General features: G+C 74.4%; 224 protein-coding genes, 9 tRNA genes and 2 pseudogenes (2 of these 235 cut by a window edge). 75 read left to right on the top strand and 160 right to left on the bottom strand.

From position 1 onward, the window contains the following. Positions 1-126, bottom strand: the 5' portion of a protein-coding gene (gene secE, locus DQ241_RS03535) for a preprotein translocase subunit SecE (protein WP_113828721.1). The gene continues 396 nt to the left of window position 1, outside the view; only the first 126 of its 522 coding nucleotides appear in the window; its start codon is at positions 124-126; its stop codon lies beyond the left edge, outside the window. A gap of 79 nt (positions 127-205) precedes the next feature. Beyond that, a tRNA-Trp gene (locus tag DQ241_RS03530) sits at positions 206-281 on the bottom strand. A gap of 202 nt (positions 282-483) precedes the next feature. On the opposite strand from DQ241_RS03530, the gene DQ241_RS03525 reads away from it, so the two are divergent. After that, positions 484-1,731, top strand: coding sequence for a pyridoxal phosphate-dependent aminotransferase (locus DQ241_RS03525; protein ID WP_113828720.1), 1,248 nt, complete (start codon positions 484-486; stop codon positions 1,729-1,731). Here DQ241_RS03525 and DQ241_RS03520 read toward each other — a convergent pair. The 9 genes from DQ241_RS03520 to DQ241_RS03480 form a co-directional block, all read right to left on the bottom strand. Continuing rightward, entirely contained in the window at positions 1,728-3,155 is a 1,428-nt protein-coding gene (locus DQ241_RS03520; protein ID WP_113828719.1) for a M1 family aminopeptidase, read from the bottom strand. The genes DQ241_RS03525 and DQ241_RS03520 overlap by 4 nt on opposite strands. Continuing rightward, positions 3,152-3,562, bottom strand: coding sequence for a MaoC family dehydratase (locus DQ241_RS03515; protein ID WP_113828949.1), 411 nt, complete (start codon positions 3,560-3,562; stop codon positions 3,152-3,154). Before DQ241_RS03515 ends, DQ241_RS03520 begins: the two co-directional genes overlap by 4 nt. An 80-nt stretch (positions 3,563-3,642) precedes the next feature. Beyond that, a complete protein-coding gene (locus DQ241_RS03510; RefSeq protein ID WP_113828718.1) occupies positions 3,643-4,083 on the bottom strand; it encodes a MaoC family dehydratase N-terminal domain-containing protein in 441 nt (146 codons plus the stop codon). Between the two features lie 34 nt (positions 4,084-4,117). Further along, the gene (gene rpmG / locus DQ241_RS03505; protein ID WP_113828717.1) at positions 4,118-4,282 is read right to left on the bottom strand and encodes a 50S ribosomal protein L33; all 165 of its coding nucleotides are present in this window, start codon (positions 4,280-4,282) and stop codon (positions 4,118-4,120) included. A 95-nt stretch (positions 4,283-4,377) separates the two neighbouring features. Beyond that, positions 4,378-4,451: transfer RNA gene (locus tag DQ241_RS03500), tRNA-Met, on the bottom strand. A 53-nt stretch (positions 4,452-4,504) separates the two neighbouring features. Continuing rightward, a tRNA-Thr gene (locus DQ241_RS03495) sits at positions 4,505-4,577 on the bottom strand. Between the two features lie 81 nt (positions 4,578-4,658). Then, positions 4,659-7,175, bottom strand: coding sequence for a bifunctional diguanylate cyclase/phosphodiesterase (locus DQ241_RS03490; RefSeq protein WP_233492179.1), 2,517 nt, complete (start codon positions 7,173-7,175; stop codon positions 4,659-4,661). A gap of 434 nt (positions 7,176-7,609) precedes the next feature. Next, complete coding sequence (locus DQ241_RS03485) at positions 7,610-9,691, bottom strand: hypothetical protein (RefSeq protein ID WP_113828715.1); 2,082 nt, start codon at positions 9,689-9,691, stop codon at positions 7,610-7,612. Continuing rightward, a complete protein-coding gene (locus DQ241_RS03480; protein WP_113828714.1) occupies positions 9,688-9,981 on the bottom strand; it encodes a hypothetical protein in 294 nt (97 codons plus the stop codon). Before DQ241_RS03480 ends, DQ241_RS03485 begins: the two co-directional genes overlap by 4 nt. A gap of 152 nt (positions 9,982-10,133) precedes the next feature. Between DQ241_RS03480 and DQ241_RS03475 the strand changes: the two genes are divergently transcribed. Further along, entirely contained in the window at positions 10,134-10,565 is a 432-nt protein-coding gene (locus tag DQ241_RS03475) for a pilus assembly protein TadG-related protein (RefSeq protein WP_233492178.1), read from the top strand. A gap of 49 nt (positions 10,566-10,614) precedes the next feature. On the opposite strand, the gene DQ241_RS03470 is transcribed toward DQ241_RS03475, so the two are convergent. Beyond that, positions 10,615-10,696: transfer RNA gene (locus DQ241_RS03470), tRNA-Tyr, on the bottom strand. Positions 10,697-10,783: 87 nt separating this feature from the next. On the opposite strand from DQ241_RS03470, the gene DQ241_RS03465 reads away from it, so the two are divergent. Continuing rightward, the gene (locus DQ241_RS03465) at positions 10,784-11,275 is read left to right on the top strand and encodes a YajQ family cyclic di-GMP-binding protein (protein ID WP_113828713.1); all 492 of its coding nucleotides are present in this window, start codon (positions 10,784-10,786) and stop codon (positions 11,273-11,275) included. Positions 11,276-11,343: 68 nt separating this feature from the next. On the opposite strand, the gene htpX is transcribed toward DQ241_RS03465, so the two are convergent. Beyond that, positions 11,344-12,216 (bottom strand): zinc metalloprotease HtpX, encoded by an 873-nt coding sequence (htpX, locus tag DQ241_RS03460; protein ID WP_113828712.1) that lies wholly within the window; start codon positions 12,214-12,216, stop codon positions 11,344-11,346. Between the two features lie 176 nt (positions 12,217-12,392). Between htpX and DQ241_RS03455 the strand changes: the two genes are divergently transcribed. Both DQ241_RS03455 and DQ241_RS03450 read left to right on the top strand, forming a co-directional pair. Continuing rightward, on the top strand, positions 12,393-14,375 hold the full coding sequence (locus DQ241_RS03455) for a 2-oxoacid:acceptor oxidoreductase subunit alpha (protein WP_113828711.1): 1,983 nt from the start codon (positions 12,393-12,395) through the stop codon (positions 14,373-14,375). Continuing rightward, the gene (locus DQ241_RS03450) at positions 14,372-15,478 is read left to right on the top strand and encodes a 2-oxoacid:ferredoxin oxidoreductase subunit beta (RefSeq protein ID WP_113828710.1); all 1,107 of its coding nucleotides are present in this window, start codon (positions 14,372-14,374) and stop codon (positions 15,476-15,478) included. Before DQ241_RS03455 ends, DQ241_RS03450 begins: the two co-directional genes overlap by 4 nt. A 15-nt stretch (positions 15,479-15,493) precedes the next feature. Here the strand turns inward: DQ241_RS03450 and DQ241_RS03445 are convergent, their stop codons facing one another. The 19 genes and pseudogenes from DQ241_RS03445 to DQ241_RS03355 form a co-directional block, all read right to left on the bottom strand. Further along, positions 15,494-16,645, bottom strand: a complete 1,152-nt coding sequence (locus DQ241_RS03445; protein ID WP_113828709.1) for a sorbosone dehydrogenase family protein — start codon at positions 16,643-16,645, stop codon at positions 15,494-15,496. A gap of 10 nt (positions 16,646-16,655) precedes the next feature. After that, a complete protein-coding gene (locus DQ241_RS03440) occupies positions 16,656-17,723 on the bottom strand; it encodes a polyprenyl synthetase family protein (protein ID WP_113828708.1) in 1,068 nt (355 codons plus the stop codon). A gap of 1 nt (position 17,724) precedes the next feature. Beyond that, a complete protein-coding gene (gene nuoN / locus DQ241_RS03435; RefSeq protein WP_113828707.1) occupies positions 17,725-19,263 on the bottom strand; it encodes an NADH-quinone oxidoreductase subunit NuoN in 1,539 nt (512 codons plus the stop codon). Then, positions 19,260-20,840, bottom strand: a complete 1,581-nt coding sequence (locus DQ241_RS03430; protein ID WP_113828706.1) for an NADH-quinone oxidoreductase subunit M — start codon at positions 20,838-20,840, stop codon at positions 19,260-19,262. The genes nuoN and DQ241_RS03430 overlap by 4 nt, the downstream gene beginning before the upstream one ends. 28 nt (positions 20,841-20,868) lie before the next feature. After that, the gene (gene nuoL, locus DQ241_RS03425) at positions 20,869-22,773 is read right to left on the bottom strand and encodes an NADH-quinone oxidoreductase subunit L (protein WP_113828705.1); all 1,905 of its coding nucleotides are present in this window, start codon (positions 22,771-22,773) and stop codon (positions 20,869-20,871) included. A 17-nt stretch (positions 22,774-22,790) separates the two neighbouring features. Continuing rightward, entirely contained in the window at positions 22,791-23,090 is a 300-nt protein-coding gene (gene nuoK / locus DQ241_RS03420; protein ID WP_113828704.1) for an NADH-quinone oxidoreductase subunit NuoK, read from the bottom strand. Further along, positions 23,087-23,896 (bottom strand): NADH-quinone oxidoreductase subunit J, encoded by an 810-nt coding sequence (locus tag DQ241_RS03415; protein ID WP_113828703.1) that lies wholly within the window; start codon positions 23,894-23,896, stop codon positions 23,087-23,089. The genes nuoK and DQ241_RS03415 overlap by 4 nt, the downstream gene beginning before the upstream one ends. Beyond that, positions 23,893-24,453 carry an NADH-quinone oxidoreductase subunit NuoI gene (gene nuoI / locus DQ241_RS03410; protein WP_113828702.1) on the bottom strand — a complete coding sequence of 187 codons (561 nt, stop codon included), beginning with the start codon at positions 24,451-24,453 and terminating at the stop codon, positions 23,893-23,895. Before nuoI ends, DQ241_RS03415 begins: the two co-directional genes overlap by 4 nt. Beyond that, the gene (gene nuoH / locus DQ241_RS03405) at positions 24,446-25,909 is read right to left on the bottom strand and encodes an NADH-quinone oxidoreductase subunit NuoH (RefSeq protein WP_113828701.1); all 1,464 of its coding nucleotides are present in this window, start codon (positions 25,907-25,909) and stop codon (positions 24,446-24,448) included. Before nuoH ends, nuoI begins: the two co-directional genes overlap by 8 nt. Further along, positions 25,906-28,383 (bottom strand): NADH-quinone oxidoreductase subunit G, encoded by a 2,478-nt coding sequence (locus tag DQ241_RS03400; RefSeq protein ID WP_113828700.1) that lies wholly within the window; start codon positions 28,381-28,383, stop codon positions 25,906-25,908. Before DQ241_RS03400 ends, nuoH begins: the two co-directional genes overlap by 4 nt. Positions 28,384-28,385: 2 nt before the next feature. Continuing rightward, positions 28,386-29,714, bottom strand: coding sequence for an NADH-quinone oxidoreductase subunit NuoF (nuoF, locus tag DQ241_RS03395; protein ID WP_113828699.1), 1,329 nt, complete (start codon positions 29,712-29,714; stop codon positions 28,386-28,388). Position 29,715: 1 nt separating this feature from the next. Then, entirely contained in the window at positions 29,716-30,639 is a 924-nt protein-coding gene (gene nuoE / locus DQ241_RS03390; protein WP_113828698.1) for an NADH-quinone oxidoreductase subunit NuoE, read from the bottom strand. Continuing rightward, on the bottom strand, positions 30,636-31,958 hold the full coding sequence (locus tag DQ241_RS03385; protein WP_113828697.1) for an NADH-quinone oxidoreductase subunit D: 1,323 nt from the start codon (positions 31,956-31,958) through the stop codon (positions 30,636-30,638). The genes nuoE and DQ241_RS03385 overlap by 4 nt, the downstream gene beginning before the upstream one ends. Next, positions 31,955-32,692, bottom strand: a complete 738-nt coding sequence (locus tag DQ241_RS03380) for an NADH-quinone oxidoreductase subunit C (RefSeq protein ID WP_113828947.1) — start codon at positions 32,690-32,692, stop codon at positions 31,955-31,957. The genes DQ241_RS03385 and DQ241_RS03380 overlap by 4 nt, the downstream gene beginning before the upstream one ends. A 137-nt stretch (positions 32,693-32,829) precedes the next feature. Beyond that, positions 32,830-33,381 (bottom strand): annotated as a pseudogene (locus DQ241_RS21025) (NADH-quinone oxidoreductase subunit B family protein); the annotation flags it as partial. Positions 33,382-33,394: 13 nt separating this feature from the next. After that, positions 33,395-33,757, bottom strand: coding sequence for an NADH-quinone oxidoreductase subunit A (locus tag DQ241_RS03370; protein ID WP_113828946.1), 363 nt, complete (start codon positions 33,755-33,757; stop codon positions 33,395-33,397). A 75-nt stretch (positions 33,758-33,832) separates the two neighbouring features. After that, a complete protein-coding gene (locus DQ241_RS03365) occupies positions 33,833-35,098 on the bottom strand; it encodes a geranylgeranyl reductase family protein (RefSeq protein WP_113828695.1) in 1,266 nt (421 codons plus the stop codon). A gap of 111 nt (positions 35,099-35,209) precedes the next feature. Next, positions 35,210-35,857 carry a phosphoribosyltransferase gene (locus DQ241_RS03360; protein ID WP_113828694.1) on the bottom strand — a complete coding sequence of 216 codons (648 nt, stop codon included), beginning with the start codon at positions 35,855-35,857 and terminating at the stop codon, positions 35,210-35,212. Positions 35,858-36,045: 188 nt separating this feature from the next. Beyond that, the gene (locus DQ241_RS03355) at positions 36,046-36,765 is read right to left on the bottom strand and encodes a demethylmenaquinone methyltransferase (RefSeq protein WP_113828693.1); all 720 of its coding nucleotides are present in this window, start codon (positions 36,763-36,765) and stop codon (positions 36,046-36,048) included. Positions 36,766-36,853: 88 nt separating this feature from the next. Here DQ241_RS03355 and DQ241_RS03350 point away from each other — a divergent pair, with 88 nt between their 5' ends. Further along, entirely contained in the window at positions 36,854-38,101 is a 1,248-nt protein-coding gene (locus tag DQ241_RS03350) for an isochorismate synthase MenF (protein ID WP_113828692.1), read from the top strand. Between the two features lie 9 nt (positions 38,102-38,110). Here DQ241_RS03350 and DQ241_RS20495 read toward each other — a convergent pair whose 3' ends face one another. The 3 genes from DQ241_RS20495 to DQ241_RS03340 form a co-directional block, all read right to left on the bottom strand. Continuing rightward, complete coding sequence (locus tag DQ241_RS20495) at positions 38,111-38,251, bottom strand: hypothetical protein (protein WP_158545865.1); 141 nt, start codon at positions 38,249-38,251, stop codon at positions 38,111-38,113. Positions 38,252-38,396: 145 nt separating this feature from the next. After that, the gene (menD, locus tag DQ241_RS03345) at positions 38,397-40,067 is read right to left on the bottom strand and encodes a 2-succinyl-5-enolpyruvyl-6-hydroxy-3-cyclohexene-1-carboxylic-acid synthase (RefSeq protein ID WP_113828691.1); all 1,671 of its coding nucleotides are present in this window, start codon (positions 40,065-40,067) and stop codon (positions 38,397-38,399) included. Further along, entirely contained in the window at positions 40,064-41,029 is a 966-nt protein-coding gene (locus DQ241_RS03340; RefSeq protein WP_233492176.1) for an o-succinylbenzoate synthase, read from the bottom strand. Before DQ241_RS03340 ends, menD begins: the two co-directional genes overlap by 4 nt. A gap of 41 nt (positions 41,030-41,070) precedes the next feature. Here DQ241_RS03340 and menE point away from each other — a divergent pair, with 41 nt between their 5' ends. From menE to DQ241_RS03325, 3 genes are read left to right on the top strand one after another with little or no spacing between them, the layout of a single operon-like run. Next, positions 41,071-42,183, top strand: a complete 1,113-nt coding sequence (menE, locus tag DQ241_RS03335; RefSeq protein WP_113828690.1) for an o-succinylbenzoate--CoA ligase — start codon at positions 41,071-41,073, stop codon at positions 42,181-42,183. Further along, positions 42,183-43,055, top strand: a complete 873-nt coding sequence (locus DQ241_RS03330) for a 1,4-dihydroxy-2-naphthoate polyprenyltransferase (protein WP_113828689.1) — start codon at positions 42,183-42,185, stop codon at positions 43,053-43,055. Before menE ends, DQ241_RS03330 begins: the two co-directional genes overlap by 1 nt. 32 nt (positions 43,056-43,087) lie before the next feature. Further along, complete coding sequence (locus DQ241_RS03325) at positions 43,088-45,547, top strand: hypothetical protein (RefSeq protein WP_113828688.1); 2,460 nt, start codon at positions 43,088-43,090, stop codon at positions 45,545-45,547. Positions 45,548-45,559: 12 nt separating this feature from the next. On the opposite strand, the gene DQ241_RS03320 is transcribed toward DQ241_RS03325, so the two are convergent. Beyond that, positions 45,560-45,874: a DUF4229 domain-containing protein gene (locus DQ241_RS03320; RefSeq protein WP_113828687.1), complete on the bottom strand. Its 315-nt coding sequence runs from the start codon at positions 45,872-45,874 to the stop codon at positions 45,560-45,562. After that, on the bottom strand, positions 45,867-46,295 hold the full coding sequence (locus DQ241_RS03315) for an Lrp/AsnC family transcriptional regulator (protein WP_233492175.1): 429 nt from the start codon (positions 46,293-46,295) through the stop codon (positions 45,867-45,869). The genes DQ241_RS03320 and DQ241_RS03315 overlap by 8 nt, the downstream gene beginning before the upstream one ends. Positions 46,296-46,388: 93 nt before the next feature. Between DQ241_RS03315 and DQ241_RS03310 the strand changes: the two genes are divergently transcribed. Further along, entirely contained in the window at positions 46,389-46,625 is a 237-nt protein-coding gene (locus tag DQ241_RS03310) for a hypothetical protein (protein ID WP_233492174.1), read from the top strand. Here DQ241_RS03310 and DQ241_RS03305 read toward each other — a convergent pair whose 3' ends face one another. The 15 genes from DQ241_RS03305 to DQ241_RS03235 all read right to left on the bottom strand — a co-directional run bounded on the left by DQ241_RS03305 (position 46,626) and on the right by DQ241_RS03235 (position 61,127). Further along, entirely contained in the window at positions 46,626-46,898 is a 273-nt protein-coding gene (locus DQ241_RS03305) for a hypothetical protein (protein ID WP_113828685.1), read from the bottom strand. 165 nt (positions 46,899-47,063) lie between these two features. Beyond that, entirely contained in the window at positions 47,064-48,026 is a 963-nt protein-coding gene (gene ccsB, locus DQ241_RS03300; protein ID WP_113828684.1) for a c-type cytochrome biogenesis protein CcsB, read from the bottom strand. Further along, positions 48,016-49,647: a cytochrome c biogenesis protein ResB gene (locus tag DQ241_RS03295; RefSeq protein WP_113828683.1), complete on the bottom strand. Its 1,632-nt coding sequence runs from the start codon at positions 49,645-49,647 to the stop codon at positions 48,016-48,018. The genes ccsB and DQ241_RS03295 overlap by 11 nt, the downstream gene beginning before the upstream one ends. Next, positions 49,644-50,456 carry a cytochrome c biogenesis CcdA family protein gene (locus tag DQ241_RS03290; RefSeq protein WP_113828682.1) on the bottom strand — a complete coding sequence of 271 codons (813 nt, stop codon included), beginning with the start codon at positions 50,454-50,456 and terminating at the stop codon, positions 49,644-49,646. Before DQ241_RS03290 ends, DQ241_RS03295 begins: the two co-directional genes overlap by 4 nt. 1 nt (position 50,457) lies before the next feature. Next, entirely contained in the window at positions 50,458-51,036 is a 579-nt protein-coding gene (locus tag DQ241_RS03285; protein WP_113828681.1) for a TlpA disulfide reductase family protein, read from the bottom strand. Then, positions 51,033-51,668 carry a histidine phosphatase family protein gene (locus DQ241_RS03280; protein ID WP_113828680.1) on the bottom strand — a complete coding sequence of 212 codons (636 nt, stop codon included), beginning with the start codon at positions 51,666-51,668 and terminating at the stop codon, positions 51,033-51,035. The genes DQ241_RS03285 and DQ241_RS03280 overlap by 4 nt, the downstream gene beginning before the upstream one ends. Continuing rightward, entirely contained in the window at positions 51,665-53,032 is a 1,368-nt protein-coding gene (gene hemL, locus DQ241_RS03275) for a glutamate-1-semialdehyde 2,1-aminomutase (protein WP_113828679.1), read from the bottom strand. The genes DQ241_RS03280 and hemL overlap by 4 nt, the downstream gene beginning before the upstream one ends. Further along, on the bottom strand, positions 53,029-53,508 hold the full coding sequence (locus DQ241_RS03270) for a hypothetical protein (protein ID WP_113828678.1): 480 nt from the start codon (positions 53,506-53,508) through the stop codon (positions 53,029-53,031). Before DQ241_RS03270 ends, hemL begins: the two co-directional genes overlap by 4 nt. An 8-nt stretch (positions 53,509-53,516) precedes the next feature. Next, positions 53,517-54,509 carry a porphobilinogen synthase gene (hemB, locus tag DQ241_RS03265; RefSeq protein WP_113828677.1) on the bottom strand — a complete coding sequence of 331 codons (993 nt, stop codon included), beginning with the start codon at positions 54,507-54,509 and terminating at the stop codon, positions 53,517-53,519. Beyond that, positions 54,506-56,041 carry a uroporphyrinogen-III synthase gene (locus DQ241_RS03260; protein WP_113828676.1) on the bottom strand — a complete coding sequence of 512 codons (1,536 nt, stop codon included), beginning with the start codon at positions 56,039-56,041 and terminating at the stop codon, positions 54,506-54,508. The genes hemB and DQ241_RS03260 overlap by 4 nt, the downstream gene beginning before the upstream one ends. A gap of 64 nt (positions 56,042-56,105) precedes the next feature. Beyond that, the gene (gene hemC, locus DQ241_RS03255; protein ID WP_199584023.1) at positions 56,106-57,059 is read right to left on the bottom strand and encodes a hydroxymethylbilane synthase; all 954 of its coding nucleotides are present in this window, start codon (positions 57,057-57,059) and stop codon (positions 56,106-56,108) included. Then, positions 57,056-58,414: a glutamyl-tRNA reductase gene (locus DQ241_RS03250; RefSeq protein WP_113828675.1), complete on the bottom strand. Its 1,359-nt coding sequence runs from the start codon at positions 58,412-58,414 to the stop codon at positions 57,056-57,058. Before DQ241_RS03250 ends, hemC begins: the two co-directional genes overlap by 4 nt. Continuing rightward, entirely contained in the window at positions 58,411-59,076 is a 666-nt protein-coding gene (locus DQ241_RS03245) for a redox-sensing transcriptional repressor Rex (RefSeq protein WP_113828674.1), read from the bottom strand. Before DQ241_RS03245 ends, DQ241_RS03250 begins: the two co-directional genes overlap by 4 nt. A 244-nt stretch (positions 59,077-59,320) precedes the next feature. Beyond that, positions 59,321-59,572 (bottom strand): glutaredoxin family protein, encoded by a 252-nt coding sequence (locus DQ241_RS03240; RefSeq protein ID WP_113828673.1) that lies wholly within the window; start codon positions 59,570-59,572, stop codon positions 59,321-59,323. Further along, a complete protein-coding gene (locus DQ241_RS03235) occupies positions 59,565-61,127 on the bottom strand; it encodes an AMP-binding protein (RefSeq protein ID WP_113828672.1) in 1,563 nt (520 codons plus the stop codon). Before DQ241_RS03235 ends, DQ241_RS03240 begins: the two co-directional genes overlap by 8 nt. Before the next feature lie 195 nt (positions 61,128-61,322). Here DQ241_RS03235 and DQ241_RS03230 point away from each other — a divergent pair, with 195 nt between their 5' ends. The 3 genes from DQ241_RS03230 (at position 61,323) to DQ241_RS03220 (ending at position 64,375) form a co-directional block, all read left to right on the top strand. Then, on the top strand, positions 61,323-62,093 hold the full coding sequence (locus tag DQ241_RS03230; protein ID WP_113828671.1) for a sigma-70 family RNA polymerase sigma factor: 771 nt from the start codon (positions 61,323-61,325) through the stop codon (positions 62,091-62,093). Between the two features lie 115 nt (positions 62,094-62,208). Then, positions 62,209-63,309, top strand: a complete 1,101-nt coding sequence (locus DQ241_RS03225; protein WP_113828670.1) for a DUF5667 domain-containing protein — start codon at positions 62,209-62,211, stop codon at positions 63,307-63,309. Between the two features lie 73 nt (positions 63,310-63,382). Then, positions 63,383-64,375 (top strand): HAD family phosphatase, encoded by a 993-nt coding sequence (locus tag DQ241_RS03220; protein WP_113828669.1) that lies wholly within the window; start codon positions 63,383-63,385, stop codon positions 64,373-64,375. Here the strand turns inward: DQ241_RS03220 and DQ241_RS03215 are convergent. The 6 genes from DQ241_RS03215 to DQ241_RS03190 all read right to left on the bottom strand — a co-directional run bounded on the left by DQ241_RS03215 (position 64,372) and on the right by DQ241_RS03190 (position 68,807). Beyond that, entirely contained in the window at positions 64,372-65,280 is a 909-nt protein-coding gene (locus DQ241_RS03215; protein ID WP_113828668.1) for a lysophospholipid acyltransferase family protein, read from the bottom strand. The two genes, DQ241_RS03220 and DQ241_RS03215, sit on opposite strands and share 4 nt — an antisense overlap. Next, a complete protein-coding gene (locus DQ241_RS03210; RefSeq protein ID WP_113828667.1) occupies positions 65,273-66,379 on the bottom strand; it encodes an NAD-dependent epimerase/dehydratase family protein in 1,107 nt (368 codons plus the stop codon). The genes DQ241_RS03215 and DQ241_RS03210 overlap by 8 nt, the downstream gene beginning before the upstream one ends. 10 nt (positions 66,380-66,389) lie before the next feature. Continuing rightward, positions 66,390-66,488, bottom strand: coding sequence for a 30S ribosomal protein bS22 (locus DQ241_RS03205; RefSeq protein WP_012854759.1), 99 nt, complete (start codon positions 66,486-66,488; stop codon positions 66,390-66,392). Positions 66,489-66,627: 139 nt separating this feature from the next. Then, on the bottom strand, positions 66,628-66,843 hold the full coding sequence (locus tag DQ241_RS21430) for a helix-turn-helix domain-containing protein (RefSeq protein WP_113828942.1): 216 nt from the start codon (positions 66,841-66,843) through the stop codon (positions 66,628-66,630). Between the two features lie 465 nt (positions 66,844-67,308). After that, positions 67,309-68,127, bottom strand: coding sequence for a pyrroline-5-carboxylate reductase (proC, locus tag DQ241_RS03195; RefSeq protein WP_113828666.1), 819 nt, complete (start codon positions 68,125-68,127; stop codon positions 67,309-67,311). After that, positions 68,124-68,807, bottom strand: a complete 684-nt coding sequence (locus DQ241_RS03190; RefSeq protein WP_147252321.1) for a proline dehydrogenase — start codon at positions 68,805-68,807, stop codon at positions 68,124-68,126. The genes proC and DQ241_RS03190 overlap by 4 nt, the downstream gene beginning before the upstream one ends. Before the next feature lie 59 nt (positions 68,808-68,866). On the opposite strand from DQ241_RS03190, the gene DQ241_RS03185 reads away from it, so the two are divergent. Next, the gene (locus DQ241_RS03185; RefSeq protein WP_113828664.1) at positions 68,867-69,433 is read left to right on the top strand and encodes a type 1 glutamine amidotransferase domain-containing protein; all 567 of its coding nucleotides are present in this window, start codon (positions 68,867-68,869) and stop codon (positions 69,431-69,433) included. Between the two features lie 20 nt (positions 69,434-69,453). On the opposite strand, the gene DQ241_RS03180 is transcribed toward DQ241_RS03185, so the two are convergent. Continuing rightward, positions 69,454-70,398 (bottom strand): hypothetical protein, encoded by a 945-nt coding sequence (locus DQ241_RS03180; RefSeq protein ID WP_113828941.1) that lies wholly within the window; start codon positions 70,396-70,398, stop codon positions 69,454-69,456. Beyond that, positions 70,398-71,342, bottom strand: coding sequence for a Ppx/GppA phosphatase family protein (locus DQ241_RS03175; RefSeq protein ID WP_113828663.1), 945 nt, complete (start codon positions 71,340-71,342; stop codon positions 70,398-70,400). The genes DQ241_RS03180 and DQ241_RS03175 overlap by 1 nt, the downstream gene beginning before the upstream one ends. A gap of 87 nt (positions 71,343-71,429) precedes the next feature. Between DQ241_RS03175 and DQ241_RS03170 the strand changes: the two genes are divergently transcribed. Continuing rightward, a complete protein-coding gene (locus DQ241_RS03170; RefSeq protein WP_113828662.1) occupies positions 71,430-72,233 on the top strand; it encodes a hypothetical protein in 804 nt (267 codons plus the stop codon). Here DQ241_RS03170 and DQ241_RS03165 read toward each other — a convergent pair. Beyond that, positions 72,135-73,193, bottom strand: coding sequence for a helix-turn-helix domain-containing protein (locus tag DQ241_RS03165; protein WP_113828661.1), 1,059 nt, complete (start codon positions 73,191-73,193; stop codon positions 72,135-72,137). The two genes, DQ241_RS03170 and DQ241_RS03165, sit on opposite strands and share 99 nt — an antisense overlap. A gap of 81 nt (positions 73,194-73,274) precedes the next feature. Here DQ241_RS03165 and DQ241_RS03160 point away from each other — a divergent pair, with 81 nt between their 5' ends. Both DQ241_RS03160 and DQ241_RS03155 read left to right on the top strand, forming a co-directional pair. After that, positions 73,275-73,496, top strand: coding sequence for a hypothetical protein (locus DQ241_RS03160; RefSeq protein WP_113828660.1), 222 nt, complete (start codon positions 73,275-73,277; stop codon positions 73,494-73,496). Positions 73,497-73,506: 10 nt separating this feature from the next. Beyond that, positions 73,507-73,686 (top strand): DUF3072 domain-containing protein, encoded by a 180-nt coding sequence (locus DQ241_RS03155; RefSeq protein WP_113828659.1) that lies wholly within the window; start codon positions 73,507-73,509, stop codon positions 73,684-73,686. Positions 73,687-73,774: 88 nt separating this feature from the next. On the opposite strand, the gene DQ241_RS03150 is transcribed toward DQ241_RS03155, so the two are convergent. Continuing rightward, complete coding sequence (locus tag DQ241_RS03150; protein WP_113828658.1) at positions 73,775-74,461, bottom strand: response regulator transcription factor; 687 nt, start codon at positions 74,459-74,461, stop codon at positions 73,775-73,777. Continuing rightward, positions 74,458-75,648, bottom strand: a complete 1,191-nt coding sequence (locus tag DQ241_RS03145) for a cell wall metabolism sensor histidine kinase WalK (RefSeq protein ID WP_113828657.1) — start codon at positions 75,646-75,648, stop codon at positions 74,458-74,460. The genes DQ241_RS03150 and DQ241_RS03145 overlap by 4 nt, the downstream gene beginning before the upstream one ends. A 189-nt stretch (positions 75,649-75,837) precedes the next feature. On the opposite strand from DQ241_RS03145, the gene phoU reads away from it, so the two are divergent. After that, a complete protein-coding gene (phoU, locus tag DQ241_RS03140; RefSeq protein ID WP_113828656.1) occupies positions 75,838-76,497 on the top strand; it encodes a phosphate signaling complex protein PhoU in 660 nt (219 codons plus the stop codon). Here the strand turns inward: phoU and DQ241_RS03135 are convergent, their stop codons facing one another. The 5 genes from DQ241_RS03135 to mshA form a co-directional block, all read right to left on the bottom strand. Then, on the bottom strand, positions 76,498-77,253 hold the full coding sequence (locus tag DQ241_RS03135; protein ID WP_113828655.1) for a phosphoglyceromutase: 756 nt from the start codon (positions 77,251-77,253) through the stop codon (positions 76,498-76,500). 14 nt (positions 77,254-77,267) lie between these two features. Next, on the bottom strand, positions 77,268-78,557 hold the full coding sequence (locus DQ241_RS03130) for an aminotransferase class I/II-fold pyridoxal phosphate-dependent enzyme (RefSeq protein ID WP_158545864.1): 1,290 nt from the start codon (positions 78,555-78,557) through the stop codon (positions 77,268-77,270). A gap of 91 nt (positions 78,558-78,648) precedes the next feature. Further along, on the bottom strand, positions 78,649-80,247 hold the full coding sequence (locus DQ241_RS03125) for an MFS transporter (protein ID WP_199584019.1): 1,599 nt from the start codon (positions 80,245-80,247) through the stop codon (positions 78,649-78,651). Beyond that, positions 80,244-80,768, bottom strand: a complete 525-nt coding sequence (locus DQ241_RS03120) for a YbjN domain-containing protein (protein WP_113828654.1) — start codon at positions 80,766-80,768, stop codon at positions 80,244-80,246. The genes DQ241_RS03125 and DQ241_RS03120 overlap by 4 nt, the downstream gene beginning before the upstream one ends. Next, the gene (mshA, locus tag DQ241_RS03115; protein WP_233492172.1) at positions 80,765-82,093 is read right to left on the bottom strand and encodes a D-inositol-3-phosphate glycosyltransferase; all 1,329 of its coding nucleotides are present in this window, start codon (positions 82,091-82,093) and stop codon (positions 80,765-80,767) included. Before mshA ends, DQ241_RS03120 begins: the two co-directional genes overlap by 4 nt. A 90-nt stretch (positions 82,094-82,183) precedes the next feature. Between mshA and DQ241_RS03110 the strand changes: the two genes are divergently transcribed. Beyond that, positions 82,184-82,966 (top strand): SDR family oxidoreductase, encoded by a 783-nt coding sequence (locus DQ241_RS03110; RefSeq protein WP_113828653.1) that lies wholly within the window; start codon positions 82,184-82,186, stop codon positions 82,964-82,966. 13 nt (positions 82,967-82,979) lie between these two features. On the opposite strand, the gene DQ241_RS03105 is transcribed toward DQ241_RS03110, so the two are convergent. Next, complete coding sequence (locus DQ241_RS03105) at positions 82,980-83,990, bottom strand: UDP-N-acetylmuramate dehydrogenase (protein WP_113828652.1); 1,011 nt, start codon at positions 83,988-83,990, stop codon at positions 82,980-82,982. 34 nt (positions 83,991-84,024) lie between these two features. Here DQ241_RS03105 and DQ241_RS03100 point away from each other — a divergent pair, with 34 nt between their 5' ends. Both DQ241_RS03100 and DQ241_RS03095 read left to right on the top strand, forming a co-directional pair. Then, entirely contained in the window at positions 84,025-84,894 is an 870-nt protein-coding gene (locus tag DQ241_RS03100; protein WP_199584018.1) for a class I SAM-dependent methyltransferase, read from the top strand. Positions 84,895-84,937: 43 nt separating this feature from the next. Next, a complete protein-coding gene (locus DQ241_RS03095) occupies positions 84,938-85,774 on the top strand; it encodes a spermidine synthase (protein WP_113828651.1) in 837 nt (278 codons plus the stop codon). A gap of 54 nt (positions 85,775-85,828) precedes the next feature. Here the strand turns inward: DQ241_RS03095 and DQ241_RS03090 are convergent, their stop codons facing one another. The 8 genes from DQ241_RS03090 to DQ241_RS03055 form a co-directional block, all read right to left on the bottom strand. Next, entirely contained in the window at positions 85,829-86,116 is a 288-nt protein-coding gene (locus DQ241_RS03090) for a DUF2516 family protein (RefSeq protein ID WP_113828650.1), read from the bottom strand. Between the two features lie 141 nt (positions 86,117-86,257). Next, positions 86,258-87,073, bottom strand: coding sequence for a hypothetical protein (locus DQ241_RS03085; protein WP_113828649.1), 816 nt, complete (start codon positions 87,071-87,073; stop codon positions 86,258-86,260). Next, positions 87,070-87,612 (bottom strand): helix-turn-helix domain-containing protein, encoded by a 543-nt coding sequence (locus DQ241_RS03080; RefSeq protein ID WP_113828648.1) that lies wholly within the window; start codon positions 87,610-87,612, stop codon positions 87,070-87,072. The genes DQ241_RS03085 and DQ241_RS03080 overlap by 4 nt, the downstream gene beginning before the upstream one ends. Before the next feature lie 87 nt (positions 87,613-87,699). After that, positions 87,700-88,731: an asparaginase gene (locus DQ241_RS03075; protein ID WP_113828647.1), complete on the bottom strand. Its 1,032-nt coding sequence runs from the start codon at positions 88,729-88,731 to the stop codon at positions 87,700-87,702. Continuing rightward, positions 88,728-89,285, bottom strand: a complete 558-nt coding sequence (locus DQ241_RS03070) for an aerial mycelium formation protein (protein ID WP_113828646.1) — start codon at positions 89,283-89,285, stop codon at positions 88,728-88,730. The genes DQ241_RS03075 and DQ241_RS03070 overlap by 4 nt, the downstream gene beginning before the upstream one ends. Continuing rightward, complete coding sequence (locus tag DQ241_RS03065; protein ID WP_113828645.1) at positions 89,282-90,118, bottom strand: 3-keto-5-aminohexanoate cleavage protein; 837 nt, start codon at positions 90,116-90,118, stop codon at positions 89,282-89,284. The genes DQ241_RS03070 and DQ241_RS03065 overlap by 4 nt, the downstream gene beginning before the upstream one ends. Continuing rightward, positions 90,115-91,203, bottom strand: a complete 1,089-nt coding sequence (locus tag DQ241_RS03060; RefSeq protein ID WP_113828644.1) for a folate-binding protein YgfZ — start codon at positions 91,201-91,203, stop codon at positions 90,115-90,117. Before DQ241_RS03060 ends, DQ241_RS03065 begins: the two co-directional genes overlap by 4 nt. Then, positions 91,200-91,670 carry a Fur family transcriptional regulator gene (locus DQ241_RS03055; RefSeq protein WP_113828643.1) on the bottom strand — a complete coding sequence of 157 codons (471 nt, stop codon included), beginning with the start codon at positions 91,668-91,670 and terminating at the stop codon, positions 91,200-91,202. Before DQ241_RS03055 ends, DQ241_RS03060 begins: the two co-directional genes overlap by 4 nt. Positions 91,671-91,709: 39 nt before the next feature. On the opposite strand from DQ241_RS03055, the gene DQ241_RS03050 reads away from it, so the two are divergent. From DQ241_RS03050 to DQ241_RS03040, 3 genes are all read left to right on the top strand, one after another. Next, the gene (locus DQ241_RS03050) at positions 91,710-92,558 is read left to right on the top strand and encodes an aminotransferase class IV (protein ID WP_113828642.1); all 849 of its coding nucleotides are present in this window, start codon (positions 91,710-91,712) and stop codon (positions 92,556-92,558) included. Between the two features lie 64 nt (positions 92,559-92,622). Continuing rightward, on the top strand, positions 92,623-93,999 hold the full coding sequence (gene nhaA, locus DQ241_RS03045) for a Na+/H+ antiporter NhaA (protein ID WP_113828641.1): 1,377 nt from the start codon (positions 92,623-92,625) through the stop codon (positions 93,997-93,999). A gap of 320 nt (positions 94,000-94,319) precedes the next feature. Further along, on the top strand, positions 94,320-95,036 hold the full coding sequence (locus tag DQ241_RS03040; RefSeq protein WP_113828640.1) for a hypothetical protein: 717 nt from the start codon (positions 94,320-94,322) through the stop codon (positions 95,034-95,036). Here DQ241_RS03040 and DQ241_RS03035 read toward each other — a convergent pair. Further along, on the bottom strand, positions 95,033-96,730 hold the full coding sequence (locus DQ241_RS03035; RefSeq protein WP_113828639.1) for a DUF885 domain-containing protein: 1,698 nt from the start codon (positions 96,728-96,730) through the stop codon (positions 95,033-95,035). The two genes, DQ241_RS03040 and DQ241_RS03035, sit on opposite strands and share 4 nt — an antisense overlap. Further along, positions 96,727-97,260, bottom strand: a complete 534-nt coding sequence (locus DQ241_RS03030) for an FABP family protein (RefSeq protein ID WP_113828638.1) — start codon at positions 97,258-97,260, stop codon at positions 96,727-96,729. Before DQ241_RS03030 ends, DQ241_RS03035 begins: the two co-directional genes overlap by 4 nt. A 315-nt stretch (positions 97,261-97,575) precedes the next feature. On the opposite strand from DQ241_RS03030, the gene DQ241_RS03025 reads away from it, so the two are divergent. Further along, on the top strand, positions 97,576-98,817 hold the full coding sequence (locus DQ241_RS03025) for a PP2C family protein-serine/threonine phosphatase (protein ID WP_233492171.1): 1,242 nt from the start codon (positions 97,576-97,578) through the stop codon (positions 98,815-98,817). 55 nt (positions 98,818-98,872) lie between these two features. Here DQ241_RS03025 and DQ241_RS03020 read toward each other — a convergent pair whose 3' ends face one another. The 7 genes from DQ241_RS03020 to DQ241_RS02990 form a co-directional block, all read right to left on the bottom strand. Continuing rightward, the gene (locus tag DQ241_RS03020) at positions 98,873-99,166 is read right to left on the bottom strand and encodes a DUF1416 domain-containing protein (protein WP_113828636.1); all 294 of its coding nucleotides are present in this window, start codon (positions 99,164-99,166) and stop codon (positions 98,873-98,875) included. Between the two features lie 6 nt (positions 99,167-99,172). Beyond that, positions 99,173-100,000: a sulfurtransferase gene (locus DQ241_RS03015; protein ID WP_113828635.1), complete on the bottom strand. Its 828-nt coding sequence runs from the start codon at positions 99,998-100,000 to the stop codon at positions 99,173-99,175. Positions 100,001-100,034: 34 nt separating this feature from the next. Beyond that, positions 100,035-100,463, bottom strand: a complete 429-nt coding sequence (locus tag DQ241_RS03010; RefSeq protein WP_113828634.1) for a DUF4395 domain-containing protein — start codon at positions 100,461-100,463, stop codon at positions 100,035-100,037. A 149-nt stretch (positions 100,464-100,612) separates the two neighbouring features. After that, positions 100,613-101,059 (bottom strand): thioredoxin family protein, encoded by a 447-nt coding sequence (locus tag DQ241_RS03005; protein WP_113828633.1) that lies wholly within the window; start codon positions 101,057-101,059, stop codon positions 100,613-100,615. Positions 101,060-101,088: 29 nt separating this feature from the next. Then, positions 101,089-101,781 carry a DUF2993 domain-containing protein gene (locus tag DQ241_RS03000; protein WP_113828632.1) on the bottom strand — a complete coding sequence of 231 codons (693 nt, stop codon included), beginning with the start codon at positions 101,779-101,781 and terminating at the stop codon, positions 101,089-101,091. Further along, positions 101,778-102,665, bottom strand: coding sequence for a hypothetical protein (locus DQ241_RS02995; protein WP_113828631.1), 888 nt, complete (start codon positions 102,663-102,665; stop codon positions 101,778-101,780). The genes DQ241_RS03000 and DQ241_RS02995 overlap by 4 nt, the downstream gene beginning before the upstream one ends. Then, a complete protein-coding gene (locus tag DQ241_RS02990; protein WP_199584017.1) occupies positions 102,662-103,459 on the bottom strand; it encodes an alpha/beta hydrolase in 798 nt (265 codons plus the stop codon). The genes DQ241_RS02995 and DQ241_RS02990 overlap by 4 nt, the downstream gene beginning before the upstream one ends. Positions 103,460-103,543: 84 nt before the next feature. Between DQ241_RS02990 and DQ241_RS02985 the strand changes: the two genes are divergently transcribed. The 6 genes from DQ241_RS02985 (at position 103,544) to pstB (ending at position 109,444) form a co-directional block, all read left to right on the top strand. Then, positions 103,544-104,275, top strand: a complete 732-nt coding sequence (locus DQ241_RS02985; protein WP_113828630.1) for a response regulator transcription factor — start codon at positions 103,544-103,546, stop codon at positions 104,273-104,275. A gap of 7 nt (positions 104,276-104,282) precedes the next feature. After that, the gene (gene mshD / locus DQ241_RS02980) at positions 104,283-105,179 is read left to right on the top strand and encodes a mycothiol synthase (RefSeq protein WP_113828629.1); all 897 of its coding nucleotides are present in this window, start codon (positions 104,283-104,285) and stop codon (positions 105,177-105,179) included. A 162-nt stretch (positions 105,180-105,341) separates the two neighbouring features. Beyond that, entirely contained in the window at positions 105,342-106,472 is a 1,131-nt protein-coding gene (gene pstS, locus DQ241_RS02975) for a phosphate ABC transporter substrate-binding protein PstS (protein WP_113828628.1), read from the top strand. 143 nt (positions 106,473-106,615) lie between these two features. Beyond that, on the top strand, positions 106,616-107,560 hold the full coding sequence (gene pstC / locus DQ241_RS02970; RefSeq protein ID WP_113828627.1) for a phosphate ABC transporter permease subunit PstC: 945 nt from the start codon (positions 106,616-106,618) through the stop codon (positions 107,558-107,560). Further along, complete coding sequence (gene pstA / locus DQ241_RS02965; protein ID WP_113828626.1) at positions 107,560-108,639, top strand: phosphate ABC transporter permease PstA; 1,080 nt, start codon at positions 107,560-107,562, stop codon at positions 108,637-108,639. The genes pstC and pstA overlap by 1 nt, the downstream gene beginning before the upstream one ends. 25 nt (positions 108,640-108,664) lie before the next feature. Beyond that, positions 108,665-109,444: a phosphate ABC transporter ATP-binding protein PstB gene (gene pstB, locus DQ241_RS02960; protein ID WP_113828625.1), complete on the top strand. Its 780-nt coding sequence runs from the start codon at positions 108,665-108,667 to the stop codon at positions 109,442-109,444. A gap of 9 nt (positions 109,445-109,453) precedes the next feature. Here pstB and DQ241_RS02955 read toward each other — a convergent pair whose 3' ends face one another. Then, positions 109,454-111,316, bottom strand: a complete 1,863-nt coding sequence (locus DQ241_RS02955; RefSeq protein WP_113828624.1) for an LCP family protein — start codon at positions 111,314-111,316, stop codon at positions 109,454-109,456. A gap of 178 nt (positions 111,317-111,494) precedes the next feature. On the opposite strand from DQ241_RS02955, the gene DQ241_RS02950 reads away from it, so the two are divergent. Further along, entirely contained in the window at positions 111,495-112,385 is an 891-nt protein-coding gene (locus DQ241_RS02950; RefSeq protein WP_113828623.1) for a hypothetical protein, read from the top strand. Here DQ241_RS02950 and DQ241_RS02945 read toward each other — a convergent pair. Together DQ241_RS02945 and DQ241_RS02940 are read right to left on the bottom strand one after the other, a co-directional pair. Next, positions 112,382-112,840 (bottom strand): DUF2795 domain-containing protein, encoded by a 459-nt coding sequence (locus DQ241_RS02945; protein ID WP_113828622.1) that lies wholly within the window; start codon positions 112,838-112,840, stop codon positions 112,382-112,384. The two genes, DQ241_RS02950 and DQ241_RS02945, sit on opposite strands and share 4 nt — an antisense overlap. Before the next feature lie 47 nt (positions 112,841-112,887). After that, positions 112,888-113,097, bottom strand: a complete 210-nt coding sequence (locus DQ241_RS02940; RefSeq protein ID WP_113828621.1) for a DUF2945 domain-containing protein — start codon at positions 113,095-113,097, stop codon at positions 112,888-112,890. Between the two features lie 310 nt (positions 113,098-113,407). On the opposite strand from DQ241_RS02940, the gene DQ241_RS02935 reads away from it, so the two are divergent. The 5 genes from DQ241_RS02935 (at position 113,408) to cysD (ending at position 118,297) form a co-directional block, all read left to right on the top strand. After that, complete coding sequence (locus DQ241_RS02935; protein ID WP_113828620.1) at positions 113,408-114,178, top strand: siderophore-interacting protein; 771 nt, start codon at positions 113,408-113,410, stop codon at positions 114,176-114,178. Between the two features lie 93 nt (positions 114,179-114,271). Further along, on the top strand, positions 114,272-115,033 hold the full coding sequence (locus DQ241_RS02930) for a response regulator transcription factor (protein ID WP_370444368.1): 762 nt from the start codon (positions 114,272-114,274) through the stop codon (positions 115,031-115,033). Further along, positions 115,030-116,526 carry a cell wall metabolism sensor histidine kinase WalK gene (locus DQ241_RS02925; protein ID WP_113828618.1) on the top strand — a complete coding sequence of 499 codons (1,497 nt, stop codon included), beginning with the start codon at positions 115,030-115,032 and terminating at the stop codon, positions 116,524-116,526. The genes DQ241_RS02930 and DQ241_RS02925 overlap by 4 nt, the downstream gene beginning before the upstream one ends. A 22-nt stretch (positions 116,527-116,548) precedes the next feature. After that, positions 116,549-117,259 carry a PaaI family thioesterase gene (locus DQ241_RS02920; RefSeq protein ID WP_233492170.1) on the top strand — a complete coding sequence of 237 codons (711 nt, stop codon included), beginning with the start codon at positions 116,549-116,551 and terminating at the stop codon, positions 117,257-117,259. 129 nt (positions 117,260-117,388) lie between these two features. After that, positions 117,389-118,297 carry a sulfate adenylyltransferase subunit CysD gene (gene cysD / locus DQ241_RS02915; RefSeq protein WP_113828617.1) on the top strand — a complete coding sequence of 303 codons (909 nt, stop codon included), beginning with the start codon at positions 117,389-117,391 and terminating at the stop codon, positions 118,295-118,297. Here cysD and DQ241_RS02910 read toward each other — a convergent pair. Further along, the gene (locus tag DQ241_RS02910) at positions 118,288-118,509 is read right to left on the bottom strand and encodes a hypothetical protein (protein WP_233492169.1); all 222 of its coding nucleotides are present in this window, start codon (positions 118,507-118,509) and stop codon (positions 118,288-118,290) included. The two genes, cysD and DQ241_RS02910, sit on opposite strands and share 10 nt — an antisense overlap. A 68-nt stretch (positions 118,510-118,577) precedes the next feature. On the opposite strand from DQ241_RS02910, the gene DQ241_RS02905 reads away from it, so the two are divergent. Next, entirely contained in the window at positions 118,578-119,891 is a 1,314-nt protein-coding gene (locus tag DQ241_RS02905) for a sulfate adenylyltransferase subunit 1 (protein WP_233492168.1), read from the top strand. Here the strand turns inward: DQ241_RS02905 and DQ241_RS02900 are convergent. From DQ241_RS02900 to DQ241_RS02895, 3 genes are all read right to left on the bottom strand, one after another. Further along, positions 119,888-121,222, bottom strand: coding sequence for a cytochrome P450 (locus tag DQ241_RS02900; protein WP_113828615.1), 1,335 nt, complete (start codon positions 121,220-121,222; stop codon positions 119,888-119,890). The genes DQ241_RS02905 and DQ241_RS02900 overlap by 4 nt on opposite strands. Positions 121,223-121,301: 79 nt before the next feature. Next, complete coding sequence (locus DQ241_RS20795; protein WP_199584016.1) at positions 121,302-121,466, bottom strand: hypothetical protein; 165 nt, start codon at positions 121,464-121,466, stop codon at positions 121,302-121,304. A 76-nt stretch (positions 121,467-121,542) separates the two neighbouring features. Beyond that, the gene (locus DQ241_RS02895; protein WP_113828614.1) at positions 121,543-121,932 is read right to left on the bottom strand and encodes an ATP-binding protein; all 390 of its coding nucleotides are present in this window, start codon (positions 121,930-121,932) and stop codon (positions 121,543-121,545) included. A 176-nt stretch (positions 121,933-122,108) separates the two neighbouring features. On the opposite strand from DQ241_RS02895, the gene DQ241_RS02890 reads away from it, so the two are divergent. Together DQ241_RS02890 and DQ241_RS02885 are read left to right on the top strand one after the other, a co-directional pair. Further along, positions 122,109-122,450 (top strand): hypothetical protein, encoded by a 342-nt coding sequence (locus DQ241_RS02890; protein ID WP_113828613.1) that lies wholly within the window; start codon positions 122,109-122,111, stop codon positions 122,448-122,450. 67 nt (positions 122,451-122,517) lie between these two features. Beyond that, positions 122,518-122,919 carry a VOC family protein gene (locus DQ241_RS02885; RefSeq protein WP_158545863.1) on the top strand — a complete coding sequence of 134 codons (402 nt, stop codon included), beginning with the start codon at positions 122,518-122,520 and terminating at the stop codon, positions 122,917-122,919. A gap of 42 nt (positions 122,920-122,961) precedes the next feature. Here DQ241_RS02885 and DQ241_RS02880 read toward each other — a convergent pair whose 3' ends face one another. The 17 genes from DQ241_RS02880 to DQ241_RS02800 form a co-directional block, all read right to left on the bottom strand. Beyond that, a complete protein-coding gene (locus tag DQ241_RS02880; RefSeq protein WP_113828611.1) occupies positions 122,962-124,674 on the bottom strand; it encodes a thiamine pyrophosphate-binding protein in 1,713 nt (570 codons plus the stop codon). Further along, positions 124,674-125,960, bottom strand: a complete 1,287-nt coding sequence (locus tag DQ241_RS02875; RefSeq protein WP_113828610.1) for an MFS transporter — start codon at positions 125,958-125,960, stop codon at positions 124,674-124,676. The genes DQ241_RS02880 and DQ241_RS02875 overlap by 1 nt, the downstream gene beginning before the upstream one ends. After that, positions 125,957-127,033, bottom strand: a complete 1,077-nt coding sequence (locus DQ241_RS02870) for an MBL fold metallo-hydrolase (RefSeq protein ID WP_113828609.1) — start codon at positions 127,031-127,033, stop codon at positions 125,957-125,959. The genes DQ241_RS02875 and DQ241_RS02870 overlap by 4 nt, the downstream gene beginning before the upstream one ends. After that, complete coding sequence (locus DQ241_RS20360) at positions 127,026-128,009, bottom strand: zinc-binding dehydrogenase (RefSeq protein ID WP_158545862.1); 984 nt, start codon at positions 128,007-128,009, stop codon at positions 127,026-127,028. The genes DQ241_RS02870 and DQ241_RS20360 overlap by 8 nt, the downstream gene beginning before the upstream one ends. A gap of 53 nt (positions 128,010-128,062) precedes the next feature. Continuing rightward, positions 128,063-128,836, bottom strand: coding sequence for an SDR family NAD(P)-dependent oxidoreductase (locus DQ241_RS02860; RefSeq protein ID WP_113828608.1), 774 nt, complete (start codon positions 128,834-128,836; stop codon positions 128,063-128,065). After that, positions 128,833-129,669: an enoyl-CoA hydratase-related protein gene (locus DQ241_RS02855; protein ID WP_113828607.1), complete on the bottom strand. Its 837-nt coding sequence runs from the start codon at positions 129,667-129,669 to the stop codon at positions 128,833-128,835. The genes DQ241_RS02860 and DQ241_RS02855 overlap by 4 nt, the downstream gene beginning before the upstream one ends. A 37-nt stretch (positions 129,670-129,706) precedes the next feature. Continuing rightward, on the bottom strand, positions 129,707-130,498 hold the full coding sequence (locus tag DQ241_RS02850) for an enoyl-CoA hydratase/isomerase family protein (RefSeq protein ID WP_113828606.1): 792 nt from the start codon (positions 130,496-130,498) through the stop codon (positions 129,707-129,709). Between the two features lie 58 nt (positions 130,499-130,556). Then, on the bottom strand, positions 130,557-131,606 hold the full coding sequence (locus DQ241_RS02845; protein ID WP_113828605.1) for an acyl-CoA dehydrogenase family protein: 1,050 nt from the start codon (positions 131,604-131,606) through the stop codon (positions 130,557-130,559). Then, positions 131,603-132,778, bottom strand: a complete 1,176-nt coding sequence (locus tag DQ241_RS02840; RefSeq protein ID WP_113828604.1) for an acyl-CoA dehydrogenase family protein — start codon at positions 132,776-132,778, stop codon at positions 131,603-131,605. The genes DQ241_RS02845 and DQ241_RS02840 overlap by 4 nt, the downstream gene beginning before the upstream one ends. Then, the gene (locus DQ241_RS02835) at positions 132,775-134,931 is read right to left on the bottom strand and encodes an acetate--CoA ligase family protein (RefSeq protein WP_113828603.1); all 2,157 of its coding nucleotides are present in this window, start codon (positions 134,929-134,931) and stop codon (positions 132,775-132,777) included. Before DQ241_RS02835 ends, DQ241_RS02840 begins: the two co-directional genes overlap by 4 nt. Then, positions 134,928-135,917, bottom strand: a complete 990-nt coding sequence (locus tag DQ241_RS02830) for a quinone oxidoreductase (protein WP_113828602.1) — start codon at positions 135,915-135,917, stop codon at positions 134,928-134,930. The genes DQ241_RS02835 and DQ241_RS02830 overlap by 4 nt, the downstream gene beginning before the upstream one ends. A 37-nt stretch (positions 135,918-135,954) precedes the next feature. Continuing rightward, the gene (locus DQ241_RS02825; protein WP_113828601.1) at positions 135,955-136,713 is read right to left on the bottom strand and encodes an SDR family NAD(P)-dependent oxidoreductase; all 759 of its coding nucleotides are present in this window, start codon (positions 136,711-136,713) and stop codon (positions 135,955-135,957) included. 61 nt (positions 136,714-136,774) lie between these two features. Next, positions 136,775-137,827, bottom strand: coding sequence for an ABC transporter ATP-binding protein (locus DQ241_RS02820; protein ID WP_199584005.1), 1,053 nt, complete (start codon positions 137,825-137,827; stop codon positions 136,775-136,777). Beyond that, a complete protein-coding gene (locus tag DQ241_RS02815) occupies positions 137,824-138,873 on the bottom strand; it encodes an ABC transporter ATP-binding protein (protein WP_199584002.1) in 1,050 nt (349 codons plus the stop codon). The genes DQ241_RS02820 and DQ241_RS02815 overlap by 4 nt, the downstream gene beginning before the upstream one ends. A gap of 17 nt (positions 138,874-138,890) precedes the next feature. Further along, entirely contained in the window at positions 138,891-139,805 is a 915-nt protein-coding gene (locus tag DQ241_RS02810; protein WP_113828600.1) for an ABC transporter permease, read from the bottom strand. Continuing rightward, positions 139,802-140,752, bottom strand: a complete 951-nt coding sequence (locus DQ241_RS02805) for an ABC transporter permease (RefSeq protein WP_147252318.1) — start codon at positions 140,750-140,752, stop codon at positions 139,802-139,804. Before DQ241_RS02805 ends, DQ241_RS02810 begins: the two co-directional genes overlap by 4 nt. A 105-nt stretch (positions 140,753-140,857) precedes the next feature. Beyond that, on the bottom strand, positions 140,858-142,456 hold the full coding sequence (locus DQ241_RS02800; protein ID WP_113828598.1) for an ABC transporter substrate-binding protein: 1,599 nt from the start codon (positions 142,454-142,456) through the stop codon (positions 140,858-140,860). 301 nt (positions 142,457-142,757) lie between these two features. Between DQ241_RS02800 and DQ241_RS02795 the strand changes: the two genes are divergently transcribed. Beyond that, entirely contained in the window at positions 142,758-143,453 is a 696-nt protein-coding gene (locus tag DQ241_RS02795) for a TetR/AcrR family transcriptional regulator (RefSeq protein ID WP_158545861.1), read from the top strand. A gap of 15 nt (positions 143,454-143,468) precedes the next feature. On the opposite strand, the gene hrpA is transcribed toward DQ241_RS02795, so the two are convergent. Next, positions 143,469-147,425, bottom strand: a complete 3,957-nt coding sequence (hrpA, locus tag DQ241_RS02790) for an ATP-dependent RNA helicase HrpA (protein ID WP_113828596.1) — start codon at positions 147,423-147,425, stop codon at positions 143,469-143,471. Between the two features lie 153 nt (positions 147,426-147,578). On the opposite strand from hrpA, the gene DQ241_RS02785 reads away from it, so the two are divergent. From DQ241_RS02785 to DQ241_RS02775, 3 genes are read left to right on the top strand one after another with little or no spacing between them, the layout of a single operon-like run. Further along, positions 147,579-148,070 (top strand): MarR family winged helix-turn-helix transcriptional regulator, encoded by a 492-nt coding sequence (locus tag DQ241_RS02785; protein ID WP_113828595.1) that lies wholly within the window; start codon positions 147,579-147,581, stop codon positions 148,068-148,070. Next, on the top strand, positions 148,067-149,824 hold the full coding sequence (locus tag DQ241_RS02780; RefSeq protein WP_113828594.1) for an MDR family MFS transporter: 1,758 nt from the start codon (positions 148,067-148,069) through the stop codon (positions 149,822-149,824). Before DQ241_RS02785 ends, DQ241_RS02780 begins: the two co-directional genes overlap by 4 nt. Before the next feature lie 19 nt (positions 149,825-149,843). Next, positions 149,844-151,640: an acyl-CoA dehydrogenase gene (locus DQ241_RS02775; RefSeq protein ID WP_113828593.1), complete on the top strand. Its 1,797-nt coding sequence runs from the start codon at positions 149,844-149,846 to the stop codon at positions 151,638-151,640. A gap of 61 nt (positions 151,641-151,701) precedes the next feature. Here DQ241_RS02775 and DQ241_RS20790 read toward each other — a convergent pair whose 3' ends face one another. After that, on the bottom strand, positions 151,702-151,851 hold the full coding sequence (locus tag DQ241_RS20790) for a hypothetical protein (RefSeq protein WP_199584080.1): 150 nt from the start codon (positions 151,849-151,851) through the stop codon (positions 151,702-151,704). A gap of 216 nt (positions 151,852-152,067) precedes the next feature. On the opposite strand from DQ241_RS20790, the gene DQ241_RS02770 reads away from it, so the two are divergent. Further along, positions 152,068-153,573 (top strand): MFS transporter, encoded by a 1,506-nt coding sequence (locus DQ241_RS02770; RefSeq protein WP_113828592.1) that lies wholly within the window; start codon positions 152,068-152,070, stop codon positions 153,571-153,573. Between the two features lie 107 nt (positions 153,574-153,680). After that, positions 153,681-154,727 (top strand): YihY/virulence factor BrkB family protein, encoded by a 1,047-nt coding sequence (locus DQ241_RS02765; RefSeq protein WP_113828591.1) that lies wholly within the window; start codon positions 153,681-153,683, stop codon positions 154,725-154,727. Between the two features lie 75 nt (positions 154,728-154,802). Here DQ241_RS02765 and DQ241_RS02760 read toward each other — a convergent pair whose 3' ends face one another. Continuing rightward, the gene (locus DQ241_RS02760; protein ID WP_113828590.1) at positions 154,803-155,507 is read right to left on the bottom strand and encodes a hemerythrin domain-containing protein; all 705 of its coding nucleotides are present in this window, start codon (positions 155,505-155,507) and stop codon (positions 154,803-154,805) included. 131 nt (positions 155,508-155,638) lie between these two features. Between DQ241_RS02760 and DQ241_RS02755 the strand changes: the two genes are divergently transcribed. The 3 genes from DQ241_RS02755 to phaZ all read left to right on the top strand — a co-directional run bounded on the left by DQ241_RS02755 (position 155,639) and on the right by phaZ (position 159,483). Then, complete coding sequence (locus DQ241_RS02755; RefSeq protein ID WP_113828589.1) at positions 155,639-156,820, top strand: acyl-CoA dehydrogenase family protein; 1,182 nt, start codon at positions 155,639-155,641, stop codon at positions 156,818-156,820. Positions 156,821-156,980: 160 nt separating this feature from the next. Then, positions 156,981-158,675, top strand: a complete 1,695-nt coding sequence (locus DQ241_RS02750) for an alpha/beta hydrolase (protein WP_113828588.1) — start codon at positions 156,981-156,983, stop codon at positions 158,673-158,675. Next, entirely contained in the window at positions 158,659-159,483 is an 825-nt protein-coding gene (gene phaZ / locus DQ241_RS02745) for a poly(3-hydroxyalkanoate) depolymerase (protein WP_113828587.1), read from the top strand. Before DQ241_RS02750 ends, phaZ begins: the two co-directional genes overlap by 17 nt. A gap of 10 nt (positions 159,484-159,493) precedes the next feature. Here phaZ and DQ241_RS02740 read toward each other — a convergent pair whose 3' ends face one another. Next, the gene (locus tag DQ241_RS02740) at positions 159,494-160,402 is read right to left on the bottom strand and encodes an ABC transporter substrate-binding protein (protein WP_113828586.1); all 909 of its coding nucleotides are present in this window, start codon (positions 160,400-160,402) and stop codon (positions 159,494-159,496) included. A 123-nt stretch (positions 160,403-160,525) separates the two neighbouring features. Here DQ241_RS02740 and DQ241_RS02735 point away from each other — a divergent pair, with 123 nt between their 5' ends. From DQ241_RS02735 to DQ241_RS02725, 3 genes are all read left to right on the top strand, one after another. Next, positions 160,526-162,199, top strand: a complete 1,674-nt coding sequence (locus tag DQ241_RS02735; protein ID WP_233492167.1) for a phosphatase PAP2 family protein — start codon at positions 160,526-160,528, stop codon at positions 162,197-162,199. A 132-nt stretch (positions 162,200-162,331) separates the two neighbouring features. Continuing rightward, positions 162,332-162,778 (top strand): hypothetical protein, encoded by a 447-nt coding sequence (locus DQ241_RS02730; RefSeq protein WP_113828584.1) that lies wholly within the window; start codon positions 162,332-162,334, stop codon positions 162,776-162,778. Then, positions 162,775-163,833, top strand: coding sequence for a flippase-like domain-containing protein (locus DQ241_RS02725; RefSeq protein WP_113828583.1), 1,059 nt, complete (start codon positions 162,775-162,777; stop codon positions 163,831-163,833). The genes DQ241_RS02730 and DQ241_RS02725 overlap by 4 nt, the downstream gene beginning before the upstream one ends. 5 nt (positions 163,834-163,838) lie before the next feature. On the opposite strand, the gene DQ241_RS02720 is transcribed toward DQ241_RS02725, so the two are convergent. Together DQ241_RS02720 and DQ241_RS02715 are read right to left on the bottom strand one after the other, a co-directional pair. Next, on the bottom strand, positions 163,839-164,465 hold the full coding sequence (locus tag DQ241_RS02720) for a hypothetical protein (protein ID WP_113828582.1): 627 nt from the start codon (positions 164,463-164,465) through the stop codon (positions 163,839-163,841). A gap of 315 nt (positions 164,466-164,780) precedes the next feature. After that, positions 164,781-165,140 carry an MmcQ/YjbR family DNA-binding protein gene (locus DQ241_RS02715; protein ID WP_113828581.1) on the bottom strand — a complete coding sequence of 120 codons (360 nt, stop codon included), beginning with the start codon at positions 165,138-165,140 and terminating at the stop codon, positions 164,781-164,783. A 118-nt stretch (positions 165,141-165,258) separates the two neighbouring features. Here DQ241_RS02715 and DQ241_RS02710 point away from each other — a divergent pair, with 118 nt between their 5' ends. Beyond that, the gene (locus DQ241_RS02710; RefSeq protein WP_113828580.1) at positions 165,259-165,822 is read left to right on the top strand and encodes a dihydrofolate reductase family protein; all 564 of its coding nucleotides are present in this window, start codon (positions 165,259-165,261) and stop codon (positions 165,820-165,822) included. 48 nt (positions 165,823-165,870) lie between these two features. Here DQ241_RS02710 and DQ241_RS20490 read toward each other — a convergent pair. Both DQ241_RS20490 and DQ241_RS02705 read right to left on the bottom strand, forming a co-directional pair. After that, positions 165,871-165,970: transfer RNA gene (locus DQ241_RS20490), tRNA-Ser, on the bottom strand. An 83-nt stretch (positions 165,971-166,053) separates the two neighbouring features. After that, entirely contained in the window at positions 166,054-166,257 is a 204-nt protein-coding gene (locus DQ241_RS02705) for a hypothetical protein (RefSeq protein WP_199584001.1), read from the bottom strand. A gap of 106 nt (positions 166,258-166,363) precedes the next feature. On the opposite strand from DQ241_RS02705, the gene DQ241_RS02700 reads away from it, so the two are divergent. Then, positions 166,364-167,434 (top strand): DNA adenine methylase, encoded by a 1,071-nt coding sequence (locus tag DQ241_RS02700; RefSeq protein ID WP_199584000.1) that lies wholly within the window; start codon positions 166,364-166,366, stop codon positions 167,432-167,434. Then, positions 167,431-168,270 carry a hypothetical protein gene (locus DQ241_RS02695; RefSeq protein ID WP_113828578.1) on the top strand — a complete coding sequence of 280 codons (840 nt, stop codon included), beginning with the start codon at positions 167,431-167,433 and terminating at the stop codon, positions 168,268-168,270. The genes DQ241_RS02700 and DQ241_RS02695 overlap by 4 nt, the downstream gene beginning before the upstream one ends. Before the next feature lie 109 nt (positions 168,271-168,379). Here DQ241_RS02695 and DQ241_RS02690 read toward each other — a convergent pair whose 3' ends face one another. Next, positions 168,380-169,738: a phage major capsid protein gene (locus tag DQ241_RS02690; RefSeq protein ID WP_113828577.1), complete on the bottom strand. Its 1,359-nt coding sequence runs from the start codon at positions 169,736-169,738 to the stop codon at positions 168,380-168,382. 298 nt (positions 169,739-170,036) lie between these two features. Here DQ241_RS02690 and DQ241_RS20485 point away from each other — a divergent pair, with 298 nt between their 5' ends. Further along, on the top strand, positions 170,037-170,195 hold the full coding sequence (locus tag DQ241_RS20485; RefSeq protein ID WP_158545860.1) for a hypothetical protein: 159 nt from the start codon (positions 170,037-170,039) through the stop codon (positions 170,193-170,195). 79 nt (positions 170,196-170,274) lie between these two features. Here the strand turns inward: DQ241_RS20485 and DQ241_RS02680 are convergent, their stop codons facing one another. The 4 genes from DQ241_RS02680 to DQ241_RS02665 all read right to left on the bottom strand — a co-directional run bounded on the left by DQ241_RS02680 (position 170,275) and on the right by DQ241_RS02665 (position 173,746). Then, the gene (locus DQ241_RS02680; protein ID WP_113828575.1) at positions 170,275-170,511 is read right to left on the bottom strand and encodes a hypothetical protein; all 237 of its coding nucleotides are present in this window, start codon (positions 170,509-170,511) and stop codon (positions 170,275-170,277) included. A gap of 190 nt (positions 170,512-170,701) precedes the next feature. Further along, positions 170,702-173,134 (bottom strand): bifunctional DNA primase/polymerase, encoded by a 2,433-nt coding sequence (locus DQ241_RS02675; RefSeq protein WP_113828574.1) that lies wholly within the window; start codon positions 173,132-173,134, stop codon positions 170,702-170,704. Continuing rightward, the gene (locus DQ241_RS02670) at positions 173,131-173,430 is read right to left on the bottom strand and encodes a hypothetical protein (protein ID WP_147252317.1); all 300 of its coding nucleotides are present in this window, start codon (positions 173,428-173,430) and stop codon (positions 173,131-173,133) included. The genes DQ241_RS02675 and DQ241_RS02670 overlap by 4 nt, the downstream gene beginning before the upstream one ends. 127 nt (positions 173,431-173,557) lie before the next feature. Continuing rightward, positions 173,558-173,746: a helix-turn-helix domain-containing protein gene (locus DQ241_RS02665; RefSeq protein ID WP_113828572.1), complete on the bottom strand. Its 189-nt coding sequence runs from the start codon at positions 173,744-173,746 to the stop codon at positions 173,558-173,560. Between the two features lie 113 nt (positions 173,747-173,859). Between DQ241_RS02665 and DQ241_RS02660 the strand changes: the two genes are divergently transcribed. Continuing rightward, complete coding sequence (locus tag DQ241_RS02660) at positions 173,860-174,570, top strand: helix-turn-helix domain-containing protein (protein ID WP_147252316.1); 711 nt, start codon at positions 173,860-173,862, stop codon at positions 174,568-174,570. Then, on the top strand, positions 174,570-175,712 hold the full coding sequence (locus DQ241_RS02655) for a tyrosine-type recombinase/integrase (protein ID WP_199583999.1): 1,143 nt from the start codon (positions 174,570-174,572) through the stop codon (positions 175,710-175,712). The genes DQ241_RS02660 and DQ241_RS02655 overlap by 1 nt, the downstream gene beginning before the upstream one ends. 93 nt (positions 175,713-175,805) lie before the next feature. Here the strand turns inward: DQ241_RS02655 and DQ241_RS02650 are convergent. From DQ241_RS02650 to DQ241_RS02645, 3 genes are all read right to left on the bottom strand, one after another. After that, positions 175,806-175,878 (bottom strand) — tRNA-Lys (locus DQ241_RS02650). 42 nt (positions 175,879-175,920) lie between these two features. Continuing rightward, a complete protein-coding gene (locus DQ241_RS21255) occupies positions 175,921-176,052 on the bottom strand; it encodes a hypothetical protein (protein ID WP_255410949.1) in 132 nt (43 codons plus the stop codon). Between the two features lie 173 nt (positions 176,053-176,225). After that, positions 176,226-177,104, bottom strand: coding sequence for a Rieske (2Fe-2S) protein (locus DQ241_RS02645; protein WP_113828569.1), 879 nt, complete (start codon positions 177,102-177,104; stop codon positions 176,226-176,228). Between the two features lie 183 nt (positions 177,105-177,287). Here DQ241_RS02645 and DQ241_RS02640 point away from each other — a divergent pair, with 183 nt between their 5' ends. Genes DQ241_RS02640 through DQ241_RS02630 form a run of 3 tightly spaced genes read left to right on the top strand, consistent with a single transcriptional unit; the run spans position 177,288 to position 179,770 of the window. Next, on the top strand, positions 177,288-177,821 hold the full coding sequence (locus DQ241_RS02640) for a GtrA family protein (protein ID WP_233492166.1): 534 nt from the start codon (positions 177,288-177,290) through the stop codon (positions 177,819-177,821). 54 nt (positions 177,822-177,875) lie between these two features. Beyond that, positions 177,876-179,411 carry a metallophosphoesterase gene (locus DQ241_RS02635; protein ID WP_113828928.1) on the top strand — a complete coding sequence of 512 codons (1,536 nt, stop codon included), beginning with the start codon at positions 177,876-177,878 and terminating at the stop codon, positions 179,409-179,411. A gap of 23 nt (positions 179,412-179,434) precedes the next feature. Continuing rightward, positions 179,435-179,770 (top strand): hypothetical protein, encoded by a 336-nt coding sequence (locus DQ241_RS02630; RefSeq protein ID WP_113828568.1) that lies wholly within the window; start codon positions 179,435-179,437, stop codon positions 179,768-179,770. A gap of 6 nt (positions 179,771-179,776) precedes the next feature. Here DQ241_RS02630 and DQ241_RS02625 read toward each other — a convergent pair whose 3' ends face one another. Then, positions 179,777-180,403 carry a hypothetical protein gene (locus DQ241_RS02625; RefSeq protein ID WP_199583997.1) on the bottom strand — a complete coding sequence of 209 codons (627 nt, stop codon included), beginning with the start codon at positions 180,401-180,403 and terminating at the stop codon, positions 179,777-179,779. 83 nt (positions 180,404-180,486) lie between these two features. Between DQ241_RS02625 and DQ241_RS02620 the strand changes: the two genes are divergently transcribed. From DQ241_RS02620 to DQ241_RS02610, 3 genes are all read left to right on the top strand, one after another. After that, positions 180,487-180,559, top strand: a tRNA-Glu gene (locus DQ241_RS02620). 34 nt (positions 180,560-180,593) lie between these two features. Beyond that, positions 180,594-180,667, top strand: a tRNA-Asp gene (locus tag DQ241_RS02615). Positions 180,668-180,690: 23 nt separating this feature from the next. Then, positions 180,691-180,764 (top strand) — tRNA-Phe (locus DQ241_RS02610). A gap of 144 nt (positions 180,765-180,908) precedes the next feature. Here DQ241_RS02610 and DQ241_RS02605 read toward each other — a convergent pair. The 4 genes from DQ241_RS02605 to DQ241_RS02590 form a co-directional block, all read right to left on the bottom strand. After that, complete coding sequence (locus DQ241_RS02605) at positions 180,909-181,877, bottom strand: glycosyltransferase (protein WP_233492165.1); 969 nt, start codon at positions 181,875-181,877, stop codon at positions 180,909-180,911. Between the two features lie 270 nt (positions 181,878-182,147). Then, positions 182,148-183,827 carry an FAD-dependent oxidoreductase gene (locus DQ241_RS02600; protein ID WP_113828566.1) on the bottom strand — a complete coding sequence of 560 codons (1,680 nt, stop codon included), beginning with the start codon at positions 183,825-183,827 and terminating at the stop codon, positions 182,148-182,150. Then, positions 183,820-184,701: a hypothetical protein gene (locus tag DQ241_RS02595; RefSeq protein WP_147252315.1), complete on the bottom strand. Its 882-nt coding sequence runs from the start codon at positions 184,699-184,701 to the stop codon at positions 183,820-183,822. The genes DQ241_RS02600 and DQ241_RS02595 overlap by 8 nt, the downstream gene beginning before the upstream one ends. A gap of 178 nt (positions 184,702-184,879) precedes the next feature. Beyond that, a complete protein-coding gene (locus DQ241_RS02590) occupies positions 184,880-185,560 on the bottom strand; it encodes a phosphodiesterase (protein WP_113828564.1) in 681 nt (226 codons plus the stop codon). Between the two features lie 231 nt (positions 185,561-185,791). Here DQ241_RS02590 and DQ241_RS02585 point away from each other — a divergent pair, with 231 nt between their 5' ends. Then, positions 185,792-186,007 carry a hypothetical protein gene (locus DQ241_RS02585; protein ID WP_113828563.1) on the top strand — a complete coding sequence of 72 codons (216 nt, stop codon included), beginning with the start codon at positions 185,792-185,794 and terminating at the stop codon, positions 186,005-186,007. Between the two features lie 54 nt (positions 186,008-186,061). On the opposite strand, the gene mftG is transcribed toward DQ241_RS02585, so the two are convergent. Genes mftG through DQ241_RS02570 form a run of 3 tightly spaced genes read right to left on the bottom strand, consistent with a single transcriptional unit; the run spans position 186,062 to position 189,721 of the window. Next, on the bottom strand, positions 186,062-187,549 hold the full coding sequence (gene mftG, locus DQ241_RS02580; protein ID WP_113828562.1) for a mycofactocin system GMC family oxidoreductase MftG: 1,488 nt from the start codon (positions 187,547-187,549) through the stop codon (positions 186,062-186,064). Further along, positions 187,542-188,858, bottom strand: coding sequence for a class I adenylate-forming enzyme family protein (locus DQ241_RS02575; protein WP_113828561.1), 1,317 nt, complete (start codon positions 188,856-188,858; stop codon positions 187,542-187,544). Before DQ241_RS02575 ends, mftG begins: the two co-directional genes overlap by 8 nt. Continuing rightward, entirely contained in the window at positions 188,855-189,721 is an 867-nt protein-coding gene (locus DQ241_RS02570) for an MBL fold metallo-hydrolase (protein ID WP_113828560.1), read from the bottom strand. Before DQ241_RS02570 ends, DQ241_RS02575 begins: the two co-directional genes overlap by 4 nt. A 59-nt stretch (positions 189,722-189,780) precedes the next feature. Here DQ241_RS02570 and DQ241_RS20480 point away from each other — a divergent pair, with 59 nt between their 5' ends. After that, positions 189,781-190,296 (top strand): hypothetical protein, encoded by a 516-nt coding sequence (locus DQ241_RS20480; RefSeq protein WP_158545859.1) that lies wholly within the window; start codon positions 189,781-189,783, stop codon positions 190,294-190,296. A gap of 68 nt (positions 190,297-190,364) precedes the next feature. Here the strand turns inward: DQ241_RS20480 and DQ241_RS02560 are convergent, their stop codons facing one another. The 4 genes from DQ241_RS02560 to DQ241_RS02545 all read right to left on the bottom strand — a co-directional run bounded on the left by DQ241_RS02560 (position 190,365) and on the right by DQ241_RS02545 (position 194,781). Beyond that, positions 190,365-191,726 (bottom strand): peptidoglycan DD-metalloendopeptidase family protein, encoded by a 1,362-nt coding sequence (locus DQ241_RS02560; RefSeq protein WP_113828559.1) that lies wholly within the window; start codon positions 191,724-191,726, stop codon positions 190,365-190,367. A 201-nt stretch (positions 191,727-191,927) separates the two neighbouring features. Next, entirely contained in the window at positions 191,928-192,719 is a 792-nt protein-coding gene (locus DQ241_RS02555) for an ATP-binding cassette domain-containing protein (protein ID WP_113828558.1), read from the bottom strand. Further along, complete coding sequence (locus tag DQ241_RS02550; protein WP_199583995.1) at positions 192,716-193,744, bottom strand: ABC transporter permease; 1,029 nt, start codon at positions 193,742-193,744, stop codon at positions 192,716-192,718. The genes DQ241_RS02555 and DQ241_RS02550 overlap by 4 nt, the downstream gene beginning before the upstream one ends. 53 nt (positions 193,745-193,797) lie before the next feature. Then, positions 193,798-194,781: a sugar ABC transporter substrate-binding protein gene (locus DQ241_RS02545; RefSeq protein WP_113828557.1), complete on the bottom strand. Its 984-nt coding sequence runs from the start codon at positions 194,779-194,781 to the stop codon at positions 193,798-193,800. A 142-nt stretch (positions 194,782-194,923) separates the two neighbouring features. On the opposite strand from DQ241_RS02545, the gene DQ241_RS02540 reads away from it, so the two are divergent. Next, entirely contained in the window at positions 194,924-195,988 is a 1,065-nt protein-coding gene (locus tag DQ241_RS02540; RefSeq protein WP_113828556.1) for a Glu/Leu/Phe/Val dehydrogenase, read from the top strand. Positions 195,989-196,001: 13 nt separating this feature from the next. On the opposite strand, the gene DQ241_RS02535 is transcribed toward DQ241_RS02540, so the two are convergent. Next, entirely contained in the window at positions 196,002-196,844 is an 843-nt protein-coding gene (locus DQ241_RS02535) for a hypothetical protein (RefSeq protein ID WP_113828555.1), read from the bottom strand. A gap of 252 nt (positions 196,845-197,096) precedes the next feature. Here DQ241_RS02535 and DQ241_RS02530 point away from each other — a divergent pair, with 252 nt between their 5' ends. Next, positions 197,097-197,321: a DUF3073 domain-containing protein gene (locus tag DQ241_RS02530; protein ID WP_113828554.1), complete on the top strand. Its 225-nt coding sequence runs from the start codon at positions 197,097-197,099 to the stop codon at positions 197,319-197,321. A 137-nt stretch (positions 197,322-197,458) separates the two neighbouring features. Here DQ241_RS02530 and purM read toward each other — a convergent pair whose 3' ends face one another. The 3 genes from purM to DQ241_RS02515 all read right to left on the bottom strand — a co-directional run bounded on the left by purM (position 197,459) and on the right by DQ241_RS02515 (position 200,591). Beyond that, positions 197,459-198,511: a phosphoribosylformylglycinamidine cyclo-ligase gene (gene purM, locus DQ241_RS02525; protein ID WP_113828553.1), complete on the bottom strand. Its 1,053-nt coding sequence runs from the start codon at positions 198,509-198,511 to the stop codon at positions 197,459-197,461. Then, positions 198,508-200,046 (bottom strand): amidophosphoribosyltransferase, encoded by a 1,539-nt coding sequence (gene purF / locus DQ241_RS02520; RefSeq protein WP_113828552.1) that lies wholly within the window; start codon positions 200,044-200,046, stop codon positions 198,508-198,510. The genes purM and purF overlap by 4 nt, the downstream gene beginning before the upstream one ends. 80 nt (positions 200,047-200,126) lie before the next feature. Continuing rightward, the gene (locus DQ241_RS02515) at positions 200,127-200,591 is read right to left on the bottom strand and encodes a MarR family winged helix-turn-helix transcriptional regulator (RefSeq protein ID WP_113828551.1); all 465 of its coding nucleotides are present in this window, start codon (positions 200,589-200,591) and stop codon (positions 200,127-200,129) included. 61 nt (positions 200,592-200,652) lie between these two features. On the opposite strand from DQ241_RS02515, the gene DQ241_RS02510 reads away from it, so the two are divergent. After that, a complete protein-coding gene (locus DQ241_RS02510; protein ID WP_113828550.1) occupies positions 200,653-201,027 on the top strand; it encodes a VOC family protein in 375 nt (124 codons plus the stop codon). A gap of 56 nt (positions 201,028-201,083) precedes the next feature. Here DQ241_RS02510 and DQ241_RS02505 read toward each other — a convergent pair whose 3' ends face one another. Together DQ241_RS02505 and DQ241_RS02500 are read right to left on the bottom strand one after the other, a co-directional pair. Beyond that, a complete protein-coding gene (locus DQ241_RS02505) occupies positions 201,084-201,695 on the bottom strand; it encodes an MBL fold metallo-hydrolase (protein WP_199583993.1) in 612 nt (203 codons plus the stop codon). Next, positions 201,695-202,780, bottom strand: a complete 1,086-nt coding sequence (locus DQ241_RS02500) for an S-(hydroxymethyl)mycothiol dehydrogenase (RefSeq protein ID WP_113828549.1) — start codon at positions 202,778-202,780, stop codon at positions 201,695-201,697. Before DQ241_RS02500 ends, DQ241_RS02505 begins: the two co-directional genes overlap by 1 nt. Before the next feature lie 106 nt (positions 202,781-202,886). On the opposite strand from DQ241_RS02500, the pseudogene DQ241_RS02495 reads away from it, so the two are divergent. Both DQ241_RS02495 and DQ241_RS20785 read left to right on the top strand, forming a co-directional pair. Then, positions 202,887-204,407: pseudogene (locus DQ241_RS02495) on the top strand (OFA family MFS transporter). Then, complete coding sequence (locus DQ241_RS20785; protein WP_199583992.1) at positions 204,404-204,547, top strand: hypothetical protein; 144 nt, start codon at positions 204,404-204,406, stop codon at positions 204,545-204,547. Before DQ241_RS02495 ends, DQ241_RS20785 begins: the two are co-directional and overlap by 4 nt. Positions 204,548-204,699: 152 nt before the next feature. Here the strand turns inward: DQ241_RS20785 and DQ241_RS02490 are convergent, their stop codons facing one another. The 9 genes from DQ241_RS02490 to rsgA form a co-directional block, all read right to left on the bottom strand. Then, positions 204,700-205,083, bottom strand: coding sequence for a sterol carrier family protein (locus DQ241_RS02490; protein WP_113828548.1), 384 nt, complete (start codon positions 205,081-205,083; stop codon positions 204,700-204,702). After that, positions 205,083-207,368, bottom strand: a complete 2,286-nt coding sequence (purL, locus tag DQ241_RS02485; protein WP_113828547.1) for a phosphoribosylformylglycinamidine synthase subunit PurL — start codon at positions 207,366-207,368, stop codon at positions 205,083-205,085. The genes DQ241_RS02490 and purL overlap by 1 nt, the downstream gene beginning before the upstream one ends. Beyond that, positions 207,365-208,036, bottom strand: coding sequence for a phosphoribosylformylglycinamidine synthase subunit PurQ (gene purQ, locus DQ241_RS02480; protein ID WP_113828546.1), 672 nt, complete (start codon positions 208,034-208,036; stop codon positions 207,365-207,367). The genes purL and purQ overlap by 4 nt, the downstream gene beginning before the upstream one ends. Positions 208,037-208,043: 7 nt before the next feature. Then, positions 208,044-208,283 (bottom strand): phosphoribosylformylglycinamidine synthase subunit PurS, encoded by a 240-nt coding sequence (gene purS / locus DQ241_RS02475; RefSeq protein ID WP_040338692.1) that lies wholly within the window; start codon positions 208,281-208,283, stop codon positions 208,044-208,046. Between the two features lie 125 nt (positions 208,284-208,408). Continuing rightward, positions 208,409-209,290 (bottom strand): endonuclease domain-containing protein, encoded by an 882-nt coding sequence (locus DQ241_RS21350; protein WP_147252314.1) that lies wholly within the window; start codon positions 209,288-209,290, stop codon positions 208,409-208,411. 122 nt (positions 209,291-209,412) lie between these two features. Continuing rightward, the gene (locus DQ241_RS02465) at positions 209,413-210,291 is read right to left on the bottom strand and encodes a phosphoribosylaminoimidazolesuccinocarboxamide synthase (RefSeq protein WP_113828544.1); all 879 of its coding nucleotides are present in this window, start codon (positions 210,289-210,291) and stop codon (positions 209,413-209,415) included. Beyond that, positions 210,288-211,595: an adenylosuccinate lyase gene (purB, locus tag DQ241_RS02460; RefSeq protein WP_113828543.1), complete on the bottom strand. Its 1,308-nt coding sequence runs from the start codon at positions 211,593-211,595 to the stop codon at positions 210,288-210,290. The genes DQ241_RS02465 and purB overlap by 4 nt, the downstream gene beginning before the upstream one ends. 52 nt (positions 211,596-211,647) lie before the next feature. Then, the gene (gene purD, locus DQ241_RS02455) at positions 211,648-212,919 is read right to left on the bottom strand and encodes a phosphoribosylamine--glycine ligase (protein ID WP_113828542.1); all 1,272 of its coding nucleotides are present in this window, start codon (positions 212,917-212,919) and stop codon (positions 211,648-211,650) included. 11 nt (positions 212,920-212,930) lie between these two features. Next, complete coding sequence (gene rsgA, locus DQ241_RS02450) at positions 212,931-213,971, bottom strand: ribosome small subunit-dependent GTPase A (protein ID WP_370444367.1); 1,041 nt, start codon at positions 213,969-213,971, stop codon at positions 212,931-212,933. A 108-nt stretch (positions 213,972-214,079) separates the two neighbouring features. Between rsgA and DQ241_RS02445 the strand changes: the two genes are divergently transcribed. Beyond that, a complete protein-coding gene (locus tag DQ241_RS02445; RefSeq protein ID WP_113828541.1) occupies positions 214,080-215,123 on the top strand; it encodes a glycerophosphodiester phosphodiesterase family protein in 1,044 nt (347 codons plus the stop codon). Between the two features lie 47 nt (positions 215,124-215,170). Here the strand turns inward: DQ241_RS02445 and DQ241_RS02440 are convergent, their stop codons facing one another. Further along, complete coding sequence (locus DQ241_RS02440; RefSeq protein ID WP_113828540.1) at positions 215,171-216,460, bottom strand: adenylosuccinate synthase; 1,290 nt, start codon at positions 216,458-216,460, stop codon at positions 215,171-215,173. 94 nt (positions 216,461-216,554) lie between these two features. Between DQ241_RS02440 and DQ241_RS02435 the strand changes: the two genes are divergently transcribed. The 3 genes from DQ241_RS02435 (at position 216,555) to DQ241_RS02425 (ending at position 219,158) form a co-directional block, all read left to right on the top strand. Next, complete coding sequence (locus DQ241_RS02435; RefSeq protein ID WP_113828539.1) at positions 216,555-217,169, top strand: hypothetical protein; 615 nt, start codon at positions 216,555-216,557, stop codon at positions 217,167-217,169. 82 nt (positions 217,170-217,251) lie between these two features. Continuing rightward, positions 217,252-218,325, top strand: a complete 1,074-nt coding sequence (locus DQ241_RS02430) for an ABC transporter permease (protein WP_199583991.1) — start codon at positions 217,252-217,254, stop codon at positions 218,323-218,325. Next, positions 218,322-219,158, top strand: a complete 837-nt coding sequence (locus DQ241_RS02425) for an ATP-binding cassette domain-containing protein (RefSeq protein ID WP_113828538.1) — start codon at positions 218,322-218,324, stop codon at positions 219,156-219,158. Before DQ241_RS02430 ends, DQ241_RS02425 begins: the two co-directional genes overlap by 4 nt. 43 nt (positions 219,159-219,201) lie before the next feature. Here the strand turns inward: DQ241_RS02425 and DQ241_RS20780 are convergent, their stop codons facing one another. From DQ241_RS20780 to DQ241_RS02400, 6 genes are all read right to left on the bottom strand, one after another. Continuing rightward, the gene (locus DQ241_RS20780; protein ID WP_199583990.1) at positions 219,202-219,345 is read right to left on the bottom strand and encodes a GPGG-motif small membrane protein; all 144 of its coding nucleotides are present in this window, start codon (positions 219,343-219,345) and stop codon (positions 219,202-219,204) included. A gap of 145 nt (positions 219,346-219,490) precedes the next feature. Then, on the bottom strand, positions 219,491-219,910 hold the full coding sequence (locus tag DQ241_RS02420; protein ID WP_113828922.1) for a DUF3151 domain-containing protein: 420 nt from the start codon (positions 219,908-219,910) through the stop codon (positions 219,491-219,493). Between the two features lie 2 nt (positions 219,911-219,912). Then, the gene (gene fbaA, locus DQ241_RS02415) at positions 219,913-220,944 is read right to left on the bottom strand and encodes a class II fructose-bisphosphate aldolase (protein WP_113828537.1); all 1,032 of its coding nucleotides are present in this window, start codon (positions 220,942-220,944) and stop codon (positions 219,913-219,915) included. A gap of 62 nt (positions 220,945-221,006) precedes the next feature. Further along, positions 221,007-221,603, bottom strand: a complete 597-nt coding sequence (locus tag DQ241_RS02410) for a pentapeptide repeat-containing protein (RefSeq protein ID WP_113828536.1) — start codon at positions 221,601-221,603, stop codon at positions 221,007-221,009. A 3-nt stretch (positions 221,604-221,606) separates the two neighbouring features. Further along, positions 221,607-222,959, bottom strand: a complete 1,353-nt coding sequence (locus tag DQ241_RS02405; RefSeq protein ID WP_113828535.1) for an FAD-dependent oxidoreductase — start codon at positions 222,957-222,959, stop codon at positions 221,607-221,609. Between the two features lie 13 nt (positions 222,960-222,972). Further along, positions 222,973-223,722, bottom strand: partial view of an FAD-binding oxidoreductase gene (locus DQ241_RS02400; protein WP_113828534.1) — the 3' portion only. Its footprint extends 648 nt past the window's final position; 750 of the gene's 1,398 nt are visible here — the last part of the coding sequence; the start codon falls outside the window, past its right edge — the gene reads right to left on this strand; it ends in the stop codon at positions 222,973-222,975.

Raw genomic sequence — 223,722 nt, 5'->3', positions numbered from 1 at the left:
GGCGACGGCGTCCTCGGCCGCCTCGAGCTCGGCGGCGTCGTCGACGCCGGGAGCCTCGCGGTCGAGCTGCTCGTCGGTCAGCTCGGCGTCGCGAGCGTCGTCCTCGCGTTCCGGCTTCTCGCTCACTGCGCCTCGCTCGCCTCGGTGGTGGTGGTCGGCACCGCCCCGGTGCGGGGCGGCACGTGGATCGCTGTACGTCGTGCGGTGGCAGGGGTGACAGGACTTGAACCTGCAGCCTGCGGTTTTGGAGACCGCTGCTCTGCCAATTGAGCTACACCCCTAGGCCGGGACGCACCCGGCCGGGACCGCCGGCTCCACCACCACGGCACGGTTCCTCGGGAGGTTCCGGGGCACGCCGGTGGCGGGGTCGATCGCCCCAGGGCAGCCAGTGTACGGGACGCCGGAGCGGCGGAGCCAACGTCCCGCCGGAGGCCTCCCCCGTGCGGTGAGCGGGCGGCGGCCGGTCTTTGACACGATGAGCGCATGACCGCCGTCTCCCCGGAGTCCAGCGCGCCCGCCCCGTCCGCGGCCGACCGCCGCATCTCCCGCCGGATCGCCGCGATCAGCGAGTCGGCGACGCTGGCGGTCGACGCCAAGGCCAAGGCCCTCAAGGCCGCCGGCAAGCCGGTCATCGGCTTCGGCGCCGGGGAGCCGGACTTCCCGACGCCGGGGTACATCGTCGAGGCCGCCGTCGCCGCCTGCCGCCAGCCGGCCATGCACCGGTACACGCCCGCGGGCGGGCTGCCGGCGCTCAAGGAGGCGATCGTCGCCAAGACCGCCCGCGACTCCGGGCTGCAGCTCACCCCGGCGCAGGTGCTCGTGACCAACGGTGGCAAGCAGGCCGTCTACGAGGCCTTCGCCACCATGCTCGACCCGGGTGACGAGGTGCTCGTGCCCGCGCCGTACTGGACGACCTACCCGGAGGCCATCCGGCTGGCCGGGGGCGTGCCCGTGCCGGTGGTCGCCGACGAGCAGAGCGGCTACCTGGTCTCGGTCGGCCAGCTCGAGGCCGCCCGCACCCCGCGCACCAAGGCGCTGCTGTTCTGCTCGCCGTCCAACCCGACCGGTGCGGTCTACCCCGCGGAGCAGGTCGAGGAGATCGGCCGGTGGGCGCTCGAGGCCGGCCTGTGGGTGCTCACCGACGAGATCTACGAGCACCTCACCTACGGCGTGGCGACGGCGCCCTCGATGCCGGTGCTGGTGCCGGAGCTGGCCGACCGCTGCGTCGTCGTGAACGGCGTCGCCAAGACCTACGCGATGACCGGGTGGCGGGTGGGCTGGATCGCCGGTCCGGCCGACGTCGTGAAGGCGGCCACCAACCTGCAGTCGCACGCCACCTCCAACGTCGCGAACGTCTCGCAGGCCGCCGCCGTCGCCGCGCTGACCGGCGACCTGTCCGCCGTCGCCACCATGCGGGAGGCCTTCGACCGCCGCCGGCAGACCATCGTGCGGATGCTGCGGGAGATCCCCGGGATCGCCTGCCCCGAGCCGCAGGGCGCGTTCTACGTCTACCCGTCGGTGAAGGGGCTGCTGGGCCGCCCGATCGCCGGCCGGACGGCGAACTCCTCGGTGGAGCTGGCCGAGCTGATCCTGGAGGCGGCGGAGGTCGCCGTCGTCCCGGGTGAGGCCTTCGGCACCCCCGGCTACCTGCGGATGTCCTACGCCCTGGGCGACGACGACCTCGTCGAGGGCGTCGGCCGCATGCAGCGGCTGCTCACCAGCGCCGGTTAGCCGGGCGGCAGCGCCCCGGCGCCGACGAGGACGTCGGCCGCCGCGGGCAGCCCGTCCAGCGCGTCGGCGACGTCGTCCGGTGTGGCGATGCCCCAGGCGGTCGCGTCCACGTAGCAGCGCACCGCGGCGTCGAAGGCGTCGGCTCCCGCGACCTCGCGCGCCCGGAGGAGCGCCGCCCCTCCCTTGCCGTACACGCGGTCGACGTAGTCGCGCTGCCCGGTGAACTCGTCCATGGCGGAACCGACCTCGCCGTCGACCTCGTCGAGCGCGGCCTCCAGCCGGTCGCCGGACGACGGGTCGACGACCGCCTCGGCCCAGGTGGCGAAGGCCTCGTCCAACCACGGATCGCGGAACTGGGAGTTGCCGACCATTCCGTAGAACCACATGTGCGCGACCTCGTGCACGAGCACCGAGGTGCTGGGGGTCGCCTGCAGGATGGAGCTGGGGTACTCGATCCCGCCGCCGTGGTCGGGCAGCAGCGGCACGGTGAGCGTCCGGTACGGGAACGGGCCGAGGAAGCCGCTGAGCTCGTCGATGGCGGTCACCGTGGCGTCGGCCAGGTCCGCCGCCCCGCGCTCCGCTCCCGGGAGGACGCCGGCGGTCACCCGCACGCCCTCCGGCGTCGTCCGCTCCTCCGTGGTGAACCGGCCGACGGCGACGCTCACGTCCCTGGCCACCGGCTCGGCCGACGTCCACGTGCGCCGGCCGCCGGCGGCCGGCGACGGCGGGTCCTGGTCGCCGGTCATCAGCACGGTGAGGTCCTGCGGTGCGGAGACGCTGATCGTCGTGTCGGCTGCGGGGCTGGTGGTCGTCTCGCCGGAGACCTCGACGAAGGGGTCCTCGGCCCACCCGACGCCCGGCTCCCAGGCCAGCAGCGGCGCCCCGCTGGCCCACCACGACACGTCGGCCTCCGCGCCGACCCGGTCGAAGCCGCCCTCCCCCAGCGTCAGCGTGAAGTCCAGCGCCACCTCGGTGCGCTCCCCCGCTGCCAGCCGCCGGTCCAGCCGGACGACGTGCTGGCCGCCGGGCTCCGCGGCGCCGAGCGCCTCGTAGCCGGCGTCGTCGACGTCCTCCCCGCGCACGGCGTCCACCACCAGGCGCGAGCCCGCGGCCGCCGGTTCGGGGCCGTTGGGCACCAACCGGAAGACCAGCTCCTCGACCGGGCGGTCGGGCGTGAACTCCACCGTCTCCGTGCCCGTGACGGTGCGCAGGTCGTCCTCGAGCCGGAACTCCAGGTCGACGACGGGGCGGTCCGGGTCCGGCTCCGCGCGGTCGGTGCAGCCCCCGGCGTCACCGGGCGCCCCGGCGGCGGGCGCCGCGGTCGACGTCGCGGCCGGCGCGGCGGCGCGGTCGGCGAAGGAGGTGCAGCCGGGCAGCAGCAGGAGGCCGGCCGCCAGCGCCGCGACCCGCCGCCGCGGGGTCATGCCAGGCGGACGACGGCGCGGGCCAGGGACAGGACCTTCTCGCCGCCGCTGGTGACGGCGAGGTCGACCCGCACCCGGCCGTCCTCGAGGTGGGCGGCCACCGTGCCCCGGACGGTCAGCTCGGCGCCGTCGTCGTCGTCCGGGACGACCACCGGGCGGCCGAAGCGGACCTGGTAGTCGACCAGCGCCGCGGGATCGCCGGTCCACGCCGTGACGGCCCGGGCGGCCAGCCCCATGGTGAGCATCCCGTGCGCGATCACGCCGGGCAGCCCGACGGCGGTGGCGACCCGGTCGCTCCAGTGGATGGGGTTGAAGTCGCCTGATGCGCCGGCGTACCGGACGAGGTCGGCGCGGGTCACGCGCAGCTGCAGCTCTGGCAGCTCGGTGCCGACGGCGGGGACGTCCATCACGCAGCGCCACCCTTCGTTCCCGCGGGACGCTCCGCTCCTCGCTCGTTCCTCGCTGCGATGCTCACGTCCCTGTCCCCTCAGCCCCTGGCCACGAGCATCGACGTGGCGGTGCAGACCTGCTCGCCGTCCTCGGTGGCCAGCTCGACCCGCGTGGTGAGCAGGTCGTTGCCGGCGGCGCTGCGGACGGCGTCGATCGTGGTGGTCGCGACCAGCCGGTCGCCGGCCCGGATCGGCCGGTGGTGGGTGAACTTCTGGTCGCCGTGCACGACCCGGCTGTAGTCCAGGCCCACCTCGTCGTCGGAGAGGACGACGAACGCCGCCTCCAGGCTCACGACGATCGCGAAGGTGGGCGGTGCGATGACGTCCGGGTGGCCGACCGCGCGGGCCGCCTCGGGGTCGCGGTGCACGGGGTCGTCCGCACCGACGGCGGTGGCGAACTCGGCGATCTTCGCCCGTCCGACCTCGTACACGGCAGAGGGCGGGTAGCTGCGCCCGACCAGTGCCCGGTCCAGCGCCATGCTCCCGCCCTCTCGCTCAGCCGCGGATCTCGGATCAGCGGGTCTCGCGGTGGATCGTGTGCTTGCGCTCGCGCGGGCAGAACTTCTTCAGCTCGAGCCGGTCGGGGTCGTTCCGCCGGTTCTTGCGGGTGATGTAGTTCCGGCTCTTGCAGTCCTGGCACGCCAGGGTGATCTTGGGACGGACGTCGGTGGCTGCCACGGAGTGCTCCTAGCCTTGTCGGGACGCGACCGGCGGTGACGCCGGGCGCGGTGGTGCAGACATGCGGACGGACCCCTGGCGGGGTCCGTCCGGAGTAGCGGTGACCGGACTTGAACCGGTGACACAGCGATTATGAGCCGCTTGCTCTACCAGGCTGAGCTACACCGCCAGGTGACCAGCGGCCCGGTCTCGCGACCGGACCGGTGATCAGGGTACTGCCAGAGCCCCTTTACGGAATCGAACCGTAGACCTTCTCCTTACCATGGAGACGCTCTGCCGACTGAGCTAAAGGGGCGTGCTCAACGAGCCGTCGAAGACTCTACCCCGCCCGCGCCGGCCGTTCCGCAGGGGGGTCCCGGCACGCCGGGAGACCGGCCTAGGTGCGGACGAACAACCGCCGGTGCGTGGCCCCGGGGGCGACCGAGCGGACACCGGTCCGGGCCAGCAGCCAGCTCTCCAGGCGGTCGTCGGGCAGCGGCCGGCTGACCAGGAAGCCCTGCAGCTTGTCGCAGCCCATCTCGGTCAGCGCGTTGCGGGTGAGCTCGTCCTCGACCCCCTCGGCGACCACGCGCAGCCCCAGGTTGTGGGCCAGCTCGATGATCGACCGGGCGATGAAGGACTCCCCCTGGCTGGTCGACATCGTGAGCACGAAGGACTTGTCGATCTTGACCTCGTCGATCGGCAGCTGGCGCAGCTGCGACAGCGACGAGTAGCCGGTCCCGAAGTCGTCCATCGACAGCCGCAGGCCCAGGGCGTGCAGGTCCTCCAGCACCGTGCTGTCGCGCACGGAGTCGTCGACGACGCTGCCCTCGGTGAGCTCCAGGGTGAGCAGCTCACCGGGCACGCCGTGCTTCTGCAGGGCGCGGGCGATGCGCGTCACCAGGTCGGGCTCGGTGAGGCTGTGCACCGAGAGGTTCACCGCGACCGAGAGCGCGATGTCCTGGTCCAGCCATCGCCGGCAGCGGGCCAGCGCCAGGTCGAGGACGTGGTCGGTGACCGCGCCGATCCGGCCGATCTGCTCGGCCAGGTGGATGAAGTCCTCCGGCGGGATCTGCCCGTACCGCGGGTGCGACCAGCGCACGAGTGTCTCCACCGAGACGATGTCGGAGGTCTGCGCGTCGATGATCGGCTGGTAGACGACGCTGATCTGGCCGTCGGCCATGGCCTGCTCGAGCTCGGTGCCCAGCTGCAGCCGGCGCAGGCTCTGCTGGTCGAGCACCGGGTGGTAGCTGGCCACCCCGCCGGAGTCGGCGGCGGCGAGCAGGGCGACGTCGGCCCGCTGCATGAGCGTGCCGGAGTCCGTGCCGTGCACGGGGGCGGCGGCGACGCCGATGGTGAGCGTCACCTCCAGGTCCAGCCCGGCGACCCGCGCGCGGGTGGACGCCGCCTCGCGCAGCCGGCGCGCGGCCCGCTCGGTGGCGGCCAGCGACAGCCCCGGCAGCAGGACGGCGAACTGCTCGCCCTCCATGCGCGCCAGCAGCGCCTGCGGGGGCGCGTGCTCCCGGAGCAGGCCGGCGGTCACGAGCAGCAGCTCGTCGCTGGCCGCATGGCCGAGGGTGTCGGTGACCTCGGTGTAGTTGCCCAGCGCGGCCAGGATCAGCCCGGCGCGGGCGCCCAGCGGGTCGGCGGAGAGCAGCTGGTCGATCTCGGCGGCCAGCCGCTGGCGGTTCGGCAGGCCGGTGAGCCGGTCGTGGTCGGCGTCGTAGCGGATCTGGCTGAGCAGCTGCTGGTGCCGGATCGCGGCGTTGACGTGGGTGAGCATGGTGTCGAGGGCGACGCGGTCGCTCTCCGCGAAGGACAGCACGTCGCTGCGGCGGTCGCAGACCTCGAGGTACCCGGGTTCGCCGGCGGCGGTCATCACCGGCGCGGCGAGGAGCTCGGAGACGCCCCGGCGGGCCAGCGCGGCGGTCTCGGCGTCGTCGGCACGGCCCAGGGAGACCATCACCGGGCCCCCGCCGTCGGCCACGGCCAGGCGCCGGAAGAGGTCGTCGGGATCGCCGGGGCCGTCGTACCAGGCGTCGCCGTTCTCGGCGGACACCACCAGGCGCGGCTCCTCGTCGAGGTAGGGCGGCAGCCAGAGCGCCACCCGCTCGGCGTTGAGCAGGTCGCGCACCGCATCGACGATCTGCCTCGTCCCGGCCTCGTCCGGCGGGACCTGCTCGACCAGGCGCGCGAAGTCGTACACGCGCTGCACGCTGCGGCCCTTGCGCGTGACCGACGCGAAGTGCCGGTACAGCAGACCGAGGGCCACCAGCAGCGGAGCCATGAGGACGACGGCCCAGCCGGTGACGTCGAGCAGCAGCAGGATGGCCAGGCCGACCAGGACCGCGACGGGCCCGACCATGACGATGGGGCCGAACACCCCGGTCCAGACCGCGCGCCCGGGGTTGCCGTGCGTGGCCGTGATGGCGCCGACGACCAGCAGCGCGCCCACCACGTCGGCGGCCACGATGGCCAGCAGGTAGCACAGCCAGGTCGCCGGGGAGTCGATGGTGCCCACCGGGAGGAGCTCGAGCAGGGCGACCGCCACGCACACCTCGATGGTGGCGACCGCGACGTTGTAGACGGTCTTGGCCGCCGGCACGTGCTGCGCCACCAGCACCAGGGCGACGGCGACCGCCCGCGTGACCGCGGTCCAGAGACCACCGATCTCCACCAGCGCCAGGACGAAGACGACCTCGCTGGCCGAGCAGTAGAAGGTGTGCCGCCGGATCTCGAACTGCAGGTTGATCGACTCGGCGGCCACGAAGGCGGCGAAGACGGCGAACAGCGCCAGCACCCCGGGCGTCGTCGCGTCCCCGGGGAGCACGAGCAGGGACAACGGGCCCGCGAGGACGAGGCCCAGCCACGCGACCGTCCAGGGATTGGTGATCAACGGCGGCCGAATGGGCACGCGGGCGTCCTGCTCGGCCACTCTCACCTGCAATTCCGAAGGGAAGCTGGGCGGGCGCAGGTTAACAGCGGTGAGCGCCCTCGGAACCCCTTCCTGACCCGGACGGGGCAGCTGCACGGCGGCGGGGCCGGAACGACACGGGGGGCAGCCGGTCGGTGACCGGCTGCCCCCCGTGCGAAGAGCGGTACCGGGCTCACGCCCGGCCTAGCGGACCTGGCTCAGCGACCCCACTTGAAGCCGCGACCCCACTTGAAACCACGCTGCGTGCTGCTCATGACGCCTCCTCTTGGGCATGACTGACTGCGGATCTGCGGCAGTCACTTACGCGCGGGGGCAGAGCGTCGTTCGGTACGGACCGCGCTGGGAACATTGCTTCCCGTCACTCGTCCGGACAAGCACCGATGATCACGACCGGGTGACAGATCTTCGTGTCGTCACTCTGCGTCGATTTGTTCCCACAGTTGGTCACTGAAACGGGTGGCCGGTGCCTGGATCGGTGGCGGAAGGGCTCCGACCGCGGCGTCGACGAGCGGCCGGACCCAGTGCTGCTGCGGCGATCCGGGCGCGGTCGGGTGCCCGAGGACCTCGGTCGTGGCGTCGAACGCCGCACCCGCCAGGCGGGACCGCTCGGCGGCGGTGAGGCCGTCCACCCCCGCCACCGACCGCACCGCGTCGGCGGTGTCCAGCCGGCGACCGTCGTCGGGGCCCTGCTCCCAGGTCCCGTCCAGCCGCAGGCCCATCCCGAGGTAGTCGAGCGTGAGACTCGAGGCGATGCCGTACGCCGTGCGCACCGGAACGGCCGAGACGGCCTCCTGGGCCAGCGCGTAGGGCCGCGACCGGCGCTCCGCCGCCTCCTGCAGGGTGAAACCCTCCAGCGCGTGCCCCAGGCGCTCCCCGTACTCGCGGACCGCGAGGTAGCCGGCGGTCACCCGCACCTCGGACAGCGGAGCCGCGGCGTCGTCCGGCCGGTCCAGCAGGTCCTGCAGCGCGAAGCCGACCCGGATGGCCGCCGCCTGGTCGAGGGTCAGGTGGCCGAGACCGCGGAGCAGGGTGCGGTCCTCCTCACCGCCGCCGGCCGCGGCGTGCACGGCTCCGGCGACGACGCCCGCGTGCGCGGCGACGACCTCCCCGAGCGCGGGGGTGACGGCCGCCGCGGTCGCGGGGTCGACGGTCCAGTGCTCGGGGTCACCGTCGTCGCCCAGGCCGGTGCCGAGCGCCGTCAGCCCGGACCTCGCGACGTCGTCCCCCGCGGGTCCGGGGTCGTCCGCCGCGCGCGCGACGAGCGCGGCAAGGTCGGCGCCGCCGTCGTCCCAGGGGCGCTCGAGCAGCCACGACCAGGTGCCGACGCCGCCCAGCAGCCTGGCTGCCGCGCCGGGGTCGTCCGCCGCCGCCAGCCGGGCCGCGACCTGCTGCAGCGGATCCACCGGAGCCCGGCCGGAGGTGAACGCCTGCGCCTGCTCCACCACGCGGTGCAGACCCTGCGCGCGCTCCCGGGCGAGCACCTGCCGCCCCCAGCTCTCCACGGTCGCCGTCGGCGGCCCCGCGCGCCGGTTCCCCCGGCCGGCGGCCAGGACGACGCCCATGCCGACGGCGATGAGGTCGGCGTCGGCGAGCCGGGAGCCGGCGTCCACGTACCGGGCGTCGCGCACGTCCGCGACCTCGTCGGCCGCTCCGGCGGGCACCGGGGCCCCGAGCGCCCCGGCGAGCAGGTCGGCGACGGCGCCGTCCCGGTCGAGCGCGTCGTCCCCCAACCGCCGCAGCAGCTCCGCGAAGCCCTCGCGCCCGAGGCCGGTGAGCAGCGCCGCCGCGAACGCCCCCTCCCCCGCCAGCGGCGCCACGGTGCGGGCGACGGCCTCCTGCTCCGCGGCGTCGAACCGCTCGCGCAGCGCGACGGCCGCAGCGGTTCCCCGCGCGGTGAGCTCCGCCGCCCCCCAGCCCGGCAGTTCGCCGGCCAGGTGCAGGACCACGCGGGCCTCGTCGTCACGCCGGCCGGTCCCGCCGGCCACCGCGCAGCACTCCGCGAGCTCCGCGGCGGTGGCGGCCGCGTCCCGCTCCACCTCGCCGAGCAGCGCCCGGTGCAGCCGCCGGCGCGCGTCCTCCGCTGCCCTCAGGTCCGCCAGCGCGGCGGTGACGATCGGCAGGTCCAGCCCCGCGGGGTCCACGACGGCGCGCACCCGCGCCGCCGCGACGGCGACGTCGTCGTCCTGGGCGGACCGGGAGGCCGCCAGCTGACGGCGCGCCTCCTCGACGCGCTCCCGGTGGGCGGCCACGCGGGTCACGGCCCGCTGGAGGGCGTCGGAGGCCTGGCCCGCCAGCTCGCGCACCCGCCGCACCTGGCCCGCGGCGGCGTCGGCATCCGCCCCGCACCACCCCGGTGCCGCCGCGGCGGCGAGCTGGTCGGCCAGCTGGGCGTGCCCCAGCGCGGCCGCGGTGAGGCCGGCCACCAGGCCGGCCAGTGCCTCGGGGTCGCCCGGCGGCGGGTCGAGCGGCACCGGGTCGGGGAGCAGCCCGCTCACCGGGCCACCGCCCGGCCGTGCGCGGGCACCACGGTGGCGTCCAGCTCCACCCAGGAGTCGGCGACGACGGCCACCGTGGTGCCGAGCCACCGCAGCTCCCCCGCCACCGCGCCGGCCAGGGTGCGGTGGCAGTCGAGCAGCGCGGCGGCGGCCTCGGCGAGCGGACCGTCGACCTCGCATCCCGGGCCGAGCCGGCTGCCGGCGTCCTCGGCGGTGGCCGCCGAGGAGCGCAGGGACCGGGCGAGGCCGTACACCTCGGGGACCGGCAGCTGGAGTGCGGGCGAGCTCACCGGCGCAGTGTGGCGCCGTCCACCGGGTGCCCGCGTCGTACGTCCACAGGCGCCGCGCCGAGGTGGGCGGCCACCCGATCGGGTGTCCACACCGTCCACAGCCGTCGTCCACAGGTCGTGGACAACCTCCGCGAGCACCTACGCTGCGGCCCGTGCTGCACCGACCGGACGACCGCGAGCGGGGTTCGACGCTCCCGTTCGTGCTGGTCTGCTGGCTGGTGGCCGCGCTGATGGCGTTCGGCGCCATCGCCGCCTCGCACGCGTTCCTCGAGCAGCAGGAGGTGCAGTCGGTCTGCGACGGCGCCGCGCTGGCGGCGGCGAACCAGGCCGACGAGGCCGCCGTCTACGCCCGCGGGGTGGGGACGTCGCTGCCGCTGACCCGGGCCACCGCGCAGGCGGCGGTGGCCGACCAGCTGCGCTCCGGCGGCACGCAGCTGGACGCGTGGTCGGCCGAGACCGACGGCGTCGAGGTGACCGTGCGCTGCACCCGCTCCGTGGACATCGCCTTCGGGTGGCTGTTCCTGGCCGGGGAACCGCTGGAGCGCACCGCCACGGCCAGCGCCCGGGCACCCACGCTGGGCTGAGAGAGCGAGCGGCCCCCGACCGGTGGTCGGGGGCCGCTCGTACCAGGCGTGGCGGGTGAAGGATTCGAACCTTCGTAGGCTAAGCCGACGGATTTACAGTCCGCTCCCATTGGCCACTCGGGCAACCCGCCGTGCAGGTGGTACCGGGAGAGGATACAAGACGGCGGAGCGTGCCCTCGGACCCGAGGGAGCGCCCGCTCTGCGGAAGGGATGGGCCCATGGCCGACTCGTCGTTCGACGTGGTGAGCAAGGTGGACCGCCAGGAGGTCGACAACGCGCTGAACCAGGCCGGCAAGGAGCTGTCGCAGCGCTTCGACTTCCGGGGCACCAACGCCACGATCGCCTGGGCCGGGGAGGACGGCGTCGCCCTCCAGGCCGACACCGAGGAGCGGGTCTCGGCCGCGCTCGAGGTGTTCAAGGAGAAGCTGATCAAGCGGAACATCTCGCTGAAGGTGCTCGACGCCGGCGAGCCGCAGTCCTCCGGCAAGGTCTACAAGATCTCCGCGCGGATCAAGCAGGGCATCGAGTCCGACACCGCGAAGAAGATCGCCAAGCTGATCCGCGACGAGGGCCCCAAGGGCGTCCAGGCGCAGATCCAGGGCGACCAGCTGCGGGTGAGCGGCAAGAAGCGCGACGACCTGCAGGCCGTGCAGCAGCTGCTGCGCGGAGCCGACCTCGACGTCGCCCTGCAGTTCGACAACTACAGGTGAGGTGATGGAACGGCCCCCTCGCAGAACCCCACCCCGAGGCACGAGGGGCGGGGGGCGAGGAGGTCCTTCTAGCGGCCGAGCTCGCGGGCCATCTGCTCCAGGCGGGCGATCCGCTGCGGCATCGGCGGGTGGCTGGCGAACAGCGACGCCATGCCCTGGCCGCGGAACGGGTTGGCGATCATCAGGTGGCTCTGGGTGACCAGCCGGTCCTCCTGGGGCAGCGGCAGCGCGGAGGCGCCGCGCTCGATCTTGCGCAACGCCGACGCCAGGGCCAGCGGGTCCTGCGACAGCTGCGCGCCGGTCGCGTCGGCCTGGTACTCCCGGCTGCGGCTGACCGCCATCTGCACCACACCCGCGGCGACCGGGCCGAGGAACACCAGCAGCAGGCTGCCGAGCGCGTTCCCGCCGCCCCGGTCCTCGGAGCGTCCGCCGAACAGCGAGGCGAACATCGCCATGTGCGCCAGGTAGGTGATCACGGTGGCCATGGCCCCGGCGACCGAGCTGATCAGGATGTCGCGGTTGTAGACGTGGGAGAGCTCGTGCGCGAGCACCCCCCGGAGCTCGCGCCGGTCCAGCAGGTCGAGGATCCCCTGGGTCACGCAGACCGCGGCGTTGCGCGGGTTGCGGCCGGTGGCGAAGGCGTTGGGCTGGTTGGTCGGGCTCACGTAGAGCCGCGGCATCGGCTGCCGGGCGGCGGTGGCCAGCTCCCGCACCATCGCGTAGAGCTGCGGCGCCTGCGTCTCGGTCACGGGGAAGGCCCGCATGGCGCGCAGCGCCAGCTTGTCGGAGTTGAAGTAGGCGTAGCCGTTGACGCCGAGCGCGACGACCAGGGCGATCAGCAGGCCGCCCCGGCCACCGATCAGCGCACCGGCGGCGAGGATGAGGCCGCCCATGAGACCGAGGAGCACCGCGGTCTTGAGTCCGTTGTTCCAGCGCTGCACGTCCGCTCCAACGGCGTCGCCGGGGCCGCCGTTCCCGGGCCCCCTCGCGGGCGCCCTGGGGGAATGAGCCGCCCCAGCGGGTGGTTTTCCCCGGAAAGCCCGCGTTCATCGTGTCCGGATCCACACCCGGCCGCGGACACACGCACGTAACCTCGGCCGGTGGAGGTACACCACTGATGACTGGCAGCACCCCGACCACCGATGCCGCGAGCCCCGCTGACGGGAGCACCGCGCCGGTGGCCACCTCGGCACCCGGCGGCCTCGTGAAGAGCGTCGTCGAGCTCGACCGGGTCGTCATCCGCCTCGCCGGCGACTCCGGCGACGGCATGCAGCTGACCGGCAACCGGTTCACCAGCGAGACGGCGTCCTTCGGCAACGACCTCAAGACGCTGCCGAACTTCCCCGCCGAGATCCGCGCGCCGACGGGGACCCTGCCGGGCGTCAGCTCCTTCCAGCTCCAGTTCGCCGACCACGACGTCATGACGCCGGGCGACGCCCCGGACGTGCTGGTCGCGATGAACCCCGCAGCGCTCAAGGCGAACCTCGCCGAGCTGCCCGGCGGCGGCCTGCTGATCATCGACTCCGACGAGTTCACCCCGCGCAACCTCGCGAAGGTCGGCTACGCGACCAACCCGCTCGAGGACGGGTCGCTCGAGGGCTGGCAGACCGTGCCGGTGCCCCTGACCGCGATGACCCTCGACGCGCTCGCCGACTCCGGCCTCGGCAAGAAGGAGGCCGAGCGCTCGAAGAACATGTTCACCCTCGGCCTGCTGAGCTGGATGTACCACCGGCCCACCGAGGGCACGATCCGCTTCCTGGAGCGCCAGTTCCGCCGCAAGCCGGAGATCGCCGCGGCCAACATCGCCGCCTTCCGGGCCGGCTACAACTACGGCGAGACCACCGAGGCGTTCGCCGTCTCCTACGAGATCAAGCCGGCCCCCATGGCGCCGGGCCGCTACCGCAACATCTCCGGCAACCAGGCGCTGGCGCTGGGCCTGGTCGCGGCCGGGCAGCGCTCGGGGCTGCCGCTCTTCCTCGGCGCGTACCCGATCACCCCGGCGTCGGACATCCTCCACGAGCTGTCCAAGCACAAGGCCTTCGGCGTGCGCACCTTCCAGGCCGAGGACGAGATCGCCGGCATCGGCGCCGCTCTGGGCGCCTCGTTCGGCGGTGCGCTCGGCGTCACGACGACGTCCGGTCCCGGCGTCGCGCTCAAGGCCGAGACGATCGGCCTGGCGGTCATGACCGAGCTGCCGCTGGTCATCGTCGACGTGCAGCGCGGCGGCCCCTCCACCGGCCTGCCGACCAAGACCGAGCAGAGCGACCTGTTGCAGGCCATGTTCGGCCGCAACGGCGAGGCCCCGCTGCCGGTCATCGCGCCCCGCTCCCCCGGCGACTGCTTCGACGCCGCCGTCGAGGCGGCACGGATCGCGCTGACCTACCGCACCCCGGTGATGCTGCTGTCCGACGGCTACCTGGCCAACGGCGCCGAGCCGTGGCAGATCCCGGACGCGGACTCGCTGCCGGACCTGACCCAGGCCGTCGCGTTCGCCACCGAGCCCAACGGCGAGACAGCCGACGGGACGCCGGAGTTCCTGCCCTACCTGCGCGACCCCGAGACCCTGGCCCGTGCCTGGGCCATCCCGGGCACCGCGGGGCTGCAGCACCGCATCGGCGGGCTGGAGAAGGCCGACCGCACCGGCAACATCTCCTACGACCCGGCCAACCACGACTTCATGACCCGCACCCGGCAGGCCAAGGTCGACGGGATCGCCGCGTCCATCCCGCTCACCGACGTCGAGGACCCGGACGGCGACGCCCGCGTCGCCGTCATCGGCTGGGGCTCCACCTACGGCCCCATCGGCGCCGCCTGCCGGCGGATCCGGAACTCCGGCCGGAAGGTCGCCCAGATCCACCTGCGGCACATCAACCCGTTCCCCGCCGACCTGGGCGAGGTCCTGGCCCGGTACGACCGGGTGATCTGCCCCGAGATGAACCTCGGCCAGCTGGCGCTGCTGCTGCGCGCGAAGTTCCTCGTCGACGTGCAGAGCCACACGCAGGTCCGAGGGCTGCCCTTCCGGGCCGCCGAGCTGGCCGCGGTCATCCAGGACGCCATCGACTCCACCACCGCCGCCCCCGCGAACGGAGTGCTCCAGTGACCACGATCGACCTCGGCATGCCCGCCGGGTCCTCCACCCCACCCGGCCCCATCGCCGACGCCGTCACCGCCTCGGTCCAGAGCCACGGCGAGAAGCGGACCGAGCTCAAGGCCAAGGACCTCAAGACCGACCAGGAGGTGCGCTGGTGCCCTGGGTGCGGTGACTACGTCATCCTCAACGCGGTCCAGAGCTTCCTGCCCAGCCTCGGCATCGCCCGCGAGGACATGGTCATCGTCTCGGGCATCGGCTGCTCGTCGCGCTTCCCGTACTACATGAACACCTACGGGATGCACTCCATCCACGGCCGCGCACCGGCGATCGCGACCGGCCTGGCCGCCTCGCGCCCCGACCTGTCGGTGTGGGTCGTGACCGGCGACGGCGACTCGCTGTCGATCGGCGGCAACCACCTGATCCACGCGCTGCGCCGCAACGTGAACCTGAAGATCCTGCTGTTCAACAACCGGATCTACGGCCTCACCAAGGGCCAGTACTCGCCCACCTCCGAGGTCGGCAAGGTCACCAAGTCCACGCCGATGGGCTCCCTGGACCACCCGTTCAACCCCGTGTCGCTGGCGCTGGGCGCCGACGCCACCTTCGTCGGGCGGGCGATGGACTCCGACCGCAAGGGCCTCACCGACGTGCTGCGGCAGGCCGCCGAGCACCAGGGGACCGCGCTGGTCGAGATCTACCAGAACTGCAACATCTTCAACGACGGCGCGTTCGACCTGCTCAAGGACCCGGCCACGGGCGCCCAGTGGAGCATCCCGCTGGTGCACGGCAAGCCGCTGGTGTTCGGCCCGGACGGCGCCTCGTGCGTGGTCCGCGACGACTTCGGCGGTCTGCGGATCGCCGAGACCAACCAGGTGGCGGCCGACGACATCGTCGTCCACGACGCCACCCGGCAGGACCCGTCGTACGCGTTCGCGCTGTCCCGGCTCTCATCGCAGGACCTGCGGTACACGCCGATGGGTGTGTTCCGCGCCGTCCAGAAGCCGACCTACGACGCGATGATGACCGAGCAGGTGGACACCGCGCGCGCCGGTCAGCCCGCCGACCTCGGCGCCCTGCTCGCCGGCGGCGACACCTGGGAGGTCAGCGCCTGAGGGGGACCCCGCGGCTCATCCGGAGGCCGTGACGCGCAGCAGCGCGTCACGGCCTCCGCCGTTGTCGGTGGTGACGTAGAGGGCGCCGTCGACCCCCTGCTGCACGGTGCGGATCCGCCCGTGCGCGCCGTCGAGCTCCGGCAGCCGGAACTGCTCGACGACGGCGCCGTCGTCGTCCAGGCGCAGCGCCAGCACCCCCTGCGCCTTGAGCAGCGCGACGAGCAGCAGGCCGTCGTAGCTCCCCCACTGCTCGCCGTCGAGGAACGTCGCGCCGCTGGTGGCCAGGGTCGGGCTCCCCGACGACCACACGGCCGGGACGGCGCCGGGGATGGCCGGGTCGGTCATGGGCACGCTCTCGTCGTAGGAGCCGCCGCCGTCGGGGTCCCAGCCGTAGTTGCCGCCCTCGGCGAGCAGGTTGACCTCGTCGTCGCGGTCGGGCCCGTGCTCGACGGCGAACACCTGCTCGCTGCCCGGCCGGACGGCCAGGCCCTGGACGTTGCGGTGCCCGAGGGTCCACACGGCCACGTCCCCGGTGACCGGCTCGACGCGGAGCACCTTGCCGCCGAGCGAGCCCGGGTCCTGGGCGACCGGCCCGCGTGCCGTGTCGCCGGTGCCGACCAGCAGCGCGCCGTCGGGCGCGAACTCGAGCCGGCAGCCGCCGTGCCGCCCGCTGCGCTCGTTGAGCGGCAGGCCGCCCACCAGGGGGTCGTCGACCCTGGTCAGCGCGGACCAGTCCGGCGCCACCGACCAGGCCACGACCTGGATGCTCCCGCCGGTGTCGCCCTGGCAGCTGTAGAGCCGCCGGTTCTCCCCGAACGCCGGGTCCAGCGCCATCCCCATGAGCCCGGTCTCGCCGTCCGCGAAGAGGTCGTCCAGGTCCGCGGCCACCTCGCGCGCGGAGCCGTCAGGAAGGACCGCGGTGAACCCGCCGCCGCGCTCGTCGACCAGCAGGGTGCCGTCCGGTGCCTGGACCACGTCCCAGACGTGGTCCAGGCCGTCGGCGACCACGGCCACGTCCAGGCGCGGTCCGGCCACCGAGGACCCGGTGGGGAGTGGGACCGCGGAGGAGGGTTCGCCGACCCGCGACCCGCCGTCCGCGGAGCACCCGGCGAGCAGCACGGCGACCGTGCAGGCGCCCAGCGCGGACGTGCGGGCGCTGGGCAGCATGCTGGTCCTCTCAGCTGGTGCGGGTCACCACGTAGTCGCACAGGGCCGACAGCGCCTCGCGCACGTCGCCCTCGGGCAGCGCGGACAGCCGGGCCCGGGCCCGGTCGGCGTACTCGCGGGTGACCTCGGTGGCCCGGGCCAGCGAGCGGGACGCCCGGAGCAGCTCCAGCGCCTCGGCGTGCTCGGCGTCGTCGGTGAGCGGAGCGGCGACCAGCTCGCGCAGCCGGGCCTCGGCGGGGTCGTCGCCGGCCAGCGCGAACAGCACCGGCAGCGTGGCGATCCCCTCGCGCAGGTCGGTGCCCGGCAGCTTCCCCGACTGCCCCTCGACGCTGACGATGTCGATCAGGTCGTCGGCGAGCTGGAAGGCGACGCCGAACTCCTCGCCGAACGCGGTGAGCTCCTCGACCAGGGCCGGGTCGACGCCGGCGAAGGAGGCGCCGAAACGGGCGGAGGTGGCCACCAGCGACCCGGTCTTGTCGGCCAGCACCTCGACGTAGTGCGCGATGGGGTCGTCACCGGGCTGGGCGCCGACGGTCTCGCGGATCTGCCCGGTGACCAGCCGCTCGAAGGTCTGCGCCTGGAGCCGGACCGCCTCGGGGCCGAGGTCGGCCAGGAGGTCGGAGGCGCGGGCGAACAGCAGATCGCCGGTGAGGATCGCGATGCTGTTGGACCACCGGCTGTTGGCGCTCGGCGCACCCCGGCGGACGGCGGCCTCGTCCATGACGTCGTCGTGGTACAGCGTGGCCAGGTGGGTCAGCTCGCAGACGACGGCGGCGGTGGTGACCTCGGGCCGGTGCGGATCGCCCAGCTGGGCGGCCAGCAGCGCCAGCATCGGGCGCAGCCGCTTGCCCCCGGCGGCCATGAGGTGGCCGGCGGCCTCGCGCACGAACGGGTGCTCGCTGCCCACGGCCTCGGTGAGCGCCGCCTCGACCCGCGCCAGCCCCTCGGCGAGGGCCGGCCCGAGCTCGCCCTCGGGCAGCCAGGGACCGACGGTCGAGGCCGGCGTCGAGATCCGGTGCCAGCCCTCGGAGACGGCCTCGGTGGGGGTGCCGTCGGCTGCGGCACGGGCTCCGGTCATATCAACCGACGAAGATAGCCGCCCTTTCGGCCAGGTCGAGCACCGGCCCGGGCACGATCCCCAGCACCAGCGTCGCCGTCGCCGTCACGGCGAGCACCAGCGTCGTCGGCACACCGGGGACGCCGACGGTGGGGCCGTCCACCGCGGGCGGGGAGAAGTACATGAGCACGATGACCCGCAGGTAGAAGAACGCGGCGACGGCGCTGGCCAGCACCGCCACCAGGACCAGCGGCCAGGCGCCCTGCTCGATGGCTGCCCGGAACACCGCAAACTTGCCGGTGAAGCCCGCGGTGAGCGGGATGCCGGCCAGTGCCAGCAGGAACAGGCCCATGACCGCCGCGGTCAGCGGCGACCGGGCGGCCAGCCCGGCCCACTGGGACAGGTGCACGGCCTCGCCGTCGCCGTCGCGCACCAGGGTGAGGACGGCGAAGGCGCCGAGCGTCGTCAGCCCGTAGGTGAGCAGGTAGAACATCGTGGCCGCCAGCCCGGAGCCGGCGCCGTCCGCGCCCAGGCCGAGCACGCCGGTGAGGAGGAAACCGGCGTGCGCGATCGAGGAGTAGGCGAGCATCCGCTTGAGGTCGGTCTGGGTGAGGCCGAGGACGGCGCCGACGACCATCGACACGATGGCCACGCCGTAGACCAGCGGGCGCCAGGTCCACTCCTCGGTGCCGAACCCGACGTAGAGCAGTCGCAGGATGGCCCCGAAGGCGGCGACCTTGGTGCAGGCCGCCATGAAGGCGGTGACCGGGGTGGGGGCGCCCTGGTAGACGTCCGGCGTCCAGGCGTGGAAGGGGGCGACGCTCGCCTTGAAGAGCAGCCCGACGACCAGCAGCGCGAGGCCGAGCACGAGCAGCACGCCGCCGCCCTCGGCGGACGCGGACTCCCGGATCTCGCTGAGCCGGATGCTGCCGGTGGCCCCGTAGACCAGGGCCAGCCCGTAGAGGAAGAAGGCCGACGCGAACGCGCCGAGCAGGAAGTACTTGAGCGCGGCCTCCTGCGACAGCAGCCGCCGGCGCCGGGCGAACCCGCTGATCAGGTACAGCGGCAGGCTGAGCACCTCCAGCGCCACGAACATGATCAGCAGGTCGTTCGCGGTGACGAAGAGCATCATCCCGCCGATGGCGAAGGTCGCCAGCGGGTAGACCTCGGTCTGCACCCGGCTCGAGGTGGCCAGCTCGCGGTCGCGGACGCTCCCCGCCGGGACGGCCGCCGACGCCACGAACGCCGACCGCGCCGGGTCCAGCGAGCGCTCGGCGAACAGCAGCAGCGCCAGGGCGCCGAGCCCCACCACCGTCGCCTGGAGGAACAGGCCCGCGGGGTCGACGGCGAGCGCGGCGCCCGCGGTGACCTCCCGGGTGCCGGCCAGCAGCAGGGTGCCGGCGAACCCGCCGACGGTGCCGACGAGGGCGACGGCGACCTGGACCGCGTGCCGCCGGTCGCGCGGGACGAAGGCCTCCACCAGCACGCCGACGCAGGCCGCGCCGAACACGAGCAGCAGCGGGGCCAGCGCTGCCAGGGAGAGGTCCGGTGCGTCGATCATCGGGGCGCTCCCAGGTCGCTGAGCGTGGCGGTGACGGCGGGCTCGATCAGGTCCAGCAGCGGCTGCGGGTAGACGCCGAGCACGATGATCAGAGCGACCAGCGGCGCGACGACGACGAGCTCGCGGCCGCTGAGGTCGGCGACGCGCAGCCGGGACGGCGCGGGAGCCGGTGCGGTGAGGACCGCCGTGGACCCGCCGCCGAGCGCCCCGGGGGCCTCGTCCGGCGCCGCCATCAGCACGCCGCGCGGCGGGCCGTGCATGGTCCGCTGGTACATCAGCAGGATGTACAGGGCGGCCAGGATGATGCCGAGGGTGGCGACGACCGTGAAGACCGGGCGCGACGGGTAGGAGCCGATCAGCACCAGGAACTCGCTGACGAAGCTGTTGGTGCCCGGCAGGGCCAGCGACGCGAGCCCCGCCACCAGGAACGCGCCGGCCAGCTTCGGCGCCTGCGCGGCGACCCCGCCGTAGTCGCCGATCTGCCGCGACCCGCCCCGGGCGATGAGCATCCCCACGACGAGGAACAGCAGCCCCGTGGCCAGGCCGTGGTTGACCATGTAGAGCACCGCGCCGGTGCCCGCCTCGGTGGTGAACGCGAAGATGCCCAGCGCGATGAAGCCGAAGTGCGAGATCGAGGTGTAGGACACCAGCCGCTTCATGTCGCTCTGCCCCATGGCCAGCAGCGCGGCGTAGAGGATGCCGGCGACCGCCAGGCCGAGGATCCAGGGCGCGAAGTCGCGAGAGGCGTCGGGGAACAGCGGCAGGCAGTACCGCAGGAAGCCGAAGGTGCCGACCTTGTCGAGGACGCCGACCAGCAGCACCGCCCCGCCGATCGGCGCCTCGGCACCGGAGTCGGGCAGCCAGGTGTGGAAGGGCACCAGCGGCGCCTTGATCGCGAAGGCCACGAAGAAGCCGAGGAACAGCAGCTTCTGCACACCGGGGTCGATCTCCAGCTGGCGCAGCGCGTCGAAGGCGAAGGTGCCCTCGCCCAGCTGGCTGCTGCTCACCACGTAGAGCCCGATGACGGCGGCGAGCATGACCAGCCCGCCGACCAGGCTGTAGAGGAAGAACTTCACCGCCGCGTACTGCCGCCGCGGCCCGCCGAAGCTGCCGATCAGGAAGTACATCGGGACGAGCATCGCCTCGAAGAAGACGTAGAAGAGGAAGACGTCGGTCGCGGCGAAGACGCCGACCATCATCGCCTCGAGCAGCAGCAGCCAGGCGAAGAAGACCCGCATCGACCGGCCCTCGGGAGCGGGGTCCTCCCAGGACGCGCCCACGACGAGCGGCACCAGCACCCCGATCAGCAGCAGCATCACCAGGGCGATGCCGTCGACGCCGAGGGCGAAGTCGACCCCGAAGTCGGGGATCCAGGACACCGACGTCGTCAGCTGGAAGCGGTCGCCGCCGCGGTCGAAGGCGACGGTGGCCAGCACCGCGAGCGCGAGCACGACCAGGCTGACCGCGAGGGCCAGCTGCTTGGCCAGCAGCTCGCGGCCCTTGAGCAGCGCGGCCACCACCGCCGCGCCCACCGCCGGGACGGCGATCATCGCCACGAGCCAGGGGAAGTCGCTCACAGTCGGGATCCCTTTCCGAGGAGCCGGCTCATCCCGCCGTCACCGCCAGCAGGGCCCCGGCGACCAGCACGGCGCCGCCGAGCATGCCCAGGGCGTAGGTGCGCACGAAGCCGGTCTGCGCCCGCCCCAGCCGGGACGAGGAGCCGCCGAGCGTGGCGGCCAGCCCGTTGACGGCGCCGTCGACCCCGCGGTTGTCCAGCCACACCAGCGCGCGGGTGAGCCACTGCCCGGGACGCATGAGCAGCGACTCGTTGACCGTGTCGGCGTAGAGCGCGTTGCGGGCGGCCCGGGTGACCGGCGAGACGCGGACCGGCGCGAGCACCGGCACCTCGCGGCGGCCGACGAACAGCCAGGCGGCCAGCACGCCGAGCAGCATCACGCCGGTGACCACCAGGCCAACGGTGAGCGGCGCGACGACGTGCTCCGCCTCGTGCTCCTCGCCGAACACCGGCTCCAGCCAGTCGGCCAGGGGGAAGGCACGCACCAGCAGGAAGCCCGCGCCCACCGAGCCGACGGCCAGCACCACCATCGGCACCGTCATCACCGACGGCGACTCGTGCGGGTGGACGCCGTCCTCCCACCGCGGCCGGCCGAAGAACGTCATCAGCATCAGCCGGGTCATGTAGAAGGCGGTCAGCCCGGCGCCGAGGACGGCGACGCCGCCGAGCACCCACCCCCAGGCGTCGTCCCGGTCCAGCGCGGCCTCGATGATCGCGTCCTTGGTGAAGTAGCCCGACAGGAACGGGAACCCGATCAGCGCCAGGTAGCCCAGGCCGAACGTCACGAAGGTGACCGGCAGCCTCCGCCAGAGCCCGCCGAAGCGGCGCATGTCCACCGAGTCGTCCATCGCGTGCATGACCGACCCGGCGCCGAGGAAGAGCCCGGCCTTGAAGAAGCCGTGCGCGAGCAGGTGGGCCAGCCCGGCGACGTACCCGGCGGGGCCGAGCCCGACGGCCAGGAACATGTAGCCGATCTGGCTGACCGTCGAGTACGCCAGCACCTTCTTGATGTCGTCGAAGGCGCACCCGGCGATCGCGCCGATCAGCAGCGTCACCGCCCCGACGGCGAGGACGACCGCCCGGGCGGTCGGCGTCTCGTCGTAGATCGGCGCGGAGCGGGCGATCAGGTAGACCCCCGCGGTCACCATGGTCGCGGCGTGGATGAGCGCCGAGACCGGGGTCGGGCCCTCCATGGCGTCGGGCAGCCACGCGTGCAGCGGGAACTGGCCGGACTTGCCGCAGGCGCCCAGCAGGAGCAGCAGGCCGAGCGCGGTGACCGTGCCGCCGGCCAGCGTGCCCACGGCGGCGAACACGCCCGCGTAGGACGTCGTCCCGAGCTGGGCGAACATCACGAAGATGGCCAGGGCCAGGCCGACGTCGCCGACCCGGTTCATGATGAACGCCTTCTTCGCCGCGGTGGCCGCGGCCGGGCGGGTGTACCAGAACGCGATGAGCAGGTAGGACGCCAGGCCGACGCCCTCCCAGCCCACGTAGAGGGCCACGAAGCTGTTGCCGAGGACCAGCAGCAGCATCGCCGCGACGAAGAGGTTGAGGTAGGCGAAGAAGCGCCGCCGGCCGGCGTCGTGCGCCATGTAGCCGATCGAGTAGACGTGGATGAGCGAGCCCACGCCGGTGATCAGCAGCGCGAACGTGAGCGACAGCGGGTCGAGCAGCAGCCCGGCGCGGACGTCGAGGTCGCCGCTGCTGATGAACGTGAACAGGTCGACGTCGGCCCGCCGCTCGTCCAGGCCGGCCAGCTGCACCGTGCACAGCACCGCGAGCACGAACGCCGCCGCGACGGTCGCCGTCCCCAGCAGGTGGCCCCAGCGGTCGGTGCGGCGGCCGCCCAGCAGCAGCACCGCGGCGCCGGCCAGCGGCAGCGCGACGAGCAGCCAGGACCAGCTCAGCAGGCCCTCAGCCGACATGGTCTCCATCGGTCCCCGTTCCGGCGTCAGTACTTGAGCAGGTTGGCGTCGTCGACCGAGGCGGACCGGCGGGTCCGGTAGATCGACATGATGATGGCCAGTCCGATCACGACCTCGGCCGCGGCGACGACCATCACGAAGAGCGCGATGATCTGGCCGTCGACGGTGCCGGTGGACCGGGCGAAGGTGATCAGCGTCAGGTTCACCGCGTTGAGCATCAGCTCGATGCACATGAAGACGACGATCGCGTTGCGCCGGACCAGGACCCCGACGGCGCCGATGGTGAACAGCAGCGCGGCGAGGACGAGGTAGTAGTTCAGCGTCACCGGCCGTCCCCCCGGTCGGACGGTGCCGGGTCCAGGGTGCCGAGCGCGCCGTCGGGCGAGCCGAGCTGCTCCCTGCCGGTGGGACGGGGCATCTGGTCGACCTCCTGCGGCTCGATACCGGTGGCGAAGCTCTCCTCGGTGGTGGTGCCGTCGGGCAGCAGCGCCGGCGCGGCGACCGAGTTGGCGCGGGCGTAGACCCCCGGCCCGGGCAGCGTCTGCGGCCGGTCCGTGGTGAGGAACCGCGCCCGCGCGAGCTCCTTCTGACCGCGCCGCGAGCCGGGAGCCCGTTCGATCTGGGTGTAGACCAGCGCACCGACCGCGGCCACGATCAGCAGCGCCCCGGTGGCTTCGAAGGCCAGCAGGTAGCGGGTGTAGAGGAGCTCGGCGATCGCGGTCACGTTGGCGTTCCCGCCGTCATCGCCGAGCCCGGAGACCACGAGGTCCTGGGTCGCCCGGGCGATGCCGGCACCGACCAGCGCGGCGAAACCGAGTCCCAGCACGGCAGCGGCCACCCGCTGGCCGCGCAGGGTCTCCACGACCGAGTCGGAGGAGTCGCGGCCGACGAGCATCAGGACGAACAGGAACAGGATCATGATCGCGCCGGTGTAGACGATGATCTGGGCGGCGCCCAGGAACGGCGCGGACTGGACGACGTAGAAGACACCCAGCGCCAGCATGGTGTTCACCAGCCAGAGCGCCGAGTGGACGGCGTTGCGGCTGAACACCATGCCGAGGGCACCGGCGAGCGCGATCGGCCCCAGCACCCAGAAGACGACGGTCTCGCCACCGGAGAGGGTCTCGGTCACGACCCCTCCACCGGGCGCAGGTAGTAGTCCTTCTCGTCCTCGCCCAGGCGCATGGGGTGCGGCGGAGCCTCCATGCCCGGCAGCAGCGGCGCCATGAGCTGCTCCTTGGTGTAGATCAGGTCGGCCCGGTTGTCGTCGGCCAGCTCGAAGTCGTTGCTCATCGTCAGCGAGCGGGTGGGGCAGGCCTCGATGCACAGCCCGCAGAAGATGCACCGCAGGTAGTTGATCTGGTAGACGCGCCCGTAGCGCTCCCCCGGCGAGTAGCGGGCGTCCTCGGTGTTGTCGCCGCCCTCGACGTAGATGGCGTCGGCCGGGCACGCCCAGGCGCACAGCTCGCACCCGACGCACTTCTCCAGCCCGTCCGGGTGCCGGTTGAGCACGTGCCGGCCGTGGTAGCGCGGCTTGGTCACCTTCGGCTCGTACGGGTACTGCTCGGTGGTCACCTTGCGGAAGATCTGCGCGAAGGTGACGCCGAAGCCCTGCCCGGGCGCCGGGATGACGCTGTCACGCGTCGCCGGGCGGTTGCGCGGCCCGGTGGACCGCTCGATCTCAGACATCGCCGTCCTCCTCCACCGTCGCCGTGCCGCGGCGGCCGGTGCTCACGACCGCGCCGTCGGCCGGTGCCGTGTGCCGCAGCCGGGGCGACGGCGGCACCTTGAGGTCCATCGGGGGCACCGGGAAGCCGCCCTCGGCGCGGCTCGGGCCACCCGTGGGACGCCGGCGCGCACCGGCCGGTGGGAGCACCTCCGGCTCGGGATCGACCGCGTGCACCGCACCGGCGGAGGCCTGCTCGGCCATGAGCCGGGTGTCCCGGTTGGCCGCCCGGCTCGCGACCAGGAGGCCGGCCAGTACCACGAGCGCGACAGGGACCCCGACGAACAGCGCCACCTGGCCGGTGGACAGATCGGCCTCGCGGGAGACGGTGCGCATCGTGGCGACGACGAGGATCCACACCAGCGCCGTCGGGACCAGCACCTTCCAGCCGAACCGCATGAACTGGTCGTAGCGGAGGCGCGGCAGCGTGCCGCGCAGCCAGATGAAGACGAACAGCGCGGCGACGACCTTGAGGAAGAACCACAGCAGCGGCCACCAGCCGGTGTTGGCGCCGTCCCAGATCGACAGCGGCCACGGGGCACGCCAGCCGCCGAGGAACAGCGTCGCGGCCAGCGCCGAGACGGTGACCATGTTGATGTACTCGGCCAGGAAGAACAGCGCGAACTTCAGCGACGAGTACTCGGTGTGGAAGCCGCCGACCAGCTCGCTCTCGGCCTCGGGGAGGTCGAAGGGGGCGCGGTTGGTCTCACCCACCACCGCGATCGCGTAGATGACGAAGGAGACCGGCAGCAGCACCGCGAACCAGCTGGGCCCGGTGAACTCCCAGCCGAAGAAGCTCACCTGGTTCCCGTCGGCCTGGGCCGCGACGATCTCCGAGGTCGACATCGTGCCGGCGTAGAGGAACACCGCGACGATCGACAGGCCCATGGCGATCTCGTAGCTGATCATCTGCGCCGCGCTGCGCATGCTGCCCAGCAGCGGGTAGGTCGACCCGGAGGCCCAGCCGCCCAGGACGATGCCGTAGATCCCCATGGCAGAGCAGGCCAGCACGACCAGCACGCCGATGGGGGCGTCGGTGAGCTGCAGCGGGGTCCGCTCGCCGAAGATGCTCACCGTCGGGCCGAGCGGGATCACCGAAAAGGCGAGGAACGCCGGGATGGTGGCGATGACCGGTGCCAGGAAGTACACCGGCTTGTCGGCCAGCGCCGGCATGATGTCTTCCTTGAACGCCAGCTTCAGCCCGTCGGCGAGGCTCTGCAGGTAGCCGCGGGGGCCGACCCGGTTGGGGCCGACCCGCTGCTGCATCCGGGCGACGACCTTGCGCTCGAAGACGATCGCGAACAGCGTCATCAGCACCAGGACGACGAAGACGCCCACGATCTTGATGAGCACGATCCACCAGACGTCGTGGCCGAAGTCCTCGAGCGTCGGCTGGTCCGGGCTGGCGAGCAGGTTCACGCGGCCCCTCCCCGGGTGCTGGTCGCGCCGGCACCGAGCCGGACCACGCCGCCGGGGCGCGTGCCGAGCACCGAGCGGACGTCGCTGCCCGGTGAGCGCATCGGCAGCCACACGACGTCGTCGGGCATGGCGGTGATCCGGACCGGCAGGTCGATCGCGCCGGTGGCCCCGGTGACGGTGAGGTGCTCGCCGTCGGTCAGGCCCAGCCGGGCGGCCGTCCCGACGCCGATCCGGGCCACGGGGTGCCGCGCGGTGCCGGCGAGCTCCGGCTCGTCGCGCTGCAGGGTGCCGGCGTCGAGCAGCTGGCGCCACGACGCGAGCACCGCCTCACCGGGCCGCAGCTCCGGCGGGTAGGCCGGCTCGACGTCGAGGCCGGCGCTCGCGGCCGGGCGTTCGGCCGTACCGAGCGCGGCCAGCTCGGCGCGCGCGGCCTCGACCGACGGCAGGCCGAGGTCGACGTCCATCTCGTCGGCCAGGCCGTGCAGGATCCGGGCGTCGGTCAGCTGGCCGGTGCCGTGGAGGGTGGCGTCGAACGGCCGCAGCCGCCCCTCCCAGTCGAGGTAGCCGCCGGCCTTCTCCGGTGCGGCGGCGACGGGCAGGACGACGTCGGCCCACTCGGTGACCGCGGTCGGGAACATCTCCAGGCTGACCACGAACCGGGCCTCGGCCAGCGCGCTCTCGGCCAGCACCGGGTCGGGCAGGTCGCCGGGGTCGACGCCGCCGACGAGCAGGCCGGCCAGCTTCCGGTCGCGGACGGCGGTCAGGATGCCGGTGGTGTCGCGCCCCGGGGAGGCGGGCACCTCGGCCCCCCACCGCTGCGCCAGCTCGGCGCGGGCCGCGGCGTCGGTGACGTCACGGCCACCGGGCAGCAGCGTCGGCAGCGCGCCGGCCTCCACCGCACCGCGCTCGCCGGCCCGCCGCGGCACCCAGGCGAGGCGGGCGCCGGTGGCGCGGGCCAGCGCGACCAGGGCGGAGAAGGCGCCGGGGACCTCGGCCAGCCGCTCGCCGGCCAGCACCACGGCGCCGGGCTGCCGCACCGCCTCGACGGCCGGGCCGCCCCAGGTGCCCTCGGCGAGCGCGCCCAGCGAGTACGCCTCGGCCCCCGGGAGCGTGGTGAGCACGGTGGCCTGCAGCTTCTCGGCCGCACGGGTGGCGAACGGCGCCATGTCGAAGACCTGCTGGCCGCGCTTGCGCACCGCCGAGCGCAGCCGGAGGAAGACGATCGGCGACTCCTCCTCGGGCTCGAACCCGACGAGCAGGACGGCGGGGGCGGTGCCCAGCTCGTCGTAGGTGACGGCCCCGCGGCCGGGGCCGGTGCCGGCGACGACGGAGCCGAGGAAGGCCAGCTCCTCGGCCGAGTGCGCGCGGGCTCGCGCGTCGACGTCGTTGGTGCCGAGCGCCACCCGGGCGAACTTGGCGTAGGCGTAGGCGTCCTCGACGGTCAGCCGGCCGCCGGGCAGCACCCCGACGCCGCCGTCCTGGCGCGCCTGCCGCAGACCTGCGGCGGCCGCGGCCCACGCCTCCGGCCAGGAGGCCGGCTGCAGCTCGCCGTCCCGGCGCACCAGCGGGGTGGTCAGCCGCTGGTTGGCGGTCACGTAGCGGAACGCGTAGCGGCCCTTGTCGCAGGTCCACTCCTCGTTCACGGCCGGGTCCTCGCCGGCCAGCCGCCGGGTGACCTTGCCCCGGCGGAAGTCGGTGCGCATCGCGCAGCCCGAGGCGCAGTGCTCGCACACGCTGGGCTCGCTGCGCAGGTCGAACGGCCGGGCGCGGAACCGGTACTGGGCGCTGGTGAGCGCGCCCACCGGGCAGATCTGGGTGGTGTTGCCGGAGAAGTAGGACTCGAACGGCTCGTCCTCGTAGATCGCCACCTGCTCCAGCGCGCCGCGCTCGAACAGCTCGATGAACGGGTCACCGGCGACCTGCTGGGAGAACCGGGTGCACCGCGCGCAGAGCACGCAGCGCTCCCGGTCGAGCAGGATCTCGGTGCTGATCGGCAGCGGCTTGGGGTAGGTGCGCTTCTCGTCGACGAACCGGCTCTCGGTGCGGCCGTTGCTCATCGCCTGGTTCTGCAGGGGGCACTCGCCGCCCTTGTCGCACACCGGGCAGTCCAGCGGGTGGTTGATCAGCAGCAGCTCCATCGTGCCCTGCTGCGCCTTGTCGGCGACCGGGCTGGAGAGCTGGGTCTGCACGACCATGCCCTCGGTGACCGGCATGGTGCAGGAGGCCACCGGCTTGCGCTGGCCCTCGACCTCGACCAGGCACTGGCGGCAGGCCCCGACCGGCTCGAGCAGCGGGTGGTCGCAGAACCGCGGGATCTGCACGCCGATCATCTCGGCGGCCCGGATGATCAGCGTCCCCTTGGGCACCGCGACGTCGAAGCCGTCGATGGTGCAGCGGACGGCGTCCGGCGGGGTGTGCGGACCGGGCGCTCCCGGCGGGACGGCGGGGGCCGGGCCGGGACTGGTGGGCGTCATCGTCACGATGCGGCTCCCACGGGCTCGAGTCGGAGGCTGCGGCCCAGGCGGGCCTGCTCCTCGGGCGGCAGCAGGGCGACGTAGTCGTCCTTGAAGTACTTCAGCGAGCTGGAGATGCAGCTGGTCGCGCCGTCACCGAGCGCGCAGAACGAGCGGCCGAGGATGTTGTCGCAGGTGTCCGTCAGCAGGTCGAGGTCCTGGGCGGTCCCCCGGCCGTCGACCAGCCGCTGCAGGATCTGGACCAGCCAGTAGGTGCCCTCGCGGCAGGGCGTGCACTTGCCGCAGCTCTCGTGCGCGTAGAACTGGGTGAACCGCAGCGTGGCCTCGACGATCGAGTCGGTCTCGTCGAACACCATGAGCGCGGTGGTGCCGAGCATCGAGCCGGCGGCGGCCACCGAGTCGAAGTCGAGCGGCACGTCGAGGTGCTCGGCGGTGAAGTACGGCGTCGACGAGCCGCCCGGCGTCCAGAACTTCAGCTCGTGGCCGGGGCGGACGCCGCCGGCCATCTCCAGCAGCTCGCGCATCGTCGTCCCCATGGGCGCCTCGTACTGGCCGGGGCGGACGACGCGGCCCGACAGCGAGTAGATCTTGGGCCCGGGTGACTTCTCCGGGCCCATCTCCTTGAACCAGTCGGCGCCGCCGCGGACGACGAACGGCACGCTGGCCAGCGTCTCGACGTTGTTGATGACCGTCGGGGCGCCGTAGAGCCCGGCGACGGCGGGGAACGGCGGCTTGAGCCGGGGCTGGCCGCGGTAGCCCTCGAGCGAGTCGAGCAGCGCGGTCTCCTCGCCGCAGATGTAGGCGCCCGCGCCCGCGTGCACGATCAGCTCCAGGTCGTAGCCCGAGCCCAGCACGTCCGTCCCGAGGTAGCCGGCCGCGTAGGCCTCCTCGACCGCGGCGCGCAGCCGGCGGTGCGCGTGCACCGCTTCGCCGCGGACGTAGATGACCGCCAGGTGCGAGCGGATGGCGTACGCCGCGATGATCACGCCCTCCACGAGGGAGTGCGGGTCGGCCATCATCAGCGGCAGGTCCTTGCAGGTGCCCGGCTCGCCCTCGTCGGCGTTCACCACCAGGTACTTCGGCAGCGCGGCCGGGCCGGTGGGCGTCTCCCCCGGTGTGGGCTGCGGGATGAAGCTCCACTTCATGCCGGTGGGGAAGCCGGCGCCGCCGCGACCGCGCAGGCCGGAGTCCTTGACCAGGGTGACCAGTTCATCGGGGCTCATCGACAGCGCGGTGCGCAGGGCGGAGTAGCCGTCGAGGCGCTCGTAGGTGGCCAGCCGCCACGACTGCTCGGCGCCCCAGCGGGCCGTGAGGACGGGGCTGAGAGGCATGTCAGTCCTTCCCCGGACCCTGGCCGGAGGTACCCGGCTCGGTCCCGGCAGGGGTGTCGGTGCCGCCGTCCTTGTCGGCCAGCGAGCGCCCGGCGGGCTCGGGCTCGCCGCGCTGGGCGGACTCCACGCCGGCCGCCTCGGCCGCGGGCGCCCCCGACGAGGACTCCGGCGTCGGCTCCGGCCGGGGGAACGGCGGCGCGGACTCGCCGCGCTCGGCGGCCAGCCGCAGCCCGCGCAGGGTGGGCTCGTAGGCGCCGGGCGCGTCGACGGCGGCGTCGGGGTCCTCGTACTGGGAGAAGCCGGCCAGCTGGCGGGAGATCCCGCGGAAGTCGGTGAGCGGCGCGCCCCGGGTGGGCAGCGGCTTCTCGCCCCGGCGCAGCGCGGCGACCAGCTCCCGGGCGCTCTCGACGTCCTGCTGGTCGTAGAACTCGTAGTCGACCGTCACCACCGGCGCGTAGTCGCAGGCGGCCAGGCACTCGGCGTGCTCGAGGGTGATCGACCCGTCGGCCGCGGTCTCGTCGTGGTGCACGCCGAGGTCGGCGGCGACCGCCTCGAAGATCCGCTGCCCGCCGAGGACCGCGCACAGCGTGTTCGTGCAGACGCTGACCAGGTGCCGGCCGGTCGGGCGGCGCTTGTACATCGTGTAGAAGGTCGCGACGGCGCCGACCTCGGCCTTGGTCAGGCCCAGCTCCTCCGCGCACAGCGCGACGCCCTCGGGCGTGACGTACCCCTGGTAGCTCTGCACCAGGTGCAGCATCGGCAGCAGCGCCGACCGCGGCACCGGGTAGCGGGCGATGATCTCCCGCGCCTCGAGCCGGGTCTGCTCGGTCAGCGGCGGGACGTCCCCGACGGCCGCCGCGTCGACCGGTGAGGAGTCCAGGCCGGTGACCGCGGTGGCCTCGGGCGAACCGGGAAGTGCACTCATCTGTCGACGCCCCCCATCACCGGGTCGATCGATGCGATCGCGGCGATGACGTCGGCGATCATGCCGCCCTCGCTCATCGCCGCCGTGGCCTGGAGGTTGACGAAGCTGGGGTCGCGCACGTGGACGCGCCACGGGCGGGTGCTCCCGTCGCTGACGACGTGGTAGCCGAGCTCGCCGCGCGGCGACTCGATGGGCACGTAGACCTGGCCCGCCGGCACCCGGAAGCCCTCGGTGACCAGCTTGAAGTGGTGGATCAGGGCCTCCATCGACTGGCCCATGATGTGCGCGACGTGCTCGGCCGAGTTGCCCATGCCGTCGGGCCCGAGGGAGAGCTGGGCGGGCCAGGCGATCTTCCTGTCCTCGACCATGACCGGGCCGGGCTCGAGCCGGTCGAGCGCCTGCGCGATGAGCTTCAGCGACTCGTTGACCTCGGCCATGCGGACCAGGTAGCGGCCCCAGGCGTCGGAGGTGTCGGCGGTCGGGACCTCGAAGTCGTAGGTCTGGTAGCCCAGGTACGGCTCGACCTTGCGCAGGTCCCACGGCAGGCCGGCGGCGCGCAGGACGGGTCCGGTCACGCCGAGGGCGACGCAGCCGGAGACGTCGAGCCAGCCGACATCCTTGAGCCGACGCTGCCAGATGGGCTGACCGGTGAGCAGCCGGTGGAAGTCCGCGACCCGCCCGGGCATGATCTCGAGGAACTGGCGGATCGAGCCGACGGCGCTGTCCGGCAGGTCCTGGGCCAGGCCGCCGGGGCGGATGTAGGCGTGGTTCATCCGCAGGCCGGTGATCTCCTCGAGCAGGTCGAGGGCCATCTCCCGCTCGCGGAAGCCGTTGGTCATGGCGGTCAGCGCACCCAGCTCCATGCCGCCGGTGGCCAGCCCGACCAGGTGCGAGGCGATCCGGTTGATCTCCATGACCAGCACGCGGATCGTCTGCGCGCGCGGCGGCACCTCGATGCCGAGCAGCTTCTCGACGGCCATGCAGTAGGCCGCCTCGTTGAACAGCGGGGACAGGTAGTCCATCCGCGTCACGAACGTGGTGCCCTGCGTCCAGTTGCGGTACTCGGTGTTCTTCTCGATACCGGTGTGCAGGTAGCCGATGACGACCCGCGCCTTGGTCACCGTCTCGCCCTCGAGGTCGAGCACGAGGCGCAGCACGCCGTGGGTCGAGGGGTGCTGCGGCCCCATGTTGACCACGAGCCGCTCGGCGCCGTAGGCCTCGGTCCCCAGCGTCAGGTCCCAGTCGCCACCGGTGACGGTGTAGACGCGGCCCTCGGTGGTCTCCCGGGAGCCGGCGTAGGGGTCGGATGTCGTCGTCATCGGTACGCCCTCCGGGTGTCCGGCGGCGGGATCGTCGCGTCGTGGTACTCCACGGGGACGCCGCCGAGCGGGTAGTCCTTGCGCTGCGGGTGCCCGTCCCAGTCGTCGGGCATGAGGATCCGGGTGAGCGCCGGGTGGCCGTCGAAGACGACGCCGAACATGTCGTAGGTCTCCCGCTCGTGCCAGTCCGCCGTCGGGTAGGTGCCGGTGACCGAGGGGACGTGCGGGTCCTCGGCGGTGACCGCGACCTCGAGCCGGATCCGGCGCCGGTAGGTCATCGAGGTGAGGTGGTAGACGACGTGCAGCCGCGGCCGGTGCGCGCCGGTCGCCGGGCCGCCGCTGTCGAGGTAGTCGACCCCCGAGACGCTGCTGCACAGCTCGAAGCGCAGCGCCTCGTCGTCGCGCAGCGCCCGCACCAGCGCGAGCAGGTGCTCGCGGGCGACGAAGTAGGTGATCTCGCCGCGGTCGACCAGCACCCGGGAGACGGCGGCGTCGTAGGTGGCCTGGCCGACGGCCTCGACGAGCGCGTCGGTGACCTCGTCGAACCAGCCGCCGTAGGGCCGCTCGGTGGAGTGCAGCGCGACCGCGCCGCCGGGCTCCACCCGCACCAGCCCGCCGAAGCCGGAGGTGTCGCCGCTGCCGCTGACGCCGAACGCGCCCTTGCGGAAGCCACCCGACGGCGCCTGCGCGCCCAGCGCCGCGTCGTCCCGCTCGAGATCCCCCGGTCCGGTCATCGCCACGCGTTCCCCTGGCCGGTGGGCCGCTCCTCCGGGAGCAGCACGGCGTTGCCGCCGCGCTGCTCGATGAGGAACTGGCCGGTGCGGCCCTCGGCCGCGGCCTGCTCGTAGGCCCGCCGGGCCTGCTTGTCCACGCGCACCGTGGAGGGCATCTCGACGTGCAGGTCCTTCGCGGTGCCGTCCTCCCGGGCGCGGGCCAGCTGCCGCGCCCGCTTCTCGCCCAGCGGCTCGTTCATGATCTTGTGGTGCAGCTTGAGGATCGCGTCGGTGAGCATCTCCGGGCGCGGCGGGCAGCCGGGCAGGTACATGTCCACCGGGACGACGTGGTCGACGCCCTGCACGATCGCGTAGTTGTTGAACATGCCGCCGGAGCTGGCGCACACGCCCATGGCCAGCACCCAGCGCGGCTCGGGCATCTGGTCGTAGATCTGCCGCAGGACCGGGGCCATCTTCTGGCTCACCCGCCCGGCGACGATCATCAGGTCGGCCTGCCGCGGGGAGGCCCGGAAGACCTCCATGCCGAAGCGGGCCAGGTCGTAGCGCCCGGCGCCGGTGGCCATCATCTCGATGGCGCAGCAAGCCAGGCCGAACGTGGCCGGCCACAGCGAGGACTTGCGCGTCCAGTTCACCAGCTTCTCCACGCTGGTCAGCAGGACGCCGCTGGGCACCTTCTCCTCGAGACCCATGGTCAGACCCCCCTCAGTCCCACTCGAGCCCGCCGCGGCGCCACTCGTACGCGAAGGCGATGAAGACCGTGCCGATGAAGACGACCATCGCGACCAGGCCGAAGACGCCGAGCGCCTCGTTGTGCACCGCCCACGGGTAGAGGAAGACGATCTCGATGTCGAAGACGATGAACAACATCGCGGTCAGGTAGTACTTGACCGGGAACCGGCCGCCGGTGAGCGGCTGGTCGACCGGCTCGATGCCGCACTCGTAGGCGTCGACCTTGGCCCGGTTGAACCGGCGCGGGCCGACGTACGGCGCGGCGGTGACCGAGAACAGCGCGAACGCCGCGGCCAGCGCGAACAGCCCGACGATCGGGACGTAGGTCGAGAGCATCAGCGCCACCCTAGAGTGAGCTCGGTCACGTTCCGTGCGATTGCGGAACTCTGCGTGTCGGTCGGCGTCGTCATCTCAGACCGCCGGGGCCAGGCGCGTGAGCAGGGTGACCGCGCGGTCGACGCGGTCGCCGCGGCGGCCGTCGGACAGGTTGCCCATGAGCCGCAGCGCGGCGTCCACGAGCGTCGGCCGCTTCAGCCCGTGGGCGGTGGTGAAGCGGACGACGTCGGGACGGGCGAGCAGCGCGAGGAACCCCATGCCGAGCCGGTGGTGCCGCCCGTACTCCGACCGCAGCCGGTCCGGGTAGCGCCGCAGCACCGCCTCGCGGGCCGGCCCCTCGGCGGCAGCCAGCGCCTCGGCCGCGGTCTCGGCCGCCATCCGGCCGGTCTCCATCGCGTAGCTGATGCCCTCGCCGTTGAACGGGTTGACCGCGCCGGCGGCGTCGCCGGTGAGCAGCAGGCCGCGGGTGTAGGCCGGGCCGCGGTGCAGCGCCATGGGCAGGCCGGCACCGCGCAGCGGGGTGACGGCGTGCTCCTCGTCCAGCTGCTGCCCGGCGGGGAAGGTGTCCAGCCAGCGGCGCAGGACCTCGCGGTGGTCGGCGCCGGTGCCGCGGCGCGTGTCGAGCAGCCCGAAGCCGACGTTCGCCGTCCCGTCGCCCATGCCGAAGATCCAGCCGTAGCCCGGCATCGAGTCGCGCGACGGCCCGGCCGCGGTGAGGTCGAAGGAGATGTCGAGGTAGTCGTCGGCCGAGCGCGGGGAGCGCACGTACCGGCGGACGGCCACGCCGAGCGGGCGGTCCTCCCGGCGCACCAGGCCCAGGGCCTTGGCCAGCCGGCCGGACAGGCCCTCGGCGGAGACCACCAGCGGGGCGCGCCACTCCTGCGGCTCGCGGTCGGGTCCGATCTCGGCGCGGACGCCCGCGACCCGGCCGGCGTCGTCGAGCAGCGGCTCGGTGACCGTGACGCCGGTGTGCAGCCGGGCGCCGGCGGACCGTGCGTGCTCGGCCAGCCGGGCGTCGAGCTCGCTGCGCCGGCAGACGAGGCTGTACGACGGCCAGGACCGCAGCCGCGGCCAGTCGACCTCCACGGTCTCCCCGCCACCGGTGACCCGCAGGCCCCTGTGCCGGATCCAGCCCGAGGTGTCGACGCCCATGTCGTCCAGCGCCTTGACCCCGCGCGGGGTCAGGCCGTCGCCGCAGACCTTCTCGCGGGGGAACTCCGCCTTCTCCAGGACGGCGACGTCGAGGCCGGCCTGCCGCAGCCACCACGCCGCGCTCGACCCGGCCGGGCCCGCGCCGACGACGAGCACGTCCGCCGTGCGCCCCCGCTCCGCCGTGCCCACCGGGCTGCCTCCTCGCCACCAGACCTTGTGAATTGGTTCACAAAGTGCTGCGGAACCGACTCTAGCCCGGGGTGTGACGAACACGACAGCGCCCCCGGTGAGAGGGATGCGTCACACCGCGCCGAGGAGCCGGCGCACCTCCTCATCGGAGGTCTGGGCGAAGTCGCGGTAGGCCTGCCCGACGGCGCGGAACCCGGAGGGCGCGACGAGGCACACGACGTCGTCGGCGAGGTCCCGGACCGCGCGCACCGCCGAGGGTGCACCGACCGGGACGGCGAGCACCGTGCGCCGCGGCCGCTGCCGGGCGACGGCGGTCAGCGCGGCGCGGGCCGTGGACCCGGTGGCCAGCCCGTCGTCGACGAGGACGACGGTCCGCCCGGCCAGGGCGAGTGGCGGCCGGTTCCCGCGGAAGGACAGCTGCCGACGACGCAGCTCGGCGAGCTCGCGGTCGCGCACCTGCGCGAAGAGGGCATCGGGCACCCCGGCCTCGGCGATCACCCGCTCGGTGCGCACGGTCTCCACCGCGTCGCCCACCGCGGCGATCGCGCCCATGGCCAGCTCGGGCTGCTGCGGGAGGCCGAGCTTGCGCACGACGACGACGTCCAGCGGGACGCCGAGCGCGGCCGCCACCTCGGCCGCGACGACCACCCCGCCGCGGGGCAGGCCGAGCACGACGGCGTCCTCGTCCACCGTCCCGGCCAGCCGCTCCCCCAGGGCGCGGCCCGCCTCCCGCCGGTCGGCGAACGGCCCGCGGGTCACGGCCCTAGACGGGCTGGGGACCTGACGGCGGGGGCGCGATCGGGTCGCCAGGATCGGGCACCGGGTACGGCGAGGGCTCCGGCGGCGGGGTGGGGTCGGTCGGCGACGGCGTGGGCGACGGTGGCTGCGGCGAGGGAGGTGGCGTCGTCATGGACCGACGCTACGGCGGCGCGCAGCGCCGGGGAACCTCAGCGCTTGCGGCCGCGGTGCAGCGCGACGATGCCGCCGGTGAGGTTCTGCCAGGTGACGTCGGACCAGCCGGCGTCCTGCAGCCGTCCGGCCAGCGCGGCCTGGTCGGGCCAGGCACGGATCGACTCGGCCAGGTAGACGTAGGCGTCGGGATTGCTGCTCACCGCGCGCGCGATCCGGGGCAGCGCCTTCATCAGGTACTCGGTGTAGACGGTGCGGAACGGCGCCCAGGTGGGGCTGGAGAACTCGCAGACCACCAGCGTGCCGCCCGACCTCGTGACGCGGGAGAACTCGCGCAGCGCGGCGTCGGGGTCGGCCACGTTGCGCAGGCCGAAGGAGATGACGACGCCGTCGACGCTCTCGTCGGCCAGCGGCAGCGCCATCGCGTCGCCGGCCACCTTGGGCACCCGCCGGGCAGCGCCGGCGCGCAGCATGCCCTGGGAGAAGTCGCAGGCGATCGCGGTCACGCCACCGGCGGTCAGCTCGACCGTGGACACCGCCGTCCCGGCCGCGACGTCGAGCACCGTCTGCCCCGGCCGCGCGCCGAGAGCCTCCCGGGTGGCCCGCCGCCAGGAGGCGTCCAGGCCGGCGGAGAGGACCGTGTTGGTCACGTCGTAGCGCTCCGCGACGCCGTCGAACATGGCCGCGACCTCGGCCGGCCGCTTGTCCAGACCGGCCCGCAGCCCGGCCGTGTGCTGGTTCTCCCGCCGGTCCGCCACGGACGGAAGGTTACGTCGGCCCGCTGCAGGGGCCCGCGGCCAGCCTGCGAACCGCGGGGGGCAGCGGCACCTCACCTACTCTGGAGCGGTGACAGCGGCCGCCGTGACCTCTCCGGACGCCGCCTCGGCGACCGTGACGACGGTCCGCTCGGCGGCCGCCGGGGCCCTGCTCGACCTGGTGCCCGCGTCGGGCGGGCTGTCCTGGGTGCGCCGCGGCGACGGGCTGGTCGGCTGGGGCGAGGCCGCCCGGCTGGAGGTCAGCGGGCCGGACGCCCTGGCCGAGGCGGCCGCGTGGTGGGAGTCCGTCGTCGCCGGCCTCGACGTCAGCGACGACCTGGCCGTCCCCGGGTCCGGACCGGTCGCCTTCGCCAGCATCGCCTTCGACCCGGTCCGCGGGACGTCGGTGTTCGTCGTCCCCGAGGTGGTCGTCGGGCGGCGCGACGGTCTCTCCTGGATCACCTCGATCGGCGACGCCGCGCGGGACGGTCTCCCGGCGGCCGCGCCCGACCTCGGGCCCGGGCCGCGGCTGCGCTACGCCGACGGCGCCCTGGACCCGGCCAGCTGGAGCGCCGCGGTGGCCACCGCCGTGCAGCGGATCGCCGCCGGTGACCTGGCCAAGGTGGTGCTGGCCCGCGACCTGCTGGTCGCCGCCGACGAACCGCTGGACCCGCGCCGGCTGCTGCGCCGGCTGGCCGAGCGGTTCCCCGACTGCTGGACCTTCGCCGTCGACGGGCTGCTGGGCGCCACCCCGGAGCTGCTGCTGCGCCGGACCGGCCGGGAGCTGTCCTCGCGGGTGCTGGCCGGGACCGTGCGACGCGGCGCCGGTGCGGAGGACGAGCGGCTGGCCGCGGCCCTGATGGGGTCGGCCAAGGACCGTGCCGAGCACGCACTCGCCGTCGACTCGCTGGTGCAGGCGCTCGAGCCGTACTGCAGCGACCTCGCCGCCCCGGCCGAGCCCGCGCTGCTCACCCTCGCCAACGTCCGCCACCTGGCCACCGACGTCGTCGGCACGCAGCGGGGCGACGCCGGGCTGCTCGAGCTGGTCGGGGCGGTGCACCCGACCGCCGCCGTGTGCGGCACCCCGACGCCGGACGCCGCCGCGCTGATCGCCGAGCTCGAGGGCATGGACCGCGGCCGCTACGCCGGCCCGGTCGGCTGGATGGACGCCCGCGGCGACGGCGAGTTCGGCCTGGCGCTGCGCTGCGCGGAGCTCACCGACGACGGCGGCGCGCGGCTGTTCGCCGGCTGCGGCATCGTGGCCGGCTCGGACCCGGCCGCCGAGCTCGCCGAGACCCAGGCGAAGTTCGCCGCCTTCCGGGCGGCGCTGGAGGGCTGACCCGGTCGGTCAGCGCGCCTCGACCAGGACGACATCGGTCGGGGTGGCCCCGGCGGGTGCGGTGTCCCCCGGAGCGAATCCGGCGATCCCGGCCGCGACGGCCAGCGTGACCGCCAGCAGGCGGACCGACCGCAGCACGTCCCGGCTCATCGTCGAACTCCTCCCACCGCTCCCGCCGGGGCGCGTCCCCCGTGCAGTGAGGACTCTGCCGCCCGAACCGCAGGGCACCCGCGCGGGAACCGCAAGAAATCCGCAGGACGCGCGTTCCCGCGGGAACGTCGCTCTCGAGGTGGTCCTACCTGCCCAGCGCCCGGGCCGCCGCGGTGCGGAGCTCGACCGCCAGCGCCGCCTCCGCGTGCTGGTCGGTGCGGACGACGACGACGCGCGGCCCGCCGAGCCCCAGCGCGGCCTGCAGCTCCTCCGGCGTCGAGACGAGCGACGCGGCCCACCCCAGGGACGACGCGACCGCGACGAGGTCGCGTCCGTGCGGCGTCCCGAAGACCCGGCGGTAGTCCGACGCGTACCGCTCCTGGCCCGGCTCCAGCTGGGCGAAGATCCCGCCGCCGTCGTTGTCCGGCACCACCACGGTCAGGTCGGGCACCCGTTCCCCCTCGCCCACCAGCAGCCCGGTGAGGTCGTGCAGGAACGTCAGGTCGCCCATCAGCGCGAACGCCGGCCCCCGGTGCACCAGCGCGGCGCCGATCGCGGTCGAGATCGTCCCGTCGATGCCGGCGACGCCCCGGTTGGCCAGCACCGTGACGTCCGCCCGGGGCACGGCGAGCCGGTCGACGTCGCGGACCGGCGTCGACGAGCCGAGCACCAGCAGCGCCCCCGAGGGGAGCCCCGCCACCACGTCGCGCGCCACCCGGGCGGCGGTGAGGGCCGCCGATCCGTCGAGGGCCGCGTCCACCGCCGCCCCGGCTCGCTGGGCCGCCGACCGCCAAGCGGACACCCACCCCGCGTCGGGCGTGCCCTCGACCGCCGCCAGCACGCGTGACACCCGGCCGCTGGACCGCACCGCGTCGGCCCAGCGGGGGAAGGCGCTGACCGTCTCCACCGTCACCGACGGGTCGGCGAGCAGCGCGTTCACCGGCCGGGCCAGCGTCGGACGCCCCACCACCAGCACGTGCTCGGGGCGGTGCGCGGCCAGCCAGCCCGCCGCACCGAGCTGCAGCACGCCACCCCTCAGCGCGCCGGCCCGGCCCCAGGCGCCGCTGCTGGGCTCGGCCACCACCGGCCAGGGGAAGTCGTCCTCCAGACCCTGGGCCGGCCCGTCGCCCGCGACGACCAGCGTGCGCGGGGGCAGCCGGTGGGCGGTCGCCGCGAAGCCGGGGGAAGGCAGCGCCGCGGTCCACGGCGCACCGGCGGGTCGCCCCGCCCAGGGTCCGGCCGGCTCCACGCCGCCGTCCTCGGGCAGCAGCGGCTCGCGCAGCGCGAGGTTCAGGTGCACCGGGCCCGGATCGTCCGAGAGCGCGCCCGTGGCGACCGCCAGCGCCTTCGCGACCAGCGAGCGCCAGTAGCGGTTCTGCGCCTCCTCCCGCCCGGCCTCGGGCACGCCGACGTCCACGGCCCACCGCACGGCGCCGCCGTACAGCCCGGCCTGCTCGATGGTCTGGTTGGCGCCGGTGGCGCGCAGCTCCGGCGGCCGGTCCGCGGTCAGCGCGAGCAGCGGCACCCCGCTCTCGTGCGCCTCCAGCACCGCGGCGTGCAGGTGCGCGGTCGCCGTCCCGGACGTCGTCACCACCGGCACCGGGCGGCCGGACGCCTTGGCCAGGCCGAGCGCCAGGAAGGCCGCGGTCCGCTCGTCGATCCGGACGTGCAGCGCCAGCCGGCCGTCCCGCTCGGCGGTGGCCAGCGCCAGCGCCAGCGGCGCGGACCGGGAACCGGGCGCGAGGACCGCGTCGGTGACGCCGCCGCGCAGCAGCTCGTCGACGACGACGCGGGCGAAGGCGGTCGAGGGGTTCACGCCGCGCTCACCGCCGCCAGCCGCGCACCCCAGCGCGCGGCGGTGACCGCGTCGGCGGCGACCGCGTCCAGCCGGTCGGGCTCGGGCCGCACGACCGGCAGCGCGCCGTCCACCGGCAGCAGCGGGGACGACGAGACGTCGTCGGTGAAAAGCGCGACCGTGGCCAGCCCGCACGCGAACGGCAGCTCGGGCAGCGCGGCGGCCAGCGCGACCCCGGCGGCGATGCCGACCGACGACTCCAGCGCCGAGCTCACCACGCAGGGCAGCCCGTGCGCCTCCGCCACCCGCAGGGCCGCACGCACCCCGCCCAGCGGCTGCACCTTGAGGACGACGACGTCGCCGGCCTCGCGCAGGTCGACGGCGAGCGGGTCGGCCGAGCGGCGCACCCCCTCGTCCACCGCGACGCGGACGTCGATCCGGCGGCGCAGCGCGGCGAGCTCCTCGAGCGTGGCGCACGGCTGCTCGACGTACTCGAGCCCCACGGCGTCGTCGAGCTCGCGGATGCGGGCCACCGCGGTGCCGACGTCCCAGGCGGCGTTGGCGTCGACCCGGATCGCACCGGACGGGCCGAGCGCGTCGCGGACGGCCTCGACCCGCGCGAGGTCGTCGGCCGCCGTCTGCCCCGGCTCGGCGACCTTGACCTTGGCCGTGCGGCAGCCGGACGCGGCCGCGATCGCGTGCGCCCGCTCGGCGTCGACCGCGGGGACGGTCACGTTGACCGGCACCGAGCCGCGCACCGGCGCCGGGAACCCCTCCGTGGCGGCCTCGACGGCGGCGGCCCACCAGCGGCGGCTCTCGACGACGTCGTAGTCCCAGAACGGGGAGAACTCGCCCCACCCGGCGGGTCCGCGCAGCAGCACGCCGTCGCGGACGTCGATGCCGCGGAAGCGGGTGCGCATGGGCACCGACCAGACCCGCGCCTCGAGCGCCGGCCCGGTGCCGCCGACGGGCGCAGGGATCACACCGCCCAGGGTACGGGGGCAGGGTCGTAGGCTTGCCCCTCGTGGCTGCGTACCTCTCCCCCGTGGCCGCCGCGGACCTCAGCACCGACCACCTCCGCGCCGCCCTCGACGGCGAGCGCCCCCTCGCCGTCCTGCCCGCGGGTCCGCCCGCCGTCGTCGACGCCGCCCGCGCCGTGCTGCGCCCCGAGGAGCCGCTGGAGCCCGGGGCGGACCTCGTCGTCGTCACCTCCGGTTCCACCGGCGGCGGCCGTGGCGTGCTGCTCTCCGCGGACGCCGTGCGCGCCTCGGCCACCGCGACCCTGCAGCGGATCGGCGGGCCGGGGAGCTGGCTGCTCGCGCTGCCGGTGTCGGCGATCGCCGGGCTCCAGGTGCTCGCCCGGGCCGCGCTGGCCGACCGGCCGGTCGCCCGGCTGGCAGGGGACGAGCCGCTCGCCGCGGCCGTGGCGCGGATGCCGGGCGACGACCGCCGCTACACGTCGCTGGTCCCCACCCAGCTGCGCCGCTTCCTCGACACCGAGCCCGACGCCCTGCGCGCGTTCGACGCGGTCCTGGTCGGCGGCGCGGCGACCGACCCGGCGCTGCTCGACCGCGCCCGCGCCGAGGGCGTCCGGGTCGTCACCACCTACGGGATGACCGAGACCGCCGGCGGCTGCATCTACGACGGCGAGCCCCTCCGCGGCGTCGACGTCCGGGTCGCCGACGGGATCGAGCTGGCCGGGCCCGTGCTGGCGCGGGGCTACCGGCTCGACCCGGCGGCGACCGAGGAGGCGTTCGCCGGCGGCTGGTTCCGCACCCGCGACGCCGGCACGCTGACCGACGGCCGGCTCACCGTCCTGGGCCGGCTCGACGACGTGGTCATCTCCGGTGGGGTCAACGTGGCGCCGGCCGCGGTGGAGGCCGCGCTGCGTGAGCACCCGGCCGTCGCCGACGCCGTCGTCTTCGGCCGGCCCGACCCCGAGTGGGGGCAGCGCGTGGTCGCCGCCGTCGTCCCGTCCGGGCCGCTGCCGGAGCTCCATGAGCTGCGCGCCTGGGTCACCGAGCGGCTCGGCGCCCCCTCCGCACCGCGGGCGGTGCACCCGATCCCCGCCGTCCCGACCCTGCACACCGGCAAGCCCGACCGACGCGCCGCCGCGGCGCTGACCCCGGAGGTCTGATGGCCACCCCCGCCCAGTGGCTGGCCGGCGCCCGCCCCCGCACGCTGCCCGCCGCGGTCGCCCCGGTGCTCGTCGGCACCGGCGCGGCCGCCGCGCTCGACGGCTTCCGCCTCTCCACCGCGCTGCTCGCGCTCCTCGTCGCCCTGGCCCTGCAGGTCGCGGTGAACTACGCCAACGACTACTCCGACGGCACGCGCGGCACCGACGCCGACCGGGTCGGGCCCATGCGGCTGGTCGGTTCGGGCGCGGCCGCGCCGCGGCAGGTCCTGGTCGCCGCGCTGCTCTCCTTCGCGGCGGCCGGTGCGGCCGGGCTGGCGCTGGCCGCGCTGTCGAGCTGGTGGCTGGTCGCCGTCGGCGCCGTCTGCATGCTGGCGGCCTGGACGTACACCGGCGGGCCGATCCCCTACGGCTACCGGGCCCTGGGCGAGGTGTTCGTCTTCGTCTTCTTCGGCCCCGTCGCCGTCGTGGGGACGACCTACGTGCAGACCGGCACCCTGCCCGCCCTGGCGTGGGCGGTCTCGCTGCCGCCCGGCCTGCTGATCGTGGCGATCCTGGTGGTCAACAACCTGCGTGACATCGAGGGCGACGCAGCCGTCGGCAAGCGCACCCTGGCCGTGCTGCTCGGCGATCGCGGCACGCGGCTGCTCTTCGCGGGGCTCTTCGCCGCCGCCTTCGCCGTCGTCGTGGTGGTGGGAATCGACCGGCCCTGGGCGCTGCTGACCCTGCTGGCCGCACCGCTGGCCGTCCCACCAGCACGTACGGTGCTCACGGGCGGGCGGGGGCCGGCCCTCATCGGCGCGCTGGCGGGCACCGGGCGGCTCACCCTCGTCACGGGGGTGCTCCTCGGCGCCGGGCTCGCGCTGAGCGGATGACGCCTGGCTGAACCACCCGGGAGGGAACTGCGATGGCCACCGCCGAGGAGCTGCAGACCGCGGTCGACGAGGTCATCTCCGAGGGGGTGCGCCGCGGGCTGCTGCACAACCACGTCGAGGACGACGGCCTCGACGGCCGGCACGTCACCGTCCTCGGCCGCCGGCTGGTGAACTTCGGCTCCTGCTCCTACCTCGGGCTGGAGACCGATCCGCGGCTCAAGGCCGCCGTGCGCGACGCCGTCGACCGGTTCGGCACCCAGTTCTCCTCGTCCCGCGCCTACGCCTCGGCGCCGCTGTACCGCGAGGCCGAGGAGAGCCTGGCCGGGCTGTTCGGCCGGCCGGTGGTCGTGACGCCGTCGACGTCCATGGGCCACCTGGCCACCATGCCGACGCTGATCACCGGCAGCGACGTGCTGCTGCTCGACCACCAGGTGCACCACTCCGTGCAGACCGCGGCCAAGCTGGTCCAGGCCGGTGGGGTGCCCACCGAGCTGATCCCGCACAACGATCTGCGCACGCTGGAGAAGCGGCTGCAGGGCCACCCCGATCGACGGGTCTGGTACGCCGCCGACGGGCTCTACTCCATGTACGCCGACTTCATGCCCGCCGCGGCGCTCGACGAGCTGGCCGCCCGGTACGAGAACCTCTGGCTCTACGTCGACGACGCGCACGCCGCGTCGTGGACCGGCCGGCACGGCCGCGGCCACGCCCTCGAGCACCTGTCCCCCGCCACCCTGGCGCGGACCGTCGTGGCGGCGTCGCTGAACAAGTCCTTCGCGGCAGCCGGCGGCGCCATCACCTTCCCCGACGAGGAGTCCCGCCGGCTCACCCTCACCGTCGGCGGGCCGCTGATCTTCTCCGGACCGGTGCAGCCGCCGATGCTGGGCGCCGTCCTCGCCTCGGCCGAGCTGCACCGCACGCCCGAGATCGCGGCCCGGCAGGAGCTGCTCCGCGACCGCATCCGGTTGTTCAACCGGCTGGCCGCCGAGGCGCGGCTGCCGCTGGTGTCGGACTCGGAGGCACCGATCCGGTACGTGGGCGCCGGCACCGCGGCCGTGGCCTACCGGCTCACCGAGCGGCTCCGCGAGAGCGGCTTCTTCACCAACACCGCCACCTTCCCCGCCGTGCCGGCCAAGCGCTGCGGCGCCCGGCTCACGTTGACCGCCCACCACACCGAGGACGACGTCGCGGGCGTGGTGGCCGCGCTGGCCGAGCACCTGCCGGCGGCGATCGCCGAGGAGGGCGCCACGGTCGACGACCTGCGCCGCGCCTTCGCCCGCCAGCTGCGCGGCCGCCCTCCCGTGCTCCCCGAGCAGCGCACCGCGCCGCCGCGCCCGGCGCTGACCCTGGAGCGGCACCGCACGATCGACGACCTCGACACCGCCGAGTGGGACCGGCTGCTCGGTGACCGCGGCGCCTTCGATGCAGCCGGGCTGCGGGCCCTGGAGGCGGTGTTCGGCACCGGCGGCGCGGGAGCGGCCGGCCAGACGGAGGACGCCTGGGACTTCACCTACCTCGTCGTCCGCGACGCCGACGGCACCCCGGTGGCCGCCACCTTCCTCACGACGGCGCTGTGGAAGGACGACATGCTCTCCCCCGCCCACGTCTCGCGGGAGGTGGAGCGGCGCCGCGCCGAGGACGCCTGGTTCCTCACCTCCCCGATGGTCGCGACCGGCTCGCTGCTCACGGAGGGCGACCACCTCTACCTGGACCGCTCCCGCGACTGGCGGACGGCGCTGCGGGTGGTGCTGCAGGCCGCGCGGGCCGAGGAGGACGCCGCGGGCGCCGCCGCGGTCGTGCTGCGCGACCTGCCCGACGACGACGAGGAGCTGCACGCCTTCCTGCTCGGCGAGGGGCTGATCCGCATCCCGGTGTGGGAGAGCTGGGAGCGCGAGGTCGACTTCGCCGACGACGAGGGCTTCCTCGCCGGGCTCACCCGCAAGCACCGCTACCACCAGCGCCACCACGTCCTCGCGTGGGAACCGCGGTTCCGGGTGGAGGTGCTCGCCGGCGGCAGCCCCGAGGCCCTGGCCTACCCGGACGAGCGGCGCCAGCACCTGTACCGGCTGTACCGGGCGGTGCACGCCCGCTCGTTCGAGCTGAACGTCTTCCCGCTGCCGCGGCGGGTCGTCGACGCGGTGCTGGAGCACGCGGGCTGGGAGGTCGTGCTGCTGCACCTGGACGAGGCGGGGCCGGAACCGGTCGCGTTCGCCGCGCAGCACGTGGGCGCGACGCACGTGGCACCGGTCTTCGTGGGCCTCGACCACGCCTGGGTGCCCACGCACCACAGCTACCAGGTGCTGCTGCTGCAGGCGCTGCGCTCGGCCACCCGGCACGGGGCGGCCCGGGTGCTCTACGGGATGAGCGCCGGCCTGCACAAGGCCCGCTTCGGCGCGCGGCCGGTGAAGCACTGGGCCTACGTGCAGGCGACGGAGACCTACAACTCCGACGTCCTGGCGCACCTGGCCGAGAGCGTGCCGGCGACCGGCTGACCTGCCCGGCGGTCAGCCCGTGGGCTGCTCGCCGCTGAGCCGGGTGCGGAGGTCCTCCTTGGCCGCGCGCCGGGCGGCGCTGCGGGCGACCAGGGCCTCGGTCAGCCGCTCGCGGGAGGTCTTCAGCAGCAGGTAGGCGACCGGCATCGACAGCAGCAGCCCGAAGAGCATGCCGGAGAAGAAGTCCAGGCCGAGCTGCCACAGGATCAGCGTGAGCAGGGCCCAGATGCCGAGCCGGCCGACGGTGTGGATCACCAGCCAGGGCAGCACCTTGGGCGGCGCGGCCGGGCCGCCTGCCGGGCTCGCGGGGGTCGTGCTCTCAGCCATGACGGCCCTCCCACTTCGTCGACAGCACCACCGTGGTGCGGGTGCGCGCGACACCTCTGATCCGGTTCAACGCGTTGACGGTGGCCTCGAGTGCCGGGATGTCCGCCACACGCACCTTGAGCACGTAGCCCTCGCTGCCGGCCACCCGCCAGCAGTCCTCGATGCCGGGGACCTCCCGCATGGCCGCCTCGAGGCCGGTGTCGTCGACCGAGTCGCTCTCGATGACGCCGATCAGCGCGGTGACGTCCAGCCCGACCGACGACGGGTCGATGACGGCGCGGTAGCCGCTGATCACCCCGGCCGCCTCCAGCTTGCCGACCCGCTCGTGCACGGCCGGCGAGGACAGCCCCACCTGGCGGGCGAGCTCGGCGTAGCTGGCCCGCCCGTTGGCGCGCAGCAGCTCGATCAGGTGCCGGTCCACGGCGTCGATGATGGATCTCCGTCCTGCTGGCGGACGAGCGCTGAGGTCCCGGCCGCATCGGTCGGCACCGAGTATCGCCGCGGTCGTACGCTGGTGACGACAGAGGGGGTGGGGACCGTGGTGTTCCTCGTCGTGCTGCTGGTCGCCGTCGTCGTGGTGGTGCTGGTCATGCGGGCCGCCGCATCGCCGGGCGGTGGGTTGCGCTCGCCCCGGCCGCCGCGCCGGCCCCGTCCGCAGCGCCCCACCCGCCCGCTGGCGCCGGACGACGACCCCGAGTTCCTCCGCGAGCTGGAGCGCCGGGCGAAGCGGGACGACGGCTCCCCCACGTAGCTAGGCGGCGCGGCTGATCCCGAACAGCCGCCGCCAGCCCCGTCGCGCGGCCGGTGCAGGTGCCGGCTCGCCGGGCCCACCCTCGTGCTGACCGCGGGAGGGCCCGCCCTCCCGGTCGAGGTCGCCGGGCCAGCCCAGCCCACCGCCGCCGGGTGCCGGCGGCTCCGGCCAGCCGACCTCGCCCTCGGACGAGGAGTGGTCGGTGCCCTCGCGGTGCGCACCCCCGGCCTCCGGCGCGCGGCCGGCCAGGGCCGCCGCCACCAGCGGGTCCACCCCTGAGCCGTCAGCCGCCGCGTGCCTACCCACGGTGACCTCCGGTCGAGCGCTGTCCACGGGCCGTCATGGCTGCATGGAAGCACGATCCGCCGACATCCGTCAGCACCGGGCCGCGCGGCGCGCCCCCGCGGTGCTCACCCACGGTGAGCACCGCGACCGGCGTCAGACCCCGCCGTAGCTGTGCAGACCGCTGGAGACCAGGTTGACGAAGGTCAGGTTGAAGACCATGACCACGAGGCCGACCACGTTGACCCACGCCGCGGGGCGGCCCCGCCAGCCGGCGGTCGTCCGGGCGTGCAGGTAGGCGGCGTAGATCACCCAGGCGATGAACGACCAGGTCTCCTTGGGGTCCCAGCCCCAGAACCGGCCCCAGGCGCTCTCCGCCCAGATCGCCCCGGCGATGACCGCGAAGGTCCAGATCGGGAAGCCGAAGACCGCGGTGCGGTGCGCCAGCCGGTCCAGCGCCGCCGACGACGGCAGCCGCGAGACGAACCCGGTGCCCTGCTCCTCGACCGGCTTGGCCTCGTCCTTGACGCGCACCAGGTACAGCACGCTGGCGATGCCGCTGACCAGGAAGATGCCGAACCCGAGGATCGCGGCGGTCACGTGGATGCCCAGCCAGCTCGACCGCAGCGCGGCGACGAGCGGGGCGCCCTCCACGTACAGGAACAGCCCGATGCCGACCATGCCCAGCACGACCGGGGCCAGCACGAAGACCCCGATGTGCCGCAGCGCCGGCGAGCGCACCGCCAGCACGGTGTAGACCACGACGGCGACCAGCACGACCGCGGTGGCGAACTCGTACATGTTGCCCCAGGGCAGCCGGTCGGTGGCCAGCCCGCGGCACAGCAGCACCGCCGCGTGGGCCAGCGCGGCCAGGACGGTGACGCCGATGGCGATCAGGCCCCACCGCTCACCCCGGCGCGAGCGTTCCGCGGTCGGGGCCTCGTCGGCGCCCCCGGTCGGGGTGGCGACGCCACCGGCGGCCACGAGCTCCCGGGTGCGCGCCGGGCGGCGGCCGAACGCCAGCTGGGCGCAGAACGACACCAGGGCCACCGAGTACAGGGCGACGGCGACCGAGAAGAAGGTGTCCGACAGGTCGAGGAGCGACTGGTCAGGAGTCACGCGGGGGGACCTCCGGTTGCGGTGCACGGGTGCGGGCGGCCGCGCGGGCGGCCAGGGCGGCGCTCAGCTCGTCGCTGAGGGCCTGGAAGCGCGGCCCGCTCTCGCCGCTGCCCCGCGTGAGCGAGGCCAGCGTGAGCACGGTACCGCCGCCGGTCGGTGCCGGGGCGACCCGGGCGAACACCCGCTCCCGCCGCAGCAGGAGCAGGCCGAGCAGCCCGGTGAGCAGCGCGATGGCCGACACCAGCACCCAGACCTGGCCCGGGTCGTGCGAGTACTGCAGCGCGGCGAACTGCTGGAAGCCGCTGAAGGTCACGACCGTCCCGTCCGGGAGGGTCAGCGACTCGCCCAGCGAGAGGTTGGCCGCACCGACCTCGGCCAGGCGGCCGCGCTCGATCTGGCTGGCGTCGAGGCTGTACACCGACTGCGGCAGCCCGGAGTCCAGGCCGAGGTAGCCCTGGTAGGCCACGATCGCGACCTGCGGGTCCAGCGGCCGGGGGTCGACCGAGGTGAGGATGCCGCCCTGCACGAGACCGGTCGGTGCGAAGAAGCCCTCCAGCGCCAGCTGCTCGTCGCTCTCGGCGCCGACGTCGGGCAGCTTCAGGGCGCCCTCGCTGGCCATCGTCCGCTGGTCCGACGGCAGGAACGGCACCGAGACGTCGGTGATCGCGGTGCCGTCGGGCAGCGTCACGCTGAACGTCGGGCTGAACCCGTGCCCGGTGACGTAGAGGCGGTCGCCGTCGGAGCGCAGCGGGTCGTTCACGCCGATCGTCGTCGGGCGGCCCTCCTCGCCGGGGGCCCCGTAGGTGATGTCGGCGGTGAACTTCGACGCGGTCAGGTCCGGCTCGTACTCGGCGCGGAAGTCCTCGAGGTCGACGCAGACCGGCGACAGGTCGCCGCTGTCCACCAGGGGGCCGGCCGAGTAGGTGTCGTACTGCTGGAACGAGTTGCAGAACCCCTGCCCCTCGGTGACCAGGATGCTGCCCTCGTAGCCCCAGAGCTTGCCCCCGGCCAGGCCCAGCAGCAGCGCGATCAGGGAGAGGTGGAACAGCAGGTTGCCGGTCTCCTTGAGGTAGCCCTTCTCGGCCGAGACCTCCGGGCCGTCCCTCCCGTCGCGGCGGACCACCCGGTACCGCCGGACCCGCAGCTCCTCCTCGACCACGTCGAGGGCCGCACCCGGCTCGAGCGGCGTGGTCACCTCGCCGGAGTCGGGCAGCCGCAGCAGCCGGCGGGGGGCGGCCGGAGGGGCCGCGCGCAGCGAGCGGGCGTGCTCGACCGCGCGCGGGACCACGCAGCCGATCAGCGAGGTGAACAGCAGCAGGTACACCGCGGCGAACCACGGCGAGCTGAAGACGTCGAACAGGTACAGCCGGTCGAGCACCGGCGCCAGGTCCGGGTGGTCGGCGAAGTACTGCCGCACGTTGGTCTGCGACAGCGACCGCTGCGGCAGCAGCGAGCCGGGGACGGCGGCCAGCGCCAGCAGGAACAGCAGCACGATGGCGGTGCGCATCGCGGTGAGCCGCCGCCACAGGGCGAGCAGCCGGCCGGTCAGCCGGCGGCCGGCGGAGGGTCGCGGGGGCGGGGGCGCCTCGGCGGGCGGGCGCGGCGGGGCGGTGATCGTCACAGCGAGGTCTCCGCGAGGCCGCTGGAGGCCAGCCAGGAGCGTAGCCACTCCATCATCTCGGTCCACGCGCCGGTGAGCAGGAGCAGGCCGACGACGACGAGCACGGCGCCGCCGAAGCGGGTCACCTCGCGCGCGTGCCGGCGCAGGAAGGAGGTCGCCCCCAGCGCCCAGCGCGCACCCAGCGCCACGAGCACGAAGGGGACGCCCAGCCCCAGGCAGTACGCGACCGAGAGCAGCGCGCCGCGGCCGGCGGTCGCCTCGGAGAACGCCAGCGAGTACACCGCGCCGAGCGTGGGCCCGAGGCAGGGCGTCCAGCCCAGGCCGAACACGATCCCGAGCAGCGGGGCGCCGGCCAGCCCGGCGGCCGGGCGGACCGACAGCCGGGAGGTCCGCTGCAGCAGCGGCAGCCAGCCGAGGAAGCCCAGGCCGACCACGACGGTGATCGCGCCGAAGACCCGGTTGAGGACCTCGGCGTGCTCGAGCATCAGCCGGCCCAGCCCGCCGAACGCGGCGCCGAAGGCGACGAACACCGCGGTGAAGCCGAGGACGAACAGCAGCGCGCCGAGCACCATGCGGCCGCGCGGGGCCCGCTCGTCGGTGCGCACGGCGGTCGCGGTGGCACCCGGGGCCGGAGCGGCCGCCGTCGCGCGCGCCCCGGAGCCGACCAGCCCCGCGACGTAGGAGAGGTAGCCGGGCACGAGCGGCAGGACGCAGGGCGAGGCGAAGCTGATCAGCCCGACGAGCGCGGCGACCGCGGCGGCGACGAGCAGCGGGCCGTCGGTGACCAGGCCGGCGAAGGTGTCCCCCACGTCAGCTCCCCTCCGCCAGCACCCGGTCGAGCACGCTGCGCAGATCCTCCTGGGAGACCTCCGCCGTGTACACCGCCGCGACCCGGCCCTCGGTGTCCAGCACGATCGTCGAGGGGATGGCGTTGGCCGGGTAGTCGCGGAACGCCAGGGCGACCTCGCCGCGCGGGTCGTAGAGCGACGGGAACGCGATGTCGAACCGGTCCACGAACGCGTCGGCGAACTGCTGGTTGGTCTCCTTCACGTTGATCCCGAGGAAGCGCACACCGGCGTCGGCGTACTCGGTCGACACCTCGCTGAACTCCGGAGTCTCGACGCGGCAGGGCGCGCACCACGAGCCCCAGAAGTTGACGACGGCGACGTCGCCGGTGAGCTCGGTGGAGTCGAAGGCGTCGCCGTCGAGGAGGGTGCCGGAGAACTCGGGGGCCGACGCGCGCTCCTCGGGCGGGATGACCTCGCCGCGCGGCGTGCCCTGGACGAAGCGGAACTCACCGCCGTTGTTGACCGCGACCTGGTCGTCGCCGGTCGAGCAGCCGGCGAGGAGGAGCGCCCCGGCCAGCAGGGCGAGCGCGGGCCGCCTCATGCGCCCGGTACCGCGTCGGGGTCGGTGGCGCCGGCCGGTTCCGCGTACCCGACACCGGTGACGCGGTCGCCGTCGTAGGTCACCGAGGTGACGCTGGCCAGCGCGCACTGCCGGCGGCGCGGGTCGTGCAGGTAGCGGCGGCCCTCCAGGTGCAGCCGCAGCGTCCAGATCGGCAGCTGGTGGCTGACCAGCACCGCCTCGTGGCCGCGGGCGGCGTCGCGCGCGGCCTCGACGGCGGCCAGCATCCGGGCGGCGATCTCGACGTAGGGCTCGCCCCACGACGGCTGGAACGGGTTGCGCAGCTTCCACCAGTTGCGCGGCGCGCGGAACACGCCCGCTCCCCCGGCGACGGCCATGCCCTCGAAGGCGTTGCCGGCCTCGATCAGCCGGTCGTCGGTGCCGATCGGCAGGGCGAAGGCCGCGGCGAGAGGGCCGGCGGTCTGCTGGGCGCGCTCCAGCGGGCTGGACACCAGGTGCGTGACGTCGTGCCCGGCGAACCAGGCCGCGGCCCGCTCGGCCATGCCCTCGCCGGCGGTCGACAGCCGGTACCCGGGGAGCCGGCCGTAGAGGACGCCGTCGGGGTTGTGCACCTCGCCGTGGCGCAGCAGGTGGACGGTGGTCTCCTCGCTCACGACGACCGCTCGCTCTCGACCGGGCCCGTCGCCGCGCCGTCGGCGGCCGCGGCCGCGCGCGCCGCCGCGGGCAGCGCCTCGAGCACCCGGTCCAGCGCCTCGCCGGACAGCGCGGCGTTGACGAACCACGCCTCGAACGCCGACGGCGGCAGGTACACGCCGCGGGCGAGCAGCGCGTGGAAGAAGGCGGTGTAGCGGCCGGTGTCCTGGGTCTTCGCGTCGTCGTAGTTGCGCACCTGGCGCTCGTCGGGCACGAAGAAGATCGAGAACATGCTGCCGGCCTGCTGCACCCGGTGCGGGACGCCGGCGGCGAACAGCGCCGCGCTGGCCGCGCCGCGCAACACGGCGGCCACCTCGTCGCAGTGCGCGTAGACCTCGTCGGTGCAGTGCCGCAGCGTCGTGAGCCCGGCGGCCACGGCCACCGGGTTCCCCGACAGCGTGCCGGCCTGGTAGACCGGCCCGGCCGGGGCGAGGTGCTCCATGAGGTCGGCCCGGCCGCCGAACGCCGCCGCCGGGAGCCCGCCGCCCATGACCTTGCCGAAGGTGAAGAGGTCGGCGTCCACCGGCTCGAGGCCGTACCAGCCGGAGCGCGAGACGCGGAAGCCGGTCATGACCTCGTCGAGGACCAGCAGCGCGCCGTGCGCGGCGGTGATCCGCCGCAGCGCGGCGTTGAAGCCCGGGTCCGGCGGGACGACACCCATGTTGCCGGCGGCGGCCTCGCTGATCACCGCGGCGATCTGCGCGCCGCGCTCGGCGAAGACCGCCTCGACGGCGGCGACGTCGTTGTAGGGCAGCACGACGGTGTCGGCGGCCGCGCCGGTGGTCACGCCGGGGGTGTCGGGCAGGCCGAGGGTTGCGACGCCCGAGCCGGCCGAGGCGAGCAGCGCGTCGACGTGCCCGTGGTAGTTGCCGGCGAACTTCACGACCAGCGGGCGGCCGGTGACGCCGCGGGCCAGCCGGACGGCGGAGAGCACCGCCTCGGTGCCGGAGTTGACCAGCCGCACCCGTTCGACCGGCGCCATGCGCAGGCGGATCTCCTCGGCCAGCTCGATCTCGCCCTCGGTGGGCGCGCCGAAGGTGAGCCCGCGGCGGGCGGCCGTGGTGACGGCGTCGAGGACGGCGGGGTGCGCGTGCCCCAGGAGCAGCGGCCCCCACGAGCCGACGAGGTCGACGTAGCGCCGTCCGTCGGCGTCGGTGATCCAGGGGCCGGAGCCCTCGACCATGAACCGCGGGGTGCCACCGACGGCGCCGAAGGCGCGGACCGGGCTGTTCACCCCGCCGGGGGTGACGGCGCGGGCCCGGTCGAACAGGCCGGCCGACACCGGGGCCTCGTAGGGGTGGGTGGAGCTGTCCAGCGAGGTCACGCGTCCAGTGTCCCTTCTCTTCCTGGGCGGTCGTCGGAGGCGTCCGACACAGCGTCGAGCAGGGCCGCGCGCAGCGCCCCGGGATCCCGCGTCGGCACCAGCACGGTCCGCCCCTCCCGCAGCCGCAGCGGCAGGCCGACCCGTCCGCGGGGCAGCGCCCAGCCACCGCCCAGCACCGGGGCGCCGGCGTCCACCCCGCCCCCGACCGCGGTCAGGTGCGCGGCGTCGACGTCCGCGAGCGCGACCTGCTCCCGGCCGACGGCCAGCCCGTCGCGGTCCACCCGGACGGTCCAGACCCGGCGGGCCGACAGGCAGCCGATGGCGACCACCCCGGGGACCGTCACCAGGGCCAGCGCCCACAGCAGCGGCGGGACGTCGCCCCCGGGCAGCGCCAGGTCCAGGACGAGGAAGAGCCCGAGGGCCCCGGCGACCGCCCAGAACGGTCGCCAGGAGCCCCCGGGCTCGACGTACGGCACGGTGCCGCCTAGCGGGCGAGCAGCCGTGCGGCCTCGACCGCCCAGTAGGTGAGCACCTGGCCGGCGCCGGCGCGGCGGATCGAGATCAGCGTCTCGAGGATCGCCCGCTCCCGGTCCACCCAGCCGTTCGCCGCGGCCGCCTCGACCATCGCGTACTCGCCGCTGACCTGGTAGGCCGACACCGGCACCTGCACCGCCGCGGCCACCTTGGCGACGATGTCGAGGTAGGGCAGCGCCGGCTTGACCATGACCGCGTCGGCGCCCTCGGCCAGGTCCTGCGCCACCTCGCGCAGCGCCTCGTCGGCGTTGGGCGGGTCCATCTGGTAGGTCGAGCGGTCGCCGAACTGCGGCGCACCCTCGGCGGCCTCGCGGAAGGGCCCGTAGAAGCCCGAGGCGTACTTGGCCGCGTAGGCCAGGATCGGCACCTCGGTGAACGCGGCGCTGTCCAGCCCGGCGCGGATGGCCGCCACCTGGCCGTCCATCATCCCGCTGGGCGCGACCAGGTGGGCGCCGGCCTGGGCCTGCGCGATCGCCACGGCGGCGTACCGGTCCAGCGTCGGGTCGTTGTCCACCACGCCCGCCGGGGTGACGACGCCGCAGTGCCCGTGGTCGGTGTACTCGCACAGGCACAGGTCGGCCATGAGCACCAGCTCGTCGCCGAGGTCGGCCCGCAGCTGCTGCAGCGCCACGTTGACCACGCCGTCGGCGGCGTCGGCCTGCGACCCGACCGGGTCCTTATACGACGGGATGCCGAACAGCATCAGCCCGCCGATGCCGGCCTCGGCCGCCTCGTGCGCGGCCTTCCGCAGCGAGTCCTGGGTGTGCTGGACGACGCCGGGCATCGAGCCGATCGCGACCGGCTCGTCGATGCCCTCCTTGACGAAGACCGGCAGCACCAGGTCGGCCGGGGCCAGCCGGGTCTCCGCGGTCAGCCGCCGGAGCGCGGGCGTCGACCGCAGCCGCCGCCCGCGCGCGAAGCCCGGAGTGGCGCCGCCGCTCACTTCCCGGCCTCCTCCTGCTCGGCCCGGCGCGCGGCGGCGAACTCCGCCAGCGCGTCGACCAGCGGGGCCACCGCGGCGGTCTCCGGCTGCACGTCCACGCGCAGGCCGAACTCCTGCGCGGTGGCCGCGGTCTGCGGGCCGATCACCGCGACGACGGTCTTGGCGTGCGGCTTTCCGGCGATCCCGACCAGGTTGCGCACCGTGCTCGACGAGGTGAAGCACACCGCGTCGAAGCCGCCGCCCTTGATCGCCTCGCGCACCGGCGCCGGCGGCGGGGCCGCCCGGACGGTGCGGTAGGCGGTGACGTCGTCGACCTCCCAGCCGCGCTCGACCAGCCCGGCGGCGAGCACCTCGGTGGCGATGTCGGCGTGCGGCAGCAGCACCCGGTTGATCGGGTCGAGCACGTCGTCGAACTCGGGGAAGTCGGCCAGCAGGCCCTGGCTGGACTGCTCGCCGGTGGGCAGCAGCTCCGGCACGATGCCGAACTCGCGCACCGCGGCGGCGGTCTGCTCGCCGACGCAGGCGACCTTGACGCCGGCGAACGCGCGGGCGTCGAGGCCCAGCTCGGCGAACTTCTCGCGCACCGCCTTGACCGCGTTCACCGAGGTGAACACGATCCAGCCGTAGCGGCCGGTGACCAGACCCTTGATGGCGCGGTCCATCTGCGCGGGGCTGCGCGGCGGCTCGACGGCGATCGTCGGCACCTCGACCGGCACGGCGCCGTAGGCGCGCAGCCGGTCGCTCATCTCACCGGCCTGGTCCTTGGTGCGGGGCACCAGCACCCGCCAGCCGAACAGCGGCCGGCTCTCCCACCAGGACAGCCGGGCGCGCTTGTCGACGGCCGCGCCGACGGTCGCCACCACCGGGCCGGTGAGGGCGTCGAGGCCCGCGTCCTTCTCGGCCACGGCGGCCAGCTTGGCGACGACGCTCTTCTGCGCCGTGCCCGAGCCACCGGTGGTCACGACCACCGGCGTGCCGCCGGGGAGACCGCCCTCGACCAGCCGCGCGGCGGCGTCGGGGAGCTCCTCGGCGGCGGCCTGCAGGACCAGCGTGCCGCCGGTGGCCGAGGCCGCGGCGGCGAGCGCGGTCAGGTCGACGCCGCTGCTCAGGTCCGCGGTGAGCGTCGTGCTGCCGGGCGCGACACCGGCGAAGGCCGGGACGGCGGTCGCCGGGGCGACGCCGGGGACGACGTCGAAGGCCACCGAGGTGCGGCCGACGGCCAGCACCTCCTTGACCGCGTCGTCGTCGGTGTACGGGTCGCCGGCGACCAGGCGCACGACGACGGCGCCGCCCTTGGCGGCGGCCACGGCCGCCTTCGCCACCTCCGCCGGCTCCCCGGCGACGGGGACGAGCTCGGCCTGCGGGGCCAGCTCCTGGACGGCGTCCTGGAGGACGGTCGGGACGTCAGCGTCGACGTGGACCTGGGCGGCCTCGGCCAGCGCGGCCGTGGCCCGGGCGGTCAGCATGCCGGGGTCGCCGGGGCCGGCGCCGACGAAGACGATCCGGCCGGCGCTCGCGCGGTTGCGCGTCATCGCGTGCTCCTGGTTCTGGCCCGAACGGTTCGGGCGTGTGCGGGGATCTGGGGTGCGGCGCCGGTCACCGGGCGGCCGCCATGAGCTCGGCCGCACCGCGGTCGAGCAGGTCGTCGGCGAGCGCGCGGCCGAGGGCCGCGGCGTCGGCCAGGGGTCCGCTGAGCGAACCCCGGACGGCGTCGCCGCCGTCCAGCGCGGTCACCGAGGCGCGCAGGAACAGCTCGGGGCCGTCCTCGCCCTCGGCCACCTCGGCGTAGGCGGCCACCGGGGCGCTGCAGCCGGCCTCGAGCGCCGCGAGCGTCGTGCGCTCGGCGAGCACGCAGCACCGGGTGGCGGCGTCCTCCAGCCGGCCGAGCAGCTCCCGGGTGCGGGCGTCGCTGGTGCGGCACTCGACGGCCAGCGCCCCCTGCGCCGGCGCGGGCAGCACCTGCAGCGGGTCGAGGGTCTCGGTGATCACGTCGGTCCGGCCCAGCCGGGACAGCCCGGCGCGGGCGAGGACGACGGCGTCGAGGTCGCCCGCGCCGCCGTGCCCGGGCACCCGGCCGAGCCGCGTGTCCACGTTCCCGCGGATCGGCACCACCTCGAGCCCGAGACCGAGCGCCCGCAGCTGGGCGACGCGGCGCGGGGCGCCGGTGCCGACCCGGGAACCGGGGGGCAGCTCGCCGAGGGTGAGCCCGTCCCGGGCGACCAGCGCGTCGCGGGGGTCCTCGCGCGGCGGCACCGCGGCGAGGATGAGCCCCGGCTCCGGCGCCGTCGGCAGGTCCTTGTAGCTGTGCACCGCGAGATCGATGTCACCGGCCAGCAGCGCGTCGCGCAGCGCGGTCACGAACACCCCGGTGCCGCCCAGCTGGGCGATGGCGGCCTGGGAGCGGTCGCCCTCGGTGGTGATCCGGACCAGCTCCACCGGCACGCCGGTGGCGGCGGTCAGCGCGTCGGCGACCATCTGGGACTGGGTGGTCGCCAGCGCGCTGGCCCGGGTGCCCAGGCGCAGCGTCGTCGTCGCGGTCGCCGCGGTCACGCGGCACCGCCGGGGCGCTCGGGGTCGACGGTGACCGCGTCGGCGAGGCTGCCGGCCTGCGCCACGACGTCAGCGTCGATGCCCAGCCCGAACAGGGCGCGCAGCGCGTCGGCGTAGTCGGTGCCGCCGGGACCGGCGGCCAGCTCCTTGACCCGCACGGTCGGCTCGTGCAGCAGCTTGTCGACGACGCGGCGCACGGTTCGGGCGATCTCGGCGCGGGAGCGGGCGTCCAGGTCGGGCAGCCGCGTGGACAGGCGCAGCAGCTCGGCGTCGACGACCTCGGCGGCCTGGCTGCGCAGCGCGGACACCGTGGGGGCGACGGCGGCGGCCTGCTGCTCGGCGCGCAGCAGCGCGGCCTCGGCCTCGATCATGGCGTGCGCGGCGGAGATGTCGTCCGCGGCGACCGGCGTGGTGGCCGCCTCGCCGTCGGCCGCGGCCCGCTCGCCCTGCAGCAGGGCGAGGTCCACCACGTGCACGCCGGGCAGCGCCGCGACGCCGGGGTCGACGTCGCGCGGCAGGGCCAGGTCGACGACGACGAGCGGGCGGCCGGCGCGGTCGGCCATCGCGGCGGCGACGACGTCGGTGTGCACCACGATCCCCGAGGCGCCGGTGCAGGAGACCAGCACGTCGGCCTCGCGGAGCTCGGCGGCTGCGCGGGAGAGCTCGACGGCGCGGCCGCCGATGCTGTCGGCCAGCCGGTGCGCCGAGGCCTCGGTCCGGCTGCTGACGACGACGTCGGCGCCGCGGCGGGCCAGGGTGGTGGCGGCGAGGGCGCCCATGGAGCCGGCGCCGACGACCAGCGTGCGCCGCCCGGTGAGGTCGCCGATGCGGGCCTCGGTGCGGTCCAGCGCCACCGACACCAGCGAGGCTCCGGCCCGGTCGATGCCGGTCTCGGCGTGCACCCGCTTGCCGACCCGCAGCGCCCGCTGCGCGATCGGGTGCAGCGCGCGGCCGACGGTGCCCTCCTCGCGGGCCAGCGCGTACGCGGCCCGCAGCTGCCCGAGCACCTGCGTCTCGCCGACCACCATCGAGTCCAGGCCCGCGGCGACGGTGAACAGGTGCGCGATCGCCTGGTCCTCGTAGTGGACGGTGACGTACGGGGAGAGCTCCTCCACCGTGGCGCCGGCCTGGCGGGCGAGCACCCGGCTGACCTCGGTGACGCCGCCGTGGAACTTCTCCACCTCGGCGAAGACCTCGACCCGGTTGCAGGTGGCCAGGACCAGGGCCTCGCTCACGTGGTCGGAGCCGACCAGCTCGTGCAGCGCCTTGACCCGGTCGTCGTGCGCGAGAGCGAACTGCTCGAGCAGCGCGACCGGTGCGGTCTGGTGGCTGATCCCCACCGCGAGCAGGCTCACGCCGGCTCCTCGACGGGCAGGGGAACCGAGCGCTGCTGGCCGAGGAAGGCGAGGACCTGCAGCTCGACGGACAGGTCGACCTTGCGGACGTCGACCCCCGCGGGCGCCACGAGCGTCACCGGCGCGAAGTTCAAGATGCTCCTCACCCCGGCCGCGGCGAGCCGGTCGCAGACCGGCTGGGCCACGTCGGCCGGTGTCGTGATGACCCCGATGGAGGCCCCGGTCGCCGTCACGACCTCCTCGAGCTCGTCGAGGGGCCGGACCTGGAGCCCGCCCACGGGCTGGCCGATCCGGGTCGGGGAGGCGTCGAACAGCCCCACGAACTCGAAGCCGCGGGTGCCGAAGCCGGCGTAGCCGGCCAGCGCCGAGCCCAGGTTTCCGATGCCGACCAGCACGCAGGCCCGGGAACGCTCCACGCCGAGGACGCGGGCGATGCGGTCGCGCAGGGTGCCGACCTCGTAGCCGACCCCGCGCACGCCGCAGGGGCCCAGGTGGGAGAGGTCCTTGCGCAGCCCGGCGGGGTTGACGCCGGCGGCGGAGGCCAGCTCGCCGGAGGACACCGTCGTCCGGCCGCCGTCGGCCAGCGTGGTGAGCACCCGGAGGTACACGGCCAGGCGGGCGACGGTGGCCTCCGGGATGATCCGGGGCCGCGGCTGGTTCACGGGCTCTCCACAGCGGCCGCGCCGGCTCCTCCGGCCGGGGCCGGAAGCGGGCGCGACGCAGAAACGCAGGCGTCGGGGAACGCGGGCGACGGGCACCCGCGGAGGCCACGGTAGCCGCTTGTGAACGCCGGAACAAAGTCGCCGGAGGCCGCGCGGCGCGCTGACCGGCCCCGTTCGGGTGGAGCTGTGGTGAGGACCACCCTAACCACGGCCGCAGGGAGCGGCCGAGGCCGGGTGGCGCCGGCTAGCGGAGACCGAGGTCGCGGCGCAGCCGGGGCACGTCGACGGTGAAGTAGGAGTGCTCCCGGCCGTCGAGCAGCACGACCGGCACGCGGTCCCCGTACTCGGCCTGCAGCTCCGGGTCGGCGTCCACGTCGACCTCGGCCGGCACCAGGCCGGCGTCGTCCGCGATCCGGGCGAGGGTCTCCGCGGCCACCTCGCACAGGTGGCAGCCGGCACGGGTGAGCAGCTGCAGCCGGGCAGCGGGCTCAGCCACCGGCGGCCTCCTGCGCGGCCGCGGGCTGCTCGTCGTCCGACCCGGCCGCGGTCAGGCCGAGCTCGCGCAGCCGGGCCCGGCTCACCTTGCCGGTGAGCGAGTGCGGCAGCGCCGGGAGGAAGTGCACCGACGTCGGCACCTTGTACCGGGCCAGCGACGCGGCGGCGTGGTCGCGCAGCTCCTCGAAGGTGAGCCGCGCGTCCGGCACCAGGGCGACGACGGCGCGCACCGCCGCTCCCGTGCGGGCGTCGGGCACGCCGATGACCGCGCTCTCGGCCACCGCGGGGTGCGCGTCGAGCACCCGCTCCACCTCGGCGGGGTAGACGTTGAAGCCGCTCACCAGGATCAGGTCGCTGCGCCGGTCGACCAGGTGCAGGTCGCCGTCGGCGTCCCGGTAGGCCAGGTCACCGGTGCCCAGCCACCCGTCGGCGTCCGGGCCGTCGGCCCCGTCGGGCCAGTAGCCGGCGAACAGGTTCGCCCCGCGGACCCAGATCTCGCCCGGGCCCTCCTCGTGCGACTCGTCGTCCGCGGGGACGAGCTCCTCGTGCGCCGCGGTGTCCCGGAGCTGGACCTCGATGCCCGGCAGCGGACCGCCGATGCAGTCGGGCTTGGGCCGCCCGGTGGCCAGCGTGCTGGCGACGACCGGCGCGGCCTCGGTGAGCCCGTAGCCCTCCCAGACCGTCACCGCGGCCCGCTCGCGCATCGCCGTCCACACCTCCTCGGGCAGCGGCGCGGCGCCCGAGGACGCCAGCCGGACCGCGGCGAACGCCCGTCGCAGGTCGGCGTCGCTGCCGGCGGCGTCCGCGACCGCCAGCCACGCCTGGTACATCGGCGGGGCCCCGGGCACCGCGGTGACCTGCTCCTCGGCCATCAACGCCAGGGAGCTGCGCGGGTCGAAGCTCTCCTGCAGGACGGCGCACGCACCGGTCGCCGCGACCAGGCCGAAGCCGGCGTTGAGCCCGTAGACGTGGAACAGCGGGAGCACCAGCAGCACCCGGTCGTCGGCCCGCACGGGCGGCGGTGACATCTGCAGGCACTGCTGCTGGTTGGCCGCCAGCGCACCGGAGGTCAGCATCGCGCCGCGCGGGCGACCCGTCGTGCCGCTCGTGTAGCAGAGGAAGGCCAGCTCGGCGGGGTCGTCGGCGACGGCCCGCGGCGGGCCCTCCGCCTCGGGTGGGCCGGCGCAGACCGGCACCCCGGCGACGTCGTCGCGCGGCCCGTCGGCCACCAGCAGGGCGGCGCCCGAGTCACCGAGGACGTGGGCGAGCTCGGGTTCGGTGTAGGCGGTGTTGACCGGCACCACGACCAGGCCGGCGCGCAGGGCACCCAGCGCAGCGCGCAACCAGGGCAGCCCGTTGGGCAGCTGCACGGCCACGCGGTCGCCGGGGACCAGGCCGTGGGCGGCGTACCCGGCCGCCACCCGGTCGACGGCGGAGTCCAGCTCGGCCCAGCTCAGCCGCTCGTCGCCGGCGACCACGGCCGGGGCGTCGGGGCGCTGCCCGGCCGCGGACCGGACCAGCGCCGCCAGGGACCTTCCTGCCTCCACGACCTGCACGTCTCCTCCGTTGGAGCTGCTGCCACCGCCCGATCAGGTCGCCGGGCGCGCGTCCCACCGGGTTGGCGTGGACGGGCTGGGGCGATGTTGTCACCATGGGACGAGACCCGCAGCACACGCGACCGCCGCGGGGCGGTCGCGTCGGGGTGGAGACGGTCCAGGTACGGCGGGCCGACGAGGAGGTCGAACGCCCGCATGCCGCACCCCCTGGACGCCGAGCGGCCCGCTGCCGCCCCGGCGCGCAGGCCCAGCCCGCATGCCCGTCCGCGGCCCCGTCCCACGCCGTTCCCGCGGCCGAGCGCCGAGCCGTTCCCGCGGCCGAGCGCCGAGGCCCTCCGCGTCGAGGAGCCGAACGTGGCGGCCGAGGCCCCGGCGGTGGCGGACGCCCCCGTCGTCGAGGCCCCGGCACCGGAGGACGGGCAGCCCGACGTCTGGGGGATGGTGCGCCGCGCGCAGGACGGTGACGCGGAGGCGTTCGGGGAGCTGTACGACCACTACGTGTCGCTGGTCCACCGGTACGTCTACCACCGGGTCGGCGACCGGGCGACGGCCGAGGACGTCACCAGCGAGACCTTCGTGCGGGCCCTGCGCCGCATCGACTCGCTGTCCTTCCAGGGCCGCGACGTCGGCGCCTGGCTGGTCACGATCGCGCGCAACATCATCCTCGACCACGTGAAGAGCAGCCGGTACCGGCTGGAGGTCGCCACTGCGGACATGCGCGACGCCGACCGGGCGACCGACGGCCCCGAGGACGCGGTCGTCGCGCACCTGACCAACCAGCAGCTGCTGGCCTGCGTGCAGCAGCTGGGCAGCGAGCAGCAGGAGTGCATCGTGCTGCGCTTCATCCACGGCCTCTCGGTCGCCGAGACCGCCGAGATCATGGGCAAGAAGGACGGCGCCATCAAGGCGCTGCAGCACCGCGCGGTGCGCCGGCTGGCCGCGCTCATCCCGGACGGTCTGCGATGACCGGGACGACGTTCGTTCGGGCCGTAACCGAATACCCTCGCCCGTCGTTGGACGGTCTGCAACGGGGTGCGACGGACACCGGTCGCCCCGTCCGGACGATGCCTGGGGGCCTTCGATGAGCGTGCGCGACCACGAGGACGTCCTCGTCGCACGCCTGCAGGAGCTGGCGCCGCACCTGGACGGCGAGCCCGACCCGGCGTTCCGCGCGGCCACCCGGCAGCGGCTGGTCGCGATGGCCGCCGTCCGCTCTCCCGCGCCGGCCCCGGTCTCCCCCTTCCGGCGGCTGATGCGGCTGCGCGCCGACGACACCCGCAGCTCGTCCCGCCGCACCCGGTTCACCGCCGGGCTCGCCGGCGCCGCCCTCACCGTGACGGCGGCCGCGGCGCTGGTCGCCGTGGCAGCGGGGGCGGGTCCGGGCGATCCGCTCTACGGCGTCAAGCGCGGTACCGAGCAGACCCAGCTGGCCCTGGCCGGTGACACCCGCGGCCAGACGCTGCTGGAGTTCGCCAGCACCCGCCTCGACGAGCTGGCCGCGCTCGGCGACGACGCCGCCCTGGCGGAGTCGACCATCGCGACGATGGACCGGCAGACCACCGAGGGCGCGGCCTGGCTCGCCGAGCGGGCGGTGGCCACCGGCGAGGGAGCTCCGCTGGACCGCCTCTCCTCGTGGGCGGGTCAGCAGTCGGCCGATCTCGCCGCGCTGCGCGACGACGTCCCGCCGTCCGCGGTCGATGACGTCGACGGCTCGCTGGCGCTCCTGACCGAGGTCACGACCCGCGCCGAGGGCCTGCGCGGCGCGCTGGGCTGCCCGGCCGGACCGTCGACCGCGGGCTCCGACCCCCTCGGCCCCGTGCCAGCGCTCTGCCTGCCCGAGGCGCCCGCGCCGGAGGCGCCCGCGGCGCCGGGCGGCGGGCAGGCGACCACGCCCCCGCAGACGGCCGCCTCGCCGGTCGCTCCCACGGCCCCCGCCCCGGCTCCCGCGCCGTCCTCCCCCGCGCCGGCCCCCGTGCCCGGCGGCCCGAACGGCGCCCCGGGCGGCGGACCGGCGACGACGCCCACCCCGGGCGGGCTGCTGCCGCTGCCGAGCATCACCGTGCCGCGGCCGGGCGCACCGGCACCGACGACGACCCCGCCGCCGGTGCTGGACGTGCCCCTGCCGCTGCCCCTGGGCGTCTGCGTGCCGGGCCTGCTGAGCCTGGGCACCTGCCCCCGGTGAGGGTCGCCGGCCCCCGCTAGGGTCGCTGTCGTCGGTGTCCCCGCCGCAGCGGGCCGATCCAGGGAGGGCCTCCGTGCCGCGTCTGCCGTTCCGCGGCCGTACGACCGACCGACCGCTCCCCGACGTCCCGGTGGACGAGGAGAGCCGCGCGCACGTCGCCGGTGCAGCGTCCGCGGCCGCCGCCGAGGTGGCCGCGCCGCCCGTCGTGGCACCCGACCTCACCGCGGCCGCCTTCTTCGACGTGGACAACACGATGATGATGGGCGCGTCGCTGTTCTGGTTCGCCCGCGGGCTGGCCGCGCGCAAGTACTTCACCACCCGCGACATGGCGGGGTTCGTCTGGCAGCAGGCGAAGTTCCGCATCGGCGGCAACGAGGGCAGCGCCGACGACGTGCACACCATCCGCGAGAACGCGCTGGCCTTCGTGGCCGGGCGCGAGGTGTCGGAGATCGTGCAGGCCGGCGAGGAGATCTACGACGAGCTCATGGCCGACCGGATCTGGGCCGGGACCCGGGCGCTGGCCCAGCAGCACCTCGACAACGGCCAGCGGGTGTGGCTGGTGACCGCGACGCCGGTCGAGCTGGCCAGCATCATCGCCCAGCGGCTGGGCCTCACCGGCGCGCTCGGCACCGTGGCGGAGGTGATCGACGGCCGCTACACCGGCCGGCTGGTCGGCGAGCTGATGCACGGCCCGGCGAAGGCCGAGGCGGTGCTGGCCCTGGCCGAGCGGGAGGGCCTGGAGCTCGAGCGGTGCACCGCCTACAGCGACTCGGCCAACGACCTGCCGATGCTCTCGCTGTGCGGCACCGCGGTCGCGGTCAACCCGGACACCGAGCTGCGCTCGATCGCCCGCTCGCGGGGCTGGACGGTGCGCGACTTCCGCACCGGCCGCAAGGCGGCCAAGTACGGGCTGCCGGCCCTCGGCGCGGCCGCCCTGTCCGGCGCCGCCGTGGGCGGTGCGATCGCCCTGCGCCGGCGGGACAATGACAGGACCGCCCTTCTCCCCACGACTCGCAAGCTCGCCGCGGGCTCCCTGAAGGGCGGCCGTTCCAGCCTCTTCCGTTAGCCGAAGACGCCCTTGCGCTGCAGGAGCAGCTGGTAGAGCGAGGACTGGATCGTCTCGCGCACCTGGTCGGTGAGGTTGAAGACCAGCATCGGGTCCTCGGCGGCGGCCGGCCCGTAGGACGCCGTCTCGATCGGCTCGCCGAACGCGATCAGCCACTTCGACGGCAGCGGCACCAGCCCCAGCGGGCCGAGCAGCGGGAACGTCGGCGTGATCGGGAAGTACGGGAGCCCCATCAGCCGGGCGGCCGTCCTGGCGTTGCCGATCATCGGGTAGATCTCCTCGGCGCCGACGATCGCGCACGGGACGATCGGCGCCCCGGTGCGCAGCGCGGCGCTGACGAAACCGCCCCGGCCGAAGCGCTGCAGCGTGTACCGCTCGCGGAACGACTTGCCGATGCCCTTGAAGCCCTCGGGGAAGACGCCGACCAGCTCACCCCCGGTCAGCAGCCGCTCGGCGTCCTCGTTGCAGGCCAGCGTGGTGCCCATCTTGCGCGACATCGAGCCGACGAACGGCAGCTCGAACACCAGGTCGGCCCCGAGCAGCCGCAGCCGCCGGTGCGCCGGGTGCTCGTCGTGCAGGGCCACCGTGGTCATCAGCGCGTCGACCGGCAGCGTGCCCGAGTGGTTGGCGACGACCAGGGCGCCCCCCTCCGCCGGCACGTTCTCCAGCCCGCGGGTCTCCACCCGGAACCACTTCTGGAAGAACGGCCGCAGCAGCGGCAGCAGCACGTGGTCGGCCAGGTCGGGGTCGAAGCCGAACTCGTCGGTGTCGTACTCGCCGGTGAACCGCCGGCGGAGGAACTCCAGCCCGCCGGCGAGCTGCTCCTCCCAGCCGGGGGCCGTCGGCGGCGGGACGTAGGGATCGTCGTCGTCGGGCCGCAGCGGGATCACGCGGGCCTCAGGCATCGCGCACCGCCCGCAGGCCGGGCGCCGAGGGCGCGGGGCTGAGCCGGTCGCCCACCGCGGCCGCGGTGTCGCCGACCCGGGAGAGCAGGCCACGCAGCGCACCGGTGGCCTGGTCCACGAGCTGCGGCGGGACCACCGGTGGCACCGTGCGGGCGTAGTCGGCCAGCGCGGCGGAGGTGGTGAACCGGGGCGCGTACCCGAACGTCGTGCGCAGCACGGTGGTGTCGACGACGCGGCCGAAGTTCAGGAACCGCATCTGCTCCGGGGAGTAGTCGACGAAGCCGAAGCGGCGCGAGACCCGCCCCACCGAGCCCAGCGCCGGGTAGGGCAGCGGCACCTCGATCCGCCCCAGCCGCCGGACGATCTGGGAGAGCAGCAGGGTGCCCTCGCCGCCGACGTTGACGGTCCCGGTGAAGTCGCCGGTGGTCGCGCGGACGAGGACCGCCAGGGCGTCGTCCTCGTGCAGCAGCTGCACGCGCGCGTCGTAGCCGAGCGCGGTGGGGACGACGGGCATCCGGAGGAACCCGGTGAGCAGCGAGTCGATCCGCGGGCCGATGAAGTTGGTGAACCGCAGCATCGCGATGTCGACGTCGGGCCGGCGACGGCCGAAGGAGCGGACGTAGCCCTCGATGTCGACGCTGTCGCGGGCGAAGCCGCCCGACGGGACCTGCCGCGCCTGCATCGCCTCGGTGAAGACGGCGGGGTCACGGGAGGAGGCGCCGTACACGGCGGTCGTCGACTTCAGCACGAACCGGCGCACCGACGGCGCGCGCTGGCACGCGGCCAGCAGCTGCATCGTGCCGATGACGTTGAGCTCCTTCATGGGCGTGCGCCCACCGGAGCCCGCCGGCGTGGAGCTGATGTTCATGTGCACGACGGTGTCCACCGCCGCCGCCCCGATGACCTTGCCGATCAGCGGGTTGCGGATGTCGGCCCGCACGAACTCGGTGCGGCCGAGCCGGCGCAGCATCGCCGGCGACGGCGGGACGGTGTCCACGCCGATGACCCGCTCGATGGACGGGTCCGCTGCGAGCTCGGCCGCCAGCGCTCCGCCCAGCCACCGGCTCACACCGGTGACGAGGACGACCGCGGGCGGCACGAGCGTCAGCTCACTTCTTGTTGCGTCGCTGGACGCGCGTCTTCTTCAGCAGCTTGCGGTGCTTCTTCTTGGCCATCCGCTTGCGGCGCTTCTTGATGACAGAACCCACGTGGTGCTCCCGACGTCGTCACAGATGAAAGCTCGAGCGCGACAACGCGGGGTTCCCGGTTGCCGCTCGGCGACCGAGCGTACCCGAGCCGCCCCGCGGCGACGCTGCCGCGGGCGGCCCCGGTCCGGGACGAGGTGGCTCAGGCGATGTCGGTGTAGGCGTCGCGCAGGTAGTCCTGCACGGCGCGCTCCGGCACGCGGAACGAGCGGCCGACGCGGACGGCGGAGAGCTCGCCGGCGTGGACCAGGCGGTACACGGTCATCTTGGAGACGCGCATCATCGAGGCGACCTCGGCGACGGTCAGGAAGGTCACGGCCGCGCGGGGGGCGGGGACGGCGGGACGACCGACCGGCATGGCGGCGGGGTGCGCGGCCGGCACGGGCCGAGCGACGGCGGCGGCGGTCATCGGGCGACCCATCGGGCGCTGGCCGGGCACACCCGGGCGGACGACGGCGGCGGCAGCGTGGCGCTGGGGCATGGTCATTGTTCTTCGTCTCCGGACCTAGCTCGGGTCGTGGCGCCGGCTTCCCCACCGGCAACTGAACACGCACGAGCTGGTACTGAGCGTAAGGGGACAGGCGTGACTGGAGCGATGGGTGAATCGAACAGGCGGACCGGTCCGTCCTGGGCAGATGTCTACCTATGACGCCACGTCGACATGTGGATCGGCGCGGCGTGACGACGACACGACGCAGCGTGCACGAAATCCACGCACTGGTGCCTTACTGTGTTCGGCCGCTCGCTGCCGGTGAGGTAGACGAGTCGATCCCTGGGGCTCAGGTGGCCGGTGCCGCGCGGTCGACATGACGACCGCGACGCATCAGCCCCGCGAGCCCCCCAGCTCCACCGAGCGGTCGTGCGCCGCCTCGATCGCGGCGATCAGCGCGGCCCGCACGCCGTGCCGCTCGAGCTCCCGGATGGCCGCGATGGTCGTGCCCCCGGGGCTGGTGACCGCCTCGCGCAGCTGCACCGGGTGCTCCCCCGAGTCGCGCATCATCACCGCCGAGCCCAGCGCGGTCTGCACGATCAGGTCCACGGCCAGCGCCCGGGGCAGCCCCAGCAGGATCCCGGCGTCCACCATGGCCTCGACCAGGTAGAAGAAGTAGGCCGGCCCGCTGCCCGACAGCGCGGTGGCGGCGTCCTGCTGCGACTCGGGCACCCGGCGCACCTGACCGACCGCGGCCAGCAGCGCCTCCGCCTCGTCGAGGTGCTCCTCAGCCGCGTGCGCCCCGGGCGAGAGCACGCTCATCCCCTCGTCGACCAGCGCCGGGGTGTTCGGCATGACCCGCACCACCGGCACGCCGTCGGGCAGCGCCGCCTCGATCCGCCCCGTGGGCACGCCGGCCGCGATGGAGACCACCAGGTGGTCGGTGTCCACGTGCTCGGTCAGCCGGCCGAGGAGCCCGTCGATGTCCTGGGGCTTCACGGCCAGCAGCAGGACCCGGGCACGGCCGGCCGCGCCGGCGAGGTCCACCGCGGCCACCCCGTAGCGCTCCGCCAGCTCCGCCGCCCGCTCGGCGCTGCGCTCGCAGACCACGATCCCGTCGGGTCCGCCCCGGCGCACCAGGCCGGAGAGGAGCGCCTCACCCATCTTGCCGCCGCCGACGATGGCCAGCCCCCGGCGCCCTGACGCGGTCACCGCCGCCCCCCGATCCGGCGGGCGACGGCGGGAAGGGCAGCGGTCCCCGAGGGGACGGCGACCCGCAGCGCGGCGCCGGCGGCGGCCAGCCGGCGCTGCTCGTCGGTGCGGACTCCGTAGGGCATCACGTGCTCCCAGCTGTCGGGCGAGCGGCCGTACCAGGCCGCCCGCTCACCGGTGATCGCGACGAGTCGCGGATCGGACGTGGCGACGGCGGGGGTGCCCGCGCCGCTCATCAGGACGTTCAGGCAGCGGACGAACGCGAGGTCGGCGGCCCGGCCGCGCCCGGCCTGCAGGCGCACCCGCCGACCGGCCAGCGCCCGGCAGCGCCGCTCGGCCCCGGGCTCGGCGGCCGCCACCACGGCCCGGGCCTCCGGGAAGGCCTCGAGCAGCTCCCCCACCGCACCGGCGGGGCCCTCCAGCGCCACGCCGAGCCCCGCGGCGCCCGCCGCGGCGGCGAGATCGGCGGCGCGGCCGCCGAGCAGCTCCACCGGGAGGGTCAGCTCCACGTCGCCCGCGGGCGCCCGCGCCACGAGGGCCGCGAGCTCCGCGACGACCTCGCCGTCGGCGCCGGGCCGGTGCTCCAGGGCCACCCGCCGGCCCTGGGCCACGAGCTCCTCGGCCACGCGGACGGCGTCGTCCACGGACCGTCCGGGCACGAGCCACGAGAGCGAACGCACAGCGCAGACGGTAGTGCGCCGGTGTGTGCCCCGTTCGGGGGCCGGGTAGCGGCGGCGGCATGGCAGGAGAACTGAACGGCATGAAGGTGGCGGTCCTGGCGACCGACGGCGTCGAGCAGGTCGAGCTCGACCGGCCGTGGCAGGCGCTGGAGGAAGCGGGCGCGGAGCCGGAGCTGGTGTCCCTGGAGCACGGCACGATCACCGCGTACGAGCACATCGACAAGGGCGACACCAAGAAGGTCGACACGACGGTCGCCGACGCCGACCCCGACAGCTACGCCGCGCTCGTCCTGCCCGGTGGCGTCATCAACGGCGACTTCGTGCGGGCCGACGCCGACGCGGTCGCGTTCGTGAAGGCGTTCTTCGACGCGGGCAAGCCGGTGGCCGCGATCTGCCACGCGCCGTGGGTGCTGGCCGAGGGCGACGTCGTCCGCGGCCGCCGCATGACCTCGTGGCCCTCGCTGCAGACCGACCTGCGCAACGCCGGCGCGAACTGGGTGGACGAGGAGGTCGTCGTCGACGGCAACCTGATCACCAGCCGCAACCCCGACGACCTGGACGCCTTCTCGGCGGCGATCGTCGAGGAGTTCGCCGGCGCGGAGGACGCGGACGACGCCGAGGACTGAGCGGAGGCGCTGCTCGCCGCTCAGCTGGCGGCGAGCAGCGACGCCGCCGGCGCGATGGTCAGCAGCGTGCCGGCGAAGACCAGGACGGCGAGCAGTCTGGCGCCCACCGGCTCCCGGCCCATCTTCTGCCGCCACATGCCGACGCCGGCCACCAGCGCGGTGACCGACAGCGGGGCGAGCAGCAGGGCGAGGTGCGGGACCATCTCCCACAGCACCGTCGCCAGGAAGTAGACGCCGATGCCGGCGGCCAGGGCGATGAGCAGCTCGCCGCCGAACCGGAGCCAGGCCAGCGCGCTCTCCTGCGGAGTCGCGTCCAGGTCGTCGTCGAGGTCGGCCACGTCGGCGCCGCGGACCACCGGGATGGGGCCGGTCGAGTGGTGCTCGTCCCGCGGGGCCGAGCGCGGGAGCGGGCGGTCCGCGACGCGACCGGTGCTGCGGTCCGCCCGCCGGTCGGGGGACCGCTCGGGACGGCGGTCCGCGATCCGCTCGCCCACGCGGCCGGTCGACCGGTCGTCGGAGCGGCCGGTGCGCCGCTCCGACGCACGCCGCTCGTTCAGCGGGAAGTCGGGCAGCGGGGCCGACGGGTGCGGCACCCCCGGCGTCCGCTCGGGGCGCAGCCCCGGGATGGCGGCGGTGTGCGGTTCACCCGGCGCCGCCCGCTCGGGGGCCACCCGCTCGGGCGCGGCTCGCTCGGACGCCACCCGCTCGGGAGCCATCCGCTCGGGTGCCACGCGCCGGTTCCGCGAGGGCGGGGGCTCGGAGAAGTCGATGTCGCTCTTGCGCCGGCCGTAGACCGGCCGGTCCGCCGGCGGCTCGGCGTCCGGCCGCCGCTGGCGGACCGGTGCGTCGTCGGGGTCGTCCCAGCGCCGCCGGCGCGCCGCCTTGGACGTGTCGATGCCGGCCTCGCGGAGGATCTCGGCGAGCGATCGGCCCCCGGTGTCCGGGTTCCAGTCCGGTTGTGCCATCACGCCCCTCCCATCGAGTCCAGCCAGCGCAGGATGACACCCTCGCGCAGCGCCCACGGACAGATCCGCACGCACGGTACGTCCAGAACGCCCATGGTGGCGGCAGCGACAGCCGCTCCAGCGGGAACCTGGTGCGCGCGATCGCGCGAGACGCCCCGCAGCTCGGCCAGCGCGGAGGACTCGATCCGCGACACGAAGCCGATCAGCTGGTCCAGCCCCTCCCGGGTCAGCTCGCGGGGAACGCGCAGGCCGGCCGAGTACGGCGCCGCGCCGGTGAGGCGGGCCAGCGTCCGGAACGTCTTGCTGGTGGCCGCGACCAGGTCGGGCTTCCCGGCGCCGGCGAGCTCCTCGGCGGCGGGCCGGAGCAGCGTGGCGGCGTGCTCCTCGAGCTTCTCCAGCGCGGCCAGGTCGGGCCGGCCACCCGTGAGCGCGGCGGGGAGGAACCGCCGGGTCATGCGCCCGGCGCCCAGCGGGAGGGAGAGGGCGACGTCCGGCAGCTCGTCCACGCCGACGGCCAGCTCCAGCGAGCCGCCGCCGATGTCGAGGACCAGCAGCCGCCCGGCGCTCCAGCCGAACCAGCGCCGGACGGCGAGGAAGGTCAGCCGCGCCTCGTCCTCGCCGCTGAGCACGCGCAGCTCCACCCCGGTGCGCTGGCGCACGCGCTCGAGCACCTCCATCCCGTTGCGCGCCTCCCGGATCGCCGAGGTGGCCAGCGCGAGGAAGTCGTCGACGTCCTGCTTGTCCGCCTGCCGGCAGGCCTCCTCGACCGCGTGCAGCAGCGCCTTCTCGCCGGCCTTCGACAGCACGTCGTCCGGGCCGACGTGCTCGGCCAGCCGCAGCGGCCACCGGTCGTCGTGCATCGGGGTGGGGTGCGCGCCGCGGTGCGCGTCGACGACGAGCAGGTGGACGGTGTTCGAGCCGATGTCGAGCACTCCCAGGCGCATGCGGCCATCTTGCCCGGCCCCCTCCGGAGGCTCATACCGAGCGCAGCGAGGTGCGAGAGGGAGGGGTCCCTCTTCTAGGCTGGGCCGGTGCCGCAGGACCCACCGGACGAGGTGCCGCTCGACTTCGCCCGCGAGTGGGTGGAGTTCGCCGACCCGGCCGACCCCGGGCACCGCGTCCGCGCCGACCTCACCTGGCTGACCTCCGCGTGGACCTGCGTCTACGGTCGCGGCTGCGCCGGTGTCGTGGAGGGCAGGCCCGACGACGGCTGCTGCAGCCACGGCGCCTTCTTCACCGACGAGGACGACCTCTCCCGCGTCACCGCCGCCGTCGCCGACCTCGAGCACGAGGACTGGCAGCTCGCCCCGGTCGGGCGCGGGGCCTGGACCGAGGAGGACGACGCCGACGACGCCGAGGAGGGCGCGCGCTCGCTGCGGACCCGCACCGTCGACGGCGCCTGCGTCTTCCTCAACCGGCCGGGGTTCCCCGGCGGCGCCGGCTGCGCGCTGCACCGCATGGCGCTGCGCCACGGCCTGCACCCGCTCACCACCAAGCCCGACGTCTGCTGGCAGCTGCCGGTGCGCCGCGAGCAGGAGCACGAGGAGCGGCCGGACGGCACCCGCGTCCTCGTGGACAGCGTCGGCGAGTTCGACCGGCGCGGCTGGGGTCCGGGCGGGCACGACCTGCACTGGTGGTGCACCGGCTCCCCCACCGCCCACGTCTCCCCGGAGCCGCTGGTGGACACCTACGCCGCCGAGCTGACCGCGCTGATCGGCGCCGACGCCTACGCCGAGCTACGCCGGCTGGCCCAGCTCCGCCTCGACCAGGGGCTCGTGGCGCCCCACCCCGCCAGCCCGGTGCCCGTCCAGCTGCACCGGCGCCGCCCCGGCTGAGCGGAACGTCTGCCGGTAGGCCCGCGGGGAGACCCCGCGCCGTCGGGCGAACTGCTCGCGCAGGCCGGCCGCGGTGCCGAAGCCGACCAGCCGGGCGATCTCCTCGACCGGGGCGTCGGTCTCCTCCAGCAGCGCCTCGGCCGCCGACAGCCGCTGCTGCAGCAGCCAGGCGTGCGGCGTCGTCCCGGTGGTGGCCTTGAACCGCCGGGCGAACGTGCGCGGGCTCATCAGGGCCCGCCGGGCGAGCAGCTCCACGCTGATGTCCTCGGCCAGGTGGGCGGTCGCCCACTCCAGCACCGCCCCCAGCAGGTCGTCCTCGCAGCGGGCCACCGGGGCGTCGATGTACTGCGCCTGGCCGCCGTCGCGGTGCGGCGGGACCACCATCTCGCGGGCCAGCGCGTTGGCCGCCGCGGCACCCCACTCGCGGCGGATCAGGTGCAGCAGGGTGTCGACGCCGGCCGCCGTCCCGGCGCCGGTGAGGATCGAGCCGTTGTCGACGTAGAGGACCGTCGGGTCGACGTCCAGGTCGGGGAAGCGGGCCGCCAGCTCGCCGGCCCAGCGCCAGTGCGTGGTGACCCGCATGCCGTCGAGCAGCCCGGCGGCCGCCAGCACGAAGACGCCGGTGCAGTGGCTGATCAGCGTGGCCCCGCGGGCGTGCGCCGCGCGCAGGGCGTCGAGCAGCGTCTCCGAGGGGACGCGGTCGAACAGCTCCCACGCGGTGATCAGCACGACGTCCGAGCGCTCCAGGCGCTCCAGCCCGTGCTCGACCAGGACGCCCAGCCCGGTGTCGGTGCGCAGGATGCCCGGCTCCTCGGCGACCACGGCGAAGTCGAACCGCGGCAGCCCGAGCCGGCTGCGGTCGTAGGCGAAGACCTCGTGGCACACGCCGAGGCCGAAGCTGCCGATCAGCCCGTCGGCGACGACGGCGCTGACCACGATCGGGGTTCCCGGTTCAGCCATGCCGGCATCATGGCAGAAAATCGGCGATAGCGGTCGGTCCTGCCACTCGTCGCGGCGGTCGCCGCCGAGCACGCTGCTCGCATGTTGCTGATCACCTGCCCCGTCACCGGGAACCGCGAGCTGGTCGGGCTGTCCGCCGTCCGGGCGGTCGTCAACCACGCCGACGCGATCGCCGTCCACGTCACCTGCCCCGGCTGCGGCCAGGAGCACGTGCACCGCACCGGCCGGCGTGTCGAGGAGGCCCGCCGCGCGGCCGCGCTCGAGGTCGCCGTCCGACGAGCGGAGACGCTCCTCCCGGCCTAGGCTCGAACACATGAGCGAACAGGACCCCACGCTGGAGAAGGACCCGTCCGACTGGGTGACCGGCGACGAGCCGGCCACCGGTGCGCAGAAGAGCTACCTGGAGACGCTGGCCCGCGGCACCGACGAGGAGGTCCCCGAGGACCTCACGAAGGCCGAGGCCTCCGAGAAGATCGACGACCTCAAGAACTGAGGCACTGAGCCCGTAGGTCGGGCGAGCAGTTCGGCCCCCAGCAGGGGCCCGCCGCGAGCGCGCGAGCGGTGGGGCGGCTGGGGGTCCTTCACGCCTCGAGCTTGTAGCCCAGGCCCCGCACCGTCAGCAGGTAGGTCGGGTTGGCGGGGTCGGGCTCGAGCTTGGCCCGCAGCCGCTTGACGTGGACGTCGAGGGTCTTGGTGTCGCCCACGTAGTCCGAGCCCCACACCCGGTCGATCAGCTGCGCCCGGGTGAGCACCCGCCCGGCGTTGCGCAGCAGCAGCTCGAGCAGGTCGAACTCCTTGAGCGGCAGGGCCACCGGCTCGCCGCCCACCGAGACCACGTGCCGCTCGACGTCCATGCGGACCGGGCCGGCCTCCAGCACGCCGTCGGACCCCGCCGGCTCCACGGCCTCGCCGCGGCGGCGCAGCACCGCGCGGATCCGGGCGACCAGCTCGCGCGCCGAGTACGGCTTGGTCACGTAGTCGTCGGCGCCGAGCTCCAGGCCCACGACCTTGTCGATCTCGCCGTCCTTGGCCGTGAGCATGATGATCGGCACCCCGCTGCGGGACCGCAGCTGCCGGCACACCTCGGTGCCGGGCAGCCCGGGCAGCATGAGGTCCAGCAGCACGATGTCGGCACCGCCGCGGTCGAACTCGGCCAGCGCGTCCGGGCCGTTCGACGCCACGACGGCGTCGTAGCCCTCGCGCCGCAGCATGTAGGACAGCGCGTCGGAGAAGGACTCCTCGTCCTCCACCACCAGCACGCGGGTCATGCGTCTCCCTCTCGGGGTTGCGCGGCGACGGTGTCGCCGACGGGTTCCGCCGGCGGAGCCGCCAGCGGGATGCGCAGGGTGAACGTCGAGCCCAGGCCCTCTTCGCTCCACACCGTCACCGAGCCGCCGTGGTTGCTCGCGACGTGCTTGACGATGGCCAGGCCCAGGCCGGTCCCACCGGTGGCGCTCGCCCGCGACTGGTCGACGCGGTAGAAGCGCTCGAAGACCCGCTGGCGGTCCTGCCGCGGGATGCCGATGCCGCTGTCGGTCACGGCGATCTCGGCGAACCCCGACCGGGCGCGGGCGGCGACGGCGATCCGGCTGGCCTCCGGGCTGTAGGCGACGGCGTTGGCCAGCAGGTTGGTGACCGCCGTGGCCAGCTGGGCCTCGACCCCGCGGACCACCAGCCCGTGCTGGCCGCCCACGGCGATCTCCAGCCCCTTGGCGCGGGCCGCGGTGCGGGTGCGGTCCACGGCCTCGGCGAGCACCCGGTCCACGTCCACGGGCAGCAGCTCGGGCAGCGGCTCGCCGCCCTGCAGCCGGGACAGGTCGATGAGCTCGCGGACCAGCCGGGCCAGCCGGTCGGCCTCGTGGCGGATCCGGGCGGCGAAGCGCTGCACCGCCTCCGGGTCGTCGGCGGCGCCCTCGATCGCCTCGGCCAGGAGCGCCATCGCCCCGACCGGGGTCTTCAGCTCGTGGCCCACGTTGGCGACGAAGTCGCGGCGCACGACCTCGGTGCGCCGGGCCTCGGTGACGTCGAGCAGCACCAGGGCCACCGGCCCCGGGGGCGGCGCGGTCCCGCTGTCCAGGCGGACCCCGTGCACGCCGACCAGGCGGGGCCCGGAGCCGACCAGGCTGCCCGGCAGCCGCACGTCACCCCGCCGGCTGCCACCGGACCGCACACCCCGCGCCAGGTGCAGCAGCTCCGGCACCAGCAGCCGGTTGCCCCGGACGATGCCCAGCGCCCGGGCGGCCGGGTTGGCCAGCAGGACCGCCTCGTCCGCGTCGACGACGACGACGGCGGGGTCCATGAGGTCGAGGAGCCGGCGGGCCATGGCCGCCTCGGGCAGCGGGACGACGGGGTCGGGTCGGGGACCACCGACCTCACCGCGGGAGCGGAGCAGCACCGTGACGGCGGCGGCCGCGCCCAGGACGAGGCCGACCACCAAGGCGACCAGCGGGCTCACATGGCCGATGCTAGGTGCGGAACGCCTCTCCGCCGCGGCTCCCACCTCGACCGGGGGACGCGGGCTGCCGGATGTTCACATGGGCGTGGGGCGGCGTTCACCTGGGTGCGGCCGGAGCTCCCCGGCTCACGCCTAGGGTCGGGACGGACCGGGTACGGCGAGGTGCCGCGCCCCGCGAGGAGGACGACCGTGCGCGACAGCTACCACGAGGAACTCGACGACATCAACGCCTGCCTGGTGGAGATGGCCAACTCCGTGGGCTCGCAGATGAGCACCGCCACGACGGCGCTGCTGGACGCCGACGTCGCGCTGGCCGACCTCGTCATCGCCGGCGACGACCAGATCGACGCGACCCGCGAGAGCATCGAGCAGCGCACCTTCACCCTGCTCGCCCAGCAGCAGCCGGTGGCCGGTGACCTGCGGACGATCACCACGGCCATGCGGATCGTCAGCGACCTGGAGCGGATGGGCGACCTGGCCGCGCACATCGCCAAGGTGGCCCGCATGCGGTTCCCCGACCACGCGGTGCCGCAGGAGGTGCGCCCCGCGTTCCTCGAGGCCGGCAACGTGGCGGAGCTGCTGATCACCAAGACCGCGACGGTCATCGCCAAGCACGACGTCGAGGCCGCCCGGGAGCTGGAGACCGACGACGACGCGATGGACCGGATCCACCGCGGCCTGTTCCGGCAGCTGCTGAGCGAGTCGTGGCCGCACGGCATCGAGTCGGCCATCGACATCACCCTGCTCGGGCGGTACTACGAGCGCTTCGCCGACCACGCGGTCAGCGTCGCCCGCCGGGTCGTCTACCTGGTCACTGGCGAGCGCTACGAGACGACGACCGCCGGCTGATCAGCGCTTGCCCTGGTTCTTGACCGCCTCGATGGCGGCGGCCGCGGCGTCGGGGTCGAGGTACTCGCCGCCAGTCTTCACCGGGCGCAGGTCGTCGTCCAGGTCGTAGCGCAGCGGGACGCCGGTCGGGATGTTGAGCCCGACCACCTCGTCGTCGCCCATGCCGTCGAGGTGCTTGACCAGCGCCCGCAGGCTGTTGCCGTGCGCGGCGACCAGCACGGTCTTCCCCTCGCGCAGGTCGGGGACGATCGCGTCGTACCAGTAGGGCAGCATCCGGACGACGACGTCCTTCAGGCACTCGGTGGCCGGCCGCGCCTCCGGCGGCAGGAACGCGTAGCGGGCGTCGCCGTCCTGGGCGAACTCGCTGCCGGGCTCGATCGGCGGCGGCGGGGTGTCGTAGGAGCGGCGCCAGGTCATGAACTGCTCCTCGCCGTACTCGGCGAGCGTGGCGGCCTTGTCCTTGCCCTGCAGGGCGCCGTAGTGCCGCTCGTTGAGCCGCCAGGAGCGCTTGACCGGGATCCACTGCCGGTCGGCCTCGTGCAGCGCCAGCTCGGCGGTCATGATCGCCCGACGCAGCAGCGAGGTGTGCGAGACGTCGGGCAGCAGGCCGTGCTCGGCGAGCAGCCGGCCGCCGCGGGCGGCCTCGGTCCGGCCCTTCTCCGAGAGCGGCACGTCCACCCAGCCGGTGAACAGGTTGGCCTTGTTCCACTCGCTCTCGCCGTGGCGGAGCAGCACCAGGGTCCCGGGGTTCGTCACGCGGTCATCCTGCCTCAGGCGACGACCTCGCGCGGCGCCGGGACCGGCGGGTCCAGGGCCGCGCGGGCCGCGTGCACCGCCGCGGCGACGACCTCGCCGGCCTCGCGCAGCTGCGCGGGGGTGTGCGTGGCCATCACGGTGAGGCGCAGCACGCCCTTGCCGCGCGGCACGGCGGGGTAGGCGACGGCGTTGGTGTAGACGCCCTGGGCGAAGGCGGTCTTCCACGCCAGGCCGGTCACCTCGTCCGCGCCGGTGGGGACGGCGACGACCGCGCCCTCGCCGCTGATCGGCGCGGCACCGGCGTCGGCGAGCACCTGGCGCAGCAGCGCGCAGCCGTCCTGCAGGCGGGTGACCCGCTCCGGCTCGGCGCGCAGGATGCGCAGCGAGGCGAGGGCGGCCCCGACCGAGGCGGGGTCGTTCGCGGCGCTGAAGACGTAGGGCATCGCCGAGGCACGCATGCCGTCGGCCGCGGCGCGCGTGGTCATCACCGCGCCGCCGACGCTGGCCAGCGACTTGCTCAGCGCGATGGTGACGGCGTCGACCCGGTCGGCAATGCCCAGGGCCTCGCCGGCTCCGCGGCCGCCGGCGCCCAGCACCCCCAGGCCGTGCGCCTCGTCGACCACGAGCCGGGCGCCGTAGCGCTCGCACAGCTCGGTGATCGCCGCCAGCGGCGCGATCTCGCCGGTCATGGAGTAGACGCCGTCCACCACGACGACGGCGCCGGCGCGCTCGTCCAGCGCCTCGAGCCGCGCCACGAGCGCGTCGAGGTCGTTGTGCCGCCACCGCTGCACGGTGCCGCGGCTGGCCGCGGCGGCGGCGTGCAGGCTGGCGTGCACGTGCGCGTCGACCAGCAGGACGTCACCGGGCGCGCAGGCGGTGGACAGCAGCGCGACGTTGGCGTTGACCCCGCTGGAGGTGAGGACGGCGGCCTCGGTGCCGTAGAAGTCGGCGAGCTCCTCCTCCAGCTGCAGGTGCAGCCGGCTGGTGCCGTTGAGGACCCGGCTGCCCGAGGTGCTGGTGCCGTAGCGGTGCAGCGCGTCGGTGGCCGCCTCGGCCACCCGGGGGTCGCCGGCCAGGCCGAGGTAGTTGCCGGTGCCGAGGTTGATCCGCTCGACGCCGTCCGCGTAGCGGGTGACCGGCAGCGGCGCACCGCCGACCGGCACGGCCGCGGACGCGGAGCCCGGGTGCCGCGGGTCCCGCAGCAGGGCGGCGAGCGCGTTCTCGTGCAGCGGCGCGAACGGGTCGCGCCGGCCGCGCAGGCCTGCGGGCAGCTCGGGACGGGTGGCGGTCAGGCCGTCGGACACAGGTGGATCTCCCCCGGGGGTGCACGTCCCGGGCGGGGATCCCCTCCCCCGCGCGGTGACCCGGCCAGCCTGTGCGTTCGGTGACGGAGCGTCAACTGCCTGCTGGTCGTTCACCTGTCCGCGTGGTCGGATCCACCCGATCGCGGCGCCCCGGTAGCCAACGGAGCACCACGACGGTGGCGAGCGCGCTGGCCGCGGCGGTGCCGATCGCGGTGACGTGCATGGCCTGGACGAACGCCTCGCGCGCCGGTCCGACGATCCCGGCGGCGGCCTCGGCGGCCTCGGCGTCCCCGGACTCCTGCAGCCGCCGCACCACCTCGAGGGTGGCCACGATGGACTGCTCGGCCTGGTCCCGCACGCCCACCGGCAGCGCGTCGGTGGTGCGGCCCAGGGCCGAGGCGTAGGCGCCGGCCAGCAGCGACCCGAGGACGGCGACGCCCAGCGCACCGCCCACCTGCCGCACCGAGTTGTTCACCGCCGCCCCGGCGCCGGCCTTCTCGCGCGGGACCACCGACATGATCGACTCGGTGGACGGCGCCATGACCATGCCCATCCCCAGGCCCTGCACGAGCAGGACGGCCAGCACCAGCCACACGGCGGTGCCGACGCCGAGGAGCTGGATGCCGAGGAACGACAGCCCGATCAGCACGAAGCCGGTGGCCACGACGGCCTTGGCGCCGAACCGCTCGGCCAGCCGGGAGCTGCGCGGCGCCATCACGGCCATGCCGACCGCCGTGGGGATGAGCGAGGCACCGCTCTGCAGCGGGCTGTAGCCGAGCACGCCCTGCAGGTAGTAGACGAGGTAGAAGGTCGCGCCGAGCAGCGCGAAGAAGTTCAGGCCCAGCGCCGCGGCCGCGGCGGAGAAGGCCGGGTTGCGGAACAGCCCGACGTCGAGCGCCGGGTGCTCGGACCGGCGCTGCAGCCAGACGAACAGCACCATGAGGACGGCGCCACCCAGCAGCGGCACCAGCACGCCGGGGGTCAGCCAGCCCCCGCCCTCGCCGCCGCGGATGATGCCGTAGACAAGCCCCGCGAGCGCGACGATCGAGAGCAGCACCCCCGGGACGTCGAGCTTGCCCGGCTGCGGGTCGCGCGACTCGGGCACGACGGCGAGGACGCCGACGACGCCGAGGGCGGCGACCGGGACGCCGACGAGGAACACCGCGCCCCACCAGAAGTGCTCGAGGACCGCGCCGCCGGCCAGCGGGCCGCCGGCGACGGCGATGCCGGCCGTACCGGCCCAGACGCCGATCGCCCGCCCGCGCTCGCCGGGCGGGAAGACGTTGGTGATCACGGCGAGGGTGGTCGGCTGCACGGCGGCGCCGCCGATGCCCATGACCGCCCGCCAGACGATGAGCTCGACGGGGCTGCTGCTGAAGGCGGCGAGCACCGAGCCCAGGGCGAAGACGGTCAGGCCGATGAGCAGGACGCGCCGGCGGCCGATCCGGTCGCCGATGACGCCCCAGGAGAACAGCAGCCCGGCGAACACGAGGATGTAGGCGTCGACGGCCCACTGCAGCTCGCCCTGGGTGGCGTCGAGCTCGCGCTGGAGGGTGGGGAGGGCGACGTTGAGGATCGTGTTGCCCATGATCACCACGAGCAGGCAGACCGTCATCGTGGCGAGGACCCACCACCGGCGGGCGTAGCCGGGAGGGGCGTCCGCGGCCTGCTGGGTGTCCGTCGCCGTCACTCCCCGGGCGTGCGGTCCGCCGGCCGGCGGGTGGGGTCGGCGAAGGCGGCGAACGCCTCGAGGTTGCGCAGCGACTCCCCCCGCTTGACCCGCCACTCCCACTCACGGCGGATCGAGGTGCCGAAACCGATCTCCAGCATGGTGTTGAAGTGGTCGTCGGCGTAGGTCAGGACCGAGCCGAGGATGCGGTCGAGCTCCTCGGGCGTGACCGCGGCGTGCGGCAGCCGGCCGGTGAGGTAGACGTCGCCCACGCTGTCGATGGAGTACGCGACGCCGTACATGCGGGCGTTGTGCTGCAGCAGGAACGTCCACAGCTGCTCGCGGTTCTCGTCGGGCTGGCGGCAGACGAAGGCCTCCACCCGGAGCGCGTGCTCGCCGACGACCAGCCCGCAGACGGTCTTCAGCTTCTTGGTGCCCGGCAGGTCGACGACCCAGGTCCCCGGCCGCGGGTGCTCGTGGACCAGCTCGCCCTCGCGCAGGGTCTGCCCGATGACGGCGTCGAGCTCCTCGATGGTGCTCACCGGGCGACCTGGATCTCGGGCAGGAGGCGCAGCAGGCGCTCGCGAGCCGGGCGCGCGGGGGCGGCGACCATGTCCCTGGCGGCCGCGGCGTAGGCCTCGACCAGCGCGTCGGCGGTGCGGTCCCAGGAGAAGAGGCCGGCGTGCCGGCGCGCCCCGGCGGCGAGCAGCTCGCGGCGGGCCAGGACGGCGCGCACCGCGGCGGCGTAGTCGGCGGGGTCGTGGCCGGCCACGAGGACGCCGGAGACGCCGTGCCGCACCGCCGTCGGCAACCCGCCCACGGCGGCGGCCACCACGGGGGTGCCGCAGGCCTGCGACTCCAGCGCCACCAGCCCGAAGGACTCGTTGTGGCTGGGCACGACGGTGACGTCGGCGGTCCGGTAGTGCTCGGCCAGCCGCTCGGGCGGCTGCGGCGGGAAGAAGTGGACGACGTCGGCGATGCCGAGGTCGCCGGCCAGCTTCTGCAGCTGCTCGGGCGCCTCGAGGCCGGAGCCGCTGGGCGCGCCGACGACGTGGACGCGCAGCCGGTCGCGCAGCGCCGGGTCGCCGGCGACCATCTCCGCCGCGGCGTGCAGCAGGACGTCGGGCGCCTTGAGCGGCTGGATCCGGCCGACGAAGAGCAGCACGAGGGCGTCGTCGGGGGTGCCGGTGGCGCGGCGGGCGGCGGTGCGGGCGCCGGGGGTGAACCGGTCGAGGTCCACGCCCGGGGGGACGACGAGCGTGCGCGCCGGGTCCGCGCCGTACAGGCGGACAAGCTGGCGGGCCTCCTCGTCGGTGTTCGCGATCAGCCGGTCGGCCTCGGCGACGACCTGCTCCTCGCCGATGACCCGGGAGCGGGGCTCGGGCCGGTCGCCGGCGGCCAGCGCCTCGTTCTTGACCTTGGCCAGGGTGTGCGCGGTGTGGATCAGCGGCACGCTCCACCGGTCACGGGCGAGGTACCCGACCTGGCCGGAGAGCCAGTAGTGGGAGTGGACGACGTCGTAGAAGCCCGGCTCGTGCTGGGCCTCCTCGCGCAGCACGGCGGCGGTGAAGGCGCACAGCTGTGCGGGCAGCTCCTCCTTGCCGAGGCCCTCGAACGGGCCGGCGCTGACGTGCCGGACGGTGACACCCGGGGACATCTCCACGACCGGCGGCAGGTCGCTGGAGGTGGCGCGGGTGAAGACGTCGACGGCGATGCCGCGCTCGGCCAGGCGGCGCGACGTCTCGACGATGTACACGTTCATCCCGCCGGCGTCACCGGCGCCGGGCTGGTCCAGCGGGCTGGTGTGCACCGACAGCGTGGCCACGCGACGGGGCGTGCCGGAGCGGGAGGTGCGGCGAGCGGGCACGTGCGTCCTCCCGCTCTGTGGTCTCCCGGATCGGGCGCGGATGCGCACCCCTGTCGGTCTTCCATCCTGCATCAGCTGCAGGATGGCCACATGTCAGGTGCCTCACCTCTTCCCCCGCTCGGGTACCGCGCGCTGCCGGGGACCGGCCGCACCGCCGTCGTCACCGGGGCCTCCAGCGGCATCGGGGCGGCCACCGCCGCCCGGCTGGCCGCCGAGGGGTTCGACGTCGTCCTCGGTGCCCGCCGGCTGGACCGGCTGGAGCAGCTGGCCGCGTCGATCGGCGGGCGCGCGCTGCCCCTGGACGTCACCGACCCGGCGTCGGTCGAGGCGTTCACCGGTGCCCTGCACCGGGTGGACGTGCTGGTCAACAACGCGGGCGGGGCGTTCGACGCGCTCCCCGTGGCCGAGGCGGACCTGGGCTCGTGGGCGCGCACCTACGAGGTGAACGTGCTCGGGACCGTGCGGCTGACCAAGGCCCTGCTGCCGGCGCTGATCGCCTCGGGCGCGGGCGACGTGCTGTTCGTCGGCTCGACGGCCGGGCTCATCTCCTACGAGGGCGGGGCGTCCTACACCGCCGCCAAGCACGGGGTCCACACGCTGGCCGAGACGATGCGGCTGGAGCTCGTGGCGGAGCCGGTGCGCGTGATCGAGATCGCGCCGGGCATGGTCCGCACCGAGGAGTTCTCGGCCAACCGGCTCGGCTCGGCCGTGGCCGCGGAGGCGGTGTACCGCGGGGTGCGCGAGCCGCTCGTCGCCGAGGACGTCGCCGACTGCATCGCCTGGGCGCTGACCCGGCCGCACCACGTGAACGTGGACCTGCTCGTCGTGCGCCCCCGCGCCCAGGCCGCGCAGCACAAGGTCCACCGGGAGTAGGAGGACCCGCCCGTCACCAGGGGCGGACGGCGGTCGGCTCTCGCTCGAGGGTCACGCCGAAGCGCTCCCGCACCGTGGCGACGATCCGGTCGCTGAAGGCGAGCAGCTCGGCGGCGGTGGCGCCGGGTTCCGTGGTCAGCGCCAGGCTGTGCCGCGGCGAGGTGCCCACGCGCCCGTCGCGGGTGCCGCGGCCGAAGCCGGCGTGCTGCACCAGCCAGGCGGCGCTGAGCTTGACGTGCCCCTCGCCCGCCGGCCAGCTCGGGCACCCCTCGACCGCGCGGTCGAGCGGGACGATCGGGTTGGTGAAGAACGAGCCGGCGCTGCGGGTGTCGGGGTCGGCCGGGTCCCAGACCATGCCCTTGCCGCGCCGCAGCCCCAGCACCGCCTCGCGGACGTCGGCCAGCGGCGCGGTCGCGCCGACGTCGACGCCGAGGGTCCGGGCCAGCTCCGCGTAGCCGACCGGACGCGACAGCGGTCCGGGGTGCAGCCGGAACGCGACCTCCAGGACGACGTAGCGGCCCGGTTCCCGCTTGAGCCGGCTGTCGCGGTAGGCGAACCCGCAGTCCTCCGGTGCGAGCACGAGGTCGACCTTCTCGGCCCGGTCGTACACGCGGACGGCGGTGATGGTCTGCGCGACCTCCTGCCCGTACGCACCGACGTTCTGCACCGGCGTGGCCCCGGTGGAGCCGGGGATGCCCGACAGCGCCTCGATCCCGGCCAGCCCCTCGGCGACGGTGTGCGCGACCAGCTCGTCCCAGTCGTGCCCGGCCTGCACGGTGAGCACCGAACCGTCGCGGTCGATCCCGGTGGACCGCACCAGGACGACGTCGCCGGGCCAGCCCTCGTCGGGGGCGATGACGTTGGAGCCGCCGCCCAGCAGGAGCAACGGCCGGCCGGCCTCGTCGGCGTCGCGCACCGCGGCCACCAGCTCGTCGGCCGTCGTCACCTCGACCAGCCGCTCCGCCGGACCCCCGACACCCAGCGTGGTGAGGCCGGCCAGAGGGACGTCGGATCGCACGTGCACGCACCGACGGTAGCCGGGACTACCCTCCACACCGGTGAGCGAGGCGAGCGGCGACCACAAGCGGCGGGCCTCGCTGTCCCCTCAGCCGGGTCGCGCGAAGAAGGCGCCGCGCCTGGCCGCCGGTCGGGCGCGCGCGCTCGGGCTCCCCACGCGCGGCACGACGAACGCCAACCGGCTGCGCCGCGTGGACCGCTGGCTGCTCGCCACGCAGGTGCCCCGGCTGCGCGACTCTGCCCGTCCGCTGGTGGTGGACCTCGGCTACGGCGCGTCCGCGGTCACCACGCTGGAGCTGGTCGAGCGGCTCGGCCCGGAGGTCGACGGGCTCGAGGTCGTCGGCCTGGAGATCGACCCGGCCCGCGTGGCCGCCGTCGCCGAGGACCGCGATCCACCGCGGGTGGACTTCCGCGTGGGCGGCTTCGAGCTCGCCGGCCTGCAGCCGGTGCTGGTGCGGGCCTTCAACGTGCTGCGCCAGTACGACGAGGAGTCCGCCGCACGGGCGTGGGACACCATGCGCGGCGCCCTGGCCCCGGGCGGCCTGATCGTGGAGGGCACCTGCGACGAGTGGGGCCGCCGGTCGGCGTGGGTGGCGCTCGACGAGGACGGGCCCCTCACGCTGACGCTCTCGGTGCGGGTCACCGACATCAGCACACCGTCGGACCTGGCCGAGCGGCTGCCCAAGGCGCTGATCCACCACAACGTGCCGGGGCAGCCGGTGCACGACTTCCTGCGGGCGTTCGACGCGACGTGGGCGGCGGCGGCCGGCATGTCGGCCTTCGGCCCCCGCCAGCGGTGGGTGGCGGCCGTGGAGGCGCTGGCCGAGCAGGGCTGGCCGCTGGTCGGGTCGAGCCGCCGGTGGCGGCACGGCGAGGTCACGGTGCGCTGGTCGGCGGTCGCCCCGGCCTGACGAGCGGCGGCCGGCCCGCCGTCACCTGGCACGATGGACGGCGATGAGGATCCCCCCAGGACCGACCGCCGTCACCGGCGGCACCGCCGAGCTCCTGGGCGACGCCGATCGGGACGGCGCGTGGATCCTGATGCTCAACGGGACCCCGCAGTCGCACGTCGACCTCGACGACCCCGCGCACCTGGAGTTCGAGTACGTCCGCCGGATGGGGCACGTCCTCGACCTGGCGGCCGCCCCCGGGGCACCCCTCGACGTCGTCCACCTCGGCGGGGGCGCCCTCACGCTGCCGCGCTACGTCGCCACCACCCGCCCCGGCTCCCGCCAGCGGGTCGTGGAGATCGACCAGCCGCTCACCGATCTGGTCCGCGAGCACCTGCCGCTCCCCCGCGACGCCCGCGTCCGCGTGCGGGCCGGCGACGCCCGCGACGCCCTCGGCACGCTGCGGGATGACAGCGCCGACGTCGTCCTCACCGACGTCTTCGCCGGCGCCCGCACCCCCGCCCACCTCACCACCGTCGAGTTCGCGGCGGACGTGGCCCGGGTGCTGCGGGCCGGCGGCGTCTACGCCGCCAACGTCGCCGACGGACCGCCGCTGCGCTTCGCCCGCGGCCAGGTCGCCACCCTGCGCACCGCGTTCCGGCACGTCTGCCTGCTGGCCGAGCCCGGCACCCTGCGCGGTCGCCGCTTCGGCAACCTCGTCGCCGTCGCCTCGGACGCCGAGCTGCCGATCGCAGAGCTGACCCGCGCCTGCGCCCGGGACCCGATGCCGTCGCGGGTCGTCGAGGGCGAGGACCTCGACCGCTTCGTCGGCCGCGCCCAGCCGGTGCACGACGCCGAGGCCGAGCCCTCGCCGGAACCGCCGGCCGGCGTCTTCAGCTGACGCGTACCGCCTGGTTGGCGGACGGCGGCCGGCTGCATGGAAGGCGTGCTCGGCTCACCAGCTGTTGCCGCGGCGCAGCCCCCGCACCGCCGGCCGCACGTCGACCAGGTAGACCACCGCGGCGATCACCGCCGGCAGACCGAGCAGCGACAGCGGCATCTGCGTCACGAAGATGACCACCGCGGCCAGACCGGTGATGGCGGCCCAGCCGGGCTTGGTCAGCTTCCCGGCGGCCACGTACCCGGCGGCCGGCCGGATCAGCGCGTCGACGAAGGCCCAGACCGTCAGGGCCTGCGCTGCCCAGTACAGGAGGCTGTAGACCAGACCGTCGAACTCCGCCATGGCGGCGAGGGTACCCGCGCCCGACCGCGGGGCCCGGCCCGCCGACCCGTTCGGGGCAGGGACGGCACAGGGCCCCGGAGCGCTGCTCGCAGCTCCGGGGCCCTGGTCCGTGCGTCCGCCGGCGTGCGCCGGCGGGCGGTGTCAGCTGTCGCGCTTGGCCGGCACCGCGGTCGGGTCGCTCGGCTTGGCCGCGCGGGCGCGGGACACGCGCGCCGAGGTCGACTTGGCCGGGGCCTTCTTGGCAGCCGGGCTGCTCTTCTTGGCCGGGGCCTTCTTGGCGGCCTTCGGCGTCTCGGCGGCCTCGAGGTCGGCCTTCGCGGTGTCGGCGGCATCCTCGACCTTCTCCTCGGCCTTGGCCGCGACCTTGCTCGCCTTGGCGGCGGTCTTCTGCGCGATCGAGGTGACCTCGTTGGAGGCCTCGGTCACCGCCTCGGCGGTCTCCTCCAGCACGTCCTCGAGACGGTCCTCGACGGCGTCGACGGCCCGCTCGGCGCGACGGACGACCCGGCGGAAGGCCGGCTGCCGGCGCAGGTCCTCGACGACCTCGGCACCGCGCCCGGCCAGCGTCTCGACGGTCGCGACGGCCTGGGTGCGGGCGGTCTCGACCAGCCCGACGACGGTGCTGCGCAGGGCGTCCGGACGCACGGCCTCGGCCAGCTGCTGGGCGGTGCTGCGAGCGGAGCCGGCGGCCTCGTTGGCCCGGGCACGCGCGGTCTCGGCGGCCTCGGTGGCCCGGGTCCGGGCCTCCTTCACCGCGAGGTCGGCCTGCACCTGCGCCTCGCCCGGCAGCGCCTCGGCGGTGCTGCGGAACTGCGCCACGGCGGTGCGGGCGCGCTCGACGGCCAGGTCACCGGCGCCGACGAGGGCCAGGATCGGGGTGCGGGCGTGCTCGGCGATCGTGCGGCCCTGGGCCACGGCGAGCTCGCCGTACTGCTTCACGGTCTGGGTGGGGGTCATGCCGACTCCTTCGAAGGGTGGGGGGACTGCTCGGACGCGGCCTGGGAAGTGGCCTCGGAGGCCGTGCTGGCGCGGTGCTCGCGGACGTAGGTCTCGTAGAGCTCCAGGAGCACGGCCCTGTGCCGCTCGGACAACGCCTCGTCCGAGCGGATCGCCGCCACGGTGTCCGGGTTCCCGGACCGCCGGTCGAGGATCCCCGCCTGCTCGTAGAGCGTCTCGGCCGAGATCTTCAGGCCCCGGGCGATCGACGCGAGGATCTCCGCTGACGGCTTGCGGAGGCCCCGCTCCACCTGGGACAGGTAGGGGTTGCTGACGCCGGCGCTGCGGGCCAGCTCACGCAGGGACACCTGGGCGGCGTTGCGCTGCTCGCGGATGAACTCGCCGACCTGCGAGCTGACCGCCGAGACGTTGGTGGCCGAGGCGCTCTTCGCACCCGCGACCGACCCGGCGACCGAGCCCGCCACGCTGCCGGCGACGCGGTCCACCGTCGAGCGGACCGTGCTCACCTGCTCGCGGACGAACTCACCTGGTGTCTGCACGTCTCCGACGGTAGCCCCGGGTGCTAGCAACTGCAAGCGGTGCAGCTAGCACCGGGCGGTGAAGACCGTCACACGGAAAGGCCGAGGTCAGAGGGTTTGCAGCGCTCCTGACGCCCGGGCGGCGCCCACCACCCCGTCGCCCCCGGTCACCGGCGTCTGCAACCACGGTGCGAGGGCTTCGGCGTCCACGCCCAGCCGGCGCAACCCCGCCGAGAGCGCGGGCCCGCGACCGCGGTCCCCGCCGTCGTCGAGCTTGAGGGCCACCGCACCGGCGCCGGGGACGGCGGCGACGTGCACCCCGTCCGCGCCGCCCTTGACCAGCAGGCCCGGGACGGCGCGCATGAGCTCGGTGTCCTCGCGGCCGGTCCCCGCCACCGACCAGGGGTGGGCGCGCATCGCGTCGGCCACCGCGCGGTCGGGCGATCCCTCCGGGGCGTGCACCAGCGACAGGACGCCCCGCGCCAGACCGGTGAGCGACAGGGCGTGCTGCGGGGCGCCGCACCCGTCGACGACGACGGCGCTCACCGGCTCTCCGGCCGCCTCGCCCAGCCGGGCCTCGATCGCCTGCTGCAGCGGGTGCGCCCGCTCGAGGTAGCCCCGGGTCGGGTAGCCGGCGGCCACGCAGGCCGCGAGCATCCCCGCGTGCTTGCCCGAGCAGTTCATCGCCAGCCGCTCCGGCGCCCGTCCCTCGACCAGCCAGGCGGCGCGGGTCGGCTCGTGCTGCGGCAGCGCCGGTGGGCAGCCCAGGTCGTCGGGCGTCAGCCCCGCGGCGGCGAGGATCCCCGCCGCCAGGTCCCGGTGGCCGTCCTCGCCGCCGTGCGAGCCGGCGGCGATGGCCAGCTCGTCAGCGGACCGCGGCGTCCACCCGGCGGCGAGCAACGCCGTGGCCTGCACGGGCTTGTTCGACGACCGCGGCAGGACCGGCCGGTCGACCGCCCCCGCGGCGAACGTGACGGCGCCGGCGGCGTCCAGGACGACCAGCGACCCGCGGTGCACCGACTCGAGGAACCCCGACCGCTCGACCTCGACCAGGACCGGCGACGGGACGGTGCTGGAACGGCCCTGCTGCAGCCCCCCGCGCCGAGCCTGCGAGGCGTGGGGGGCAGCAGGGTCCGTCATCGGCCTTCGTCGGCGAGCAGGGCGGCGACGTCGGCCTCGCCGTCGCGGTAGCGCCGGCCGAGCTCGGCTGCGAGGCCGTCCATCACCTGCTGCACCCCGCGGCGCCGCTCCGACAGCCCGCTCTCCGCCTCGGCCAGCGCCTTGGCGGCCTTCTCCAGCTTGGCGTCGGTGAGCTCGGTGATCGCCGAGAGGTCGACGCCCGGCGTCAGCGAGGTCACCCACGACTCGTACTCGTCGGGGTTGGCCGGCTGCACCGTCTGGTGCCGGCCCAGGCCGTGGGCGGGGCCGCGGCCCTTCTCCGACAGGATCTCGGGCAGCAGGTCGACCAGCGAGCGACCGTCGTGCTCGGCCCGCCGCTGCAGCTCGCGGCGCACGATGTCCAGCCGGCCCTGCAGCAGCCGCCGGGTGTAGGAGAGGTTGACCTCCTCCTGCTCGGCCTGGCGGCGCAGCCGCCGCACGTCGGCCATCGGCCGGTTCGTCGCCTCGGTCAGGAAGGCCGGGTCGAGCAGCGCGTCGACGGCGGCGCCACCGGCGGGGGTCGGCTTCGGGCTCATGAGTTCTCCATCGGCTTGATCCCCAACATGCTTCGGGCGTCGTCGGTGCTCATCGGCGGGCGCTGGGCGATGCGGGCCAGCCCGGCGGCGCGGGCGACCAGCTGGGCGTTGTCGCGCACCGGCTCGCCGGGAGCGTAGGTCAGCGTGTCCTCCATGCCCACCCGCAGGTGACCACCGGCCGACAGCGCCGCCAGCATCACCGGCAGCGAGGTCCGGCCCACCCCGGTCGCCGCGAACGTGGCGCCGGCGGGCAGGAAGGGCAGGCAGGCGGTGAGCGCCTGCGCCGTCCCCGGCATGCCGCCCGGCACGCCCATGACCAGGTCGACGTGCACGTGCCCGCCGTGCGGCGGGCCGTACCGGTCGAGCAGCCGCTTCAGCGTGGCCAGCTGGCCGAGGTCGAACACCTCGTACTCGGGCACGATGCCGCGCTCCTGCATCCGGGTGTGCAGCTCGACGATCAGCCCCCACGGGTTCGAGAAGACGTCGTCGCCGAAGTTCACCGTGCCCAGCGAGAGCGAGGCGGCGTCCGGCTCGGCGTCCAGGACGGCCAGCCGGGCGTCGAAGGGGTCGGTCACCGCCCCGCCGGTGGAGAGCTGGACGACGAGATCGGTGGTCTCGCGCACCGCTGCGACGACCTCGCGCACCCGCGGCAGGTCGAGCGTCGGGCGCGTGTCGGTGCCGCGCACGTGCAGGTGGATCACCGCGGCACCCAGCGCCCGGCAGTCCCGCGCCGTCGCCACGACCTCCTCCACGGTCACCGGCAGCGCCGGTACGTCGGCCTTCGCCGATTCGGCCCCCGTGGGGGCGACCGTGAGGAGAGTGCCGGACGTCACCGCCCGATCGTCGCAGACCGGACCGCCTTCACCCGCTCACGGGCGGCCGCCACCGTGTCGTCGGGCCCGGCGGGCGCGTCGTCGGGATCGATCGCAGCCACCGCCTCGGCCACCTTCAGCTCCGCGTCCATCGCGACCGACTGCTTGACCAGCGCCAGCGCCACCGCGCCGAGCTCGTGGTGCCGGACCACCGTGCCCACCCGGCCCACCTCGCGGGTGCCGGCCAGCACCGGCGTGCCGGGAGCGGGCAGCTCCTCGCTCAGGCCGTCCAGGTGCAGGAGCACCAGCCGGCGCGGCGGGCGGCCCAGGTTGTGCACCCGCGCCACCGTCTCCTGACCGCGGTAGCACCCCTTGTCCAGGTGCACGGCGGTGGTGAGCCACTCCAGCTCGTTGGGGATGGTGCGGTGGTCGCTGTCGACGCCGAGCCGCGGACGCCGGGCCTCCACCCGCAGCGCGTCGTACGCCTGCACGCCGGCCAACCGCGCGCCGAGGCGGTCGGCCACCGCACCGACCTGGTCGCGCGGGACGACGAGGTCGAACACCGGGGCGCCGTCGCCGATCGCCGGCATCCGGCGGACGAAGCCCGTCTCCAGCGGTGCGACGGCGTACGGGGCATCCGGGGCGGGCAGGTCCGCGGCGGCGAGGACGCCGGCGGCCTCGGGCCCGACCAGCGACAGCACCGCCCAGCCGTCGGTGACGAGCTGCGGCTCGACGCGGAGCATGAAGCGCATCCGCTCCAGGTAGGTCAGCAGCCCCGCGCCCGTGCCCGGCTCGACGTCGATCCACGTCGTGCCGGCGAGCTCGGCGAGGACCAGGTGGTGCTCCACGTGCCCGTTCGGCGACAGCACCAGGGCCTCGCTGCCGGTCGCGTCGCCCAGCCGCTCCAGGTGCTGGCTGGTGATGGTGTGCAGCCAGCCGAGCCGGTCGGCGCCGGGGACCACGAGCACGTCGCGGTCGCCGCGGTCGACCAGGCCCGCGCGCTCGGCCAGCAGCCGCTGCTCGGGCAGCGGGTCGCCGTAATGAGCGGCGACCACGCCGCCCTCGACGGCGACGGCGCCGGGGCGGGACAGCAGGGGTGAGGTCATGACGGGTGCTCCGATCCGGTTCGTTCGCGGCAGGCGCGGCACGTCCCGGACAGCGCCACGTGGCCCACGTCCACGGTGAAACCCAGATCGGCGGCGAGACGTTCCGCGGCCGCGTCGAGCAGGTCGGGAGCGGCCGAGGCGATCTCCCCGCACGAGGCGCAGACGACGTGCAGGTGCGGGTGCTCGGCGGCGTGGTACACCGGCGCCCCCTTGCCCAGGTGGGTGTGCCACACCAGGCCGAGCCGGTCCAGCAGCTCCAGCGTCCGGTAGACCGTCGAGGTGTCGGGCGCGGCGCCGTCCGGCCCGGCCTCCTCGCGCAACCGGGCGCCGATGACCTCCGGCGTGGCGTGCTCCAGGGCCATCACGGCCTCCAGCACCCGCCGGCGCTGGGGGGTCAGGCGCAGCCCGCGCGCCCGCAGCCGCTCGGCCAGCGGCGCGGCGGCGTCCTCTCCATGCTCGGAACCCACGGGAGCAGCCTATTCCGGGCGTGCGGCAGGCTGACCGGCGTGAGCGAACTGCGTGCGGTGGCCGTGTGGCGCGACGGCGCCGCGGCCCGCGTCTCCCCTCTCGAGCCCGTGCTGAGCGCCTTCGACCAGGGCCTGGTCCGCGGCGACGGCGTCTTCGAGTCCGTGGCGGTGCTCGACGGCGGCACCCCCCACCTGGCTCCGCACCTGGCCCGGCTGTCCCGCTCGGCCGGGCTGCTCGACCTGGCCGATCCCGGCGAGCCGGTCTGGCGGGCGCTGCTGGACGCGGTGCTCGCGAGCTGGGACGCCGGGACCGAGGGCGTCGTCCGCCTGCTCCTCACCCGGGGGCTCGGCGAGGGGGAGCCCCCGACCGCGGTCGCCCTGCTCGCCCCCGTTCCCGCGGAGACGCTCCGGCAGCGGCAGACCGGCGTCAGCGCGGTCAGCCTGTCGCTGGGTGTGCCGGCGGACTTCCGCGCCACCGCCCCCTGGTTGCTGGGCGGCGCGAAGACGCTCTCCTACGCCGTCAACATGGCCGCCTACCGGCACGCGCACCGCCTCGGCGCCGACGACGTCGTCTTCACCTCGCTGGAGGGCCGGGTGCTCGAGGGCCCGACGTCGACGGTCGTGTGGGCGGCCGGCGGCACGCTGCACACCCCGCCGGTGGAGACCGGGATCCTGCCCGGCACCACGCAGGCCCGGCTGTTCGCCCGTGCGCAGGCCGACGGGTGGCCGACGGCGGTCACCCCCGGGACCGTCGACGACCTGCACGCCGCCGACGCCGTCTGGCTGGTGTCGGGGGTCCGCGGCGCCGCCGCGGTGCACACCCTCGACGGCCGGGTCCGTGGCGACGGCGGGCTCACCGCCCGGGTGCAGGAGCTGCTCGCCCGGTAACCTGGGCGGAGGTGCGCCGGGAAGTCTGGTCGGCAGTCGATCCGCCGACCCCTGGAGCCGCCCCGTGACCAATGCCTCCCCCCGCCTCCTCGGCCGCGGCTCGTGGACCGAGGCCAGCCGGATCGCCTCCGTGCTCCGGCGCGAGACGGTGGGCGGCGCGCTCCTCCTCGTCGCTGCGCTGGTCGCCCTGGTCTGGGCCAACTCCCCCTGGGGCGAGGCCTACGAGACGCTGCGCGACACCCGCGTGGGGCCGGCGTCGCTGCACCTGGACCTGACGCTGGGCACCTGGGCGGCCGACGGGCTGCTCGCGATCTTCTTCTTCGTCGCCGGTCTGGAGCTGAAGCGGGAGTTCGTCGCCGGCGACCTCCGCGATCCGCGCCGCGCCGCGCTGCCGGTCGCCGCGGCGATCGGCGGCATGGCCGTCCCGGCCCTGCTCTTCGTGCTGTTCAACCTCGGCGGCGCCGACGGCGCACTGCGCGGGTGGGCCATCCCGTCGGCCACCGACATCGCCTTCGCCCTCGCCGTCCTCGCGGTGATCAGCACCCACCTGCCGAGCGCGCTGCGGACGTTCCTGCTCACCCTGGCCGTGGTCGACGACCTGCTGGCCATCGTCGTGATCGCGATCTTCTACACGTCCGACCTCTCCCCGGTGCACCTGCTGCTCTCGCTGGTGCCCCTGGCGGTGTTCGGGTTCCTGGTGCAGAAGCGGGTCCGCTCGTGGTGGCTGCTGCTCCCGCTCGCGGCGGTCACCTGGGTGCTCATGCACGAGTCCGGCGTGCACGCGACGGTCGCGGGCGTGCTCCTGGCCTTCACCGTGCCGGTGGCGCGCAGCGAGGCCGCCGGCGGGCCGGACGCCGGGCCGGGCCTGGCCGAGCACTTCGAGCACCGGCTGCGGCCGCTGTCGGCCGGCGTCGCCGTCCCGGTGTTCGCCTTCTTCTCCGCCGGCGTCGCCGTCGGCGGTCTGTCCGGCCTCGGCGCGTCCCTGGGCGACAGCATCGCCATCGGGATCATCGTCGGCCTCGTGGCCGGCAAGGCGATCGGCATCACCGCGGCCACGTACCTCGTCTCCCGGTTCACGCGGGCCGAGCTCGACGAGAACCTGGGGTGGGCCGATGTCGTCGGGCTGGCGCTCCTCGGCGGCATCGGCTTCACCGTCTCGCTGCTGATCACCGAGCTCGCCTACGGGGCCGAGAGCGAGAGCTACGAGCACGCGAAGGTCGGCATCCTGGCCGGCACCCTCCTGGCCGCCGCGCTGGCGACGGTGGTCCTGCGGCTGCGCAACCGGGTCTACCGGCAGATGGCCCTCGAGGAGACCTCCGACGTCGACCGCGACGGCATCCCGGACGCCTGGGACACCGTCGACGACCGCGCCGCGCACGACCCCGACTGGCGGGGCGCGCCGCCGCCGGGACGCACGGTCGGGCCGTCCGCTGACGGCTGAAAATCTGCGTTGCCGACCCGCTCCGGATCGACGTACCGTCGTCGTACACGAGAGAGGAGGTGGTCCGTAACTTTGCTGAGCTACAGGACTCGTGAGGTGGCTGTCCGCTAGCCGCCGTCCAGATGGGCCGCCCGCTCGGACTCGCGTCCGGGCGACGGCAGTTCGCCCGTCCGTCGTACGGCGGCGAGCGAGAACCGGACAGTCACCCGACCCCCGGGCCGCCGACATTTGTCCAGTCGGCCCGCGTGCAGCTCCCTCTCCGGAGGTCAGCGCCGCGGAGCAGCCCGGGGGTTGTCCGTTCTCCGGGTAACTTCCTCCCCGTGCACCTCGGCGGGCTCCCGGTCCAGACCGACGTCTCCCCCGGTGTCTGGATCTCGTCCGGACGGCGCCGCGGCGAGCCCGGCACCGTCGCCGCCCTCGTGCCGGCCGTGTTCGAGGGCTACGCCCGGGTCCTGCACCCGGCGGTGCGGTACGCCGGCGACGACGACGTCGAGGTGCCCTGGGCCGAGGTGGCCAGGCACAACGGCACCCTGGCCCACCCGCTGGCGCAGTGGTCCGCGCTCACCCGCGGCCCCGTCGACAGCCAGCCACCGGTCTGGGACGACGGCCCGAGCGAGGGACACCTGCCGGTGCCCGTGGCCGGCCGGCTGGCCGCCGTCCTCGCCCGGCACACCGGGACCCCGGGCGACTGCCTCTTCGGGCGCTGGCACGGCTTCGGCTACGACCTCCCCGACCCGGACCACCCGCCCCGGCTGCTGCTGAAGGGCGGCCACGACGTGGTCGTGGTGCGTGGCACCGTCGCCGACGCCGTCCGCAACCTCGCCCCGGAGCCGCACGAGCAGAGCGCGAACCTCTGGTGGCCGGCCGACCGCGCCTGGTGCGTGGTCACCGACATCGACCTGCGCAGCAGCTACGTCGGCGGCAGCGCGGCCTGCATCGCCGAGCTGCTCGCGACCCCGGGGGTCGAGGCCGTCCCGGCCGAGCCGGGCGACCCGGTCGCGGCCGACCCGGTCGACCCCGCTCCGCGTCCCGCCTAGAGGGCCGCCAGCTCCGCCTCCAGGTCGTCGAGGCCCAGCGACCCCTGCGACAGCGCGGCCATGTGCCAGGCCTTGAGGTCGAAGCCGGCGCCGCGGTTGCGCCGCGCCGCCTCGCGGCCGGCCAGCCACGACCGCTCGCCCAGCTTGTAGCCGATGGCCTGGCCCGGCAGGCCCAGGTAGCGCACCAGCTCGCTGTCGAGGAAGGCGACCTCGGCCCCGGAGTGCTCGCCCAGGAAGGCCCGGGCCAGCTCCGGCGTCCACGGCTGCCCGCGGTGCTCGGCCAGGGCGCCCTCCGCGTCGTCGGGAACCGGCAGCCCGAGGTGCATGCCGATGTCGATGACCACGCGGACCGCACGCAGCTGCTGCGCGTCGAGGAAGCCCAGCCGCTCGCCGGGGTCGCCGAAGTAGCCCAGCTCGTCCATCAGCCGCTCCGCGTACAGCGCCCAGCCCTCCGCGTTGGCGCTGACCATGCCGACCGCCGTCTGGTACGTCGACAGCTGCGGCGCGACGTGCACCCACTGGGCCAGCTGCAGGTGGTGGCCGGGAACGCCCTCGTGGTACCAGATCGACACCAGGTCCCAGAGCGGGAACCGGGTGCGGCCCTGGGTGGGCAGCCAGGTGCGCCCGGGGCGGGAGAAGTCCTGCGACGGCCGCGTGTAGTACGGCGCCGCGGCGCTGCCCGGCGGGGCGATCATCGCCTCGACCCGCTTCACCGGCTCGGCCAGGTCGAAGTGCGTGCCGTCCAGCTCGGCGATGGCGTCGTCCATCATCTGCTGCAGCCGCTCCCGGATCGCCTCGACGCCTTCGACGGCGGGGCCGTTCGTGGCCAGCCAGCGCATGGCTTCCAGGGGCGTGGCACCGGGGCGCACCTTCTCCGCCTCGACCCGCTGCTCGGCCAGGATGCGCCGGTGCTCGGCCCAGCCGTAGGCGTAGGCCTCCTCCAGGCCGTCGCCCGCGCCGAGGTCCGAGCCGGTCCAGCGCCGCACGGCCGCGGCGTAGCGCTCCCGGCCCACGGCGTCGGGCACGCCCTCGGTGCGAGGGCCGTAGACGTCGCGCAGGTGGTCGCGCATCTCCGCCACCGCGGCGTCGGCGGCCTCCGCCGCCGCGCGCAGCTCCGCCTGCAGCGCCTCCGGCCCGGTTGCGACGAACGTGGCGAAGTAGGGGCCGGCGAGCCACTCGTCGAGCTGCTCCACGACCGTGCGCACCTGGCGCGGGGCCACCAGGAGGTCGCGGCGCGCCGCCTCCTCCAGCGTCTCGCGGTAGCCGCGGTAGGCCTCGGGCACCCGGGCCAGCCGGCGGGCGAGGACGGACCAGTCCTGCTCGGTGGCGGCCGGCATCATGCTGAACACCTGGCGGACCGAGTGCACCGGGCTGAACAGGTTGTTCAGCGTGCGGAACGGCTCGCCGGCGGCGTGCGCGTCCAGCTCGGCGGTCAGCCGCTCGCGCAGCAGCCGGGCGCAGCGCCGCTCCACGGCGTCGTCCTCGAGCGCGGGGTCGGCGGCGAGCACCCGGTCGAGCTCGGCCACCGTCTCCCGCGCCAGGGCGGCCTCGGCCTCGATGCCGCCCGGCGAGAGGTCGGGCAGCCGGTCGTCGCCGGGGCGGATGCCCAGGCCGGTGGCCAGGATCGGGTCGAGATCGGCGGCCTTCTCGACGTAGGCGTCGGCGACCTGGCGGGGGGTGGCGGGGGTGGTCATCGCAGACGCTCCAGACGGGCGGACATGATCGGGCTCAGCGGGGACCCGCCGGTGGCGCGGTCGACGGCGTACATCAGCGCGCCCTCGACGATGCCGTAGAGCCGGACGGCCCGGGTCACGTCCGGGGCGTCGGGCGTGCGGGCCACGACGTCGGTGGCCAGCTCCCAGCTCGTCGTCGTCCGGGCCTGGCCCACGTAGATCTCGACGAGGCCCTCCGGGTTGGCCACGAGCAGCTCGACGTCGTCGCCGCTGCCCGGCCGCCAGAAGCCGCTCTCCCGCGCATCGGGGCCGACGATCTGCCCGTCGTCGGTCAGCCGCCAGGTGCGCGACTCGTAGGCGAGGAACCCGCGGCCGTCGTGGCTGAACCGGATCCACTGCCCGAACCGGTGGTCCCCGCCGGCGCCGGCGGCCTGCCCCTCCCCGTGCCACTCCCCCAGCAGCGGCAGGACCGACAGCAGCGCGTCGTCGACCTCCGGACCGCTGCGGACGTCGGCGGTGTCGGGGACCGGGAGCTCGGTCTCCCCGCTCATCGCCGGGCCGCCTTCGGCCGGGCGGTCGGGCGGCGCGCCAGCCGGACGGCGCCGTAGCCGCACGCGAGCGCGACTCCCGCCGCCAGGGTGACCAGGACCCAGGCAGAAACCATGGGCCCCACGGTAGTGACGACGCCGCCGCAGGCCCCAGGCGGTTCCCGCGGGCGCTCCCGCCGGGACGACGAGGTGCCGGGGGCGGGAGCCACGCTCGAGCGGCCGGGCATCGTCCAGCGGCCCGGCAGCGACCCGCACCTATGCTCACCAGGGTTCGCGGGACCCCGTGCCGTCCGGGTCCGCTCCCCGGAGGAGGTGCGCGTGCGGACACCCGAAGAACAGCTCGCACGCGCGCTCGCCCGCTACGAGTGGGTCCTCGCCAACGTCGCCGACGGGATCTACGGCCTCGACACCGAGGGGCGCGTGGAGTTCGTGAACCCGTCGGCCGCCCGCATCACCGGTTACGAGCCCTCCGAGCAGCGCGGCACCGACCAGCACACCCTGCTGCACCACACCCGCCCGGACGGCTCCCCGTACCCGCGCGAGGAGTGCCCCGTCTGGCTCGCCATCCGGAGCGGCCGGACCGTCGTCGCGGACGACGAGGTGTTCTGGCGCAAGGACGGCACCCCGGTTCCCGTCGAGCTGGTCGCCGTCCCCACCGTGGAGAACGCGGAGGTGACCGGCGTGATCGTCTCGTTCCGCGACCTGACCGAGCGGCGCGCCGCCGCCGCGCAGGCAGCCGAGCTCGACCGGCTGGCCCGCGAGGCCGCCGCCTCGCGCGCGCTGTCCGACCGGTTGCAGCAGGCGCTGCTCACCCCGCCGCCGGAGCCCGACCACCTCCACGTCGTCGTCCGGTACCTGCCCGCCGGCCACCAGGCCCAGGTGGGCGGCGACTGGTACGACGCCTTCCTGCAGCCCGACGGCGCCACCGTGCTCGCGATCGGTGACGTCGTCGGCCACGGCAGCGACGCCGCGGCCGCGATGGGGCAGCTGCGCGGGATCCTCCGCGCCCTGGCCTACGACAACGACGAGACGCCGGCGGCGACGCTGGGCCGCACGGACCGGGCGGCGCACGGGCTGGCCGTCCGGTCGCTGGCCACGGCGATCCTCGCCCGCGTCGAGCGGCACCCCGACGTGCCCGTGGCCGGCCGCAGGGTGGTCCGCTGGAGCAACGCCGGCCACGTCGCCCCGGTGCTGCTCGCCCCCGACGGCACGTCGCACGTGCTGCAGACCATGCCGGACCTGATGCTCGGCGTCGAACCGTCGGCCCCCCGCCGCGACCACACCGTCGAGCTGGACTCCGACCACACGCTGCTGCTGGTCACCGACGGCCTCGTCGAGCGGCGTGGTTCCGATCTCGACGAGGGCATGGCGCGCCTGCAGGAGGCGCTCCGCGACCTGGGCGGGACCCCGCTGGAGGAGCTGCTCGACACGGTGCTGGAGCGTCTGGTCCCGCGGGCGGGGGAGGACGACGTCGCCGTCGTCGCCGTGCGCGCCTACCCCGAGGACCGTCCCCGCCCCCCGGAAGCGGGCCCGAACGTGCTGCCGCCCCGCATCGGCTGACGAACGGCAGCGCCCGCCCCGGCGGGTGCCGGGACGGGCGCTGGTGAGTTGCCTCTCAGGCGATGACGATCGTCGTCTCGTTCAGACCGGTCTCGGCCTCGAGGACGCGCTCGCCCTTGCCCACGGGTGCCAGGGAGCGGACCTTCCACGGCCCGGGGGCCGCGAAGAACCGGAACTCACCCTCGGGGCTGGTGACGACCTCGGCGGTGAACTCGTCGGTGCTGTCCAGCAGCCGGACGTAGGCTCCGGCGACCGGGGCGCCGTCGTGCCAGACCTGGCCCTGGATGACCGTCTGCGTGGTCAGGTCGACGCCGGCGAGCGCGCCGCCCTGCTTCGGGGCTCCGCACATGTCAGCTCACTTCTCGATCGGGACGCCGACGAGCGAGCCGTACTCGACCCAGCTGCCGTCGTAGTTCTTGACGTTCTTCTTGCCGAGCAGCTCCTGCAGCACGAACCAGGTGTGGCTGGAGCGCTCGCCGATCCGGCAGTAGGCGATCGTCTCCTTGGAGTCGTCGAAGCCCTGCTCGGCGTAGAGCTCGGTCAGCTCCTCGTCGCTCTTGAAGGTGCCGTCCTCGTTGGCCGCCTTGCTCCACGGGATGTTGATCGCGGTCGGGACGTGACCGGCCCGCTGCGACTGCTCCTGCGGCAGGTGGGCGGGGGCGAGGATCTTGCCGGAGAACTCGTCGGGCGAGCGGACGTCGACGATGTTCTTCGTGCCGATCGCGGCCACGACCTCGTCGCGGAAGGCGCGGATCGACAGGTCCGGCTCGCCGGCCGAGTACTGGGTGGCCGGGCGCTCGACCACGTCCTTGGACAGCGGGCGGCCGTCCAGCTCCCACTTCTTGCGGCCGCCGTCGATCAGCTTGACGCTCCGGTGGCCGTAGATCTTGAAGTACCAGTAGGCGTAGGCGGCGAACCAGTTGTTGTTGCCGCCGTAGAGGACGACGGTGTCGTCGTTGCTGATGCCCTTGGCCGACAGCAGCGCCTCGAAGGCTGCCTTGTCCAGGTAGTCGCGGCGCAGCGGGTCCTGCAGGTCCTTCTTCCAGTCCAGCTTGACGGCGCCCTCGATGTGGCCGCCGTCGTAGGCGCTGGTGTCCTCGTCGACCTCGACGAAGACGATGCCGGGCCGGCCGATGTTCTCCTGGGCCCAGTCGGCGGTGACGAGCACGTCGGTGCGGCTCATGGTGGTTCCTCCGGGTGGTCGGGTGTGCGTGCGGTCAGGCGCGGGCCGGCAGGGCCCGACGGGCGATCAGGTAGAGCTCGCAGCCCAGGCAGAAGCCGGTGGCCGCGTTGAGCAGGGCCGCGACCAGCGCGAAGCCGGTGGCGACGGCGCCGAGCGCCGGGGCGCCCAGCAGGTATCCGGCCGCCCCCACGACGGCGAACAGCAGGCCGACGAGCTGGGCGAACCGCGGCGGGGCCTCCGGTTCCCGCTCCCGCACCGGGGCCAGCCGGGGCGCGACGAGGGTGCGGAAGAGCAGGCCGTAGGGCGAGCGCCGAAGCCCGGCGAGCGCCCCCACGGCGAAGACCGCCGCCTGGGCGGCGACCAGCCAGCCGCTATCGGTGAGCAGCGCGACGGCCAGCACGACGGAGGTGACCGCCGCGGCGAACCGCGGGGCGCGCACGTCGATGAGCTGTGGTGCGGTCATGGAGGGGGACCTTCGAAGACGGCGGGCAGGGCACGTCTGGTCGGTCGGGCGCCGACCTCAGCAGGTCGGACACAGGCAGCTGCCGACGCGGCACAGGTCCACTGTGCGGCGCGAGGTCAGCAGGATGCCCACGGCGCGAGGGTAGCTGATCACCGGGACGCCCCGACGTGGGCGTCCACGAGGGCGGTCAGCTCGTCGGCCCGCGGGGCGCCGCTGCTGCGGCCGACGACGGCCCCGGACCGGTCGAGGAAGAACAGCGTGGGCGTGCGGCGGACGTCGAGCTCGCGCACCTCGTCGAGGTGGCTCTCGGCGTCGACCTGGACGACGGCGAGCCCGGGGCGGGAGGTCTGCAGCTGGGCCAGCCGGGCCTTGGCCGCGCGGCACGGCCCGCAGAAGGCGGTGGAGAACTGCACGACGGTGAGGTCGGCGTCGCCCGGCCGCGCGCCGAGCCGCTCGAGCACCGCGGTGGTCGCGTCCACGTCGGTTCCTCCCGTCGCCGGGGACCGCAGCGCGCCGTCGCGGGTGCGCAGCCACCACGCCGCGACGGCGGCGACGGCCAGCGCCGCGACGAGGACGGCGATCCCGATCGGGTCCATGCCCGGCGCAACGGCACCGGACGAGCGGGCTATTCCGCCCGGAGCACCGCGTCGGACGCCTCCACCCGCACGTCGACGCCGTCCTCGCCCGGCCGGACCGAGGTCAGCTGCAGCCCGAACGGCAGCTCGGGGATCGGGTAGCGGAGGTCGAGCAGGTCGCTCACCTGGCCCACCAGGAAGCCGGGGAGGTCGACGCCGGCGCCGGTGGCCTGCTCCACGTCGACGACGAGCGCGTTCCCGTCCAGGCTCACCGTGCCCGCGGCGGTCAGCGGGACCGACCGGCCGAGCACCTCGACGGTCTTGGTGATCCGCAGGCCCTCGCCCTCTCGGGTCAGCGTGGTGTCGCCGCCCAGCTGCGCCGAGAGCAGGTCGTAGGAGAGCGTCGCGGTGCCGTCGATCCGGTCCACCGGGACCTCGCTCACCGATCCGGACAGCGCGGCGGAGAGCGGTACCTGCACGCCGCGCAGCGCGACGTCGGCGCTCGTGCCGGCCGGCTGCCCGAGCTGGTCGGCGTCCAGCGAGATGCGCACGTCGTCGTAGCGGCCGGCGACCGCCTGGGTGAGGAACGGGAAGCCGGTGATGTCGACGTCCGGCGTGCCGGCCAGCCCGCCCTTGTCGGCCAGCTCCTCGGCGACCCGGTCCTCGACCAGGCCGACGGCGACGCGGTCGGCGACCAGCAGCAGCCCCAGCAGGACCGCGACGACGACGAGGAGCACCTTCACAGCAGCGACTGCAGGGCGACGGCGACCGGGGCGCAGGCGGCCAGCGGCAGCGCGACCTGGATCAGCGGCAGGGACCAGGCCGCGGCGCCGCCGTGCTCGTCACCGGCCGGGGCGGCGCCCGCGTCGTCGGCGGCGGCCGGTGGCGCCGCCGTCGCCGTCGCCGTCGCCTCGACGACGAGGAAGCTGGCGACCAGGGCGCTCAGCGCGGCCACCCCGCCGATCGCCGTCCCGTGCACCAGGGCGCCCACCCCGTCGAGCACGTCGACCAGCCGCGCGGCCCCGACGGCGACCACCGCGCCGGCGACCACCGCCAGCACCATCCCGACCAGGCCGCGGGGCACGTCGGCGGCCAGCTGCGGCCGGGGCAGGAGCAGATCCACGACGTGGCCGACGACCAGCGCGGCGCCGACGGCCAGCAGGGCGACCAGCGCCCGGTCGGCGCCGGACCCGGTGCGCTCCAGGAGCAGCAGCCCGCCCAGCGCGGCCACCGCGACCAGCATCATGGCGCCGCCGGCGAGCGAGGCGACCAGCTCGGTACGCGGGCGGCGGAGCATCTGCTGCAGCACCAGGGCCAGGAAGCCCACGCCGAAGACGGCCAGGAGCTCCCCCAGCTCCGGCCGCTCGGGCAGCACCAGCGCCAGGTCCGCCGCGACCGCGGCGCCCGCCCCCACCGCCAGCGATCCGGCGAAGCCCTGCAGCCCGGTGACCAGCACCCAGGAGAGGACGAGGCCCAGCTGGAGGACCAGCACGACGGCCAGCCGGCCGGTCTGCCCCAGCAGCTCCGGAAGGCCCACGAGCAGGGCGACGGCCACGGCAGCCACCGCCGCTGCGGGCAGGTGGTGCTCCCGCGCCGACGGTCGGGCGGGCAGCGCGGCGGAGCTCACGGGTCGATGGTGGCAGACGCCCAGCGCCCGATCCGCTCGACGAGCGGAGCCGACGCGCTGCTCTCGGCGTGTCCGAACCCCGGGACGACCCACGCGGTCGCCGTCGGGCCTGCCGCCCGCACCAGCGCGCGGAAGTGCTCGAGCGGGAAGTACTCGTCGCGGTCGCCGTGCACGAGCAGCAGCGGGGTCGGGGCGATCGCGCTCACCACCTCCAGCGGCGCGGTGGGCGGGACCAGCCAGGGCGGGTCGAGGCGCAGGCCCAGCGCCCGCGCCGCGACCCGGCGCCCGGCCGGCACCTCCAGGAGCCAGTGCACCCGCCGCATCGGCGCGGTGTCGCGGACGTACCAGCGGCTGACCGCGCTGACGCTCACCACCGCGTCGGGCCGGTGCCGGCCCAGCGCCGCCTGCCGCAGCGCCACGCCGCCGCCCATGGACAGGCCCAGCGTCACGACGGCGGCCGCGCCGTCTGCCCGGGCGGCACCGACGGCGGCGTCGAGGTCGCCCATCTCCGGGTCGCCGCCGGCCGACGACCGGCCGCCGGACCGGCCGTGCCCGCGGAAGTCGACCGCGCGCACCTCGCCGAACCGGCGCAGCCACCCGGCCATCCGCACGAACGGCGGGTAGCCGACGGAGTTGGTGAAGCCGTGGCCGACCACGAACGTCAGGGGCCGGGCGGCCGGCGGCCGCGGCCCGGGCGGCAGAGCCGGCACGACCACGCCGGACAGCGTCGTGCCGTCGTCGGCCCGGACCGTGACCGGTCTCGCCCCGGCGAGGGACAGCCGGAGGTCGGGCACGTCGGCTATCCTGCCCTCTCACCTCGACAGCGGCGTCGACGGCATCCGCGGCCCCCGGGGCGTGGAAGACCTCGAGGAGACGACATGCGACTCGTGCTCATGACCTCCGCCCGCCAGGCCACGACCGAGGTGCTCCCGGCGCTCGGGCTGCTCGCCCACCAGGTGCGCGTGGTCGCCCCCGAGCTGTCGAGCCTGCTGGACGGCGACTCCGGCGACGTGGTCCTGGTCGACGCCCGGCACGACCTCATCCAGGCCCGCACCCTCTGCGGCCTGCTCTCCTCCACCGGCGTGGCCGCCGCGCTGGTCGCCGTCCTGTCCGAGGGCGGGCTGGTCGCGCTGTCGGCCGACTGGGGCGTCGACGACGTCCTGCTCGACACCGCCGGCCCCGCCGAGGTCGACGCCCGGCTCAAGTGGGCGACCGCCCGCCGGCTGGCCGCCTCGACGCCGGCCGACGGCGGCGACGGCGGCGTCACCCAGGCCGGCGAGCTGGTCATCGACGAGCACAGCTACTCGGCCAAGCTCCGCGGCCGGCCGCTCGACCTCACCTACAAGGAGTTCGAGCTCCTCAAGTACCTCGCGCAGCACCCCGGCCGGGTCTTCTCCCGCGCCCAGCTGCTGCAGGAGATCTGGGGCTACGACTACTTCGGCGGCACCCGCACGGTCGACGTCCACGTCCGGCGGCTGCGGGCCAAGCTCGGCACCGAGCACGAGGCGCTCATCGGCACCGTGCGCAACGTCGGCTACAAGCTCGACCAGCAGGTCGCCGACGCGACGGCGAAGGCCGCCCAGGCGGAGGCCGACGCCGAGCTGGTCTGATGACCCGGTGAGCCGCGTCGACGTCCCCGAGGTCCCCGTCCCCGAGGTGCTCGCCCTGCTGGACGCCGCCGCGGCGGCCGATGGCGTGCAGCCGCTGTCGGAGGACGCCCGGCTGCGGCTGCAGCACGGCGCCCCCGGCGGGCACGACCTGCTCGTCCGCGCCGGCGACGTGCTCGCGGGGTACGCCCGTCTCGACGACGGGTCCGCCGAGCTCGTGGTGCACCCGGACCGGCGCCGCCGCGGGTACGGCACCGCCCTGCTGCGGCAGCTGCTGGACCTGGCCGGCGACCGGCCGCTGGCGGTGTGGGCGCACGGGGACCTGCCCGGCTCCGCCGAGCTGGCGCGGCCGCACGGCTTCCAGCGCGCCCGCGTGCTGCTGCAGATGCGCATGCCGCTGGACGCCGTCGACCCCGACCCCCGCCCCGAGCTCCCCGCCGACGTGCGGGTGCTGCCGTTCCGGCCCGGCCGGGACGAGGACGCCTGGCTGCGGGTGAACGCGCGGGCGTTCGACTGGCACCCGGAGCAGGGGCGGATGACCCGGGCCGACCTGGAGCTGCGCGAGGCCGAGCCGTGGTTCGACCCCGCCGGTTTCCTGATGGCCTGGCGGGGCGACCCCGACGACGGCGTCCTGCTCGGCTCGCACTGGACCAAGGTGCACCCCGCCGGCGACGCCGGGCCCGAGCCGGTGGGCGAGGTGTACGTCCTCGGCGTCGACCCGGACGCGCAGGGCATGCGCCTGGGCCGCGCGCTCACCGATCTCGGCCTGGCGCACCTGCGCGGCCGGGGGCTGGGCGAGGTGCTGCTCTACGTCGAGGAGGACAACGCGGCGGCGGTGCGGCTGTACGAGGGACGTGGTTTCCACCGGTCCGCCGTCGACGTGCAGTGGCGGCACGACCCCGCCTGAAGGCTCGTTCACCTGCGCTTTGTGATCCGTCGCACGCGCCGTCGGAGATCGCTCCGCGGCCGTTCACCCGCCGTTCACCCGTGCTCGGGAAACCGGCCACTTCGGCTCCCTAGCGTGCCTTCTCGCAGGTCACACAACGCTGCCCGGAAACGGTCCGGGCCGATGTCGAGAGGCACTGAGTTGAAGCTCAGCAGCAAGTCCCGCGCGACCGCCCTGGCGATGGCGCTCTCCGGCTCCCTGGCGCTGGCCGCCTGCGGCGCGTCCAACGAGTCCGACTCCGGCAGCGGGGGTGGCGGCGAGGACACCGCGCAGCTCAGCGGTGAGCTCGTCGGCGCCGGGTCGAGCGCCCAGCAGGCCGCCATGGAGGCCTGGCAGGCGGGCTTCCAGGGCGACTACCCGGACGTGCAGTTCAGCTACGACCCCTCGGGCTCCGGCGCGGGTCGCGACGCCTTCACCGGCGGTTCCACCGACTTCGCCGGCTCGGACGCCGCGCTGGACGACGAGGAGCTCGCGGCCGCCCAGGAGCGCTGCGGGGGTGGCGAGATCTTCGAGCTGCCCAACTACATCTCGCCGATCGCGGTGGTCTACAACCTCGAGGGCGTCGAGGACCTGAACCTGTCGGCCGCGACCCTGGCCGGCATCTTCAGCGGCGCCATCACCAACTGGAACGACCCGGCCATCGCCGCGGACAACCCGGACGCCACCCTGCCCGACCAGGCGATCACCGCCGTGCACCGCGCCGACGACTCGGGCACCACGGAGAACTTCACCGACTACCTGTTCCAGGCCGCCGGCGACGTGTGGACCAGCGAGCCCGACGGCGAGTGGCCGCTGCAGGGTGGCGAGGCCGCCAACCAGACCTCCGGCATGGTCGACCTGGTCGGCCAGGTCACCGGCGCCATCGGCTACGCCGACGCCAGCCGGGCAGGCGAGCTGGGCGTGGCCAACATCGGGGTCGGTGACGAGTTCGTCGCCCCCACGCCCGAGGCCGCCGCGGCGGTCGTGGAGAACAGCCCGGCCGTCGAGGGCCGCGGCGAGTACGACTTCGCCATCGAGGTCAACCGGCTCACCGAGGGCTCGGGCGAGTACCCGATCGTGCTGGTCAGCTACCACATCGGCTGCGTCGAGTACGACGAGCAGGCGACCGCTGACAACGTCAAGGCCTTCATGGAGTACGTGATCAGCGAGGACGGGCAGCAGGCGTCGGCCGAGAACGCCGGCAGCGCCCCGATCTCGGACTCGCTGCGCGAGCAGGCGCAGTCCGCGGTCGACGCCATCACGGCGGCCAGCTGATCGCGAGGCCCGATCACGGCGCGGCGGCCCGTGGTGTCCGACCGGACACCACGGGCCGCCGTGGCGCGTGACGGCACCGGCCCTCCCCGGCCACGATCCTCCTGCACGATGAGACGCACCGACCCGACGGAGAAGAGCTCCCGGTGACCACCACCACCGCACCCCCCGGCCCCCCGCGGCCCAAGCGGCGCGCGGGCGACCGCGTCTTCGCCGGCACCGCCAAGGGCTCCGGCATCTTCATCCTGGCCGTCCTGGCCGGGGTGGCCGTCTTCCTCATCAGCGAGGCCGTCCCGGCGCTCACCGCGCCCTCGGAGGACGTCGCCGGCGGAGAGGGCTTCGGGCACTACGTCTGGCCGCTGGTCGTCGGCACGCTGCTGGGTGCGGTGCTCGCCCTGGTGGTCGCGACACCGCTGGCGGTGGGCATCGCCCTGTACATCACCTACTACGCGCCGCGGCGGATCGCCGCCGGCATGGGTTACGTGATCGACCTGCTGGCCGCCATCCCCAGCGTCGTCTACGGCTTCTGGGGCGTGGCCGTCCTCGCGCCGACCCTGGTGCCCTTCCACGAGTGGGCGGCCGACAACCTCGGCTGGATCCCGCTGTTCGCCGGCCCCGCCTCCACCAGCGGTCGCACGATGCTCACCGTCGGCGTCGTGCTCGCCGTCATGATCCTGCCGATCATCTCGGCCATCTCCCGCGAGGTCTTCAGCCAGGCGCCGGCGCTGCACCGCGAGGCCGCCCTCGCCCTGGGCGCCACCCGGTGGGAGATGATCAAGATGGCGGTGCTGCCCTACGGCCGGTCCGGGGTCATCGCCGGCGCCATGCTCGGCCTGGGCCGCGCGCTGGGCGAGACGATGGCCGTCGCCATCGTGCTCTCCGGCGGCGCCGGCGCCACGCTGAACCTGATCAGCAGCTCCAACCCCTCGACCATCGCGTCGAACATCGCGCTGAGCTTCGCCGAGGCCTCGGGCCTCGAGGTCAACACCCTGATCGCCACCGGCCTGGTGCTGTTCGTGATCACGCTGGCGGTCAACATGCTCGCCCGCTGGATCGTCAACCGCCGCGCCGACTTCTCCGGAGCGAACTGATGAGCACCGACACCCGGACCGCGCTCCCGACGCCGACGCCCGACGCCGGGTCGCTCCACGGCGAGCGGCGGCTCTCCCGCGCCGTGCTGGCCGGCATCTACCTGGCCGGCGTCGCTCTCGGTGCCGCGCTCTCGGCGCTCACCGGCTTCAGCGTCACCTCCACCGTCGTCTACGGCGTGGTCCTGGGGACGCTGGCCCTCTACGTCGCCTGCCGAGCCGTCGAGGGTCGCCGCAAGGCGGCCGACCGGCTGGTCACGGCGCTGGTCACCACGGCCTTCGCGATCGCGATGATCCCGCTGGTGTCGCTGGTCTACACGGTGCTCGACAAGGGCCTGGCCCGGCTCGACGGCGACTTCTTCAACCAGTCGATGTTCCGGGTGGTCGGCGAGGGCGGCGGCGCCTACCACGCGATCCTGGGCACGCTGATCATCACGGCGCTGGCGACGGTGATCTCCGTGCCGATCGGCCTGATGACCGCCATCTACCTGGTCGAGTACGCCACCGGCCGGCTCAAGAAGGCGATCACCTTCTTCGTCGACGTCATGACCGGCATCCCGTCCATCGTGGCCGGGCTCTTCGCCTTCGCCCTCTTCACCCTGTTCTTCGGCAACTCGGTGCGGCTCGGCGTCATGGGCGCCGTCGCACTGTCGGTGCTGATGATCCCGGTGGTGGTCCGCTCCTGCGAGGAGGTGCTCAAGCTCGTGCCCAACGAGCTGCGCGAGGCCTCGTACGCGCTGGGCGTGCCGAAGTGGCGGACGGTCGTCAAGGTCGTGCTCCCCACCGCCGTCGCGGGTCTCGGCACCGGCGTCACGCTGGCCGTCGCCCGCGTCGTCGGCGAGACCGCGCCGCTGCTGGTGACCGTCGGCCTGATCACCGGGACCAACCTCAACCCGTTCGACGGCCGCATGGCGACGCTGCCGGTGTTCGCCTTCTACCAGCTCACCCAGCCGGGCACGGACACGCAGGCCTACCTCGACCGCGCCTGGACGGCAGCCCTCCTGCTCATCATCCTGGTCATGGCGCTCAACGTCGTCGCCCGCCTGATCAGCCGCTTCTTCGCCCCCAAGACCGGTCGCTGACCGGACCGACACGGAAGGCACGTACGTGGCCAAGCGCATCGAGGTCTCCGACCTCAACATCTACTACGGCAACTTCCTCGCCGTGGAGGGCGTCAACGTCTCCATCGAGCCGCGCAGCATCACCGCGCTGATCGGCCCCTCCGGCTGCGGGAAGTCGACGTTCCTCCGGTCGCTCAACCGGATGCACGAGGTGCTGCCCGGCGCCCGTGTCGAGGGCAAGGTCGTCATGGACGGCCAGGACCTCTACGCCGCCGACGTCGACCCGGTGAACGTCCGCCGGCAGATCGGCATGGTCTTCCAGCGGCCGAACCCGTTCCCGACGATGTCCATCTACGACAACGTCATCGCCGGCAACCGGCTCAACAACAACAAGATGAAGAAGTCCGAGGCCGACGACCTGGTCGAGAAGTCGCTGCGCGGCGCCAACCTCTGGAACGAGGTCAAGGACCGCCTCGACCGGCCTGGCTCCGGGCTGTCCGGCGGCCAGCAGCAGCGGCTGTGCATCGCCCGCGCCATCGCGGTCGAGCCCGACGTGCTGCTCATGGACGAGCCGTGCTCGGCCCTGGACCCGATCTCCACGCTGGCCATCGAGGACCTGATGACCGAGCTCAAGGAGCGCTTCACGATCGTGATCGTCACCCACAACATGCAGCAGGCCGCCCGGGTGAGCGAGTCCACCGGCTTCTTCAACCTCAACGGTGTCGGGCAGCCGGGCCGGCTGATCGAGTTCAACCCGACCGAGAAGATCTTCAGCAACCCCGACGAGAAGGCGACCGAGGACTACATCTCGGGTCGCTTCGGGTGACAGCGGGCCCTATCCGCAGCTGACCGCGGCCGCCTCGGGTTCCGGGGCGGCCGTCGTCGTCTCCGCGGCCGGCGGCGCCTCCTCCACCAGCGTCACCGGGACGACGCCGGAGTAGCCGGGGCCGATCACCAGCTGCACCGTCCCGCCGATCGCGTCGCTGGGCTGCAGCTGCGCGCCCGGCACCGCGGCCGCGACCGTGGCGGCCGGCCCTTCGAGACCCGGCCCGTACCGCACGACCGATCCGCTGACCGAGCCCTGCTCGTTGCCCACCGCCCCGACGACGAAGCCCTGGGCGCGCAGCTCGTCGGCCACCGTGCCGGCCAGGCCCGTCGTCCCCGTGCCGTTGAGGACGTCGAGGAAGACCTGCTGCGGGGCCACCGTCGGCCCGCCCGCCGGCTCCACGGCCGCGACGTCCCCGCCGGTGGCCTCGCCCGCGTCGGGCGCAGCGGGGGCGGGCTCCTCCTGGAGGAGGAACTCCTCGGGCACCCGCGCGCCGTCGATGACCGCGTCGAAGAGCGCCCGGGTGCCGGCCCCGTCCAGCAGCACGTAGGCCTGGTCGCTGCCGGCCGGGACGTAGCCGACCTGGGACACCGGCAGCGCGGCCCGCTGGACCGCGTCGCCGGACACGTTGCCGAGCGAGCCGGCCAGGGAGCGCAGGTTGCCCAGCGTCGTCTGCTCGTCGACGGTCAGGGCGTCCGACGCCGCGGACAGGAACCGGGTCAGCGCGAGCGGGTTGAGCAGCACGTCGGTGGACATCGCCGAGCGCAGCGTGGAGGTGAGCAGCCGCTGGGCACGCTCGGCGACGGCGGTCCCGGTCACGTCGGCCCCGGAGTCACCCGGTTCGAGGTAGCCCGACGCCGCGTCGCCGGAGAGCGTGGACGCACCGGCCGGCGGCGGTGCCGCCGCGGCCGACGCGGCCGCCGACGGGATGATGCAGACGTCCACGCCACCGAGCGCGTCCACCATGCCGGGCAGGTCGGCGAGGTCGACCTGGAGGTAGTGGTCGACGCGCAGACCCGAGAGCTGCTGCACCGCGCGCACCAGGCAGGCGGGGCTGCCGTCGAGCAGCGCGTCGGCGAACGCCTCGGTACTCGGCTCGCGCAGCGCGCCGTCGTCGTCCCGGCACTGCGGCGTGTCCACCATCGCGGTGGGCGGGACGGCGACCAGGACCGCGCGGTCGCCGTCGCCCGACACCGTGGCCAGCAGGGTGGCGACCGAGGCGACGCCGTCCTGACCGGGCACGCCGGTGCCCACGACGAGGTAGGTGTCCGACGCCTCCTGCAGCTGGGCGGCGATGACCTCCGGCCCGTCGGTGGCCAGCGCGTCGACCCGGCCGATTCTCTGGTCGACGTAGAAGTAGAGGCCCAGGTGGTACAGCAGGACGACGCCGACGACGACCGCCAGGGCGACCGCGGCCCGCACCAGCCGGCGGCGGCCGGGGCTGAGCGGCTCGCGCGGCGGCGCGGTGCGCCCGGACCGCCGGTTCGGCGGGGGCGGGGGCACCGTGCCGGGGAGCGGCGGGACGGGACCGCTGCGCCGCGTGGACGGCGGCGGAGGTGGCGGCGGGGGTGGTGGTGCGCCCTGCCGGGTCGCCCCGCCGGGCACCGGCGGGAGCCCGGACCGGGCGGCCGGCGGCGGGGTGGTCGCGCTGGGCACGGGGGGCAGACCGTTGCGCACGCCGGGCGGCGGCGCGGCGGGCGCCGACGGCTGCTCGGCACCGCGACGGGCGGCGCGGCGTCGGCCGACGGTGCCGTCCTGCCGGGCGAGCAGCTGCTCGACGGTCAGCGGCTCGGCCGCGCTGCGCTCGCCGCGCCGGGGACCGCCGGGCGTGCCGCGGCTGCCCGCGTCATCGCCCGTCGGCTGATCCCCCACCGGTGTCGACACCCTCTGCTTCGTCGTCCCTGCGCCGCGCGCCGCGGCCGGAGGTCCCCACGATACGGCCGGACGGGCGGAGGGTCCGCCGACGCGCGGGCGCCGGTCCGCACGCCGGGCAACCTGATCGTGTGCCACCGACATGTGAGCGGTCCGCTCCCGCCGTAGCGTGCGAACGATGAGGCTGCCCTCGGTTCCCGGTCCCTCCGACGTCCTGGCCGCGGTCGGGGGTCTCCGCGACGGCGTGGGCGACGCGCTCGCGCTGGTCCCGCAGGTGGCTTCCGTCGTCGGCCGCGTCGAGCAGCTCGTGGACCGGATCGCGGCGGTCCTGGACCGCGTCGAGGGGATCGCCGACCGCGCGGACGCCGCCATCGGGGCCGTCGCCGGCACGCAGGCCAAGGCCGACGACGCCATCGAAGCGGTCGGGCGGACCCAGGCCAAGGCCGACGACGCCATCGAAGCGGTCGGCCGCACCCAGGCCAAGGCCGACGACGCCATCGAGGCCGTCGGCCGCACCCAGGCCAAGGCCGACGACGCCATCGAGGCCGTCGGCCGCACCCAGGCCAAGGCCGACGACGCCATCGAAGCGGTCGGCCGCACCCAGGCCAAGGCCGACGACGCCATCGAAGCGGTCGGCCGCACCCAGGCCAAGGCCGACGAGGCGATCGGCAAGGTCGACGGGACGACCGAGCGCGCGGGGGCGGTTCTCGGGACCACCGAGGGGCTGGTCGGGCGGACCTCGACGATCCTGGACGACTACGAGCCGGCGCTCACCGCGCTGGGCCCGGCGGTCCGGCGGCTCGCCGCGACGTTCTCGCCGGCGGAGGTCGAAGCGCTCGTGACGCTGATCGACCGGATGCCGCAGCTGGTGATCCACCTCGACGAGGACATCCTGCCGGTGCTGGAGGGCCTCGGGGACGTGGGCACCGACGTGCACGACCTGCTGGACACGGTGCAGGACCTGCGGCAGGTGGTGAAGGGCTTCCCGGGGTCCAAGCTGTTCCGCCGCCGGGGGGCGGAGGAGATCGCCAGCGAGGACGCCCGGGAAGCCGCTACCGAGCAGGACTAGACGTCGCTGGCGCCGGCCCCCGGGCCGGTCTCGGTCGGGTAGCCCAGCGCGCGGGCGACGTCGCCGATCCGCTCGAACGTCTCCCCCTCCGGCAGCCGCTCGAGCTCGGCGACCACGGCCTCCGGCGCGCGGTTGTCCCGCGCCTCCTCCACCAGGTGGTCGCGGCTGCCGGGGAAGGACGCCCGGTTCAGCCACCGGGCGATCTCCGCGCGGGCGACGACGGCGTCCTCGGTCATGCCGACCGGCACGCCGCCGACGAGCGTGCCGGTCGGGTCGGCCGTGAGGTCCGGCTCGCCCTCGGCGACGGGTTCGACCTCGCGCCACTCCTCGGCGCGGGTCGCGCGCTCGGCCTTGAGCATCCCCTGGATCTCGTGCTCCAGCTCCTCGTCGACCCGCGGGCTGTGCTTGGTGCTGCGTGCGGACGTGCCGGCGAACTCGCCTCCGGACTCGGTCACGGTGCCTCCTCAGGCGTTCGGGGCCCCCGCGCGGGGGCCCGGTGCGGTCAGTCCTTGTCGAGCGCCGAGGGCTTGTGCACCGCGGTGCGGCCGCTCTTGTCGCTCTTCACCTCGTACTGCGGGTCGTCCTCGCTGGCCCGCACCGTGCGACCGGAGGCCTCCGTGTCCGAGGTGATCTTCCGCTCGACGGTGCCTTCGGTGGTGCTCCCGTGGCTCTTCCAGGTGACGTGGTCGCCCTTGTGCAGGTCGTCGGCCATCGCGCGCTCCCGTCGTCGGATCGGAACTGCCCCTGCCCTGCCCCCGCCGGGTCGGCGGCACACATGCGGAACAGGAACTCCTCGATCACCCGTTCGGGAACCGGTCTCACCCGTGCGGGCACTGGCGCACGCCGAGATGTCACGTAGCGTGGTGATCAACGGGGATCCCCCGGCATCCGCGCCGCTGGCGCCGCTCCGACGACCACGGAGCGTGAGCTGGTCCCGTTCCGGAGCGCCGGCCCGGTCGACCCCATTCCCCCGGGGACGGCCGGGTCGGCCCCCGTTCCGGGCCCCTCTACCCTGGCGCGACGTGACCTCCCCTGACGGCCTCCGCCCGGTCGACGTCCTCACCGTCGCCGCGGTCGCGGACGTGACGCCGTCGGTCCGCCGGGTGCTGCTCACCGGGACCGCCGCCGCCGTCGCCGCCGCCGGCCCCACCGTCAACCTCCTCGTGCCGAGGGTCGGTGACCCGGCGCCGCGGTGGCCGCAGGTGGCCCGCGACGGCCGCATCGTCTGGCCGATCGGCGCGCACGGGGTCAGCCTGCGCAGCTACACCGCGCGCCGGCAGGACCCCGCGACGGGCCGGCTGGAGATCGACTTCGTGCTGCACGGCGACGGGCCGGCGGCCTCGTGGGCGGCGGCCGCCGCACCGGGCGCGCAGCTGGCCGTCGCCGGCGCCGCCGCGCTGGGCGACCGCCCGGCCGGCCGGCTGCTGCTGGCCGGCGACGAGACGGCGCTGCCGGCGATCAGCCGCATCCTGGCCGCGGCACCGGAGGGCACCCGCGGGGTGGCGCTGCTGGAGGTGGCCGGGCCCGAGGAGGAGCAGGACCTGGTGGCACCGGCCGGCGTCGAGCTGCGCTGGCTGCACCGCGGCACCCTCCCGCCGGGCGGGAGCACCCTGCTGGCCGACGCCGTGGCGGGGCTCGACCGCCCCGCGGGCGAGGACCTGTTCGCCTGGGTGGCCGCGGAGTCGGGGGCGGTCCGCACCGTGCGGGCGGACCTGCGCGGCCGCTGGGGCCTGGGCCGGGCGCAGCACCACGCGATCGGGTACTGGCGGCTCGGCCGCGCCATGGGCGGCTGACAGCTCCGGGGGCCAGGGGCGCGTGAGGGGCGTCCAGGCGATTCACAGGTAGCGTCCAGGGAGGCCGCAGCCCGAGCGGCCAGGGTGGCCCCCATGACCACGGCATCGGCACGCACCGTCGGAGGAACCGTGTCCGCAGAGGCGACCCGCCAGCCGGCCCCCGAGGCCCGCCTGCTGGTGGTGGACGACGAGCCGAACATCCGGGAGCTGCTGTCGGCCAGCCTGCGCTACGCCGGCTTCGAGGTGGTGACCGCGGCGGACGGGCACCAGGCGCTCGCGCTGGCGGAGTCCTTCCGGCCCGACCTGCTCGTGCTCGACGTGATGATGCCGGGCCTCGACGGCTTCGGGGTGGTCCGGCGGCTGCGCGAGTCCGGCCGCCGCACCCCGGTCCTGTTCCTCACCGCACGTGACGCGGCCGAGGACAAGGTGTCGGGCCTGACGCTCGGCGGTGACGACTACGTGACCAAGCCGTTCAGCCTCGACGAGGTCGTCGCGCGCATCCGGGCGGTGCTGCGGCGGACCGCCGGCGCGCAGCAGGCCGCCGAGGCGCCCCGGCTGACCTTCGCCGACATCGAGCTGGACGAGGAGAGCCACGAGGTCCTCAAGGCCGGGCAGCTGATCAGCCTCTCCCCCACGGAGTTCAAGCTGCTGCGCTACCTGATGGCCAACGCCGGCCGGGTGCTGTCCAAGGCGCAGATCCTCGACCACGTGTGGAACTACGACTTCAACGGCGAGGCCAACGTCGTCGAGTCCTACATCTCCTACCTGCGGCGCAAGGTGGACACCACCGAGCCCCGCCTGCTGCACACCATCCGCGGGGTCGGGTACACGCTCCGGCTGCCGCGGGGCGCATGACCGCTCCCCTCCCCCCGGCACCGCGCGGCGGTTCCCGGGTCCCGCTGCGGGTCACGCTCGTGGCGCTCCTGGTGGGCCTGGTCGCCGTCGCGCTGCTGGTGACCGCGCTGGCCACCACGTCGCTGCTGCGCAGCTACCTGACCGACCAGCAGGACGAGTCCCTGCGCTCGACCGTGTCGCAGGCCAGCCCCCGGGTCCTCCAGGCCTGCCTGGACGGCGAGTACCGGGTCACCCCCCAGGGCGCCTACGCCGGCTGCCTGCCCCCCGAGGCCGACGCCGTCGTCGACTTCCAGGGCCCGGCCGACGACGACAGCCTCCCGCGGCTCGACGGCGCCGACGTGGCGGCCGGCGACTTCGCGCACCACCCGCGGACGGTGCGGGCGGAGGACGGCACCCGGTGGCGGGTCATGTCCGGCGAGCTGCCCGGTGGTTACGCGCTGGTGGTCGGGCTGGACCTCGAGGCCGACCAGCGGGCGATCAAGCGGCTGGCCGCGATCGAGGCGGTGGTCGGCTTCGTCGTCCTCAGCGTCCTCGCCGTCGCCGGGAACCTGCTGGTGCGCAACTCGCTGCGGCCCCTGGCCGAGGTGGAGCGCACCGCGCAGGCGATCGCGGCCGGCGACCTGTCGCAGCGCGTGCCCGCGGGCGACCAGCGCACCGAGGTCGGCCGGCTCTCCAGCGCCCTGAACGGGATGCTGTCGCGGATCGAGAGCGCGTTCCGCGCGCAGCAGGCCTCCGAGGCCGAGGCGCGCGGCTCCGAGGAGAAGATGCGCCGGTTCGTCGCCGACGCCAGCCACGAGCTGCGGACCCCGCTGACCTCGATCCGCGGGTTCGCGGAGCTCTACCGGCAGGGCGCGGTCGGCACGGACGAGGACGTCACCCGGCTGATGCAGCGCATCGAGTCCGAGGGCGCGCGGATGGGCGAGCTCGTCGAGGACCTCCTGCTGCTGGCCCGGCTCGACCAGCGCCGCCCCCTCGCCGTCGCGCCGGTCGACCTCGCGGAGCTGGCCGGCGACGCCGTGCACGACGCCCGCGCCGTCCAGCCCGAACGGCCCATCTCGCTGCACCTCGAGGAGGACCTCGCCGACGTGCCGGTCGTGCTGGGCGACGAGGCGCGGTTGCGGCAGGTGCTGGGGAACCTGGTCACCAACGCGCTCACCCACACCCCGCCCGACGCGCGGATCACGGTGACGGTGGGCGCCGACCCGGACCCCGACGTGGTCCAGGTGCGGGTCGCCGACGAGGGCCCGGGCATGGGTCCCGAGGACGCGCGCCGGGCGTTCGAGCGGTTCTACCGGGCCGACAGCTCCCGGACCCGGGCCGACGGGGCGTCGACCGCCGGCGGCACCGGGCTGGGGCTGGCGATCGTCGCCTCGCTGGTGGCCGCGCACGGCGGCTCGGTGGACCTGACCACCGCACCGGGCGAGGGCGCGACGTTCACCGTGCGGCTGCGCCGGGAGGGCCCGCCGGCCGGGGGCGCCGCACCGCCCGCGTAGGGCCGTTTGCCACCATCCCCCGGTGACGACGAACGACGACGGGGCCCCCTTCGACGCCGGGCTGATGGCCGCGACGACCGACCTCGGCGACGCCCTGCGCGAGCTGATCGAGGCCTCGGTGACCACCACGGCGCCGGCCGAGCAGGTCGCCGCGGCGGCCGCGCTGGTGCGCGAGGCGACCGCCCGGATCGGCGGCTCGCGGCGGCCGCCGTCGCAGCTGCCCACCCTCGACGACCCCGCGAGCGGGCGGCGGGTGTTCAACCCGGTCACCGGCATCGGCAACGCGATCGCGCCGCCCCTGGAGGTGCGCCGGGACGGCGACGGCGTCGTCGCCGAGGCCACGCTCGGTCTCGCCTACGAGGGGCCGCCCAGCTACGTGCACGGCGGCATGAGCGCGCTGTACATGGACCAGCTGCTGGGCAGCGCCGCCGGAGCGGCCGGTCTCTGGGGCATGACAGCCCACCTCGAGCTGGACTACCGCGGCCCGCTGCCGCTGCGCACGCCGCTGGTGTTCCGCGCCTGGGTGGAGAGCAACGAGGGCCGCAAGTCGGTCATCGCCGGCTCGATCGCCCTCGCGTCGGATCCCGGGCGCCCGCTGGTCGAGGCCCGCGGCATCTTCGTCATGCCGCGCCCGGAGAAGGCCCAGGCGTACTTCGGCGCGATCACCGACGCGCGGGGCAACCACCGCCCGCCGCAGCGCCCGGGCGACGCGACGTCCGTCGAGTGGAGCTGACCGGCCGCGGCGAGACGATCGTCACGCCGGCGCGGCCGGCCCATCGGGGAGACTGGGCCGGGAATCCGCGCCCCCGTGGGGCGGTTGCACCGCCTTCGAGCCCTGTCCCCGACCTCCGGAGCCCTGCGCGTGACCACTCCTGACTACCGGCTCAGCCAGCTGGAGACGCTGGAGGCCGAGTCGATCCACGTGATCCGCGAGGTCGTGGCCGAGCTCGAGCGGCCCGTGCTGCTCTTCTCCGGCGGCAAGGACTCCATCGTCATGCTGGAGCTGGCCCGCAAGGCCTTCGCACCGGCGCGCATCCCGTTCCCGGTGATGCACGTCGACACCGGGCTGAACTTCCCTGAGGTGCTGGCCTTCCGGGACCGGCGGGTCGCCGAGCTGGGCGTGCAGCTGGTCGTGGCGTCGGTGCCCGAGGCGATCGCCGCCGGCACGGTCAAGGAGGAGCCCAACGGCTCGCGCAACCGGATCCAGACCCCGGTGCTCCTGGACGCCGTCGAGAAGCACGGGTTCACCGCTCTCTTCGGCGGCGCCCGCCGCGACGAGGACAAGGCCCGCGCCAAGGAGCGGATGTTCTCCTTCCGCGACGAGTTCGGGCAGTGGGACCCCAAGAACCAGCGCCCCGAGCTCTGGGACCTCTACAACGGCCGCATCCACCTCGGTGAGTCGATCCGGGTGTTCCCGCTGTCCAACTGGACCGAGCTGGACATCTGGCAGTACATCGCCCGCGAGGAGATCGCGATCCCCGAGCTGTACCTGGCGAAGGAGCGCGACGTGGTGGAGCGGCAGGGGATGCTCTACGCGGTCAACGAGTTCATCACCCTGCGCGAGGGCGAGCAGGTCCGCCGGGAGTCGGTGCGCTACCGCACCGTGGGCGACGCGAACCTGACCGCCGCGGTGCCCTCCCGGGCCACCACCGTCGAGGAGGTCATCGCCGAGATCGCGGTGACCCGGATGACCGAGCGCGGCGCGACCCGCGGCGACGACAAGGTCAGCGACGCCGCCATGGAGGACCGCAAGAAGGAGGGCTACTTCTGATGCGGGCCCTCCCGGCGGCGTCGCCGGCGCACGAGCAGCACGCGCACGACGACGGCGAGCAGCACCAGCCCTGTCGTCCAGCCCACCCGTTCGGCGACCAGCGGCGACGGGCTGCCGAGCAGATCGGTGATCCACGCGCCCACGGCGTAGCCCACGACGTAGCCGAGGAGGACGACGAGCAGCGCGGGCGTCGCCACCGCGAACACGAACACGCGCACCTCCCGCGGGCCTCCCGCCCCAGGGTGCGCCGCCCCGCCGTCCGCTGCCAGGAGACCGCCCGATGACCCCCGTCGAAGAGCCCGTCGACCTGCACTCCGCGGCCGCGGAGCAGGCCCACGACATCGCCGTCGCCCGCAAGGACATCCTGCGGATCGCCACCGCCGGGTCGGTGGACGACGGCAAGTCCACCCTGATCGGCCGGCTGCTGTACGACAGCAAGGCGGTGTTCGAGGACCAGTACGAGGCGGTCGAGCGGGCGAGCAAGGGCGACTACGTCGACCTGGCGCTGCTCACCGACGGCCTGCGCGCCGAGCGCGAGCAGGGCATCACCATCGACGTCGCCTACCGCTACTTCGCGACGCCGCGGCGCACCTTCATCCTGGCCGACACCCCGGGCCACGTGCAGTACACGCGGAACATGGTCACCGGGGCCTCGACCGCGGACCTCGCGATCGTGCTCGTCGACGCCCGCAAGGGCATGGTCGAGCAGAGCCGCCGGCACGCCTTCCTGGCCTCGCTGCTGCGGGTGCCACACCTCGTCGTGGCGGTCAACAAGATGGACCTGGTCGACTGGTCGGAGGAGCGCTACGAGGCGATCCGCGACGAGTTCACCGCCTTCGCCGCCAAGCTGAACATCGCCGACCTCACCGTCGTCCCCATCTCGGCGCTGCACGGCGACAACGTCGTCACCCGGTCGGCGAACACGCCCTGGTACGACGGCTCCTCGCTGCTGCACCACCTCGAGCACGTGCACGTGGCCAGCGACCGCAACCTCGTGGACACCCGGTTCCCGGTCCAGTACGTCATCCGGCCGCAGTCCGACGCCCACCACGACTACCGCGGGTACGCGGGCACCGTGGCCAGCGGCGTGCTGCGCCCGGGCGACGAGGTCCTGGTGCTGCCCAGCGGGCTGACGACGACGGTCGCCGCCATCGACGGCCCGCGCGGCCCGGTGGCCGAGGCGTTCGCCCCGATGTCGGTGACCGTGCGGCTGGCCGACGACCTCGACGTCTCCCGCGGCGACCTCGTCTGCCGGCCGGCAAACGCGCCGCACGTGGTCCAGGACCTCGACGCGCTGGTGTGCTGGATGACCGACGAGCCGCTGCGCCCGCGCCAGCGGCTGGCGGTCAAGCACACCACCCGGACCGTGCGCGCCATGGTCAAGGACCTGGTCTACCGGCTCGACGTGAACACGCTGCACCGCGACCAGGAGGCCGGCGAGCTGGGGCTGAACGACATCGGCCGCGTCCGGCTGCGCACCATGCAGCCGCTGTTCGTCGACGACTACGCCCGCAACCGGGTGACCGGCCGGTTCATCCTGGTCGACGAGGCCACCAACGCGACCGTCGGCGCCGGGATGCTCGTCGCCGGCTAACCCAGGGCGACCGGGAGGGATTCGAAGCCGCGCAGCGTCTGCAGGTCGCGGCGTTCGGGACGGCCGGCGACCCGCAGCCGCGGGTAGCGCTCGGTGAGCGTGCGCAGCGCGACGACCGCCTCCAGCCGGGCCAGCCCGGCGCCCAGGCAGTAGTGGATGCCGCCGGAGAAGGCCAGGTGCTCGCGGGCGTTGGGCCGGGTGACGTCGAAGCGGCCGGGGTCGGGGAACACCTCGGGGTCGCGGTTGGCCGCACCGAGCAGCAGGGTGACCCGGTTGCCGGCCCGCACCCGGCGCCCGGCGAGCTCGACGTCGGCGCGCGCGGTGCGCCCGGTGAGCTGCACCGGGCTGTCGAACCGCAGGACCTCCTCGACCGCGCCGTCCCAGCCCGCCGGGTCGGCGGCGAGGGCCTCCCACTGGTCGCGGTGCGCGTCGAGCAGGACGACGGCGTTGCCGAGCAGGTTCACCGTCGTCTCGAAGCCCGCGCCGAGCAGCAGCATGACCGTGGCGTGCAGCTCCCGGTCGGTGAGCGCCTCCCCCGCCGGCAGCGTCACCAGCGTGCTCACGAGGTCCTCCCCCGGCTCGGCGCGCAGCCGGGCGAAGTGCTCGTCGAGGAAGCCGTGCATCGCCCGCAGCGCGCGGTCGGCGGCCAGGTAGCGCCGCAGCGGCAGGCCCGGGTCGAGCGTCGCCGCGGCGGCCGCGCCCCAGCGGAGGAAGTCCTGCCGCCGCTCGGTCGGGACGCCGAGGAGGTCGGCGATGACGAGCACCGGCAGCTGCGCGGCGAAGGCGTCGACCAGGTCGACGGTGCCGGCGCGGCTGCGCCCGAGGTCGTCGAGCAGCCGGTCGGCGGTCGCCTGGATGGCCGGCTCGGACGCCGCCGTCGCCCGCGGGGTGAACGCCCGGCTGACCAGGCGGCGGAAGCGGGTGTGCTCCGGCGGGTCGACGACGAGCATCGACGGCGGCTCGGCCACCCCGGCGGCACCGGCGTCGTCACCGAACTCGAGCGCCCAGCGGATGGGCCGGGGCGCACCGCTGCGGTCGAACCCCACACCGAAGCGGTCCGACCGCAGCACCTCGTGCGCGACGGCGTGCGACGTCGTGACCCACCCCAGGCCGCTGGGGGTGAGCGGACCACCCGCCCGGAGCTGCTCGTAGAGCGCGTAGGGCTCCTCGCGGACGGCACGGTCGCGCATGAGCCGGCCGACCAGGTCGCCCCGGCGGGCGCTCCGGCTGAGGTACGCCGCCGGCAGCCCGTGGCGGACGGCCCAGCGGGCGGCGGTGCGCGCGGGGCGGAGGGCCAGGGTCGCGGCGTCGGAAACTGCCAGGCTGGTCATGGCCGCAGTCTGCCCGGACGCGACCGGTCCCGGCGACCCTCGCGGGGCACCGGGACCGGGAGGTGCGGTTCGGCTGGGCTCAGGCCTCGTCGGCCGGCTCGGGCGCCGAGCCCGGGTCGCCGTTCCAGTCCTTGCCCGCGACGTCGGCGTGCTCGGACGCGCTGTCGGTCTGCCCGGCGACGGTCGCGACCATCTCCTCGTCGCTGAGGCCCTCGCCGGCGGCCTGCTCGGTCGGCTCGCTCATGGCCGTCCCCTTCCGTGTCGCGTACTGGTCCCCCGGCCCCTCCCCGATCACGGGCGGTGGCAAACCAGCGGCTGCGTCACAGGCCCGGCGGGCTGAGCTCCACCCACACCCGCTTGCCGCCGTCGTGGTCCTCGCACCCCCAGCGCGCGGCGATCGCCTGGACCATCTGCAGCCCGCGACCCCGCGGGCGCTCCCCCGACAGCCCGAGGACCACCGGCCGGACCGCGCTCCCGTCGACGACGGCGATCCGCAACCAGTCCTCGGACAGCGAGAGCTCGAGCGTCAGGACCGACTCCCCGCCCACGTGGTCCACGACGTTGGCGACCAGCTCGGTGACGAGCAGCGCCGCGTCCTCCTCGTCGTGCGGCGCGCGCCAGGAGCGCAGCAGCTCGCAGGTGAGGCGCCGGGCCGCCCGGATGCTCGCCGGGGTGGGGGTGAGGTCGATGCCGGCGAGGAGGGTGGACATGCGGTGGGTTCCGTTCCGTCGGCATTCGGCGGGGCACAACTTTGTTGGTCGCCATCTTGATGTGACACCGGTCGCTTGCGCAAGGACCCGTTGCACGACACGCCCGTTGCGGGCAACGGCGGGTTTCGGAAGGTAGTGTGCAACAAGAACGTGCCACTCCTACTCAGGGACGAGCTGTGTCCGACCTCCCCGCCACCGACCCGGCGGCCGACGCCCTGGCGCACCTCGTCGCCGAGATCGACCGCTCCGTCGCCGAGCTCGAACGGGCTCGCCACCGTGCCGAGCGGCTGCTCCACGAGCGCGGCACCGGCCGGCCGTGGCTGGACGTGGTCACCGCGGAGTCGCGTCCGCTCGTCGTCGAGAGCGTGTCCGCGGTGCTCGCCGGGCTGGCCGGCGCCGGGCACGGCTGGCGCCGGGAGCAGGCCCTCGCCCTGCAGCGTGAGGCGGTGAGCATCAACCGCATCGCCGCGCTGTTCGGCGTCACGCGGCAGCGGATCTCCGCCCTGCTCAAGGAGTAGCCGGCCCCCGGCCCGCCCGACCGAGATGACCGACCGTCCGGTCGGGCGGGTGGCTAGTGTGACCTGCATGACCGTGCAGCTGACCAAGGACTCCATCGACCTGGGGCTCGTCGCCAAGGACCCCGCGGCCTGCCTCACCTTCTACCGCGACGTGCTCGGCCTGGAGGACCTCGGCGAGTCGCCGATGCCCGGCGGGACCATGCACCGCCTCGGGTGCGGGACGAGCGTCCTCAAGGTGATCACGCCGAAGAAGCCCCCGGCGGCCGAGGCGCCGCCCGGCGGTCTGCGTGGCGGCACGGGGTACCGCTACTGGACGATCAGCGTGTCGAACCTCCCCGAGGTCGTCGCCGCCTGCGAGCGGGCCGGGCACCCGGTGGTCGTGCCGCAGACGGAGCTGCGCCCCGGGGTCTCCATCGCGATGATCGAGGACCCGGACGGCAACTGGGTGGAGCTGCTCGGCGAGGCGTGACCGCCGGCCGGGCGCCGGGTCCCCGGCGCCCGGCCCGACCGCTCAGTAGGCCGCGCGGGCCGGCGCGGACTGCCCGGACATCGGCTTGATGACCGGCGTCTCGTGCTCGGAGGACACCACCTCCACGACCGAGGGGCGACCGCGGACGGCGAACGCCTCGTCGAGCGCCGCGCCGACGTCCTCGACCCGGTCGACCCGGACCGCGTGCGCGCCGAGGCTGCGGGCGTTGGCCGCGTAGTCGACGTCCGTGAAGTCCTGCGACACGTGCTCCCCGCCGTACCGCCGCTGCACCTCGTGCTTGTTCCACCCGAGCACGGAGTTGTTCAGCACGACCGACACGACCGGCATCCCGAACCGGGTGAGGGTCTCCACCTCGGTCAGCGAGTACCCCCAGCCGCCGTCGCCGGCCAGGCAGACGACGCGCCCGGGGCTGCCCTGGTCGGCCAGGCCGAACGCGGCTCCGGTCGCCGCCGGCAGGCCCCAGCCGAGCCCGGCCACCCCACGGGGCGCCAGGATCCGGCGGCCGGGCTCCTCCACCCGCCAGCCGGAGCCCATCCAGCCCGAGGAGAGGCTCGCGTCGGTGACGACCAGGTCCGCGCCGGTCAGGCGGGCGCCGATCAGCCGGACGACGTCCTGCGGCTTGACCGCGTCCCCCTGGCGCGGCCGGGCGAGCAGCGGCTCCCCCGCCCACCACTCCCCCGCCCGCCGGCCGACCTCGGCCCGGTCCCAGTCGAAGGACAGCTCCGCGGTGGCGAGGGCGTCCAGCAGGGCGCGCATCCCCAGCGCGGCGTCCCCGTGCAGGCCCACCGCCGGTGCGTTGCGGCCGATCTCCTCGGCGTCGACGTCGAGGTGGACCACGGCGGCGCCGGGCGCAGGCAGGTCCCAGCCCAGCGTGGCGGCCTGCCCGAGCTTGGCACCGACCACGATCAGGCAGTCCGCCTCCGCGAGCAGGTCGTTGGCCACCGGGACGCCGAAGGAGCCGGAGATGCCCGCCGCCAGCGGGTGCGTCTCCTCGACCAGCCCCTTGCCGCTGATCGTCGTCGAGAACGGCACGCCGAGCCGTTCCACGAGCGCCCGCGCCTCCGGTCCGGCGGCTGCGATCTGCGCGCCGCCCCCCAGGAGCAGCATCGGCCGGCGGCTGTGCCCGATCACCGTCGCCGCCGCGCGGACGGCGTCCGGGTCGGGCGCGCTGCGGAACCGCGGGTACCGGGCGTCCACCGCGGGCAGCGGGCCCTCGACGGCCTCGGCGGAGAAGACGTCGTCCGGGATCTCGACCACGACCGGCCCCGGGCGGTTGGACGTCGCCACCCGCAGCGCCTGCCCGACGACGTCGTCGACGGCCTCGGGCACGCCGACGTGGCCGAACCACTTCGCGCACGGCTCGAGGAACGACCGCTGCTCGAACCCCTGGGAGGCCGAGCCGAGGTGCCGGCGGTGCTCCCAGGCCCGGGGGATGTCGGCGACCACCGCGATCAGCGGGATGGAGGAGCTGCGCGCCTCCACCAGCCCCGACACCAGGTTGGTGGCGCCCGGGCCGACCGTCGCGTCGCAGGCCCCTGCCCGCCCGGTGGTGCGGGCGTAGGCGTCGGCGGCGAAGACGGCGCTGCGCTCGTCGCGCATCAGCACGTGCCGGATCGCGTCCCGGCGGACGGCCATGCCGTGGTAGAGCGGGGAGGTCTGCCCTCCGGGGACGCCGAAGGCCGAGCCGATGCCGGCCTCCACGAGCAGATCGACGACGCGCTGGCCTACGTGCATCAGGTGACTCCCTGTCGTTGGTGCGTGGGGGTGGGGCTGGGCGGTACGACCGGCCCGGCAGGTGCGCGGGCCAGGGTCTCGGGGATGAAGAGGACGGCGACCGCGCTGAGGGCCAGGGCGACGACCCCCACGCCGAACGTCGTCGCCGTGCTGAGGTGCTGGAGGAGCAGGCCCACGGTCACGGGCCCGACGAACAAACCCAGCCCGGACGACGTCCGGTGGATGCCGACGGCGACGCCGCGGATGCTGGGGTCGGCGACGTCGGCCAGGATCGCCGGCAGCGCGGCGCCGGCCAGCCCCATCCCGATCCCGAGCGCGAGCACGCCGGTCCAGGTCGCCGCGACCGAACCGACGACCAGGCCGGCCAGGCCGGCGCAGAGCACGCCGGTCCCCGCAAGTAGCACCGGGCGCCGGCCGAACCGGTCCGCGGCCGGGCCGGCGACGAACAGGCAGATGCCGTTCGCCACGGCGGCGGCGCCGAGCAGGAGACCGACCAGCAGGGCGCTGTACCCGAGGTCGTCGCGGGCGAGGACCGGTACCGCGGTGTTGCGCAGCCCCGCGACCATCCAGAACAGCACGAAGGTCACGCACAGGCTGACCGCGAAGGACCGGTTCGTCATCAGCCGGGACAGCGGGCCGCGGCGCGGGACGGCCTCGCCGGACGGGTGTGCGTGGGCCAGGCCCGGCAGCACGAGGATCGCGACCAGGGAGAGGAGCAGCGAGACGACGGCCGTCGCCGCGTAGAACCAGAACGGCCCGGTGACGCCCCAGGCGGTGACCGCCACGCCACCCATCACCGGCGACAGCGACACCCCCAGCAGGACGACGCCCTGGTGCAGCGAGAGGAACCGGGCCATCCGGCCGTCGGGCAGCGCGGCGATGATCGACGAGAGGGCGGCGGTGTTGTGGACCGCGGACCCGGCTCCCTGAACGATCTGCGCCGAGAGCAGCGCCCACAGCGGGGGCTCGAGCCCCGCCGCCACCGCGCCGCCGACGGTGAGCAGGCAGCCGGTCGTGGCCGCGCGGGCGAAGCCGAGCCGGTCGGCGAGCAGCCCGCCCGGGATGGAGAAGAGCAGCCGACCCAGGGCGAACGCGCTGAGCACCCAGCCGGACTCCGCCACCGTGAGACCCCGGCTGTCGGCGAGCTGCGGCAGCCCCGGGGCCAGCAGCGCGACGCCCGAGACCATGAGGAAGGTGGCCACGGTGACCAGGGCGAAGCCGGTGCCGGTGCGCAGCGGCGAGCCGGCCCGCTCGGGGCCGGCGGCTGGTTCGCCCTGGGTGCTCACCTCGCCGGCTCGTGGACGTGCGCCCGGGCGTCCTCGTCGACCGACCACCGGTCCGGCGGTCCGGGCCGGACCTGCGCCCGCCCCTCGCGCACCAGCCGCTCGAGGTGGCTGTGCGTCTCCCCCAGCGCGGACCGCCGCTGCAACCCGCGCAGCTCGTCCCACGACCGGGACCAGGAGATGGTGGTCGCCACCTCCCACACCGTCGAGGCGCCGCCGCGCAGCACCGCCTCGACCTGGTCCAGGCGGTCGCGGTGGTGCTCGGCCAGGACGTCGATCCGCCCGTCGAGGTCCGGGATCGGCCACTCGTGGCCGGGCAGCCCCAGGAGCGCTCCCGATCCGCGGAGCTTGGCGATCGAGCGGCGGTAGTGGCCCAGCGGGTCCTCCCCCTGCTGGGGCCGCTGCGAGATGTTCGGGGTCACCCGGGGCAGCACGTGGTCGCCGGTGAAGGCGATCCGCTGCGCCTCGTCGACGAAGCAGAGGTGGCCGCGGGTGTGCCCGGGGGTGTGGACGGCGGTCGTCGTGCTGCGGCCGGGCAGCTGCTGGCCGTCGTGGAGCAGCCGGTCGGGGCGCACCCGGGGCGTGGTGGCCGCGATGACCGCCGCGTGGTCGCGCAGCGCCTGCACCTCGTCCGGCGGTGCACCGGCGGCGTGCAGCCAGGCCACCATCTCCTCGAGGACGGCCGCGACCTCCTCGTCGGCGGAGGGGATGCGGTCGGCCTCCAGCGGGTGCATGCCGATCCAGGCCGAGGTGTGCTCCCGCAGCCGGCCGGCCAGCCCGTAGTGGTCGGGGTGGATGTGGGTGATCGCCACCCCGGCCAGGTCGGCCGGCTCGGCCCCGGCCAGCGCCAGCCCCCGCCGGAGCGCGGCCCAGCACTCCTCGGAGTCCCAGCCGGCATCGACCAGCACGAGACCGGAGCCGGCCTCCAGGAGGTAGGCCAGCGTGTAGCGGAGCGGGTTGGGGAACGGCAGCGGCAGGCTCCACACGCCGGGCGCGACCTCGCCCGGCTCGGGCACCGTGCGCTCGGGCACCGTGCGCTCGGGGACCTGCCGCTCGACCACCTGCCGCTCAGCCATCGGCGCCGTCCGGGAACCCGAGGAGGACCTTGCCCCGCTTGCCCGAGGACGCCAGCCGCTCGAACGCCGCCACCGCCTCCGTGTGCGGGAAGCACGCCTCCACGTGGGCGACCAGCCGCCGCCGGGCCAGCAGGGGGACGACCTCGTGGGCGAAGGCCTGCACCGCGAGCGCCTTCTCCTCCGGCGGCCGGTTGCGGAGGTTGGTGCCGGTCAGCGAGGCGCGCAGCCGGATGAAGGGCCGCAGCGCCAGCTCGACGGCGTCCCCGGCGGCGACGCCGACGACGACGATGCGCCCACGGGGTGCCAGGACCGACGGCAGCCGGGCCAGGTTCGGGCCGCCGACCAGCTCGATCACCAGGTCGAAGCGGCCCAGCCGGTCCACGTCCCCCGCGAGCAGCTCCTCCTGGGCCAGCGCCTCGGCGCCCAGCGCCCGGATGTGCTCCAGCCCGGTGGCCGACCGGCTGGTGCCGACGGCGGTGCCGCCGAAGGCGGCCACCAGCTGCAGGGCGGCCGCCCCCACCCCGCCGTTCGCGCCGTTCACGAGCACCCGGTCGCCGGGCCGGAGCCGGCCGACGGTCGCCAGCGCGTCGTGCGCGGTGATGAACGCCTCGGGGATCGCCGCGGCCTCGTCGTCGCCCAGCTCGTCCGGAACCGGCGCCAGGCACCGGTCCTCGGCCACGACCCGCTCGGCGAACCCGCCGCCGTCGACCAGGCCGAAGACCCGGTCACCGGTGCGCCACCGCACCACCCCGGGACCGCAGCGCTCGACCGTCCCGCAGACCTCGATCCCGCCGATGTCGGCCGGCGCCCCGGCGGGCGGCGGGTAGCGGCCCTCGCGCTGGGCGATGTCGGCGGGGTTGAGCCCGACCCGCCGCACCCGGACGAGGACCTCCCCCGGCCCCGGCTCGGGCACCGCCCGCTCGGCCACCCGGACGACCTCGTTGCCGCCCGCCCCCTCGAACACGATCGCCTGCACGCACCCACCACCCTCTCGTCGAACCGGTTCCTCGCCCGAGCACCACCGCGCCGCTAGGGGGCCATGTAGGCACCGCCGTTGATGTCGATCGTGTCGCCGGTCAGGAAGCCGGCCTCGTCCCGGCAGAGGTAGGACACGAGCGCCGCGATGTCCTCGGGCTCGCCGAACCGGCCGACCGGCGTGGCGGCGACCAGCCGGGCGTTGACCTCGTCGGAGACGCCGGCCGCCATCGGCGTCCGGATCCGCCCGGGGGCGATGGAGTTCACCGTGATGCCCATCGGCGCGACGTGCGGCGCCAGCGTGCGGGTCAGCCCGTTGATCCCGGTCTTGGTGACGCCGTAGGGCAGGCCGGCGAGCATCGCGCCCGACCGGCCGGCCTTGGAGGACATGTTGACGATCCGGCCCCAGCCGCGGCGCTGCATGTGCGGGATGACCGCCCGGCAGGCGAGGAACGGGCCGGTCAGGTTGACCCGGACCACCTGCTCCCACTCGTCCGGGCTCGTCTCGTGCGGCGGGACCCGCGCCCCCTCGGCCTTCGGCGAGATCGCCGCGTTGTTGACGAGCACGTCGACCGAGCCGTGCTCGGCCACCACCTGCTCGACGCCCTCGGCGATCTGCTCGGCCGAGCCCACGTCGACCGCCCGCACGCGCAGGCTGCCGGTGACCGGGACCTCCTCCAGGTCGCCGTGCTCGCGGACCACGTCCGCGAGGTCCCAGGCGACGACGGTCATGCCGTCCTGCGCCAGGCGCAGGGCGATCCCCCGGCCGATGCCGCGGCAGCCGCCGGTCACGACGGCCACCCGTCCGGTCCCACGTGCCTCGGTCATGCCCGGTCCTCCTGGTCGACGGTCGGAGCTGTCGGTGCGTGCGGAGGGAACTGCGCGGGTCGCTTCTCCAGGAAGCTCCGCACGCCCTCCGCTGCGTCGGGCGAGCGGAACGCGCCGGCCATCTCCTCCGCGGCGGCGCGGAGCGCCGGTCCCACGGCGCGCGCCTGGTCGGCGTAGACCTGCCGCTTGACCACGGCGGCCGACCGCGGCGAGACCGTCCCGGCGATCCGGCCGAGGACCTCCAGCAGCGCCGGCCGTAGCTCCCCCGGTTCGACCAGCCGGCTGACCAGCCGCATCGCGTGCGCCTCGACGGCCGGCACGGTGCGGCTGGTGAGCAGCAGGTCGAGGGCATCGCCGAGGCCGACGACGCGCGGCAGCAGCCACGAGGTGCCGTGCTCGGCGATGAGCCCCCGTTCCGGGAACGCGGTCCGGAAGCGGGCGTCGGTCGAGGCCAGTCGGATGTCGCAGGTCAGGGCCAGGGCCAGGCCGATGCCGACGCAGGCGCCGTGGATCGCCGCGACCACCGGCGTCGGGGTGTCCAGGGCGCGCGTGATGCGCCGCTCGACCACGTCGGCGACGACCTCTTCGGCGTCCCGGTCGGCGGCGAGCAGGGCGCGCACCCGGGAGAGGTCGGCGCCGCCGCAGAACGCCCGGCCCCGGCTGACCACGCCGATCGCCCGGGTGCCCGGGTCGGCGCCGAGCTCGTCGAGCGCCCCGAGCAGGCCCAGCTCGAGATCCGCGTCCCAGAGGTTGAGCGAGCCGGGCTCGCCCATCTCGACGAGGGCGACGCCCTCCAGCGGCCGCGTCACGGAGACGCTGCGGGCAGCCGTCATCACCTGCTCCTCGCAGTCGGGGTACGGGGGCAGTCCGCTACTGGCCGGTGTAGACGCCGGGACGCTTCTCGCGCCGGGCGGCGAGGGCCTCCTGGTGGTCCTCGCTCATCATCGAGATCTTCTCCCAGGCCAGGGAGGTCTCCAGGACGTGATTGGTCATCCAGGCGACGTACCGGTTGACCGACGTCTTGGTCGCGCGGACGGCGTAGGGCGGGAGCGCGGCGATCGCGCGGGCGAGGTCCAGGGTCTCCTCGCGCAGCCGGGCCAGCGGGACCGACCGGTTGACCAGGCCCATGTCGGCGGCCTCACGGCCGCTGAGCATGCGGCCGGTGAGCATGAGCTCCTTGGCCCGCAGCGGGCCCACGAGCAGCGGCCACATCACCGCCCCGCCGTCACCTGCCACGAGGCCGACGTTGACGTGCCGGTCACCGATCGAGGCCTCGTCGGCCATGACCACCACGTCGCAGTAGAGGGCCAGCGTGGCGCCCAGGCCCGCGGCCGGCCCGTTGACCATCGCGATGATCGGCTTCTCGACCGACATGAAGGCGTTGATCAGGTGGCGGCCCTGCGAGTAGACCTTCTTCGGCGCGACGCCGACCTTGTGCCGCGCGGACATGCTCGTGACGTCGCCGCCGGAGCAGAAGCCGCGCCCCGTGCCGGTGAGGACGGCGACGCGAGAGTCCTCGTCGTCGTCCAGGGCCAGGAGGGTCCGCCGCAGCTGGTCGCTGGTCTCCGGCGCGATCGCGTTGAGCCGCTCCGGGCGGTTGAGGCTGACGATCACGACATCGCCCTCGTACGAGACGTCGATCTGCTCTGTGGACTCGATCACGGGCGCTCCTTGCTCGGTGGGCGACGGCCTCGCGGAGGATGCGGGGCCGGAGGGCTGATCAGGACGCGGTGCTCAGGGTCGGCCCGAAGGTGGCCATGAGATCGGGGCTGGAGATGACGGCGTCGCCGAGGAGGCGGTGGTGGTGGCGGAGCGAGCCGTAGGCCCCCTCGAGCGCTTTGCCGCGCTTGAGCCACAGGTGCAGGTCGTGCTCCCAGGTGAAACCGATGCCGCCGTGCACCTGCAGCGTGTGGTAGCTCGCCGTCACGGCGGCGGCGGTGGCCGCGGCCTTGGCGGCGCTGCTGGCCAGGACGGCGTCCGGCCGCCCCTCGGCCCACGTGGAGAGCGCGTACCAGGCAGCCGGCCGGGACGTCTCGACCTCGAGGGCCACCTCGGCGAGCATGTGCTTGACCGCCTGGAACGACCCGATCGGCCGGCCGAACTGCTCCCGCTCCTTGGCGTAGGCGACGGCCATGTCGAGCAGCCGGCGGCTCACCCCGTTGAGCACGGCGGCCGCCGCGGCCGCGCCGCGAGCACGGGCCTCGGCCAGGGCGGCGCCGGGCAGCCGGGTCGCGGGATCGGGCACCGCCCGGAGAGCCGCTGTGTGCCGGGCGCCGTCCATGGAGGGCGCCTGCTCACGGGTCAGCCGCTCGGCGGGCACGAGGTGCAGACCGTCCTCGAGCTCCAGCAGCGCCAGGTCGGCGACCGTCCCGTACGGCGCCACGGGCGCGTCGAGCAGTTGCGCGGTGGCCAGCACCTCGCCCGCCGCGATCCGGGGGAGCCAGCGCGCCCGCTGCTCGGCAGACCCGTGCTCGCGCAGCACCGGGACGACGACGGCCGCCGTCTCGAGGAGGGGTTCGGGGAGGGCTGCGTAGCCCGCCTCCTCCAACAGCACGGTCAGCTCGGCGTCCCCGAGCCCCATCCCGTCGAAGGCGGTGGGCACGTTCGCCGCGAGGAAGCCGAGATCGGCCATCCGCCGCCACCGGGAACGGTCCTGCTCGGCGCCGGGCTCCCAGGCGGCGCGCACGTCGGCGGCGGTGCAGGTGCGGGCGAACAGGTCCCGTGCGGTGCGCCGCAGGTCCTCCTGCTCGGGGGTGAAGGCGTACGTCATCGACGCGGCTCCTTGGGCAGGCCGAGCACCCGCTCGGAGATGATGTTCTTCTGGATCTGGTTGGTCCCGGCGAAGATCCGGGGGGCACGGGAGAACCAGTAGGCGTCCTGCCACTTCTCGGCCCCCGGCAGCGACTTCTCGTCGTCCTGCAGCTCGGCCCGGCCGGCCAGCACGCGCATCCCGACCTCGTGGATCTGCGCGTTCATCTCCGACCAGTACAGCTTGTTGTAGCTGGCCTCCGGTCCGACGTGACCGCGCATGGCGTCCGCGACGGTCCGGCCGACGTGGTGCCGGTACACCGTCACCGCCGTGAGCAGCCGGCCGAGGTCCTCGCGGACCGCGGTGTCGTCCTCCTGGCCCAGCGCGGTCACGAACCGGCGGATCTGCGCGAGGTCGTTGAGGAACGTCACGTACGTTCGGCGGCCGGCTCCGCGCTCGTGCGCCAGCGCCTCCATCGCGACCTGCCAGCCGCCGTCCAGCTCTCCCATGACGTTGGCGAGAGGCACCCGGACGTCGGTGAAGAAGACCTCGCAGAAGCCGGTCTGCCGGTTGATCTGCGTGATCGGCCGGACGTCGATGCCGGGGGTGCGCATGTCGATCATCACGTAGGTGATGCCGCGGTGGCCCGACTGCGGGTCACCGGTGCGCACCATCGCGAACATCCAGTCGGCGTGCAGGCCACCGGAGGTCCAGATCTTCTGGCCGTTGACGACCAGGTCCTCCCCGTCGACCACCGCGGAGGTGCGCAGGCCGGCCAGGTCGCTGCCCGCCCCGGGCTCGCTGAAGCCCTGGCACCAGAGGTGGTCGCAGCGCAGGATGGCCGGCAGCCAGAACTCCTTCTGCTCCAGCGTGCCGTACTTCATGATCGTCGGGCCGGCCAGCATGAGCCCACCGAGGTTCATGCGCAGCGGCGCGCCGGCGCGCTCGTACTCCTCCTGGAACACGATGCGGGCGTCGAGGTCGGCGCCCTTCCCGCCGTACTCGACCGGCCAGTGCAGCGCCGCGTAGCCGGCCTCGAAGAGCGTCCGCTCCCAGGCGCGGTGCTCCTCCAGGATGGCGCCCGCCTCCGGGTCGGGCAGCCCGCCCTCGGGGACGTTGGCCTCGAGCCAGGCGCGGATCTCCGCACGCCACTCCGCCAGGGCCCTGCTCTCCTGCTGCTGCCCGGTGGTCATGGACGAGCTCCTTCGGGGGTTGAGGAGGGGCACGCGACCCGGGGGACGACGACGGCGTCGACGGCGATCGCGCCGTTGCCCCGGGGGCCGACGATCAGGGGGTTGATGTCGAGCTCCGCGATCTCGTCGGCGAGCTCGGCGGCCAGCAGGGCGAGGCCCTGCACCGCGGCGACGACGGCGTCCCGGTCGCGTTCCGGGGCCCCGCGGAACGCGCCGAGCAGCCGCGCCGAGCGCAGCGCCCCGAGGGCGTCGTCGACGTCCTCGGCGGAGAGCGGGGGCAGCCGCAGCTGGACGTCCTCGAGCACCTCGGTCCAGGTGCCGCCGAGACCGACCACGAGCACCGGGCCGAACGCCTCGTCCCGCTTGATCCCGAGCAGCATCTCCAGGCCGGGCGCGACCATCGGCTGGACCAGCAGCCGCGCGCCGTCCGCCACCGGGCGGGGCAGCCGCGCGAGCATGTCCTTCGCCGCGCCGGCCACCTCGCCGGCCGAGGACAGTCCCAGGAGCACGCCGCCGAGCTCGCTCTTGTGCGCGACGTCGTCGGCCAGCAGCTTGACGGCGACCGGGTAGCCCAGCCGCTCGGCCGCTGCGGCGGCCGCGTCCGGGTCGGTGGCCACGGTCTCCTGCACGACCGGCACGCCGTAGAGCGCGAGCAGCTGCTTCGCCCGGTGCTCGTCGAGGACGCCGAGGCCCGCCGCGCGGGCCTCGGTCAGGAGCGCGCGGGCCCGCTCACGGCGGCCCTCCTCGATCGGCGGGCGGGTGGCGGGCGGCCTGGCCGCGGCGCGCTGCGCCGCCATCAACCCCGACAGCGCCTGGAGCGCCCGTCCCGGATCGGTGTACGCCGGGACACCGCGCGAGGTGAGCTCGACCACCGGCCGCCCGCTCCCGCCCACCCACACGACGACGAGCGGTTTGCTCGTGGCCCGGTGCGCCTCGTGCAGCACCTGGATGAGCGGGTCCTCCTCCTTGTCGAGGTTCCCGATGAGGACCATCGCGACGTCCGTGCCGGGGTGGTCGCCCATGAGCGCGAGCACCTCGCGCAGGGCCTCGGAGTTGCCCCCCGTGCCGGCCATGTCGATGGGGTTCCGAGCGGAGAGGTACTCCGGGAGCGCGTCGGCGAGCTTCCGCTGCCACTCCCCGTCCCAGGTGGCCATCCGGATGCCCAGGTCGGTGCAGTGGTCCGCGACGAGCACGCCGCCACCGCCCGACGTCGTGGTCACCGACAGCCGGTCACCGGCCGGCCGGCGAGCCAGGTCGACCATCTGCGCCCAGTCGGCCAGGGCCTCGACGCCGGCGATGCGGGTGACGCCGTACTGCTCGAACACCCCGCTGTAGACGGCGTCGGAACCGGCCAGCGCGCCGGTGTGCGAGGCGATCGCCTCGACGCCCAGCGGGGAGCGCCCGACCTTGAGGAACGCCAGGGGCTTGCCGACCTCCTGGGCGTGCCGCAGGGCACCGGCGAACGCCTCGCCGTCCCGGATGCCCTCGATGTAGCCCGCGACGCCGCTGACCGCCGGGTCGTCGAGGAGGGCGTGCAGCATCTCCGGGAAGCTGACGTCCATCTCGTTGCCGGTGCTGATCAACGAGCCGAGCCCGACCCGCCGGGTCTGGGACATGTTGAAGACGAACGCGCCCATCGCCCCGCTCTGGGTGAGGAACGCGATCCCGCCGTCGCGCAGGTCGAACCGGTCCTGGTCCATGCCCGTGTTGATCGTCGCGGCCAGCTTCGCGCGCACGCTGACCAGCCCGACGCAGTTGGGGCCCAGCATGCGGGTGGCCGAGCCGCGCAGCACGGCCTGGAGCTCGCGCTGCAGCGCCGCGCCGTCGGCCCCCAGCTCCGCGAACCCGGAGGTGATCGTGATGACCGCCGGCACCTCGGCGGTCACGCACTGCTCGAGCGCGGCGACGGCGTGCTCGGCCGGGGTGACGATGATCGCCAGGTCCACCGGCCGCCCGACGGCGGCGAGGTCCGGGTAGGCACGCTTGCCCTGGACCGAGGCCCGACGGGGGTTGATCGGGTGGACCTCGCCCTCGTAGCCGTACGTGTCCAGGTAGCGCAGCGTGCGGCCGCCGGTCTTCTGGCCGTCGTCGGAGGCGCCGATGATCGCCACGCTGCGTGGCTGCACGAAGGCGTCGTAGGAGGCGTGGTTCATGCAGGCACCGGACCCTTCGCCAGGTCGAGGACGTGCTTGCCGAGCGACGTCCGCGCCGCGAGCGCGGCGTGCGCGGCCGGCGCCTGGTCCAGCGGCACGGCGGTCAGCTGGAGCGGCGCCACGGCGCCGCGGGAGACGAGGTCGAACAGGCCGGCCGCCCGCTCCTGGAAATCCTCGAACGTGCCGGTGTAGTAGCTCAGCCGCGAGTACGTGAGGCTCAGGCAGCCGTTCGCGAGGCGGGCCGGGTCCAGCCGGGGGAACGGACCGCCGGAGCGGCCGTACACGATGAGCCGGCCGCGCACGGCGAGGGAGTCCAGGTCGTCGTCGAACGTGGGGCCGCCGACGGCGTCGAAGACGGCATCGACGCCCCGCCCGCCGGTCCTCTCGCGCACCCAGGCGGCGAAGCCGCCCTCCGGGTACGTGCTCGCGTCCGACGCCCCGGCCCGCAGCGCCGCGGCGACCTTCTCCTCGGTCGAGGCCAGCGCCAGCACCCGCGCCCCCGCGTTCCGTGCCACCTGGACCACGAGGGAGCCGGTCCCGCCGGCCGCGGAGTGGACGAGCACCGTCTGCCCCGCCCGGACCCGCGCCTCGACGCTGACCAGGGAGAGCGCGGTCAGGCCCTGCAGCATCACGGCGGCGGCGGTCCGCAGCTCGACGTCGTCGGGGATGCGGGCCACCTTCCAGGCGGGGATGACCGCCTCCTCCGCGTACGTCCCGTCCTCGTGCATCGCGAAGGCGACCCGGTCGCCGGGCGACAGGTGGGTCACCGCGTCGCCGCAGGCGAGGACGGTGCCCGCTCCTTCGCGGCCCGGCACGAACGGCAGCGGCCGCTGGTAGACCCCGGAACGGTGGTGCAGGTCCAGGAAGTTGACGCCCGCGTAGGCCACCCGGACGTGGACGTCGCCGGGCGCCATGGGCCGGAGCTCGGCGCTGCCGATCCGGAGCACCTCCGGACCGCCGAACTCGTTCACCAGGACCGCGCGCATGCGACCACCTCTCGACTGGACGTGCAGGGGACGGGCATCAGTAGGTGGCCCGGCCACCGCTGATGTCGAAGACCGCCCCCGTCGAGAAGCTCACGCGGGGGGAGGCGAGGAAACGGACCAGCTCGGCGACCTCGGCGGGCTGGCCGATCCGGCCCATCGGGATCTTGCTGACCAGGTACTCGTGGAACGAGGGGGTGACCTGCTCGACCAGGCGGGTCTCGATGACGGTCGGCGTCACCGCGTTGACCAGGACCCCGGTCCGCGCCAGCTCCTTGCCGGCGGACTTGGTCAGGCCGATGGCGGCCGCCTTCGCCGCGGAGTAGGCCGCGGAGTTGGGGTTGCCCTCCTTGCCCGCGACACTGGTGACGTTGACGATGCGGCCGTACCCGGCTGCGGTCATGTGCGGGATGACCTCCCGCATGAAGTAGAAGGTGCCGTGGATGTGCACCCGGAAGATGTCGTGCCAGTAGTCGGTGGGTACCTCCCACACCGGCCGGGCCGGGCCGGAGATGCCGGCGTTGTTGACCAGCACGTCGATCCGGCCGTGCCGCTCGGCGACCCCGCGCACGCACGCGGCGACGCCCTCGGGGTCGCCGATGTCCTGGACCACGCCCTCGATGCGCCCGGCGAGGTCGCCGTCCCAGCCCTGTGCCCGCTCGGCCAGCCCGTCGAGCGCGTCCCTGTCGCGGTCCACGCAGATCACGTGCGCGCCGTCCTCGGCCAGCACGCGGGCGACGGCCGAGCCGATGCCGCCGGCCCCGCCGGTGACGATCGCGACCTGTCCCTCGGTGGTCATGACTGCTCCTTCGGCTGGCCGGCCGCGGCCGGGGTGGGACGACGGCGGTGGACCCTGCGCGTCACCGGGACACCAGGGGGGTGGTCAGGTGACCGCCCTCGACGAGCTGGAGGACGGAGCCGCCGCGGAGCTCCGGGCCGTGGGTGTGCAGGTGGCAGGCCGCGTAGCCGCCCCCCTCCAGGGGGTGCTGCGGCGGCACCTCCTCCGCGCAGACCGGCATGGCGAAGGGGCAACGGGTGCGGAACCGGCAGCCGCTCGGTGGGTTCAACGGGCTGGGCTGGTCGCCGCCGAGGACGATCCGGTCCCGGGTGCGCTGGCGGTCGGGGTCGGGGATGGGGATCGCCGAGTTGAGGGCCGCGGTGTACGGGTGCGCGGGGGCGTCGTAGACGCGGGCGCTCGGGCCGGTCTCCACCAGCTGCCCCAGGTACATGACGGCGGTGCGATCGCTCACCAGGCGGACGACGGCCAGGTCGTGGGCGATGAAGAGGAACGACGTCCGCGCCTGCTCCTGGATGCCCAGCAGCAGGTTGACGATCTGGCTCTGCGTGGAGACGTCGAGCGCGCTCACCGGCTCGTCGAGCACCACCAGCTCGGGGTCGAGGATCATCGCCCGCGCGATCGCGATGCGCTGCCGCTGCCCTCCGGAGAACTCGTTGGGGTACCGGGTGGTGTAGCGGGTGCTCAGCTTCACCGTGTCCAGCGCCTCGTCGACGCGGGCCCGGCGCTCGTCCTTGGACAGCGAGGTGTGCACCTTGAGCGGCTCGTCGAGCTGCTGGCCGATGGTCATCGACGGGTCCAGCGACGAGTACGGGTCCTGGAACACGATCTGCATGCGCTTGCGCAGCGGGCGCATCCGGCGGGAGCGGAGCCCCGTCACCTCCGTGTCACCGAGGTGGACCCGCCCGGCCGTCGGCTCGGTGAGCCGGAGCACCGCCATGCCGGTCGTCGACTTGCCGCTGCCGGACTCACCGACCAGGCCGAGGGTCTCCCCCTCGTCCACGTGGAACGAGACACCGTCGACGGCGTGCAGCTTCTTGCCGCGGCCGACGTCGAAGGTGACCTCGAGATCCTCGACGCGCAGCTTCGGCGCGCCGGCTCCGGGGGTCGTCGTCACTGGACCGCCACTCCTTCGATCGGGGCCGGCGCACCGGGCACGGGCGCCGGGTCGCGCAGCTCCTCGCTGCGGACGCAGCGCACGAGGCCCCCGTCGAGCCGGCGCAGCTCGACCGGCTCGCTCGTGCAGCGCCCGGCCTGGGCGTGCGTGCAGCGGGGGTGGAAGCGGCAGCCGGACGGCAACCTGTGCGGTTGCGGCACCACTCCGGGGATGCCCACGAGCGGGCTGCCGTTCTCCAGGGCCGACTGGGGCATGGCCGCGAGCAGACCCGCGGTGTACGGGTGCTGCGGACGGCGGAACAGGTCACGCACCGGCGCGTGCTCGACCACCTGGGACGCGTACATGACCACGACGTCGTCGGCGATGTCCGCGACCACCCCGAGGTCGTGGGTGATGAAGAGGACGGCCATGTCCTGCTCGCGCTGGAGGGTCTTGAGCAGCTCCAGCGTCCGGGCCTGGATGGTCACGTCCAGAGCCGTCGTGGGCTCGTCGGCGATGAGCAGCTTCGGGTCGCAGGCCAGTGCCAGCGCGATCATGACCCGCTGGCGCATGCCACCCGAGAAGCGGTGCGGGTAGTCCTTCGCCCGCTGCGCCGCCGAGGCGATGCCGACGCGGTCGAGCATCTCCACGGCCCGGGCCCAGGCCTCCTTCCGGCCCGCCCTGCGGTGGCGGCGGACGACCTCGGCGATCTGGTCGCCGACGGTGAACGCCGGGTTCAGGCTGGACATCGGCTCCTGGAAGATGAATCCGATGTCGCGGCCGCGGATGCGGTTCAGGGCCTTCTCCGGCTGCCCCACCAGCTCCGTCCCCCGGAACTTCACCGAGCCCGCGGAGACCCGCCCGCCGCGTGACTGCACGAGCCCGACCAGCGAGAGCGCCGTGACGCTCTTGCCGGACCCGGACTCCCCCACGATGCACAGCACGCGGTTGGCGTCGAGGGTGAACGAGACGTGGTCGACGACGGTGATCAGCCCGTCGGGGGTCGGGAACTGGACCGTGAGGTCCTCGACCTGCAGCAGGGGGGCCGTCACGGCCGGCGTGGTCACGGGGCTGGTCTCCGTCCTCACTGGTCCCGCCGCTCACGGCCGAGGGAATCGCGGAAGGCGTCACCGAGCAGGTTGAAGGCCAGCACGACGACCGAGATGGTCAGGCCGGCGACGATCACCGTGGTCGGCGTGCGGCCCATGTAGGGGAAGGCCCGGCCGAGGATCGATCCCCAGCTCGCCGTCGGGGGCTGGACGCCGAGGCCGAGGAAGCTCAGCCCCGCCTCGGCGAGGATGGTGAGCCCGAGCATGATGGTCGTCTGGACGACCAGCGGGGACAGGATGTTGGGCAGCACGTGCCCGCCGATGATCCGGGGCGCCCCGCACCCGGTCGCCCTGGCGCTGAGGACGTAGACCTCCTCGCGCACCGACAGGGCGCTGCCGCGGACGACGCGCATGATCCGCGGCGCGTAGACGATGCCGATGGCCAGCATCGCGTTGGTGAGGCTGGGGCCGAGCAGCCCGACGATGACGACGGCGAGGATGAGCGCGGGGAAGCTCATCAGCGCGTCGTTGAACCGCATGATGACGTTGTCGACCCAGCCGCCGAAGTAGCCGCTGATCAGGCCGAGCGGCAGCCCGATCAGGAGCGCCACCCCGGTCGCCAGGGCGGCGGCCACGAGCGAGACCCGGCTGGCGTGGATGAGCCGGCTCAGGACGTCGCGGCCGAGGTCGTCGGTGCCGAACCAGTACTCGCCGCTCGGGCCCTCGAGAGCCCGGGAGAGCTCGCCCTGGTTCGGGTCGTGCGGGGCGATCCAGGGCGCGAAGACGGCCAGGAGCACGACGACCACCAGCAGGGCCAGCGCGGCGACGCCGACCTTGTTCCGGCGGAACCGCCGGACGAACGTGCTCGGCGTCGCCGGCGCCTCGGTGTCCTCCGGCCCTGTGCCCGTCGGCTGGAGGACCTCGGCCTGCAGTTCCGGTCGCGAGGTCATGCGGCACGCACCTTCGGGTCGAGGTAGCCGTACGAGAGGTCGACGACGAGGTTGACCAGCAGCACGATCACCGCCGTCACGAGCGCGATCCCGAGGAGCATGGGGAGGTCGCGGTGGAAGACGGCCCGGACGGCCAGCGTGCCGATTCCGTTCATCGCGAAGATCTGCTCGACGATCACCGTCCCGGCCAGGAGCCGCCGGACCTGCAGGCCGAGCACGGTCACCACGGGGAGGGCCGCGTTCTTGAGGCCGTGCTTGCCGATGACCGACGCCGTGGACAGGCCCTTGGCCCGCGCCGTCTGGATGTAGTCCCGCTGCAGCACGTCGCGCATCGAGGCGCGGACGTGGCGGGTCACCTCGGCCGCGACGCCCACCCCGAGCGTGAGGGCGGGCAGCACCAGCCGGTTGGCCCACTCGACGGGGTCGTCGGCGAAGGGCACGTACCCGGTGGCCGGGAACCAGCCGAGGGTCAGGGAGAAGGCCAGGATGAGCAGGAGCCCGACGAAGAACTCCGGCGAGGCCATGCCCACCGAGGTGTTGAAGATGGTGAAGCGGTCCAGCCAGCTGCCCGACTTCACGGCCGCGAAGATGCCGGCCGGTAGCGCGATGACCATGCCGATCAGCAGGGCGCCGACGGTCAGCGAGAGGGACACGGGCAGCCGCGAGGCGATCGTCTCGAGGACCGGGACGCCGCTGGTGAAGGAGTTGCCCAGGTCGCCCGTCACCACGTCACCCACGTAGTCGGCGAACCGCTGGGGCAGCGGCTGATCGAGGCCCAGGGACTCCCGGGCGGCCTCGATGGCCTCCGGTGAGGCGTCGGACCCCGCCACCACGACGGCCGGGTCGCCGGGGGTCAGCTCCAGCATGAGGAAGGTCAGCAGGGCCACGATCGCCAGCACGGGCAGGGTGAACAGAACTCGTTTCGCAACGAAGCGCAGGAAGCCCACGCGTCCTCCTCAGGAGGTCCGGGAACGGACGTCGGGTGGGCCGGGGGTGGGTCGGCGGCTGGGACCGGCCCACCCCCGGCGTGCGTGCACGAGCACGCGGGGTCGTCAGGCCGCGCAGTCCCGGCTGATCGTCACGTCGTTCATCCGGTCGTCACCGGCCGGCAGGTACGGGGTGAGGTTCTGGATGCACCCGGTGGAGTACGCGAACACGTTCGACCGGATCATGATCGGGAAGGTCGCGGCCTGCTCGACCACCTCGCGGTTGATCTCACGGATGACCTCGAGCCGCTCGGGGTTGTCCGGCGTCAGCCCGGCCGCCTGCTCGACCAGCTCGTCGATCCGCGGGCTGGCGACGCCTCCCGGGGTGTAGGTGCCCTGCGAGCTGGTGACCTCCTGGAAGGTCTGCAGCGGGTCGGGGCGCCCGCCCCAGCGCGCCATCATGACCTCGCCGTGCAGGTCTGCGGGGTCCCGGTAGAAGACACCGGCCTGCGAGATGTCCACGACCTCGAAGGTGAGCCGGATGTCGACCTCGGCGAGCATCTGCTGGAGGGCCTCGGCGATCTGCCGGTACTCGGTGTTGTTCAGCAGGAGGAAGTCGATGTCGACGCCGTCGGCCTTGCCGGCCTCGGCCAGCAGCTCGCGGGCCTTGTCCTGGTCGAACGGGTAGGCCTCGTCCAGCTCCTCGATCCAGACCGGGTGGTCCTTCGGGAAGAGCTGCTGGGTGGGCTGGCCGCTGCCGAACGTCAGCGCGTCCACGAGGCTCTGCCGGTCGATGGCGTGCATGATCGCCTGCCGCACCCGCAGGTCGCCGATGTCCGGCCCGGACAGGTTGGTGTACATGTTCCAGACGCTGAGCTGCTCGTTGACCTGGACGTCGAGCCCGGCGCCCTCGGCCTCGGGGATCTGGTTGGCGTCGAGGATGGCGAGGGTCGCCTCGCCCGAGCGGACGGCGTTGAGCCGCGCCTGGCCGTCGGTCACGTAGTGGTTCTCGAAGCGGGCCGGCCGGCCCTCCGTGCCACCCCAGTAGTCCTCGTACCGGACCATCTTGGTGACGACGTTGGACTCGAAGGACTCCAGCGCGTACGGGCCTGCGCCGATCGCCTCCAGGGTCGCGCCGTACGCACCGGGGGTGAGCGCGGCCGGGCTGATCATCATGCCGGCGTTGGCGGACAGCCAGAACTCCATCTGCCCGGTGGGCTCGCTGAGCTGGATCACGACCGTGCGGTCGTCCGTGGCCTCGTAGGAGGCCAGCAGGTCGATGGTGTTCTGCATGGTCGCGCCGATGGGCTCGGTGAGGCCCTTCGACCGGTCGAAGTTGGCGATCACGGCCTCGGCGTCGACCGGCGTGCCGTCGTGGAAGGTGGCGCCCTCGCGCAGGGTCATCGTGAACTGCGTGAGGTCGTCGTTGTAGGACCACTCCTCCGCCAGGCCGGGGATTGGCTCGCCCTGATCGTCGAGGTGGATGAGCCGGTCGTAGATCGCGAGCAGCGACTCGTAGGAGAGGCTGCTGTTGTTCTGCGGGTGCGCGGGGTCCAGCGTCTCGTTGCCCGAGGCGTCGAAGAAGATCAGCTCCGCGTCGGGGTTGGCCTCGGCGGCGCTGCTGCCGCCGCCTCCGTCACCGCCCCCGCTGTCCCCACCGCCGCAGGCGGTGACCGCCAGAGCGGCAGCGAGCAGGGTTACCCCGAACTTGGACCTGAGGCGCACGTCCGACTCCTTTGACGGTTGGCCGCCCGACCGACCGGTCGGGTGACCGGCACTCTGTCGGCTGGCTCACAGTCGTGTCAAGGGTCACAACCGCCCGGATCGGAGCCGGATGACGGATCAGTCGTCCGATCCTGCCACCGCCAGGCGAGGGCGACCGGCCGGTCGGGCGGCTGGGCTAGCCGTGGAAACCCAAAGCTTCCCCAGCGCTACCGACTGGACGGTCGGGGAGACTGTGTTGTTTCATTTCCCCGGCGCCGGGCCGCCCCGGTCACACACCGCGGAAGAGGGTCGAACCCAGATCGTGAGCACGCCTGAGCCCCCGGTCCCCGGGGTCGCCGCCGGACGCACGCCGGGCAAGGGTGGGCGGCGCGAGGAGCTGATCGCCATCGCCGCGTCGCTCTTCGAGGCCGAGGGGTACCACCAGACCTCGATGGAGCGCCTGGCCGAGCGGGCCGGCCTGGCCAAGCCGTCGCTCTACCACTACTTCAAGTCCAAGGAAGAGATCCTCTTCGAGATCCACCTGAGCTTCATCCAGCCGCTGATCGAGCGGCAGATCCGACGGGTGGAGCTGGGGCTGCGGCCGAGCCAGATCCTGCTCGAGGCCGTCGTCGACCACATGGAGGTCCTGGCGGAGAAGCCCGGGACGCTGCGCATGTTCTTCGAGCACCACCGCGAGCTGGGGCCCGACCGGCGCGCGCAGATGCGGGAGAACCGGGTGCGGTACCGGAAGCTGATCGAGGACACCATCTCCGCCGGTACCGCCGCCGGCGAGCTGCGCCCGGTCGATCCCCGGCTGACCGCCTTCGCCCTCTTCGGCATGGTCAACTGGGCCTACAAGTGGTACCAGGTCAAGGGCGAGCTGAGCCCGCGGGAGACCGCCTACTTCCTCTGGGACCTCTTCATGCGCGGCGCCCAGGACGACGGGTCCGGGACCGGCCGGGCGCCGACGCCGTCGCAGGCCGAGCCGCTGCCCGAGCTCAGCGAGCAGTGGCCGTGACCGGGAGCGGCCCCCTCAGCCGGTGAGCTGGTCGATCGCCTTGTAGACGCGCTGCTCCGACACCGGACGGGGCGTGCCGATGCCCTGGGCGAACAGGCCCACCCGCAGCTCCTCGATCATCCAGCGGACCCGCAGCACCGGGTCGTCGGGCGCACCCGTCGCCGGCACCTGGCGGCGCAGCTGCTCGTACTCCGCCGTCACCGCGGCCACCTGCCCGGTCCAGAGCCGGTCCCGGACGGCGTTGGCCGGCAGCTTCTCCAGCCGGTAGGCCATCGCCCGCAGGTAGCGGGTCAGGTCGGGCAGCCGGCGCCGGCCGGCGGTCGCAACGAACCCCCGGTGCAGCAACCCGGTCATCTGGCCGCGCAGATCGGCGATCGCCTCGTCCGGCACCCGGCGTCCCGGCGCGGCACCGATGGCGACGGCGACCTCCCGGGCCTGGGTGAGCACCGCCTCCACCTTCTGCACGGCATCCGCGGTCAGCGGCAGCAGCTGCTGCTTCGCCGTCGCGACCAGGGCCGCGAACGCGGCGGGGTCGCGCGGTGGGCCGCCGGCGGCGGCGATCAGCTCGTCGGCGGCGGCGTCCACGCAGTCGTCCACCAGCGCCGGGATCTCGCCGTCCGGGTTGAACTGCAGCGCCAGCCGGGTGCGCGGGGACAGCCCCTTGACGACCTGCCTGCTGGGCGAGCCTGCGACCAGCACCAGCAGCCGCCGCGCACCCCGCCAGGTCAGCCGGGTGGCCTCGACCTCGGTGGCGACGACGCGCACGCCGACGGTGGCCCCCTCGTCGACCAGCGCCGGGAATGCGGTCACCAGGTGGCCGCCGCGCGCGACCTCGACGGTGCGCGGCAGCTCGCCGATCGACCAGTCGGTCAGGCCGGTGCGCTCCAGCTCCGAGGCGGCGCGGGCCAGGCTCGCCCGCGCCTGGGGCGCCACCTCCGCCTTGAGCGCGGCGAGGTCCTTGCCGGTCGCCAGCGGTCGCTGCTGGTCGTCCAGCACGCGGAAGGTGGCCCGCAGGTGCCCGGGCACCTGGGACGGCTGCCAGGCGTCCGGCGGGACGACGACGCCGGCGGCCCGGCGCAGCTCCCGCTCCAGCGCGGGCAGCAGCGGTTCGCCCGGGTCGATCCGCGGCAGCACCTCGCGGACCCGGTCCGGGATCGGCACCAGCGCCCGGCGCAGCTGCTTGGGCAGCGTGCGCAGCAGGGCGGTGACCAGCTCCTCCCGCAGCCCCGGCACGGTGAACGCCAGCGACTCCCCGGAGGTGCGCTCGACCACGGCGTCCAGCACGCCCAGGGGCACGTCCACGGTGACGCCGTCCTCGGCCGCCCCCGGCGCGAACGCGTAGGACAGCGGCAGGGTGAGGCCCTGCCGGAGCTCGACGGCGTCCGGGTAGTCCTCCGCGCGCACCTCGCCGGCGGCCTGGGCGTTGGTGAGCATCTCCGGGGTGAAGGTGAGCAGGTCCGGGGTCTCGTGCCGGGCCCGCTTCCACCAGCGGTCGAAGTGCCGGGTGGAGACGACGTCGGCCGGGATGCGGGCGTCGTAGAGCTCGAACAGCGTCTCGTCGTCGATCCCGATGTCGCGGCGCCGAGCCCGCTCCTCGAGCTCCGCCACCTGCTCGAGGGCCTGCTGGTTCGCCGCCCAGAACGCGTGGTGCGTCGTCCACCGGCCCTCGACCAGCGCGTGCCGGATGAACAGCTCCCGGGAGAGCACGGGGTCGATCGAGCCGTACTGCACCCGCCGGCCGACGACGAGCGGCAGCCCGTAGAGCGTCACGCGCTCGGTGGCGACGACCGAGCCGCGCTTCTCGTCCCAGCGCGGCTCGGAGTACTGCCGTTTCACCAGGTGGTCGGCGAGCTTCTCGACGGTCTCGGGATCTATCCGCGCCACGGTGCGGGCGAACAGCCGACTGGTCTCCACGAGCTCGGCGGCGACCACCCAGCGCGGCGGCTTCTTCACCAGCGGCGTGCCCGGCGCGATCACGAACCGGGTGTTCCGGGTGCCCAGGTACTCGCGGCCTCCCCGGCGCTGGTCCCGCGACGTCCCGGGCTGGCCGTTCTGGCCCTTCGCCAGCTCGGCCTGCATGCCGACGTGGGAGAGCAGGCCGGCCAGCAGCGCGGTGTGGATGCCGCGCTCGTCGGGTTCGGTCGCGGGGCCGTTCAGCGCCATGCCGAGGCGCCGGGCCGTGCCGCGCAGCTGACCGTGCAGGTCCTGCCACTCGCGGATGCGCAGGTAGTGCAGGAACTCGCGCTTCACCGTGCGGCGGAACTGGTTGCCGCTCAACGCCTCCTGCTGCTCGCCCAGGTAGCGCCACAGGTTGAGCAGGGCGAGGAAGTCGGAGTTCTCGTCGGCGAACCGGCGGTGCATCTCGTCGGCGGCCTGCTGGTGCTCGGTCGGCCGCTCGCGCGGGTCCTGGATGGTGAGCCCGGCGGCGATGACCAGGACCTCCTCCAGCACGCCGCGGCGGTCCCCCTCGACCACCATCCGGGCCATGCGCGGGTCCAGCGGCAGCGCGGCGAGGGAGCGGCCGGTCGGCGTCAGCTTCCCGTCGGCGTCCAGGGCGTTCAGCTCCTCGAGCAGCGCCAGGCCGTCGGCGACCGCGCGGCGGTCCGGCGGGTCGACGAACGGGAACTCCTCGACGTCGCCCAGGTCCAGCGCCGCCATCTGCAGCAGCACCGACGCCAGGTTGGTGCGCAGGATCTCGGGGTCGGTGAACTCCGGCCGGCTCTCGAAGTCCTCCTCGGTGTAGAGCCGGATGGCGATGCCGGGGCCGAGCCGTCCGCAGCGCCCCGAGCGCTGGCGGGCCGAGGCCTGGCTCACCGGCTCGATCGGCAGCCGCTGCACCTTGGTGCGATGGCTGTACCGCGAGATGCGCGCGGTGCCCGGGTCGATGACGTAGCGGATGCCGGGCACGGTCAGCGAGGTCTCGGCGACGTTCGTGGCCAGCACGATCCGCCGTCCGGCGTGGGGGGCGAAGACCTTGTGCTGGTCGGCGGCCGACAGCCGCGAGTAGAGCGGCACGACCTCAGTCCCCGGGAGCGCACGGTCGGCCAGCGCGTCCTGGGTGTCGCGGATCTCCCGCTCCCCGGCGAGGAACACCAGGATGTCGCCCGGCCCCTCGGCCACCAGCTCGTCGACGGCGTCGAGGATCGCGGTGACCTGGTCCCGGTCCTCGTCCGCTTCCGGGTCGTCGGGGTCGACGACCGGGCGGTAGCGGACCTCGACGGGGTAGGTCCGCCCGCTCACCTCGACCACCGGTGCGCCGCTGAAGTGCGCCGCCACCCGCTCGACGTCGATCGTCGCCGAGGTGATGACCAGCTTCAGGTCGGGGCGCCGCGGCAGGATCTGGGCCAGGTAGCCCAGCAGGAAGTCGATGTTGAGGCTCCGCTCGTGCGCCTCGTCGAGGATGATCGTGTCGTACTGGCGCAGCAGCCGGTCGTGCGCGATCTCGGCGAGCAGCACGCCGTCGGTCATCAGCTTGACCAGCGTCGAGTCCGACACCTGGTCGTTGAACCGCATCTTGTAGCCGACGGTCTCGCCCAGCGGCGTGCCGAGCTCCTCGGCGATCCGCTCGGCCACGCTGCGGGCGGCGATCCGCCGGGGCTGGGTGTGCCCGATCCGGCCCCGGACCCCGCGGCCGAGCTCGAGCGCGATCTTGGGCAGCTGGGTCGTCTTGCCCGAGCCGGTCTCCCCGGCCACGACGACGACCTGCGCGTCGCGGAGCGCGGCGGCGATGTCGTCCCGGCGGGCGCTGACCGGCAGGTCCTCGGGGTAGGCGATCGCCGGGACGGCGGCGCGACGGCGGGCGATCCGCTCCTCCGCGGTGGCCACGTCGGCCTCGATGCGCTCGCGCTGGCGGGCGCGCGCCTGCGGGTCGCGGACCTTGCGCAGTCCGTCGAGCCGCCGGCGCAGGCGGTGCTCGTCGGCCAGGGTGAGGGTCGCGAGCCGCTCGCGCAGGTCGTCCTGGGCAGAACTCACCGGGGCGCTCGCGTTCCTCTCGGGTGTGCTGGGTAGTGGGCGGGCTCCCAGGATCCCACTCCTCGCTGCGCGTCGGCCCGACCCGTCGAGAATGCATGCATGCGCTCTGCAACAAGGTGTACGGTGCATGGAACTGTTGGTCGAGGAGGACGCATGAGCACAGCACGGCGCGACGCCGGCCTGCTGGCGATCAGCGACCAGATGCCCCGGTTCGCGCGGCTGATCCACGGGATCAAGGCCCAGCACGCCGCTGAGGGTGGCCGCGACCTGGCGGCGCTGGTCCTGCTCTTCCCGCTCGACCGGCTGGGCCCCCTCCGGCAGAGCGAGCTGGCCGAGCAGGTGCACGCCGACCCGTCCACGGTGAGCCGGCACGTGACGCTGCTCGTCGAGCGGGGGCTCGTGCGCCGTGCGGCCGACGAGTCGGACGGCCGGGCCAGCCGGCTCGTGCTGACCGATGCGGGACACGCACAGCTGGAGCAGCTCCGCGGAGACCGCGTTGCCTACCTGCGCACGGTCACGGCCGACTGGACCGACGACGAGCTCGACACCTTCACGACCCTGTTCGACCGGCTGCTCGACGGCATCGCGAGGACGCTGCCCGCCGACCCCGCCGCCGGCACCCCGACCCGGACGGTGACCCCATGACCTCCACCCGCAGCGCGAACCGCCGTGACGCCCGCGCGGCGGCCGCCGCCCCGGACGCCGACGGTGCGTTCACCCACCGCCAGATCGTCACGATCCTGGTCGGCCTGATGGTCGCCATGTTCCTGGCGGCCCTGGACCAGACGGTCGTGGCGACCGCCATCCGGACCATCGCCGACGACCTGCAGGGCTACGACCTCCAGGCCTGGGCGACGACGGCCTTCCTCATCACCTCGACGATCTCGACACCCCTCTACGGCAAGCTCTCCGACCTCTACGGGCGGCGGCCGTTCTACCTCTTCGCGATCGGGATCTTCGTCGTCGGCTCGGCGCTGTGCGGGCTGGCCGACTCGATGTACCAGCTGGCCGCCTACCGCGCGGTGCAGGGGATCGGCGCCGGCGGGCTCATGTCGCTGGCGCTGGCGATCATCGGCGACATCGTGCCGCCCCGGGAGCGCTCGCGGTACCAGGGCTACTTCATGGCCGTCTTCGGCACGTCCAGCGTGCTCGGTCCGGTCATCGGCGGCTTCTTCGCGGGCCACGAGTCGATCCTCGGCCTCACCGGCTGGCGCTGGATCTTCTGGATCAACGTCCCGCTCGGCGCGATCGCGTTCGCCGCCGTCTGGCGGGTGCTCCACCTGCCGCACGAGCGCCGTGAGCACCGCATCGACTGGCCCGGCGCCCTGGCGCTGATCACCTTCCTGGTGCCGTTGCTGGTCGTCGCCGAGCAGGGCCGGGTGTGGGGCTGGGGTTCCGGCCGGGCGGTGCTCTGCTACGCCATCGGCGCGGTCGGCTTCGTGCTGTTCGTGCTCGCCGAGCGGGCCTACCGCGACGACGCCCTGCTGCCGCTGCGCATGTTCGGCAACCGCAGCTTCACCGTCAGCGCCGTCGGGTCCGTCGTGATGGGCGCCGGCATGTTCGGCGGCCTGCTGCTGCTCCCGCAGTACCTGCAGATCGTGCACGGCTCCAGCCCGACCATGGCCGGCCTCCAGATGATCCCGCTGGTCGCCGGGATCATGACCGGGGCGATGAGCTCCGGGATCGCGATCTCGCGGACCGGGAAGTACAAGGTCTTCCCGCTGGTCGGGATCGCGCTGATGGTCGTCGCGCTGGTGTCGATGTCGCTGGTCGTCGAGGCCGACACCTCGGTCTGGGTGCTCGCCCCGTTCATGGTCCTGCTGGGCCTGGGGCTGGGCTTCAACTTCCAGCCGGTGATCCTCGCCGTCCAGAACGCCGTCTCCCCGCGGGAGATGGGCGTCGCGACGTCGTCGGTGACCTTCTTCCGCCAGATGGGCGGCACCATCGGCACCGCCGCCTTCCTGTCCATCCTGTTCACCCGGCTGCCCACCGACATCGGCGACCGCATCGGCGAGGTCGCGGCGAGCAACCCCGAGGCCGGGGCACAGGCACAGCAGCTGCAGCAGGCCGGGCTCGAGGAGCTGACGGCCGACACCACCCGCATCGAGCAGTTCCCGCTCCTCGTCCAGCCGTTCCGCGAGGGGTTCACCGCCTCCATCGACCTGGTGTTCCTCATCGCCGCGTGCGTGGTGGCGATCGGCTTCTTCGTCTTCCTGTTCCTGCCGCAGCTCGCGCTGAGCGACAAGTCGGGCATCCAGGCCCGCCAGGGCGCCGCGGCCGGGACGGCGACCAGCGACCCGGGGGACGCGGCCGAGCAGGCGACCGAGGCGGCAGGGGCCGCGGCCCCGACGTCGACGGCTCCTCCGGTCGGCCGACCGGGGGACCGCCCGACGCCGTGAGGCGGCTTACAGTCGGGCCATGGCGTCGTCCTCGCTGATCCTGTCCCGACGCGACCTCGACTTCCTGCTGCACGAGTGGCTGGACGTCGAGTCGCTGACCAAGCGCCCGCGCTTCGCCGAGCACTCCCGCGAGACGTTCGACGCGGCGATGGACCTGGCCGAGCAGATCGCCACCGAGCACTTCGCGCCGCACAACCGCACGGCGGACGAGAACGAGCCGCACATGGTCGACGGCAAGGCGGTGCTGATCCCGGAGGTCGCGAAGGCGCTGAAGGTCTTCACCGACGCGGGGCTCATGGCCGGGTCCTTCGACGAGGAGTACGGCGGCATGCAGCTGCCGCACACCGTCGGCCAGGCGGTGTTCGCCTGGTTCAAGGCGGCCAACGTCGGCACGTCGGCCTACCCGTTCCTCACGATGGGCAACGCCCGGCTGCTGCTCGCCCACGGCAGCCAGGAGCAGATCGACACCTTCGTCCGGCCGGAGCTCGAGGGCCGCTGGTTCGGCACGATGGCGTTGTCGGAGCCGCAGGCCGGCTCGTCGCTGGCCGACATCACGACGAAGGCGGTGCCGCAGGACGACGGCACCTACCGGCTCACCGGCAACAAGATGTGGATCTCCGGTGGCGACCACGAGCTGACCGAGAACATCGTCCACCTGGTGCTGGCCAAGATCCCCGGCGGACCGCCCGGGACCAAGGGCATCTCGCTGTTCATCGTGCCGAAGTTCCTGGTGAACCCCGACGGGTCGCTCGGCGAGCGCAACGACGTCGTGCTGGCCGGGCTCAACCACAAGATGGGCTACCGCGGGACGACGAACACGCTGCTCAACTTCGGCGAGGGCGTGCACACCCCGGGCGGGCGGGCCGGCGCCGTCGGCTACCTCGTGGGCGAGCCGCACCGCGGCCTCACCTACATGTTCCACATGATGAACGAGGCGCGGATCGGCGTCGGGGTCGGCGCGACCGTGCTCGGCTACACCGGCTACCTGCACGCGCTGGAGTACGCGCGCACCCGCACGCAGGGCCGACCGGCCGGCGCCAAGGACCCGTCCTCGCCGATGGTGCCGATCATCGAGCACACCGACGTCCGCCGGATGCTGCTGGCCGCCAAGTCCTACGCCGAGGGCGGCATGGCGCTGGGCCTGTACTGCGCACGGCTGGTCGACGAGGAGCAGACCGCCGATTCTCAGGAGGAGCGCGACCGCGCCCACCTGCTCCTGGACATGCTCACCCCGATCGCCAAGGCGTGGCCGTCGCAGTGGGGTCTGGCCGCCAACGACCTGGCCATCCAGGTGCACGGCGGCTACGGCTACACCCGCGACTACCCGGTGGAGCAGTTCTACCGCGACAACCGGCTCAACCCGATCCACGAGGGCACCCAGGGCATCCAGTCGCTCGACCTGCTCGGGCGCAAGGTCGTGATGCAGGGCGGCGCCGGGCTGCGGCTGCTGGGCGAGACGATCACCGCGACCACCGCCCGCGCCGCGGGCACGGAGTGGGCCGGTTTCGCCGCCGACCTGGACGCCGCCGTCGCCCGCATGGGCGCGGTCACCGCGGCGCTGTGGGGCACGGGCGACCCCGACCTCGCGCTGGCCAACTCGCACGTCTACCTGGAGGCCGCCGGGCACGTCGTCGTCGGCTGGCTGTGGCTCGAGCAGGCGCTGGCGGCGGAGGCCGGCACGGGCTCGTTCTACGACGGCAAGCGCGCCGCGGCCCGCTACTTCTGGCGGTGGGAGCTGCCCCGCACCCGCGCCCAGTTCGACCTGCTGGAGTCGCTGGACCGCACGGTGCTCGACGTCCCGCCGAGCGCGCTCTAGACAGACCGACGCCCCGTCGTCCGCGAGGGACGACGGGGCGTGCGGGTGGTCGCGGTCTGCGTCAGGCTCTGGCAGCACCCACGGGCTCGGGAGCCACGTGCCGGGAGCCGGTCGCGCGGGCCGCGCGCTGCTCCTGCTCGTAGCGAGCGGTGGACTGCGTGCCCATCGCGATGACCAGGGCCGTCAGGACCAGGAAACCCAGAAGGGTCACGGCCGGCCACACCATCATCTGTATTTCTCCCCCACTTGCTCGGATGCACCCGCCGGGTCAGGGGCGGGGCACGTCGTCGGGAACTGTGTTCCCCCAAGTGCTGGGGTTCCAATCGTCCTTTTGTGCACTTCACCTGACGGAGTGTGACCGAGGTCACCGACCGGACCGTCGAGACGCGGTGCTCCGGCGCCCCGGGCCGCGTGGTCTGATCCGCAGGTGACCACCGCCACCCGGACCCCCGCGCCGGGGACGGCGGTCCGGCCGTGGCTGCTGGTCCTGGCCCTCTCCCTCGGCGTCACCACGCTGTCCCTCCTGCAGAGCCTCGTCGTCCCGGTGCTGGGGGCGATCGCCGAGCAGCTGGACGTCTCCCCCGGCGCGGCCGGCTGGGTCCTGACCGCGAACCTGCTGGCCGCCGCCGTGCTCACCCCGGTGCTGGGCCGGCTGGGCGACCTGCGCGGCGAGCGGCCGGTGATCCTCGGCATCCTGGTCGCGGTGGTGCTCGGCACCGTGCTGGCGATCGCCACGACCTCGCTGCCGGCGCTCCTCGTCGCGCGCGTGCTGCAGGGCTCGTCGTATGGGCTGTTCCCGCTCGCGATCAGCGTGCTCCGCCGCGAGCTGCCGCAGGCCCGGCTGAGCGTGGCGATGTCGGTGGTCAGCAGCACGCTGGCGGTGGGCGGTGTCGTGGGTCTGGTGGCGACGGGCCTCCTGGCCGGCGACGGCGCCGACTACCGCACGCCGTTCTGGGTCGGCCTCGGGGCGGCGGTGACGTCCCTGGTGACGGCGTGGGCCGTGCTGCCCCCGCCGGTGGCCCGGGCGTCGGGCCGGGTCGACTGGTGGGGCGCCGTCGTCCTGGGCCTGGGGCTCGTCCTCCTCCTGCTGCCCGTGTCGCAGGGCACCACCTGGGGGTGGGCGTCGCCCGGCGTCCTGGGCTGCGCGGCCGGCGCCGTCGTCGTCCTCGGCTGCTGGGTGGTGCTGCAGCGACGGACGGCCGAACCGCTGGTCCGCCCGGCGATGCTCGCCGACCGGCGCACGGTCATCCCGAACCTCGCCGGGTTGATGACCGGGCTGGCGCTGTTCGCCTCCTTCCTCGCCGTCCTGCAGTACGTGCAGAGCCCCTCGGACGTGACCGGCTACGGGTTCGACGCGACGGTGCTCGAGGCGGCCGTGGTCTACCTGCTGCCCGGCGGGGTGCTGGGGATCCTGGTCGCACCGTTCGCCGGCCACGTGGTGACGAGGCTCGGCGGGCTGCCCACGCTGCTGCTCGGCGCGTCCTGCGGGGTGGCGGGGTTCGCGCTGCTGGCCTTCCTGCGCGGGCAGCCGTGGGTGGTCGTCGTCGCCGGGCTGCTCACCCAGCTGTCGGTCACGGTCGCCTACGCGGCGCTGCCGTCGCTGGTCGTGCAGGCGGTGCGCGAGGACGAGACTGGCGTGGCCAACGCGGTCAACTCGATCGCCCGCTCGGTCGGCCAGGCGATGGGCAGCACGCTCGCGGTCACCCTCATCGCGGCCAGCACCGACCAGGGCACCGGGCTGCCCCGGAACATCGCGTTCACCTGGGTGTCCTTGATCGGCGCGGGGGCGTCGGCGGCCGTCGTGCTGGTCGCCGTGGCGGGGTTGATCGGTGACCGCCGGTCGGGCCGGCCGCGCCGGCCGGACCCCCTGGCACCGGTCGAGGAGGCCGTCGCGGGCGCCGGCGAGTGGTCGCCGGTCTCCGGCCTGCGCTGACCTGCGCGTTCCACGCGGCACGCCGGGGCTCGGCATGGAACGGGTCCGTCCGGGGAACCGGAGCACCGATCGAGGGCTCCGCGCCTTCCCCCGAACCGGAGGACTCCATGACCCGACCCACCGGCTCGTCCAGCCGCACGAGCAGCACCAGCGAGGCGCGATTCTCCGGCAACCACGCCGCGAGCGACCCCGCACCGGACAACGACAAGATCAGCGGCACCCGGGCCGACTACGCGCCCGTGGGCGCCGACCCCAAGCCCACGACCGGCGGCACGATCAAGCGCACGGTGAAGGAGTTCAGCGAGGACAACCTCACCGACTGGGCGGCCGCGCTCACCTACTACGGCGTCCTGGCGCTGTTCCCGGCACTGGCCGCCCTGGCCTCCCTCGTCGGCCTGTTCACCACGCCGCAGGAGCTCAGCGACGCGCTGACCACCGTGGTCCCGGCCAGCGCCGCCGACACGCTGAACCCGGTGATCGAGCAGGTCGCCGGCAACCAGAGCACCGCCGGACTGGCCCTGGTCATCGGTCTGGCTGCGGCCATCTGGTCGGCGTCGGGCTACGTGGGTGCCTTCACCCGCGCGGCCAACGTCGTCTACGAGACGCCCGAGGGTCGCAAGGTCTGGAAGCTCAAGCCGCTCCAGCTGCTCGTGACGCTGATCGGCGTGCTGTTCGCCGCCGTGATTGTGGCGCTGCTGGTGCTCAGCGGGCCCGTGGTCGACGCCATCGCGTCGGCCGTCGGCATCGGCGAGACCGGGCAGACCATCTGGAACGTGGCCAAGTGGCCGGTGATCCTCGTCGTCCTGGCGCTGATGATCGCGGTCCTCTACTACTCGACCCCGAACGTGAAGCTGCGCGGCTTCAAGTGGGTCAGCCCCGGCGCCGGGGTGGCCATCCTGGTCGCCGTCGTCGCGTCGGCCGCCTTCGCCTTCTACGTGGCGAACTTCAGCAGCTACAACGCCACCTACGGGACGCTGGCCGGCGTCGTGATCTTCCTGATCTGGTTCTGGCTGATCAACGTCTCGCTGCTGTTCGGCATCGAGCTCGACGCCGAGATCGAGCGCACCAAGGAGCTGAAGGAGGGCGTGCCGCGGGCGGACAAGGAGATCCAGCTCGACGCCCGGGCCAACCCGAAGGACAAGCAGACGACCTGACCCCGGACCTACGCCGAGTGCGACGAACTCGTGGCCATCGAGAGCTGATGGCCACGAGTTCGTCGCACTCGCGGGTCAGCGGCTGGTCGGAGGCCGGTCGCCCGCGCGGGACAGCGGCACCCGCTCGACCAGCCCGGCCAGCGCCGCCAGCCCGCCGCTCACCGCGCGGCCCGCCGGGGCGAACCGGTCCGGCACGCGCCGGACGCCGGCGTCGACGGCGTCGCGGGTTCGGTCGATCAGCGACAGCGGCAGCCCGGACAGCGCGTTGCCCGGTGGCCGCCGGGACACGGTGGGGTGCGGACGGGTCGGCGAGATCCGCCGCACGAGCGCCCAGCGCCGGCCCAGCGCGCGCAGCTCCTCGGCCGACAGCGCCTCCTGCAGCCGGGGGAACAGCACGTCCTCCTCGTCGCGGACGTCCTCGCGCAGCACCTCGACCAGGCGCCGCAGCCGGACCGGCCGCTCCGGGGAGCCGAGACCGTCCCGCTCCAGCGCGGCCACCAGCTCGTTGACCTCCTGGTGCTCCTCCTCGACCTGCAGGGTCAGGGCGTCGCCGTCGGGCAGGACCCGGCGGATCACCGGCCAGATCACCGTCTCCTCGGCGAACGCATGGCTGAAGACCAGCCGGTCGATGCGGGTGAGGACCTCCTCCTGCGCGGCGCCGGTCGCGCCGTCGAGCTCGGAGAGCAGCCGGTCGAGCTCGACGTGGTCGCGGCGCTGGCGGACCAGCACGCTGCCGGGCCCGCCGAGCTCCTCCTCGGACTGGTCGGCGATGGATCGCACGGTGGTTGCCTCCTCGGCCTCGCGGTGCCCGGGTGGTGCCCGTCCGGGTGGTACCGCATTCGTCACGTTCCGCGGCGGACGCCGGCCGGGTACCCCCCGGGGCGACACCCGGACTGCAGAGAGGCAGGAAAATGAGCGAGCGCCCGCCGGTGACCTCGGACTTCTACGACCTCGAGGCGCTGCTCGACGACGACGAACGGGCACTCCTGCACCGCGTCCGGGCCTTCATGGACCAGCAGGTCGAGCCGGTCATCAACGGCTACTGGTCCCGCGGGCAGTTCCCGCACGAGCTGGTCCCCGGGCTGGCCGAGCTCGGCATCGCCGGCAACCCCTACTCCGGCTACGGCTGCCCCGGCCGCTCGTCGCTGCTCGACGGGATGATCGCGATGGAGCTCTCCCGCGGCGACGCCTCGATCTCCACGTTCATGGGCGTGCACGGCGGCCTGGCCATGGGCTCGATCTACCTGTGCGGCTCGGAGGAGCAGAAGGAGCGCTGGCTGCCGGCCATGGCGCGGATGGAGCTCATCGGGGCGTTCGGCCTCACCGAGCCCGAGCACGGCTCCGACATCGCCCGCGGTGTGCGCACCACGGCCCGGCGCGACGGCGACGGATGGGTGCTCAACGGCGAGAAGAAGTGGATCGGCAACGCCAGCTTCGCCGACCTGGTCGTCATCTGGGCCGTCGACGAGGAGACCGACGACGTGCTCGGCTTCGTCGTCGAGAAGGGGACCCCGGGGTTCACCGCCGTCGACCTCGAGGACAAGATCGCGCTGCGGGTGGTGCAGAACGCGCTGATCGCGCTCGAGGACGTGCGCGTGCCCGAGGAGAACCGGCTGCAGGAGGCGCACAGCTTCCGCGACACCGCGAGCGTGCTGCGCATGACCCGCGCCGGGGTGGCGTGGTCCTCGGTCGGCTGCTCGCGCGGCGCCTACGAGCACGCCCTGCGCTACGCCACCGAGCGGGAGCAGTTCGGCCAGCCGATCGCGGAGTTCCAGCTGGTGCAGGACCTGCTGGTGCGCATGCTCGGCAACATCACCGCCTCGGCGGCGATGTGCGTGCGCCTCGCGCAGCTGCAGGACGCCGGCACGATGACCGACGAGCAGGCCTCGCTGGCCAAGGCGTTCTGCACCATGCGGATGCGCGAGACCGTCGGCTGGGCCCGGGAGCTCATGGGCGGCAACGGCATCCTGCTGGAGAACCACGTCGGCCGGTTCGTGGCCGACGCGGAGGCGATCTACTCCTACGAGGGCACCCGCGAGGTGAACACGCTCATCGTGGGCCGGGCGGTCACCGGCTCCAGCGCGATCGTCTGACGACACCCCGGGGGGCATCCCAGCGGGAAACGAGCGAGGAGCGGACCCGGGCGCGGAGTCAGACCCGGGTCATCGTCTGACGGGGCCGTTCCGGATCTCCTGCCGGTCCGGAGCAGGTGTGCTTCAGTGAGCTGAGTCACACCCGCTCGAAGGAGGCCCCATGGCCCAGCCGGACATCCCCGAGGGCGCAGCCGAGGGCGCCCTGGGCCTCGACATGGTGCTGGTCGACGCGGCGCGTGGCCCGCTGCGCCGGCTGGTGCCGCCGGCCGGTACCGCCCTCCGCTTCGGCGCCGCGCTGGCCCGGCAGCCGGGGACGCTGGTCCGGCGCACCGGCGAGCTGGCCCGCGAGCTGGGCCGGATCACGGTCGGCCGCTCCGAGCTCGCGCCGGGCCGCAAGGACAAGCGGTTCGCCGACCCGGCGTGGACGGGCAACCCGCTGCTGCGCCGGGCCATGCAGACCCACCTCGCCACCGCCCGGACCACCTGGGAGCTGATCGAGGACGCCGATCTCGGCTGGCAGGACGACGAGCGGATCCGGTTCACCGCGACCAACCTCGTCGACGCCCTCGCCCCGTCCAACGTGCCGGTGGTCAACCCGCTCGGCTGGAAGGCGCTGATCGACACCGGCGGGACGAACGTCGTCCAGGGGCTGCGCCGCATGGTGACCGACCTCGCCACGCCCCCACGGGTCCCCTCCATGGTGGAGCCCGACGCATTCGCGGTGGGCGAGGACCTGGCGGTCACGCCCGGCGTCGTCGTCTTCCGCACCGACGTGTTCGAGCTGATCCGGTACCGGCCCACGACGGACACCGTCCGCGAGGTCCCGCTGCTCATGGTGCCGCCGACGATCAACAAGTACTACATCGCCGACCTGGCGCCGGGGCGCAGCATCGTCGAGCACTACGTCGCCGCCGGTCAGCAGGTCTTCATGATCTCCTGGCGCAACCCCGACGAGCGGCACGCCGAGTGGGGCCTGGACACCTACGGGCAGGCGCTGCTCGACGCCATGGACGCCGTCGAGCAGGCGTCCGGCAGCGAGCGGGTGGCGCTCCAGGCCTTCTGCTCCGGCGGCATCATCACCGCGATGGTCCTGGCCCACCTGGCCGCGACCGGCCGGCAGGACCGGGTGGTCGCCGCGAGCTTCGCCGTCACCGTCCTCGACTGGTCGCGGGCCGGCACCGTCTCGGCGCTCATGGACGAGGAGTCGGTCCGGGCGGCCACGGAGCGCTCCCGGCAGAAGGGCTACCTGGACGGCGCCCAGCTGGCCGAGGTCTTCGCCTGGCTGCGGCCCAACGACCTCATCTGGAACTACTGGGTCAACAACTACCTCCAGGGCAAGCCGCCGCCGAACTTCGACATCCTGTTCTGGAACGCCGACACGACCCGGATGACCGCCGGGCTGCACCGCGACTTCATCGACGTCGCGCTGGGCAACTCGCTCACCGAGCCGGGGGCCGCGACGATGCTGGGCAGTCCGGTCGACCTGTCCGCGGTCACCGTGGACAGCTACGTGACGGCGGGCATCGCCGACCACCTCTGCCCCTGGCAGGCCTGCTACCGCAGCACCCAGCTGCTGGGCGGGCGGAGCCGGTTCATCCTGTCCACCAACGGTCACATCGCCTCGCTGGTGAACCCGCCGGGCAACCCGAAGTCGACCTTCCAGGTGGCGGACGAGACGCCACCGGACCCCGACGAGTGGCTGGCCGCCGCACGCACGGAGAAGGGCTCCTGGTGGCCGGACTTCACCGCCTGGCTCGGGGAGCGGTGCGGGGAGGAGATCCCGTCGCCGACCGAGCTCGGCGGCGGGCTCGAGGTGCTGGGCGAGGCCCCGGGGACCTATGTCTTCGACCGGTAGCGGCGAGCGGGTCCGCTCGGTCAGCGCGGGCGGCCGGACCATCCGGACGTCGGTCCGGGCGGGTACCGACGACGGCGTGCCGCCGCTGCTGCTCGTGAACGGGATCGGCGCGAGCCTCGAGGTGCTCCAGCCCTTCGTCGACGCGCTGGACCGCCGGCGCACGGTGATCCGCTTCGACGTCCCCGGCGTCGGCGGATCACCGGCCCCCGTCGTCCCCTACAACCTGGCCACGTTCAGCGTGGTCCTGGCCCGCACGCTGGACCGCCTGGGGTTCGGCGGGCCGGTCGACGTGCTCGGGCTGTCCTGGGGCGGCGGGCTGGCCCAGCACTTCGCCGCCCAGCACCGGGCGCGGTGCCGCCGGCTGGTGCTCACCGCGACGGGTACGGGCTCGCTGATGGTGCCCGCCTCGCCGCGGGTGCTGGCGCGGATGCTCACCCCGCGCCGGCACCGCGATCCCGACTACGCGCGCAGCATCGCCGGGGAGATCTACGGCGGCACGATGCGCACCGAGCCGGAGCGCGCGGCCCGGGCGCCGCACGCAGCCACCCGGCTGGGCCCGCGGCGCGGCTACTACTTCCAGCTCGCCGCGAGCACCGGCTGGAGCAGCCTGCCGTTCCTCCAGCTGATCCGGCAGCCGACGCTGGTGCTCGCCGGGGACGACGACCCCATCGTGCCGGTGGTCAACGCCCGCATCATGGCCCGGCTCCTGCCGCGGGCCACGTTGCACGTCTACCGCGGCGGCCACATCGCGCTGATCACCGAGGCGCCCGAGCTCGCGCCCGTCGTCGAGGGCTTCCTGGACGGGTAGACCCGGCCGATCAGCTCTGCCGGTCCCACCAGGTCGCGGCCGCCTCGGCCGGGGTCCGGCCGTCGAGCTCGACCGCCCGGTTCAGCTCGACCAGGTCCTCGGTGTCCAGCGCGGCGCTGGTCTGGTCCAGCGCCGTCCGCAGCCGGTCACCCCAGCGGTCGGTCACCTCCGCCCGCACCATCGGGACGACGTTCTCGCGCGGCTGCAGCCCGCGGTCGTCGGCCAGCAGGACGACCGGCGCCACGGCCAGCCGGGCGTCGGTCGTCTCGAGCATGCCCACGTCGACCTGCCCCGACAGCAGCGCCTCCAGCGTCGCCGCCCGCGTGGGCATGCTCAGCACGTCGCCGAAGCGCAGGTCGTACACCTCCTCCAGGCCCAGCAGGCACAGCGGCCGGTCGGGGCACTCGGGCGGTCCGCCGAACACCAGCTGCGGCGACAGCGGCGCCAGGTCGGAGAGGGTGCGGACGCCGTGCTCCGCGGCGAACGCGGCGGTGACGACGAACCCGTTCTGGTCCTCGGCCGACGACGGGGTGAGGACGTCCACCCCGCGCCCACCCATCGTCCGGGTCAGCACCGCGTGCATCTCGTCGGGCGCGGCGGGCAGCCGCGGGAACCCGGGCCGGGCGAACACCAGCGCCGTCCCCAGGTAGTCGACGACGACGTCGACGACGCCCTGCTGGAGCGCCGGGGAGACGACCTCCCGGGTGCCGATGCCGTGCTGCACCGACACCGGCAGGCCCGCGCGCCGGACCGCCTCGGCGTAGACCTCCACCAGGATCTGGTTCTCCGGGAAGTCGTAGGACGCGAACCGGATCGTGCCGTCCTGTCCCGGCGCCGGCGCCGGGGTGCCACCGCAGGCCGCGAGCGCGACGAGGACGGCGGCGAGGACGGCGCGCAGGGCACCCCGGCCGGTGGGCACGGCTCACGGTAGAGCGCGACAGGGACGAAAGGGGATGGTCCCGGCGCCCCGCGGCGGGCACCATTCGGCGACATGGCGTCGGTGCCGCAGGCGCTGCCTCCCGCAGGTGCGACGGGCCCGGCCGTGCGTCCGGCCCCGCCGGCGATCGCCCGTGTCCGGCGCCGCCGGCGGCCCTCGGGCGAGCCACCGGCGCTGCCCCGGCAGCTGCGCACGTCGGGGAAGTGGTGGCTGGCGCTGAGCGGCCTGGTCCTGGTGGCCTGGGTGGTCGTCGTCGTCACCGGCACGATCCGCTACTTCGACGTCGCCGACACCCGGGTGCTGCAGGCCTTCGCCGCGCTGCGGACCCCGATCGGCATCGACGTCGCCGAGGTGGCCGGCGTCCTGGCGACCGAACGGGCGCTGCACGCCATGTGGCTGACCAACCTCGTGCTCCTGGTGGCCTTCCGGCGGTGGCGCCACCTGTTCGTCTGGTTCGGCGTCGTCCTCGTCGTCGTCAACGTCGCCGCGGTCATGTCCACGACGCTGCAGCGGCCGCGCCCGTTCGAGGTGGAGCTGGCCGGCTCGTGGTCGGGCTTCGCGATGCCGTCGCTGCCGATGACCGTGCTGGCCGCCTTCCTGGTCAGCACGCTGTACGCGCTGGTCCCGCCCGGGCACAAGCGCACGATCGGCAAGTGGGTGGTCTGCGGGCTGCTCGTGGTCACCGCGCTGTCCCGGCTCTACCTGGCGCAGGACCACCCCTCGGGCATCGTCGCGGGTGCCGTGCTGGGCGTCGCGGGGCCGCTGACCGCCTTCCGGCTGCTCACGCCGAACTCGGTGTACCCCGTCCGCTACAGCCGGGGCCGGCCGGCGCACCTGGACGTCAGCGGCGAGCGGGGCGATGCGATCGTCCGCGCGCTGCAGGACCAGCTCGGCCTGCTGGCCACCGAGGTGACGCCGTTCGGGCTGGCCGGGTCGGGCGGCTCGACGCCGCTGAAGATCGCGGTCAAGGGCGACCCCTCGGCCGACGACGGCGACAGCTGCGTGTTCGGCAAGCTCTACGCGATCACCCACGTGCGGTCCGACCGCTGGTACAAGCTCGGCCGGACGCTGCTCTACGGCCGGCTCGAGGACGAGAAGCCGTTCCACACGGTGCGGCGGCTGGTGCAGTACGAGGACTACATCCTGCGGCTGTTCTGGGAGGCGGCGCTGCCGGTGCCGCACCCGCTCGGGATCGTGGAGATCACCCCGGAGCGCGAGTACCTGCTCGTGACGGAGTTCATCGCGGGGGCGCAGGAGGTCGGCGACGCGGAGGTCGACGACTCGATCATCGACCAGGGGCTGTTCGCCGTGCGCCGGATGTGGGACGTCGGCATGGCGCACCGCGACATCAAGCCGGCCAACCTGCTGGTGCGCGACGGCACGCTGTTCGTCATCGACTCGGCCTTCGCCGAGGTGCGCCCGAGCCCGTGGCGGCAGGCGGTGGACCTGGCGAACATGATGCTGGTGCTGGCGCTGCGCACCGACGCGCGGCGGGTGTTCGAGCGGGCGCGGCGGCAGTTCAGCGACGAGGAGATCGCCGAGGCGTTCGCCGCCACGCGCGGGCTGACGATGCCCACCCAGCTGCGCCGGATGCTGCGCCAGGAGGCCAAGCGGGGCCGCGACCTGCAGGCGGACTTCCTGGCGCTGCTGCCCTTCCGGCTGCCCCCCGTGCACATCCAGCGCTGGACGTGGCGGCGGTTCGGGCTGACCGCGGTCACCCTGGTGCTCGCCGGCGGCGCCGCCGTCATCACCGTCGGCCTGCTCGGGTCGCCGCTGTGACCCGCCGCCCGGGCGCGGTGCTGGCCGCCCTGGTCCTCCTCCTGCTCGCCGGCTGCGTGCGCCCGGTCGTGCTCCACTCGGAGGTGCTCGCCTGCCGCGAGGGCGACGAGGGGCACCCCCGCCAACGGCGTCGTGCTGCTGGCCCAGTCGGTGCCGACGGCGACCTGGGTGCCCTGCCTGGAGGCGCTGCCCCTGGGCTGGGACGTCGCCGGGCTGGAGGCGAGCGACGACGAGGCCCGCTTCTGGCTGGACTCCGACCGCGACGGGGTGCACGCCGTGGAGATCCGCCTCGACGGCGGCTGCGACACCACCGGCGCCACCCAGATCCCCAGCGACCGGGAGGGGATGCAGCGCTGGGAGCGGGTCACCGAGGTCACGCCGCAGTACGTGGGGACGCGGTCCTACCTGTTCGAGGGCGGGTGCATCAGCGTGCTGTTCCGGCTCTCCGGGGAGAACCGGGCCGAGCCGCTCGGTTTCGCCACCCAGGGGATCGGCGCCGTCCCGCGCGACGCCGTCCGCGCCGCCGTCGAGGAGCAGACCGACGGCCGGCTGGAGCTCGACCCGGACGGCGACCGGTGAGCCCGCGGGCGCGCCGGGTCCTCGGTGCGGTGCTCTCCCTGGCCCTGGTGGCCGGCGTCTTCGCGTGGTTCCTGCCGCAGTTCACCAGCCTCTCCGCCGTCTGGACGTCGGTCCGCGACATGACCTGGCTCGAGCTGACCGTGCTGGCGCTGGCCGCCGCCTGGAACCTGGCCACCTACCAGTTCGTCATGGTCGCGACGACGCCCGGGCTGACGCTGCGGCAGGCCTTCGTCTCCACCGAGACGACGACGGCGGTCTCCAACACGGTGCTCGGCGGCGCGGCGATCGCGCTGGGCCTGACCTACGGCATGAACTCCTCGTGGGGCTTCTCCCGCTCCCGCACCTCCGTGGCGCTGCTGGTCTCCGGGCTCTGGAACAACTTCTCCAAGCTGGGGCTGCCGGTGCTGGCCCTGGCCCTGCTGGCGTTGAGCTCGACGCCGAGCGCCGGACGGGTGACCGCGGGCGTGCTCGGGGTGCTGGCCCTGACCGCCGCCGTCGTGCTGCTCGGCTCGCTGCTGCGCAGCCCGGCCGGCGCCGAGCGGATCGGCACGGCGGCGGGCCGGGTGGCCTCGGCGCTGCGCCGGCCGTTCCACCGCGGTCCGGTCACCGGCTGGGAACGGGCGACGACGAAGTTCCGCGACCGGACGGCGCTGCTCCTGCGGGCGCGGTGGCACTGGATCACCCTGGCCACGCTGGTCAGCCACCTGTCGCTGTTCGCCGTGCTGCTGCTGGCGCTGCGCTTCGTCGGCGTCGACGGCGACCAGGTGAGCCTCGTCGAGGCGCTGGCCGTGTTCGCCTTCGCCCGGCTGCTCACCGCCGTCCCCTTCACCCCCGGCGGGCTCGGCGTGATCGAGCTGGCGCTGATCACCGGTCTGGCCGCCGCCGGGGGTGCCCGGGCGATGGTGGCCGCCGCCGTGCTCGTCTTCCGGGCGCTGACCTACGTGCTGCCGATCCCGATCGGGCTGTGCACCTACGTCTTCTGGCGGCGGAACCGGTCGTGGCGGCGCGACCCCGGCACCGCGCCGCGCACGGAGCTGGTGCCCGAGACCGTCTGAGCGCGTCAGCCCGCCGCGGGTGCCGCCCCCCGGACGACGTGCCCCGCCGCGTCACCGAGCGGCTCGACGTCGAAGCCGCGGGCGATGAGCACGTGGGCCAGGGCCAGGTTCATGACCGCCTGGACCGCGACGTCCGCGCCGCCGCCGTGCACCCGCTCCACGCTCATCCGGTCGTGCTGCCGCCAGGCCACGACGATGCCGCCCAGCCCGGGCTGCGGGGTGAGGCAGGCGCCGCCCAGCTCGGCAGCCTCGCCCGCGGCGTCGTGCAGCGGCAGGCCTGCCTCGCTCAGCGCGGCGGTCACCTCGACGACCAGGGTGGTCAGCGGGTCCTCGTCGGAGAGGATGTCGGACCACTCGTCGGGCAGGCGCTCCAGCTGCTCCCCGAGGTGGGCCAGCCACGCCCACTCCTGCGGGGACGGCCGGCGCCCGAGCGAGCCGTCCTCCCGGCGGATCCCGTAGGCCGGGCAGGCGGCCTCGGTGAGGACCGTGGCCGCGGCGAAGCCGGCCTCGGCGCGGTCGGGGAAGGGACCGGCCACGACCTGGCGGGGGCCGTCGGTCTCGCCGACGACCAGCCACCAGCCGACGCGACCGACGTCCTCGAGGACGACGTCACTGCTGGACGGAACGCGCACGTGTCTCACCATCTCCACATCCGTGTGGTTGCCGGTCGCTGGGGAAGAGCGCCGGCCCCCGCTCGCCACCGGAGACGGCCGAGCGGGGTGCCAGAAAGGTAGGTGGCGGATGCCCGGGAAACGGCCCGTTGCCACACCGCGGGACGGCGCGTGTTCGAATCGTTGCCTGGGCCAACGCGGCGGCCGCTGACCGCCGTGTCACACGGCCACAAGTCGACAGAACCCACGCTCGACATGCGTGAACAGCGCTGATTTACAGCCGGTGACCCGGTTCGGCTCAAGTCGCCGCGGCGTGTCCTCCCAGCTGCCGACGGCTCAGCCCGGGCCTGCCGGGTGGAGGCTGTCGTAGGCGGCGGCGACCTTGCGGGGCACGACCATGCGCCAGGCGTCGACCACGAGCTCGCGGGCTTCCGCCGGGTCCAGCGCGGCGAGGACGGCGTGGACCCAGTGGAACCGCAGGTCCGCCGCCGGCGGCAGGTGGAACGTGCCCGGCTCGCCTCGGACGAGCGCGAGCCGCTCCTCCTTCGGGAACGCGAAGCCCATGACCCGCTCGTCGAGGGAGAAGGCCACGTAGACCAGCTGCCCGACCCGGAACTTCAGCCGGCCGCGCACCCGCACCTCGTACGAGCGCTCCAGCGCGGTGCCCAGCGGCCGGACGTCCTCGATCCCCGCCATGCACGTACGACGGGCACGGCGGGCCCGGCTCATCGTCCGTGGAGTGCGACCCGACCGATGATTCTGCCGCGCCGTTCTGGTCGGTACGCCGACGACCGACTCACGGGAGGCTGACGCCATGCGGACACTGACCTTCGCCATGAACCTGAGCGTGGACGGCTACGTCACCGCGCCCGGCGGCGACCTCGGCTGGAGCGTGCCCAGCGACGAGCTGTTCCAGTACTGGTCCGACCGGGTGGGTGCGACCGGCACGGCGCTGTACGGGCGAAAGCTGTGGGACAACATGAGCGCCCACTGGCCGACCGCCGACCAGCTGCCCGACGCCACCCCGGCGGACAAGGAGTTCGCCCGCCGCTGGCGGGACATGCCGAAGGTGGTGTTCTCCTCGACCGACCGCCCGGTCGACTGGAACGCCCGCCTGGTGACCGGCGACGCGGTCGCCGAGATCACCAGGCTCAAGGCCGAGGACGGCGGCCCCATGGACATCGGCGGCGCCACCCTCGCCGCGACCGCGATGCGGGCCGGGCTGATCGACGAGTACGTGCTGGTCACCGCACCGGTCCTGGTGGGCGGCGGCACGCCGTTCTTCACCGCCCTGGACAACTGGGTGGACCTCACCCTGGTGGAGACCCGGACGTTTCCCGACGGCGTGCTCCTGACCAGGTACGAGACCAGGCGCTGAGATCCCGGCTCCTGGCCGGCGACGCGCCGGTGAGGAGGCCGGCGTGCGTGGGCCCCGTGGGGATCGAACCCACAACCCGCGGATTAAAAGTCCGCTCGCGGGGGGTCCATCAACATCCGTGGAAGTACGTTTTCCGAGGTCAGCACCCTATGCGATCACCTACGGACGACGACGAATGCCGCTGAACGTCGCTCGGTGGCCACCAAAGTGGCACCACGAGCCTGCACAGTCCTAGACAGGCACCGCAGCCGCCTCGGTGTCCCCGACCCGCCGAGCCAGGATCGCGGCCAACTCATCGAGGTCGTAGAGGTTCCCCTCGGCCGTACCCCACCGCGTGAGCCCGTAGCGGTGCCGCCAGACCCGCAAGGTCGCTGGTCGGACGCCGGCATAGGTCGCGGCGTCGGCCGCCGAGAGCAGCACCGGGGCCAGCGTCACAGAGTCCATGATGGTGCAAGCGGTGAGCCGTGAGCCGGACCACCAGGGTCATGCAGCGCCGGTGCGTCGATGCGACTAGGTCAGTGCCCTAAGACAGACTGCAGACGTGACCGCGGCACTCGAGCGACCGACCATCGACGTTACAGAGGCCCTGGCTAGGGCCAGTCGGTTCCCGCGGCTCCGCTACATGGGCTCCAAGTACCGGCTCTTGCCGCACCTTGCAGAGGTCTTCGCCGCGGTCGGCGGAACCACCGCCGCGGACCCCTTCTCGGGCTCAGGGGTGGTGTCGTACCTGCTCAAGTGCCAGGGGTACGAGGTCACAAGCAGCGACTACCTGAACTTCCCTACCGTGATCGCCCGCGCGACGACGGCCAACAGCGATGTGACGCTGGGCGACGCCGAGATCGACGCGGTCTGCGGTCCGGCCGCAGACGACCGGGACTTCATCCGCACAACGTTCGACGGCCTCTACTTCACGGAGGACGACCGCACCTTCCTCGATTCCGCATGGTCGAACATCGATCGACTGCCCGCGGGCCAGAGGGATCTCGCGATCTCTGCGCTGGTCCTTTCGGCCGCCCGACGTCAGCCGCGCGGCGTCTTCACGTTCACCGACGCAACCCGGTACACCGACGGCCGACGAGACCTCAAGCTGTCTCTCAGGGAGCACTTCCGTGAGCGCATAGCGGAGTACAACGCCGTGGTCTTCGATAATGGCCGGACCAGTCAGGCTGTCTGCGGCGAAGTGTTCGACGTCGCCCCCGGTCCATACGACCTGGTCTATCTCGACCCGCCCTATGCGCCACCAGCGGACGACAATGACTACATCAAGCGATACCACTTTCTCGAGGGCCTGAGCCGTTACTGGCAGGACGCCACGATCATGCATGATACTAAGACGAAGAAGCTGGCGAAACGATTCACACCATTCGCGTATAAGCGCACGATCGAAGATGCGCTACTGAGAACCTTCGAGCACTTCGCCGATTCGGGTACGATTGTGTTGTCGTATTCCTCGAATGCAGTTCCCGCCGCTGACCGGATCATTGAGCTACTAGGGAAGGTCAAGAGCAGCGTCGAGGTTCGGGCCGTTGACCACCGGTACAGCTTCGGCACTCACGTGACTGCTGCGCGCCGGTCGGTCCAGGAGTACATCTTCATCGGCCGGGACGAGTGAGGGGCATCCCGTCGTTCGAGGAGTACATCGACTCACTCGGACGCCTTTCGATCCACCTCGATCCGACGGCCGGCACCCCTGAGTCGGCAGCCCTCATTGAGGCCGCACAGAGCTTGTACGAGCTCCCGGAGATCGACACCGCCACGCTGGCCACGTGGGCGAACGACCACCCGGAATGGGTGCCAGCACTCGGACTTACGGTCGGGCTGTCGCAGGAGCGCCTCAAGAACACGCTGAGGCACGCGTTGGGCTCGTCCGGCTGGGTCAGCATCGCCCGCGCGCGCCCATACGAACTGATCGAGTTCTTGGAAGAGGAGTTCGATCTTGTTCGCCTTCTGACCATCCAGCGTGATCGCCGGTACGACTTCGGAGACATTCTCGTCGCTCGGGCCGGAACGCGCGCTACAGCCGCGAGAGCGGGGGCGGCCGGGCGGCGCATCGAGGACGAGATCGAAGCTATCGCGGAGGACCTCGGACTGGACTACGAGACGCGGACGCGCTTCGTCGGGCGAAATGGCCGCACAGCCCCGTGCGACCTCGTCGTGCCAGGTGGAGGCGACGCTGCCATAGCCGTGGCCGCCAAGGGCTTCGACAGCACCGGCAGCAAGCTGACCGATGCGGTTCGAGAGATCGAGGAGATGGCCGAGGTCCGCCTGCCGCGCCAATTCGTCATGGCAGTAATAGACGGCATCGGCTGGAAGTCGCGACAGGCAGACCTGCGCCGAATCCATTCGCTTTGGGAACAGCAGCAGATCGACGGCATGTACACGTTGGCCACGCTGGGTGATTTCAGGGCCGACCTAGAGGAAGTCGCACGCCTCCGCGGCTTCCTGTGACACTCCACGCAACAGGCCCGATCACGGGCACACGCGGCTCGAGCCCCGGCCGCCGCAGCAGCTCCGCGACGAGGACGGCGGCCGGGGATCGAGGTCTAGGGGATCACCGTCACGGGCGGACGCCGCGGACGATGTCGAACGCCTTCGGGCGGGCGACGGCGACGTCGCCCCGGTACCAGCCGACGAGGCCGAACGAGCCCTCCTCGACCATGTACCGCTCCTGCAGGACGCTCATGGTCAGCGCCGTGCGGACGCCGATCAGGAGCTGCGAGAAGTCGCCGGTGATGACGTCGGACGTGTCCACGCTGGTGCCCGTGGCCAGGTTGACCGGCACCTGCGACGTGGTGAGCCGCCGGACGCCGTCGAGGTACTGCGGGGCCGGCAGGTAGGCACCGTCGGGCTCGGCGCGCAGCTTGGCCAGGGACCGAGCGGTGCGGTCGGCCATGATCTGCGCCGTCGGGGACTCGTTGACGTCGCGGACGCGCCCGACGGAGTCCACGAGCACGTCCCAGCTCGGCGGGCCGCCATTGGCCGCCACGTCGGTCGTGACGACGCCGGTCGTGTTGACCAGCCCGGTGGGCTCGTCGTCGCCGGCCCCGTAGAGGGCCGCGTGGTCGATCTTGAGGGCGAAGCTCAGGGCCAGCGCCCGGCGGAGCTCGGCCTCGATGTTGGTGTCCTCGACCAGCTCGCGCGTGATCTTGGTGACCACCGCCAACGACCGGGCCTCGAGGGTGACCTTGTCCATCGTGGCGTCATCCTCGGCGATGGCCTCGGTCTCACCGCGCCACTGCGGCTCGGGATCCTTGACCCACCGCGCGACGTCCAGCTGCCGGTTGGCCATCGGCACCAGACGGGCTCCGGCCTGCAGCACACGGCTCTCGGCGCGGGCCAGGTCGATGACGGACGCGGCCAGCACGGTCGGGATCAGCACCTGCCCGTTGGCGGCGGCCAGGCCGGACATCGCCCGGCGCTCGGCCTCGGCGCCGCGCCACTCGCCGAACAGGGCGCCGCGCAGGTACTTCTGCAGGCTCAGACCCTCGGACTCCTCCTCGCGAGCCAGGCCGCGGGAGCGGACGAAGCCGGCGAAGGTCTGCCGATCGGTGAGGGGGTCGCCGTCCCGGTACTCCGAGGTGCCGCCCTCGAGGCCGGTGCGGCGCCCCTCGTGGTCGACCAAGAAGCCGCCGCCGGTGATGCCCTCACGCTGAGTCCGCATGAACAGCTCGTCGTCGATCTTCTGGCCGATGCGGGTGGCCTCGTCCAGGGCGCGCTCCGCGGTGTCATAGTCCGCGCGCTGCGCCTTGGTGAGGTCGCGGCCGGCGGCCTGGGCGGCATCGTTGATCCGGCTCATGGTCGCCCAGTGGGCGTCCCGGACCTCGCGGACGACCTTGCGGGCCTCGATCAGCTTGTCGCCGAGGGTGCGGAGGTCGTGGTCGTTGCTGTTCTGCAGGCGGGCGTAGGTGATGGTCATGGGAGTGGGCTCCTGTCGGAGGGGGCGCGCAGAGGGCGCGCAGCAGCGAGGGACTGATCCCTGGCGTCTCCGACGAGCGGCCAGCTCCGTGGCCACCCGGCGATCCCGGCCAACTCTGTGGCGGCGAGACCCGCGGTTCGGACGGTGCCCGCACTCTCCGGTGGGGCGATTCCGTCGCCGAGGACGCTACAGGGAGGCGCGCACCAGGGCATTAAGGCCCTGGGTGGCAACCAGCAACTGTGTCATGGTTCACATCCTTACGCGCCAGGGCGTGAGGACGACGAGAGCGAGGCGCAGCATGGCTGATCTGCCCCCGATCCCACCCGCCGTCTACGAGAAGGCCGCGCAGCAGGAGACCCAGGCGACCAGCGTCGCCGATCGCCAGGCGCGCGAGGCCGCACGCCGCGCAGTCGAGCAGGCCACATCGCGGCCACAGGGCACCAGTCAGCCACGCTGACGAGGTTCCAACCGGAGGGCGTTCTCTCTACGGAGAGGGCGCCCTCCGGCGCGTGATGGGCCAGCCGTGCGATCACCGCCTATCCGCGTCTGTCGATGAGTTCGCCCTCCGATTCCTCGTCTTCGAGCAGGTCCAGCTCGGCCACGGCGAGCGCGCGGTGACGGTTGTTGAGCGCCCGCACGAGCGCGGCAGCGTGGCGGTCGGTGTAGCGGCGGGCCGACACCGGGGCGCCCTCGGCGGAGTCGCGGAGGGCGACGACCATGCGCCGGACCTGGTCATCGGAGAGGCCGGCGAGATCGAGCTGGGTGATCAGCATGGGGGGCTCCAGAAGGTGGTGCCGTTCGGTAGGTCGCCGAACGGAGAGGTGACGGGTGGAGTGGGAGGTCAACGGGCGCGTCAGGAGGGCCGGCAGAACGGCTCGTTCGGCGGGGAGAGAAACCCGGCGGCCGGGGTCGTGGGGCGGCGAGGCTCCGAAGATCGGACCCGGCCCTCCCCGGGGGTCGGCGTCATCCGCATGCCGATGCACCCCCACGAGCAGCGGGCGGGGCGGCGACCACCTCGGCGCACTGCGGGTGCAGCGCGCCCTGGCCGAGCACGGGATCGAGGCCGAGGCCGCAGACCTCGCAGTGGCCGGCAGGGGCAGGGGCGGCGGCGGGCTCGGCGGCTACTGCCCGGGGGCCGGACAGCGGCGCGAACAGCGAGCCGTCACCAGAAATGTCAGTAGGTGGAGCAAGCGCCGACCTCTCTTCTTGATCCCTTGATCCCGGTGTAGTGACATTTCTGGTTACGACCAGGGCGCGCAGGACCGACGGGTCGACGACCTCGGACAGCTCGTAGACCCAGCTGCTGCCGCCGGGCAGGTCGTGCTGGCGCAGCAGCCCGAGGACGTGCAGCTCCTGCAGAGCGCGGTCCACGGTGGAGCGGGGCTTCTGGACCCGCTTCCGCACCTGCGCCGTGGTGGAGTTCGGCACGTCGAGCAGGTCGGCCAGCAGCGTCAGCCGGAGCGGCGGCACCGAGTCCCGAGCCACCCGCCGTGCCAGTCCCATTGCGTCGGCGCGGTCGATGCCCAGCGCGAGCCCGCCCCGGACGAGCTGCCCGAGCATCTTGGCGAACCGGGTCGGCGCCTCGGGCATGTGCGCGTCGACGACCTCCCCGCGACCGTCGCGCTCGACCGCGGTGCGGCTCAGGGTCACGAGGTCGGCCAGCCCGAGCAACTCGCGCTCGTCGGCGTCGGTCAGCCGTGCCGCTCCCGGCCGGACCTGCGCCAGGACGCCTCCGGCGGCCTCGGCCAGCTCGGCGCGCATCTGCACCTCCGAGCCGACGTTGGCCAGCGCCTTCCGACCGGAGGTCAGCCGGCCGGTGCCGGAGTCGACGCGGACCAGGGCGAAGCGGTCACCCATCGCGGCGATGACCGCGTGCGCGCTGTCGTAGGCGGTGGTGACGCCGCCGATGACCGCCAGCCGCCCGGTCCAGGTCAGCGTGCGACCGCCGTCGGTGCCCACGTTGCGCTCCCAGCGCCCGTCGTAGACCTCGCGGAGCGCGGCCAGCACCGCCGCCCGGGGGTCGCGGCTCATGGACAGGATCGTGGTGAAGTCCTTGATCACCAGCAGCCCGCGGTCGCCGAGCTTCCGCAGCAGCCCGCCGGTCGCGTCGGTGGTCCGCTCCTTCTTCGACGTCGCCGACAGCAGCGCCCCCTCGCTGCTGATCGTCGAGGTGACGTGTGCGCCGGCGCCGGCCAGGGCGCCGACCGTCTCGGTCTTGGCGTTGCCCGGGCCGCTGACCATGAGCAGCCACACCGGGTCGCCGTCGAGCTGCTCGACCGCGGCGGCGGCGAGCACGACGTCGAGGCCCTGCAGGTCGTAGGCGTCCCCGAGCCAGCGACGGAACGCCTCGTGCGCCTGGTCGAGGCTGCACGGCGCGGCGACCGGCACCGGGTGCTGCGCCACGTCGGGCTCCGGGCGCCGGCCGAATCCCCGGTCGACCAGCACCTTCGCCGCCGCACGGTGATCACCGTCATGCTCGAGCACGGCGTAGGCGCCGAACCGGGTGTAGGTCCGCTCGGGCTCGAACTCCGTCGAGGACGTGAACACGTAGAGCCAGTCGCCCCCGTAGCCCGTCGAGGCCGAGATGCCGTGCCGCTTGCCCGGCCGGCGCCAGTAGGTGACCTCGCCCTTGGCGAACACCCGCGTCCAGCCGGCCGGCTCGAGGACGTCGACCCAGGAGGTGCGGGCGGCGTAGTCGTCGCCCGGCGAGGCACCGCCGCCCGGGGACGACGAGCCCGGCTGCTGGAAGGCAGAGGCCGACACCGGCTGAGGCACCGGGCGCTCGTCCAGCGTGGCCCGGATAAGCGCGTGGAACCGCTCGCGCTCCTCACCGGTGATCGTCGGGATGCCGGCCGGCGACCCCGTGAGCACGGTCCAGGAGCCTTCCCTCGGGTGGACCCGTCCGCCCGAGGGAGCGGTGATGACCCAGCCGCCCTCGCCGCGCGTCTCGGCCAGGGTGACGTGGTCGGCGGTGGCGGCCAGCTTCTGGTTGCCCGGCACCTCGGCGTCGACCAGCCGGTAGAAGAAGTGGAGCCCGCCCGAGGGCGAGCGAACGACGTGGCCGCTGACCAGCTTGTCCCACAGCGCCTGCTCGCCGGCGTCGGCGACCGCGGCGACCAGTGCCCGCAGTGCGCCGGCCTCGACCGCGCGGCCCTCGAGTTCGGTCAGCTCGAGCCCGCCGGAGACGGCGCCACAGACGACGCCGAGCCCCTCACGGTCGCCACCGAACCAGCGCCGGAGCTGGGACTCGTCGGGGCGGCGCTCCTGGTACTCGCGCCACTCGATCGCGGGTCGCTTGGTCCCGTCCTGAGCGGCGGGCAGCACGCACAGCCCTGCGCCGTGCAGGGCGACCGCGGCCTCGAGCAGCGGGGTGCCCGTGATCGTCGGCGCGCTCACCGGGCACCGCCTCGACCAGCGCGCCCCGGGCCTACCAGCTTCACCGCCGGGATGGCGATGCGGTAGTCGCCGCGACCACAGTGAGCGACCCGACCGGTCTCCGAGGCGTCGTCGTCCCAGGGGTGCGCGTGGTGATGCACCTTGCCGCACAGCGGGCAGGACACCTGCAGGAATCGGGTATCCCGGCCGGCAGTGACCGAGACGACTTCGGCGAACGGCGGGACGTCGACCGGAGGTGCGGCGGGACCGGCCTCCAGCACGCGCACCACCGCACCGGTGTCGTCGAGGACCGCCAACCGCTGACCGGGCTGCAGCTCGACCGCGGCCGGGGGGATAGGGCCATCCCCTCGCCGGCGGGTCACGTTCCGGACCAGCGTTGCGGTCGAGCACAGGCTGCTGGCCGCTGAGAGGGCAGGAGCTCCATCAGGCGGCGCTCCGCTGCTCGAGCCGGGCGACGTACTCCTCCACCGCGGAGGCAGGGACGAATCTGCGGCGACCGATCTTGACCGTCCGCAGCTCGCCGGAGGTGATCAGCTCGTAGACCTTGGTCCGGCCCAGCCCGCCGAGGGCGAGTCCGGTGTCCGGGTAGATCGGCAGGAGCACGGGTTGCATGTGCGCTCTCCAAGTTGAGGGTTCAGCGTTAGGATTCCAACGCCACACCGTGGACGCTAAAGAACGCCGACGGGCCCGTCAAGCGTTGACATCTGCACGCCACATTCCGTACGTTGACGGACGTGGACGGACTCAGAGCACCGCTCGCCCGACGCCTCGGCGACCTCCTCAAGAGCCGACAGCTGCGGCACGAGGACCTCGCCGAGGCCATGACCGACCTCGGCTTCGACTGGACGCGCAACCGGGTCACCCAGGTGGTCACCGGTCGGGGAGCCCTCACCCTGCTCGAGATCGCAGGGCTGTGCAGCGCCCTCAACCTCTCCCTCGGCGACCTGCTGGGAGGCCCCGATACCGAGGTGGCACTGCCAGGAGGATCGGTGCCCCTCCGCGCGATCCTCGAGGCGCTGCTCCACGGCAGCTCGGAGTCCTGGCAACTGCTCGGCGATCAGTCGGCAGAGACGGAACAGATGCTCGGCGAACTACTGGCAGCACACGTCGAGCAGGCCGCTCGGACGTCGAGCCCACCGTCGCGGCCGGCGTACTCCGGGACGGCCTGGGGCGAACAGGCGGAGGCGACGCGCAAGGCTGCTCGACGGCTCGGCGTCACGCCGCGCACGGTCGAGACCGCGGCGGTGCAGCTCTGGGGTCGCTCGCTGACGGCTGAACGCGACCACCGAGTCGAGCCGCGGCCAGACGAGGACGTGCGGTCGCTGCAGGCGCGCCGTGCCCATGTCACTCGCACCCTGCTGTCGGAACTTCGGTTCCACCTCGGCAAGAGCGGGGAGCCCGCTCCGGGGGCCGGCGACGAGGCCGGGGAGCACTGATGGCGAGGCAGCGAGGGAACGGCGAGTCCTCGATCTACCGGGACGACGACGGTCGGTGGCACGGCTGGGTATCGATGGGCCTCAAGGAGAACGGCGCCCGCGACCGGCGGCACGTCTCCAGCATGAAGCGCGCCGAGGTGGTGGCGAAAGTCCGAGAACTCGAGCGGAAGCGAGACGCGGGGACCGCGGGCGCGGCCGGGCGAGCGCCGACGGTCGGGCAGTGGCTCGAGCACTGGCTGGACACGATCGCCGCCCGCAAGGTGCGCCCATCCACCCTCGTCCGCTACCGCCAGCTCGTCGCCAACCAGCTCGTGCCGGGCATCGGCCACCACCGGCTCGACCGCCTACAGCCCGAGCACGTCGAGAAGCTCTACAGCGACCTCCAGGACGGCGGGCTCTCGCCGGCATCGGTGCTCCAGGCGCACCGGGTGCTCTCTCGGGCGCTGAAGGTCGCCATGCAGCGCGACAGGGTGGCGCGCAATGTCTGCGCCCTCGTCGACCCGCCGAGCGTCGAGCGCGACGAGGTCCGGCCGCTCTCGGGCCAGGACGCTCGGCGCGTCCTCGAGGCAGCGAGGGGCCGACGCAACGCCGCGCGGTGGTCGGTAGCCCTGGCACTCGGACTGCGTCAGGGCGAGGCACTCGGCCTCACCTGGGACACGGTGAACCTCGACGCGGGCACCCTGACCGTGCGCCAGGCGCTGCAGCGACAGCCCGGCCGCGGGCTCGTCCTGGTGCAGCCGAAGTCCCGGGCGGGGCGACGGACCATCGCTCTGCCCGGTCCACTCCGAGACGCCTTGCGGGCGCACCGGGCGGCGCAGGCCGCCGAGCGGATCGCGGCCGGGTCGCGGTGGGAGGACGGCAACCTCGTCTTCTGCCAGGAGAACGGCCGACCCCTCGACCCGCGCAGCGACCACCGAGCATGGCGGGCGCTGCTGGCCGAGGCGAAGGTGCCACCCGCCCGCCTGCACGACGCGCGGCACACCGCGGCCACCCTGCTGCTGCAGCAGGGCGTGCCGGCACGAGTGGCGATGGAGATCCTCGGCCACTCGCAGATCAGCCTGACGCTCGGCACCTACTCGCACGTCGTCCCCGAGCTCGCCGAGGACGCCGCGCGGCGCATGGGCGAGGCACTGTGGGGCTGACCGGCACCATGCCGACACGAAGTGGCCACCAAGGTGGCACCATCGCCCGGCGCCACTACCCGCCGAATCGTGCAAACGCACAGGTCAGCGCGGTGGGCCCCGTGGGGATCGAACCCACAACCCGCGGATTAAAAGTCCGCTGCTCTGCCAGTTGAGCTAGAGGCCCCGGTGCGCGCCGAGTCTGGCAGACCGCGCGGCGGCTCGGCGCTCAGAGCACGTCCAGCACCAGCAGCAGGACGAGGGTGAGCAGGGCGGAGACCAGCAGGGAGCCGAGACAGCCCAGCCGGCTGGAGAAGAGGAAGAACACCGGGTCCCCGTGCCCCGCCGCTGCGCCGGCCAACCCGGCAGGTGCGTTGCGTCACCATCGCGGTCGGCGTTCCACCCGTTCAGGGGATCCCGGACGAGGCGGACGGTTACGTACCGTCATCGCAGCTCGTCCCGCGCTGCGCGGACGACCGTGATCACCGGCCCGGCTGACCCGTTCCCCCCGGGGCAGCCGGGCCGGCTCGCGTCTCAGCGGTGGCGCCCCGGAACCCGGGCCATGACGTGGCCCGCCTCCATGCGCACGTCGAGCTTCTCCTGCGGGTTGGCCGCCGGCCCCCGTCGCGGCTGCCCGTTGTCCAGGTCGAACGCCGAGCCGTGCCACGGGCAGACCAGGCACTGCGAGCCGCGGATCTCCTCCACCGCGCCCTCGTGCAGCGGGCCGGAGAGGTGCGAGCAGGCGTCGACGAAGACGTCGACCCGGGCACCGCGCCGGACGGCGACCAGCGGGACGTCGTCCCCGTTGCCCGCGCCGGTGCGCAGCGCGGGCCGCCCCTCGGGCAGGTCGTCCATCGGGCCGAGGTCGATCCAGTCGGTGGTCAGGCGCCGGATCGCCGTCGCCGCGTGGGAGACGCCCGAGGACTGCGCGTAGGACATGTGCCCGCCGACGGCGGCCGAGCCGGTGGCGATGCCCAGCCCGGCGTAGGAGAGCACCCGGCCCAGCCCGCCGCGCCCCTTCTTCCGCGCGGCGAGCGAGCCGACGTACAGCCCGAGCGCCACGGTGTTGGCGACGGCGTGCAGCGCACCCAGCCGCCGCACCCCGCTGCCCTGCTCCGACCAGTCCGCCGCACCGGTCAGCGCCGCGGGCACCGCGGCGGCCACGCCGGTGCCGATGAGGACCGTCGCTGCCGGGCGCAGCGGGGGGATGGCGTCCAGCAGCCCGGCCGACACCCAGCTGCCGACCGGCACCTGGACGACGACCGGGTGCAGCGCGTGGCCCAGCCAGGTGCCGTGGAGGAGGTCCTTCACCGGCGGCTTGAACGCCCCCAGGACGGCGCGGCGGGCCGGCTCGATCACCTTGTCGAAGGAGGCGTTGTCCGCGACCCGGTCGAGGAAACCCATGAGGCTCATGGGCGCCCCCTACCCGTCACGGGCGGCGACGACTCCCCGGTCACGGACGGGCAACGTGCAGCGCGCCGCGTGGAAATGCAGAGCGCGATGTCACCCGTTCCGGGCATGCTGCTGTGTGACAACGGAACGCGCGAGGAGGACCCTTGATCGCGTCTCCCCTGCTCGTGCCCCGGAAGGACCCTCGTGCCCGTCACCCGCTGCCGCCCGGCGGACGTCGCCGGCGTCTCCGGTGACGAGGCGCTCGACGTGGCCGGTGCGGAGGCGTTGCCGCAGCAGCGGGGTCTGACCCAGCGGCTGGTCGACCGGCTCCGGCAGGACGACGTCTGGGCCCAGTTCGCCCGGTTCGTGCTGGTGGGCGGCTCCACCACGCTGGTCTACGCGCTGCTGTTCATCCCGCTGGAGCGGTACGGCTACCTGACCGCGCACCTCATCGCGACGGCGGCGTCCACGGTTCTGGCCAACGAGCTGCACCGGCGGCTCACCTTCCACGCCGACGAGCGCGTCGGCTGGTGGACGGCGCAGTGGGAGGCCGGGGGCGTCACCATCATCGGGCTGGTCGCCACGAGCGCGGCCCTGGGCTGGCTGGACTCCACGTCGGCCTCGGCGCACGTCGCCCTGCAGATCACCTGCGTGGTCGCGGTGACCGCGCTGATCGGCCTCATGCGGTTCATCGCGCTGCGCTGGATCTTCCGCGGGCCCGCGGCCGACGAGGTCTGAGAACTCCCCGGTTCGACCCACCGGTGGCGGCCGACCCTCGTTAGCGTGGTCGGGGTGAGCGACCCGACCGCGCCCCTGCCCTCGCCCTGGCCGCGGCGCGCCCGGGTCGGCGGCCTCTGGGCGCTGCGGATCGGCCTGGCCCTGGGCGGCGCGCTCGTCGCCGTCCTGCTCTTCGCGCGCGTGGAGGCGCCGATCGGCCCCTTCGACGCCTCGCTGGCGTTCCGACCGGCCGGCGGTGGTGCGGAGGTCTCGGTGCCGCCGCTCGGCGCGCTGGTCGCCGACGTCTACGACGGTCCGCTCCGCCTCGAGGTCGCGCTGCAGAGCGTGGACCAGACCCGGGCTCAGGCGCTGGCCACCGACCCGGTGCGGCTGTCCGGCGTCGTCGACCGGGTGACCGAGGACCTGCGCGGCGCCGTCGTCGAGCTCGTCGTGCGCACCGTGCTGGTGGCGCTCGCCGGCGCCGCGCTGGTGAGCTGGGCGGTGCTGCGCCGCCGCCGCGAGCCGCTGATCGGCCTCGGGCTGGCCGCGCTCCTCCTGGCCGGCACGGCCGGGGTGGGCGCGGCGACCTGGCGGCCGGAGGCGCTCTCCGCGCCGCGCTACACCGGCCTGCTGGTGAACGCGAACAGCCTGATCGGCAGCGTCCAGGACATCGCCGCCCGCTTCGACGCCTACCGGTCCTCGCTCGAGGACATCGTGGCCAACGTCGGCAGCCTCTACAGCACCATCTCCGCCCTGCCCGCGCCCGGCGGGGACGACGACACGGTCGCCCTGCTGCACGTCTCCGACCTCCACCTCAACCCGGCCGGGTTCGACCTGATGCGCCAGGTGGTCGGCCAGTTCCAGGTGGACGCCGTGCTCGACACCGGCGACATCACCGACTGGGGCAGCGAGCCCGAGAACCAGCTGATCACCTCGATCGGCACGCTCGGCGTCCCCTACGTGTACGTCCGCGGGAACCACGACTCCGCCGCGACCGCGGAGCTGATCGGCAGCCTGCCGAACACCACCGTGCTCAACGACTCGGCCACCGAGATCGCGGGCATCTCCATCGTCGGCACCCGGGACCCGCGGTTCACCCCCGACAAGAGCACCGGCGACGACGACGCCGGGCCCGAGGTGCTGGAGAGCTCCGGGGAACGGCTCGCCGAGTTCGTCGACGGCCTCGACGAGCGGCCCGACGTGGCCCTCGTGCACGACCCGAAGCAGGCCCCGCCCCTGGACGGCCAGGTCCCCGTCGTGCTGGCCGGGCACACCCACGAGCGCGAGGTCTCCGAGCTCGACGGCGGCACCCTCCTGATGGTGCAGGGCTCGACCGGCGGCGCCGGGCTGCGCGCGCTGCAGGGCGAGTTCCCCGAGCCGCTGACCTGCACGGTGCTCTACTTCGACCCCGACGACGGCCGGCTCGCCGCCTACGACGAGATCACCCTCGGGGGCCTCGGCGAGACCGAGGTGACGATCCAGCGGACCGTCGTCCCGCCCGCCGACGAGCAGGACGGGGACGACGCCGGTACCGACGCCGGGGATGACGCCGGGGACGAGACCGGGATCGACGACGCCGGCGACGGCGCACCGGCGTCCCCGACCGGATGAGCGCGCCGCCCTACCCTCGGGTCATGTCCGCCACGACGCCGTCCCGAGCCCGCCTCGCCACCGGACTGCTGGCCGGCGGGCTGGTGCTCGCCCCCCTCGCCGGGTGCTCCTTCGGGACGGAGAACGTCTCCTGCTCGCCGCGCGAGTGCACGGTGACGCTCTCCGGGTCCGGAGCGGAAGCCGAGATCCTCGGCACGACGCTGGCGTTCGCCGGTGTCCAGGACGGCCGGGCCTCGCTCAGCGTCGGCGACGCGAACGTGTCCTGCGCCGAGGACGAGAGCGTGACCGCCGGCCCGCTCACGCTGGAGTGCTCCACCGTGACCGACGACTCGGTGGAGCTCACCGCCTCGCTGGGCTGACGCCGGTCAGCGGGCGACGTCGACCACGAGCCGGGTCGGTCCGGTCAGGAGCTCCACCCGGAACGGCGCCCGCTCCCGGGTGCCGACGAAGGCCACCGACGTGCCCTCGAAGGTGGCGTCCCAGACGACCTCGGTGACGCCCCCGGTGCCCGCGCCGGCCACCGGGCCACCGGAGAACTCGGTCAGCCCCGTCTCGAAGGGGTAGCGGACGCCGCTGACGGTCACCTGCAGGACCTCGCCGCCCGCCACCTCGACGGCGTCCCCGCTGCCCTGCGAGGCGGCCTGGTCGACGTAGCGCACGTCCCAGCCGGGGGTCCCCGTCCCACCGAGCTCGAACACCACCCGGTCGTGGTCGTCGTGCGCGCCGACACGGATGGCGGTCACCGTCAGCGCGGCGTCGCCCGAGGGGTCCGCGGTGACGGGCTCGTCGCCGCCCTCGAAGGCCGGCGCGTCGCTGGAGGGCGAGGCCGACTCCTGCGACGCGGTCACGCCGTCGCCCGAGGTCGTCGAGGCCGCCCGGTCGGCGCGCTCGCTGACGGGATCGTCGTCCCCGCAGCCGCTGAGCAGGGCCGATGCCGTCAGGGCGGCGGTCAGGAGGAGGGCGGCTCGGGGGCCGCGACGGGAGGTGCGCACCCCCACAGGGTGGCAGCTCCGGACCCCGTGGCTGAGGAGGCGCGGAGGGCATGTATTGTTTCTCCCGCCCCCGGCGAACACGAGCCCCCATCGTCTAGCGGTCCAGGACGCCGCCCTTTCAAGGCGGTAGCACGGGTTCGAACCCCGTTGGGGGCACGCACCACCAGTAGCACCACGGCAGTACCAGCAAGGCCCTGTAGCGCAGTTGGTTAGCGCGCCGCCCTGTCACGGCGGAGGTCGCGGGTTCGAGTCCCGTCAGGGTCGCTCTCCGGTGGAGACACCGGGAGGGGCAGGTAGCTCAGTCGGTACGAGCGCTCGCCTGAAAAGCGAGAGGTCGGCGGTTCGACCCCGCCCCTGCCCACGCTTCCTGAACCCCCGCTCCGGCCAGCGCCGGGCGGGGGTTTCTGCGTTCCGGGGGCCCCGCGTGCCGGTGGATGTGCACCTGTGGCGCGTTCCGCGGACCGGACCGCGCCGGCCGCGCACATCGTCGGACGCGAGCGGCGAGTCAGACCCCGGCGTTCGGCCCCGTCCCGAGCTCGCGAGGGATGAGCAGGACCGGGTCCTTCAGCTGGGCGTAGACCTCGGCGTGCACGCGCAGCACCGCCTCGCGCTGCTCCTCGCGCCACGCGCGGTCCGCGGGCCGCGGCATGGGCCGGGTCAGCGCGGCCGCCACGGCCGCGGTCAGGGACACCTCGTCCAGGCCGTCGACCTCGTCGTTGCCGTAGGTGACCACCTCCGACCACTGGTCGGCGAAGAAGCCGCAGCTCGGCGCCACGACACGGGTACCGACGTCGCGGCACACCTCCAGCTCGCGGGAGTGCGTGCCGCAGCGCTCGGGCAGGACCGCCACGTGCAGCTGCTGCAGCTGGGCGACCGCCTCCTCGGGCCGGTGGACCACGAGCTCCAGCTCGCCGGCCTCGGCCAGTGCGCGCACCCCCGGGTCGATGTCCCAGCCGACCTCGGCCAGCACCCGCAACCGCCCGCCACCGGACACCGCCCCGGAGGCGGAGGCGCGCGCCACGGCGGCCGGATCGGGAACGGCGGCCGACGCCCGGCCCAGCCGCACGCCCACCAGCCCGCGCTCGGCGCCCAGCTCGGGATCGGGCTCGGCCACCGAGGGGTGCGCCAGCACGATCGCGGTCCGGCCGAAGCGGTCGGCGATCTCGTCGGCGGCCGAGGGGGTGAGGGTGAGCACGACCTCCGCGGTCGCGAGGACGGCGGCCAGCTGTGCGTCGAGGCGCCGCCGGCCCGGTTCGCGCGGGTCGCGGAGCTGGTGCACGGTCACCACCAGGGGGATGCCGAGACGGCGGACCTCACCGGTCCACTCCTCCAGCCGGGAGAGCTCCACCCCGCCGTGCCCCACGTGCAGGTGCAGGACGTCGATGTCACCGGCGTGCCGGGCCAGGTGGTCCGCGTCGAGCCACGGGCTGGGTCGCCCCGCGGTGCCCACGCGCACGGCGTCTGCGGGCAGCACGGCGTCGACGTAGGCGTCGGCGAAGGGGACGCTGGCTACCCGGGTGCGGCCGCTCGGGGGAGCGAGCGGCCTGGCTGGCGGGGGGTCTCCGGGCATCACGGTGCTGGTTCGGCTCCTCGTGCGGGGTCGAGCACTGCGCAGCACGGCGTGCTGCTCGACGGGATCAGCGCCCGGCCACGGATTCGAGCCGGTCGGCCTCCCGCCCTACCCGGGGCCCGTCGGTCCCAATCCGTGACCAACTCCATCGGGTGAGCGCGCGTGCCCGGCGTGTCAGGCCCGCGCCCCCGTCCGCGCGGCCAGGTGGGCGTGCACCAGGGTGATCGCCAGGGCGCCCTCCCCCACCGCGGAGGCCACCCGCTTCACCGACCCGGATCGCACGTCGCCGGCGGCGAACACGCCCGGCATGCTGGTCTCGAGCAGCGCGGGTGGCCGCTCCAGGGGCCAGGCCGGCGTGACGCCGTCCTCGAGCAGAGCGGTCCCGGTGCGCAGGAAGCCCCACCGGTCGCAGGCCAGCGCCCCGGCCGCCCACTCGGTCCGCGGCTCGCTGCCGATCAGCACGAACAGCACCCCGGTCTCGACCGTCTCGGCGCCGGTGTCGAGGTCGCGGAGGACGAAGGACTCCAAGAAGTCGGCGCCGGACCCGCCGACCACCTGCACGCCGCCGCGGATCGCCACGTTGGGCAGCGCCTCGAGCTCGCGGATGAGGTAGTCCGACATGGTCTCGACCAGCGACGGGCGCCGGACCAGCACGGTCACCTGCTCCGCGTAGCGCGACAGGTGCACCGCCGCCTGACCGGCGGAGTTCCCCCCGCCCACCACGAACACCTGCCGGCCGCGCATGGCGGGCGCCTCGCTCACCGCGGCGCCGTAGAAGACGCCGCGCCCGGCGAGCGCCTCCAGCTCCGGGACCCCGATCCGCCGCCAGGACGCGCCGGTCGCGACGACGACGGTGCGCGTGCGCACCGTCCCGCCGTCGCTCAGGCTCACCGCCAGCAGCCCGTCCTCGGCCACGATGCCCTGCGCGGAGCGCATGAAGTGGAACGTGCTGCCGAAGCCCCACGCCTGCAGGTAGGCGCTGAAGGTCAGCCGGTTGCCGCTTATCCCGGTCGGGAACCCGGGGTAGTTGCGGATCAGCGAGCTGGTGCCCGCCTGCCCGCCGACGGCCTCCGGTTCGAGCACGAGCGTCGACAGCCCCTCGGAGGCCGCGTACACGCTGGCCCCCAGGCCGGCCGGGCCCGAGCCCACGACGACGAGGTCGTACACGTGCGCCGGGTCCAGCGGGGTGAGCAGCCCGAAGGCGTCGGCGATGTCGAGGTCGGTGGGATCCTGCAGCACGGGCCGCCCCGGGCGGAAGCGGAGCTGGACGACCGGCAGCCGGGGCTCCTCCAGCTGCAACCCGGCCAGCAGCTCGCGCCCCTCGTCGGAGCCCGCCTCGTAGAAGCCCAGCGGGATGCGGTTGCGGGTGAAGGTGTCGCGCAGGTGCTGGGCGCGCTCGGACCAGCGGTGGCCGATCATCCGCACGGCCTCGAAGCCACCGCCCTGCCGCGCCGACCACTCCTCCAGCAGCTCGGCCACCATCCGGTGGAACTCCTCGTCGACCGGTCCCTCGGGGGCGTAGATCCACCGGTCGAGCTGGCCCACGGTCAGCGCCTCGAAGATCTCCGGCGCTGTCTCGAACGCGCCCCAGCGGATCATCGCCACGGCGAGCGCCAGGGGTTCGGCCCGGTGCAGCTCCCGCAGCACCGCCAGCCCGTCCGGGTCGGCGTCGCCCAGCCCGCCGAACAGCACGGCCACCGGCAGGCCCTCGGGAACCGCGACGTCCTCCGGGTGGGCCGCGGAGACCACGGCGTAGTCCGCGCCGTAGCGGCGTTCCAGCGCGGCGGTGACGGCGGCGCGGACGTCGTCGTCCCGGCCGACGACGACGAGCACCGCCCGCTGCCCCTCAGCCACGGCGGGCCTCCGCGCCGCGCGGCGCGAGCCACCAGCCGGCCGCACCGGTGAGCGCCACGGCGGCGGCCGTGGCGAGGAAGACCCAGGCGGCCGGGTCGTCCCAGTCAGGGGTGTCGGCGTAGCGGGCGACCGCGACCAGCGCGAGGACACCGAACACGGTGTAGGCGATCGTCGAGGTGCGCAGCCGGCGCAGGTCGCCGGCCACGGCTGCCAGGCACGCCGCCAGGCCGAAGGCCAGCAGCCACGCGGCCACCACCCGGGCGGTGAAGGGCTGCAACGGCCACGGCCAGAGCCGGTCCGCGGTGCTGGGCCGCACGTAGATGACCGCCCCGACGACGACGAGCACCGCCGCCTCGAGGGCGAGCGGCACGCGCAGCGCGAGGGGCACCGGGTGCCTCGGCGGGGGGTCGTCGCCCGGCACGCGCTCCTGGCGGACCACGAGCACGGCCATCGCGACCGGGATCACCACGTACACCGCCAGCCAGAACCAGGCCGCGGCCTTCGCCAGGGCGCTCAGCGAGCCGAAGTCGTCGTCGAAGTGCATCCGGTCGATGTGCAGCAGCGTCGCCACCAGCGTGAGGACGACGAAGACGAAGATCGTGAGGACCGGCACCCGGCTGTGCGCCCACACCGGGTCCCGCAGCGAGAGGACGACGAGCACGAAGCCCGCGGCGTACCCGGCGCCGATGAGCGCGGCGGTGAGCGGCGGCTGGATGGTCCAGGCGAAGGTCTCGGAGGTGTTGCCCGCGAGGACGTACAGCGCGATCGTGGCCAGCGCCGTCAGCAGCGCGAAGGCCCCGAGGAGGGTGCGCATCGCCGGGTGGACCGGCCGGTGCCGCGGCTCCACCCGGACCGGCGGAGGGGCAGGGTTCACGGGGACCTCCCGTGGATCGGACCCCCGTGCACGGTTGGCGGGCGCGGCCATCGAACCACCGCGGACGGGCGGCTGTCACCGCCTTTCCGAGCCCGGAGCCGACGCGCACCGCCGGGAGCGCGCCGCCGGGCGGAGCGCGCCCAGTGGGCGGCTCCGGTCTCGCCGCGGCGGAGGCGCGCTAGGCCGACCGGACGGCCTGGGCCGCGGCGTAGGCGGGCGCCCGGAAGCGGGCGATCGGCCCGTCGGGCACGAGCCCCGGTGGCGGGTGCCGCACGGCGTCGAAGCGCAGCTCGGGGTCCAGTTCCTCGACCGGGGCGGTGAGGGTCAGCCGCGCGAAGGGGTGCCACGGACCGAGCCCGTGGGCCGCGGCGAGGGTGAACGACGGGTGCTCCCGGGCGACAGCTGCCTGGGGCTCGGGGTCCGACGGCAGGTGCGGGCGGTCCGGGAAGGCGGCCAGCCGCACCGGCCCGGCCGCCGTGGAGTACGCCATGATCGACGAGTACGTGGCCGCCGCGTCGGAGCGCAGGAGCGGGACCAGCCGGGTGAGCGGCCCGCTCCCCGCGCTGGTGAGCAGCAGGTCCACCGGCTGCGCGGAGCCGGCGCCGAGGCGGACGGCGATGCCCAGCGCGTCGGGCAGCAGCGCCGGGAGGCCGGCCCCGCGGGAGAGGCGCACGAGCACCGGGTCGGAGGCGGTGGCGTCCAGCCAGGGCACACCCCACGGCCGCGGGCCGCCGTGCCGCTCGAGCACGCCGTGGAGCACCGCTCCGCGCGGGTGCATGGGCTTGCCGCGGCGCCACCGGGCGATCGCCGCCAGCGGCACGGCGACGGCCCGTCCGGCCACCTGCGCGAGGTCGGTCACGGCGGCCCCCTACCCCCGTGGCCGGGTGCGGCACACCCGCCGCCAGGCATCCGGTCCCAGGATCTCGGGCGGTCGTCACCCGCGGGTCGGGGCTGGCGAGGGTCGACAGCTCCGCTCCACGCCGATGACCGCCCCGGCGGCGAACTCTGCGGATGCGGGGCCCGATCTTCGGTGGAATCTGCCCAGCCCGGCCCGATGACACGGACCGATCCCTCCGATTACGTTCTGTGCATGCTCTCGACGCTCCTGGCCATCGGCGGTGTTCTCGTGGGGCTGCTCGTGCTGCTCGCGCTGATCGTGAGCCTGAGCGCCCGCCCGGCGACCACCAGCCGGGGCACCACCGGCCGGCGCGAGACCGGGTGGGTGGCCGATGCCGGCCGCCCGCACCCCGACGCCTGGTCGCCGCTCACCTCGACCACGACGAACGAGATCCCCGCGGTCCGCTGACCCGAGCTCCGGCGTCCCGGCGGCTGCGGACAGCGCGCCGCCGGGACGACCCGGTCAGCCGCCGATGACCTCGGCGGCGCGCTCCCCGACCATCACCGCGGTCGCCGCCGGCCCGCGCGTGGGAACGTCGGGCAGCACCGAGGTGTCGGCCAGCCGCAGCCCGTCGACCCCGCGCACGCGCAGCTCCTGGTCGACCACCGCCCCGGGATCGCCGTCCGGCCCCGACCGGGCCGTCGCCGACAGGTGCACGGCGGTGGTGAGGTGCTCCCGGATCCAGCGGTCCAGCAGCCGGTCGTCCTCCAGGACCGCGGCCCCCGGGGCGACGCGACCGGCGCCGAGGTCGCGGAGCGCGTCGGTGGCGAGCAGCCGGGCCGCCAGCCGCACCCCGGCGCGCAGCCGCGCGCGGTCGCTCTCCCCGGTGAGGTAGCGGTACTCGACCAGGGGCGGACCGTCCGGGTCGGCGCCGAGGCGCAGCCGTCCGCGGGCGACCGGCCGCTGGAGACCCACGCCGATGCTGAGCTCCGGCTCGCCGCCGAAGGGCCGCAGCCACGGCAGCAGCTCCACCTCGCCGTCGGCGGTCCCGTCCACCGAGGCGTGCAGCACCCCGTGCAGCCGCGCCGTCGACCGGTGGCTGCCGGGGTCCGCGAGGAACGGCACGTAGACCAGCGGGTGGTCGCCGGAACCGGAGCCGACGCCCGGGAGGTCGGCGACGACGTCGATGCCGGCGGCGGTGAGGTCGGCCGCCGGCCCGAGCCCCGACCGGAGCAGCAGGTGCGGGGTGCCCACGGCGCCGGCGCTGAGCACCACCTCGCCAGCGCGCACCGGGCCGTCGTCCGTGACCACCCCGACCGCACGTCCCCGCTCGACCAGCACCCGCCGCACGACGGCGTCGCCGCGTACGGTCAGCCGCGCTGATCCGGCCCGCGGGGCGAGGTAGGCCATCGCGGCGTTGATCCGCACGCCACCGGCCACGTTGAACGGGATCGGCCCGTAGCCGGCCGGGCCGGCGCCGTTCTTGTCCGGCTCGTCGGGGAAGCCGAGCTCCGCGGCGGCGGTCGCCATGCCGTCTGCCAGCGGCGAGGGGCTCGGCAGCCGGCGCACCGGCACCGGCCCGTCCGCGCCGTGCAGGGGCGAGCCGCCGAAGTCGGCGTCGGCCTCCGACCGGCGGTACGCCGCCAGGACCGCGGCGGGCGCCCACAGCGGTCCGGTCGCCGCCCACCGGTCGAGGTCGGCCGCTGTGGCGCGGAGGAAGACCGCGGCGTTGATCGCGCTGGACCCGCCGGCGACCCGGCCGCGCGGGACGCGCACCACGAGGTCGTCGGTGAGCGCGGCGGGCAGGTCCCAGTTGGCCGGGTGCCCGGGGCGGGCCGCCGCCAGGTCGGCCGGGTCGCGCAGCTCGGGCGGCCAGTCGCCCGGCCCCTCGGGCACGGTCCCCGCCTCGAGCAGCAGGACGCGGCGCCCGGCGTCGGCCAGCCGCGCCGCCACGGCGCACCCCGCCGTCCCGGCGCCGACGACGACGACGTCCCAGGCCGGGTCAGCCACCGGCCAGGCCGAGGGCGCCGGGCAGGTCGAGGCGGCGCACCTTGCCGGTCGAGGTGCGCGGCAGGTCGTCGATCCGGTGCAGCGCCTTCGGGCGCTTGGCCGCCGACAGCCGCTCGCGGGCCCACGCGGCCAGCTCGGCGGCGTCCGCGGAGCCCACGTAGGCGGCCACCACCCGCTGGCCCCACTCGTCGTCGGGCACGCCGAACACCGCGCTCTCGAGGACCCCCGGGTGCGCGTCGAGGACCGCTTCGACCTCGGCCGGGTAGACGTTGACGCCACCGGAGATGACCAGGTCCTCCCGGCGGCCGTCGAGCCACACCACGCCGTCGTCGTCCACCCGGCCGAGGTCGCCGACGGTGACCCGGTCGCCGCGCCAGGAGGCCGCGGTCTTCTCCGGCGCCCGCCAGTACTCGAACCGCGCCCAGCGCGGCACCGCGCACCACAGCTGGCCGCGCTCGTCGGTCTCCAGCCGACGCCCCGGCCGGGCCCGTCCGACGCTGCCCGGGTGCGCCACCCAGTCCTCCGGGGAGCAGACGGTGAACTGCGCCTCGGTCGAGCCGTAGAACTCCCACACGCTGCCCTCGGGCAGCGCCGCCAGGGCCGCGCGCTTGAGCGGCTCCGGGCACGGCGCCCCGGCGTGCACCAGCCGGCGGAAGGAGGACCAGTCCACGTCGTCGCGGGCCAGCAGCCGCTGCAGGTGGGTCGGCACGCAGAAGGTCGTCGTCGGGCGCAGCGTGCTGATCGCTTCCACGGCCCGGGCGGCGTCGAACGGGCCGGGCAGCAGCACCTCCCCGCCGGCCAGCAGGGTGTGCACGGCGAACCGCAGCGGCGCGCTGTGGTGCAGCGGCGACAGCACCAGGTGCCGGTCCGCGGGCCCGAAGGTCCAGAGGTCGATCTCCTCGGCGGCCAGCGCGCGGGCGTCGTCCTCGGCGAGGACCCCGGACCACACGCCCTTGCGCCGCCCGGTGGTGCCGGACGTGTAGTGCATCGGCCGGGCCAGCGGCACGTCGGCGAGTTCCGCCTCCTCGTCGCCGGCCAGCAGCCGCGCGGGTTCGGCGCCGACGTCGAGCGCCGGGTCGGCGTCCTCGGCCAGCGCCGCGCGCTCCTCGGCCGGCAGGCCGGGGTCCAGGACCACCGGCACGACGCCGGTGCGCACCGCACCCAGCACGACGGCCAGCAGCGCCGGCGACGCCGCCGCCGACACGAGGAGGCGGTCCCCGGCGCGCACGCCCGCCGCAGCCAGCGCCGCGGCGGCCCGGCGCTGGTCGCGCTCGCTCCCGGCCGCGCGGACCACCGGGATCCCGCTCACGCCGGCCGCACCGCGTCGCCCTCGGCCACCACGCGGCCCTCCGCGGTGAGCTTGGCCAGCGTGGCGCGGGTGGACTGCGCGGCCGCCGGCCACACCTCCCGCGGCACGGCGGCGTAGATGCCGGCGACCAGCTCGTCGACCGTCGAGGCGCCGTCGGCGACCGCGGCGAGCACCTGCTCCTCGCGGTACGCGCGGTGGGCGAGGTAGTAGTCGAGCACCGCCCCCGGGTCCTCGGTGAGCTCCGGTCCGTGCCCGCAGTAGAGGGCGCTCGGACCCAGCTGGTGCACCCGGCGCAGCGACTCCAGGTAGGCGACGACGTCGCCCTCGGGGTGGGTGACCACCGATGTGCCGCGGCCCAGCACGTGGTCGCCGACGAGCACGGCTCCCGAGTCCAGCCGGAAGGACAGGTGGTCGGCGCAGTGGCCGGGGGTGGGGACGACCTCGAGCACCGTGCCGGCCAGCCGCAGCCGTTCCCCGCCGGCCAGCACGCGGCCGCGCGGGCCGGCGACGTCGGCGCCGGCCGCCATGACCGGCGCCCCGAACCGGGCTCCCCAGGGCTGGGCCGCCTCGGCGTGGTCGACGTGGTGGTGGGTGACCAGCACGGCGGTGCAGCGCGCTTTCCGGTCGGCGAGGGCCGCCTCGACCGCGGCGAGGTGCGCGGCGTCGTCGGGGCCCGGGTCGACCAGCACCGCCTGCCCGCTGCCGGGCTCCCCCACGAGGTAGGTGTTGGTGCCGTCCAGCGTCATGCCCGAGGGGTTGGGCGCCAGGACCCGGGTGACCAGGGGCTCCAGCTCCGCGGTGCGCGGCAGGGCGCCGGGTGCGGGCAGCTGCCAGCGGGAACGCGGATCGGCCGGGGCGGTCACGACCGGCACGCTAGCGGCGCGGCCGCCCCCGTGCGCAGGCGGCGGTTAGCCTCGCGCCCATGCGCCGACACCTCTCCGTCGCCCGCGGCGGCCTCGCCGCCGCCGCTGTCGTGCTGCTGTCCGCCTGCGGCGGCGGTTCCGGCGAGGAGAGCGGCGACGCCGCGTCCTCGTCCTCCGCGAGCGCCTCCGAGACCTCCGCGGGCGGTTCCGCCGGCTCCGACTTCTGCACCGGCGCAGCCGCCGTGCAGGAGCGCATCGGCGCGACCCTGCAGGGCGACGCCGACGTCTCCTCGCTCCCCCAGGTGCTCCAGGAGGCGGTCACCGAGCTGCGCGCGCTCGACGCCCCCGGCGAGATCGCCGGTGACTGGACCGCCCTCACCGGTGCGCTGGAGCAGGCGGCGGCAGGCCTGTCCTCGATCGACCTGGCGGACCCGAACGCGCTCACCGCTCTCCAGGAACAGCTCGCCCCTCTGCAGGACCAGCTCGCCGACTCCTCGGCGAACGTGGAGCAGTACCTGCGCGAGGAGTGCGGCATCGCGGTGGACGAGACCGCCCCGGCGGCCCCGACCAGCTGATCCCCGGAGCACTGCGGGCCGCCCCCGATCCCCGAGGGGGCGGACCGCAGTCGTCTCCGGGCGCGACCTCAGCCGCCGCAGCCGCCGACCGTCACACCGCGGGCGTTCAGCCACGGCACCGGGTCGATCTGGCCGCCGTACATGACCCCGTACGGGTGGGCCTCGAAGTGCAGGTGCGGGCCGGTCGACTGCCCGCGGTTGCCCACCTCGGCGATCTGCTCGCCGGCGCGGACCCGCTCGCCGACCGAGACGAAGTAGCGGTTCACGTGGCCGTAGACCGTGACGTAGCCGTCGTCGCCGAGGATGTAGACGGCGTAGCCGAACCCGGTCGCCGTGCCGGCGCGCTTCACCACGCCGCTGTGCGCGGCGTACACGGGGGTCCCGATCGGGGCGGCGATGTCCACGCCGCCGTGCAGCGCGCCCCAGCGCCAGCCGTAGCAGCTGGAGACCCGGCCCGACGTCGGCTTCACGTACGCCCCGCCGCTGCCGGCGGACGCACCGCCGCCACCACCCCCGCCGCCACCGCCGCCACCGCCGGAGCTGTTCTTGGCCGCCTCCGCGGCCGCTGCCGCCTCCGCCGCCGCCCGCTCGGCGGCCGCTCGCGCCGCGGCCTCCTCGGCCGCCTTCTGCGCCTGGTACTGCTGGTAGGCGTCCCGCGCACCCTGCAGCTGCAGGAGCTGCACCTGCGCGGCCTCGAGCTGCTGCTCGTAGGTGGCCTTCTGCGCCTCGATCTCGGCGTAGGCGCTCTGCTGGGCGGCCAGCTGCGCGTCCGCGGCCTGCTTGGCGACCTCCGCGGCCTCCTCGGCCTCGGCGGTCTCGTCGCGCGCCGCCCGCGCGGTGGACTCCGCGTTGGCCTGGGCGATCTTGGCGGACTCCATCTCCCCGAGGACGTCGAGCTGCGTGGTGGCGACGTAGTCGAGCAGCGCAGCGCGCTGGATGAGCTCGCCGGGGCCGGCGGAGTCCAGCAGCGCCGCGGAGCTGGTCAGCGTCGACCCCTGCATGTAGCTGTCCCGCGAGAAGTGCGCGATCCGGCTCTGCGCGGCGGCGACCTGCTCGGCCGCGGCCTGCAGGGCGGCAGCCGCCTCGTCGGCCTTCGCCTGGGCGGCGAGCAGGGCGTCCTCGGCGATCATGTAGGCGACACCGGCGGCCTCGGCCTGCACACCGACCCGCTCCAGCTCGGCCTCGGCGGCGGCCACGAGCCCGCGGATCCGCCCGACCTCCGCGGCGGCCGCGTCCTGCTGCGACCTGGCCGCGTCCAGCTGGCCGTCGCTCGGGTTGACCGGCGGCGCCGGCGCGGCCAGGGCGGGACCGGCCGTGACCACCAGCGCGGCTCCCGTCAGCGCACCGGCGAGCACCACGCGGAACGGGCGGCGGGCTCGGCGGACGGCGGCGCGCGGGATCGCCGGTCCGTGCGGACGGCGCTGGGACATGACTCGCTCCCTGGGGAAGAGGGTGGGCGGTGGAGCCCAGCGAGAGTCGCACTGTCACCAGCAGTCACAAAGGCAACACGCGGAACAGTTGACGCGCCGCAACCAAAACGGTCGGCGACCGTCTCGTCACAGTCGGTATGTCGACATCGGGAGGCGGCGAGCGTCTCCTCGGCCTGCCCTCCCTGGGTGAGCGACGGCGGATCAGCCGGCCGGGCGCTCCAGCTCGTGTGCGAGCTGGTCGAGCTCCGCGCCCCCGGCCATCAGCCGGGTCAACTCGTCCCGGCTGATCCCGCCCTTGGTGAACTCCCCCAGGCTGCGGCCGCGGTTGAGGACCAGGAAGCGGTCGCCGACCGGGTAGGCGTGGTGCGGGTTGTGCGTGATGAGGACGACGCCGACACCGCGGTCGCGGGCCTGGGCGACGTAGCGCAGCACCACACCGGCCTGCTTGACGCCCAGCGCCGACGTCGGCTCGTCCAGGATCAGCACCCGCGCGCCGAAGTGCACCGCCCGGGCGATCGCCACCGACTGCCGCTCACCGCCGGAGAGCGTGCCCACCGGCTGGTTCGGGTCGCGGATGTCGATGCCCATCGCGGCCAGCTCGCGGCGCGTGGTCTCCTTCGCCAGGGCGGAGTCGAACCGCCGGAACGGGCCCCAGCCCCTGGTCGGCTCCGCACCCAGGAAGAAGTTCCGCCAGATCGCCATGAGCGGGACGATCGCGAGGTCCTGGTAGACCGTGGCGATCCCGGCGTCCAGCGCCTCGCGCGGGGAGCCGAAGGACGTCGGCGCCCCGTCGAGCAGCACCTCGCCGCGGTCGGCGCGGTGCACGCCGGCGAGGATCTTGATCAGCGAGGACTTGCCGGCGCCGTTGTCGCCGAGCACGCAGGTGACCTCGCCGGCCCGGACGGTGGCGCTGATGCCGTCCAGCGCGATCACCGAGCCGTAGTCCTTGCCGACGTCGCGCAGCTCGAGCAGCGGCGGCGTGCCGGCGCTCATCGGCGGGCCGCCTCGGCGTAGCGGCGGACGAGCCGGTTGGCCAGCACGGCGAGCAGCAGCATGGCTCCCAGGAAGAAGTAGAACCAGTCGGCGTCCCAGCGCAGGTACGGGATGCCCAGCTGGGTCATGCCGAAGATCAGCGCCCCGAGCGACGCGCCGATCGCGGACCCGAAGCCGCCGGTGAGCAGGCAGCCGCCGATCACCGCGGCCACGATGTAGATCAGCTCCTGGCCGGTGCCGGTGTTGGCCTGCACCGAGGTGAGCCGCACCGCCAGCGTCGTCCCGACGAACCACGCCGCGGCCGACGTCGTCATGAACAGCGCGATGGTGGTCCGGCGGGCCGGGACGCCCACGTTCCGGGCGGCCACCTCGTCCCCGCCGGTGGCGAAGACCCAGTTGCCGAAGCGGGTGCGCAGCAGCACCCAGGACGCCAGCGCGGTGAACAGCACCCACCACAGCACGGCGACGCGCACCTCGGCGCCGAAGATCGACATCCGGGAGGCGAACACCCACTCGGCGGAGGCGTACCCCGGCACGTCGGCCAGCCCCGAGGCGGTGACCGTGCCGGTGAAGAACTTGGTGAGCCCCAGGTTGAGGCCCTGCAGCATCAGGAACGTCGCCAGCGTGATGATGAAGCTGGGCAGGCCGGTCCGGGTCACCAGCCAGCCGTTGACGAAACCGATGGCCAGCGCGACGACCAGCGAGACCGCGATGGCCACCCAGAGGTTCTGCCCAAACTCGGTGGCCACGATCGCCACGGTCAGCGCCGTCGTCCCGGTCATGACGCCGGCCGAGAGGTCGAAGTGCCCGCCGATCATCAGCAGCGCGACCGCCACCGCCATGATCCCGAGGGTGGAGGCGGGGTCCAGCCAGTTCGCCACCCCGCGGGCGGAGCGGAAGACCTCCGACTGCACCGCGAAGAAGGTGAAGACGACGACCGCGCCGACCAGCGCGCCGAGCTCGGGCTTGACCAGCAGCCGGCGCAGCGGGCCGACGGCGCTCAGCCGCTCGTCGGCCCGCCGCACGCCGGCGTCCGGTCCCGTCGCCCCGGTCGCGGGCGGAGCGGCCCCTGGCCCGCTCAGCGCGTGCCGGCCGAGGCCAGGTCGGCGATCTCGTCGACGTTGTCCGCGTCGACGATGCCCGGGCCGGTGAGCACCGGCTGCCCGCCACCGACGGTGTTCAGGTTCTCCGCGTACAGCTTCAGCATCACGATGGGCAGGTAGCCCTGCTCGTACTGCTGCTGGTCGACGGCGAAGGCGATCGACCCGTCCTGGATGCCGGAGATGACGTCCTCGTTGAGGTCGAAGGTCGCCACCTGGGTGTCCGTGCCGGCGTCCTCGGCCGCGGCGACCGCCGCGGCGGCCACCGCCGAGTTCAGGGTCAGCACCGCGTCGACGGTCGCGTCGCCCTGCAGCTGCGAGGCGATGGCCGACTGCGCGCCGGTGATGTCGTTGATGTCCACCTGCAGCGGCGTCACGTTGGCGCCCAGGCCCTGGGCCGCACCGGCGCAGCGCTGCTCGAGGCCGATGTTGCCGGGCTCGTGGATGACGCAGACGACGTTCTGCGCGCCGGCGGCGGCCAGCTCGCGCCCGGCGCCCTGACCGGCGATCTCCTCGTCCTGGCCGACGTGCCCGATCGCGCCGAACTCGCCGGAGCGGTCGCCGCCGGAGTTGATGGTGACGACCGGGATCCCGGCCTCGACGGCGGAGCGGACGGCGTCCTCGAGCGCGTCGGGGTTGGCCATCGAGACGACGATGCCGTCGACCTCGGAGTTCACCGCGGCCTCGATGAGCTGCGCCTGCCGCTGGGGGTCGCCGTCGCTCTGGTAGTCGACGTCGATCCCCAGGTCCTCGCCGGCGGCCTCGGCGCCGTTCTGGACGACGTCCCAGAACGCGTCGCCGGCCGAGCCGTGCGTGATGACGGAGAAGGAGAGGTCGCCGTCCGCCGCGCCGCCCCCGGAACCGCCGGACCCGCCGCCGGAGTCGCTGCTGTCCGTCGTGCAGGCCGCGAGCACGAGCGGCGCCGCCACGACGAGAGCGAGCAGTCGCCTGGGTGCGGGCATGGGAGTCCTCCTGCAGTGATCCGCGGGGGCGCCCCCGCCGGGTGTCCAACGGGACATGATGCCTCCCGCGCCCGCACCGGTGCCGCGCGACCGGCCCGGACGCGCCCGGAGACGTCCCCCGGGAGGGTTCTACGCTCGGTCCGTGCAGGTTCTCGGCTCCGGCCACGAGCAGGTCGTGTTCTGCAGCGACGAGGAGTCGGGCCTGCGGGCGGTGATCGCCGTGCACTCCACGGCGCTCGGCCCCGCGCTGGGCGGCACCCGCTTCTACCCGTACGCCTCCGAGGAGGCCGCGGTCGCCGACGCGCTGCGCCTGTCCACCGCGATGTCGTACAAGAACAGCCTCGCCGGCCTGGACCTCGGCGGCGGCAAGGCCGTGATCATCGGCGATCCGCGCACGGACAAGACCGAGGCGCTGCTGCGCGCCTACGGCCGGTTCGTGGAGGCCCTCGGCGGGCGCTACCTGACCGCCTGCGACGTCGGCACGTACAACGCCGACCTCGACGTCGTCGCCCGGGAGACGCGTTTCGCGCACGGCCGGTCGGAGGCCTACGGCGGCTGCGGCGACTCCTCGGTGCTCACCGCCTACGGCGTGTTCCTCGGCATGCAGGCCGCGGCCGAGCACTGCTGGGGGTCGCGCTCGCTGGCCGGCCGCACGGTGGCGGTCGCGGGCGCGGGCAAGGTCGGCTCGCACCTGATCGGCCACCTGGTCGAGGACGGCGCCGACGTCGTCGTCACCGACGTCGACCCCGCCGCGGTGGCGCGGGTGCAGGCACGGCACCCGGGCGTGCGCACTGTCGCCGACACCGCGGCCCTGGTCGCGACGCCGCACGACGTCTACTCCCCGAACGCCCTCGGCGGCGCGCTGGACCCCGCCACGGTGGCCGCCCTGCCCGCCCGCATCGTCTGCGGCGGGGCCAACAACCAGCTGGCCACCCCCGAGGTCGCCGAGCAGCTGCGCGGCCGGGGCATCCTCTACGCCCCCGACTACCTCGTGAACGCCGGCGGCGTGATCCAGGTCGAGGACGAGCGGCACGGTTTCTCGTTCGCCCGCGCGCAGGCCAAGGCGTCGGGGATCTTCGACGTCGCCCGGCGGGTGTTCGAGCTGGCCGACGACGAAGGCGTCTCCCCCGCCGTCGCCGCCGACCGGCTGGCCGAGGAGCGGATGCGCTCGGTCGGCCGGCTGGCCGCCATCCGCCTGCCGCGCTGAGCCGTCGCTGCGCTCACCCGGCGGTGCTGTCGCCGTCCGGGTGCGCGAGCGCCGGGGCCGACAGCATCTCCGCGCGGATCAGACGCCGGACGTCGCGGAACGCGCCCGCCGCCTCACCGGTGAACCCGGTGCGTCCACGGTCGAGGAAGTCGGACAACCGGGGAAGCCTCGCCAAGGGCGACGCGCCGTCCCGGAACGTCGGACGGTGGGTCTCGTACTCGGTCACGAGGTCGGACAGGTACGTGCGCAGCACGCGGAGGCCGGCAGCCACCTTCCTCGCCTGCGCCTCGGGGAGCCCCAGCCCGCCCTGCCCGCTCGCGATCGCGCCCTCGGTGTCCAGCTCCACCTGGAGCAGCTCGAACTCCAGCTGGGCGTCGCTGACGAGCGCGAGCTGCTCGTCGTACACGACCTCCCCGACGCGGACAGCGCCGTCCGGGTCGTGGATCAAGCCGGCGCGCAGCAGCCGACGGGCCCGCTTGACCGCCTGGTAGGCATCCGTCGCCCGGGCGAGCACGCCGCGGAGGGACTCCCGGCGCTGCTGCACGAGGGCTTCGCGCTCCGCCGCCCGCTGCTGCTCCACCGCCTCGCGCGCCGCCGCGCGCTGGTCGGCCGCCGTCCTCTTCCGCGCGTGCTCGTCGGCCAGGAACTTGACCAGCGCGCCCGCCAGCACGACGAGCACGAGCTGCATGAGCGCCTTGCCCAATTCGAATCCCAGCGTGCCCGATCCGGCATCCCAGACCGCCACCAGCACCGCGACGGAGAGCACGCCGACGGCGGCGATCGCGCCCAGGAGAACCCGCCAGGAACCGTCGTCCCCGCGCCGGGCATCGTCCTCGCGCTGCGGCGCCGGTGCCATGGCGTGCCCCCCGTGCGGAGAACGGTCGCGCGGCGGCCCGCGCTGGGTCCGCGCCGAGCGTGACGGACGGCGGGGTGGCCGGTCCAGACCTCCGCGCGCCGGTGCCACCGCTCTCCTGGGGGAGGGACGTGTGCCCGCCGCGGATCCGTGTCGTAAGGTTGCTCAAGACATAGTCACTCAGTCGGGGTCGCCACGCGGGCCGCATCAGCCGCTTGGCTGAGCCTCCGCACTCCGTAACGAGGGGGTCGAGCCATGGGGCGCGGCCGAGCGAAGGCCAAGCAGACTCGCGTGGCCCGTGAGCTCAAGTACAGCTCACCCAACACCGACCTCACCGCGCTGCAGCGCGAGCTGGCCGGTTCGTCGTCGTCCTACACCGCGCCGAGCGTGGCCAAGGACGACGACGAGGACGAGGACGACGAGTACGCCGACCGCTGGGCGGACGACGACACGGACGACGACTGGGCCGCCAGCCGCTGACGCGGCAGCCCTGTCCCGTCCGACGCGAGGCACCGCTCCCCTCCGGGGGACGCGGTGCTCTCGCGCGCCGTCGGCCCGTCGGCCCCCTGCAGGGTCCCGCCGCGAGCGTGCGAGCGGTGGGGGGCAGGGGGTCCTTTTCAGCGGTAGGTGCCGACCAGGGACGCCGCGTCCTCGCCCGTCCGGCGCTGCACGGTCCCGGCGACCCACGCCGGGACACCGGCCTCGGCCAGCTGCGCGACGACGGCGTCGGCGACCTCGGGGGCGACGGCGGCGACCATGCCGACGCCGCAGTTGAACGCGCGCTCGGATTCCGCGCGCGGCACGCCGTGCTCCTCGAGCAGGCGCACGGCGGGCGGCAGCGCCCACGTGCCGCGGTCGAGGACGGCGGTCAGCCCGTCGGGGACCACCCGGGCGGTGTTGCCGGCCAGCCCGCCGCCGGTGATGTGCGCGTAGGCGTGCACGTTCTCGACGCCGTGCCGCTCGACGAGGCCCAGGCAGTCGCGGGCGTAGATTCGGGTGGGCTCCAGCAGCTCCTCGCCCAGCGGGCGGGTGAGGCCCTCCGGGGTGCCGTGCAGGTCGAGCCCGGCGGCGGCCACCACGCGGCGGACCAGCGAGTAGCCGTTGGAGTGGAACCCGGACGACGCCATGGCCACGACAGCGTCGCCCTCGCGCACCCGCTCCGGCCCCAGCACGGCGTCGGCCTCGACGACGCCCACGGCGGTCGCGGCCAGGTCGTACTCGTCGGCGTCCATGAGGTCGCCGTGCTCGGCGGTCTCCCCGCCCACCAGCGCCGCCCCGGCGAGCGTGCACCCGGCGGCGATGCCGGTGACGATCGCGGCGATCCGCTCGGGCACCACCTTGCCGGTGGCCACGTAGTCCTGGAGGAACAGCGGCTCGGCACCGCAGGCCACCAGGTCGTCGACGACCATCGCGACCAGGTCGATGCCGACGGTGTCGTGCCGGTCGAGCTGGCGGGCCAGCGCGATCTTGGTGCCCACGCCGTCCGTGGAGGAGGCCAGCAGGGGCTTGCGGTACTTCTGGACGTCGAGGGCGAACAGCCCGGCGAAGCCGCCCAGCCCGCCCACGACCTCGGGCCGGTTGGTGCGCTCGACCGCGGCCTTCATCAGCGTGACGGCGCGCTCGCCGGCGTCGATGTCGACGCCGGACGCGGCGTACGTGAACTCGCTCATGGACGGCTCAGCGCGTCCGCGGCCCCACCGGGGACGCTGGCGCTGCCCGCCTGCTGCCCGGTCCAGCCGCTGACCGCGCGTTGGCCGATGCTCTCGAGCACGTGCTTGCCCAGCACCTCGGGCTCGCCCAGGTCGATCGGGTAGTCGCCGGTGAAGCACGCGGTGCACAGCCGGTTCGCCGGCTGCTCGGTGGCGGCGATCAGCCCCTGCTCGGACACGTAGCCCAGGGAGTCGGCGTTGATCGAGGCGCGCACGCCGTCGGTGTCCAGCCCGTTCGCGATGAGCTCGGCGCGGCTGGCGAAGTCGATGCCGTAGAAGCACGGCCACTTGACCGGCGGCGAGGCGATGCGGACGTGCACCTCGACCGCGCCGGCCTCCCGCAGCATGCGGATCAGCGCCCGCTGGGTGTTGCCGCGGACGATCGAGTCGTCGACGACGACCAGGCGCTTGCCGCGGATGACGTCGCGCAGCGGGTTGAGCTTGAGCCGGATGCCGAGCTGCCGGATGGTCTGGCTCGGCTGGATGAACGTGCGGCCGACGTAGGAGTTCTTGACCAGCCCCAGCCCGTAGGGGATGCCCGATGCCTCGGCGTAGCCGACCGCGGCGGGGGTGCCCGACTCGGGGACCGGGATGACCAGGTCCGCCTCGACCGGGTGCTCCTTGGCCAGCCGGCGGCCGATCTCCACGCGGGCGGCGTGCACGCCGCGGCCGGAGATGGTGGTGTCGGGGCGGGCCAGGTAGACGTACTCGAAGACGCAGCCCTTGGGCTCGGCCGGCGCGAAGTGCTGGCTGCGCAGCCCGTTCTCGTCGATGGCGATCAGCTCGCCGGGCTCGACCTCGCGGACGATCGAGGCGCCGACGATGTCCAGCGCCGCCGTCTCGCTGGCCACGACCCAGCCGCGCTCCAGGCGGCCGAGCACCAGCGGGCGGACGCCCTGCGGGTCGCGGGCGGCGTAGAGCGTGTCCTCGTCCATGAAGGTGAGGGAGAAGGCGCCGCGCAGCGTGGGGAGGACCTCCATCGCGGCGGCCTCGACCGAGAGGTCGGGGCGGGCGGCGATGAGGGCGGTGATCAGGTCCGAGTCGTTGGTGGCCACGAAGGCGCCCGGCACACCGGCGTCGGCGGCCTTGCTGGCCAGCTCGGCGGTGTTCACCAGGTTGCCGTTGTGGCACAGCGCCAGGCCGGTGCCGGCCTCGGTGGTGCGGAACGTCGGCTGCGCGTTCTCCCACGTGGAGGCGCCGGTGGTGGAGTACCGGGTGTGGCCGACGGCGAGGTGGCCGCGCAGGCTGCCCAGGGTCGCCTCGTCGAAGACCTGGCTGACCAGCCCGAGGTCCTTGTAGACCACGACCGAGACGCCGTCGGACACCGCGATGCCCGCTGCCTCCTGACCGCGGTGCTGGAGGGCGTAGAGACCGAAGTAGGTCAGCTTCGCGACCTCCTCCCCCGGCGCCCAGACACCGAAGACGCCGCAGGCGTCCTGGGGTCCGGGGGACTGGGGGTCGAGGTCGTGCGTCAGCCGTCCATCACCGCGAGGCACCCGTCCACCGTACCGGCGCCGCGCGCGATGCCCACCCCCGCCGGGGTGGGACGGGTCACCCTCCGGCGTGTCCGCGCTGCTCAGCCCCGTGTCGCCACGTCGTCCGCGGACGCGACCGCCTCGGCGCAGGCGACGAGGTCCCGGTGCAGGCGCGCGACGTCGTCGGTCGAGGCCAGGGCCCCGAGCATGCGCTGCTCCACCCGGGCGACCGCGCGGCTCGCCTCGTCGAGCACCGCCACCCCGCGCTCGGTGAGCTGCGTGGGCAGCGCGCGGCCCCGCGGGGCCGCCGGCGGGCGGGCGAGGAGGCCGCGCTGCTCGAGCCCGGTGAGGACGGCGTGCATCGACTGCCGGGTCACGAAGGCGCCGCGGGCCAGCTCCGCCGCGGAGAGACCCGGGCTCGAGCCGAGCAGCTCGAGGCACGCGTACTGCGGCACGGTCAGCCCCAGCGGCCGGAGCGCCGTGTCCATGGCGCCCCGGAGGGCGGCCGCGGCCTGCTTCAGCGCGTACCCCACCGACGACTCGACGTGGACCCGGTCCGGCTGCATGTCAGCAGCCTGACATACGCTCCAGGATGTCAGGATCCTGACATCAACACGAGGAGGACACATGGCAGCAGTGACCGGACCCGACTTCGTCGCTCTCCAGGTCAGCGACCCCGAGGCGTCCGCGGTGTTCTACGAGCGGCAGCTCGGGCTGCGCCGCGCTCCGGCCTCACCGCCGGGCGCGGTCGTCTTCGCCACCACGCCGATCCCGTTCGCCGTGCGCACCCCGCTGCCGGGCGTGGACCCGGCCGCCGTCCACCCCCGGCCCGGTGCCGGTGTGGCGCTGTGGCTGCACGCCGACGACGCGCAGGAGCTGCACGACGACCTGGTCGCCGCGGGGGTGCCGACCCTGGGCCCTCCGGTGGACACGCCGTTCGGCCGCACCTTCACCTTCCTCGACCCCGACGGGTACGCGGTGACGGTGCACGACCGGGCCTGATCCGCCGGGCTCCCGGCGCCGGACCGACGACGTCGGCGGGCGCCGGGAGCCGCGGCTCAGCCCTGGAGCGACCGGAACTCGGCGGCGATGGTGGTGTCGTCGCCGTGGCCGGTCTTCACCACGGTGTCCCCGTGCAGGCTGAACAGCTGCGACCGGATCGAGTTCAGGATCGTCGGGTGGTCGCTGAAGCTGCGGCCGGTGGCGCCGGGGCCGCCGCAGAACAGCGTGTCGCCGGTGAACACGGTGGTGAGGTCCGGCGCGTGCAGGCAGGTGCTGCCCGGCGAGTGACCCGGCGTGTGCAGCGCGACGAGCGTCGTCCCGGCTACGCGGAACTCCACCCCGGCGGCGAGGTCGCGGTCCGGCGCGGTGCCCGGGTGGGTCATGTCCCAGAGCATCCGGTCGGCCGGGTGGAACCAGATCGGCGCCCCGGTGGCCTCGCGCAGCGCCGGCGCCGCGGTGACGTGGTCGTTGTGCCCGTGCGTGAGGACGATCGCGGTGACCCGGCGGCCACCGATCGCCGCCACGATGGGGGCGGCGTCGTGCGGCGCGTCCACCACCAGCACCTCGTCGTCGTCCCCGAGCAGCCAGACGTTGTTCTCGACGTCGAAGTCCTGCCCGTCGAGGGAGAACACCCCGGGGACGACGACCTGCTCGATGCGGGCGGCCATCAGAGGACCACGACCGACCGCAGGACCTCGCCGCGGTGCATCTTCTCGAAGGCCTCCTCGACGGAGTCCAGGCCGATGGTCTCGCTGACGAACTTGTCGAGCGGGAACCGGCCCTGCAGGTACAGGTCGACCAGCATCGGGAAGTCGCGGCTGGGCAGGCAGTCGCCGTACCAGGCCGGCTTGATGGCACCGCCGCGGCCGTAGAGCTCGATGTGCGGCAGCTCGACGGTCATCTCCGGGGTGGGCACGCCGACGAGCACCACCCGCCCGGCCAGGTCGCGGGAGTAGAACGCCTGCTCGAGGACCTTCGGGTGACCGACCGCCTCGATGGCGACGTCGACGCCGAAGCCCCCGGTGAGGGCCTTGATCGCCTCGACCGGGTCGGTCTCCTTCGAGTTGACCGTGTGCGTGGCGCCGAACTCCCTGGCCCACTCGAGCTTCCGGTCGTCGATGTCGACGGCCACGATCGTCGTCGCCCCGGCCAGCTTGGCGCCGGCGATCGCGGCGTCACCGACGCCGCCGCAGCCGAAGACGGCGACGCTCTCGCCCCGCTGCACCGCGCCGGTGTTCAGGGCGGCACCCGCACCGGCCATGATCCCGCAGCCGACCAGACCGGCGGCGGTCGGCGGCGCGGCCGGGTCGACCTTCGTGCACTGCCCGGAGTGGACCAGCGTCTTCTCCGCGAAGGCGCCGATGCCGAGCGCCGGCGAGAGCTCCGTGCCGTCGGCCAGCGTCATCTTCTGCGCGGCGTTGTGGGTGTTGAAGCAGTACTGGAGCTGACCCTTGAGGCAGGCGCGGCACTGCCCGCACACGGCCCGCCAGTTGAGGACGACGTAGTCGCCGACGGCCACGTTGGTGACGCCCTCACCCACGGCGGAGACGACGCCGGCCGCCTCGTGGCCCAGCAGGAACGGGAACTCGTCGTTGATCCCGCCCTCGCGGTAGTGCAGGTCGGTGTGGCAGACCCCGCAGGCCTGCACGTCGACGACGGCCTCACCGGGACCCGGATCGGGGACCAGGATCGTCTCGATCGAGACGGGAGCACCCTTGCTGCGGGCGACGACGCCCTTCACCTCGTAGGCCATGCCCCGAGCCTATGGTGGCCTCCCCGGTGTCGCCCCGCCGGTTTCGTTAGCCGGGCGAAACGGTCACGTCCCGATCTCGATCCGAGTGTGAACGCGCGAGTAGGTCGTGCGCGACGTACCGTGCCACCGGCCGCGATCCCCGTCACACAGCGCGCGCCCAGGTCGCGTCCGTCCGGACGCGGCCCTCCCGATTCCGGAGGTCCGATCCGTGGCAGTACCCGGATTCCTGGCTCGCGAGCGCATCATCGCGAAGCCGGGCTTCAACCGCTGGCTCATCCCGCCGGCCGCCCTGGCGGTGCACCTCTGCATCGGCCAGGCGTACGCGACCAGCGTCTACAAGGCGGCGCTCGTCGCCCACTTCGACTCGACGCTCACCGCGATCGGCATCACCTTCTCGATCGCCATCGTGATGCTCGGCCTCTCGGCCGCCGTCTTCGGCACGTGGGTGGACAAGAACGGTCCCCGCGCCGCCATGTTCACCTCCGCCTGCTTCTGGGTGACCGGCTTCCTCGTGGGCTCGCTGGGCATCTACACCGAGCAGCTGTGGCTGCTGTACCTCGGCTACGGCGTGATCGGCGGCATCGGCCTGGGCATCGGCTACATCTCGCCGGTCTCCACGCTGATCAAGTGGTTCCCCGACCGCCCGGGCCTGGCCACCGGCATGGCGATCATGGGCTTCGGCGGTGGCGCGCTCATCGCCTCGCCGCTCTCCCGCTAGCTGATGAGCTGGTACGACCCGGGCTACGACCCCGCCGTCGCCGGCACGGTCCCCAGCGGCAACGCCGTCGCGGGCCTGTTCCTGACCCTGGCCGCCGTCTACCTCGTCTACATGATGTTCGGCGCGTTCCTCGTCCGCGTGCCCGCCGAGGGCTGGACGCCGGCCGGCTGGGACCCGGCGTCGGTCAGGTCCAAGGCCCTGGTCACCACCGAGAACGTCTCGGCCGCCAACGCCATCAGGACGCCGCAGTTCTGGCTGCTGTGGATCGTGCTCTTCTGCAACGTGACCGCCGGTATCGGCATCCTCGAGCAGGCCGCGCCGATGATCCAGGACTTCTTCCGCGAGGGCGACACCTCCGCCGTCGCCGCCGCCACCGCGGCCGGCTTCGTCGGGCTGCTGTCGCTGTTCAACATGGCCGGCCGGTTCGTGTGGTCGTCCACGTCGGACTACATCGGCCGCAAGCCGATCTACATGGTCTACCTCGGCGTCGGCCTGGTGATGTACGTGCTGCTGGCCACCGTCGGCAGCACCGCGACCTGGGTGTTCGTCGTCCTGGCCGCCGTCATCCTGTCCTTCTACGGCGGCGGCTTCGCCACCATCCCGGCGTACCTGCGCGACCTGTTCGGCACCTACCAGGTCGGCGCCATCCACGGGCGGCTGCTGACCGCGTGGGCCGCCGCCGGTGTGGCCGGCCCGCTCATCGTCAACGGCGTGCTGGACCTGGCCGAGGGCGAGCCGGGCACGCTGGTCGCCGGTGACTACCGGCCGGCCCTGTTCATCATGGTCGGCCTCCTCGCCATCGGCTTCGTCGCCAACCTGCTGGTCAAGCCCGTGGCCAGCAAGTGGCACGAGCCGAAGGCGGCGGCCCCCACCACCCCCGCGACCCAGGAAGAGAGCGCCGTCCGATGAGCACTCCCGTCTCCCAGGGCCGGCAGGCCAGCAGCACCCCGGCGGGGATCATCGCCGTGGCGTGGACGCTGGTCGGCGTCCCGCTGGCCTACGGCCTGTACCAGACGATCAAGACCGCCAGCTCGCTGTTCGGCGGCTGATCCACCGGCACTCCCCGACGCCCCCGTCCGCAGCCGCGGACGGGGGCGTCGTCCGTTCTCAGCTCTCGGTGCAGAAAGGTGCGGGTCCGGCCGAGCTTTCGGTACCGAAAGCTGCGGCGCCCGTCCGGCTTTCGGTACCGAAAGCTGGGCCGTCAGCGGAGCGGGCGCAGCGGGAGCAGCGCCGACAGGTCGGCGCGGTTGCCGCTGGCGCTGACCTTTCCCTCGGCCAGGGCCTCGGCCCAGCTCAGCTCGCCGGTGGCCAGCCGCAGCCAGGTGACCGCGTCGGTCTCGACCACGTTGGGCGGGGTGCCGCGGGTGTGCCGCGGCCCCTCGATGCACTGGACGGCGACGTGCGGCGGCACCCGCAGCTCCACCGAGCGGCCCGGCACCTGCTGGGCCAGCCACCGCGCGCTGGTCTTCACCGCCGGGCCCAGCACCGAGCGCGGCGGCTGCTCGGCCTCGCCGGCGAGCCAGGCGCGCACCGGGTCGACCGCGGCACGCAGCTCCTCGGCCGGGATCGGGGTGGCGCCGGGCATCAGCTGGTCGGGACGGTGCCCGCCGGGACGGTGAGCGGGGTGCTGTGCTCGGGGCCGCCGAACAGCGCCGGCAGCGTGGCGCTCCAGGCGGCGCGCAGCTCGGCGAGCGGCAGGGTCAGCCCGGCCACCTCGAGCGCGTCGCCGCCCGTCGTCCCCAGCTCGGTGACCGGGACGCCGCCCCACTGCGCCGCCGTCTTCACGGCACCGGGGTCGGAGGTGGTGACGAGGACGCGACCGGCCGACTCGCTGAACAGCGCGGTGAACGGGTCGTCCCCGAGCGCCAGCCGGGCCCCGACGCCGTAGCGCAGCGCGGACTCGGTGAGCGCCTGCGCCAGGCCGCCGTCGGCGAGGTCGTGCGCGGAGCCGACCAGCCCCTGACCGGCCAGCGCGGTGAGCAGGTCGGCCAGCGCCCGCTCGGCGGCGAGGTCGACGGCCGGCGGGCGACCGCCCAGGTGGCCGTGCACGACCGACGCCCATGCGGAGCCACCGAGCTCGGCCTTCGTCTCCCCCAGCAGCAGGACGGTCTCCCCCGCGGTCCGCCAGCCGGCGGGAACCCGGGTGCGGACGTCGTCGTGCACGCCGAGGACGCCGATGACCGGCGTCGGGTTGATCGCGACGTCGCCGGTCTGGTTGTAGAGGCTGACGTTGCCGCCGGTGACCGGCAGTCCCAGCTCGCGGCACCCGTCGGCCAGGCCGCGCACGGCCTCGGCGAACTGCCACATGACCTCGGGGTTCTCCGGGGAGCCGAAGTTCAGGCAGTTGGTGACGGCGAGCGGCTTCGCCCCGGTGGCGGCCACGTTGCGGTAGGCCTCGGCCAGGTTGAGCTTCGCGCCGGTGTACGGGTCGAGGCGGGCGAAGCGGGCGTTGCCGTCCAGCGACAGCGCGATGCCGCGGTTGCTCTCCTCGTCCAGGCGGACGACGCCGGCGTCCTCCGGCTGGGCGAGCACCGTGTTGCCGCGCACGTAGCGGTCGTACTGCTCGGTCACCCAGCTCTTGTCCGCGCCGTCCGGGCTGCTGACGACGGCCAGCCAGTGCGCCTGGAGCTCGGCCGGCGTCGTGGGCCGCGGGAGCCGCGCGGGGTCGTCGGCCTGGAGGGCGTCGAGGTCCTGCGGCCGCGCCATGGGGCGCTCGTAGACCGGACCCTCGTGCGCCACGGTGCGCGGCGGGACGTCGACGATCCGCTCGCCGTGCCAGTCGACGGTGAGCCGGTCGCCGTCGGTGACCTCACCGATGACCGTTGCCAGCACGTCCCACTTGCGGCAGACGGCGAGGAACTCGGCCACCTTGCCGGGCTCGACGATCGCGCACATCCGCTCCTGCGACTCGCTCATCAGGATCTCGGCGGGCGTCAGGGTGGAGTCGCGCAGCGGGACGGCGTCCAGGTCGACGTGCATGCCGCCGGTGCCGGCGCTGGCCAGCTCGGAGGTGGCGCAGGAGAGCCCCGCGCCGCCGAGGTCCTGGATGCCGGTGACGAGGTCCTGCTGGAACAGCTCGAGGCAGGCCTCGATGAGCAGCTTCTCGGTGAACGGGTCGCCCACCTGGACCGCCGGGCGCTTGGCCGGGCCCTCGGCGTCGAAGGTCTCCGACGCGAGGACGGACACGCCGCCGATGCCGTCGCCACCGGTCCGTGCGCCGAAGAGGATGACCTTGTTGCCGACGCCCTCGGCCTTGGCCAGGTGCACGTCCTCGTGCTTCATGACGCCGACGCACAGCGCGTTGACCAGCGGGTTGCCGGCGTAGCAGTCGTCGAAGAGCAGCTCGCCGCCGACGTTGGGCAGGCCCAGGCAGTTGCCGTAGCCGCCGACCCCCGCGACGACGCCGGGCAGCACGCGCGCGGTGTCCGGGGCGTCGGCCCGGCCGAAGCGGAGGCTGTCCATGACCGCGATCGGGCGGGCGCCCATCGTGAGGATGTCGCGCACGATGCCGCCCACGCCGGTGGCCGCGCCCTGGTAGGGCTCCACGTAGCTGGGGTGGTTGTGCGACTCGACCTTGAAGGTGACTGCGAGCCCGTCACCGACGTCGACGACGCCGGCGTTCTCGCCGATGCCGACCAGCAGCGCGTCGCTCTTCGGCAGGTCGCCGAAGCGGCGCAGGTGCACCTTGGAGCTCTTGTAGGAGCAGTGCTCGCTCCACATGACGCTGTACATCGCCAGCTCCGCCGTCGTCGGGCGGCGACCGAGGATGTCGCGGATGCGGGCGTACTCGTCGGGCTTGAGGCCGAGCTCTGCCCAGGGCTGCTCGTCGTCCGGGGTCCGGGCGGCGTTCTCGACGGTGTCGATGCTCACGCGGCCACGACCGCCTTCAGCACCGACGTGAAGAAGCCCAGGCCGTCGGTGCTGGGCCCGGTGAGGTCCTCGACGGCGTGCTCCGGGTGCGGCATGAGCCCGACGACGCGGCCGTTCTCGCTGGTGACGCCCGCGATGTCGCGGCTGCTGCCGTTGGGGTTGCCGCCGACGTAGCGGAAGACGACCCGGCCCTCGCCCTCGAGGCGGTCGAGGCCGGCGTCGGCGGCGACGTAGCGGCCCTCGCCGTTCTTGACCGGGATGAGGATCTCCTGGCCGTCGGCGTAGTCGCTGGTCCAGGCGGTGTCGGCCCGCTCGACGCGGAGCAGCTGGTCGCGGTTGCGGAAGTGCAGGTGGCTGTTGCGGGTGAGCGCGCCGGGCAGCAGGCCGGCCTCGCAGAGCACCTGGAAGCCGTTGCAGATGCCGAGCACCGGCATGCCGCCGTGCGCCGCCGTCACGACGTCCTGCATCAGCGGGGAGCGGGCGGCGATGGCACCGGCGCGCAGGTAGTCGCCGTAGGAGAAGCCACCCGGGAGGACGACGGCGTCGACGTCCTTCAGGTCGTGGTCGGCGTGCCAGAGGGCGACGGGCTCACCACCGGCGAGGCGCACCGCGCGTGCGGCGTCGACGTCGTCCAGGGAGCCCGGGAAGGTGATGACACCGATGCGCACGGTTCGCTCAGTCCTTGGGGAGGTGCAGTTCGACGTCCTCGATCACCGGGTTGGCCAGCAGCGTCTCGGCGATCTGCTTCAGCTCGGCCTCGTCGGGGGTGCCGTCGACCTCGAGCACGAAGTGCTTGCCCTGGCGGACGCTGCGCACGCTGTCGTGGCCGAGCCGGCCGAGCGCTCCCAGGACCGCCTGACCCTGGGGGTCGGAGATCTCCGGCTTGAGGACCACGTCGACGACCACCCGGGACACGCCGACGAGCGTACCGGGGTCGCGGGGAGCACCCCCGTGACCCTCGTCTCGCCGCCGCGGGGCACCGAGCGCGACGAAGTCGTGGCCATCAGGGCGCGATGGCCACGAGTTCGTCGCACTCGCGGTCAGTGGCCGGTCAGCACACCGGTGAGCAGCCGGAGCACGGCCGCTCGACGACCGAGGACGTCGGCCGAGCTGAACCGCAGCACCCGCCACCCGGCCAGCACGATCCCGTTCTGCCGGCGCAGGTCGTTGACGAAGACCCGCCGCTCGCGGTGCACGTTCCCGTCGAACTCGACCAGCACCCGCCGCTCCGGCCAGGCCATGTCCACGAACGCGAGGAACCGGCCTCGCTCGTCGCGGATCTCGTGCTGGAGGAGCGGTCGCGGCAGTCCCGCGTCAAGGATCGCCCAGCGGAGGACCGACTCCATCGGCGAACCCGCCAGGCGGTCGCCCCAGCCCATGACCACGCGAGCCCGGCCGGCGCCCCGCCGTCCGCGGTAGCGGCGGACGACGTGCGGGAACTCGTCGGCCGGGAAGCCCTGGGCCAGCATCTGGTCGGTCACCGCCAGGAGCGCCGCCGGCGGCACCACCCCGGCGAGGTCGATCCACGTCCGGCTGGGCGAGGTCACGAGCAGCCCGTCGATGCGCCGCGTCTCGGGTGCCGGGACGACGGACGCGTGCACCACCCGGTCCGCCCGCGATCGGACGCGGGCCTCCGGCGGCACGGTGAGGTGCACCCGCCGGTCCTCGCCGACCAGCGGGACGTCGAGGCGCCACAGCTCCGCCGCCGTGCGGTGGCTGAGGACGGAGCCGGGCGGAGCCCCTAGGAGGACGGCCTCGACACGCTGCCGGAGCACCTCCCCGGCGTCCCGCGGCAGGTACGTGTCCCGCGACGTCCTGGCGATGCCCTCGTGGCGCAGCTGCCAGTCGCTCACCCCGGCCGAGCGGGCCGACCGGCGGTTCGTCGGCGCGTGGACGCGGGGTGGCACGGGCGGGGTCGGCACGCGGCGCAGCGTGCCCGGATGCCGGGGGGACCCGCTGACGTCGTCCACAGGCCGGCCGAGTGCGACGTACTCGTGGCGATCAGCGCCGGATGGCCACGAGTTCGTCGCACTCGCGGGGATGACTAGGTGAACTGCTGGCCGGTGAGGCGCTCGTAGGCGGTGACGTAGCGCTCGCGGGTGGCGGCGACGACGTCGTCCGGCAGCGGCGGCGGCTCCGAGGCCCGGTCCCACCCGGACGCCGGCGAGGTCAGCCAGTCGCGCACGAACTGCTTGTCGTACGAGGGCTGCGCGGCACCGGGCGCCCAGGAGGAGGCCGGCCAGAAGCGGGACGAGTCGGGGGTGAGCACCTCGTCGCCCAGCACCAGCGACTCCCCCGCCAGCCCGAACTCGAACTTGGTGTCGGCCAGCACGATCCCGGCGTCGCGGGCGATCTCCGCCCCCCGCCGGTACAGCGCCAGCGTCAGCTCGCGCAGCTCCTCGGCACGGGGTGCCCCCACCAGCGACATCACGCGCGCGAAGTCGATCGGCTCGTCGTGGTCGCCCAGCTCGGCCTTGGTCGACGGCGTGAACACCGGCGAGGGCAGCTGCGAGCCCTCGACCAGCCCGGCCGGCAGGACGACGTCGCGGATCGAGCCGGTGCGCTCGTACTCCTTGGTGCCGCCGCCGGAGAGGTAGCCGCGGGCCACGCACTCCACGGGCAGCATGTCGAGCCGGCGCACCAGCATCGCGCGCCCGGCGACGGACGCCGGGACGTCCGTGGCCGACACCAGGTGGTGCGTGGCCCCGAAGGAGGCCAGCACGGGCTGGAGCTGGTCGAACCACCACACCGACAGCTGGGTGAGCACCCGCCCCTTGTCGGGGATCGGCGTGGGCAGCACCCAGTCGTAGGCCGAGATGCGGTCCGACGCCACGAGCAGCAGCCGGTCGGGGTGGGCGGGGGTCGAGCAGTCGTAGACCTCCCGCACCTTGCCGCGGGCGACCAGCGGGAGATCCACGCTCATGACAGCGCGGCCAGCCGGTCGAACAGCGGGCCGAGGTTGGCCACGTAGCGCTCGGGCCGGCAGATCTCGTCCAGCCGCACCTCGTCGAGCGCGACGCCCGAGGCATCGGCCCGGGCGCGCAGCGTCGTCCGGAACGGCGTCCCGGTGTTCCAGGTCTCCATCGCCGCCGTCTGCACCAGGGCGTACGCGTCCTCGCGGGACAGCCCGCCCTCGACCAGCTCCAGCAGCACCGAGGAGGTGTAGATCAGCCCGCCGGTGGACTCGAGGTTGTCGCGCATCCGCTGCACGTCGACCACCAGGTTCTCGACCAGGCCGGTGGTCAGGTGCAGCAGGTAGTCGGTGGTGATCGCGGCGTCGGGCAGGAACACCCGCTCGGTCGACGAGTGCGAGATGTCCCGCTCGTGCCACAGCGGGATGCCCTCCATGACCGGGACGACGGCGGCGCGCACCACCCGCGCCAGCCCGGCGATGCGCTCGGACCGGATCGGGTTCTTCTTGTGCGGCATCGCGCTCGAGCCCTTCTGGCCCGACCCGAACGCCTCCGACAGCTCGCGCACCTCGGTGCGCTGCCCGTGCCGCACCTCCAGCGCGACCGCCTCGCACACGGTGGCGATGACGGCCAGCGCGGCCACCCACTCCGAGATCGAGTCGCGGAGGACCACCTGCGTCGAGGCGTCGGCGGGCTTCAGGCCCAGCGCCGACGCGACGGTCACCTCGACCGACGGGTCGATCAGCGAGTAGGTGCCGACGGCGCCGGAGATGGCGACGACGCCGACCCGCTCGCGCGCCGCCTTCAGCCGGTCGCGGGACCGGGCCATGGCGAAGGCGAGGTCGGCGACCCGGTGCCCCCAGACGTCGGGCTCGGCGTGCACGCCGTGCGTGCGGCCGACCTTGATCGTGTCCCGGTGGGCCAGACCGTGGTCGCGCAGCGCGGCGACCAGCCGGTCGGCCTTCGCCAGCAGCACGTCGGTGGCGTCGGTGAGCTGGACGGCGAGCGCGGTGTCGAGCAGGTCCGACGAGGTCATGCCGTGGTGCACGTAGGCCGCCGCCGACCGCGGCGACGTGTTGTCCGCCCACGCGGTGAGGAAGGCGATGACGTCGTGCTGCGTCGTCTCCTCGATCTCCGCGACCCGCTCCGGGGTGGGCGGCGGCGCGTTGCGCACCGGCTCGACGACGTCGGCGGGCACCCGCCCGGCAGCCGCGTGCGCCTCGAGCACCAGCGTCTCGACGCGGCACCACAGCTCGTACTTGTGCTGGTCGCTCCAGACCCGCCCCATCTCGGGGAGCGTGTACCGCTCGATCATCGGGCCCACCTCGTCGCGTCCGTCAGCACGGGCACAGTCTTCCGCAGCCCCGTCAGGGCAGGGCGATCCGCCCCTCGACGGCGGCCAGCGCGATGTCGCTGCGCCAGTGCGCGCCGGCCAGCCGGACGCCGGCCACCCGCTCGTAGGCCGCCTGCCGCGCGGCGGCGAGGTCGTCGCCGGTCGCGGTCACCGCGAGCACTCGCCCGCCGGCCGACACCACGCGCCCGTCCGGCGCCACCGCCGTCCCGGCGTGCAGCACGCCCTCGCCGTCGGCCCCGGTGATCGGGTCGCCGGTGCGCGGCGCCTCGGGGTAGCCGGAGGCCGCGACGACGACGGTGACCGCCGCTCCCGGCCGCCACTCCAGCGGCGGGTGGCCGGCCAGCGCGCCGGTCGCCGAGGCGTGCAGCAGCCCGGCCAGCGGGGTCGCCAGCAGCGGCAGCACGACCTGGGTCTCCGGGTCGCCGAAGCGCGCGTTGAACTCCACGACCCGCACGCCCCGCGAGGTCAGCGCCAGCCCGGCGTACAGCAGGCCGCTGAAGGGCTCGCCGCGCCGGGCCATCTCGTCGACGGTCGGCTGCAGCACCGTGGCCAGCACCTCGTCGACCAGCCCGGCCGGCGCCCAGGGCAGCGGGGCGTAGGCGCCCATGCCGCCGGTGTTCGGCCCGCCGTCGCCGTCGTCCCGGCGCTTGAAGTCCTGCGCGGGGACCAGCGGCAGCACCGTCGTCCCGTCGGTGACGGCGAACAGCGAGACCTCCGGCCCGTCGAGGTACTCCTCGACCAGCACCGCTCCCCCGGCGTCGAGGACGGCGCGGCCGTGCGCGGCCGCCGCCTCCCGGTCCACCGTGACGACGACGCCCTTGCCCGCGGCCAGCCCGTCGTCCTTGACCACGTAGGGCGCCCCGCCGGTGAGCGCGTGCACCTCGTCGAGCGCCGTCTCCAGCTCGGCCGGGCCGCCGACCGCCCAGGCCTTCGCCGTCGGCACCCCGGCGGCCGTCATGACGTGCTTGGCGAAGGACTTGCTGCCCTCGAGCTGAGCGGCCTGCTCCGAGGGGCCGAAGCAGGCGATGCCCGCCTCGCGCACGGCGTCGGCGGCACCGGCCACCAGCGGCACCTCCGGGCCGATCACGACCAGCTCGGCGCCCCACTCGCGGGCCAGCGCGGCCACGGCCACCGGGTCGGCCACCTGCAGCAGGAAGGCCTCGGCGACGGCGCGGGTGCCGGCGTTGCCGGGCGCGCACGCCAGCGCCGTCACGGCGGGGTCGGACTGCAGAGCCACGCACAGGGCGTGCTCCCGGGCACCGGAGCCGATCACGAGCACGCGCACGGTGGGCGACCCTACCGACGCCCCTTGGCGGGCTGCTCGCGCAGCGACCGGTGCAGGGAGCGCAGCCGGGCCCGCTCCTCGGCCCGCGCCCGGGCATCGACCCGCAGCAGCTGCCGGTGCGCCTCGGCCTGCAGCTTGCGCCAGGCGGTGAACCGGGCCGGGTCCAGCGTCCCGTCGTCGAGGGCTGCGGCGACGGCGCACCCGGGCTCGCCCCGGTGCCCGCAGTCGCGGAACCGGCACCCGCTGGCCAGCTCGGTGACGTCGGCGTAGGTGGCCTCGATGCCGTCGGTGTCGTCGTACAGGCCGAGCTCCCGCATGCCGGGGGTGTCGACCAGCAGCCCACCGCCGGGGAGCAGGTGCAGCTCGCGGGCCGTCGTGGTGTGCCGGCCGCGGCCGTCCTCGCGGATGCCCTGCGTGCGCGCGAGCTCGGTACCGGCCAGCGCGTTGGCCAGGCTGGTCTTGCCGACGCCGGACGGGCCGACCATGGCCGCCGTCCGGCCCTCCCCGAGCAGCGCCCGGACCGCGTCCAGGCCGGCGCCGGTCACCGAGCTGACCGGCAGCACCTCCACCCCGAGCGCGTCCTCCCGGACCAGCTCGACCGTCGCGGCGACGTCGTCGCACAGGTCGGCCTTGGTGAGGACGACGACCGGCGCGGCCCCGCTGCTCCACGCGACGGCCAGGTACCGCTCCACCCGCCGCAGCCGGGTCTCGCCGACCAGCGCGTCGACGACGAGGACGACGTCGAGGTTGGCGGCGACGACCTGCGCGGCCGAGCTGCGACCGGCGACGGTGCGGGTGAAGGCGCTGCGCCGCGGGAGGACCGCCACGGCCAGCTCGTCCCGGAGCGCGACCCAGTCACCGACCGCCGGGCCGCCGAGGACGGCGTCGTACAGGGACGACGCGGGGTGCACCCGCCGCTCGCCGTCGCCGGTCAGGACGGTCAGCCGGCCGCGGTCGACGCGGGAGACGCGGGCCGGGTGGCAACCGGGCGGCAGCTCCCCGGCGCGCTCGGCGCGCCAGCCCAGCCGTGAGAGTTCGGTCACGACGGGCATGGTGGCCCGCTGGTCATCGCTGTGTCGTGTGAATTGTGTGAACGGTTGTGGCCGACACGTTCACTCCAGTTCCACGATCGTCCATCCGATCAAGGTGATATGGGACGCATGCGCGCGACCGTGGCGCCGGCCGAGAGCCCGGTGACCCGCCTTCCCCGGCCCGTCGTCATCGGGCACCGCGGTGCCCCCTCCTACCGCCCCGAGCACACCGTGGCCAGCTTCGACCTGGCCATCGACCAGGGCGCCGACATGATCGAGCCCGACGTCGTCGTCAGCCTCGACGGCGTCCTCGTCGTCCGGCACGAGAACGAGCTGTCCTGGTCCACCGACGTGGCCCACCGCCCCGAGTTCGCCGACCGCCGCACCAGCCGCGTCGTCGAGGGCGTGGAGGTCACCGGCTGGTTCACCGAGGACTTCACCCTCGACGAGCTGCGCACGCTGAGGTCGGTCGAGCGGATGCCGACGCTGCGGCCGCTCAACACCGCCTACGACGGCCGCTACGGGGTCCTCACCCTCGCCGAGGTCATCGAGCTGGCCCGCCGCCGCTCCACCCGCGGCCGGCGCATCGACGTCCTCGTGGAGCTCAAGGCCGTGGTGTGGCCGTCGGGCATCGGCCCGTCGATGGCCGAGCTGGTGGCCGACGAGCTGCGCCGGCTGGGCGTCGCCCACGCCGCCGGCCCCGTCGTCGTCCAGTCCTTCGACGCCGGGCTGCTGCGCAGCCTGCGCGAGCGGCTCGGCGAGCACGGACCCCGCATGGTGCAGCTGGTCGAGGACGACGCCGAGGGCGACCGCATGGTGTCCCCGCCCGGCCTGCGGGAGATCTCCACCTACGCGCAGGGCATCGCGCCCAGCCGCGACCGCGTGCTCCTGGACGCCGCGGCCCGCCCGACCCCCGGCGTCTCCGCGCTGGTCGCCGAGGCGCACGCCGCCTCGCTGTCGGTGTTCGCCTGGACCCTGCGGTCGGAGAACGCGTTCCTGCCGGCGCACCTGCAGGTCGGCGAGGAGCCCAGCGGCGTCGGCAACGCCCTCGGTGACGCGCTGGAGCTGCTGCGCCTGGGCGTCGACGGGCTGATCACCGACTCCCCCGACCACGCGGTCGACGCGCTGGCCCGGCACACCGTCCCGGCGCCGCGCAGCACGGTCCGCGCCTGACGCCTCTCCTGCAGGGCCCGCCGCGAGCGTGCGGGGCAGGACGGTCCCTACCCGATGAGGTCGTGGATGACGACGTTCTCGTCGCGCCCAGGGCCGACGCCGATCACGCTGATCCGCGCGCCGGAGAGCTCCTCGAGCCGGCGCACGTAGGCCTGGGCGTTGGCCGGCAGCTCGTCGAAGGTCCGGCAGTGCCGGATGTCCTCGAACCAGCCGGGCATCTCCTCGTAGACCGGCTTCGCGTGGTGGAAGTCGGTCTGCGTCATCGGCATCTCGTCGTGCCGGACGCCGTCGACGTCGTAGGCCACGCAGATCGGCACCGTCTCCAGGCCGGAGAGCACGTCGAGCTTGGTGAGGAAGTAGTCGGTGATCCCGTTGACCCGGCTGGCGTAGCGGGCGATGACCGCGTCGAACCAGCCGCAGCGGCGGTCGCGGCCGGTGGTGACGCCGACCTCGCCGCCCTGCTTGCGCAGGTACTCGCCGTTGGCGTCGAACAGCTCGGTCGGGAACGGCCCCGAGCCCACCCGCGTCGTGTACGCCTTGAGGATGCCGACCACGCGCTCGATGCGGGTGGGGCCGATGCCGGAGCCGACGGCCGCGCCGCCGGACGTCGGGTTGGACGACGTCACGAACGGATAGGTGCCGTGGTCGACGTCGAGCAGCGTGCCCTGCGACCCCTCCAGCAGCACCCACTCGCCGGCGTCGAGGGCCTTGCCCAGCATCAGCCGGGTGTCGGCGATCCGGTGCTTGAGCAGCTCGGCGTACCCGGCGTACTCCTCGACGACCTCGTCGATGTCGATGGCCTTGCGGTTGTAGACCTTGACCAGGACCTGGTTCTTCTCCTGGAGCGTGCCCTCGAGCTTCTGCCGCAGGATGGAGAGGTCGAGCAGGTCGGCCACGCGGATGCCGGTGCGGGCGACCTTGTCTCCGTACGCGGGGCCGATGCCGCGGCCGGTGGTGCCGATCTTGCGCTTGCCCAGGAACCGCTCGGTGACCCTGTCCAGTGCCCGGTGGTGCGGCATGATCAGGTGCGCGTCGGCGGAGATGACCAGCCGCGAGGTGTCCACGCCCCGCTCCTCCAGGCCCGCCAGCTCGCTGATGAGGACCTCGGGGTCGACGACGACGCCGTTGCCGATCACCGGCGTGCACCCCGCGGTGAGGATGCCCGAGGGGATCAGGTGCAGGGCGTACCGCTCGCCGTCCGGCGTGATCACCGTGTGCCCGGCGTTGTTGCCGCCCTGGTAGCGGACCACGTACGGCACGCGGCCGCCGAGGAGGTCGGTGGCCTTGCCCTTCCCCTCGTCGCCCCACTGGGCACCGATCAGCACGACAGCCGGCATCGGGAGGGTTCTCCTCTGGTTCGGTCGGGTGGGTGGAGCGCTCGGCACCCAGCGCCTCCGGGAGGCGGGGTGGGTCAGGTGGCAGGGTATCGGCATGGCTTCCGTCGAGCTGGACCTGCGGCGCCTGGACGCCGGTCAGGCCCCCCGCCCGGCCACCGTCGCACCCGCCGGCGAGGCCGAGGCGGTCCGCGTGCGCGGCCCGGTGCCGGCGTTGTCCGCCGTCCTCGCCGTGCTCCTCAAGGCCGGCCGGACGGCGGAGGTGCCGGTGGCCTGGGAGCCGACCTCCGACCGCGACGCCACCGGCCTGGCCCGCGACCTGGGCATCGGGTCGGGCGAGCGCCGGTTGCTCAGCCTGGTCCGCGACGACCACGGCGGCGTGCTGCTCCACCACGGCCGGATCGAGGCCGGCGGCCCCGGACGGCGCTCGCTGAGCCGGCGGCTGGGCCTGCAGGCGCACCACGACGACATCAAGGTGGCCGACGGCGAGATCACCCGGATCGACGTCCGGCCCGACTGGACCGCCGTCGACACCATCGGGGTCACCGTCATGGTGCAGCCGCTGCGGCCGACCCGGCGCACCAGCGGGCGGGCGCTGCAGGTCGCCTCGGACCCGGCACGGGTGATCCGGGACGGCGTGCCGTTCCCGCGTCCGGTGCACCGCTGGACCTGGTACGCCGACGACCGGGTGCGCTGGCTCCTGGAGCCGTGACGCGCGGCGTCGTGGACACTGGGCGCACGCTCGTCGAGGAGGATCCCCTGCCGTCGTCCCCCAGCCCGGCCGGACCGCGCCGGTGATCACCGACCGCCTGCCCGCGTACGGCACGGTTCCCGGGAGCGCGCCCCGGCCGGCCGCGGGCGGGACCCGGCCGCTGCGCCGGGCGCTGACCCGCCCGAGCCTGCCCGCCCTGGTCGGTCTGGTGGTGGTCGTTGCGGTCTTTGGGGTGCAGGCGCCCGGGCTGCTCAGCACCGGCGGGCTGGCCGGCGTGCTGGACCTCGCCGCGACCCTGGGCATCGGCGCCGTGGCGGTCTCCCTGCTGCTGATCGCCGGGCAGTTCGACCTGTCGATCGGGGTCGTCGCCGTCGCCAGCTCGCTGCTGACCGCGCTGCTCATCGGACCCGGCGGCTGGCCCGCCTGGGCCGCGCTGTTCGTGTCGCTGCTCGCCGCGCTGCTCGTCGGCGTCGTCAACGGCGTCCTGGTGGTCAACACCGGCCTGCCGAGCTTCCTGGTCACCCTGGCGACGTTCCTGGTCCTCCAGGGCACGGCGCTGGCCGGTTTCGAGGGGGTGACCGGCTCCTCCCAGGTGCAGGGGCTCGACCAGGCGCCGGGCTGGTCGTCGGCCGCCGCCGTCTTCGGCTCCTCCACCGAGCTGGGCGGGGCACGCTTCCAGGTCTCTCTGCTCTGGTTCGTCGGGCTGACCGCGCTGGCCACCTGGGCCCTGTGGCGCACCAGGTTCGGCAACGCGGTCTTCGCCAGCGGCGGCGCGCGCACCGCGGCCCGCGAGCTGGGCGTGGCCGTCCGGCGGACCACGGTCACCCTCTTCTGCCTGACCGCGGCCGCGGGCTGGCTGATCGGGTCGCTGGCCCTGCTGCGCCTGGAGAGCGTGCTGGTGACCAACGCCGGTCTCAGCACCGGCATCGACTTCGTCGTCGTCGCCGTCATCGGGGGCTGCCTGCTCACCGGCGGCTACGGGTCGGCGATCGGCGCGGCGATCGGCGCGCTGCTCTACGCGGTGGCCCGCCACGGCATCGCGCTGGCCGGGTGGGACCCCCGCTGGTTCCAGGCGCTGCTGGGTGTCCTGCTGCTCGTCGCGCTGCTGGCCAACGGCGTGGTCCGGCGCCGGCTGAAGGCGGTGCCCCGCTCGTGAGCACCGCGTCGTCGGAGGTGGAGGCGGTCCCCGCCGCGGCGCCACCGTTCCTGGAGCTGCGCGGGCTGACCGTGCGGCACGGCTCGGTGCCCGCGCTCTCCCGCGTCAGCGCCGCGATCCCGTCCGGCCAGATCACCTGCGTGCTCGGCGAGAACGGGTCGGGCAAGTCGACGCTGGTCTCGGTGCTCTCCGGGCTGCGCCGGCACGACGACGGGCAGCTGCTGGTCGACGGCCGGCCGGTGCGGTTCCGGTCCCCCAGGCAGGCCCGCGACCTCGGCATCGCCACCGTGTGGCCGGACCTCGCCGTCGCCCCGCTGCTCTCGATCTGGCGGAACTTCTTCCTCGGCGCCGAGCCCACCCGGGGGGTGTGGCCGCTGCGGCGGCTCGACCTGGAGGCCGCGCGCGAGGTCACCTGCCGGGCCATGGCCCGGGTCGGCGTGCCCGGGCTGGACCCCGACCAGCCGGCCAGCGCGATGCAGGCCGGGGAGCGGCAGAGCCTGGCGGTCGCGCGTGCGCTGCACTTCGGTGCGCGGGCGCTGATCATCGACGAGCCGGCCAGCCCGATGACGATCGCCCGGCAGACGCTGTTCGGTCAGGCGATCCTCGCCGCGCGGGCCGAGGGCCTGGCGGTGGTCGTGGTGACCAACAACCCGCGCTACGCGCACCTGATCGGCGACCGGTTCCTGCTCCTGGCCGGCGGCCAGGTGGCCGGCAGCCTCACGCGCGACGACGTCGACGCCGACGTGCTCACCGCCCTGATGGCCGGCGGCGGGGAGCTCAGCACGCTCACCGACGCGCTGACGGCGCTGCACCCGGAGCTGGGCGAGCGCTGAGCCTGGGCGGGCGCCGGGAGAGACCCCGGCGCCCGCCCCAGAGCTAGTTGAAGACGCTGACACCGCCGGGGCCGACCAGCAGGCCCACGATGATCAGCACGATGCCCCACAGCATCTGCCCCCGGACGATCGCCAGGATGCCGGCGATCACCAGGACGACGGCGAGGATCCACAACAGGGTTACCATCGCGCTCGCCTCTCTGTTCGGGCGCCGGATCGGCGCCGTGCACCGAGAGTGATGACCCTCACGGCCCCCGGCCAAACCCGAACCCGCTGGTACACGGCGAACGGGCGGCCCGCAGCGCGGACCGCCCGTTACCGTTCGTGACCGATCAGGGAGCCAGCGTCGGGTCGCAGTCACGCAGCAGCTGGGTGCAGCGCTCGTGCTCGTCGGTCTCGCCGATCGCCTCCGCGGCCCGCGCCAGCACCGTGACGCAGCGCAGGAAGCCGCGGTTGGGCTCGTGCGACCACGGCACCGGGCCGTACCCCTTCCACCCGTTCCGGCGCAGGGCGTCCAGCCCGCGGTGGTAGCCGGTGCGCGCGTAGGCGTAGGCCTCGATCGTGTCGCTGAGCTGCCGCTCGGGGTGGTCGATCGCCGCCTCGGCCAGCGCCGCCCAGGCGGCGCTCACCGTCGGGTGGTGGGCGGCGACCTCGGCCGCCGGCGTGCCCTCGGCCAGCTCCCGCTCGGCCTCCGGGTTGCCGGGCAGCAGGACCGGGTCCGGCTCGCCCAGCAGGTTGTGCGGGTGCGTCATGCTCACGCCCCCTGCGACTGGCCGGCCGACAGCAGGTCCTCGCACGCCTCGACGATGCGCGCGGCCATGCCGGTCTCGGCGGCCTTGAGGTAGCTGCGCGGGTCGTAGGTCTTCTTGTTGCCGACCTCGCCGTCGATCTTCAGCACGCCGTCGTAGTTGCTGAACATGTGCCCGGCGATCGGCCGGGTGAAGGCGTACTGGGTGTCGGTGTCGACGTTCATCTTCACGACGCCGTACGAGATCGCCTCGCGGATCTCCGACTGGGCCGACCCCGAGCCACCGTGGAAGACCAGGTTGAACGGCTTGTCCTCGGCCGAGCCGAACTCGCGCGCCACGATGTCCTGGCCCTGCTTGAGGATCTCGGGGCGCAGCTTGACGTTGCCCGGCTTGTAGACGCCGTGCACGTTGCCGAAGGTGGCGGCGAGCAGGTAGACGCCGCGCTCCCCCAGGCCGAGCTTCTTCGCGGTCGAGACGAAGTCACCCTCGGCGGTGTAGAGCTTCTCGTTGATGTCGTGCGCGACGCCGTCCTCCTCGCCGCCCACGACGCCGATCTCCACCTCGAGCACGATCTTCGCCGCGGCCGTGCGCTCCAGCAGCTCCTCGGCGATCTGCAGGTTCTCGTCGAGGTCGATCGCCGAGCCGTCCCACATGTGCGACTGGAACAGCGGCTCCTGGCCGGCGTCCACGCGGTCCTTCGACAGCGCGATCAGCGGGCGCACGTAGCTGTCGAGCTTGTCCTTGGGGCAGTGGTCGGTGTGCAGCGCCACGTTCACCGGGTACTTCTCGGCGACGACGTGCGCGAACTCGGCCAGCGCCACCGCGCCGGTGACCATGTCCTTGACCCGGGTGCCCGAGCCGAACTCGGCGCCGCCGGTGGAGAACTGGATGATGCCGTCGCTGCCGGCGTCCGCGAAGCCCCGCAGGGCCGCGTTGATCGTCTCCGAGGAGGTGCAGTTGATCGCCGGGTAGGCGAAGCCGCCCTCCTTGGCCCGGCGGATCATGTCGGCGTAGACCTCGGGGGTCGCGATGGGCATGCGGGGCTCTCCTCGTCGTCGAACGGCGCTGCTGCTCGAAGATCAGTATTCCGCTGGTCGGCTCAGTCCGGGACGTCGGGGCGCACGTCCAGCCCCAGAGCGGTGGCCAGCACCACCGCCTGGGCGACGTCGATCCGCGCGCCGGCCAGCTGCGCGGTCCGGGGATCGACCGCCGAGAGGTCGCTGCCGCGCAGGTCGGCGCCGCTGAGGTCCGCCCCGGCCAGCTCCGCCGCGGAGAGGTCCAGGCCGCGCAGCGTCGCGCCGGCGGCGTTCACCCCGGCGAGGTCCGCCTCGCGCATCCGGACGCCGCCGAGCGTGGCGCGGTGCAGGTCCGCGCCGGGCAGGGCGACGAACGACCAGTCGCCGCCGGTGACCGTCATCAGGTCGAACGTGCAGCGCTCGAAGCGGCTGCCGACGAACTTGCAGTCGTCGAACTCCGCCTGGAAGAACGAGCAGCCGGTGAACGTGCAGTTGAGGAACGCCGCGTCGGTGAGCCGGACGCCGGTGAACGTCGCGTCGACGAAGACGCAGTCGGTGAAGACCGCCCCGGTCCCGGTGGCCTCGGCCAGGTCGAGCACCGAGAAGCGGACCCCGGTGTGCTCCTGCCCGGACAGGTCGTCGCCGTACCAGTCGGCGTCGCGCACGTCGGTCAGCGTCACGGCTCAGCCCGTCTCGATCCGGCTGGCGACCCGCGCGGCCACGACCACCGGGTCGTAGGTGGGCGAGAACGGCGGGGCGTAGGAGAGGTCGGACCCGGCCAGCTCCTCGGCGGTCATCCCGGCCCAGATGGTGGTGGCCAGGACGTCGATCCGCTTCGCGCTGCCCGGGCCGCCCACGACCTGCGCCCCGATCAGCAGCCCCGATCCGCGCTCGGTGATCAGCTTGATCGTGACCGGCGCGGCGCCCGGGTAGTAGCCGGCGCGGGTCGTGGCCTCGATGGTCTCGCTGCGGTGGTCGTAGCCGGCCTCCTCGGCCTGGGTGGTGCACAGCCCGGTGCGGGCCACCTCCAGGTCGCCGACCTTCGTCGCCGCCGTGCCGAGGACGCCGGCGAAGCGGGCGGGGCGCCCGCCGATCACCGAGCCGGCGACCCGGCCCTGCTTGTTGGCGTGCGTGCCGAGCGCGACGTGGATGGCCTCGCCGGTGATCCGGTGGAACGTCTGCGCGCAGTCACCCGCCGCGAAGACCTCGGGGTGCGACCGGCTGCGCTGCGTGTGCGCGACGTCGACGCCGCCCGTGACCCCTATCTGCAGGCCGGCCTCGCGGGCGAGCGCGCTCTCCGGCCCCATGCCCAGGCCGAGGACGACCAGGTCGGCGTCGTGGCTGCCGGCGTCGGTGCGGACCGCACGGGCGACGCCGTCGGCGTCCACCTCGATCTCGCGCACCGGCTGACCGGGCTGCACGTCGATGCCCATGCCGCACATGGCCGCGCAGACCCGCTCACCCATGTCGTCGTCGAGCTGGGCCATCGGCAGCGGGTCGGCGAGCACGACGGTGACCGCCAGCCCGCGGGCCTGCAGCACCTCGGCCATCTCCAGGCCGATGTAGCCGCCGCCCAGCACCACGGCCCTGCGCGCCCCCGCGGCGATGGCGGCGCGGATGTCCGCGCCGTCGGCGAGCCGGTGCACGCCGTGCACTCCCTCGGCGTCCAGACCCGGGACGCGGGGCCGGGCGGGCCGGCCGCCGGTCGCGACCACCAGCGAGTCGTAGCCGAACCGGCGCCCGTCGGCGGCGAGCACCTCACCCGCGTCCAGGTCGATGCCCTCGGCGCGCAGGTGCGTGTGCACGGTGATGCCGTCGGCCTCGAACTGCGGGACCGTGCGGGCCAGCAGCGCGTCGCGGTCGCTGACCTGCCCGCCGATCCAGTACGGGATGCCGCACGCCGAGTAGGAGACGTCCGGCCCCTGCTCGAGCACCACGATCTCCAGGTCGTCGGCCGGCCGGAGCCGCCGCGCCTGCGCCGCGGCCGACAGGCCCGCGGCGTCACCGCCGACGACGACGAGCCGCTCCCTGGTCACGGGCGACAGGGTGTCATCCCGCGGCGCGGCGGAACACCTTCCCCGGGTTGAGCAGGCCGCGCGGGTCGAGCGCCGCCTTGATCGCGCGGTGCACGTCGAGGGACACCGGGCCGATCTCGCGCTCCAGCCAGTCGACCTTCAGCGAGCCGACGCCGTGCTCCCCGGTGATCGTGCCGCCCAGGGCGAGGCCGAGGTCGAGGATGTCGTCGAACGCGGCGAAGGCCCGCTGCCGCTGGCCGGCGTCGTCCGGGTCGAAGCAGATCGTCGGGTGCATGTTCCCGTCGCCGACGTGCCCGAGAACCCCGATGACGACGTCGCGGTCGGCGGAGATCCGGTCGCAGCCGTCGAGGAAGGCCGCGATCCGCGACCGGGGCACGGCGACGTCGTCCAGGAGGGTGCTGCCCAGCTGCGCGAGCGCCGGGATGGCCATGCGGCGGGCGGCGAGCAGCAGGTCGCCCTCGGCGGCATCCGCGGTGGTGTGCACGAGGTCCGCGCCGGCGTCGCGGCACAGCGCGGCGAGCGCGTCGATCTCGGCGGCCGCGGCGGCGCCGCCGGTGTCGGACTGGGCGACCAGCAGGGCACGGGCGTCGCGGTCGAGGCCGGCCTCCAGCAGGTCGTCGACGGCGCGGATGCAGGTGTTGTCGATGACCTCGAGCAGGCTGGGCACCAGGCCGGTGGTCACCACGCGCTCGACCACCTGGCCGGTCTGGGCCGTGGTGGCGAACGTGGCAACCAGGGTGACCGGCCGGGCCGGCGCGGGGCG

Source organism: Blastococcus sp. TF02A-30 (genome assembly GCF_003319185.1).
Lineage (GTDB): Bacteria > Actinomycetota > Actinomycetes > Mycobacteriales > Geodermatophilaceae > Blastococcus.
The sequence above is the reverse complement of the archived record's forward strand: the minus strand, read 5'-3'. Positions and strand labels throughout refer to the sequence as shown.

Excerpts from the sequence above, each read along its gene's own strand:
- DQ241_RS03525 (WP_113828720.1), top strand. The coding sequence starts at position 484 with ATGACCGCCGTCTCCCCGGAGTCCAGCGCGCCCGCCCCGTCCGCGGCC.
- DQ241_RS03520 (WP_113828719.1), bottom strand. The coding sequence starts at position 3,155 with ATGACCCCGCGGCGGCGGGTCGCGGCGCTGGCGGCCGGCCTCCTGCTG.
- DQ241_RS03515 (WP_113828949.1), bottom strand. The coding sequence starts at position 3,562 with ATGGACGTCCCCGCCGTCGGCACCGAGCTGCCAGAGCTGCAGCTGCGC.
- DQ241_RS03510 (WP_113828718.1), bottom strand. The coding sequence starts at position 4,083 with ATGGCGCTGGACCGGGCACTGGTCGGGCGCAGCTACCCGCCCTCTGCC.
- DQ241_RS03465 (WP_113828713.1), top strand. The coding sequence starts at position 10,784 with ATGGCCGACTCGTCGTTCGACGTGGTGAGCAAGGTGGACCGCCAGGAG.
- DQ241_RS03455 (WP_113828711.1), top strand. The coding sequence starts at position 12,393 with ATGACTGGCAGCACCCCGACCACCGATGCCGCGAGCCCCGCTGACGGG.
- DQ241_RS03445 (WP_113828709.1), bottom strand. The coding sequence starts at position 16,645 with ATGCTGCCCAGCGCCCGCACGTCCGCGCTGGGCGCCTGCACGGTCGCC.
- DQ241_RS03440 (WP_113828708.1), bottom strand. The coding sequence starts at position 17,723 with ATGACCGGAGCCCGTGCCGCAGCCGACGGCACCCCCACCGAGGCCGTC.
- nuoN (WP_113828707.1), bottom strand. The coding sequence starts at position 19,263 with ATGATCGACGCACCGGACCTCTCCCTGGCAGCGCTGGCCCCGCTGCTG.
- nuoL (WP_113828705.1), bottom strand. The coding sequence starts at position 22,773 with ATGGAGACCATGTCGGCTGAGGGCCTGCTGAGCTGGTCCTGGCTGCTC.
- nuoI (WP_113828702.1), bottom strand. The coding sequence starts at position 24,453 with ATGTCTGAGATCGAGCGGTCCACCGGGCCGCGCAACCGCCCGGCGACG.
- DQ241_RS03400 (WP_113828700.1), bottom strand. The coding sequence starts at position 28,383 with ATGACGCCCACCAGTCCCGGCCCGGCCCCCGCCGTCCCGCCGGGAGCG.
- nuoF (WP_113828699.1), bottom strand. The coding sequence starts at position 29,714 with ATGCCTCTCAGCCCCGTCCTCACGGCCCGCTGGGGCGCCGAGCAGTCG.
- nuoE (WP_113828698.1), bottom strand. The coding sequence starts at position 30,639 with ATGAGTGCACTTCCCGGTTCGCCCGAGGCCACCGCGGTCACCGGCCTG.
- DQ241_RS03385 (WP_113828697.1), bottom strand. The coding sequence starts at position 31,958 with ATGACGACGACATCCGACCCCTACGCCGGCTCCCGGGAGACCACCGAG.
- DQ241_RS03380 (WP_113828947.1), bottom strand. The coding sequence starts at position 32,692 with ATGACCGGACCGGGGGATCTCGAGCGGGACGACGCGGCGCTGGGCGCG.
- DQ241_RS03370 (WP_113828946.1), bottom strand. The coding sequence starts at position 33,757 with ATGCTCTCGACCTACGTCCCGATCGTCGGGCTGTTCGCGCTGGCCGCG.
- DQ241_RS20495 (WP_158545865.1), bottom strand. The coding sequence starts at position 38,251 with ATGAGCCGGGACGTGCTGCGGTCGGTCCGCCTGCTGGCGGTCACGCTG.
- DQ241_RS03330 (WP_113828689.1), top strand. The coding sequence starts at position 42,183 with ATGGCCACCCCCGCCCAGTGGCTGGCCGGCGCCCGCCCCCGCACGCTG.
- DQ241_RS03325 (WP_113828688.1), top strand. The coding sequence starts at position 43,088 with ATGGCCACCGCCGAGGAGCTGCAGACCGCGGTCGACGAGGTCATCTCC.
- DQ241_RS03320 (WP_113828687.1), bottom strand. The coding sequence starts at position 45,874 with ATGGCTGAGAGCACGACCCCCGCGAGCCCGGCAGGCGGCCCGGCCGCG.
- DQ241_RS03285 (WP_113828681.1), bottom strand. The coding sequence starts at position 51,036 with ATGAGGCGGCCCGCGCTCGCCCTGCTGGCCGGGGCGCTCCTCCTCGCC.
- DQ241_RS03260 (WP_113828676.1), bottom strand. The coding sequence starts at position 56,041 with ATGACGCGCAACCGCGCGAGCGCCGGCCGGATCGTCTTCGTCGGCGCC.
- DQ241_RS03230 (WP_113828671.1), top strand. The coding sequence starts at position 61,323 with ATGCCGCACCCCCTGGACGCCGAGCGGCCCGCTGCCGCCCCGGCGCGC.
- DQ241_RS03225 (WP_113828670.1), top strand. The coding sequence starts at position 62,209 with ATGAGCGTGCGCGACCACGAGGACGTCCTCGTCGCACGCCTGCAGGAG.
- DQ241_RS03215 (WP_113828668.1), bottom strand. The coding sequence starts at position 65,280 with ATGCCTGAGGCCCGCGTGATCCCGCTGCGGCCCGACGACGACGATCCC.
- DQ241_RS21430 (WP_113828942.1), bottom strand. The coding sequence starts at position 66,843 with ATGCCGGTCGGTCGTCCCGCCGTCCCCGCCCCCCGCGCGGCCGTGACC.
- DQ241_RS03185 (WP_113828664.1), top strand. The coding sequence starts at position 68,867 with ATGGCAGGAGAACTGAACGGCATGAAGGTGGCGGTCCTGGCGACCGAC.
- DQ241_RS03180 (WP_113828941.1), bottom strand. The coding sequence starts at position 70,398 with ATGGCACAACCGGACTGGAACCCGGACACCGGGGGCCGATCGCTCGCC.
- DQ241_RS03175 (WP_113828663.1), bottom strand. The coding sequence starts at position 71,342 with ATGCGCCTGGGAGTGCTCGACATCGGCTCGAACACCGTCCACCTGCTC.
- DQ241_RS03165 (WP_113828661.1), bottom strand. The coding sequence starts at position 73,193 with ATGGCTGAACCGGGAACCCCGATCGTGGTCAGCGCCGTCGTCGCCGAC.
- DQ241_RS03160 (WP_113828660.1), top strand. The coding sequence starts at position 73,275 with ATGTTGCTGATCACCTGCCCCGTCACCGGGAACCGCGAGCTGGTCGGG.
- DQ241_RS03155 (WP_113828659.1), top strand. The coding sequence starts at position 73,507 with ATGAGCGAACAGGACCCCACGCTGGAGAAGGACCCGTCCGACTGGGTG.
- DQ241_RS03150 (WP_113828658.1), bottom strand. The coding sequence starts at position 74,461 with ATGACCCGCGTGCTGGTGGTGGAGGACGAGGAGTCCTTCTCCGACGCG.
- DQ241_RS03110 (WP_113828653.1), top strand. The coding sequence starts at position 82,184 with ATGTCAGGTGCCTCACCTCTTCCCCCGCTCGGGTACCGCGCGCTGCCG.
- DQ241_RS03095 (WP_113828651.1), top strand. The coding sequence starts at position 84,938 with ATGAGGATCCCCCCAGGACCGACCGCCGTCACCGGCGGCACCGCCGAG.
- DQ241_RS03090 (WP_113828650.1), bottom strand. The coding sequence starts at position 86,116 with ATGGCGGAGTTCGACGGTCTGGTCTACAGCCTCCTGTACTGGGCAGCG.
- DQ241_RS03085 (WP_113828649.1), bottom strand. The coding sequence starts at position 87,073 with ATGACCCCCACCCAGACCGTGAAGCAGTACGGCGAGCTCGCCGTGGCC.
- DQ241_RS03075 (WP_113828647.1), bottom strand. The coding sequence starts at position 88,731 with ATGACGGACCCTGCTGCCCCCCACGCCTCGCAGGCTCGGCGCGGGGGG.
- DQ241_RS03070 (WP_113828646.1), bottom strand. The coding sequence starts at position 89,285 with ATGAGCCCGAAGCCGACCCCCGCCGGTGGCGCCGCCGTCGACGCGCTG.
- DQ241_RS03060 (WP_113828644.1), bottom strand. The coding sequence starts at position 91,203 with ATGACCTCACCCCTGCTGTCCCGCCCCGGCGCCGTCGCCGTCGAGGGC.
- DQ241_RS03035 (WP_113828639.1), bottom strand. The coding sequence starts at position 96,730 with ATGACCACCCCCGCCACCCCCCGCCAGGTCGCCGACGCCTACGTCGAG.
- DQ241_RS03030 (WP_113828638.1), bottom strand. The coding sequence starts at position 97,260 with ATGAGCGGGGAGACCGAGCTCCCGGTCCCCGACACCGCCGACGTCCGC.
- DQ241_RS03020 (WP_113828636.1), bottom strand. The coding sequence starts at position 99,166 with ATGTGCGGAGCCCCGAAGCAGGGCGGCGCGCTCGCCGGCGTCGACCTG.
- DQ241_RS03015 (WP_113828635.1), bottom strand. The coding sequence starts at position 100,000 with ATGAGCCGCACCGACGTGCTCGTCACCGCCGACTGGGCCCAGGAGAAC.
- DQ241_RS03010 (WP_113828634.1), bottom strand. The coding sequence starts at position 100,463 with ATGACCGCACCACAGCTCATCGACGTGCGCGCCCCGCGGTTCGCCGCG.
- DQ241_RS03005 (WP_113828633.1), bottom strand. The coding sequence starts at position 101,059 with ATGGACCCGATCGGGATCGCCGTCCTCGTCGCGGCGCTGGCCGTCGCC.
- DQ241_RS02985 (WP_113828630.1), top strand. The coding sequence starts at position 103,544 with ATGCGACTCGTGCTCATGACCTCCGCCCGCCAGGCCACGACCGAGGTG.
- pstS (WP_113828628.1), top strand. The coding sequence starts at position 105,342 with ATGTCGAGAGGCACTGAGTTGAAGCTCAGCAGCAAGTCCCGCGCGACC.
- pstA (WP_113828626.1), top strand. The coding sequence starts at position 107,560 with ATGAGCACCGACACCCGGACCGCGCTCCCGACGCCGACGCCCGACGCC.
- DQ241_RS02950 (WP_113828623.1), top strand. The coding sequence starts at position 111,495 with ATGAGGCTGCCCTCGGTTCCCGGTCCCTCCGACGTCCTGGCCGCGGTC.
- DQ241_RS02940 (WP_113828621.1), bottom strand. The coding sequence starts at position 113,097 with ATGGCCGACGACCTGCACAAGGGCGACCACGTCACCTGGAAGAGCCAC.
- DQ241_RS02930 (WP_370444368.1), top strand. The coding sequence starts at position 114,272 with ATGACCACGGCATCGGCACGCACCGTCGGAGGAACCGTGTCCGCAGAG.
- DQ241_RS02925 (WP_113828618.1), top strand. The coding sequence starts at position 115,030 with ATGACCGCTCCCCTCCCCCCGGCACCGCGCGGCGGTTCCCGGGTCCCG.
- DQ241_RS02905 (WP_233492168.1), top strand. The coding sequence starts at position 118,578 with ATGACCCCCGTCGAAGAGCCCGTCGACCTGCACTCCGCGGCCGCGGAG.
- DQ241_RS02900 (WP_113828615.1), bottom strand. The coding sequence starts at position 121,222 with ATGACCAGCCTGGCAGTTTCCGACGCCGCGACCCTGGCCCTCCGCCCC.
- DQ241_RS20795 (WP_199584016.1), bottom strand. The coding sequence starts at position 121,466 with ATGAGCGAGCCGACCGAGCAGGCCGCCGGCGAGGGCCTCAGCGACGAG.
- DQ241_RS02895 (WP_113828614.1), bottom strand. The coding sequence starts at position 121,932 with ATGTCCACCCTCCTCGCCGGCATCGACCTCACCCCCACCCCGGCGAGC.
- DQ241_RS02885 (WP_158545863.1), top strand. The coding sequence starts at position 122,518 with ATGACCGTGCAGCTGACCAAGGACTCCATCGACCTGGGGCTCGTCGCC.
- DQ241_RS02880 (WP_113828611.1), bottom strand. The coding sequence starts at position 124,674 with ATGCACGTAGGCCAGCGCGTCGTCGATCTGCTCGTGGAGGCCGGCATC.
- DQ241_RS02870 (WP_113828609.1), bottom strand. The coding sequence starts at position 127,033 with ATGGCTGAGCGGCAGGTGGTCGAGCGGCAGGTCCCCGAGCGCACGGTG.
- DQ241_RS02860 (WP_113828608.1), bottom strand. The coding sequence starts at position 128,836 with ATGACCGAGGCACGTGGGACCGGACGGGTGGCCGTCGTGACCGGCGGC.
- DQ241_RS02855 (WP_113828607.1), bottom strand. The coding sequence starts at position 129,669 with ATGACGGCTGCCCGCAGCGTCTCCGTGACGCGGCCGCTGGAGGGCGTC.
- DQ241_RS02845 (WP_113828605.1), bottom strand. The coding sequence starts at position 131,606 with ATGACGTACGCCTTCACCCCCGAGCAGGAGGACCTGCGGCGCACCGCA.
- DQ241_RS02840 (WP_113828604.1), bottom strand. The coding sequence starts at position 132,778 with ATGACCACCGGGCAGCAGCAGGAGAGCAGGGCCCTGGCGGAGTGGCGT.
- DQ241_RS02835 (WP_113828603.1), bottom strand. The coding sequence starts at position 134,931 with ATGAACCACGCCTCCTACGACGCCTTCGTGCAGCCACGCAGCGTGGCG.
- DQ241_RS02830 (WP_113828602.1), bottom strand. The coding sequence starts at position 135,917 with ATGCGCGCGGTCCTGGTGAACGAGTTCGGCGGTCCGGAGGTGCTCCGG.
- DQ241_RS02825 (WP_113828601.1), bottom strand. The coding sequence starts at position 136,713 with ATGACCACCGAGGGACAGGTCGCGATCGTCACCGGCGGGGCCGGCGGC.
- DQ241_RS02810 (WP_113828600.1), bottom strand. The coding sequence starts at position 139,805 with ATGACCTCGCGACCGGAACTGCAGGCCGAGGTCCTCCAGCCGACGGGC.
- DQ241_RS02785 (WP_113828595.1), top strand. The coding sequence starts at position 147,579 with ATGAGCACAGCACGGCGCGACGCCGGCCTGCTGGCGATCAGCGACCAG.
- DQ241_RS02780 (WP_113828594.1), top strand. The coding sequence starts at position 148,067 with ATGACCTCCACCCGCAGCGCGAACCGCCGTGACGCCCGCGCGGCGGCC.
- DQ241_RS02775 (WP_113828593.1), top strand. The coding sequence starts at position 149,844 with ATGGCGTCGTCCTCGCTGATCCTGTCCCGACGCGACCTCGACTTCCTG.
- DQ241_RS02765 (WP_113828591.1), top strand. The coding sequence starts at position 153,681 with ATGACCCGACCCACCGGCTCGTCCAGCCGCACGAGCAGCACCAGCGAG.
- DQ241_RS02755 (WP_113828589.1), top strand. The coding sequence starts at position 155,639 with ATGAGCGAGCGCCCGCCGGTGACCTCGGACTTCTACGACCTCGAGGCG.
- DQ241_RS02750 (WP_113828588.1), top strand. The coding sequence starts at position 156,981 with ATGGCCCAGCCGGACATCCCCGAGGGCGCAGCCGAGGGCGCCCTGGGC.
- phaZ (WP_113828587.1), top strand. The coding sequence starts at position 158,659 with ATGTCTTCGACCGGTAGCGGCGAGCGGGTCCGCTCGGTCAGCGCGGGC.
- DQ241_RS02715 (WP_113828581.1), bottom strand. The coding sequence starts at position 165,140 with ATGGCGGGGATCGAGGACGTCCGGCCGCTGGGCACCGCGCTGGAGCGC.
- DQ241_RS02710 (WP_113828580.1), top strand. The coding sequence starts at position 165,259 with ATGCGGACACTGACCTTCGCCATGAACCTGAGCGTGGACGGCTACGTC.
- DQ241_RS02690 (WP_113828577.1), bottom strand. The coding sequence starts at position 169,738 with ATGACCATCACCTACGCCCGCCTGCAGAACAGCAACGACCACGACCTC.
- DQ241_RS20485 (WP_158545860.1), top strand. The coding sequence starts at position 170,037 with ATGGCTGATCTGCCCCCGATCCCACCCGCCGTCTACGAGAAGGCCGCG.
- DQ241_RS02680 (WP_113828575.1), bottom strand. The coding sequence starts at position 170,511 with ATGCTGATCACCCAGCTCGATCTCGCCGGCCTCTCCGATGACCAGGTC.
- DQ241_RS02665 (WP_113828572.1), bottom strand. The coding sequence starts at position 173,746 with ATGCAACCCGTGCTCCTGCCGATCTACCCGGACACCGGACTCGCCCTC.
- DQ241_RS02655 (WP_199583999.1), top strand. The coding sequence starts at position 174,570 with ATGGCGAGGCAGCGAGGGAACGGCGAGTCCTCGATCTACCGGGACGAC.
- DQ241_RS02645 (WP_113828569.1), bottom strand. The coding sequence starts at position 177,104 with ATGAGCCTCATGGGTTTCCTCGACCGGGTCGCGGACAACGCCTCCTTC.
- DQ241_RS02630 (WP_113828568.1), top strand. The coding sequence starts at position 179,435 with ATGTCCGCCACGACGCCGTCCCGAGCCCGCCTCGCCACCGGACTGCTG.
- DQ241_RS02585 (WP_113828563.1), top strand. The coding sequence starts at position 185,792 with ATGCTCTCGACGCTCCTGGCCATCGGCGGTGTTCTCGTGGGGCTGCTC.
- DQ241_RS20480 (WP_158545859.1), top strand. The coding sequence starts at position 189,781 with ATGCGCCGACACCTCTCCGTCGCCCGCGGCGGCCTCGCCGCCGCCGCT.
- DQ241_RS02560 (WP_113828559.1), bottom strand. The coding sequence starts at position 191,726 with ATGTCCCAGCGCCGTCCGCACGGACCGGCGATCCCGCGCGCCGCCGTC.
- DQ241_RS02555 (WP_113828558.1), bottom strand. The coding sequence starts at position 192,719 with ATGAGCGCCGGCACGCCGCCGCTGCTCGAGCTGCGCGACGTCGGCAAG.
- DQ241_RS02545 (WP_113828557.1), bottom strand. The coding sequence starts at position 194,781 with ATGCCCGCACCCAGGCGACTGCTCGCTCTCGTCGTGGCGGCGCCGCTC.
- DQ241_RS02535 (WP_113828555.1), bottom strand. The coding sequence starts at position 196,844 with ATGGCACCGGCGCCGCAGCGCGAGGACGATGCCCGGCGCGGGGACGAC.
- DQ241_RS02530 (WP_113828554.1), top strand. The coding sequence starts at position 197,097 with ATGGGGCGCGGCCGAGCGAAGGCCAAGCAGACTCGCGTGGCCCGTGAG.
- purM (WP_113828553.1), bottom strand. The coding sequence starts at position 198,511 with ATGAGCGAGTTCACGTACGCCGCGTCCGGCGTCGACATCGACGCCGGC.
- DQ241_RS02515 (WP_113828551.1), bottom strand. The coding sequence starts at position 200,591 with ATGCAGCCGGACCGGGTCCACGTCGAGTCGTCGGTGGGGTACGCGCTG.
- DQ241_RS02510 (WP_113828550.1), top strand. The coding sequence starts at position 200,653 with ATGGCAGCAGTGACCGGACCCGACTTCGTCGCTCTCCAGGTCAGCGAC.
- DQ241_RS02505 (WP_199583993.1), bottom strand. The coding sequence starts at position 201,695 with ATGGCCGCCCGCATCGAGCAGGTCGTCGTCCCCGGGGTGTTCTCCCTC.
- DQ241_RS02500 (WP_113828549.1), bottom strand. The coding sequence starts at position 202,780 with ATGGCCTACGAGGTGAAGGGCGTCGTCGCCCGCAGCAAGGGTGCTCCC.
- DQ241_RS20785 (WP_199583992.1), top strand. The coding sequence starts at position 204,404 with ATGAGCACTCCCGTCTCCCAGGGCCGGCAGGCCAGCAGCACCCCGGCG.
- DQ241_RS02490 (WP_113828548.1), bottom strand. The coding sequence starts at position 205,083 with ATGCCCGGCGCCACCCCGATCCCGGCCGAGGAGCTGCGTGCCGCGGTC.
- DQ241_RS02465 (WP_113828544.1), bottom strand. The coding sequence starts at position 210,291 with ATGAGCGTGGATCTCCCGCTGGTCGCCCGCGGCAAGGTGCGGGAGGTC.
- purB (WP_113828543.1), bottom strand. The coding sequence starts at position 211,595 with ATGATCGAGCGGTACACGCTCCCCGAGATGGGGCGGGTCTGGAGCGAC.
- rsgA (WP_370444367.1), bottom strand. The coding sequence starts at position 213,971 with ATGCCCGTCGTGACCGAACTCTCACGGCTGGGCTGGCGCGCCGAGCGC.
- DQ241_RS02445 (WP_113828541.1), top strand. The coding sequence starts at position 214,080 with ATGCGCGCGACCGTGGCGCCGGCCGAGAGCCCGGTGACCCGCCTTCCC.
- DQ241_RS02440 (WP_113828540.1), bottom strand. The coding sequence starts at position 216,460 with ATGCCGGCTGTCGTGCTGATCGGTGCCCAGTGGGGCGACGAGGGGAAG.
- DQ241_RS02435 (WP_113828539.1), top strand. The coding sequence starts at position 216,555 with ATGGCTTCCGTCGAGCTGGACCTGCGGCGCCTGGACGCCGGTCAGGCC.
- DQ241_RS20780 (WP_199583990.1), bottom strand. The coding sequence starts at position 219,345 with ATGGTAACCCTGTTGTGGATCCTCGCCGTCGTCCTGGTGATCGCCGGC.
- DQ241_RS02420 (WP_113828922.1), bottom strand. The coding sequence starts at position 219,910 with ATGACGCACCCGCACAACCTGCTGGGCGAGCCGGACCCGGTCCTGCTG.
- fbaA (WP_113828537.1), bottom strand. The coding sequence starts at position 220,944 with ATGCCCATCGCGACCCCCGAGGTCTACGCCGACATGATCCGCCGGGCC.